Genomic DNA, 230686 nt, shown 5'->3' on the forward strand with positions numbered 1-230686 from the left:
GGTGAAACGCTGTTGCGGCAACGATAGTTTAGGGGTAGCCCTACGCAAAAATAGCTCGATGCCAGGTTTATTCTTACCTAAAAGAAAACCCTCTAGCTCTCAACATTGCTAGGGGGTTTTCTTTGTTACGAAGGTTAAAACTTTTTGTCAAAACCTGAGTTTGGGATAAGAAATCCTCAAAAGCCATGAATTATCGTTGTTCGGTCCAAAGCTCTGTTTTCATCTATTGTCAATAAGACATATTGCTAAGATTAGTTTCATTTGTGAACCTTATTGACAAAATGATTCCACTTTTCAATACCTTCGCCAAAACAAGAGTATGAAGAGAGAGGGCGCTCTGTAGTAGAGTTGTTGTCTTCCCAAACGACAACTCAAAAACTACAATTCGCCCATGTTCGACATCCTATCACTCTTACAATGCCTGCTACCGCAGATAAACGCTACAACGATGCGGCAGTTGAACCAAATAATCCTGGCCATGTTAGCGATGAGCGGACGAGTCACGATGTTGGGAATCTCCCGTTGGGCAGGCATTGGTGGTAGTTATCGGACGATGTTGCGGTTTTTTCATACAGTAATCCCTTGGGCGACGTTGTTTTGGCTATTTTTCCGCAAGCATTTGTTTCGAGCAAATGAGGTATATTTGCTTGCAGGAGACGAAGTTGTAGTCAGCAAATCAGGGAAACATACTTATGGGTTGGATAGATTCTTTTCCAGTCTAATAAGTAAATGAATATCAGGACTATCTTTCTTTACATTATCGAAGATATCTATTGGTTTCTTTCATCCATTACGGACATAGCCTCTTCCGTCAACCGCTTTTGTCACTCTAGGCTAGAAGCTATGCAAATCTGTATATAAAAATCCCCACACAAGCTAATGCTTGTGTGGGCAATATTAAAGAACACAATCCTATTTATTCCCCAAAGAAATAGGATAATTATTTATTTACTTTCTGTAAAATCAGCGTCAATCACATCATCACCAGTACCAGAAGAAGCGGAACCGCTATCTTGGGGTTCAGCACCTGGTGCAGTACCGCCACCAGCTTGTTGATAGATGTTGCTACCAACGGCGAATAGCGCTTGTTGCAATTCTGGGGTGAGCTTTTTGATTTGCTCATCATCATCTTTAGCAACAGCTTCCCGCAGTTCTTTCACTAAACCTTCGACTTTGGTTTTGTCAGCAGCGGGAACTTTATCACCCAATTCTTGTAGCTGCTTTTCAGCTTGGTATGCCAAGGAGTCGGCTTGGTTCTTGCGTTCTATCTTCTCACGCCGTTCTTTGTCAGATGAAGCATTTTGTTCAGCTTCTCTTACCATACGGTCAACGTCATTTTTATCCAGGGTAGAAGCCCCAGTTATACTGATGGACTGTTCTTTACCAGTGCCTTTGTCTTTGGCGGTGACGTTAAGAATACCGTTGGCGTCAATGTCGAACACCACTTCAATTTGGGGGACGCCGCGTGGTGCAGGAGGAATACCATCGAGGCGGAAGGTTCCCAAACTCTTGTTATCATTAGAAAATTCGCGTTCACCTTGAAGGACGTGAATTTCTACGTTGGTTTGACCATCGACAGCGGTGGAAAATACTTCAGATTTCTTGGTGGGAATTGTGGTGTTGCGGGGAATAATTTTGGTCATCACGCCGCCCAATGTTTCCACACCCAAAGATAGCGGTGTTACGTCTAAGAGCAAAATGCCAGTAACATCACCAGCTAGTACCCCGGCTTGAATCGCTGCACCAACTGCTACAACTTCATCCGGGTTGACACTTTGGTTGGGGTCTTTACCCAATACCTGCTTCACAATCTGTTGGACTGCGGGAATGCGAGTAGAACCACCAACTAACACTACTTCATCAATATCGCCTTTGCTTAATTTGGCATCCCGCAGAGCGTTTTCTACTGGGACACGACAACGGTCGATTAAGTCAGAACAAAGTTCTTCAAATTTCGCACGAGTCAGAGTTGTATCCAGGTGCTTAGGCCCGTCCTGGGTAGCAGTGATAAATGGCAGGTTGATTTCTGCTTGGGTAACACTAGAAAGCTCAATTTTCGCTTTTTCTGCGGCTTCAGTCAGACGTTGTAAAGCTTGTTTGTCTTTGCGTAGCTCAATACCTTCGTCTTTTTTGAACTTTTCAGCTAAGAAGTCAACTATTTTCTTATCGAAGTCGTCACCACCGAGATGGGTATCCCCAGATGTGGCTAGTACTTCAAAAACTCCATCACCAACTTCCAGTACGGATACGTCGAAAGTACCGCCACCCAAGTCAAATACTAAGATGGTTTCGTTACTCTTCTTATCAAACCCGTATGCCAGAGAAGCAGCAGTAGGTTCGTTGATAATCCGTAGAACTTCAATCCCAGCAATTTTACCAGCGTCTTTGGTGGCTTGTCGCTGGGAGTCGTTGAAGTATGCAGGTACAGTGATTACAGCTTGGGTTACAGTTTCACCGAGATATTTGCTAGCATCTTCAACTAGTTTTCGAAGAACTTTTGCAGAAATTTCTTCAGGAGCAAATGGTTTACCAGCGATAGGACAATCTAATTTGACATTCCCGTTGCTGCTGAGGACTTTGTAAGAAACTTCCGTTGCTTCGTTACTCACTTCGTCGTAGCGGCGTCCGATAAAGCGTTTGACTGAGTAAAACGTATTTTCGGGGTTCATCACCGCTTGGCGCTTGGCGATTTGGCCAACCAAGTTGTCGCCATTTTTCGCAAATGCAACTACTGATGGCGTTGTCCGAAAACCTTCAGCATTAGCAATTACTGTGGGTTTACCACCTTCCATCACTGCCACGCAGGAGTTCGTTGTTCCTAAGTCAATTCCAACTACTTTTGCCATTTTAGGTGCTGGCTCCGTATAACTACAAATGAATGAATGAGAATATAAAGGACTAAATTTTGAACCAATAGGGTCAATAAATCAGCCAATTCAGCATGAATACCTTTGATTTGGCTTTGCTGGGGTTAAAACTCCAGACTATGCTGATATATATACTGAAGCTTAGTGGTAGCCAGTCCATGAAGGGTGGTTTCCCGAACCTTGCTTGGGACGGTTAAACTAACTAAATTGTGTTTTTAGTCAATTCATGGATTGATTTGCTTTCACTTTGTCTATCACTTTGTCTAATGTATGAGAATTAATACTTTCAGTAATTAGGGTGAACCGTAACGTCTGAGTGGTGTTTGCCGTCTTCAAAGGTAATAAAGTATAGAATTACTTAGGAGACAAGGAAATTAAAAGGCCCGATCGCTTCAGTAATTTGATTTATTTGGGCATTGGGTATGGGGAGAGAAATAATAAACTCCTAAGTGCTAACTCTAAACTCAGCACTGACTAAACGCCACGCTATCTATGTATAGCACTCAGCACTCATCAACAGTTATTCAAGCTGACAGAAAAGACTTTCCCAATTAATCACAGGCGGTCTTTGTCCCTGGTTGACTAGTTCAAAAATTTTTCTGGAACTAGTTAGATGAAAAAGACATTCTACACAAACGTTTGCTACGTCAATTCGGCTGGCATCGCCTGAGAGTTTATCCCCTGTCCCAAGTACCACACCGTATTTGCCCCCTGTTTTTGCTTTGAGGAGGGTGTTGAGGTCGTATGAGGTATAAGGTCCGTCAATCAGGCGTCCTGGGCGGATGATGCTGTAGGGTAATCCTGAATTAATGATGGACTCTTCGCCCTTCTCTTTGGCATCCAAGACGCCGAATGCATTGAGAATGCTGAAGGGAAACTGATTTTTACGGAGAATTCCGCAGGAGGAGACGAAAACGAATCGCTGTAAATTTCCAGGTGCTGCTGCTACAAGGTTGGTGACACCTTGGGCATCGATTTTTGCTGGACTATTTTTTGCCTTAGCTTGACTAGATTGAGGGTTAAGAAAGGTTACTCCCCATTCAATCAAGTTCGGGGGTTGATCGAACTCCCATCTTGTAGAGGGAAAGGCAGTGGTTCCAGTACAGCAAATGATGTGGGTGACATTTTGGGTTGCGGCTGGGAGTGTAGCTGGCTTACGGATGTCACCAACGGCAATTTCTACTCTTTGATTAAACATCTCCTCAGCTTTTTTGGCATTACGTGTTAATACGCGAACCCTAAAACCTTTTTCTAGGAGTTTACCTACCACTAGTTGCCCAACTCCACCAGTTGCACCAGCAACTAGCACCAAATTTTCAACTGGGGTTTCAAAAGAAGTCATAAAATAAAGTGCCTTTGAGATAGTCTATTGCTAATCTACTCAAAAAAAGGCGTAGGCGTAGCCAGCCGTAGGCATCGCCAAAATAGAACGAAATTAAAGATTTTGGTCGAGCATCTTGACTCTGTAGCTTTCAGACCAAGAAGTGGGAATTTTAGAAAAAGGGCAAACTCCCGAAAACTGAATTAAGACAGTAGCCAGCACTTGAGGTTTTGAGTCAGGGATGAAAATTAGTCAAAAATTAATTTTAGGTATTCTAGGAATGGCTACTCTCTCAGGAATTATTGGTGCAATTAGTGCTAATCAACAATTGAAGATAGCTAAGTATCTTGCTGAACAAGAGGCTGAAGAAGTCGCCGGATTACTGGGATATTTCGTCAGTCATGAGCTTGAACAGCACGAAATACGATCGCAAGATCTGATCTTAGCCCATTTGCAAGAGCATGTGGAATCGCTACACAAAAAGCGTCAGCGCGATCTCGAGATTGTAGACCGCAATAAAATCATTCTGGCAGATGTAGTTACGGCAGACATTGGTACGCGATTAGATAGCGATCGCAATAATGAAGTTGGTAAAACCATTGACGATGGTATCCCAAGAACATATGTTGAGATCAGTCCTGAATATCCGAAGGGGATTCAATTGATTGCTGTTGCTTTTAAGACGAGCAACCATCAAACAATGGGTGCAGTAATTTTGGAATATACACCGCTTTATAAAGCAGCACTAGCAATAGCCCATAAAAATATTATTGTCACATCGATTATTAGTTTGGCATGTGGCATCTTTGCCTTAGCAGTCGGTTATCTACTCTCCATAACCATCTCTAATCCAATTAAACAACTCCAGCAAGCTGTGATGAATCTGGCTGAAGGTAAGCTGGATACCAGAGTGAATATTCACTCGCAGGATGAGATTGGCGAGTTAGCCGCCTCGTTCAACAAAATGGCAGACGATCTCCAATATTCTAGACATAAGTTGGTCAATGCTAATGAACAATTACGAGATGAAATTTCCGAGCGCCAACAGGCAGAAGCAGAACTTCAGCAAGCTCTGAAAGACCTGAAAAAAACCCAAATCCAATTAATTCAATCAGAAAAAATGTCGAGTCTGGGTCAGCTAGTGGCGGGAGTTGCCCATGAAATCAATAATCCGGTTAATTTTATCTACGGCAATCTCCAACACGCTGATGATTACACTCAACAACTGCTGCTATTAATTAAGCTTTATCAAAATTATTATCCTAATCCAGAACCAGAAATTAAAAATGCTAACGCAGAAGCAGATATTGAGTATCTAACAGAAGATTTGCCTAAGATGTTAAGCTCAATGAAGATGGGGGCTAAACGCATTCGGGAAATTGTTCTCAGTCTACGAATTTTCTCGCGTTTGGATGAAGCTGAGTTCAAAACAGTCGATCTCCATGAAGGAATCGATAGTACCCTGTTAATTTTACAACACCGAATCAAGGCACAAAATAATCGTCCTGAGATTAAAGTGGTGAAACAATATGGTGAAATGCCTGAAATCCAGTGTTTTGCGGGGCAAATGAATCAGGTATTTATGAATCTCTTGGCAAATGCAATCGATGCTTTAGAAGATTGTTTCCAAAAAGAACTTTGTCCAAATCCCTTGATTCGTATTTCTTCTGAACAGGTAAATGAGAATGCGATTATTCGGATTGCTGATAATGGAGTCGGAATTTCAGAAGAAATCCAGTCACGTTTATTTGACCCTTTTTTCACTACGAAACCAATTGGTAAGGGTACTGGTATGGGCTTATCGATCAGCTACCAGATTATTCATGATAAGCATGGTGGATCTTTGCAATGCATTTCATCTCCGGGAAAAGGTGCAGAGTTTGTGATTACAATCCCGGTTCGATTAGCGAAGATCGCCCCAGCAGCAGTAAAACTCAGCGCTAGTATTTTCAACAATAGCGACTACCATTCACAATAGGAAAGCGTAGATGCTTAGCGGCTTGTCGTTAGACATCGCACTCTGGGTAGTCATAAAGGCGATCGCTATCTTTCATCCACAACCTCAAAAAAGCGTAGATGCTTGATTGACAAACTGTCTTTTTGCATGCAGCCGGAGCAATTTCTACTTCGTAACTCACAAACCTAATTCCCTTTTGAGTTCACCCAAGGAAATCGTACCAACCTCTTGTTGTCTAAGATATCAGAACCTACTATCTAGATATTGCTAACTTTGGGTTTCGGAGTACATTACGCTTTGGGAACTAAGATATAGCAAGTTGGATTGCTTGCCAAGATAGTACGAGTGTTGTACAGGTAGCTTTTACCGTTGTACCAGTAACTTGACTCTGAAATTACAATTGTTCCATCTTGGTTAACTTGTTCAACTACAGCTACATGACCAGATTCCCATTGAGCAATAGCACCAACTTGAGGTTTAGCTGAAATTGTTGCACCAGCATTAGCAGCCTGATTATCCCATTCATAAGCCATTCCATTCATTTTGTTGAGAACGGTTGCATTATAGCCTAACTGCTGTAAACGACCATTAGCATACCAAGTACAGTTGCCAAGAGAACTGTCTAAATTATGACTGGGAGGATTAACAGAGTCTGGTGCATATCCATATTTCCAAAATATGTTGTTTTGACGGTAAGCAGATGAGTTCCAATCTACTGAAATGTTAATAGTTGAAAATTTACTTCTTGCTTCATCACTATTAACAATACTAGAGCGAACTTGAGCTAATGTCATACCTCTACCCAATCCATCTAGCCAACTTTGGAGTCCATTAGCATCAGGGTCTCGACCAAGAATGTCACGATAGAAAGCAGTTACTTTTGCTTTGGCTTCATCACTATGTCCAAAACCAGAACGGACTTGAGCTAATGTTTTATCTTTACTCAAAGCATCTAGCCAAATTTGGAGTCCATTAGTATCAGGTTCTCGACCGAGAATATCACGATAGAAAGTAGTTACTTTTGCTTTGGCTTCATCACTATGTCCAAAACCAGAACGGACTTGAGCTAATGTTTTATCTTTACTCAAAGCATCTAGCCAAATTTGGAGTCCATTAGTATCAGGTTCTCGACCGAGAATATCACGATAGAAAGTAGTTACTTTTGCTTTGGCTTCATCACTATATCCAAAACCAGAACGGACTTGAGCTAATGTTTTATCTTTACTCAAAGCATCTAGCCAAATTTGGAGTCCATTAGTATCAGGTTCTCGACCGAGAATATCACGATAGAAAGTAGTTACTTTTGCTTTGGCTTCATCACTATGTCCAAAACCAGAACGGACTTGAGCTAATGTTTTATCTTTACTCAAAGCATCTAGCCAAATTTGGAGTCCATTAGTATCAGGTTCTCGACCGAGAATATCACGATAGAAAGTAGTTACTTTTGCTTTGGCTTCATCACTATATCCAAAACCAGAACGGACTTGAGCTAATGTCATACCAGATGCCATTTGGCCTAACCAGTACTTTAAACCACTGGAATCTGTTTCACGTCCAAGAACATCACTATACAGTTGGCGAATAAATCCTTCGTTGTTAACTAATAAAGTGCTACTGCCTAAGTTAATGAACTTGGCACTGTTAAAGGCGCTTGTGCCCGGATCGATCGTGCGAGAATTGAATTTGCCATCGCCGTAGTTCCAGTTGAACTCAGAGATTACGAAAGATCCGTTACTATTGACACGCTCTACGAAAGCGACATGTCCAACACTACCTGCACCGCCTTGATTAGCATCCCACACTACAAAGCTATTGGCTGTAATTTGTTTACTCCAAGAGCCTGCTTGATCATCCCATTGCCCCGCATTGCCACGAATTTTTGCACCAACGCCACTATTTGGATTGATTAAGCCTTTCTCTAGAGCACGTCCATAGGCAAATTCTGTACACTGGTCAAGCACAGTGTATCTGAATACATTACCGCCTGCTTGTGTATAAGAATTAGAGTTCAGATTAATGCCAAAATCTGAAGGAGAGGCAAGTTCAACAGATACTGATTTTCCGTTAATTGTGAAAACAGAAGAGTCGTCCTCAGCTTTCAATGGGATGAGTTCACCCTCATTGAATATTTTGCCCTGAACTAGTCTAGCCAATATCTCACCTTCATCACCAGGGGAGTCAACAGGACTAGCATAAGCATCTAGAAAGTGTCCTGACTCTTCAACAAGAACTTTACCTATAGCGGTTGGGTTAGCTGAATTCTCTTTCAGAAAAACACTGTTAACGTAGATTGTGTTCCTACTTTTAGCGTATGCACCTAAAGCACCATTCATCTCAGCATTAGAGAGAAATTGTAAATCTGGCAAGACACCGTAGTTTCCACCCAAGATATCAGCACCTAATGCTTCTGCTTTGTTTATATTAAACGCTTCTCCGAAGGCAATCTGAGCATTAGCAGCAAAGTTATTCTTAAAAATACTCCCAGCAGCGTAAACCAATGCTTGGGTTGGGTTAGTTTGGTTTTGCCATGCGTGGATGAGAGTCTCACCTGCTAATGTCAAAAGTTTCTGTGAACCGAATCCTTTCCAATCGGGTTGTAAAGGATTTAGCGAATTATTATCTAGAGAATTTGATGCATTATTCAAGTTGGGGAGAGAGGAATCGATGCGAAATTGTGGATTTTCAAACATAGTTAAATTGGTTCCAAGTATTGAGAATAAACAGAATCTCTGAAAAGTGACTATTGATGGAGACAAAGATGTTGACTGAGAAGGGATTTTGTCTAGGTCAACTGAAAATTACATTGAAATAAACTCTAACGTAAAGATACTTTTAGTGCCGAGTGCCTATGAATTAAGCATCTAAATCAATTGCTAAAAAAGTAAGTTAATTACAGTAAAAATAAGTATTTGTGCAAACTAAATTGCTCATTTTAGCTTACCTGAATAAGTCAAAAATGGATAATTTAATATTTCATCCTGAGCGCATCTGGCTGGCTTGAAGGATGATTTAGGATTGCTATATGCAATTAAATTTGCTTAAATATTTATTAAATACATCATGACAAGTTACGCTTGAGCGCGCCTATAGCGTGATTACCTAAATTTTCATGAATTTAATGTGAGTTGAAGGAGGTTGAAAAGGTACAAAATAATGACGAGGCTGAAATTAGATGAAAAATATAGAAAAAACCGCTTCATGAATATCAAAAAATAAATTAAATAGATGGATAAAAATATTTATAGTCATTCCGAGCGTTCGCGGAGCATCACCTTGGCAATGAGATTGTGTAATTAATTTTGTTGGACTACTTATCAGTAAGCTTCTTGTCATTCCACACTCCACACTTTTACCTAAATACACTTGGGTCGTAGTAAGATCCCGTAGGATACGAGTGAAACCCAACAAACCCCGAAAAAAGTTGGGTTTCGTTGCTCAACCCAACCCACGCAAGTTAATGTTTCTGGCTGCGATCGCCCTGTCAGGGGTAAAAGTCAGCGCCAGTGTTTTCAACAATAGCGATCGCATTTAGAGGGGAAATTGCCCCCGAATTGTTCGGTTCTACGACTGTTATCTGTACACAAATAGCTATAACCTCTTAAGTAATAGTGAAATGTCTAATCTAGACTAGACGCTGTTAGTCGCTCTTGAATTAAGGGGTGAAAGCCTGTGTACCAATGGATATTGCCAAGCCTGAGCGAAATCTTGGCTGAAAATCAATCAAGTGTGGCTGAATGTTCACCTGAGAAAGCAGAACACCAGTGGCGTGTCAGCCTGGCAGCAACAGAACAATTGCTATTAAATACTTTAGCAACTGTTTCAGGTGATGCAACCCAAGGATTAGTTTTAGCTGCACCAGCACCCCTATTTAGTCACCCAAAAGTGACTCAAAGCTTACAGACAGTAGCTTTTACAGGAAAACCATTTAATCCTTTGGCGCTGATGCCATTTCAGATGCCAAATGCGATGTCTGGGTTTGACTACGCTGACGCAGCACCTGAAGACGATCAAACTGCTCCTCATGAATCAGTACTTCCTTTGCTATCTGCCGATCCGCTGGCAGCAGAACAGTTTTGCTTAGTTTTTACAGATAAATTTAGATTAATACTAGTTTTAGCAACACACAAAAACGGTAAAAAAACATTTTCATTTTCTTTTGAACCAGAAGTAGTAGAGCAAGCTTGGCGATCGCTAGGAGCGCGAGTTATGCTGACTAATCCCGAATTTTTTAGCGAACTTGATGCATTGGTAGAACAGTATTCTCCAGTAGCATCAGATTACCGCATTGTGGTTCAGTTTACCCAGCTCTTGCTTCAGGAATTAACAGAACCAGAAGAGACTAAAGACTCTTTACTAGGGACTGGGAACAAGGACGACAAAGAAAATAACCCATGTCCCATGCCCACTTGCCCTGAGCGAAGTCGTTCGCGTAGCGTCTCGCAGAGAAGGGATGACCCATCTCCAATGCCCAATCCCGATATTGAATTACTTCAAGCATTTGCTCACGAAGTCCGTACACCTCTGACAACAATTCGTACCATGACTCGCCTACTGTTGAAGCGGCGAGACTTAGATACCAGTGCGATCGATCGTTTAAAAGTTATCGATCACGAGTGTACTGAGCAAATTGACCGGATGGAGTTACTATTTAAAGCCGCAGAACTGGAAACTTCTACTTCCGCAAAATCATCAAAAACTCAACTGACGCCGATGTCTTTAGATCAAGTGTTGCAGCAAAGCATTCCCCGTTGGGAACAAGCAGCACATCGGCGGAACTTAACTTTAAATGTTATTTTACCCCAGCAACTACCAACTGTGGTCAGCAATCCCAGTATGTTGGATCGGGTACTCACTGGTTTAATGGAGAATTTTACTCGCAGTTTACCTGCTGGTAGCCATATTCAAGTACAAGTTATTCCGGCTGGAGATCAACTGAAGTTACAATTATCGCCCCAACTCTTTTGCAAAGATACTAGTCTTGCTGCCACAACAGCAACGCCACCAATTCGCAAAGCCCTTGGTCAACTGCTGATGTTCCAACCGGAAACAGGTACGATTAGTTTGAATATGGCCGCAACCAAGCATTTGTTTCAGGCGATCGGTGGCAAACTGATTGTTCGTCAGCGTCCACACTATGGGGAAATATTAACGATTTTCCTCCCCTTAGAAGTTAGCAATAAACAGAAACCAGGTGCTAGAACTTAGGAGTGAAAGCAGAATTGAGCGCTCAAGAATTAGAAGTCTGATTATTTATTAACATAGATAATTTATCGGTTTTCTGTTCATTTGTTATGGTTTTTCAGCAAATAGAGTTTGTTTAGCAATATGATGAAATATTTCTGACTTGGCATCTGTAAAATATAGATGTCAAAAATGTATATATAGCGCTTCTCAGTTGTGTGAAATACAAACCTAACCCCCAGCCCCTTCCCTGCGAGGGAAGGGGAGTGAGCATCAAAGCCTCTCTCCTGAAAGGAGAGAGGTCAAAATGTATTGCATCCAAATGAGAAGCGCTATAAATTCAGCTTACCTACGGAACGCTACGCGAACAGAGAAGCAAGCTACGTACAGAGTATTGTAGAGGGCGTCGGTAAGAATTAGAAACTGTTTGTGTCTGATTTCAATTTCTGCATTTTATACCTTAGCTACTTGCAAAGTGCATAGCAATCCTAAATCATTTGTGGGAATTTTAGATAGTTATAATCCCCCAAAGCATCGGGGGATAATTTTTTTTACAAATCATTTAGGATTGCTATAACACCCCAGCCTATAATCATAAGTTATCACTCCTTTTCAGTAGCGATCGCTCCTGGGCTATCACGAACACTAGCTAATTGCACTGTAAAAGTAGAACCTTCATTTAATTTACTTTTGACAGAAATAGAACCACCACAGCGTAGCAGCAATTGCTGTACTATTGTTAACCCCAACCCTGCACCACCATAATCTTCAGTTGCACTTGTACGTACACGATAAAAGCGATCGAAGATTTTGGGAATTTCATTTTCGGCAATACCGATACCTGTGTCGCGGAATTCTAATTGCACATAATCACCTTGAACACGGGCACGCACCCATACTTGACCGCCGTCAGGAGTAAACTTAATGCTGTTGTGCAGTAGATTAAGCACAATCTGCCTTAGCCCACCACTGACGCACCAAACAGATGGAAGTTCGGTGGGTACGGTGTAAGCTAGCATAATTCCTTTTTCTTGGGCTACAGGTTGGTAGGTACTGACAACTCCAGGCACAATTTCTGAGAGACGCACTGATTCTAATGTTGTCCCCTCCAAATCACGTTCCAGTTTCACCAAATCCAACAAACCATTAATTAGAGAATTCTGGCGATCGCACTGGGTATTTAACATCTGTAAATAACGTTGTCGCTGCGGTGGTTTGAGATTAGGCGAATTCAATAAGGAGAGTGCTGTTTTCATATGTGTCAGGGGTGTACGCAATTCCTGACACACATTTTTCAAGTATTCATCTTTGAGTTGTTCTTTATTATGCAGTTCTTGATTTTGCTGCTGCAACTTTTTAGTGCGTACTGTGATGATTTGACGATTAATTTCATCTTGTCGCAGGAGTTGTTTTGCCAACAATTGATTCATCAGTATAGGTTCAGGCACTGTTGGACAAATAAAATTAGCAGGTAAGATTGGGGATGATTCTGGCGTAATTCCTTGTTGGATACCATTTAATACTTGCTGAATTATTCTCCCCTCAACAGTAGTGATAATCAGCAACGGCTGATTTTTATTAGTATTTACTTTTCCAGGTGGGTTATTTTTACGTTTTTTAAGTGGTCGATGAGCCAAAATTAAACTGCAAAACTGGGGCGATAACACCATCAGAAAATTTTCTCGTCGCAGTTGGCTATGGGGTGGTAGGTGGACGACGATGTGATGGGGGGATAAGGAAGACGCGGCTTCAGAAGACGTGATGACTGAGAGACCAGGAGACGCGGAGAAATAACTCTCCGTGTCACCGCGTTTCTCTGTGTCAGTGTCCTCTTTACTCTTTGCATCCCCGTGTCCGCGCATCCCCGCGTCCTCATTTCCCTCTTTCCCAATATCTTCAATTTGGCAAGTATAGATGAGACTAGATGCACCCACCGACGATTGATAACGGGCTAATTCTAATTGCCAAATTTTTTCTGGTGGTAGCTTCACCCATAAAGTGGCTGCAATTTGCTGCTCAATGAGTAAGTCAATTTGCGCTCTCACCAGTGATAGTAGAGTAGCTGGACTGAGGGACAATGGTTTAGGAGGCGCTTGCACTCCCATAACCAGTTGGTAAACAGACAGATCCTTAGCCAAAGAAACATTCATGAGTCAAGCACAATAAGGATGAAGCAAAGAAATACTTCTGTATTCGATTTTCACCTTTATGTGTGCATTTTCTACAAAATCCCCACGGAAAGAAACATCAATTATGAAAAGCGAATGGAGAATGGGGCATGGGGAGATGGGGAGACTTGTACTGAGTTTCGACTACGCGGTAGTTGAGCGTAGTCGAAACTCAGTACAAGTGCCCCATACCCCATGCCCAAATTAAGATTGTATATTCAGTCTTTGGTGTAAGGCGTCGCGTGCGTGTTCTCGGTCGTCAAAATGGATTTTTTCGGTGCCGAGAATTTGGTAGTCTTCGTGACCTTTGCCAGCAAGCAATACGCCATCACCGGGTTGTGCTTGTAAAATAGCGGTACGAATGGCGATCGCCCGATCGCTAATTACTGTTGGTTTTACTGTTTCGGGAATTCCCGCCAAAATATCCTCTAAAATCCGTTCTGGGTTTTCGGTACGGGGATTATCTGATGTCACTACTGCCCAATCAGCTAATTCCGCGGCAATTTTACCCATTTTTGGGCGCTTGGTGCGATCGCGATCGCCGCCACAACCAAATACACAAATCATCTTACCAGGTATAAATGGACGTGCAGCTTTTAATAAATTTTCTAAGCTATCTGGCGTATGAGCATAATCCACAATCACGCTAATATCTTGCTCAGAAAGAATTTGCACCCGTTCCATTCTTCCAGGGACACCGGGAAAATCAGGTATCACAGATGCCACTAACTGTAAATCTAAACCTAAGTGTAAAACTGCTCCTACGGCCGCTAAAAGATTTTCTAAATTATATTGGCCAACTAAAGGCGATCGAAAAGCGACATCACCTTTTGGTGTATACAAAGTCCCACTGACACCATTGGGCTGATAATTTAAATCACTCATCCATAAATCAGCGCTGTTGTCGTTGACGCTGTAAGTCCAAACCCGTTGGGAATCCAATGAGGCGATTAACCGCCTCCCATAGGAATCATTGGCGTTAATTATTGCTCGTCCCTTGAGATAATCAGGGTTAAATAACAACGCTTTGGCGGCAAAATAATCTTCCATATCGCTGTGGTAGTCGAGATGGTCTTGAGTCAGATTACTAAATACCCCTACCTCAAATTTACAACCCAACACTCGACCTTGGGCTAAGGCGTGAGAACTGACTTCCATTACCCCAAACTCATTACCAGCATTCACAGCCTCAGCTAGCTGCTGTTGCAGTTCCACAGCAAACGGCGTAGTATGAACAGCAGTTTGCTCAAAACCAGGCCAACGAGTGTAGAGAGTTCCCATCAAAGCTGTAGATAGATTAGCTCGATCCAGCAGAAATTCAATTAAGTGGGTGGTTGTAGTTTTACCATTAGTACCAGTTACACCCACCAGCTTCAGTTTTTGCCCTGGATAACCATAAAAAGCACTGGCTATCTGGGCACAAGCTTGAGTTATGTTACTGGCGCTGATGACCACAGCCTCATCTGTGGGAGGGTTTTTCTGTGCCGCTTGCGGAGAGATAATTGCTGCCACAGCACCAGAGGCGATCGCACTTGGCCAAAATTCCCCACCATCAACCCGCGTTCCTGGCATCCCAATAAACAAATCTCCCACACCGCAAGCATGGGAATTTGTCTTCAAGCCCTTAACTTCTGCATCTTCTAAAGCTGGATAGTTAGATAATTGCTCAACACTATCTACTGCCGTTAGTAATTCTCGCAATTTCATCTTGTACACCTCGTCACATACTTTTATTGCGCTTATTCTGCATTATTTTTTTCTAATTGGCGAAATACTTACGCAACATTTGTTCCAACTGCTGCACACTAGCACGAGGAGAAGGACGCGGCAAAGGTTCTTCACTCAACTTTCCTCCCTCCCCACCTCTGTGGTTCGATAAAAAAAGTACCGGTACTTCATACTCATACGCACCGAACCAATCTTCACGAGTCGTAATATCCCGAATTTCCAACTCAAAACTGAGATTTTGGATTTGTTCGAGCTTTTCCTGCAAACCCTCGCATAAATGACATCCAGGTTTACTGTATAAAATTAATCGCATTTGCTTCTACTAAATTTGCCATCAAACAGACGCGATATCTCTCGTCTTTACAAGTCATAATATGCATATTAGTTAGAGAATTGCTAATTTTAAATTTAAGAAAAATCAGGAGCTTCTGGCTTGCTGAGACTCAGAACAAGGCGTGATTTTGCACAAGGATATAGCGACCATGACTCAAGTCAAATCTCAAATGACACTAGAAGAATTCCTCGCACTCCCCGAAGGAGAAGGGGACATAACTTACGAATTAGTCGATGGCGAGGCAAAACCCAAAATGTTACCAAAAAGATATCATTCTAGGCTAACAGGCACAATCTACACACTCCTAAAACTATGCGTGGAAAATCGCGGTGAGGTTGGTATCGAGTGGGCAATTACCTTAAAACGCCGAGGTCGAGATTGGGCACCAGTACCAGACTTACTTTATATTTCCTACTCTCGGCTCAACAGTGACTTAATTGAGGATGAAGCTTGTCCTATACCTCCAGATTTAGCTATTGAAATTATCTCTCCCGACCAAACTTTTGGAGAAATGAGTGCAAAAGCCACAGATTATCTCAATGCAGGCCTTCTGAGAGTTTGGGTTGTGGATGCAAAAGCGAAAACAATCACTATTTTTTATCCTGATGCCCGCCCTGAAACAAAAAGTGGTGTAGATATTTTAGAAGATTCTCTGCTTGAAGGACTGCGAATTACAGCCGAACAAATATTTCAACAAGCAGGAATTCCATAAACTATAATTCAGAATTCAGAATACTCCAGTTAGAAAATGATGAAGTTTTAGCCAAGAATAATTTTGATATTTTTTACGCCAATTTGTACTAGATTACTCCTGATTTTTGACTCATAAGTTTTTGTTGATAATTTATTTAACACCTAACATCCTATGGTTACACTTAAACTCAAACAAATTCAAGTTCCGCCAGGGGAAAGAATAATCCTAGAAGATGTGAGTTGGCAACTATTTGAAGCAATTCTTGATGAGTTAGGAGAAGATCGTGGAAGTCGAGTAGCATACAGCCAAGAAACGCTAGAAATTATGGCTCCATTACCAGAACATGAGCGAGCTAAAGTCATCATCGGGAATTTAGTAATAGTCTTGCTGGATGAACTCGATCGCAATTGGGAATGTTTAGGTTCAACTACCTTTAAACGGAAAGATATCAGTGCAGGTCTTGAACCTGATGATTGTTTTTATATTCAAAACTATCAGCTAATGATTGGGAAAGATAGGCTCGACCTAACTGTAGACCCTCCACCTGATTTGGCAATTGAAATTGATGTCACTTCTAAAACAAAAATTAGTGCATATCAGGCTTTGAGAGTACCTGAAATCTGGCGATATGAAAACAAAAAACTAGAAATTAACTTGTTGCAAGGTGACCAATATGTGAAGTACCAGATAAGCCCCACATTTCCAAGTTTTCCTATCACTGAACTTATTCCCCGATTTGTGGAAATGGCGCGAACCACAGGAACAAGTTCAGCAATCAGAAAATTTCGGCAATGGGTAAAAGAACAGATACAAGATACAGGAACCTGAAGAAGAATTCAGAATAGTTTGATACCCAATTTTAATAAGCTTCAAAAAATCAAAAAGCGATAGTACACTTAATTTTCCAATTATTCTATATTCTGACTTCTGACGTTAAAATAGTGCTACATATAAATCGCGGGGAATTAATCTTAAGTAATTGTGACTGAATTTAATTTACAAATCCTAGAAAATAACGCTGGTTTGGGCGATCGCCTTGACCGCTACCTTTCCCAAGAATTATCAGATATATCGCGTTCCCGCATCCAACAGTTAATTGAAGAAGGTAACGTTCAACTTAACGGCAAAGTTTGCACATCTAAAAAGATTAATGTCAAAGTAGGCGATCGCATTATTCTGGAAATCCCAGAAGCCCAACCTTTAGAACTCCAAGCGGAAGATATTCCCTTAGATATTCTCTACGAAGACGACCAATTACTTATTCTCAACAAACCTGCAGGTTTAGTTGTCCATCCCGCACCGGGTCATCCAGATGGCACTTTAGTAAATGCCTTGTTGGCACACTGTCCCAATTTACCAGGAATTGGCGGAGTCCAGCGGCCGGGAATTGTCCATCGATTGGATAAGGATACAACAGGAGCGATCGCGATTGCCAAAACAGATATTGCCCATCATCACCTACAAGCACAACTCAAAGCTAAAACTGCACGGCGAGAATACTTGGGTGTAGTTTACGGTGCCCCAAAAACTGAAAGTGGCACAATTGACTTACCCATTGGTCGCCATCCCCAAGACCGCAAAAAAATGGCTATTATGCCCCTTGAACAAGGTGGGCGATCTGCGGTGACTCATTGGCAAATACTAGAACGCCTTGGTAACTTCACCTTAATCCACTTCCAACTAGAAACCGGACGTACCCATCAAATTCGCGTCCACAGTGCCAAAATGGGTCATCCCATTGTTGGCGACCCCGTTTATAGTTCTGGTCATTCAGTGGGTGTAAATTTGACTGGTCAAGCGCTCCACGCTTGGCGACTAAAATTACAGCATCCCGTATCTGGAGAGATGATTGAAGTCACAGCCACCCCTCCGACCCAATTTACAAAACTTTTGGACATGTTAAAAAGACGAATTGCACTTTAAAGGGTGGAGAGACAAGGAGACAAATAAAACTCCTGACTTTTGATTTTTAACTCTTAACTCAGCACGGGCTAAACGTCTCACTATCCATGTACAGTACTCAGAACTGTTTTGCCCAATGCCTATAAACAACTAGCGTGCATCAGACATGGGATAGAGTCTGTTTCACTAGTTAGACCTAAATGAAACTCCTACGTAACCCAGGGCTTATGCACGCTATAAAATAATCAAACAGATATACTAACCAGCCGCCGATCAAAAATCGTTACTTGATTCCTGCTAGTTGCCGATAAGGTACAGACTTTTCGATATCGATGTTGAATGACGATATCCTTTGTGGGGGATTGCCACTTGCATTGACATCTTGTGCCATAGACAAGAATAGAGCTGGATCGCCAGCCTTGGGCTTTTTGTCTTGTGGGGTGTATCTGCGTACTTCTACCTGCCAAATAATTTGGGGGAAGCCCAGCTTAGCACGGTGGTAAGACTCGTATCGCGGAGATTTGATGTTGAAAGGCAACTCACCCTCAGCGCGAGATGGCAATACTCGACGGCGTTGATAAGGCACTGTGGAGTATCCAAAATTGCTCAGGTACTCTTCAGTGTTGAGTACTTCATCAATAAAGCCTTTAATGCCCTTGGTAGCAACTACAATTGACCAAGCGATTTTTTCCCGCTCGTTGTATGGGTCGCGTCCTAAAGCCCGTTGGATTACTTGCTCAACAAAACGATAGTTGTTGTTGAGGTCGTAGAAGCTTTTTCTAAAGGTATTAGAAAGCAGCAACCCACGAACAAAGTCCCGCACTGTAATCTGTCCATTACGGAGTTGAGACTCTAAGTATGTTTCGCGATCGGCAGCAAAAGCATGGAAGAAAATTTGACGATATGCTGCTTCGATCAGATTACCTAAATCTGATGGAGAGAGCAGATTGTCTGTAGAAAAAATCCTGGGCTGTTCATCACCCGGTACTTCATATGCAGCTACACGCTGGTTTTGACTTGAAGGATCGTATGTTAACAGAGGAATTGACACTCTAAAGCCTCCATATTCTTAATTAAAGTTAACAACTTTAAATCACATATTAAGGGACGTAGCTGGATCAGAAGCTTAGATTCTGATAAAGTTTCACGAAACTTAACCAAAAGTGATTAAGTATTCGCAGAAACAGCACCATTATGCTGGATTCAAACCGCATCTAGCTTCAGAAAGCCACTGCGGCTTTCAGGTAATGATTTCGTGGCATTTCCTACAGCGATCGCCAGGAATACGATGTAGGTTTTTCAGCCAATCCAGCTATTGCTTAGGAGGTGCTGAAGCTCACTTTTTAGTCCAGGGAATACCTACCGCAGACTATTAATTTCTTACCTTATTGGGGGTTCTTTTGGATTTAGCTAAATAACTAAAAGCTTTGTTCACATAATTTAGATTAGAAGATTCAGTTTCACTTGTTAGAACTGAAGCAATAATTTTTAACATTTAGCAAAAGAAATTAATGAATATTGGGGAATGGGGAGATGGGGCATAGGGTATGGGGAGATGAGGAAGATAAATCAATCTGACACCTGCCTCCTGCCCCCTGCCCTATTACCTATTCTCTTTACCTATCCAAAATTCGAGGGGATCTATAGTTGACTTACAGTAAGGCCAGCTACGTAAAGTTGCTTCCATTCCTGCTTGCCAATAGGGTGGTTCTAATCCCAGTCCTAAACATAGATGAGACAGAATGTTGGCAAACTGCTGATTATGACCGAAGTCTCCTAGATGGGCATGGGCGTATTCATGGACGACAATACCAAACCAATCTTTGGGTGCAACTCGACCGACATCTACCAAAATGGTGATTGGGTTTGTGAGAATGTTGCACAGACCATCTATACCGAAGGATTGAGCGATAGGTACTGCAAAAATTTGGATCTGGCGACGCTCTTGGGGATGAAAGCACTGATGACAGGCTTCTAGATAAGTGCCGATCTGAGCATTAACAATGTTAATGTTCTTGCCGATCCAACTGTAAATGGAAATGCGATCGCGCAGGTTATCGAACACATCCACCATACCCGGTTCTAGAGCCAGTCCCTGTACCAGATGTAGATAATCTCGCCCACGAATAACAGCATCCGTCTGCTTCAGAATCATTCACCAGCCCAAAACAGAATAAAATTGTTTTGCTTCTAAAACATCCTGCTCTTGTTTAGAAGTTACTTGTTCTGTACTAGAAACTTCTTGAGAGGTTTCCATACGGGTTTCGGTGCAAAACGATGCAGTGCTGAAGCCCCCAAACCGTTTTACTGTACTGCTTCGCAATCTCAGATTTGGGCTGGCAAACCAGAATCGCTCAATGGAACTCATGGTTTCATATTCTGTTGTCAGCACTAGTCCGTCTTCGTCATCCATGTGAAAAAGACCGACTACAGGCACAATTTCTGCATAGCCTCGTTCGCGGAGTAATTTGCCTTGCCTTGGGTTATCGGCATCAGGCACGATCGCAAATATGGTTTTTCCCTGATGGTTCTCATCACCCTCTCTATCCCAAGCCATTGTGCCTAGCCAACGCACCCGCGAGCCTCCAACTGAGAGGCTGGGGTCAATCTCATGATATTGGCATAGTTCAATGATTTCTGGATGATCGGCAGCTAGAGTTTCTACCTGTATATCAGATTCTCCTGTCTCTGAGCGCTTGAACGCTAGATGATGAGTTGCACGTTGCGATCGCCACTTACCAGCACTTAGCTGAAAAAATTCTGTTACGTCTATCAATCTTCTGACTCCTACTTATTGCTCCTGCGGATGATGTTTACCTTGTTTTTTGTTTTTAAAGTTATTGGTATAGAAACATTTTAAACATTACAGCCATTAGCGGTTAGCTTCAATCAATTCCTAACAAAGGAAGAAGTCAACATTTTTTCTGTTCATTGTAAACTTTTATGAGGTTATTTTCTTATGGCTTGACAATGTAGACACTTTGATATCTCAGTGCTAAAATATTTGAAAGAGTTGGACTTCAGAGTAGCAGTAACAATAAACACATTAGATTCAGTCAATAAAGAGAAGTAAATCATGGACTTCCCAATCGAACTAACCTTAGAGCAACAGTTTCGCTTACAAAACTTGAAAGACCAAGTAAAGAATTTGAGTCAACAAGAAGCTCAGGAATTTTTATTAGAAGTTTTACGCCAGATGATGGTGAAAGATAATTTGGTCAAACATCTGCTCAAACAAGCTTAATTAAATAAAAAAGAATATTTTTTGCTTAAGACTTATGCAATACGTGTGTAAGTCTTAATTTTTTGTCAATTGGGGCATGGAGAGTGCTGTTAGCGTTAGCGGGGCGTTTAGCCCGTGCTGAGTTAAGAGTAAGGAGTAAGGAGTTTTGTTATCTCGTTGTCCCTTTGTCTCCCTCATCTCCCCCACTCCGCCACCTCCCCATGCCCAAATTAAATATTACAGATTATTACTTTCTCTCTCATAGAAAAGACTAGGGTACTATTAATACCCTATGTTTTTTCTTGGCTACTCGCAGTTGATCTGAACGAGAACACGCCGAAAATAATATCCACCATTTTGTGTATATCAAGGAGAACTCATGGTTCTTGATGCTTTTTCCAGAGCTGTAATTACAGCAGATGCCAAAGCTGCTCCTATCGGTGGTGCTGACTTAGCAGCCCTCAAAGGTTTCATTGCTGAAGGCAACAAGCGCCTTGATGCTGTGAATGCGATCGCTAGCAACGCTAGCTGCGCTGTTTCTGATGCCATTGCGGGAATCGCTTGCGAAAACACTGGTTTGCTTCAACCAGGTGGTAACTTGTACCCCACCCGTCGCCACGCTGCTTGCTTGCGTGATACCGAAATCATCCTGCGCTACGTAACCTACGCGCTATTGGCTGGTGATTCTTCCGTGTTAGACGATCGCGCTATCAACGGTCTAAAAGAAACCTACTCAGCTTTGGGAGTTCCCATTACCTCAACTGTACGTGCTGTTCAGATCCTCAAGGCGATCAGCGTAGCTCACATCACCAACACCAATACCGAAGCTAACGCTGGTAAAAAGTTCCGTAAGCTGGAAGTTATCCAAGGCGACTGCTCTGCTTTAGCTGCTGAAGCTGCTAGCTACTTCGATCGCGTTATTTCTGCTCTGAGCTAATAGCTCATAGTAAACGGCTATTAGCCAAACAAACTGAAATTAAAACCCGATCAAATCCCATCTGGAGTATAAAAAGCAATGAAATCAGTTATTACCACAGTTGTTACATCTGCTGATGCAGCAGGTCGTTTCCCCAGCACCTCCGATCTAGAATCCGTTCAAGGTAGCATTCAACGCGCTACAGCTCGTCTAGAAGCTGCTGAAAAGCTAGCTTCTGGTATCGATAATGTAGCTAAAGAAGGTTATGATGCTGCGTTCAAGAAATATCCTTACTTGAATCAAGATGGTGAAGCTGGCGACACCCAAATCAAGAAAGACAAGTGCCTCCGTGACATCAAGCACTACCTACGCCTCATCAACTACAGCTTAGTTGTTGGTGGTACTGGTCCTTTGGATGAGTGGGGTATTGCTGGTGCCCGCGAAACATATCGCTCTTTGGGTCTGCCTACCGCTCCTTACGTTACCGCATTGACCTACACTCGCGATCGCGCTTGCTCTCCTCGTGACTTGTCTCCTCAAGCATTGACTGAGTTCCGCGCTCTTCTTGACTACGTAATCAACTCCCTGTCATAGTACGCGGATTGATTAGACGTAGACGAGCGATCGTCATACTCTAAAACTAGGGATTCTGAGTCTATTACTTTGCCTAAATTAGGTTGAGCGATCGACTTAGAGTCCCTCAGTTGTTACTAATTTGTAATTCGTAATTCGTAATACTTCTCTACAAGAGGCTGGCGCCAACGGCTTTGCGGTAGTTGAATCTCGACTCACTTCGACGCCGCTCAGTGAAAGTCGCTCGATTTTTGCGTAGTCGAAACTCAGTACAAGTTCGTAATTCGTAATTTTTGGGTTTAATTCTGAATTATAAATAACAAAATTTTTTATTATGACTATAGATTCTCTATTTGAACAGTTGAAGCACCCAAACCCGAATTTGCGAGAACGAGCTATGTGGGAGCTGGCCGAGGTTCGTGATGAAAATACTATTCCTCGGCTGATGAGTATTTTGGATCAAGAAGATGTCACCTACCGCCGAGCGGCGGTAAAGGCGTTGGGTGCTATTGGTGTCGATGCTGTACCAGTATTAGTAGATTCATTGTTAAACAGCGAGAACGCAACCATTCGGGGCAGTTGTGCTAAAGCTCTGGCACAAGTTGCCGCTAACCATCCAGATGTACCTTTCCCAGATGAGGGCTTACAGGGTTTAAAAACAGCGCTTAAAGATGAAAATGGTGTTGTTTATATTGCATCTGTAATGGCTCTAGGTGAGATTGGTTCCCCTGCCTTTGAAATTTTAACTGAAGCTTTGAAAACGACAGATAATGTGGCGGTAGCTGTGGCGATCGTGAATGCACTCGGTTCAATGGGTGATATCCGAGGGGTAGAAGTGCTGACAGCATTGACTAACAATGAAACAGTTGATTCTTATGTTCGTGAGTCAGCAATCAGCGCTTTGCCTCGACTGGATCAGGTGATTAAATATAGCAAAAAGTAGTATAAAGTAGCGATCGCTAGATGAACAAGCTAGGTGTCACCTTGAAGTAATCTCCCAGTGCTTTAGCTTGTGCCTTACTAATCGATCGCTTGTCGTTCACAACCTCAGACACCACACCGCTTGACCCAATGATGCCCACTAAGTCAGTTTGACGGATGTCGCTGGCTTCCATAATGTGTTGGAGAATTTCATGAGGTGCAGATTCATCCATCGGATAGTTTTCTGCTTCATAAGCTTCAATCAACGTTACTATCAGCTTATGCAAAGCTTGCTCTTCTGGAGTTCGTTTTTTGGCAAAGGTTAGGCGCTCTGCAATTGATCGTACTCCTCTTCCGTTTCGATGACCTTGGGAGCAACTTCAGCTAGCAGATTACTATAAGCATCTTGGTCAAAAGTAAGGGTCATTTTTCCATTTGCCTTTGTTGTATTGGCTATTCCCAGGCTTCTTCCTCTAACTGTCTTTCAATTTGCGAAATCGCCAACTTAATCACCGCTTGAACTCCTGCTTCTGTTTCTTGAGTTAATGCGGTTTGCAGCGGTTTTAAAGCAGCACCATCGCCAATTTTCATTAATGCCAAAGCCGCAGCTTTGCGAGTTTCCCAATCGGAATGATGTAGTAACTCCACGAGGTTAGGAATGGCTGCTTGATGGGCTAAACCGCCCAAAGCTACCGCCGCTTCGCATCGCACCATTGGAGATGGATCGGTGAGGGCGTTAACCAAGATTTGAAATGCTTGCGCTTCGGTGCGTTCTTCAGCGATTTTAGCGATCGCTCCCACAACCCCCGCCCGAACCTCTGGGGAGTCCGAGTTAATTTCCCGATACAAGTGTTCCTTCGCCTCTGTTCCAATAAATGCCAACGCCCAGACTGCATATCCTTTGGCACTTTCTGGATATTCAGTTGACGCTAATATTTCCAGCAATGCGGGGACAGCCGCCTCACCGATCTTAGCCAGCGCTCCCACTGACGAACCTTTGACAACCATATCTTCATCATTTAACAAGGCGTTGAGTAAGGTGGGAACTGCGATCGGATCGGCGATCAGCGTCAAGGTTTTAGTGCTAGCCCGCCGCACAACTGGGTTTGGGTGATTTCTCACCGCTTCCATTAACAACGGAGTTACAGACTTACCAACTTTACCCAATGCCTCTGCAAAACTCAAACGTACCATCCCCCGTGAGTCACCCATACTCTCAATCATCTGCTTGAGGATTTTTTGGTCATCAGGGTTAAAGGTATTTAAATTTAATTGTTCATTAACTGCTGCAAGTAAAGCATCAGTTTCTGCACGGGATAGCTGAACAGAATTTTCCCCGGACTGAGTTTCAAAGTTGACCATGTTACTCATAGATAATTAGGGAATGGGGCATTGGGGAATCGATAAAATGCTTGCAGTATAAGAATTACGAATTACTTCCAGTGAGAGTGGCCTGCTGATTGCGGAGTTGCTGGAGAGCAGAATCAATTTTCACAAGCTCAGGCTCCAATTGTGCCATCATGCTTACCCGCATTAATTTAGCGCGTTTTGCTGTTTCTGTAGTTTCTTGAACTAGACGTTCCCGATATTGCTCTAGTTCTGCAATGATCTCTGCTATATCTTCAGCGGTTACATCATCGGTTGTTGTGAATTCTGAGGTTTCATGCATATCGTTATAGTTCCTAAAATTTGTATTTATGATGATTTTTTTGTCAGTGTTCGACTGTTGTTTATTGTTGGTTACTTTTGGAAGGTTAGTAGTTGGCTTTAATGCATATTAAGTAAATATTGTCAATAAGTAACTAACTAATAGCTGACAAATACATACATTCCGATTTTCTCAGATTGCGTTACCACTGGTAAAGCATTTTGAGGAAAATCCTCAAAATCCGAAGCTAAGTGTAGCCCTCAATCGAATTTATGGTAAGTGTTGTAGGGTTTTTGGGATGGAAAGGCCGCGCTAGCATGAGCTAACTAATACCGTGCAGTAGGAGAAGTCAATGTGATAAGTACCAATCCTTGTCTTGAAGCTGTAGTAGAAACTCCGTGGTACGAGGGTGAGCGATTATGGGCGTGGTCTGTTGCAGACCATAAACCGTTCTTCCACATTCGGTTGTATGGCGAGATAACGGATGAGGAGGTTGGCTTGCTATTTGCCCAACTGGTTGATTACAACAATTTAGAGAGGGAGGGTGACGCGAAGGAGGTTCTGCATCGAGTTATTGAATCAGAAACACTTATTTTGCCAGGAGGTCTTCAAGTCAGGTCTACTGCTGATGAACTGATCCGCCCTGGTTGTTGTTGTGGTCTAGAAGAGTGGCGGGAGTGGGTAGATTTTTTGACCACAAGACGATCGCCTTGGCTTGGTCACAACCCAAGCCCCTGGGTTGAGATGGTGGATGGTTTTGTTCGTATATGGTCAGATGGAGGAGTTGATTCAACAACCGATGTATTTCACCTTGATTTTGAGCAATCCACGTTTGAAACAGAACTGAGCAAAGTGCAGCAGGACTTGAGTGCCTTCCTGGTAAAGATTGAGGCGTGGGCTAATGAGATAGGATTTCCAGAACCTAGCAAGCTATCGTCTAAGTTTGACGAATGCTTTGCTATTTCACGCAAATGGTGAGCATAGTTACCTAACCAATCAAGAAGTTTCCTCTAGTGGGAAAATATCACCGCGCAAATAGGATTCAAAGTGTTTTTTAAAGTACTGAATGCTAGTCATATTCGGTTCATCACTTTCTATCGGCGTGAATTCATAAATTGGCACTTTTTCTCTCACCAGCTTGACTAATTTAGGATCGAGTTGCTCAAAAGAATCTACTCTAAATATTGTGGTTTCAAACCTTAATTTAGCTGGATGAGCATATCCTAATTTCATCCAAGGCATCCAAGGACAGTCTCTTGCCCATTTAGCAGGAGGAACATCAGTTGCATCCGGTCGGCAAGCATTTGATATAAAATATTCAACTCCCTGAAACTTTTCTCCAGGGCAATAATCTGAGTATTTACTATCTCCTGCTAAAGGGTGCGGGTATTCTAAAGGAATTTCCATCACAGAGGGAAGATATCCGCTACCTTTAGGTATGAGAATTTTTTTTGGTTTGACTGAACCTTGAACAATTCTGTTAGCAATATGTACTATTGGTACTGGTTTATTTGCTGTTGGTGAATTCCAAAAATGTATAATATCTTGAGTATCTGGATCGCAAAATAGACCTAGTTCTCTATTGATCCGATATCCTACTTCACCGTATTCAGAATCGGGTTTGAGAAATACTTTTGTGGCATTCATACCAATAATAGAAAACAATTTTTCTTTTGGTTTGTCTGGCGTCTCTTGCCACCAAATTTCTCCAGACCAATTGTAATAAAGCTGTAATCCATGATTCTTTCTGTAAAAATCGAGATTATTCAGTTCGTAATCATCTAAGTAATCATTCATAGCTCTTTTGTCATTTGTTATTGGGCATTAGGAGTGCTGTACATGGATAGCGGGGCGTTTAGCCCGTGCTGAGTCTTGAGTTAAGAGTTAGGAGTTTTGTTTATTTCCTTATCTCCCTTGTCTCCCTCATCCTCTCCTGTCCCCAGTCCCTAGTACGATAGTAAACATGATAATTATCCTCAGCAATTGATAAATCAATGGATAAACGGTTTTTTAAAATTTTTGGGCTAACAGAAGAGCAAGCGATCGCCATTATTGATACACCCTTAGAACAACTCGAAGACCCTTCTGATAAATATATTGCTGTTTCACATCTGATTAATTTCCCCACTGAGCAATCGATCGCTGCTTTGGTGCGGGCGATTGAAACCAGTAACCCAACTGAATTAGACCACCGGATTGTCCGACGTAAGGCTGTGGAAAGTCTAGGGCGATTGCAGGTGGAATCAGCTTTACCTGTAATTCGCCAGTGTCTTAAGGATGATGATATTTATACTGTGGAAAATAGTGTATGGGCGATCGGGGAAATCGGAACTAAAGACCCAGAAATTCTGGAAGAAGTAGCAGAATTACTGGATAAACCAGGTCAAATTTATCGGGTAATTATTCATACCCTGGCTAACGCTGATTATCAGGCGTCACTAGAACGTGTGCGGAAATTTACCGAAGTTGAGGATGAACCTACTCGTAGTGCAGCGATCGCTACAGTTTGTCGCTTTACAGGTGACTATTCCCAAATCAGTGAGGTAACAGCGTTATTACAAAGTTCCAATGTGAATGCACGACGCGGTTGTATTCAAGATTTAATTGATTCGCACTATTACAAAGCCATCCCAGAAATCGCCCGTTGTCCTGTATCTTTGGTGTTCCGATTGCGAGCATTGCGGATGCTTTTAGATGCAGGTGTCCCATCTGGTAAAATTACCTTTGGAGAAGTTCAACCTTCCTTAGAACAAGTATTATACGATCGTCCCAACGACATTGATTTAGTACATGAGTATGATGCTACACCTGTATTGAATTTTGTGATTGAAGAACTCTATCAAACTGATTTTGGACGGTGCTATTTAGCAACAAAAACCTTACTGGATGTTTATCCCCAGGAATCACCAGCAGCACTTTTAGCAACTTATGCAGATAAAGCATATAACGATTATGGCGCTCACTATCATGTCATGAAACTTTTGGGTTGGCTGAAATATGCTCCTGCTTACGATTTGTTAATCGAAAATCTGCACAACCGCGAACCGCAATTTCAGAAATCTCGTGGTGCTTGTGCGATCGCTCTTGGTGAATTGGGCGATCCACGGGCAATTACTGAACTTAAAATTTGCCTGAACTCGCCAATTTGGGATTTAAAATATGCTTGTTTATTGGCGTTAGACCATTTAGGAGATTCCTCTGGTCGGGAAATTTGCGCTCAGGATGCTGACTGGTTAATTAAGGCTAAAGCGGAGAGTAATAAATAGTTTCTCATTTGTTATATCAAGGCGTAGGTTGCGTTGAATAACGAAACCCAACCTACTATTCTTACTTAATCCAAGCAATTGTTCATCGTTAAATTAAGAGTTAGTGGTTAGAATTTATAACATTCAGCAACGGAAGTACAAGGTTAGTAGCTTGAAAAATTTACCTCACGAAGTCAGGAACCGCTATACCCTACACCTCGTATCGACAAGACTTACCGTGCAAAGTCAGAGTCACTTTTACATTGGAATTTGAATCCAGAATTCTGTACCTTGTCCCAGTTCTGACATACACTTAAGAATTCCACCATGTTTTTCGACTGTAATTTGGTAGCTAATTGATAATCCTAAACCTGTTCCCTTACCAACAGGTTTTGTTGTAAAAAATGGATTGAATAACTGAGTTTTAACTTCTTCGGGAATTCCTGCCCCATTATCGATAATCCGAATTACGACAGAACTCTTATCTAATATTTGCGTCCGAATTAAAATCTGCGGTTTTTCTGTTATTTTTTTATTAACTATTGACTCTTCTAATGCATCAATCGCATTGGTTAAAATATTCATAAATACTTGATTAAGTTGCCCAGGATAACAATCAATTAAGGGCAAATCAGCATATTCTTTAACAACAGATATATCTAGCCCAATCCCAGTATCTTTCCAGCGATGATGTAAAATTAATAGTGTATTGTCAATTCCTTCATGAATATCAACTAGTTTTTTCTCAGCTTCATCATGACGAGAAAAATTACGCAACCCCAAGACAATTTCACGGATACGATTAGTACCCATTTTCATTGAAGATAGGAGTTTATAAAGGTCACTAGTCATAAATTCTAAATCAATTTCTTCAGTGAAGTCTTGAATTTCTGTTTGGGGATTTGGATAATATTGTTGATAGAGATGTAATAGAGTTAATAACTCTTGAAAATATTCATTAGCATAGGTTAAATTACCATGAATAAAATTAACTGGATTATTGATTTCATGGGCAACACCAGCTACTAATTGTCCCAAGCTAGACATTTTTTCATGTTGGATCAGTTGAGATTGAGTTTGCTGCAATTGATACAAAGTTTGGGTCAGTTTTTCGGCTTGAGTTTGAGCCGCTAAAGTAGCAGAACGACTTTGAGTATAAATTTGTGCATGATCGATGGCGATCGCTAGTTGATCGCAAACAGCTTGTAGCAGACTAATTTCACTGTTACTCCAAAGGCGATCGCCACTACAATGACTGCAAACAATCGCTCCAATTTCCCCGGAATTACTCTTAACTGGTAGCACTAGTTGAGCAGTAATACCAAACTCAACTAAAAGTTGTTGCATCTCATCATCAAGAATTGATTCGTTATTAATATCGTCAATACAAATTAGCTCTTGAGAGAGAAGTATTTTGGTCAAAAAAGTGGATTTTTCTGGCGGAATATTACCTAACATACTAGGTAACTTAGGATTTCGCGCTTCCGAGGTGATAGTCAGGCTTGGCTGCGATGGGTGCGGTAAGTAAGAAAGAAAGTAGCAACGGTCAATTTGTAATAAGCCGCGAATTTCATTAACAGCAGTTTCTAGGATGATATCCAAGTCAAGAGAACTGCGGATTTGGCTAGCTAAACCGAGCAATAGGGCTTCCCGACGGCTGAGGAGTTCTTCTCGCGCCCAAATCCGGTCAATAGCTACAGCGATATTGTTAGCAATCCAATTTAACAGATTATGAGTTGGTTCACTAAATAATTGCTGGCTAAATAAAGCCATCATACCAATTAATTGTTGCTCTACTATCAGCGGATAGGCAGAAAAACGAAAAACTGAGAATGTAGAATTTAGTACTAGTCCTGGATGATTAATTGCTACTTCTTCGTTAAAAATAGCTTGATGGTTTTGAGTCATTAAGCCAATAATCTTATTGGCTAAAACCATGTGATTGGGAAAATCTTGGCTATCGCTCAAAGCACTACAAGTAGACTCTGTGCAATGAACGCCCGCTTGTAATTGTAGCTGGTTTGTCTGTCGCTCAAAAGTCCAGATACAAACAAAGGCAATTTTCAGGTATTGTGAAATAGTATTTGTACAGTTTTGCAAAATTTCTGCAAGTGTACCACTTTGAGATAGTGCTAAGCTGACTTCTGCACTTAAAAGTGATAAACGCGATCGCTCCAATAAAGCTAACTCTGAAAGCTTACGCTGTGTAATATCTGTACGAATTGATACATATTGAACAGGCTTTCCTTCTGAGTCTAACATTGGGGTAATCAGAGTATCGACCCAATAAAAAGTGCCGTCTTTAGCTTTATTTTTGATTTCTCCTTTCCAAATTTTCCCTTTGCTAATAGTTTTCCACAAATTCTGAAAAAACTCCTTTGTATGATACCCAGAATTTATAATCCGATGGTCTTGTCCTAAAAGTTCTTTTCGTGAATATTTAGAAACTTCACAAAATTGGTCATTAGCATAAGTTATTCTTCCTGCTACATCAGTAATAGCTACTAGTGAATGGGCATTCAAGGCAAATTTAAAAGATTCTAATTCCTTGATAGATTTTTGTAAAACTATCTCATTATTTTTATTAAGAGTAATATCACGAGCTACTGCATAAATCAATTTTTCTTCAATGAAACTAGTTGCATTCCATGACAGCCATTTATAAGAACCATCTCGACATTTATAGCGGTTTTCCAAGTAAATTGGATCTGCCGATTCTATAACTTTTTGGGATATGATAATTGTGGCTTCACGGTCTTCAACGTGAACAAATTCGATGAAGGGTTTAGCAAGAAATTCCTCAGTTGACCAACCGAAGGTTTTTGTCCATACTGGGTTTAAATATTTGAAATAACCATCAAAACTGGCAATACATAGTAAATCTATAGAAAGTGAAAAAAATCGAGAGTATTTTGCTTCCAATTGTTGTAACTCAGATTTAGCTAGTTTCATCACTTTTTACGTATTAATATTTTTTTGAGAAAGGTTAATTAAATAACTTAATATGTTTTTCGCCTATCAAATAAACATTCTCATCGCATGTTGACGCGATTGTTTGCTAGATATAGGTTTCCCTAAAAAGCTGTAAATTAAACATTTATATTTTCAACTTAAGATTAAGAAGTATTACATAAACTGAATTTATCAACACTTTGATCTGTCTTCATTCTTAAATGACGAAGCTACTTGCTTAATAAATGCAACATTTTTCAAGAAGAATGCAGACTTCAGAAGTATACTTTATTAAGAATTATTATTTTTCTATACATTTATTTTCAATACATTAAAAAATGTTTCTTGTTTGCTTTAGTCTTTGTTAGCCGATATATTCATAATGAAATTTAGTATCAATTTGTTAGTGGAAAGACGAAAATCATGAATCATTCTAAGAATTGTCCTGGAATGACGCTTTGGTTTACAGGTTTAAGTGGCGCAGGTAAAACTACCATATCTCAAGTAGTTGAACAGGTTTTAATAAGCGAAGGATACTTAGTTGAAAGGTTAGACGGTGATATCGTTCGTCAGTTCTTGACGAAAGATTTGGGCTTTAGTAAAGCCGATCGTGACGAGAACTTGAGACGAATTGGCTTTGTAGCGCATCTGCTCACCAAAAATGGAGTGATTGTCTTAGTCTCTACAATTTCGCCTTACCAAGATATTAGAGCAGAGATGCGACAAAAAATTGGTCAGTTTGCCGAAGTCTACGTGAATGCATCAGTAGAAACCTGTGAGAAAAGGGATACAAAAGGTTTATATCGCAAGGCTCGTAACGGTGAAATTCTCAATTTCACTGGGATCAACGATCCTTACGAGCCACCCGTAAATCCAGAAGTCACTTGCGACACTAATTGCGAGTCAGTTGATGAAAGTGCTGCAAAAGTTATTGAATACGTCAAACAAAGAATGACACAAAATCTAAAGCCGAGTATACCGTTAAGGATGATTTAAAAGAAAGTAGTAAAATATTCTTAAAAGTAATGCGGAAGAATAATGGCTTTTCATCAGACATCGCTTGTTCGCTAACTAAAAATCACGCGATACTAAATTATGATAGAACGTTTTTCAGTGGTGAGGTAATGAGAATATTGATGCATTACATTAATATTAGCAAGTCCGATCGCCAGGTTGGTAATGTCTACGATGGGCTAGGCCTATACCAAAATTAAAACTACAGAGTAACTTACAGATGGAACAGGTAATTAAAACTCTTAAACAAGATTTACCAACACTTTTTGAAAAAGATATTTCCTATGACATTTATACACAGGATATCTACTTTAAAGATCCAGTAAATACATTCAAATACAAATTTAACTATCGCATTATATTTTGGACTTTGCGATTTCACGCACGGCTATTTTTTACCCAAATTTACTTTGATGTACATGAGGTATATCAGTCAGGTGAAGACAAGATTTTAGCGAAGTGGACAGTACGGGGAGTATTGCGTGTTCCCTGGAAAGCACGTTTGTTTTTTAATGGCTATTCAACTTATAAACTCAACCAAGATAATTTAATATACGAGCATATCGACACTTGGGATCGAAAGCCAGGGGAGATTTTACAGCAGTTTTGGCAAAAGAAAAGAAATAGCTAATTAGAAAGCAATACGGTTCGGCTTTTTGATAAAAATTCTAAATCACAAAGACGCAATAAATCGCCTTCTCTTGGCTTAACCGAACCGTATTGAATTAGACAGGTACAAGAGGGTGCATATAATTAATGCATGTTATCAGTCGAAAAAAGCTACGAGAATATTGCAAAGAACATAATGACTGCTATGAAGTGCTTGATGATTGGTACAGAACTGCCAGTCAAGCAAGCTGGGCGAATTTGCTAGAAGTTCAAAGTGTTTATCCTAAAGCTGAAGCAGTTGGTAATTTTACAGTTTTCAATATTAAAGGCAATAAATACCGCCTAATTGCTAGTATTAATTATCAGAAACAGGTCATCTATATAAAATACGTCTTAACTCATGCTGAATATGACAAAGACAACTGGAAAAATGACCCTTACTTTTAACTCAGAAATTTACAGCCAATTACTGTCTCAATATCAACCTCGAATTATCAAGACAGAAGAAGAAAACGAGAAATTTTTAGAAACTGTTGAAGCACTGCTTTCTCGTTCCGATTTGACCCCTGAAGAAGATACTTTGTTGGAATTATTGGTAAAACTGATTGAGGATTTTGAAGATAAGCATTATCAGCTTAATGTTTCAACACCTCGTTCAAGACTCTTGCATTTGATGGAAGTTAGGAGTTTAGAACAAGCTGATTTGGTAGAAATTCTTGGTTCGAGGGACATTGTTGCTAAGGTGATTAATGGTGAGCTAGAAATCACTAAACAACAAGCTGAGGCTTTAGGGAAATTTTTTCATGTTGATACAAGTTTGTTTATTTTAGGATAGGCGATCGCTATTTTAAGTGAAACCTATTTTAAATACATTAGTCGATCATTCATTTAGCCCAACTTAATAATTAAATATAGTGATGAGCTAGTAGGATGCGTTAGCTTTCACTAAAGCATCCTACTACTTTTTGACCGCTGGATACTGTTGTAAAACATGCTGTAAATATTGCCCAGTATAAGACTTGGGATTCGCTGCAACTTCTTCTGGTGTGCCCACAGCAATCAATTCTCCGCCTTTATCGCCACCTTCTGGCCCCAAATCTATCACCCAGTCTGAACAACGAATTACATCTAAGTTGTGTTCAATTACTAAAATTGAATTGCCTTTATCTACCAATCTTTGCAACACATCTAACAATTTGTGGACATCATAAAAAGATAACCCAGTTGTTGGTTCATCTATTAAATAAAGTGTCTTACCTGTGGCGCGTCGAGATAGTTCTGTGGCTAATTTTACGCGTTGGGCTTCACCACCAGATAAAGTTGTCGCAGGTTGTCCTAGTTGAACATAGCCTAATCCGACATCAAATAAAGTTTGCAAACGAGCGATCGCTTTGGGAATATTTTGGAAAAAGCCTAAACTTTCCTCAACTGTCATATTGAGAACATCAGAAATAGATTTGTCTTTGTACTTTACCTGCAAAGTTTCACGGTTGTATCTTGCACCTTTACAAATTTCGCATTGCACGTAAACATCTGGGAGAAAGTTCATTTCAATAACATTCACACCCTGTCCGCTACAAGCTTCGCAACGTCCACCTTTGACGTTGAAGGAAAATTGTCCTGGTTTATAACCCCTAGCTTTCGCTTCTACTGTTTGAGAAAAGACATCTCGAATCGCATCGAAAATTCCGGTGTAAGTTGCAGGATTAGAACGTGGTGTGCGTCCAATTGGAGATTGATCGATAACGATCGCTTTATCAATCGCATTTAATCCCTGAATTTTCTCTAAGTCTTTCGGTAAGGGAACTTTTTTAGTTAGATGATGTTGTAATGACGGATAAAGTAACTCATTTATGAGGGTAGATTTGCCAGAACCAGATACACCAGTAACGGCGACAAGTTTACCTAAGGGAATTTCGACATCGATATTTCTTAAGTTGTTGCGATGGGCATTTTGAATGATTAAACTCCGCCCATTTCCGTCTCGGCGTTCTGCGGGTGTGGTAATTACTCTTCTTCCTGATAAATAAGCACCTGTCAAGGAATCTTCTGCTGTTAATAATGCTTCTAAATCACCTTGGGCGATAATATTTCCGCCGTGAATTCCTGCACCAGGACCAATATCAACTATATAGTTAGCTGCACGAATTGTTTCTTCGTCATGTTCCACAACAATTAACGTATTACCCAAATCCCGCAATTTAGTTAAAGTTTTCAGCAACCTGCCATTATCTCGTTGATGCAAACCAATACTTGGTTCATCTAAAACGTAGAGAACTCCTGTTAAACCAGAACCAATCTGCGTAGCTAAACGAATGCGTTGCGCTTCGCCACCAGAAAGGGTCATTGCGGGACGGTCAAGGGTGAGGTAATCTAAACCAACATCTAACAAAAATTGCAATCTCGCTTTAATTTCTCGCAGTACTAAATCAGCAATTTGGACTTGGCGATCGCTCAACTTGAATTGCTCAATTCTTTGCCGACAATCCCGAATTGATACCGCAGTTAAATCTAAAATTCCATATTGTCCCAATTTGACTGCCAAAGCTTCCGGTTTTAATCTTTTTCCTCGACAAACTTCACACGGCTGATCGACTAAATACTGATCCAATTTTTGCTTAACTAACTCCGAACCTCCCTCATATTGGCGTTGTAAAATTGGAATAACACCTTTAAAATTTTGTTTTTTCTCTCCTTTTGAAGTTTCGTCTTTTTCTCCATACAAAACGATTTGTTGCTGTTCTCCTGTCAGATTTTTCCAATTTGTTTGTAACTCAAAGCCATAACCTTGCCCAATACTGTAGAGTAATTCTAAATAATAAGAATTATCTTTTTCTGACCAAGGAGCGATCGCCGCATATACTGGCGCTTCTGGGTCGGGTACGATCAAATCGGGTGCAAACCTTCTTAAAGTCCCAATTCCATGACAATGAGGACAAGCACCATAAGGTGAGTTAAAGGAGAACAATCGCGGCGATAATTCCTCCATTACTGCCCCATGTTCGGGACAAGCAAAATTTTCCGAAAATACTAATTCTTCTTCTTTTTCTTGTCCGTCGTCAGTAAGTAGACTAACAAGAATAGCGGCAATCCCACCTGATTGTTTAAGACACGTAGATAGGGAATCAACTAAACGTTCTTGGATATCAGGCTTTTTCACCAAGCGGTCAATTACGACTTCGATGGTGTGAGTCAAATTTTTATCTAACTCAATGGAATCTGACAGTTCGCGGACTTCGCCATCAACACGGATGCGGACAAAACCTTGGGATGCCAGACTTGACAAAAGCTTACGATGCGTGCCCTTTTTACCGCGAACAACGGGTGCGAGGATTTGGAAACGAGTGCGGTCTGGTAATTCCATAATGCGATCGCACATTTCATCAATTGTTTGAGGCGCAATACAGCGATCGCAAATCGGACAATGGGGTTCACCTGCACGACCAAACAACAGCCGCAAATAGTCGTAAATCTCTGTCACCGTACCCACAGTGGAACGGGGGTTATGAGACGTTGATTTTTGGTCAATGGAAATTGCTGGACTTAAGCCTTCAATGGCTTCGACATCCGGCTTATCCAACTGTCCTAAAAATTGCCGTGCATAGGCGCTGAGGGATTCCACGTAGCGACGTTGACCTTCAGCGAAAATCGTATCAAATGCCAAAGAAGACTTACCAGAACCAGAAACGCCAGTGAATACAATCAGGCGATCGCGTGGTAATTCCAAGTCAATGTTTTTCAGATTATGCTGCCTAGCACCCCGAATCCGAATGGTATTCTGGCTATTGTGCGAGGGAAGATGTCCGTTCAACAGAGAAGCCTGAGCGTTAGCTTGTTCTGAACGTAACTTCGAGGATGCTGGTAGCTGTTGGTCTGACATATTGGGCGGCAAAAAGGGAGTTTCTTATGAAACAGTCCTTAATAATACTATCTTTAATCAGTTTATAGTAGAACAATCGTACTGTTTTAGATAGTTATTGGGTATGGGGCATGGAATAAGGGGGAAAGGTTAAATTTATCCCTTTAACTTTTCCCCATCTCTCCATACTTCGGCTTTGCGGTAGTAGTCTGCCAACCTAAAAATGCGCTTGTGAGGTCTGGGGAAAGGTTAAGGGATTTAAAACCTTTCCCCCTGCCCCTTCCCCACTTCGTGGGGCCTCACCTTCCCCCTTTCGCTTTACCCCGCCAAGTTCACTTGGCGAACTAGTAGTTGAGCGTAGTCGAAACTCAGTACAAGTCTCCCCACTCCCAATACTTTTCGGGTTTTGGGGGAAAGGGAAAGGGTTTGAATTTACCTTTCCCCATTGCCCTTTAACCTTTCCCCAGACCAAAAAGAGAGGTTATTGGGTTTAACCGAAAAGTATTGTCCCCACTCCCTAAAAGGGTAAAAATTGAAGTAAGAGTGAGCCAACGCTTCCGAATAAGTCAACAAAACTGGGATTACCAGAGCTTGTTTTTTCAGTATAGGGTGTTTGTAGTTCTTTAATAAAAGCTTGGGTTGTTTGGATTCCAGAGGTATTTTGTTGCGAACTAAACAATTTTTCTGCAACTTGAGCATCTAAGAATGCACCTTGACGGTCTAATATTTGGTAGCGGGCGACACCACGAGCTAGATAAGCGCCCGCATATTCTGGTTTAATGGCGATCGCTTGACTAAAATAACTAATTGCTTGCTGTTCGTTGCCTTTTTGTGCCTGTGCTACACCCAAAGCATAAAAATCCTCTGGTGAAGCAATTTGTGAGGGTATTCCAACCGCACCTTGAAAGTTAGTGCCATTCAGATAAGCACCATTTAATTCTGCGTTTGTTAGATAGGTATTTCTCAAATCTGCACCAGCCAAATTTGCGCCACTAAATCTCGCCTGACTCAGGTTAACACCAAATAAACTGGCGCCGCTTAAGTTTGCACCCCGCAAATCTGCACCACTTAAGTTAGCACGGCTGAGATTTGCACCTGTGAGATTTGCACCGCTCAAATTCGCTCCAGATAAGTCAGCCATTACCAAACCTGCACCAGTCAAATCACAGTTTTGACATTGTTTGGTTGCCAATAACTGTCTAATGTGTTCAGAATTCGCAGCTTGTACGGTTGTTGTTAAGCTAATTGTGGTTAAAAAAGCAGCTATGGCTATAATTGGGCTTTTCATATTCGCGTAATTTTTATTACTCAATATTCAACATTAACTGAGATAGATTTATACCTCAGCCTATGATATGAGCAATCTCAACACTTTGCCCTCTGTAGTTGCCTTAGTGGAATCTAAATATTTCACATCACCAGAATTATACAAAAATACTATTTTCTCTTTTCTTTTTACACACTTACACCCTGCACGCCTAATTTTGGTCAATGTAGTACGTAGAAGAATTACGAATTATTTAGGCAGAACCTGTATATTATTACGAATTGTGCATAGTGGTACTACGTTGTTGTAATCTGTCGAAGAAACTCAACATTCAAATCTAACTTTTTTCCTAACCATAAGGAATGATCTGTGTGATCTGCCACAGCATCGCCTGTTTCAGGATGGACAAGAATATCCAAACCGTGGCGATTGAGCATTAACCAGGGGACAACTTTATCAAACTGATTCGGTAAGAAAGCAACTTGATACATTCCTTTTGGATGTGGGCCGATGGGCTTGTCAAACCAACGTCCTAGCTGCACATCAAACCTAGCACCCAATCCTTCACGCACATGGGCGGCGATATCCCGACTTGTAGGATCGAAGTAGACATGAGCGTGAAAACCAGCAATCTCGATAGTATCTTCTTTCATCGTTCCTAAATCCACTTTTCACTCTTAACTCTAATCTTGGGTAGCGGACTTTATTTATTACTCAAAAAGCGATCGCTCAATTTTAGCTTAAACAGAAAGAAGCCCCACGTATAATATGAAGGGCAGTGTAGGATAAATTTTTGGTTCGATAAAGCCAGAAGCCCACACTTACCCAAAGGTAAGTGTGGGTAGTTCATCCATACACTCCTAGCTATGTAACTCGATCGAGAATTGCCTAAAAAGCTAAACTGATGCGCGTCTAAAGTGTATAAACACTCTTGATGGTGGTTGACTGTTGACGGTTAACAGTTAACAGTCATCAGTCATCAGTCATCAGGTAAATGTACAAATTAAATGCGTAACAGCCTATGTTAGTAGTTAGTTAACGCTTGAAACACTTGTAGTTTCTTTGATAAGTTCATCTGTTTTAGCACTAACTGAAAGATTCACAATATGTACTGAGCAAGTAGCATGGTGAAGGACGTAGTTACTTACACTACCGAGAAATAATTCTGTCAGCCCAGAACGACCCCGACGACCGATAACAATTAAGTCAGCGCCATAACTACGGGCTAAGTCACAAGTAATACGACCAGGATTACCAAGGTTTTGGGTAAATTCCGTAGTAATACCTGCTGTATTCGCTTGGGCACAGAAAGATTGCAACATCTCGATGCCTCGATTTTTAAAGGCGTCCCACTCTTTCTGGTATAACTCGAAGCTTTGACTGCTCAATCCCGGATAGTAGTCAAAATTAGACACCATAGGAACATAAGGACTGCCCTCTTCTTCTGGTGATAGGACATGCAGTAACATTAAGTTCGCTTCTGTTAACTTTGCTAAACCCAATGCTTGTTCAAAAACCTTTTGTGCTACTTCCGATCGATCTAATGCAACTAAAATTTTTTTAAACATATAGACCTCCACTTTTATTGGTAATTGGTCTTTACGATTTTGGGTTGCTGGATTGTCAAAAATTAACAATCTCTCTACTATGTTTCCTGACATTACAAGAATTGCAATCAAGCAGCTGGAGCAAGATGTCAGTTTAGGAACATTTGAATTTTAAATTTCTGAAACTTTTTTCGCTTCATAGTTATAGTTATAGCAAAAGAATTTGAGGAACTTGTGAAGAAAACAAAATACAAAACTCAAAGCATCTTATTGCCTTTTTACAAAGGCAACGTATCGAAATTATCTTGATAAAATTAAGCAATACTCCCGCGCTTTCTGGCTTCTTTGTAAGAAGTTCCGACATTTTTCAAACCAGCTTTAATCATTTGTTGTTCGAGAAGGGCGAAGAAACGCGTTCGATCGCCACCTTTTACCACTGCTTGATTATGCGCTTCGGCGATCGCCACGGGGTATCCGTATCCTTTTTGTACTTGTGCTAACATTAGTCCCAAAGCTTGATCCAGCATGGCTGTATTTTGTGCTACCCATGCCGGAACTTCAATCCGAGCAATTTCAGTGCCAACGTGGACATAGCAAAAGTAAATAATTTGGTCACCGTAAAGTTCAAGAATCTGATTATTACTGCGCCACAAATTACTGCGTTGTCCTGGTTTAAGTCGAGTTGCCCAAACAGAAGTATCTCGCAACTGTTCAAAAATTTTACAAGGTACTTTTTCTAGCTGATTTGGGCAATGAGTTTTGCAGTCTGGCGCTGGATGGGGACAAGCCAACAAACGTAAAAAGTTCATGCCTTCGATGTTACGGGAGGCGCTAAGATAGCCCATCAAAGGAATTTGAGCCTCACGCATTTGCTCCCAAGCTTCTAAAATGGGGGGTAAAATGCGATCGCGTGCATCCATCGGTAACTGTTCCAAAAACCAGTAAATTAAGGAACCATCTACCATCGCCAGCGCTGGTGCTTCTCCTTTGGCTGCACAGGCTAATTCTGCTAACACTGTTGTTTCGGAAGCAGTGCGGCGGAAACTCATCCATTCCTCAGTTCTAATTCCCCATTGCCGAGACATATATAAATCTTCTGGGCGATAAAATACCTCTGGTAAACTATCGAGTAGTGGATGGCGATTTTGCCCGTAGTGTAAGACGACTCTGCCAATATTGAGAAGATAACAGTAAGCAATTTCGTGATGGTTGGGGGCAATTTGCGAACCATCAGTAGCAATCACAGTATGAATTTTGGGAGGAACTGGGATATCAATGCAGGTTTCTAGTGGCTCAACTGGGGTGGCATTACCAAATGTTATGCGATCGCGCCATTTTTCCTGGCGATCGATTAAATCTTGTTGACACTCATAAGCATTCTTGAGATATTGTTGTGCCAATTCTAAACGCTGGCGACTAGCAGTTGCTTCTAAGCTAAGATGCTGACTTAAACCCTGCATTTGTCGCGCCAGTTTTGTAAGATCGAGCATATATTTTTTAATATTTAATATACATCTTAATTAATCAGGTTAAAAATGTTAATTGTAGTTTGGTTTAACCGAAGCTCAAACCAAACTACAAAAAATAAATTTCCTACCCTTTTTCAACGTGAGTTCGACAAGTTTTATTTGACCTCTCCCCCAGCCCCTCTCCGTGTCGGAGACGGGAGCAAAAAGCTTAATTTTTCGTTGCTCCTCACTTTCCGAAACGGAAAGGGAGGTTGGGAGGGAGAGGTTCATCGAACTCAGGTCTTTTCAATGCCAAGCTGAGAAATCTTTAGCAAACTGAGACAGTGATAACAGATGAATTCGCTCATCTTTTTGAGCAGATTCTCTTTCTGTTTGGGTATTATAGCCCCAGTCTGCTAGCAAGAGTTTCACATCTTTAAGGTCTGTTTGCTGTTGAACTAAATGCAAAGTCTTGAGTCTATCTTCTACAAACCACAAGCTGACTGAATTTTCTGCTCTTTGGATTAATTCTCGCAAAATTTCGTATTTGGGACGCTTGACCTCTTTCCCAAAAATTGCTTCTGTTGGTAAAATCACCCCTTCTTTTTGTAACAACTGTTGGACAAAACGCCCTTCTTTGGTTGTTATAATATATAGCTTAACTCCACTGCCAAGAGTTAATTTGATTTTTTCTATTACGCCCGGATAGAATCTATGCAGACTTAGCCAACCAGCTAAATCTGTGGCAATCCATTCATCCCGCAGGTTGTCTAATTTTCCACCAATTTCTTTTGCCTGTAGTTGATTGTCTAACAATATTTGTGGAGTAATAGTTAACCATTCATGAAGAATTTTGTCATCAGAAATTCCATCCATCAAGGCTTTGATTAAAACAGGCATTTCCCAACCAGTTTCAATTACAGGGCGGAGGCGATAAAATCTTAAAGCTAAATCATCTGGCGGTGTGTCGTTAGTAGGCGACCAAATTTGACAGTAGGTGCGCCATGCTACCTCAAAATATTCAATTAGTCCGTCGCAAATCACTCCATCAAAGTCCAGGGCTAAAATTGTGGGACTACTTGCCATCATTGTTTTGAGGATTAAACTGCTTTTGTCAGATTAGCCGAGAAATTAAAATCAAGCAGTAATTTTTGTTAATCTTTTGTAATTTCTCACTTTCTCTAAAAATATTGTCGCTCTCCTCACTCCGATGGCGTATTGACAAGTTAACGAGGATCTATAGCAGGTTTTTGATCGACCAAACGAACTTGATTTTGCTTGACTACTACAGTAATCAATGGTAATGAACGCTTAGCGGGTCCGTGAATGACTCGACCCTGAGAATCATATTGAGAACCATGACAAGGACAAACAAAGTGATTCTCCTGAAGATTCCATGCAACTGTGCATCCTAAATGGGTACAAGTGGGATTGATTCCATACTCCGCAATTTGTGGACCGTCTTTAATTATGAGATAATCAACGCTGTCATTTGGCAATCCCTTGACGAGAACTGGAATTCCAGGTTTTGTACTTTCTAACAGTGTCTTAACATCAATGGCCTTGCTGTTTTCATCCAGAGCTTGAGATCCGGGAAGGTAATTTTCACAGCGCGAATTTTTCGGGTATAACGAACAAAGTGTTTCTAAGTCTAACTCACGACCTTGGCTGATACTTGGAAATACATATCCGGCAGCTATTGATGTAACAGTAGTGCCTACCATGTAAATTAAAAAATCTCGGCGTGTTTTTATACTAAGTGGATTTTTGCCATTAGTAAAATAACCTTCTTTCATAACTCAATCTACCTAGAAAGGTCTATTAATATACTATGGCTTAGTCACTCTCATCAAAGATCCGATCGCCATCCTTGTCACATTTATTCGCATAGATTATGAATTATAGATACAGATTGTAATCAGCACAGGACATTATGCGATCGCCACACGAACCACAGATTTTTTCTACTGTCATTAAACATTCAAAGATAGAAGGAGAGTTTCTGCGTGAATTTTCTAATAATTATGTTATTACTAAAACTTCTCTGATGCCCGATTTATCCTGGGAAAATCTTCGGATTCCAGAAATATTAATTCATGGAATGAAGATTATAGGTTTCCCTAATCTCCGAAAAGAGACTTACGATAATTGGATCTCAATCAATAAGGAATCTTCTTTATTAACTCCATTGATTAAAAATACTCAAGTCACTCTGATTTCCGACGAAGAGTGTGAAAAAGTTGTAAATAACCCTGATTATCGTTGGTCTGTTATATATACTTTGACTCGACCAGGATTTTCTGAAGATTTTTCCCAAGCATTAATTCAAATAACTGCCCATTGTCCAGCAGGTCCACCACAGTATGGGAGTTTACTATATTTGGAAAGCAGTGGCTATCGCTGGGAAGTCAAGTCATCTTATGGACTGTACAACCAATAGAAAAAATTTCTTTTTGAGAAACCTTGGGCGGAATACATAGCATTTTAACTGAAGAACTAGATTATTTATTTCTAGAGTCAGAGGTTATTTTTAAACCTTTGATTTAGTGTCTAACTTCAGGTGTGTTTTTCTTGGATCTATTCTGAAACTATTTCTAAAGAAAGAACTCTTGAAGTCTTTAATTTTTTAGAGTGTTATGGGTAAACGCACATTTATCTATACCTAAAAAACCATGACTAATAATAAACAAGAAAATCAAATTAATCAATCCGTGCATGAAGATTCGCATTCTCAGGAAAAACCGGATGTGAATGAAAGAAACTTAACTGCAAATCCGGGAGATGCGATCGCCGATCGCCCCCAATCAGTTGAAGAAAAGGCTAAACAACTCGCTGTCGATCATGTACCAGACATTACAGGCGACAATATCACAGTCCCCACTTACTTCGTTGTCGATGAACCCAACGGCGAAAAGAAAGCACTGCACCACATTAAAGATGCTGAAGAGATTTCCGACGTAATTCGCCAAGCACGACTTGACGAAAATGGTAATCGAGTTTGGTAGTAGTTGCTGATTCCAAGCACACGGATATGGAAACAAACGGAGGGGTAGAGGAGAAATAAGGGATTTCCAACTAAAAAAATATTCCATCGTTATGTATGCAGAGGACGCAGAGGAAGCAGAGGAGAAAGAATCTGCCACTATGAAAATGGGATAATTTATTTTCTGGAAGTCACTAAGCTGATGCGCGTCTAAAGTATATAAACACTCTTGATGGTCGTTGGCTGTTAACTGTTGACGGTTAACGGTTAACAGTCATCAATCATCAGTCATCAGGTAAATGTACAAATTAAATGCGTAACAGCTTACTTACCCCGAATTTCTCACTAATAGGGTGGAGAGGTGTGGGGAGTGCTGCATTGCACAAAGCCCTCAATTTCTCCTCATACTCCCTACACTCCCTCTCATACTCGATCGAGTTAGACTATTAATGACGCAATCATAATTTGGAAATTGTCTAAGGATGAAGAGTAATGGGAAATGTTACAACTTCCGAAGAATTGACATCTTGGACTACGCCAGAAATTAAAAATCATATTTTAGAACTTGTTAAAGAGCGCGATGTAGAGCCGTTAAAAGCCAAAGTAGAATTTTATAAAAATGAATTAGCACCATATTTTGCAGAATTGAGCCTACGTAATCCCATTGGCAAGGTTGCAGACGAGGTGGCGATCGTCATAGGAGGTTGGCTACCGATATGGTCTACTATACCTTTTCAAGATATTTTACCTGGTAGAATACACGAGCAGTCTTACCAAATTTTTCATAACGATGGTTACTATGCAAATATTGCCCGTTATGCAATAGGACATCAGTCTGGTTTTTGGCGAAAATTTACCTCAAAACTACCAGCTTATGACTTAATAGTTTTGCAAAAATATTCAGTTCAAGATGAGCAGTGGAACATCAAAAATGTTGGAATATTCCAAGCTTTAGGAAATAGAGAAATTCCATTGACAATTGACGATGCAGACAAGTGGTTTACGACAAATGTCGAATCTAAATTGAGTCAAACAGAGTCAAAGATAAATTTACAGCAAGAACTCAAATTAGAAGATATGGACAAAAATACGGTCAAAAAATTTGAAAAAGCCTATCTAGCTACTTCTTTTCTGCAACATTTATATATAGATAATGACTTTCGGCTGGTTAAAACTCAAAGAGAAGCTACACAGCGACCAAGTTATACAATTGCTGTTCGCGGACGTTGAAATAATAAAACTTTCTGAGGTTATAGCCTCAATATAACCACAAGTTACTTCCAGCAACAGCTACCTTGACGCTCAGATAACACAACGAAATACCAGAGCCAAGTAACTTGTTACGCATTTAACTTGTACATTTATCTGATGACCGTTGACTGATGACGGATAACAGTCAACTATTATAATTTAATCCTGACGTGAATTCAAAACGTCTGTTTCTGCATCAGGGTTTCAAGACTCTATTTACCTTAGACGTACTTTACTAGTATTTACGTAGACATAATCGCCATAACCTCAGTATATTTTCATGAAAAAAATTTTTTAGCGCCTAAAGATTAAAATTTCTAAGAAGTCCTCACTTACGCATTTGACATCTGGTTATATAACTTTAATAATCTTACTACGTAAAATTTCGTAATTGTATAGAAAACTGAATTTAATCTTGGTTAAGTATACTCAGAGCTAAAACCTATTAGCACTAACTCTGAGTAAGCTTGGCTTGGAAAAAATCAAATTGATTCCTATATAAATTGCCAATAACAGGGTTGTATCATGTTTTTTTCAAATTCAAAATCTAGCGTACAAAGTGGTCAAAAAAATAATAATTCCCATTTCTTTGAAAAGAAAAATAACATAATGCTGCTCAGTGGATATTTAATTGCTTTACCTATTTTTACCTTGATAACCTTATCCTTTTTACTGCCATTATTGCGCGTATTTACGACTAACTTATTGACTCCCATAGAAAAATCACATTACTCTACATCAATTCCTTGGATAAACGATCCATCTGAATGCGAACATACTGGTAGAGACTGGCGCGATCGCAAGTGTTGGGATAACGAACACAATCCTATGTTCTAATTGGAATTAGATCAAAATGGATATGTAACCTGTTGTTTGCTCAACCTTGAATCAACCTAACTTTGTGCGTAATCTCCAAGAAACTCATTTAAACCGTGCCCGCGCCAGTCTCAGGCAAGTGCTGTCTTGGTATGGATATCTTCGCAAATCAGGGCAGCTTTCATCTAACCCAGAATTGGCAGGTTTAGTGAAACCAGAATTAGAGGCTTTGAACTCCATACTCAACAAACTCGATTCTAATGTTATTAGAATTGCCGTCTTTGGTTTGGTGAGTCGTGGTAAGTCAGCAGTTTTAAATGCCTTGCTGGGAGACAAGATTCTACAAACTGGCCCCCTCAATGGTGTCACTCAATGGCCTCGTTCGGTACGTTGGCAACCAGGCAATAAAGTATTAGTAGAATTAATTGATACCCCAGGATTAGATGAAATTGAGGGTGAGTCACGGGCGGAGATGGCGCGAGAAGTAGTGCGTCAAGCGGATTTAATTTTGTTTGTCGTGTCTGGTGATATTACCCGCACTGAGTATCAAGCATTGCTGGAATTAAGGCGATCGCAAAAACCCTTGATTTTGGTGTTTAACAAGATAGATCTGTACCCAGATACAGACAAGTCGGCGATTTACGAAAATTTGCAACAACTCGGTGCAGGACATTCCCAAGCAAAGCCTCTAATACCCGATGAAATTGTCATGGTGGCAGCGGAACCAGCACCAATGGAAGTGCGGGTTGAATGGCCTGATGGCCGCATCACTTATGAATGGGAGACACCACCACCCCAGGTAGATGAACTCAAAGAAACAATTTTCAACATTCTCAATCGAGAAGGGCGATCGCTGATAGCTTTAAATGCACTGATTCAAGCACGAGATGCAGAAGAGGCGATCGCTCAAAAAACCATCGATTTACGCGAACAAGAAGCGGAAGACATTATTTGGCAATTTACCAAATACAAAGCTATTGCAGTAGGGTTAAATCCCATTGCCTTCTTAGATATTATTGGTGGAACTGTTGCCGATTTAGCTTTAATTCGCGCTTTAGGGCGGTTGTATGGTTTGCCAATGACTAGCTATGAAGCCGGAAAAATTTTCAAAACGATTTTATTTAGTTCTGGTGGCTTATTGCTGGGAGAATTAGGCAGTAGTTTCCTGCTAGGTTTGGGCAAGAGTACCGCTGCAATAACCAGTGGTGATAATCCCACTAATATTACTGCCTTTGCTGGCAGTGCGATCGCCCAAGCTGGTATTGCTGGTTATGGCGCCTACTCTGTTGGTAAAGCTGCCCAAGTCTATCTCGAAAAAGGCTGCACCTGGGGACAATTGGGCGCTAGCAGCGTCATTCAAGAAATTCTCTCTCAAGTTGACCAAAATACAATTCTGTATCGTTTGCGACAAGAATTAGGCATAAAGTATTGAGAATAAATAAAAATTGTTACCCATTTGTTGCCGTTTATAAGTGTTCATCAACTTCTATCAAGCTCTTCTGACAATTGACTGACATTCGCAATTTGGGATGCAAGATTGAGAGAATAACCGAAGTAGGGTACAGGTTATAGAAAATCAGACTATCCCCTATTTCCTAATAGACATCTCTGTAAACTAAAGGTGAAAAATATCATGACAACAACCTTAAACTCATTTGAAACTGCTGGGGCGTCAAATCTTGAGCAAGCCATTACTGAAGCCATTACTGAAGCTCGTACAACCTGTGACCTAAATGGCAGTGATTCTGCTGGTTGTGCCGTAGCCTGGGATATTGTCGAAGAATTGCAAGCTGAGAAATCTCATCAACATCAAACAAAACAAAACAAAACCTCTTTAGATAACTACTGCGATCGCCATCCAGCTTCCGTAGAATGTCTAATATACGACGTTTAACTCTTCCGTAAATCAGTTGTTGCTGATTGCGCGATTTGCTTAATTGCCTCTAAATCAGGCGGTGGTGTTTCACTTTCCATTCCCAGCCATAAAAGAAATTCGATATTCCCAGCCGGTCCGGTAATCGGCGACCAAGTTAAGCCTTTGTATTTCCATCCTAATTTGTGAGCCGTCTGCAACACCTGGAAAATGGCATCAGCTTGGTCGTTTGGATCGCGCACAACTCCTTTTTTACCCACACGGGATCTGCCGACTTCAAACTGTGGTTTGACTAACAACACAGCTTCCCGGTTGGCTTGGGTTAGCTGCCACAAAGCAGGTAAAATCTTCGTTAAGGAAATAAAGGAGACATCCACCACCGCTAAATCAGGAACCAAGTCATTTTCGCCATACAATTCATTTGGTTGTAGCTGTCTTAAATTGGTGCGTTCCCGCAAAATCACCCGCGAATCATTTCGCAACCGCCAATCAACTTGTCCGTAACCGACATCAATACCGTAAACTTGTTTTGCTCCAGCTTGTAAAAGACAATCAGTAAAGCCACCCGTAGAAATTCCACCGTCTAAACAAATGCGTCCTGGAATTGGAATGGCAAACACTGCTAAAGCTTTAGAGAGTTTTTCACCACCTCTAGAAACAAAAGGCGATCGCTCTTTAATATTTATTTGAGCCGAAATATCAACTTCTGTACCAGGTTTATCAACTAACTGCTGATTAACAGTAACTTCCCCCGCCTGAATTAACCTCTGTGCCAAAGCGCGAGAAGTACATAAGTTTAACTCTACTAATAATGTATCGAGTCGCTGTTTAGCCAATTAATTAGACTCTCCTGGTAAGATTAAAGTCAAAGCGCGATTGATGATTTGTTCTCGATTAACCAGCTTTTCTAATTCTTGGGCTTCATAACGACCTTCTTCTACTTCTAGAGAAGCTTCATCAATGGCATTTAAATAAGCTTCTCCTAAGATTTCTAACAATTCTTCTGGTGTCAGATAATAACTCCCCGCTTTACCCCGCTTATTTTCTCGTTGAATTTCCCGAACCGAATTGCGAATAGAGACTTCCCAAGAGCAAGTAGTGCGATTTTCTGCTTGTTGTTTAATCAGATGCAAGAGCAAAATCACTGCATTGTCATTTCGGCTCATTTCTGTTAATTCTTCAACTATAATCAATGCTCCTTGAACATCGCCTTTAACAAGTAAGTCTTTTAGGGTTAATAATTCTTCCATAATCAGCGCCTTAAACATCGGCAACTTTTATATGCCTGAGAATACACTCATACTATAAATTTTGCTGTCTATATCCCACTTGCCTAAATACTACTACTATCTGAGGGCTGAATTTTACAAGCCAAACATTAAATGATAACTCCAAAGTTATACTTTTTTGTCAAAATCTACACATTTTTCTCTTGTGTTTTAAAATCAGACGTATATGCATGAATCAGAAAGAAAAATTCTTTACAAAATTAGGTGAAGCCGCAGGAGTGAAATTACTGCATTCAAACCTGATGTTGAAAACAGGAGATAGGCTATTATGACACAGCAAAATGCCGCCCGACTTTTTCAAGCCGTAAAACAAGATCAAGCATTACAAGAAAGGCTCAAAGCAACAGCTAACCCAGAAGCTTTTATTAAGATTGCTCGTGAGCGTGGGTATGAATTCACTGCCGAAGAACTCGACAGTGAAATCGGCAAATTGTCAGAAGAAGATTTAGCCACCATTGTCAATCCAGGATGGGGGAATAGACGCCACCTTACTCCTAGATAATTCCTTAGCAAAAAGTGGTTTTCCAAAGAGAATTCTCAATAAAAGATATTCTGTAGCATAGTTGTTGACTCTCAACAGCTATGCTTTTTTCTTTACTTGGCTCTGCTGAAATTTGCCAATTGCGATCGCTCTAATTTAACGTGAGTTAAATAAGTCCTATTTGACCCAATACTTTTCGGGTTTTGGGGGAAAGGGGAAAGGGAAAGGGTTTGAATTTCCCTTTCCCCATTACCCTTTAACCTTTCCCCAGACCAAAAGAGAAATTATTGGGTTTAACCGAAAAGTATTGCTATTTGACCTCTCGTCCGCCCCTCTCTCACTGGGCTACGGTGTGTATACAAGTTCTAAAATCCTTGTCTGGTATGATACAAGCCTTACTAAGGGACTGACAAATAAAAAAACATGCAATTTTTCTTGTGGAGTGGACATCTCGTCTGCCCAAGGCTTGGGGCGGACAAGATGTCCACCCCACAAGATGGGATAATTTATTTCTTGGTAATCCCTAAACAAGCTTTTGAGTTTTTTATTGTTGACATAGAGATAAAAACAGACATTCCCAAACTAGGCGGGGTTGAGCGTAAGCAAGTAAATATTTCCGAGCTTGTTCTAGCCGGTCGATGGTATCGGGTTGATGCCACTGCTGCCAGTATAATTGCTGAAGATAATCAACTAACCACAGTTGTGCTTCTGTATCTAAATCTTTATCAATTTTCTTGGCTAACTCTAAGGCGTTGCGGTAAGATTTGGGGGCTTTTTTCAAATCTTCGAGTAGTTCACGGGGAATAGCTTCTAATTGCTTATAAGAAGCGATCGCACTTCCGGCACTGCCACCTGCTATGCTCAATACTGCTTGATTCTGCAAAATTTCCTGATGACTTGTTTGTGTGAGTACAACAGCTAAAGACTGGGCATCTAAGCGATAAAAAGGAATGCGTTGACAGCGTGATACCAAAGTTGGCAATACAGACTCAGATGTAGGTGCAATTAAAATTAACGTCGCCTGTCCTGGTTCTTCTAAGGTTTTAAGTAAAGCATTCGCTGCGGCTTCTGCCATTGTTTGGGCTTCCTCTAACACCACCACATTCCTTGGTGCTTCCAAAGGCGGACGACTGAGAAATTCGGTGATTTCCCGAATTTGCTCTAGTCGAATTACTGGGGATGCCTTACGCTTGAGTCCTTTTTCGGCTGCTTGTGCTGGTGTGAATCGTTGTCCTTGGTATTGGTAAGTTGGTTCCACCCAAAATAAAGCCGGGTGGTTACCTTGACGCAAACGGTTTTGTAAAGATGCAGACACTCCCATCTCACCAGAAAATAGCAATTCCACAAAGCACCTAGCTGCTAAACTCCTTCCGATACCATCTGGCCCCACAAATAAATAAGCTGGAGCAACCCGATTTTGTTTCACAGCTTGAGTGAGTAATTCTACGGCTTGTTGTTGTCCTACAAGTGGTGCAAATGGGTCAATAGTCATTAGTTGATTATAATCTGCACAAATTTTCTAATTTTAAGTTTGTAGGCTTTATCTTCTGATATCTCCAATTGAGTCTAAATTCCAGTAGTTACTTATACGGCTACAAGTAAAGTGTAATTTGTTTATCCCTAATTCTTTAGACATTATGCTGCGATCGCTTCCTTTTAGTCTAAACTCCAGTAGTTAGGTCAAAGATCGACTTGAGTTGCATAAACCACTAGTAAAATTTCAGCTAATTCTTCAGATGAGAATCATTGATGTTTTGCTGTTCATTATCTGTCTATCATCTGTCTTATTTTATGGCTATGGGATTTATGCAGCGATAACTTTCTGGAGTCACCCTTATCCCATTGCTCCTCGATTCCATCCGCCTGTTACCATCCTCAAACCAATTTGTGGGCTAGATAGCTATACTTACGAAAACTTTGCCTCATTTTGTCAACAAGATTATCCAAAATACCAGATGATCTTCGGAGTATCCGCTCACGAAGACCCTGTGATAGAGGTTGTGGAAAAAATCATTCACCAATTCCCCGATGTCGATATTCATCTGGTAGTTAGCCCTCAAATCATCGGTACTAATCTGAAAGTGAGTAATCTAGCAAATGCTGTCGTCGCTGCTAAACATGAAATTTTGGTCATAGCTGATAGTGATATTCGAGTCGGGAAAGACTATTTGCAACGAGTCATCCAACCATTCAAAGATCAAAAAGTTGGCGTTGTCACCTGTATGTATCGTTCCGTAGCCAAAGGATGGGTAGCAACTTTAGAGGCGATTGTCACTGCTACAGATTTTCATGCAGGTGTTTTAGCTAGTAATCAATTAGAAGGTACAAAATTTGCCTGTGGTTCTACAATTGCCATCCGTAAAGAAGTACTAGAAGCAATCGGCGGATTTGAGGCAATTGCTGATTATTTGGCGGATGACTTCAAACTTGGTTACCTAGCAGCGCAGAAAGGATACAAGGTTGTGTTATCTGACTATGTAGTTGACCATGTATTGGCTATCACTACTGTCACTGATGCTATTAAACGCCAGATCCGTTGGGCGCGTTGTATCCGCGTTTCTCGTCCTTGGGGTTACTTGGGATTGCTTTTTACTTACGGTACAGTTGCTAGTTTACTTTTGCTGACAGCTATGCAAGGGTCAAGAGTCGGATGGATGGCGCTAGTTATAACTTGGGTAATGCGGTTACTAATGGGTTGGGCAGTTGGGGTGAATATTCTCAACGATCCTATTGCCAAAAAGTTTTTATGGGTCATTCCTTTAGGTGATTTGATTCACTTTGGCATTTGGTGTTATGGCTTCGTTGGTAGCACAATTGAGTGGCGAGGGCGAAGATTAAAGTTGACAAAAGAGGGGAAATTATATGGTGTTCAATCAAAGACTTAATCATTCAAGAAGTCGGAAGTACATAAAACCTCTTGCATAAATATTTTTTTGTCTCACGCAGACGAGCCAGTGCGTTGGGCGGCTCTGCCGACTTGAAGCAACTGGCGTCGCGCAGAGGCGCAGAGAAGAGCGCGGAAAGAAGGACTTTTACCCTCTTAAAAATGGGGCTTTTTAGGGTTCCCCCCTTTTTATGTAATTAGTCAACTCAAAACCGTTAACATTCAAAGCCTCACGTACTTGCTCGCTCAACAATGCCGCAAGCTCGATATCATCAGGCTTTACCGCAGGATGGGAATAAATCTCTACAAAATTTGCCTCAATTTGGGGTATCAAACCGAGTAAATATTCCTCGGTTATATTGCCAGTTTCTAATAAGCCATAGACTCTATCGGCAAACTTAATACCATGATATCTGAGCAAATTCTCGCCGTAACGCCGCAATCTATCAAAAACAGCCGCCCAAACTAGCTTAGTTATTAACTTCTGAGTGTTAAGTTTCAGGTTCATTCCCAGTTCCTCAGATGGCAGACGGATGACCCGAATATCAAACTCCTGCGCCAAGTCAACTAAGATACGTAATATCACTGGATGAGTGTGTAAATGTAAATGCCCATCAACATGAGAAAGGGGTAGCTGAGAATCGCGGAATTTTTCTAGCTGGGCGCGGATTTCTTGGTGTAGTTCTTCACGAGCGGCGGGATGGAATTGGTAGCGTAACCCAGCTTGCAGGGGGCTGTCTGAAAAATTGCCTTTTGAGTCTACTAAGTGGGGAATCTGCTTAGGTGGCAAAACAGACCGCCCACAGACTAAAACTAAGTGTAACCCAATACCTAAATTGGGGCGATCGCTAGCTAAGGCGATCGCCTCTTCGGCGGCATCTCCTGTTACCATCAAGCTGGTACTAGTTAGTACACCCTGCTCATAAGCTTGAATAATTGCTTGATTTACACCCTGAGAAAAGCCGAAATCATCACCATTAATAATTGCAAAACGACGGCGTTGGGTATTGGGTATTGAGGATTGGGCATTGGGCATTTTTAAATCACAGCAGTCGAATTAGCTTTGGCGTTGGCTACAGATTGAGTGCGACGTTCTTTCAGGTAAGAGAAGAACTCGCCACCTTCACGCAAACGACGCACCATCATTTGTCTATCAGTAAGCATTTCGCGCACAATTGGCAAAATTGCTTTGGGACGAAAGTAGAATTTCCGGTACATCCGCTCAACAGCATCTTCAATTTCTGCACTAGAAAGAGTCGGATATTCCAAGGTTGAGGTTTGAATCCCAGAGTTAGCTACTAAAGCTTGGTTAGTAAACCAACCATTTTCTTTAGCTTGTTGATAAAGTTCCGTACCAGGATAGGGAGCAGCGATAGAAACTTGAATTGTATGGGGACTGAGTTCGCAAGCAAAGCGGATAGTCTCTTCTACAGTTTCGGGAGTTTCAATCGGCAAACCGATGATAAAAGTACCATGTACAGTGATGCCCAATTTATGGCAGTTTTTCATAAATTCCCGCGCCACTTCTAGCTTGATGCCTTTTTTAATCCGGTTGAGAGTCTCTTGATTACCAGATTCAAAACCGACTAATAGCAAACGCAAACCGTTGTCACGCAGTGTTTTTAGGGTGTCATAGTCTAGGTTGGCGCGGGCGTTGCAACTCCAAGTTAATTTGAGTCGCTTCATGTGTTCGCTAATGGCGATCGCTCGATGCTTATCTATAGTGAAAGTATCATCATCAAACATATATTCCCGCACTGTGTCGCCGAAGATGGCTTTAGCCTCTTCCATCTCGCGTCCCACAGCTTTTGGGCTTTTGTGGCGGTAGAGATGACCACCAATGGTTTGTGGCCACAGGCAAAAGGTGCATTTTGCTGGACAACCGCGCCCAGTGTAAAAGGAAATGTAGGGATGCAGTAGGTAGCCGATAAAATATTTTTTAATATCTAGGTCACGGGCATAAACTGGTAACACGCTAGGCATAGCATCCCAGTCGTGGATCAAGGGGCGTTCTTCATTGTGACGCACATTCAAATTACGATCCCGATAGCTAATACCCTTGATTTCTTCGTAAGGTTTGCCTGATGCGAGTTCTTGACAGGCATAGTCAAATTCATTACGACATACAAAGTCAATAACTGAGTGGTCACGTAGAGTCTCCTCTGGTAACACTGCGACATGGGCGCCAATGAGGCCAATTTCTACATCTGGATTTTGGGCTTTGATAGCTTCAGCACACTTGACATCATTCGCCAGCGAGGGTGTACTGGTGTGCATGATAACCAATTCATAATCTTTAGCAATTTTTAGCACATCCTCTATAGTCTGACCGTGTGGAGGCGCATCTATCAGTTTGCTACTTGGAACAAGGGCTGCGGGTTGAGCTAGCCATGTGGGATACCAAAAAGATGTAATTTCACGCTTGGCTTGATATCGTGAACCAGCGCCACCGTCAAACCCATCAAAGGAAGGAGGGTTGATAAATAGGGTTTTCTTCACTGCTATCTCTCTTATAGTTGAGCAGAGGAGTCAGCCCCCTCATGGGTTTTTATTATATTTGTTTCTCAATCACTGCGCGCAAGAATAATAAGCCGATGTGCTTTTAAGTTGCATCTAGGTGATGGCAATTGGTATTAGAACTGACGAAAAAATACACGCTGTAGGGGCAATTCATGAATTGCCCCTGCCTGAGAATAATGGTTTTGGCTATTGTTTGTGTAATTCTTGTACATAAAAAAAGCCTCTGATAGAAATACCAGAGGTAAAAAGTAAATACCATTTCACTTTATGTTTGTTGCAGATGCCCCTGTTTTTGCCTCTGCCGGAGCAAGAGGCTAGAGTGTTCCTAAAATATTACAGCAAAAAGCGATGAGGTATAAATGTTAGCCAACGTTTGCTAATAGCAACTCTCGTTTTTCTGATTTTTTTACTCTTACTTGAGAGTCATCATCAACATCAACTATCGCTATGTCTCCATCTGTAATTTCACCAGATAGTAGCGCTTCGGCGAGAGAATCTTCTAAAAGGCGCATAATTGCCCGGCGTAATGGTCTAGCGCCATAGCTGGGATTATAGCCTTCTTGTACCACACGATCTTTAAAGCGATCGCTAACTTCTAAAGTAATTCCCTTTTCCGTCAAGCGGCCAGCAACTTCACGCAGCATAATTTCCGCGATTTCCTTAACTTCATCCTTAGAAAGCTGGGTGAAGACGATAATCTCATCAAGACGGTTGAGAAACTCTGGACGGAAGTAAGCTTTCAATTCCTCATTTACTAGGGTGCGGATGCGGTTGTAAGTAGCATCGCCTTGAGTGTCGAAGTCAAAGCCTAAACCGCTACCACCTTTTTCAATCACCTTGGAACCGATGTTGGAAGTCAAAATAATCAGTGTGTTCTTGAAGTCCACTTTCCGACCTTTGGCATCAGTCAGTTGACCGTCATCCAATATTTGCAGCAGCATATTGAATACATCGGGGTGTGCCTTTTCAATTTCGTCGAAAAGCAACACTGCATAAGGTTTGCGCCGCACCATTTCCGTTAGCTGTCCGCCTTCGTCGTATCCTACATAACCAGGAGGTGACCCAATTAATTTAGATACTGTGTGACTTTCCATGTATTCGGACATGTCTAAGCGAATCATCGACTCTTCCGAACCAAAGAAATAGGCAGCCAACGCCTTAGCTAATTCTGTTTTTCCAACACCAGTGGGGCCAGAAAAGATAAAGCTTGCGATGGGACGATTGGGATTTTTTAAGCCGACGCGGGCGCGACGGATGGCACGAGAGACAGATGTGACTGCTTGCTCTTGACCGATGAGCCGCTGATGCAGAGTGTCTTCTAAGTGGAGGAGCAGCTCTGATTCAGATTCAGTTAGTTTGTTAACTGGTACGCCAGTCCAAGAAGCAACGATTTGGGCGATGTCTTCTTCGTCAACTACGCTGGAATTGACAGGTTGATCGTTTGGTGTAAACGTTGCTTGCAGTTGTTCTGCAAGTTTCAATTCTTGGTCGCGCAGTTGTGTAGCTTTGTCAAAATCTTGGACTCTGATTGCTGCTTCTTTGGCTTTGGTAACGCCAGCGAGTTCGCGTTTGAGTTCTTTATTGGGAGAACTTTGAGAGTTCCGCAGACGAACGCGAGAACCAGCTTCATCAATCAAATCAATGGCTTTATCTGGCAAAAAGCGATCGCTAATATACCGATCTGATAACTCTGCTGCTGCTAGTACTGCCGCGTCAGAAATTGTCACTTTGTGGTGCTGTTCGTAAGCGCCGCGTAAGCCGTAAAGAATTTGTACGGTTTCCTCTACTGAGGGTTCGCCAACTTTAATCGGTTGGAAACGACGCTCTAAGGCAGCATCGCGCTCGATATGCTTGCGATATTCATCCAGGGTAGTTGCGCCGATGCACTGGAGTTCACCCCGTGCTAAGGCAGGTTTGAGGATGTTAGCCGCATCCAAACCGCCTTCTGTACCACCAGCACCAACTAAGGTGTGAATTTCGTCAATCACCAAGATGATATTGCCCACGCTGCGGACTTCTTCCACGACTTTTTTGATGCGTTCTTCAAAATCGCCACGGAAGCGAGTTCCAGCCACCAATGACCCCATATCGAGGCTGATGACTTGCTTATCTTGTAAAGTTTCGGGAACATCTTGGTTAACAATACGCTGAGCTAAACCTTCAGCGATCGCTGTTTTACCAACTCCTGGTTCCCCAATCAATACTGGGTTATTCTTAGTGCGGCGACCGAGAATTTGAATCGCCCGCTCAATTTCTTTCTCACGACCAACTACAGGGTCGAGTCTGCCTTCTTGTGCTAATTTGGTCAGATTTCTGCCAAACTCTTCCATCGTTAGCGGTTGGGTGCGCTTTTGGTTACCACTACCAGCAAAAGCCGGTGCATTTTCACCCAAACGGCGAACGATGGCACTGCGAACTGTTTTGAAGTCAACCCCTAGATTTTGCAGTACTTTGGCAGCTACACCTTCACCAGCCTCGGTCAATCCCAAGAGCAAGTGTTCAGTGTTAATGTAATTTTGTCCCAAACCATGAGCTTCTTTAAACGATTGCTCGAAGAGGCTTTTTACCTTGGGAGTAAAAGGAATTTCTGGTGGTACAAAGCCAGAACCCCTACCAATAATTTTTTCTACCTCACGACGTGCGTCTTTGAGGGTAACGCCTAATTCGGCCAGCACTTTAGCAGCAACCCCAGTTCCTTCTCCCATCAAACCCAGGAGAATTTGTTCAGTTCCTACGAAGTTGTGTCCCAGGCGACGTGCTTCCTCCTGAGCTAGCATAATTACTCTAATGGCTTCGGAAGTGAAGTGTTCAAACATAGCGGGTTCTTGCTCCCTTGCTGCTTCGATTTTGGGTGAGATAAGATTCACCCTGATCTAAAGATTTTTGTATTTTCTTAAGGACTAATGTAACTTTATTTAAATTTAACTGGCAGTGGTGAGAGCCGTAAGACCTCAGGTGTAGTTGCCGTCTACTGTAAATGCTGAGTCCTGTTAGCGGTAGCAGGGCGTTTAGCCCGTGCTGAATCCTGAGTTAAGTATAGAGGAAATAAAGAGTTCCAGAGTTGAGAGTTAAGTTTTCGGTATTTGACAATTTTCTTTTACCTGTCCTGTTTCCCACTGTCAGCTAAACTTAAAACTTAGGACTCAGCAATCAGAATTGACAATGACTGAAGCTACGGGCGGTAAAGATCAACAACATCCTCTTTATAACCGCGATCGCCCCCTTATTGATATCTTACTCGCTCAAGAGGCGACAGACTATAATTTGGCAGAATTAGCTAGATTACGAATTCGTTATCTAGGTTTTCCAGGGGCAAGAGACATTCAAAAAGATCTAGATAAAGTCTTGCAGCAGTGGGGTTTGACCGAAGCCCAACTTTATGAGAAAACTCGCCAGATGCACGACTTGGGGGGTATTTATAAAAGTCGCGGCAAGAAAGAGGAGCAAGATTGGAATTAGGGGATGGGGCGTTAGGAGTGCTGTTAGCGATAGCGGGGCGTTTAGCCCGTGCTGAGTTAGGACTTTTATTTATACCATTTCACGAAATTAATTTAATTATTGATACAAATAAATCACTATTCTTGCTCCCCTGCCTCCTCTGCTTCCCCTGCAAGAATCTGTATCAATCTTAAAAACGGTATTATCTCCTTGTCTCCCTTGTCTCCCTTGTCTCCCCTCCGCCCCATGCTCTGCTATATAGCGTAGAAAAAGAAGTTGCGATCGCAACTTCTTTTTCTACAACAAAAAATATTGAGTTAAGCGCTAGCTTGAGTTATGTCCGAGAGTAGCGGAAACGAAGTCTTAGCAATCGCAGCCAGCGTAACCACATTTGTGCAGGTTGTTCAAAGAAAGTAAAAATATCGCCAAAACCCAAATTAGTTTTGTGATGATGTAACCAGTGTCTCTCAGGAGTAGTAATAAATAAAATTTGGCATAAAATATTTACAGGCTTTGGAGTTTCCCAACCCAAAACACTTATGTGTCTCCACCATACATGAAACTGACCAAGCAGTAGTCCTGCAATAACGCCAATGGGAGAAAAAGACCACAGAACTACTGCTATGAGTATGTAAGGCAAAGCGCCCAAGATACCATCTAAAAGAACCTGGCGATTGAAAGTCAAAATAGCATAGTGACGAAAGTCTTTCTTCCAGGAGTGGTGCGTTTTTAAATGAAGGCTACCAAAAACGTGCTCGGGTACATGGTAAATAAATGTAGATAAGAAATCCCCAAAAAATAGTAATAACCAAGCAACAGCGATAGCCTCAAGCATTTTTACTCCTCAAGTTTACTAAGAAAACTCCACAGAAAACATGCAAATGTCATGCTGTGGGCATAGACATATGGTTTCCCACTATGCGACCAGCATCTGTGCATGTCATAGATCTACGCTCCAGTTAATTTGGCTGGCTCAGAGTATATGTAATTCGGTAAGTTGCAGTTTCATAAATCTACGATCCTTAACGTACTAACAAGCAACTACTAAGAGCCTTCAACTTGGCCTATACTTTAGGGCTGATGAATATAATACATCTAAAACCCGATAGTAATACCGTATATTGTCATAGTTACTACACAATCTTCTTACTAAGACATACAGCCTGAGCAAAGGTTGAGTTAAAATTAGTACAAATTTAGGTTAAGGCTTTTTTGAACATTCTTTAAGTTGTAAATCACTTACAATTCAGCCTCAATCGTGGAAGTAACGACAAGGATCGAATAGTCATTATCCCAAGAAAATTAGGATTATTCAGATGAGTAAAGCGGGTTTACAACTAAAATTGCTCAAGAGCAAATTTTGAGGTATCTCGAATTAAGCTAGATGCCTCAGTAGAGTATTTAATACTACTGAAATATTCTACGGAGTATTAAGCGTTCGTCTCTGGCTTGTGTATCTCAATTTCTAAGACTTAGGCGCTGAAAGTCCAAACCTAAATTTTCCACCAATCTCTGATGGGGAACAACTCCGTTGGACGGGTTAAGACGCTTGTACTTCTTGTCTAGAAGATACTCCTGTTCTGCACAGTGGCTCCTTGACTTCGCACTATCCCTTCACTAAAGCAGTTATGCTGGCACTATAAAAAACCCCACACTTAAAAATATACAATTTAAGCAAGGAGATTATTTTGTTGAAGACAGTCGTGATACTACTTACTAAAAGAGCGATTTTTGCAACGCAATGCATCCGGAAATCACTACCTCCAGTAGGCATCTCGACTAATATTTTATTCTTTTAGTGCCAGTATAAAGCCACCTCATTAATTTTTCTGAATTAATCTTACCTTCTGTTCTCTATTTTGCTTTGTCAATAAAATGACATGATAACGATTATTAGATTGCACAATCCCCGGAGAAAGACTGTGTATCAACTTCAACTATGACTCTTCTGGACTCTGAACTTTTAAAACCTGGTGTAAAAAGTTAGGTCATGGCAATGCTTGAATGAGTTCCCGAATCACATCCGTTGCTCTTTTCCCTGTCTGTTCACAATATTTTTCCAGGTTCTTGGCTTCATCTGATGTCAGGTTGATAGTTATTCGCTTGACCGCCTTTTTTTTCGTGGACATTGCCAAACTGGAAAATTTTACGACGGTAGTCTTATTCATTAGATTGATAGACTAAATATTATTTACAAACTTTCGTTATCAAGATTGCCAAATTTACAACTGTCTTTACCAGTGAAAATCCAGATTTTAAGATTGAACTTAAGCTTTAGTCTCTAAAAATATGATTGAAAAGTTAATCTATTAAGCAACTAGCAGCATACATAGCAGTTTTCTTTTTTTTGTATGAGGTACAAAGTTACGGGTTTTGAGACAGGATAGCGCAGCGTAAATCCTTCTTTTCTCCCAAAGGGAGACGCTACGCGAACGAGAGGCTTGTCTGCGACACGCTGTTCGCGTTTACCAACAGTAGCTGCACTAACGCTTAGAGCGAGTCTGCAAGCTTCAGTAGGAGGTAGAAGTTAGAAACTGTTTATGTCTAGATTTTAATTCCTGTATTTTATACCTGAGTACTTGCAAAGCGCTGTATTATGAATCTGGCATTACCCAAATGGAATAAGGTTTCGGTTGGAGAACTGAGGTCAGGAATACACCACATTAGAAGATAGTCTATTGAGCAAAGGCTGTTAACTTAGAGATCGGGGATAGAGCCGCTGACTACAAGCAAATCAGTCTGAAAAAATCAATGGCAATTAGCTTATCACTTCATATCTACAGCAACCTAGTAGATAATTCCTTTTAGTTAAAGGCGATTACGCAAACGGTGAATTAATACATGACTTTACAGAATTGGAAACGCAAGCGTGGCGTTGCACTTACTACTAAAGGGTTGCAAAAAATTAAGGAAGCAAAACATCAGTCTGAAGCAAAGGAAAATTTTGGAAATAGGTATACTCTAGAAGAAATGAGCGCCCGTTCTGGGTTATATTCCGGTACCGTCTCGAAAGTATTGAATCGAGAAGGTGGAGTTGATAAACATACTATTGAGAAGCTTTTTTCAGCTTTTTCGTTAAAAATAGATAAAAGTGACTATTCAAGCTCAAATAGTCGTCTAGATTGGGGAGAAGCTATCTTTACATCAGTTTTTTATGGACGTACACAAGAACTGACTATATTAGAGAAATGGGTTTTGGATCAACACTGTCGATTAGTGGCAGTATTGGGAATCGGAGGCATTGGGAAAACGGCACTATCTGTAAAGTTTGCTCAACAGATTCAGGAAAACTTTGAGTATGTTATTTGGCGATCGCTACGAGAAGCTCCACCTGTTAAAGTTATTCTCGGTAGCTTAATCCAATTTCTCTCTGACGAACACCAAACAGAAGGTAACTTACCAGAAAGCTTTAGCGATCGGGTATCACAACTACTTTATTATTTACAAAATAATCGTTGTTTAGTGATATTTGACAATGCAGAGTCAATTTTTCGTAGTGGTAGCCGCGCTGGACTTTATCGAGAAGGATATGAGGAATATGGCGAGCTTTTAAGACGGGTAGGAGAAGCAACTCACCAAAGCTGTTTACTCCTGACTAGTCGGGAAAAACCGAAAGAAGTAGCATTATTGGAAGGAGAAATACTACCTGTTCGCTCATTACCACTAAGTGGTTTAAACGTGGTAGAAGGGCAAGAAATCTTAAAACTTAAAGGGCTATCTGCGGCAGAAGATGAATGGAAAGTAATGATTGAGCGCTATGCCGGTAATCCATTAGCCTTGAAGATTGTTGCTACGACCATTCAAGATATTTTTGATGGTAAAGTGGCTGAATTTTTGCAACAAGATACTGCGGTTTTTGGGGACATTCGTGATGTTTTAGAGCAGCAATTTGAGCGCTTGTCAGATTTAGAAAAGGACATAATGTACTGGCTAGCGATTAATCGTGAGTCGATTACACTTTCGCAATTGCGAGATGATATTATATCACCAATACCACATCCCAAATTATTAGAGGCTATAGAATCGCTGTGGAGGCGATCGCTAATCGAGAAAGCTACGCCTACGCTCATTGAAAAAACTGGATCGCTTTTTACGCTCCAACCTGTGGTTATAGAGTATGTCACTAATAGGTTGACAGAACAGGTATGTAAAGAGATTGTCACTGAGAATATTGATTTGTTTAGGCGTCATGCTCTAATAAAAGCCATAGGTAAAGACTATCTTAAAGAAACTCAAACTCGCCTGATTATTAAACCAGTTATAGATGGGTTGCTCAATACATTAAGAAGTAAAAGAAAAATTGAAAATCAATTAACTCAAATTCTAGTAAAACTCCGAGAGACATCGCCCCTAGAGCCAGGTTATACAGCTGGAAATATTCTGAATCTGCTTTCTTATCTGGAGACCGATCTAAGTAGCTATGATTTTTCCGATCTAACCGTTTGGCAAGCAGATCTACGAAGTGTGAATTTGCACAATGCAAATTTTGCTCATGCCGATCTAACTAACTGTGTTTTTGCGGAAACTTTAGGAGGCATTCATTCGGTAGCATTTAGCCCAGATGGAAAGTTATTAGCTACTGGGGATACTAATAATCAGATTCGCCTCTATCAGGTTGCGGATGGAAAACAATTGCTTGTTTGTGTAGGACACACAGATTGGCTCTGGTCAGTTGCCTTTAGTTCCGATGGTCAAATGCTTGCTAGTGGCAGTCAAGACCAAACAGTAAAGCTATGGGATACTAACACCGGGCAATGTTTGACGACACTTTATGGTCATAAGGGGGGAATTTGGTCAGTCGCCTTCTGTCCTCAGAGTCACATACTTGCCAGTGGAGGTCAAGACCAAACAGTAAAGCTATGGGATACTAACACTAAGCAATGCCTCAAAACTCTTTCAGGTCATACTAATCGGGTTACATCAGTAGCCTTCAGTCCCGATGGTTGCACACTTGCCAGTGGCGATGATGATCAAACAGTGAGGCTGTGGAATGTTGGTACTGCTCAAACTTTTCAAATTTTGCTACATCCTAATATTGGTATTTGCTCAGTCGCTTTTAGCCGAGATGGCCAAACCTTGGCGAGTGGCTGTCGTGATAAAATTGTGAGGCTATGGGATGTTAGTACTGGTCGGTGCATTCAGACTCTAGAGGGTCATACTGACTGGGTAACGTCAGTTTCCTTCAATTTAGATGGGCATAGAGTGATCGCTGGTTCACATGACCAAACAGTGAAGTTGTGGGACGTTAGTACTGCTCGTTGCCTGACAACTTTCTCAGGACATAGTACTAGGATATGGTCAGTTGCTTTTACTCCAGATGGTCAAACCATCGCCAGTGGTAGCAGTGACCAAACAGTGAGGCTGTGGGATGTCAGCAGTGGTTTATGCTTCAAGACCTTCCAGGGTTATTGTTATGGAATCTGGTCGGTCACCTTTAGCCATGAAGGTAATATAATTGCAAGTGGCAGTGGTGACCAAATGGTAAAGTTGTGGAATGCCAACACCGGAGAGTGCCTCAAAACATTGCGAGGACATAGTAATAGAGTAACATCAGTTGCTTTGAGTCCCGATGGTCGCCTCCTTGCTAGTGGCAGTGAAGACAAAACAGTGAAGTTGTGGGATACCAACACTGGAAAGTGCCTCAAAACTCTGCGAGAGCATAGTAGTCGGGTCACATCAGTTGCCTTTAGTCCCAATGGTCATTTCCTTGTTAGTGGCAGTGAAGACAAAACAGCGAAGTTGTGGGATACTAACACCGGAGACTGTCTCAAGACTTTGCTCGAACACACGTTGGTGATATGGTCAGTTGCTTTTAGCCCAGACGGCCGAACCCTAGCTAGTACTGGTCAAGACCAAACGATCAAGTTGTGGGATGTCAACACTGGTGAATGCCTTCGGACTCTATATGGTCATAGTGATTTTATCTGGTCAGTCACTTTTAGTCCTGATGGTAGAACACTAGCTAGTTGTAGTAGCGACCAAACTGTTAAGTTATGGGATATCAAAACTACTGAGTGTCTTTCAACTTTGCGGGGACATACGAGTTCTGTATACTCGGTTGCTTTTATGGATACTCGCACGCTAGTTAGTGGTAGCAGTGACCAAACTGTCAAGTTGTGGGATGTGACTACAGAGAGTTGCGTCAGAACCTTGTCAGGCCATAGCAATTTAGTCTGGTCGGTCGCTTTTAGCCCGGATGGTCAAATTCTAAGCAGTGCTTGTGAAAGTGGAACAATTAAGCTTTGGGATATCTTGACTGGTGATTGTCTGAAAACTATTCTAAACCCTAGACTTTATGAGGGCATGAATATTACTGGCGTTACAGGTATAACAGAGGCGACTATTTCGACAATGAAAGCTTTAGGGGCTGTGGAGTTTTGACTGCGATCGCTTGCAGCGTCTAACAAGCAAATTGCTATAATCTTAGCAAGAAACCAAGCTTCTAAGCTGATATGCGTCTAAATTATATAAACACTCTTTATAATCGTTGGCAGTTGACGGTTGACAGGTTTTCAGTCATCAGTCATCAGATAGATGTATAAGTTAAATGCGTAATAGCTTATCTTGGGTATCTTTTAGTACTGAGTCAGATTCCTTAGTGGGGTTAGAACCTAGTGCCACGTTGCCCCAGCGCATTACATTCGCAGCTGCGGCTCCTGAGCAACCGGAACCATAGATCAGAACTAGGTCATTTTGTCGAATTTTTCCCAACTGTGTAGCATGATACAAATTTGCTACAGTCAACACTGGCCCGAGGTTTGCATACTGTGGATATAGATTGAGTGTACGTTTTGGGTCGATGCCTAGTACGCGGGTGCAGAAGCTTGCAACCCAAGCTGTAGGTGTATTGAACAGAAAAAAGTCAATTTGGTCAAGATTTACGCCAGCAGCAGCAACAGCACCTTCGCAACATCTACGCAGAAACTCCCCAGCTGTTTCGCTAAGAGCATTCCCGCCCTTGCCCATTCGCATACGGACTTGTGGATTGTTTTGCTTATCTTTTGTGAGTTCAGCAAAGAGAACTTCACTCAATGCAGCAGTGTGAACAGTCTTTGTACCCAGAATTCCCTGATTAGCTTCTAATGCACCAACTACAAAAGCCCCAGCACCGTCGCTAGTAAACCAGGGTAATGTATCATCCTCATCGAAAAAGCGAGAATACGTACAGGAAATCACTACCAGTACATTGCGATATTCTCCTGCTTTCACCAAAGCGCTGGCAGTTTGCAGGGCAGTTGGAGTACTTCCACAGGTAGCATCAAGATTCCATGCAGCACCCTGAAGACCTAGTTGACCAGCGAGGAAAGCGGCATTACCAAATCCAATTTGTTCAGGCCAGACTGAGCAAACAATCATCAGTTCAACGTCTTCAGGAGCAAGCTTTGCCGCATTCAATGCATCCATTGCAGCGCGATACTCCAGTGTCAGAGAAGACTCACCAGGTCCAAGCACCCATCGCTCAATAGCGCCACGAAAGGGGTCTGATAGATAAGGCAACATTTCCTGGTCAAATTGGTTAGTCGCACTTGAATCAGTGAGCGCAAATAGCTTTGCAAAGCCTTTTTGTTCAGCTTGAGTCACTAGCTGTGGGTGTTTTTCTATGTAATAGTCATTTGTGCGTCTGATGCTCGGAAGACTCAAAGCGAGGGAACGAATACCGACTGGAGAATAAATCATATATAAGCTGTTACACATTTAATTTGTACATTTACCTGATGACTGATGACTGATGACTGAAAACCCGTCAACAGTTAACAGTCAACGACCATCAAAAGTGTTTATATACTTTAGACACGCATCAGCTTAATCATCTATTAATAATTTGTAGCGCCTTGTGAAATCAAACTCTGATTGCGACTTTCAGATGGTGGTATTTGTGTGGGATCGATGATTACGTCAACCACAAATGGAGTAGTTGCGGCGATCGCTTTTTCTAGAGCAGACTGAATGTCTGACTCCCTTTCAACCCGAATACCTGCTGCTCCCATACCCTCAGCAATCTTGACAAAATCTGCTTGGGGAATCGTTGCATCGGCGTCATTGAATCCTAGATAGGCCATTCCCTGTTGGCAGATGTTATAACGCCCATCATTGAGTACAATCCAAACCGCAGGAACTTGATATTTTACAGCCGTGTTTACCTCACTGTTCATCAGCATGGCACCATCTCCGACAATAGCAACAGCCTTGCCGTTCCGCGCCAAAGCAGCACCCACTACACCTGTGACAAAATGTCCCATAGACCCAAATCCGTTGCTGATGCGGTAACGATTTGGTGTGCTAAATCGCAGCAGATGAATTACCCAAGCAAACGAGTTACCCGACTCTGCCATCACCAGGGCATCGCTGCCATCAACAATTACTTGTTGAATCACATTCATTAGCACTTCTGGTCGCACTAAACTGTCCGTATGTGGCTCGATCGCATCGGGTTTAAATAGCGGTACAGAGGGAATTTTGGAAGTACCAGGGCGTTCGGGAAAGTACTTCAGCAATGCCTTGAGAAAAATTCTCACGTCTGAGTGGATAGCATAAGTGTTGGCAGATGGATATGCTGTTCCCGGTACGTCAGGGTCGATGTCAACATGCAGGAAGCTCTGGGAAGGAATCATCGTCGGATTCCAAAAGGAGGTAAATTCACCAAGACGCGTTCCCAGTACTAACAGGCGTCTTGGACGTTGCTCCTGCATATATCTCAAAACCGACTCATGCCCACCAAAACCTGTGACACCTACAAACTGAGGATGGTTTTCAGGAAAGATTCCCTTACCCCGTGGTGAGCAGATTACAGCAGCTCCTGTCCTCTGGGCAAGGTAGTAAATCTCTTTTGCCGCAGCCCGTGCCCCGAAGCCTACCCAGATGGCAAACGGCGCTTCAGACAGTAACTGGACACATTCAGCGATCGTTTCCTCAGTTACTGTTGATACACTGTGAGACAGAGTTACTCCTGGCAATGAAGTCTTGAGTAAACTTGTTTGGATATTTGTCGGAATACTTATATGGGCGATGAATCCTCCTGGTTGTCCTAGTCTGAGGGCAAGTCTTTGAGAAACCTCTGGAAGTTCATCACTGGATTCGAGAGTCGTGGCGTAATGGAATATTTGCCCCGCAGTAAAAATACCTGCGCTAGGCATGGTGTATGTGCTGGTTTCTTGAATAGCCCAACGTCCCCGCTGTGCTGCTGAGGTTGAAGCTGACACAAAAATCACCTTAGCCCCTTCCCAACGGGCAGCTAATAATCCTGTCAAAGCGTTGGCGATCCCCGGTCCTGTGGTCGCGAACACCACAACTGGGCGATCGCTCACAAAATAAGCTTCAATGGCTGCAAAAGCTGCTCCGGCTTCATGACGAAAGTGCAACACCTGAATGGAGCTTTGGTGTAACGCCGCCCACATTGGTGCGATCGCTCCTCCCGAAACACCAAACGCATACTGCACTCCCATATCTTCCAATATTTTAACTACTGCCTCTGTTACCAAAAAAGGTACTGATGGCTTGCTATGAGATTGTTGTTTAGTTGAGTTTAATTCTTTACTGGTATTTGCTTTTATATCCTGAAATTTCGCATCCATACAAACATCTTAGGAATAATTTCCTCTCTGGGATAACATTATCCCACACGCTAAGCAGGAAGGTGTAAATATTCGTCGTTTGAATAAAACAGCAAGTATGATGCAATAATTATGATACAAGAGGGTTTTAAGCTACTTTATTTTTCTTAAAATAGTTTAGTTTTATTGTACCGATTTAGCTACTTTGCTTCAGACAGATTGGTATTTTATTCTCTACTTATTTAAACTCTGCTTTGATATAACGGTAGGTTCACGCACTTTAAGGATGGTAAAGGTGGCGATCGCACATAGATTCATATCATGTCCCGCTGAATAGTTATCGTTTAGACTGACACTAGGACAGGGATACGCTACTTACGCGGAGAATTTTTTTCATAAGTGATTAAGCCGATATCATATCACCCATTTTTTGGCTTGTGAAAACTGAACAGTATTAATTAAGCTATGGAGTATAAAAAATGATTGACTTTCATCAGTATAAAGCTCTGACATTCGATTGTTATGGAACCTTAATTGATTGGGAAAACGGCATATTAGAGGCACTAAAGCCACTTCTCCTGGCACACAATAGCGATTTAAATGACGACCAAATTCTGGAACTTTTTGCTGAATTTGAAGCGGAACTCGAACAAGGAGAATACATTCAGTATCGAGAAGTTTTGAGGAGAATAATCCAGAAATTTGGTGAGCGAATTGGCTTTGAGCCAACTACTGACGAACTAAATTCACTTCCTGATTCGATTCAATATTGGCTACCTTTCCCCGATACAGTTGAGGCACTTCGAGCTTTAAAGCAAAAGTTTAAATTGGTAATCATCTCAAACGTTGATGACGATCTTTTTGCTTTCTCCGCCAAGCACTTAGAGGTGGAATTCGATCGGATAATTACAGCAGAACAGGTAAAAAGCTACAAACCCTCTTTAAACAACTTTAGATTTGCTATTGAGAGAATTAACTTACCACTAGAGCAGATATTACATGTTGCTGCCAGTGTTTACCACGATATTATTGCAGCCAAATCTTTAGGGCTATCAACAGTCTGGGTGAACCGTCGAGGAGAGAAAGAAGGAGTTAGTGCTAACATACCAATAATTAGTCAACCTGATTTAGAAGTGCCTGATTTGAGGACTTTTACTGCTTTAATTTCCAAGTAATTTGCCGATTTAAATGTCACCAGATGAGGAACAAAAAGTAGTATCCAACAAATATTCAGAAGTATGGCTTACCCTTTTGAAGGGGAAGTTAGATCTGTGAGTTTTCAATGGAGGAGAAATACCTACGGCACTCATTTTTCTTGGCATAGACTGCGACAAACCAATACGTGTCTACGATAAATTAAGCTTTTTGGTAATTTTTTTGGTAAATCCTGATTTATTAGAGGGAAACAGGGAGAAGCCAAAGTAAGAATCTGTTATTAAAAAACAAAACAGGGATTGCAACATAGATTGATTCTGTCTTACTCTGGAAAAACTACTACGCGAGTTTAAGTTCCTAAACTTTGGGAAGCGCAGCACATAACTGCTTCCCCAGGATCTTCGACCTGCGGATAACCTTGTTCCATAAAACACTTTGATAGCCTAAAACGATGAAAGCATCTGCTAATTTCGACTTTGAAGACGATAAATTCAATGCACCGCCTTCGCAAGTCATTCCCTGGTGTCAGATGATTAATCCTCGGTATGGCACAGATGGCATACAATCCCACGGTTTGGCAATTAAGCTGGATAATGCCAATGCTGTGGGCTTTGTACCCGATGATAATTGGCAGCAGGTAGAGCATGAATTTAGTTCTGGAGTCGAAACGGTTTTTATTACAACTACTCCACGCTTGGTTATTGTACGTCGGGGACCATTGTCTGTTAAAGACCGAGAAAGTGGTCTAAAACTGGGTACGCTCAAAGAGAATTATGATGCTTTTTTAGCCGACAAACTTAAATTTAAAACCTTTACTCGCTATCTAATTTTTATAGTGGGAGAAAATAAAAAATTTTTGCATGGATTGCCACTACAACTAACACTTAATGGTGCAGCTGGAGCAAGTTTTAGCAAAACTTACTCCGAATATCAACAAGGCAAAGTAGTTAGTGGATTCGTTGCTGAACTAGAAAAGGCTTATGCTATTTATCGCAAGCAACCCTTGACACCAAAAGGTCCTTTGTTCCACGCTCATGGGATTTTTTGCCCCATAATTGAATGTGAAGAAAGAGGCATTGAACCAAATACAGTTCTGGTAGCTTCAACTGTAGACTATAAACATCCCACGGTAGGGACTTTAACACAATATTTAATTGCTTCGGATTCTCCTGAGTCTGCAATTATCTGCAAAGCTTTTGAAGAATACAAAGAATTTGGCAAGGAACCCGTAAAACCAGAAACGCCTAAAATGGCAATGGCAGGAGTTTCCAATTCTTACGTTTATGCTGATGAAGATGATTTTGCTTATCCGCCGTATTAGGTGGGATTGGGGATTGGGTATCGGGTATGGAGCATTGGGTATGGGGTATTGATTATTCCACTTATCTCCTTGTCCCCAATCCCCAGTCCCTAGCCTTAGTCCCCAGTCCCCAATACCTATTCTTTGAGCAATAAATAATATAGTGAACCATTACCGCCTGTGATGCCAGCGCGATCGCCCGCTAACTTCCCAGACCCCATAAAATAATCTACTCGTCCCGGGCCTTTGATGGCGCTTCCGGTATCCTGGTCAAGCACAAAACGGTTGACAGTACGGTTCTGGAGTTTGCCAGCACCAGCGGGATAGGGAAATGAGTTGTAAATTAGCGCTAGCGCTCCCGGAGGCATGAGAGACTTATCTGTAGCAATGGAACGCTCCGCTGTCACTGGCACATGAATACTGCCTGTAGCTCCGGTACCGCCAGTTTCTTGGAAGAAAATAAATCGTTCCCAACGCGGTAAATAATTATTTAACTCTTGGGGTTTTTGCCGGAAGTAAGCAATCATCCGCGGCATTGTCAATCCTTCTAATGGCAGTTTGCCATCTTTGGCTAGTTCTTTACCGATACTCGTCCAAGGGTAATCAGTTCCCCCTGCATAACCAACAGATGTTGTTTTGCCGTTAGTTAATTTAATTTGAGCAGAACCTTGGATGTGTATCATGTATGCATCAAGGCGATCCCGGAACCAAAGCAGTTCTAAACCGTGCAACTGGCTTTTATTCCCTAATAAACCATCTTTCCCTTCCAAATCAATTCGTTTGGGATGGGGTTTCTGCCATTGGCTAAAATCAGGTGGTAGCCGATAAAGGGGATACTTATATATTGCAGTCTTGACACGGCTAGCGGTATAAACAGGTTCGTAATAAGCAGTGAATTTAACAGTACCCTTACCATCGTTGCCCACAGACTGGTAAAAAACAAACTCGCGAGCGACAGCAGCTTGTAATTGGGCTGGTGACTTAGAACTGACAACGAGTTGGCGAAAACGTAGCAAACTCCGACGGACGCGATCGAGCGTGATTTCCTTGATGGGATAATTTTGATATGCTGCGATCGCCTCACCTTTTGTTAAGTAACGCAAACTGTTGTCAATAGAAGCCAATAGCGCCGGGCGATCGCCTGTTTTACCCCTTTGACCCCAAATTTGGTCATCCCAACCCAAACAACTCTGCTGAAGCGTACAATTGCTGCCGATAGCGATCGGTTTTAGCGGTGGTGTTACTTCAGGAGCGATTGGAATTGGAATTTGTATAGGTATCGGTGAGAGATTGGGAGGAGTCGGTACTGGCGAGGGCTGTAAGTTAGGAACCTGAGCAACAGATGACCAGAGAGGATTGACAAGGGCAATTCCCAGACTGAGGGAAAGTAAAGCAAGGGTTTTTCTCATCATTTATCTTTCAACACTGGAAGTAAAAATGGGTTCTACCCGGATTGCTACGATCCGAGAAGGGCGTATTACCATATACTCCCCCTGAATATTCTTGATCGGGACGCTAATAAAATCATTAGAAGCAGATTTTGGCACAAGTTCGCCGCTATACCACTTCTGAAACTCTTGAATAGTAGGAAAACGTACTTCTTCCCGATGGCCGCTTTCCAGTAGGAGGTATACGGCGTATTCATTTGGAGTTCTAGCCATAAGATTGAATCATTTAAAAAACATTCAACCCATTGTTAACCACGTAACCCCCGAATGAAAAGGGTAAGCATACGGGAGGTAGGGCGGATGGAAAGGGGAAGAGCAGAAGATTAAAAGTTAATTTTTTGACATATTTCCAATGTCCTATGCCCCATACCCAATGACTCTTCACTCTAGACGACTAATCCTTTAACCAGTTCCTGGAAAAATATCAGTTGACTTTACTTTTGCATAACTCTTCAATTAACCTCTGATAACTCATTGACATTGTTGAACTAAAGTGATTTATAAGGAAAAAATATGAAGCTTTATTATCGTGGTCTGAGCTATGAATACGACTCAAGCAAAGTTGGCAGTAACAAAAGACAGCAGCCATTTCAACCAGTTACTCAAACTGGGACAGCTTATGATCTCATCTATCGTGGAGTTACCTATAGTATTAATCCAAATTCCCAATCACTAGAAGTTGCTCTAGCACCAGTAACCTACAAATTGAGCTTTAGGGGAATCACCTACTCTATAAATAAAACTGCACAAGAAAAAATTACTATAACTTCTCAACCAGCAACTATTTCAAAAGTTGGAAGGCTGCCAATTTCTTAGGAATTAAAGCTTCAATAATATGAAGGTAAGCAGATGTGGAGTTTAGGAAGTCAAATTAATTCATAATTGTTGCGGTATGTGTTGGCTCTGAAATATCGATGCATTGTGTATTTTTATGTCTTCCACTGAGAAAGCAACTTGGTTTGTCCGTAATGATGAATTAATAATTATTGCATATCAAGTTGTAGTAAGCTGATATGCGTCTAAATATATATAAACACTCTAGATGGTCGTTAACAGTTAACGGTTAACAGTCATCAGTCAAACGTCAACTGTCATCAGGTAAATGTAAAAGTTAAATGCGTAACAGCTTACAATCCTCAGAGTATCTTTAAATCTCAGCACTACTTACCTACTGGTCGATCGCATTAATTTTGCAAGCTTTCAAATTCTCCGCGTCCCCGTGTCAGCTTTAACCCTTCAAAATTAATCGGACAAACTACCACTTTATTTCTCCACAGACCTTGCTAAAGCTGATAGTTGTGCCAAGATTAATTTGAGGACTTAAGGCTTGTGAGACAATGTTAGGACAATTATTAGACGGACGTTACCAAGTCCTTCAAGTTTTAGGTGGAGGAGGGTTCGGTCAAACCTACATTGCCCAAGATACCCACCGGCCAGGTTTTCCAAAATGCGTTGTCAAACACCTTAAGCCTGTCACTCGCAGCCCGGAATTTCTCGAAACTGCCAGACGGCTATTTACTAGTGAGGCAGAAACACTAGAACAACTGGGAAACCATGACCAAATCCCCCGCCTTTTAGCATATTTTGAAGACAATCAAGAGTTCTTTTTGGTACAAGAGTTCATTGAAGGGCATACTCTAAAAGCGGAAATTTTTCCCAATCAGCGTTGGACAGAAGACCAAGTGATTCAACTTCTTGAACAAATCTTGGGTATTCTGGAATTTATTCACAGCCACAACGTTATCCATCGAGATATCAAGCCAGACAATATAATTAGGCGACAACAAGACGGTAAGTTAGTGCTGATTGACTTTGGTGCGGTCAAACAAATCCAAACTCAACTACTTTCAATTACAGGGCAAACCAGGGCTACTATTATCATTGGTACCCCAGGATATATGTCTACAGAACAGGGACAAGGTAAACCCCGTCCCAATAGTGATATTTATTCGTTAGGTATTATTGGTATCCAAGCGCTGACGGGTTTACATCCAATAAACTTTGAAGAAGACGAAGATACAGGAGAAATTTTTTGGCAGCATCAGGCTAATGTCAGTTCTGAGTTGGCATCTATCCTATCTAAGATGGTGCTACACCATTTTAAACAGCGATATCAATCTGCATCTGAAGTTCTACGGGTGCTTAAGCATCTCGATACTAGCGTAGAAGTCCAATCACCTCAACCACCATCTTTTACACAACCGTCTCAAGCTTCACTTTCTCAACAAAATTCAATTGGCTATCCGTCTACTTCTATCCTGTCTGGGGAAAATTACAATCGGTTAGAAAAAATTCTTTTGGAATTTGTTGGTCCTGTTGCCCCAAGATTGCTACAAAAAGTTGCGGCGTCAGCGCCCAATTTTGAAGAATTAATTAGTCAATTGGTGCTTCATCTTCGAGACAATCAACAAATTGATTTTAAGAAGAAAACAATATTTCTACTAGAGAAACCTACTCTACTCCAGGATTTTACTGTTAAATCAGATAAATCTGAAATTAAATTAAATGATTTGTTAAATCAACAAGATGAATTAATCAGCGAAAAATTTGTGGAAGAGTGCGAAAGAGAGTTGGCTGATTTAATTGGTCCAATAGCTAAGTTTTTAGTCCAAAAAGCTGTTAAATCTTCTGGAAAAATTTCTCGTGCAGAACTGGTGAAAGTTTTAGCCTCCAAAATTCCTGAATCTAAAAAAGCTTTACAATTTGAACAACGTCTACTTTCTTGAATCTGGCACTAGTATTGCCATGAATTCAAAATTAAAATAATTACCTGCGATCTGTTAGAGCATTTTTTCTAAGAACTGCTTGGCGCGATCGCACTTTGGATTCTGGAAAAACTCACTCGGAACGCTATCTTCTGCTAAAATCCCCTGGTCTAGGAACATAATTCGATTAGCGACTTCCCTAGCGAAACCCATCTCATGGGTAACGATCGCCATTGTCATTCCAGATATAGCTAAAGCTTTCATCACCTCTAGCACATCTTTGACCATTTCTGGATCTAAAGCAGAGGTGGGTTCATCAAACAATATCATCTCTGGTTCGATTGCTAATGCACGGGCGATCGCTACCCGCTGTTTTTGTCCCCCAGATAGTTTGGATGGGTAGACATCAGCTTTTGGCTCTAAACCTACCTTCGCCAGCAATTCTAAACCATGTTGTTCTGCTTTTTGCTTGTCTATTCGTTTCACCTTGATGGGCGCGTAGGTGACATTTTGCAGCACTGTCATGTGAGGAAACAAATTAAAATGTTGAAATACCATTACCAAATGCTGCCGAACTTTAGCAATGTTTGCTTTCGGTTTGGTGATTTCTTGGTCATGAAAGTAGATTCTTCCTCTAGTGGGTTGTTCTAGTAAGTTCATGCATCGCAAAAAGGTAGACTTACCAGAACCAGAAGGCCCTAAAATAGCAACTACTTCCCCTTGATAAAACTCAGTGGAAATATCTTTGAGTACGTCGAGTTGACCAAAGGATTTACACAAGAATTCCGTGCGAATTACTGCATTACTCACTTTGCCGTAATCTCCTTTCTAAAGTGGATGCACCAAAGGTCAGACCCATAACCAAAACATAATAAATTAACCCTGCAAATAGCAATGGTTCAAAATAAATATATTTATTTGCACCGACTATTTGAGCGCTGCGTAATATTTCTACCACACCAATTGTTGACACCAGCGCCGAATCTTTCAGCAGTCCAATGGTTTCATTGACTAATGCTGGCAGAATGTTCTTCAATGCTTGGGGCAAAATCACATCCCACATCATCAACGGATAGGAAACACCCATAGACATCGCCGCTTCACTTTGCCCTTTATCCACCGCCTGAATTCCACCTCTGATGGTTTCCGACATGTAAGCGCCAGAATTCAGGGTAAAAGTTAATACCCCTGCCTGCAATGCCGAAATGTCATAGCCTGTAAGCTGGGGTGTCGCGTAGTAAACTAATGCCAATTGTAACAGTAAGGGTGTACCTCGAAAGATTGAGGTGTAAGCGTTAGCAACCCAAGTAAGCGGCTTGATACCGATAATTTTTGATAGAGAGAGTATTGTTCCCCAGATTAAGCCCAATGATACAGATAGTAGGGTAAACAACAAAGTTAAAGGGATTCCCCGAAGAATAAAGGGAATATCTGGAATGATTCTGGTGAAGTCGAGATTTAACCCAGCTTTAGCAGGAATTGAGGATTTCGTATCGGTGATAATATTCTGGGAAAACCACTTATTGGCTAGTTTTTCTAATGTGCCATTGTCCTTCATCTGTTGCAGGACTTTGTTAAACGGTTCGACAAAGGAAGAATTTTTGGGAAAGGCGATCGCCGATCCACTTGCTTCTTCTGAAGGAATAATATTAAACTCTAAGTCTGGGTTAGCTTGGGCGAATCCCTTAGTCACGGTATCCTCAACAATTGCCGCATCAATTCGCCGAGATTTGATTTCTTGAACTACTTCTGGAACTTTATTGAGTTGCTTTAGCTGAATACCTGCAACTTTTTCAGCAATTTTTTTAGCATTTTGCTCCTGTATAGTTCCTAGTTGTACCCCAACTTTTTTACCAGATAACTCTTGCAGTTGCTTGAGATTGCTACCCTTGGCAGCAACAATCGTATCTTTAGCTTCATAATAAATAATTGAAAAATCAACATTTTTCTGACGTTCTGGAGTTGGAGTCATCCCCGCCATCACAAAGTCGGCTCGATTCGCTTGGAGTGCAGGAATTAAGCCATTAAAATCAGATTCCATAATCTTAAGTTTAAACCCTAGTTTTTCAGCCAGGGTTTTGGCAATATCTATATCAAAGCCAACGATTTGACTTTCACCTGTTTTAGTATCATAAAACTCATAAGGCGGATAATCTGGTGAAGTTATCATCGTTAGCGTGTCTTTCCTTAAAGATGAAGCAGCTTTGAGAGAATCGCTATGTCCTGTGATGATATTAATTAGTACTATTGTTGCAACCAGTATTGTTAATAACCATAGTTTTGTTTTCTTCATCGATTTGATAATTATGCTGGTGTACTCGAGGTACGATATGGGTAATTTTACACGTATTTCGTCATACCCCAGGTTTCTTAGCTTAAATATATTTTAATATCTTCAATTCTATGGTTTTTATCTTTTTGACATCTATATAACTCCTCATAAAATTTGATGTCTACTTCTCGCCAACTTATCCAACCAATATTTGAATATTTATTATCTGTAAAACTGTAAGCTACCAATCTTGGAGTGTTGTTGAGTGAAATTATACAAAAATCGTCTTGAGGACTAACTATGTTATCAATATTGTCTTGATAAACCATAATTTTCAGTGCAGATTGATTGCTCAAGGCTAATTTATTTTCATCATCAAGCGAATTGTAGAAATCCTGGAATTCACCTTGTTGATATTCTATTAAATATCTTTCATACACTTGAGTTTTAAAGAAGTCTTTTAATTTATTAGTTTTCACTAAGTTTCTGAGAAAATGCAGAGTACAAATTGCATTAACCGTAACCTGACCCTGCTTGTATAAATCGGTTAGAGTTTCAACTTCCGAGAAAACAATCTTTCCTTGTTTCAGATATGAGCTACTATTTATTATATTTTTTAGGCTATCTATTTCTGTAATAAATGAAGGTATATTTTGCCGTCTAGTATAATTAGCATCTAAAACGGCTACTACTTCTTTATCGTCGCTTATAAGTAAATGTTCGCGTAATTGTTCTTTAATAATCATTAAGTATTTTTCATATTCTTTTTCCCAATATATAGATTTTATATCTAGCAACTCTTCAATATTTGCGCTATTATTAGTATTCCATTTTGCTACAAAAAAACCTATTTTTTGAGTATTTCCTAATTGAGATTCTAATACGACTTTCCAAATTTCAATACATCTATATTGAGGCTTATTTTGATTCATATTAAGATTATATTCATTAATAAATTCATACCTCGAAGTTGCTTCTTTCTGTTGGGTATAACTTTGATTACTATTAACCCCAAGTTGTAAGTTCTGTATACTAAAAGACCATTTAGCTTCCATTGAATGTTCGCTTTTATTTATTTCTTTAGTTTCTCCTTGAACACTAAATTTTATTTCTCCTTCATCTCTGCTAGCATAATGTTTGCTTTCTCGTTGTAACTTGATTTTTAATAAATCATTGCCATTAGATTTAAATATTCTTAATATAATATCTTTAACTTTGAATTCATATATTAAAGATAGACATAAAGCCATGATAAAGCTGATGACAAATAAATATATCCAAGTATTATCAACTTCTTTTAAATTAAGTCCATATTTTACATTTTCTTCTAATAAATCTAGGAAATTTACTTTCTTTGAGATTTGACTACTTTTATCAAAAAACAAATCTATGCATAAAATATATTCTTCATTTTTATCAGGAATTTTAAACTTGTACCATAATGTTCTAATCGCGTTAGGCTTGGTTTCATCGTTTATATCTATATAGACACCAGTAAGTCCTAAATCATTACCTGAGTATGATTCATCTGGTACTTTAAAATCAGAAGTATACGAGCCATCAGTAGCTGCTCTAAACCAAGGTCTTTCTCTAAAGTCTATGTTTGGTTTATAAGCCTCATTAGTAAATGGATAAGACATCATAAAGCCTGTGCTTTTATTAGTAATATAAATATTATTAATTCTTAAATCTGGTATTATATCCAAATATCGATCATCACCTGTTAAATGTTTGATAACAGCTTTGGTAAAGCTATGTAAATTTTGTATTTCATTTTGATTTGCTATTATTTTATTATTCAAATTATTTTTAATTTTGCTTGTCATTAAATAAGTAAAGTTTTGAAAAACTTTATCATCAGCACTGCGCTTTTTTGCTTGTTCTCTATCAGTATTTTTGCTATTCTTATCTTGTTTTGAATTTAAGTCATTTATACCTACATAATCATAGTAAGCTTCAACACTTTCTCCTGTTTTTTCTATCTTCCATGTAACAGAACCTTGCTTTGGTGAGTTCTGTCCAGAAATCATTTTTTCTTTTATATCAGCAGGAAGTTTTTGGCGTTCAGGTTTTTGAAAATACGATCTATAATCGCCTTTTAATTTTTTTTGTGCTTCATCTATAAAAGAATATAAATTATGTAGATTTTGATTTTCTCGATCGCGATTTGTATCATCTTGTGTATCCAGATTCTCATACCATAAAGTTAGTTGCTTGTATTCTTCTATTTCTCTATTATTTTTGACAATAGATCCAAAACTTATGATAATCATGACTGACACTATATAAAATGAGAAAAACGGGATTGCAATTCTAAATAATTTATTTTTTAAATTCAGCATAATTTATGGCTCTAAATCCAATTACTAAAGTTAAGTAAGAGTCGCTGCTTTGCGGGGTTCCCCCATTGAAGCAAGTGGCGTTTGAGGTACGAAACTCATCTCCCGCTAACCCTTACGAGTGTAACGGGAGTCTCCTGGGGTTTGAGATGAATTACTCGTTTTCGCTCAGGCGTTGTGCGCTCCAAAACTGCTCTGCAAATGCGACAGCAGGGTGAATTGGAGCTTTGGGTTTAGTCTTCAACACCATAGAAGCTTCATGAAGTAAGCGATCGCTTTTTGTTGAGTTACACTTCTCGCAAGCTATGACAACGTTATCCCAACTGTGCTGTCCACCTCTAGAACGGGGAATCACATGGTCAAGGGTTAAACGCTTGGTGCTACCGCAGTATTGACAAGTATGGTTGTCTCGTTTGAGTACTTCACGACGATTCACGGGAGGTACTTTCCAGTGTCGTTCGGGATTACCCGTCGTCAAACGAATGTGTTCTGGAACTTGTAGTACAAGACTTGGTGAGCGCACTTCCCACTGCTTTGTATTGCCAAAATTCAATGATTCTGCTTGACCAGTAACTAACAGTACTATTGCTCGTTTGATGTTGATACGTGCTAATGGTAGGTAGTTCTTAGAGAACACCACTACCGAGTTTTGTAGTATGTGTGGTTGCTGAGTTCGCTGCTGAGCTTGCATAGATAAAAAACTCCTGAAAAAAATAACCCCCACCTCTGGTTATCAGGAGCGGGGGTCAGGTAGTTGATACTTTTTGCCTGATTTTCGGTGCTGTAACACATTTGCACCTCCCGCTTTGGACAAGTCGATCTGGATTTAACCAAAGAGCGATCGCTTTCAAAATACTTTCACTTGCAGATTTAGCGCCTAAGAACCGATAGTTTCCCTCAAACGCAGACAGGGCAAGTTTTTTGCCGGAACCCTTTTGGGGTTGACAATGCATTACGCTATCAATAATTGAAGAGAATCTGCGTATCATCGAAAAGTTGTAGTATTTGTAGTTGAGACTAATATTCATAATACAAGTGTAGTATGGATTTGTCTAGTCTAAATATTTGTGGAGGATGAGGATGGCGATCGCTAGTGAATGAAGGCTGACAGGAGATAGGGGCAACTGTGTTGTCAATTCCCTCATTTCTGAACTCTACTTGTCTTTCCTTAAAGTTTACAGCAATTTTCAGGTAATGAGCCTATATGCTAGGGTAACACATGTTTTCAGCTTGCCTGATTCGATCCTCGATCAAAAACTAAGTAAGAATTCAGGAGTCAGAATCCAGAATGATTGAAAAGTCAAACGTGCGATGACTTATTGATTTTTATAATTTATTTAGCTGAAGTAGCAAACTATTGTGAATTCTGAATTTTGTATTCTGAATCCTTACTCAACTAATTTCTATACTTTACTTTTGGCGATTTTCCATATAACCAAAAGCTAAAGAAACGGCTGACTCTGGGCATGACAAAATAGGTTAACAGCACAACCATAATGATGGTAACGATCAACGAAATAATTAAAGGAGGTAAACCGCGAAGTAGGGGGACTAGAAACGTATTCAACAAATTTATCAACACAAACACAGCAGACCAAGTTAGCAATGCTGTTTTATAGCGCGGTGGAGTTTTCAGTGGTTTACCGGGAAGAGAAAACCAAGCTTCTAATCCACAGATTTCCTGAACATCAGCGTCAGATTCAATTAAAGGTTTACCTTTATTTAGCCAAAATTCGCGATCCTCTGATGTCATCCATGCTTTCAAATTTTCATAACTGTCAAACCGGAAGATAATCACATATTCAGATCGCACGCCCAGTTGGGGACGAATCACATTTGTTCCCATATGACCGGCATAGGTTCTAGAAACACTAGTAATATCTTTCAACCAAGCCTCATAAGCCTTTTCGCATCCTGGCTTTACAAGTTGCGTAATGACTACGGTCACATATTGATCGTCCGATTCCATCTCCATAAGTTCAGTTGTTACGCATTTAATTTGTACATTTATCTGATGACTGATGACTGAAAATCCGTCAACAGTCAACAGTCAACAGTCAACAGTTAACGAACATCAAGAGTATTTATATACTTTAGACGCGCATCAGTTGATGAGAGTAAATGTAATTTGTAGTCATTAGTTATTTGTCCTTTGTAAATACAAATGACCTGGGATTTTGAATTTACAATCTAAAATCCCAAATCGTTCGACTCAGAGAAGCCGAAGTCTAAAATCTAAAATTCCGTCATTCTGAAGTTAAGGGATATCCAGCTTTACCGACCTCAAGCCGAACAACATTAGCAGGAACGACACCTGTAGGCGGAGGTAAAAACATTCCCCCATTAGTGACAACATAAATTGCGGTGCCGCAGCTACGCCCGTCGTAGACATCGCCTTCTTCTTGACCAAAAGCTACTGCTGTGCTACCAATTACACCTTGCTCGGCTTCAGCAATGATAGTTGTAATGCGATCGGGGGCAATTCGTACTACACTATTGTAAATATGCGTTGCTCCGTAAAGATTGCCTTCGACATCAAAGGCGAAGTCATCAATATTAGTCTGCTCAACAAAGATTTCCGGTTCACCTGGTTGATTTGCGCTATCAACGGGAATCCGCAGCAGTAACATTTTTTCCGTGTTTGAGACGTAGAGAAAATCACCAAAACGCTTCAAACCATTTGCAGCTGGAATTACACTCTCAGTACTACTGCGAGCCAGTATTGGATGTTCTAGCCAAATTGATGCACGAGGTTCGGCAATATCAATCAGCCAGATTGCACCGAGATAGGAATCTGCTGTTAAATACTGAGTGTTAGAAATTGGGGTAATGCCATTGAGAAATATTGCATCTGGCAGTTTTAGCAAGGTTTCCACGGTGCCATCTGGGGCAACTAGAGAAACTACGGGTATAGAATCGGCATTCCATCCTGTTGTTACCAGACTGCCGTTGCTAGTGAAAGCTAAACCGCTGACTTTGCCTTCAACAGTGGCATGAATTTCCTGATTGCCATCTGGAGTAATGCGAACAATCTTACCAACTTCATGATTGCTGACAAAGATTGTATTATCTGGAGCAATCGCTAAATTTTCCAAAAAAGTATTGATCGGAAACGAGGTAAGAATTTTGGCAGGTGCCAATTCAACCCGCGTATCTGAATAAATAGGGGGTAAACCTGGTGAATTTTCCATATTGACCTACCACTGTAATTGAATCGGGCCACCGAACTTCCGCATCTCTGCAAAAAACTGTCCTTGCGCTCCGTCATCCGGCAATGTTGCCAAATAGACAGCGGTTTCAGATCCTTCTTCTGCTGTGAACGGAGCATTTTCACCCCCCATATCTGTCTTCATCCAGCCGGGAGAATAGGCATTCACGAGAATATTAGTATTTTGGAGTTCCTTAGCGAGAATCACAGTTAGCCCATTTACTCCCACCTTGGAGAGTCGATAGGAGGGTGCTAAAGGGTAGTAATCAGTGGGAATTGATTCTAGAGACGCCATTTCCGTCGAAATATTGACGATGCGACCGTAGTTTTCCACCTTCATCAACGGAATTAATGCTTGACAAATTCTAAGTACTGCTAAAACATTAGTTTCAAATGTCGATCGCATGGTTTCGAGTTGCACAGTCAGCAAACTGGACTCCTCTGGCTTAGTTGTGGGATTGACACCAGCATTATTCACCAGAATATCTACTTTGCCATAAGTTTCACCTAGCCACTGGGTAAACTGTTGCACACTTCCATCATTGGTGACATCCAATGCGTGATAGTCAACATCAAGCCCTTCATTGGCAAGCTGCTGCTTGGCAGCAAGACCATCTGTTTTATTACGACTCGTCAGAATTACGCGGTTGCCAATTTGGGACAATTTACGGGAAATTGCATATCCTAGCCCTCGGTTACTGCCTGTTACCACAGCAATCCTTTTTTGAGTTGTCATTTTTATGACCTTGAAACTGCTTTTGATTTTACTGTACTGAGATGCAATGAAATGAATAGATTTGTCCTTTATATGCTTTAACTCAAACTTGAAGCTTGCCGTCCACCTAAACGTTGTCCTGAGGCTGTAGGTAAAACATTGACAGAGATAGTTGCATAAACGCCTTGTTTTTGACCACCTATAATCAGGCGAATAAAATCTCCTAAGCCTTCAACCAATCGAGCATTACGTAAAACACCAGAATCTACTGCTAAAAATCCGATTTCTTCAGCAAGCCCCATCACTGTTTTTCTAGCTTGCTCATCGTCTCCTGCAACAAAAACAGAAACTCCATAATCCTTTAGTGGTTCAGGTGCTAATTCAAAGACTTCTTGCGCCATCGTATTAAAAGCTTTTACCACGCGTGCCTGAGGTACATCTTTACCAAGCTTTTCCGCTAGCGATTCTACTATTGGTGGATAAGCAAATCCTTCAGGAATATCTTGATTATTACAATCAATGATAATTTTATTGTCGAGAACTTCAGGATGAGAAAGCAATTCTTTTGGCATAATGTTGCGTACTGTCCACAAAATTACATCAGCAAACGCCGCCGCCCGATCGTTTGTACCACCTTGCGTTCCGCGTCCGGCGAACTCTGCCGTTGCTTTGCTTTTTTCGGCATCACGGGAACCAAAAAATACTTCATGCCCCTGTTCTGCCCAGAGAATACCTAGAGAGCGTCCCATGTTTCCACTACCAATAATTCCAATTTTCATGAGTTAACCCTCATTCTGGCGTAGATTGCGAAAAGATTATAGTTAAAGCAGGTGAAGTAGCCACGAACCAATTATGACCGCCAACTTAGATGTAGCCACAGAAATTATACCAATGGTCTTGCAACTAGAACCTGCGATCGCCATGACCAACGATCAGTTTTACGAATTTTGTCAGCTAAACCGTGATTTTCGCATCGAACGCAATCCTGCTGGAGAATAATTGATTATGCCCCTGACAGATGCGGAAACTGGACAGCGTAACTTTGAAATTATCGGTCAGTTGGGTATTTGGACAAAGCAAGATGTTAGAGGTGTAGGCTTTGGTTCCAGTGGTGGGTTTACGTTACCGAATGGTGCAGTGCGATCGCCTGATGCAGCTTGGATAAAACGTACACGCTGGGAAGCGATACCAGGAGAACTGCGAAAAAAATTTGCACCGATTTGTCCGGAGTTTGTGATTGAATTGCGTTCAGAGAGCGATCGCTTACAAATTTTGCAAGACAAGATGCAAGAGTATATTGATAATGGGACACAACTTGGTTGGTTAATTGATAGAAAACAACGCCGAGTTTTTATTTATCGTCCTAATATTGCGGTTGAGGAATTAGATAATCCTAAAACCCTTTGCGGTGAACTTTTACTACCTGGTTTTATTTTGGATTTAAGTCAGGTTTGGTAGGGAGTAAGCTAGTTTTATAGTACCGAAATCAAAATTATAGGAATCTATGGCGGCGAAAGACATATTCCATGATGCAGTAAAACGCGCTTTGGAGAAAGAGGGTTGGCTCATCACTAATGACCTGCTTTTCCTGCGTTTTGGTGGTTTGGATATGTACATCGACCTTGGTGCAGAGAAAGTTTTAGCAGCTGAACGAAATCAAGAAAAAATTGCGGTTGAAGTTAAAAGCTTTGTTGCTCCATCTACTACAACTGAATTTAGTACTGCTTTAGGACAGTATCTCATATATAAATTAGCACTTGAAGAAGAACAACCTGAGAGACTTCTATATTTAGCAGTTCCCTTAGACACCTATCGTTCTTTTTTTACTTTAGAACTGCCAGGCTTATTAATCCAACGCTACCAAGTTCGGCTGATTGTTTTCGACCCAGAAGAGGAGGCGATCGTAAAATGGCAAAAGTAGAACAGTACCGTCAACTTATTCAAGAACTGCTGCTAGCTTACAGCGAAATCAAAGCCAGCAACGAAGAAGTCGAAGCAGAAGTTATTTTTGATAGAGAACGCGTTGGGCTTTGCCCCGCCGTAGGCATCGCTACCAAGTCGTTCATGCGGGGTGGTCAAATAAGCGCCGTGTATATGGCTGTGTTTTGCATTTAGATATTAAAAACGAAAAAATTTGGATTCAACACGATGGTACAGAAGGAGGTATCGCCAATGAACTTATTAGTCGAGGTATACCTAAAAAAGACATCGTTTTGGCTTTTCATTCCCCCTTTAAACGACAATTTACCGAGTTCGCTGTTGGTTAAGATGGCTGAAGGTTGAAAGGAACCCAATCACTCAGATAAATCGCGGTGCGATCGCCCATACCGTTCGCGTAGCGTCTCGTAGAGAAGCGGTAGCGAGTCATCGAGCGTCATAGCCCGTCGTAGACATCCCAGAGATATTCCACATCCACGGACAAGATTAAATATATGAACACAACACCCTCTAAAAGTGAAACAGATGAAATGCTCAAGTGGTTGAATCGTAACCGCCAAATGTTATTAGATTTATATAAAAATCAATATATCGCTTACAATGCAAATGGAATAATTGCTCACAGCGAAAATTTACGCGAAATTTTAGCATTAGGTAATGCTGCAAAACAGCCTTTTTTAATTTACCTAGTTCCTCGTCGCACTGCTTCTGTAGAAATTTTACCAATTCACTTCCGCAGCGTGGCTCGCCATGATTGGCAACCAAATTATAAGGTTATTTTAAAACATAAAGATATAGAATCTCATACAACAATGTTAGTAGATTCTGGTGCTGAATTAAGTTTAATTTCATTGAAAGTTGGTCAAGATTTAGGCTATGCTTTGGCTGATTCAGAATCAACTTTGTTGGCAGAAACTATAGGGGGCAGAGTTGAGTACGTTTTACGTAACGTCGAAATGACAATTGATGAACACAATTTTATTACTCCTGTAGCATGGTTACAAACCAACACAGGCGGAGAACAATTGCTTTTAGGCCGAGAAGTTGTATTTGATAAATTTAACATTGAATTTAGGCAAGCTGAGGAGAAAATTATTTTTACATGGCGTGAAGATTTGAAGTAATAAAAATTAGGAGGAACCTTAACTCACCTTACAAACTTACTGCTATTTAGACTTAAGAACTCCTATTTTTTCTGCCCATTTGTAATACACTTGTTCTAAGCTCCCAGTATGAACGCTCCAATACCGTTCACCTTTAGTCTGATTAAATATGACTAGCAACCACTCTTGTTCTTTTACATCTGGAGGTTTAGTTGCAAAAATTAGACATAATTCATCGTTCTCCGTAGCATAATACTCTAGTTTGTAAAGACAACCTTGCCACCCTCTATCATTCATTGTGGTAATTTGAATAGCTGCTGTTTCTAGCTCATTTTGAGGAGTAAAAATAAACACCTCAGAGGAACTACTAGGTTTTTCTAACAGAATTTCTTTTACAACACCTCCAATCTCAAAAAAAGTACTTAATAAATATTTCAACAATTCATCTTTCGTTTTTACCTCTAATTCTTTACAGGCTTCTACGTGAGTAAAGTTTTTGACATCTCGTAAAGTCCAATATCCCATGTGATTCAAAGCATGATGATCCCAACCTTCGATACTATTGCGCCACTCATCTTGCCTTTTTGCAATAACTTTATGCCCAATTTTAGAAGTAAATAACTCGAATAGTTCTCTGATATTTATTTCCATTACTTATGCCTCGAACTAGTTTTTTCTTAATAGAGCTATATTTATATAGTTCCCTAAACCGTTGCTAAAGTTACATCTGAGACTAAGTAAATTCAAAAATATGCTAATAAAACCGCTACAAATAGCAATATCAAAGTCCAAAAATAAAATCGGGACTGAGAAATACATCTCAGTCCCGATAAAAAAGCGGGCTAACCGCTATTTATATGGTTAACCCGTGCAGCTTTGGGAACGCGCAGAGAAATTGTTATTGCAATACCAACTTCACGTTAGCGTTTTGTAGACCGCGCTGTTTTACTTCAGCCAAGGTCTTGTTAACAGCATATTTTTGATTAATGGAGTTGATCAACTCGGTTTGGTTGTGCTTCTTAGCAACGCCCCACAGGTCAGCAATTAGGTCAAAGGAACCATCGCTGTTGCGAGACCAGCCGAGGTCATATTCGCCATCTAACATAGCAACGATGTCAGAACGGACGCGCTGACCGTTATAACCACGGACATCAGCTTCAGTCTTTACGCTGATACCGAGGTCGCGCAAAGAAGCTTTGAGGATTTCGGCATCGGTGATCTTGGTACGCAGGGTGCTAAAGTGAGACATTTGGGTTTCCTCCAATGAGAAGATTGAGAAAAACGACAACGGTTTGTTTTGGGCGAAGCCGCGCTTAGCAGGATGCGGCTTTTTCTTATAACTGCTAGCATTTTCAGCTAGCCTTTCCCCCTGGGATGGCAGAGGAAAGCTTTTAAAACTCCATTCGCTGATATTCAGCTACGGAGGATGCTGCGGGGCGTGCGCGCTGTCTGGCCCAATCTCTCAGAGCCGTTACTTGTTCTTGCATCGTTCGAGACAGCGGCAAGGTTGCCTTCAGTGCAGCAATAATATCTAATTGGGTGAACTCCCGATCTTGGGCAAAAGCTTCATACATTGCCGCAACGATCGCTTGCTCAACTTCTGCCCCAGAAAAGCCATCAGACATCTTAGCTAGTTGCTCAAGATCGAATCGAGAGATGTCTTCACGGCGCTTGGTCAGATGAATATTAAAAATATCTTGGCGTTCTTCCGGTGTTGGCAGATCGACAAAGAAAATTTCATCAAAGCGTCCTTTCCTCAAAAACTCACCAGGTAAGCGTTCTACTCTATTGGCGGTTGCCATCACGAACACTGGTGATTTCTTATCTTGCATCCATGTGAGGAAGGAGCCGAAGATTCTACTTGAAGTCCCCCCATCAGAATCAGAGGAACCTCCACTACCAGCAAAGGATTTATCCAATTCATCGATAAACAAAATCGCTGGGGAAATAGATTCTGCTGTTTTCAGGGCGTTTCGCAGATTTGCTTCACTTCGTCCCACCATTGAGCCGTCGTAAACTCGCCCCATATCCAACCGCAACAGTGGTAAACCCCACAGTCGGGAAGTGGTTTTGGCAATTAATGACTTACCACAACCGGGAACTCCGAGAATTAACATCCCCTTTGGTTGAGGCAAACCATACTCTCTCGCTCTTTCTGTAAAGGCGTTCGAGCGTTGCTTGAGCCATCTTTTTAACTCTTCTAAGCCACCTACAGCATCAATGGTTTCATCTTCTTCGATGTATTCTAAGATGCCATTGCGCCGAATGAGTTGCTTTTTCTCAGATAGAACGATATCTACTTCATCTTCCGTCAAACGCCCTGTAGTTACCTGCGCCTTTCGGTAGACTTTTTCAGCTTCATCTTTAGTTAAACCCAAAGCTGCTCTGAGAAGCTTTTCTCTAGCCTCTGTTGTCAGTCGCCGCCCACGATTTTGATCTACATGATGAGTTAGTACTTTATTCAACTCTGCCATATCTGGCAGTGTAAAGTCTATAACAACAACTTCTTTTTCCAGTTCTATAGGTACTTGTTGCATTGGGGACATCAAAATGATGTTCTTTTGCGTACCTTTGAAGCTGGCGATCGCATCACGCAACGATCTGTTGGTTGCAGGTGCATCAATAAATGGATGTAAATCTTTAAGAATAAATATACTAGGTTCTTTCTGCCGGATTATCCACTCGATCGCTGCCTCTGGAGACACGGTATTATGTTGTGTAACATTTCGGGGTTGACCATATTCAACAATCCCGTGGGTTACTGTCCAAACAAATACTCGGCGCTGGGGCTTTAACAACTGGGCGATGGTGGAAATTGCTTGCTCAGCCCGCTCTTCCTCGGAGGTCACAAGGTAGATTAAAGGGTATTGAGCTTGAATTAGGATATTGAGCTCTTCTTTCATACATCGACCTACACGAGACCTTATAGAGACAGTAGAGACATAGCTTCTAGTAAAGACAAGGGAATAACGAGTTATTCGTTATTCCTACCTAGCAAGGAACCAATTCTTCCTCACCCTTGGGATGGGTTTCATCTTCATCCATTTCATCAATAGAAAGATGCTCTTGACCAACTAACCCCGGTTGATTACCCAAACCAACCAGTTCCCCATCACGTAAGACTAATGAGCTTTCACAAGTTGGGCATGAATAAACTCTATGAGTCCGCCCATAAGATGAAGTTTCTACTTCATCAACTAATTCTGAATTAGACAGATAAAAAACGAGGGCACGCTCTGCAAGTTCTGACATTGCTTGGCAATCGACTGCCGAACGAATCTTCAGTTTTCTGTGCAACTCTGGCGATAAATACAAAGTGACCTTTTGCTTAGTTTGCGTTTGCATATAACTCTTTAACGGTCTTACCCGGGTATGTATATCAAGTTATCGGTTCTTTTCTTGGTTGTCAAGACAGTAAAACGTTTTGACGGCAGTTTTGTTACATTTATTCACACTAGAAGCTGAAATGCTGTTGATAACTAAAACTATGCCGAGATTTTTCCTTGGATGGGAATTAACGATGAACCAATGATTGCCTGACTTGGTTTATTTTTTAACTACTTGGAGCGTCAGCGGATTAAAGTTGAACACCTTTCCGGTTGTAAACAACTGATATCCACAGGAGATGCCAGCGAATGACACTAGCATAGAGAAAAGCGATACCGAGCCAATTACAACACCACTGGCGATGAATAGAGCGATGCCGATGCCAATCAGCACCCATCCCAGTTTCCGATTATCGCGCCCACCCCAATTCAGAGCGACTACGCCTCCCATACACAGCAAAATTCCCGGTGTGCTGCGTAAGTAGACGCTCACATAGATGCTTGTACTTAAAAATGTAATGCCTGCTAGGATTAGCCCTAAACCAATAAGCTTACTGGCAAGGATTACTCGATCTTCTTCTTCTTTGGTGACTCTTGGTGCTGTAATTTTTGTGGGCGCAAAGTTGGGTGTAGGATTTTTTATGGTAGATGCAGAATGCTGCCGCGCCCTAAACATGAAAGTTATTTTATCTCCCTGCCCAAGGCAAACTCTGTCTCCTGGATGCAGTGGAGAAAAAACTTGAGGTTGAAGTTTCGCGCCATTAACATACGTACCATTAGAACTGCCCAAATCGGTGATATGGTACTCATCTCCATTTACCCAAATTTTGGCGTGGATGCGAGATGCCACATCGGAATCAGGTAAACCAGAAATATCAATATCTGGTGGTTTTTGGTCGTTTGGCTTACCGATGCAAATTACAGAAAGATTTGCTGGAAATTGCAAAGATGTGTTGGTTTGGAGGTGAAAAAGCTCTAAAGTTAGCTCGGCTGTCTGAGATGCACTGTACATAGTTGGTGTGATAAAGCACTTCTACAAGCTTCTCTACTGATAAGTCAAAAGAGAATGGTAAATATCCTGAATATTATTGAATTTTTAATGAGCGCTTTTTTTGTGCAATTTATTTGAAAAATACTCAACTACTTTTTGTGGGGTGGGCGACACGAGTGCCTTTGGTTATGGGCAGGTTAAGATGCCCACCCCACAAGAGAATTGAATAATTTATTTATTGGAAGTCCCATAACTCGTAAATTGACGAAGGTATTGATTTGAGTTTCTGGTATTTCTATAAAATCAGTGACTTTGGCAAAATGCGTAATGTAAATGGCTACTGCTAATAAAATCTGTAGTTTGGGGCGAAGAATTTATCGGTTTGCCGCCAGTGTTAGCGGGGTCATTGCCCTGTTAATAATGCTGTGGGGTTGTACTGCCAATGATTTTAACGCTAGAGCGATCGCCTGGAAAACTTATAGCAACTCCCGTTATGGCTTTGAATTTCCATATCCGAGTAACTGGACTTCTTTAACAGCCCCAACAAATAGTGATGGAATTGTGTTTATTTCACCACAGGATAACTCAGTCGAAATTCGGAGCTGGGCAAATCAGCAGCTACCAAATTCGATTCTTACAGACCAAGAATCTGGAAAAAAGATAAAACCCAACTTTCAAACGGCTCAAGGAATGTCTGGAGTGATGGTTGTAGAAGTTGCTCAAGGAGTAGGTTCGATAAGACTGACACTAACTCAGAATCAAGTGAAATACTACTGGGAGGGACGAAGCAACAGCCAAAAATTTCCAGATTATTATCGTTTGTTTTATTACATTGCTCAGCATTATCGGATTACGAAGTCTTGAGTTATGGGGCATGGGTGAATGGGGAGACAAGGGAGACAAGGGAGATAAGGGAGACAAGGAGATAAACAAAACTCTTAACTCCTAACTCAGCACTCAGCACTCCCAATGCCCAAAATTGACATCTCCGCCAGAATGATGATTAAGAGGGGACAGAAACCTGATAGATTTAGCTATCAGCGAGTAAAAACTGGTGAAGATGAAAGTCCTGGTTATTGGTGGTGATGGATATTGCGGTTGGGCAACTGCTCTTTACCTTTCCAATCGAGGTTATGAAGTTGGAATTTTAGATAGTTTGGTGCGGCGGCACTGGGATAATGAACTTGGTGTTGAAACTCTCACACCAATCGCACTAATTCAGCAACGCCTCCAGCGCTGGCAAGATTTGACAGGTAAATCTATCGACCTGTTCATCGGCGATATTACGAATTATGAGTTTCTCCAGAAAACATTACATCAATTTCAGCCAAATGCCCTAGTGCATTTTGGCGAACAGCGTTCAGCCCCATTTTCGATGATTGACCGCGAACACGCGGTTATTACCCAGGTCAATAACGTAGTTGGTACGTTGAACTTACTGTATGCGATGCGGGAAGATTTCCCGGATTGTCATTTGGTGAAGTTGGGGACAATGGGTGAATACGGTACGCCCAACATCGACATCGAAGAAGGGTACATCACTATTGAACACAATGGACGCAAGGATACATTACCTTATCCCAAGCAACCTGGTTCGATGTACCATTTAAGCAAAGTCCATGATAGTCATAACATCCACTTTGCTTGCCGGATTTGGGGATTGCGGGCAACGGATTTAAATCAGGGTGTGGTTTACGGCGTCTTAACCGAAGAAACGGGGATGGACGAATTATTGATTAATCGGCTGGATTACGATGGCGTGTTTGGTACTGCACTAAACCGCTTTTGTATTCAAGCAGCCATTGGACATCCGTTAACTGTCTACGGTAAAGGTGGACAAACTCGCGGATTTTTGGATATTCGGGATACAGTACGATGTGTGGAATTAGCGATCGCTAATCCTGCTGAAGCTGGTGAATTCCGCGTATTTAACCAATTTACCGAACAATTCAGCGTCGGCGACTTGGCCTTAATGGTGAAAAAAGCTGGTAACGCTATGGGATTGAACGTAGAAATCAATCACCTAGATAATCCCAGAGTCGAGAAAGAAGAACATTACTTTAACGCTAAAAACACTAAATTGCTTGATTTAGGTTTACAGCCTCACTTGCTTTCTGATTCTTTACTCGATTCTCTGTTAAACTTTGCCATTAAGTATCAGAAACGAGTCGATCACAAGCAAATTCTGCCTAAAGTCTCTTGGCATAGAAGTTAGGGTAAACTCTGCGTGCGGCTGATTACAGAACCTTATTTAACTCAGCTCAGTAATTGGCCGAAAAATGGTCGTCATATTTTAGCACAATATGACGACCATTCAATTGTTGTTTATCAGGCATATCGTCCAGCTATTGGTGATTTCGCCGCCACCTACGGTTATTTTGGTGGTGAGTTCAGTTTTGACCGCATGAGTTGGATAAAACCTAACTTTCTCTGGATGATGTATCGTTCTGGATGGGGTACAGAAAATGGGCAAGAGGTAGTGTTAGCTGTTTGGATTAAGCGTTCGGCTTTTGATGAAATTTTAGCTGCGGCTGTTCATTCCAGCTACGTTCCAGAACTTTATCCTGATAAAAGTGTATGGCAAAAAGCATTGAAGCAATCACAAGTCCGCCTACAATGGGACCCAGACCATCATCCATCCGGGGCAAAATTAGAACGACGCGCTATTCAGTTAGGGTTGCGCGGTCAAGTCCTAGCTGCTTACGCCAAAGATTGGATTGTGAACATTGAGGACATCTCGGACTTTGTACAAAAACAGCGCCAAAACATTAAGTCTGACTGTGCAGAATTGATTACACCACGGGAGACAGTTTACTCTGTTTTTAATACCGAAACGCGACAAAAGCTGGGATTATCTGCCTGTACTGAATAGTTTTTTATGAGAATTGCTTTATTTACCGAAACCTTTTTACCCAAGGTTGACGGCATTGTAACGCGTCTGCGCCATACTGTTGACCATTTACAGCGCAGTGGTAATCAAGTGCTGGTAATTGCCCCTGATGGAGGCATCACAGAACACAAAGGCGCTAAAGTTTATGGGGTTACTGGCTTTCCTTTGCCATTGTATCCAGAATTACAAATGGCATTACCCCGCCCAGCCATTGGTTACGCCTTAGAAGAGTTTCAGCCAGATGTTATTCATGTTGTGAATCCAGCAGTTTTGGGTTTAGCTGGCATATTTTATAGCAAAACCCTCAAAATTCCCTTAGTGGCGTCTTATCATACGCATTTACCCCAATATCTCCAGCATTACGGCTTGGCGATGCTAGAAGGGTTTCTCTGGGAACTGCTGAAAGGCGCTCATAATCAAGCTGCTTTGAATCTGTGTACTTCAACAGCAATGATGCAGGAATTGACAGCACACGGTATTGAACGTGTAGATTTATGGCAGCGGGGGGTGGATACAGAATTATTTCATCCTGATTTAGCTAGTGTAGAGATGCGATCGCGCTTATCACAAAATCATCCAGAAAGCCCTTTACTACTTTACGTTGGCCGTCTTTCGGCTGAAAAAGAAATTGAGCGCATCAAACCAATTTTAGAGGCAATTCCGGCAGCGCGCTTGGCATTGGTTGGAGATGGTCCCCACCGTCAAGCATTGGAAAAACACTTTGCTGGCACAAATACTCATTTTGTTGGCTATCTTATGGGACAAGAGTTAGGTTCTGCCTTTGCTAGCGCTGATGCCTTTATCTTTCCTTCCCGAACAGAAACACTAGGCTTAGTACTACTAGAAGCAATGGCGGCTGGTTGTCCGGTGGTAGCAGCCCGTTCTGGAGGAATTCCGGATATTGTCACAGATGGAGTCAATGGATATCTTTTTGAGCCAACAGCAGATGTTCAAGGAGCATTAGCCGCTACAGTTCGCCTCTTAGAACAAAAACAACAACGAGACATCATCCGTCAAAATGCTCGCCAGGAAGCAGAAAGTTGGGGTTGGGCAGCTGCGACTTCCCAGCTACAAGATTATTATCAAAAGGTGATATTTTCTCAACAATTGGCAAAATAGGGATTGGGGCATGGGAAGACAAGGGAGACAAGGGAGACAAGGAGATAAACAATACTCCTAACTCCTAACTCCTAACTCCTAACTCCTAGCTCCTAACTCCTAACTCCTAACTCCTAACTCCTAACGCCCAAAATCTAAAATCTAAAATTACCATGACACTCCCCAATCCTGGCAGCGTCTTGGCTACATTAACTGAACTGACTGAAGTTAATCGTATTCACGCTCTACTGCGTCGCGTTAAAGATTTATCTGTTAATGAATTTGTTTGCTTACTCGACTTTATAACAGCTGAATTTCAACAATTTCTGAGAGCTATTGAATTAATCAATAATGAAGCTCTAGAAACTATGTTGGAGAAAGTCCTAGAAGCTATCACACTTAAAATTGGTCAAATACTGCAAGCAGAACATACAGCTATTTTTTTAGTTGACTATGATAAAGGCCAACTTTGGTCAAAAGTTCCCCAAGATAATACTCAAAAATTCTTAGAAATTCGTACTCCCATTACAGTGGGTATCCCCGGTCATGTTGCTAGTACTGGTCAGTATTTAAATATATCTGAAACTTATACTCATCCTTTATTTAGCCCAGAACTAGAAAAACAAATGGGCTATAAAATTCACAATATTTTGTGTATGCCAGTTGTTAGTAGCAAAAACCAAATTGTGGCAGTAGTACAACTGGCTAATAAAACTGGAAATATTCCCTTTAATTATGATGATGAAGAACGTTTTCGAGATTTCGCTGCTTCTATTGGGATTATCTTAGAAAGCTGCCAATCTTTTTATGTAGCTGCTCGGAATCAAAGAGGCGCAACAGCTTTGTTGCGGGCAACTCAAACACTGGGGCAAAGTCTGGATTTAGAAGCAACTTTGCAAATTGTTATGGAGCAAGCTCGAATTTTAATGCAAGCAGACCGCAGTACGCTATTTCTATATCGTAAAGAAATGAGCGAACTCTGGACTAAAGTAGCGGCGGCGGCGGATGAAACAAACTTAATAGAAATTCGCATTTCTGCTAACCGTGGCATTGCTGGCTATGTGGCTTCCACTGGTGAAGCTCTAAATATTCCTGATGCTTACAAAGACCCACGTTTTGACCCAACTACAGATAGAAAAACTGGGTATGTAACTAGGAATATCTTGTGTTTGCCAGTATTTAATTCCGCAAATGAATTGATTGGCGTAACGCAATTAATTAATAAGCAACAAAGCAGTTTTACTGCTTCTGATGAAGAGTTTATGCGGGCTTTTAATATTCAGGCGGGAATTGCTTTAGAAAATGCTCGTCTGTTTGAAAATGTATTGTTAGAAAAACAGTATCAAAAAGACATTTTGCAAAGTCTATCTGATGCTGTAATTTCTACAGATATGGCAGGAAGAATCGTCACAATTAATGATGCAGCACTAGAGTTATTAGGTTGTTCCATAAAAGACGCTAATACCAAAAGCAACAAGCTGTTATGGGAACAAAATTTGATTGGTCGCCGAGTTTGGGAAATTGTACCAATTGAAAATCTCCAGATGCGGCTAGAAGATAGTTTAAAAACTGGAGCAAAACATTATGTACCAGAACAAACTTTGATAGTGGGAGTGCATCAAGTTATGAGTGAAACTCACGACGAGCTAAACATCCCGCTACCGCTAACAGCGCTTTATTCTCAGCATTCAATTTTAGCAGTGCGCGATCGCCATAACCCCGATATCTTTATTCCCTGGAATCAACTCCTCACTCCCCCATCTCAGTTTCTCACTTCCGAGCAGGTGCAAATATTAGAGCGCAGCACCAATCTCACTGTCAATCCTCTAACTAATCCAGAAGGCGGTGTCAGGGGTGGTTTGGTGGTATTGGAAGACATCAGTCAAGAAAAACGGATGAAAACTACCATGTCTCGTTATTTGACGCCCCATGTCGCCGAACAAGTTATGGCTTTGGGCGAAGATGCCTTAATGGTGGGTGAACGCAAAGAAGTAACTATTTTGTTTTCTGATATCCGAGGCTACACAACCCTTACGGAAAATCTCGGTGCTGCTGAGGTGGTATTGCTGCTCAATCAGTATTTTGAAACAATGGTGGAAGCAGTGTTTAACTACGAAGGCACCCTCGATAAATTTATTGGTGATGCTTTAATGGCGGTATTTGGTGCGCCGCTACCGCTAACAGAAAATCATGGTTGGAGGGCTGTGCAGTCGGCGTTAGATATGCGACAACGCTTAGAGGAATTTAACCAGCGTCGAATTATCCAAGCACAGCCACAAATTCATATTGGTATCGGGATTAGTTCTGGAGAAGTGGTTTCCGGTAATATTGGTTCTCGCAAACGCATGGATTACACCGTAATTGGCGACGGCGTAAATTTGAGTTCGCGCTTGGAAGCGATAACTAAGGAATATGGTTGTGATATACTTTTAAGCGAATTTACTTACCAATTGTGCAGCGATCGCATTTGGGTGCGCGAGTTAGATAGAATTCGAGTCAAAGGGAAACACCAGGCTATAAATATCTACGAGTTAATTGGCGATCGCAGTACTCCTTTAGATGCCAACACTCAAGAGTTTTTGTTTTACTATCATACTGGACGCTCTGCTTATTTATCGCGTAACTTCGCCCAGGCGATCGCTTGCTTTGAAGCCGCCAAACGTATCAAACCCAAAGACCAAGCTGTAGATATCCAACTAGAACGTGCTTTCAATTACCAACAAACCCCGCCTCCAGAGTCTTGGGATGGTGTTTGGACAATGCTTTCTAAGTAATCATTGGTCAGTTCCTAATACCCTATTCAACCTTGAGCCTCACCTTGGTTATCCTGGAATGGGTCTTCACCGATTCTCAGCTCTTTTTTTGAGCGCTTCAATTGTCTCCATAAATCCTTTATTTGGTCGTAAGCTTCATTTGGAGGTAGTTTTCCACCTGTTTCTAAGTTGCAAATGTAACTTACTCTTTGAGCAAATTCCTGTAGATTAGCATTAAAGACCAAGTTTTCTGGTTTTACTTGACCGTAGTAACGACCACGAGGATATAGAAAATCATCCTTATTCACTATTCTTTTCTCCATTTATTAAATTTCTCTTATTTCTCTTTGAAGCCCAATCAGTAATTACCCCCCATCTTTCTTTACTTTTGTCAGATAGGGAAATCAAATCATTTAACTCTATTTCCAAGCACTGATGCGGGAATTGGTTGATTCAGAGTTTGAAACTGTGAAGATAAAGCTTAAAATGGTCTCACCGTAAACCTTACAAAGAAAGTCTCTGCTAAAGTAACTAGAGAAAATTTTTGACTTTCTTCCCAATTATCAATTTATATCATCTTAATTTATGAAATTTAGATTGAAACTAACCTAGTATAAACCATTACCTAGAAAGTATAAAAACATACTTTTAAAAAAAGATAATTTTCTTTGGATAAATAATTACAAGCAAGTATTTGGTTAATAAACTCCATAGTCAAAATTTACTATCTACTAAAGCTAATTGTCTTCTATTAAAAGTTAGAGATGGAGTTGTGAATCTTTACTAATTGGCTTCTGGACAGCGAGGATTGACCCGAAAACCAGATTGTGACAATTATCTTCACTGAATAAATTTTCTCTAAAGTCAGATAAAAAGCCCCATTCTTCGACAAAAACTGACACAACGCGTTTTTGAATCATCAGCAATGGCTAATGGTTAGTAACTAAAGATAAAATGGTGAAGCCTCAAAGGACAAATTACCGTCCATCGCCTAGAACTCTACCTGCCACCATGTCTGTTAATTCCAAACTATACGAAGGCAAAGCCAAAATCCTCTACACCACGGACGATCCGGAAGTCTTGTTGGCTGATTTTAAGGATGACGCCACGGCGTTTAACGCCCAAAAACGTGGCAGTATTCAAGGAAAAGGAGAAATTAATTGTAGCATTTCCAGCCAGCTTTTTAAACAGTTGGAAGCAAATGGTATAAAAACTCACTTTATCGACAGTCCTACCCCGAATCAGATGCGGGTGAGGGCAGTAAAGATTTTGCCATTAGAAGTTGTGATTAGAAATATTGCTGCTGGGAGTTTGTGTCAGCAAACAGGGTTGCCAGTGGGTACAATTCTGAAACAGCCTTTGGTTGAGTTTTATTACAAAAGCGACCAATTAGGAGATCCTCTGTTGACACGCGATCGCCTGTACCTGCTAGAACTAGCTACGCCGGAACAAGTGGATGCAATTACACATCTAGCATTGCAAATCAACGAGTTTCTGATTGGCTTTTGGCAGCGGTGCGGCATTACCCTGGTGGACTTCAAACTAGAATTTGGTTTGGACTCACAACAGCAGTTGCTCTTGGCAGATGAAATTAGCCCCGACACCTGCCGTTTGTGGGATACCAGAGAACAAGATTCAAACCGCCGGGTAATGGACAAAGACCGTTTTCGTCGGGACTTAGGGAATGTAGAGGATGCCTACCAGGAGGTTTTACAAAGAGTACTAAAAGCAGTAGAGAGTAATTAATTATTAAATGGGGAAAAATAAATTAAACTCGTGTGGATTGTCATTAGTCATTTGTCCTTGGTCATTTGTAACTAATGCCCAATGCCCAATGCCCAATTTCTGATGGTGTGTGTGGTTGTGAAGAGGAATCATAAGTAAAATGCGTTTATCTCCCGTATTGCTAGCAGCAGTAGCAATTGCAGTGCCTTTGGGCGGCTCGCCGAGTGCAAATGCACAAACTGCCAAAAGTTCAAAACAGACAACAGAAGTTTTGACAATAGAAACAAATCAGCAGCCAGAAAAAGACACTGGTCAGGGTAACTCTAGTGAGAGTTTAAAATCTTTGCGTAATGCCACAGAGGTTGCAGAGGCGGAGCATCTCCGGTCTCGCGTTGTCGCAGTTTTCCCTGGTAAAAAAACAGGAGCGATGTCTATCAACAAGCCGCTCCCCGTATACACCACGTCAGGGGTCATAGTGCCAACCTCCACAACAAGAACGGCACAAACCCATCAAATTAATCCAAACCCTACTCCACAAACATCTCCAGCTCCAGAGATTCCAACGCGTTCCCCTACTCCTGAGACTACTCCAGTCCCAGAAAATGTTAACCCCCCGACAACGGAACCTCTGTTACCCACAACTCCAGGAGATACTCAACAGCCATCTCCTGCTCCCGAAATTCCCCAGCCTGGTAGTCAACAAAGAACACCAGCCCCAGCCCCAGCCCCAGGAACTACTCCCCAAAATACTCAACCTGGTGCAACACCAGCTCCAGGAACTACTCCCCAAAATACACAACCTGGTGCAACACCAGAAGCCACCGATCCTCGCGTACTAGTATCGGAAGTAGTAGTTAAATCTCAAACTGGGCAATTATCACCAGAACTAGAAGAACAAGTTTATAAAGTCATTCGTACCCAACCAGGACGAACTACAACCCGTAGCCAACTCCAAGAAGATATTAACGCTATCTTTAGTACTGGCTTCTTCTCCAACGTCCAAGCAGCACCAGAAGATACACCCTTGGGAGTGCGAGTTAGCTTTGTTGTGCAGCCAAACCCTGTGTTAACCAAGGTACAAGTGCAAGCCAATCCTGGCACTGGTGTTGCATCTGTGCTACCAGCTAATACTGTAGATGAAGTCTTCCGCGACCAGTACGGCAAAATCCTCAACTTACGTGATTTGCAAGAAGGCATCAAGCAGTTAAATAAGCGTTATCAAGACCAAGGTTACGTCTTAGCCAATGTAATTGGAGCGCCCCAAGTCTCTGAAAACGGAGTTGTTACCTTGCAAATAGCAGAAGGGGTAGTGGAAAACATTCGAGTCCGTTTCCGCAACAAAGATGGACAGGAGACAGACGAGAAAGGACAACCAATTCGTGGACGAACGCAAGATTACATCATTACGCGAGAATTGGAATTAAAGCCAGGACAGGTATTCAATCGCAACACAGTCCAAAAAGACCTACAGCGCGTGTATGGACTGGGACTGTTTGAGGATGTAAATGTCTCCCTTGACCCTGGTAGCGATCCCAGCAAAGTTGATGTAGTAGTCAATGTGGCTGAACGCAGCAGTGGTTCTATTGCTGCTGGGGCAGGGATTAGTTCTGCTAGCGGACTTTTTGGCACAGTTAGCTATCAACAGCAAAACCTGAATGGTAGGAACCAAAAACTGGGAGCAGAAGTACAGGTGGGAGAACGGGAACTGTTATTTGACCTGCGATTTACCGACCCGTGGATTGACGGAGATCCTTATCGGACTTCTTACACAACCAATCTTTTTCGCCGCAGTTCCATTTCCTTGATTTTTGATGGCAAAAATGAGGATATTAGGACGTTTGACCCAAATAATCCCACTAATACAGATTCTCAGGATCGCCCCCGCATTCTCCGGATCGGTGGCGGTGTCACATTTACCCGTCCCCTCTCCACAAATCCTTACAAAACTTCTGTCTGGACTGCCTCAGCAGGTATACAGTATCAACGAGTTTCCGCCCGTGATGCTGATGGAAATCTCAAAAAAACAGGAGGGCTATTCAATAATGATGGAGTTCCCATTGACCAGAATGGAAACCCCACCAGCGATGGTAAACCAATCGAAGTTCCATTGACAGAATCTTCAGGAGGTCAAGACGATTTACTACTACTGCAAGTGGGTGTACAGCGCGATCTCCGTAATAATCCTTTGCAACCTACGAGCGGTTCTTATCTCCGCTTCGGCGTCGATCAGTCAGTTCCTATAGGATTAGGCAATATTTTCCTCACTAGATTGCGGGGTAGCTACAGCCAATATATCCCCGTCAGCTTTATTAGTCTCAGCAAAGGGGCACAAACCCTAGCATTTAACTTGCAAGCAGGAACAGTACTTGGTGACTTGCCGCCCTATGAAGCCTTTACCCTTGGGGGTAGCAACTCCGTTCGGGGTTATGAAGAAGGAGCATTAAGTAGCGGACGCAGTTATGTCCAAGCATCAGTTGAGTATCGGTTTCCGGTTTTTTCAGTAGTTAGCGGCGCACTATTTTTTGATCTCGGCAGCGATTTGGGAACTACTACCAGAGCGGCTGAAGTGTTGAACAAAAATGGTAGTGGCTTTGGTTATGGTCTCGGCGTTCGCGTCCAGTCTCCTTTGGGACCAATTCGGATTGACTACGGTATCAACGATGACGGTGATAGTCGGATTAATTTCGGTATTGGCGAAAGGTTTTAATTGCTCATTGGTCATTGGTGAATAACAAAGGACAAATGACAATTCTCTTTCCTAATTAACTTGCTAATTGTTACGTTTGCCTCAATACTGTTCCGATAAAGGGATTAATGACATTTTTGAGCGAATATCAGGGGTTTTACCAAAAGAGACTATGAACAATACTCAAATAAATATATTGACTTTTCGGTCATGCAACAGCACACTCTAGCAGCTCCAATCACCCAAACTGGAGTGGGACTGCATAGTGGTGTGACTACACAAGTGCAAATACTACCAGCTGAAGCTGGCAGCGGACACTACTTTGTGCGGGTGGATTTACCGGATTTGCCAATAATTCCAGCCCAAGTTGCAGCGGTTAATCACACTGTTCTTTCAACACAGTTGGGTAAGGCTGAGGTATGTGTTCGCACTGTAGAACATTTGTTAGCAGCACTTTCAGGTATGGGTGTGAATAACGCCCGTATTGAAATTGATGGTTCAGAAGTACCACTTTTGGATGGTTCTGCAAAGGTGTGGGTAGCTAATATTGCTGAAGTTGGCTTAGTAGCACAATCTGTTGAGAAGCAGGAATCTTTGGCTATTAAGGAACCAATATGGGTTTATCAAGGGGATGCTTTTGTATGCGCCCTCCCAGCACCAGAAACTCGTTTTAGTTACGGTATTGATTTTGACTTACCCACCATTGGTAATCAATGGCACAGTTGGTCACTAACGGCGGAAATAGAAAATTCTTCTGCTAGCTTTGCTGCCGAAATTGCTCCTGCTCGCACTTTTGGGTTACTGCATCAAATTGAACACTTACAAAAAACAGGGTTAATCAAAGGTGGCAGTTTAGATAATGCACTTGTTTGTGGTTCTGAAGGCTGGTTAAATCCACCATTAAGATTTGCAAATGAGCCAGTCCGTCATAAAATCTTGGATTTAGTAGGAGATTTAAGTTTACTAGGAACTTTTCCTGTTGCTCATTTCTTAGCGTATAAAGCCAGCCACAATTTACACATTCAACTGGCTCAGAAAATTTTAGGTTTGGGATTTTAGATTTAAAGTTTAAAATCCTAGCTTATTAAGGGTTTCAATATACGAGTACTCAATTCACCGATTCAAAATTAACTACACGGCTAATGTCAATCCTTACTGAAGTGAATAGCAGCGATCGCACCACATCTTCATCTACCGAACAACAGGACACAAATGAGACTAAAATCACATCTGAGATTAAAACAACTTTCACATCTGAAGAGATTCAGAAACTCTTACCCCACCGCTACCCATTTTTACTTGTAGATAAAATAATTGATTACGTCCCCGGTAAAAAAGCTGTTGGCATTAAAAATGTTACAGTGAACGAACCCTGTTTCCAAGGTCATTTCCCTGGACGACCACTGATGCCAGGAGTGCTAATTGTTGAAGCAATGGCACAAGTTGGAGGTATTGTCTTAACTCAAATGTCTCAGAGTGAAGATAAACTGTTCGTCTTCGCAGGTATCGATAAAGTGCGCTTTCGTCGCCAAGTCGTACCGGGAGATCAACTAGTAATGACGGTGGAACTGCTATGGGTAAAACAACGTCGTTTCGGTAAGATGCGAGGTACTGCCGAAGTCGATGGTCAACTCGCTTGTGAAGGCGAATTGATGTTTTCTCTAGTTAACTAAAAGTTTGCTTTCGTGGTATGGGCATAGCCGTGAATTGCCCTTACTAAATCCTGAAAGAGGATAGCAGTTAAAAAATCCACAACAGCATCCTAATAATTTCTTGATTTTCGACGCCCTCTCTTACGAGACGCACTCACGTTCACACTTAACTTGCTTTGCCCGACACTTTTGTTCCCTGAAATAATCATGTTCAGCAATGCCAGTCGCCTCAATGGAACGGCAGTCGCTACAACTCTTTTAAAGAGAGCAAGGTGCTGCTTTACAAATCCCTGACGGTGCTGGTTTATTAAGACAGTTCTGGAGATTCACCCTTGAAAACGCTTATTCATCCAACTGCTGTAATTCATCCCAAATCGGAACTCCACCATACAGTGCAAGTCGGTGCCTATGCTGTGATTGGAGCGCATGTCAAAGTCGGTCCTGAAACAATCATTGGCGCTCATGCAGTGTTAGAGGGACCTTGTGAAATTGGGGCGCAAAATCAGATTTTTACAGGTGCAGCCATCGGTATGGAACCTCAGGATCTCAAGTTTGTGGGAGAACCAACCTGGGTCAAAATTGGTGATAACAACTTGATTCGTGAGTACGTGACCATTAACCGCGCTACCGGTGCTGGTGAAGCGACGGTCATTGGTGATGGTAACCTGCTGATGGCTTATGTTCATGTGGCTCATAATTGCGTGATTGAAGACCAAGTAGTAATTGCCAACTCTGTGGCCTTGGCAGGTCATGTGCATATAGAGTCACGCGCTAGGCTGAGTGGGGTTTTAGGTGTCCATCAATTTGTCCATATTGGTAGACAAGCAATGGTGGGCGGTATGGCACGTATTGACCGGGATGTAGCCCCATATATGTTAGTAGAGGGAAATCCGGCGCGGGTACGAACCCTCAACCTTGTGGGACTCAAACGGTCTGGTATGGACGCAGTAGATTTACAAATGCTTAAAAAAGCCTTTCGTATTCTCTACCGCTCAGACTTGTCCTTTAAAGATGCCTTGGAACAACTGGAATTATTAGGCGATAGCGAACAGTTACAGCATCTGCGTCGCTTTCTGCTACTTTCTCAGATGCCAGGAAGGCGCGGTTTAATTCCCGGTAAAAGAAAAAAAGGCGCAAGTGATGAATCGTGAATTATGAGTTATGGCAGTTTCCTGATGTATAAAGTACATATCAAAACCTCACCCCCAACCCCTCTCCTTACTAAGAGTAGATAAAGCACAGCTTTATAGGGGTGAGGTTAAGCTGTACGTTACTAGATTAGGAAACGCTATAAATTTTTAATTCCTTACTACTCAATCTAAATTTTTACTAACACCAATTATCAAATGCGGATATTTATCAGCACTGGCGAAGTATCTGGCGATTTACAAGGGTCGCTGCTAATTACAGCGCTGAAGCGTCAAGCTATGGCGTTGGGGTTAGAGTTAGAAATTTTGGCGTTGGGTGGCGAAAAAATGGTGGCGGCTGGGGCAACTCTTCTGGGCAATACTAGTAGTATTGGGTCAATGGGTATTTTAGAAGGGTTGCCTTATATTTTACCGACTCTCCAGGTGCAACGACAGGCGATCGCTTCCTTAAAAAAAAATCCACCTGATTTAGTGGTGCTAATCGATTATATGAGTCCAAATCTGGGAATTGGGACTTATGTGAAACGAGAGTTACCACATGTGCCGATAGTATATTACATTGGTCCCCAAGAGTGGGCTTGGTCATTGAGTTTCCGTAACAGTGGCAGAATTGTCAAATTTACAGATAAACTGTTGGCAATATTTCCCCAAGAAGCCCGTTACTACCGCGAGCAAGGGGCAGAAGTTACTTGGGTAGGGCATCCTTTGGTTGACCTGATGCAAGACGCCCCCAGTCGCCAAGCAGCGCGTGCAACACTGGGGATTTTGCCAGAACAAATAGCGATCGCTCTTCTTCCCGCCTCTCGCCGCCAAGAATTAAAATATCTTTTACCAGTAATTTTTCAAGCAGCCCAAACCATTCAAGCTAAATTACCTGAAGTTCATTTTTGGATTCCCCTGTCTCTGGAAATCTACAGACAGCCAATTGAGGAAGCAATTGAGCGTTACGGTTTACGAGCTACAGTTTTATCAGCTCAACAAAAGGAAGTTTTTGCTGCTGCTGATTTAGCCATTAGTAAATCTGGTACCGTCAATTTAGAACTTGCCCTACTAAACGTGCCGCAAGTTGTAGTTTACCGCCTAAATCCTGTGACTGCTTGGTTAGGTCGGAGATTGCTCAAAGGTTCGATAACTTTTGCATCGCCACCTAATTTAGTAGTAATGAAGCCAATTGTGCCAGAATTTTTACAAGAGGAAGCAACACCAGAAAATATTATCGAAACAGCGATGGAACTGCTACTCAATCCCACTCGTAGAGAGCAAACTTTAACAGATTATGAGGAAATGCAGCGGAGTTTAGGAGATGTTGGGGTTTGCGATCGCGCTGCTCAAGAAATTTTGCAAATGCTACCAGAGGGGAGTAGGGGAGTAGGGAGTGGGGGATGAGGGAGATGGGGAGACTTGTACTGAGCGGAGCCGAAGTATGGGGAGATGGGAAAGACAAAGGAGTGGAGAAGCAAATAATAACTCCTCACTCAACAGTCAACAGTCAACAGCTAAAAAGACCAATCGTCATAGATTTATTTGCTGGTGCAGGAGGGCTAAGTTTAGGATTTGAACAAGCTGGCTTTGATGTAAGAGCTGCTGTTGAAATCGATCCAGTTCATGCAGTCGTTCATAAGTTTAATTTCCCCTATTGCGTAGTATTACCCTGTTCCATAACTGAATTATCAGGGAAAGAAATTCGGGAAAGAACTGGAATTGGCAATGAAAATATTGAAATTATTATCTCTGGTTCACCCTGTCAGGGCTACTCTTATATAGGTCGCAGAGCATTAGACGATCCCAGAAATTTTTTAATAAAAGATTTTATCAGAATAGTCCTAGAGCTAGAGCCTTCTTATTTTGTTTTTGAGAACGTTAAAGGTTTGACAGCTGGAAAGCATAAATCTTTTTTATCTGAACTAATCAGAACTTTCAAGAAAAATGGCTATAAAATCCGTTTACCTTGGAAAGTCTTGAATGCTGCTTATTATGGAGTACCCCAAAGGCGAGAGAGACTATTTCTCATTGGTGCAAAAAAAGGTTTTGTTTTGCCTAAGTATCCTACTCCATCCAGCAAACCAAATTCTGTGAAGTCAGGTAATTCTATCTTACCTCCGACTCCATCTTGTTGGGATGCTCTGGGAGATTTACCAGAAGCAGAAGAATTTGAAGAGTTATTATATAGTGATTTTGTCGAAACACAAAAGTGGAGTAATCCCAGCAACTATGGACGAGAAATGAGATGTTTAGATGATAGCAGTTGGCATTTTGGCTATAGAAGAAATTGGAATCCCTCTCTTTTAACTTCTAGCATAAGAACTAATCATTCAGAGATTTCACGGGCTAGATTTCAACTCGCAGAACAGGGAAAAAAAGAACCTATTTCTCACTTTTTTAAACTTGCAGAAAATGGGATAGCGAATACTTTAAGAGCCGGAACTAATGCTGCTCATGGCGCACATACTTCCCCAAGACCTATTCATTATAGTCAACCTCGCTGCATTACGGTACGGGAAATGGCACGGTTACATGGGTTTCCCGATTGGTTTCGTTTTCATATAACTAAATGGCATGGTGCTAGACAGGTAGGAAATGCAGTTCCGCCACCATTAGCAAGAGCAATTGCTACAGAAATTATCAAATGCTTGGGGATTCCTCCAACTACTCCGGAAGTTATTTTAGATTTGGGAGATCCCGAGCTTTTGTCAATGAATACCACACAAGCTGCAAATTATTGGCAGTTTACTATAGCAATCCTAAATGATTCATGAGAAAACACCAGATTCATGGAGCTTAGGGAAGTCAAAAATTTGACAGTTAAGCGACAACTCAAATAAAGCTTTGACAACAGAGAAGGAATGACAGAAAAAATAAAACTCTCGAATCAGTCTTTTTCCTTGTAACCAAATATCTTCTACTGGGTTTTGTTGAGGTGCATTTGGGGCAAATCTTTCACAAGATATCAACCATTGTTCTTTTTCTAAGTTGGCATTCAAAGAATCTAAATAATCTTTGATTTTTTGAGAGCGATGATAACTAGCACCATCCCAAATAATTAAAAGTTGTGCATCTGGACGTTGTGAGCGGAGATACTCCAAAAAATTAATTGTGTTTTCCGAGTTACCTGTCTTGGCAGAATAGGTGAGAAATTCCTTTGTTTTATAGTCTAATGCACCAAAGTATGTTTGTTTATCACGAGCATTGACAACTGGAATTGAAATGCGCTCACTCATTTTACCCCAGATATATCCTATGATGTCTCCCCAGAGTAAATGGCATTCATCAACCATGAATACAACTAGTTCTCCCGACTCAATTTCGGCTCGTCGCCTCTCCAACAATTCACTAATTTCTTTTTTTTTAAGGTAACTAATTCAGGATTATGCTTTGGATTATTAGCTTGAGCTTTTTTCCAACTAATACGTGCTTATTTAAACAAATCATAGTAGCTTTGTTTGGACTCAAATATCACTCCATACTTAGATGCCAGTTGATACTCCAACTCATTGAGAGTCCATTGCTCCTTGGTTTGCAACCATTCAATGACAGACCGATGTTGCTGTGCATCCAAAAATCCCTTACTACCCTTATGTGCTAACTTTAAACCCTCAACTCCGTTTTGAAAAAATGCTTTTTTCCACGTACTTATAAAGCCTGATGAAACCCCCAATATTGGCATTATTTCTTTATGTTTATATCCACACAGCAGCATTTTAACTGCCATTGCTCGTGTAATTTCACGTTGATCCAAGCTTTGTTTGATAAAATCATCTAATGATTGCATCCACATCGCTACAACCCAAAATACTGTTACAATTAATACTTTAACATTTCGTCAGTGTTTTCTCACGTATCAAATAGGATTGCTATATACCGATTAAACATATGGCAATCCTAAATCATTTGTGAGAGACAAGATGCCAGATGTTTTTGAGGAGTAAAATATCTGTGGCTTTCAATTCTCACAAATCAAAACATTAGTAAAATGTATCTTTGATTACAAAAAATCGTGAAGTTTTAGCCAATTTTACGCATCGCTCTTTTACAAAAGTTTTCAATTTAATAACTTTCGATGAGAAATTCCTCACTTAGTAAAAAAAATTGAAGTCAGATGAGAACTATTGTTCTATATACCCTATACTTTTATTAATTACGGTATCCGACTATAAATACCGTAGATTTAGGGGTGTATTCTGATGAGCAAGTCGCAACAACCGATAGAATTGGGTAGATTTCTAATTGAGGGAATGCAAGTTTATACTAGGAAAGCTTTGCAGTCCATACAGTTTTCTTATCAACAGACAATTAGAAGTTGGTTGAATGGACGCAGGGTACAAAGCTTTGTCAGCTTGTTTATTACAGGTACTCTTTTGAGTATGGCGATCGCTTCCTGCTCTGGAAGTAGCTCGGCTACCAAAGCTGATATCAAGCTCAGACTCGTTTCATTTTCCGTGACTAAAGCTGCTCATGACCAAATAATTCCTAAATTTGTCGCCAAGTGGAAGCAAGAACACAACCAGAACGTTACATTTGAGCAAAGTTATGGGGGTTCTGGCGCTCAAACGGCTGCTGTGATTGCTGGCACCCAAGAAGCAGATATAGTACATTTAGCGCTTCCCTTGGATGTCAGTAAAATTCAGCAAGCAGGTTTAATTAAATCAGGTTGGGAAATTAAAGCTCCCAGAAGTGGTATTGTTAGTAGATCTGTAGCAGCGATCGTCACTCGCCAAGGCAACCCCAAAGGCATCAATACTTGGGCAGACTTAGCAAAAGATGGCGTTAAAGTAATTGCAGCTAACCCCAAAACTTCTGGTATTGCTATTTGGGAATTTTTAGCTTTTTGGGGTTCGGTGACTCAAACCGGAGGTGACGAAGCCACAGCATTAGATTATGTCACCAAAGTTTATAAAAATGCCCCTATTCTGACAAAAGATGCGCGTGAAGCTAGCGATTTATTTTTCCAAAAAAATCAGGGAGATGTATTAATTAACTACGAAAATGAGGTAATTTTGGCACAAAAAAGTGGTCTGAAATTACCTTATGTTGTACCAAAAGTTAATATTTCCATTGATAATCCGGTAGCCGTAGTCGATAAAAACGTTGATAAGCACGGTAGCCGAGAAGTTGCACAAGCATTCGTTGATTTCCTTTATTCAACAGAAGCTCAACGCGAATTTGCCAAGTTACAATATCGTCCTGTCAACCCGACTGTTACTCAAGAAGTAGCATCAAAATATCCCCAAATTGATACTTTATTCACATCTCAAGATTTAGGTGGTTGGGATAATATCCAGAAAAAGTTTTTTGGCGATGGGAAAATTTTCGACAAAGTGCAAGCTGTTAACAAAGCATAACCTCTATTATTTTTCCTGTAGCCTTATCTACTACTTTGTCAACTTAGTTTTCAGGGTTTGTAGTAAGGACTTTAGTGGTTAAAATAATCAGGACTAAAGTCCTTACTACGAATTTACTTATCCATCAATTTAAACTTGAAAGACTACTACTTCAAGAAGCAATTTTTAGTTACTTTCTCTCAATTGATAATTTATGAGCTTTCGGAGCAAATTTAAAGATAGCTTTTTCCTAACATCTTTAATGCTGATTACCAGCAGTATCAGTGCTTGTAACAGCGGACAAGAATTAAAAAGCCAGGTGAGTATTGATGGTGCGGCTGTTGGTTTTCCCGTTTCCTTAGCAGTTGCAGAAGAATATGAGAAAGTTAAACCTGAAGCACAAGTTAGCGTTGCTTCAAGTGGGACTGGTGGTGGTATCAGTAAATTTTGTGCAGGTGAGATTGATATTGTTGGTGCTTCTCGTACTATTAAAGATGAAGAAATTAAAAGATGTAAAAGCAAGAACATTGAATTTATCGAGTTACCCATAGCTTTAGACGGTATCGCTGTGATTGCTAATCGTCAAAATAACTTCGTCAAATGTCTAACTATTAAAGAATTAGGCAAAATTTGGGGTGCAAAATCAGATGGGAAAATTTTGACTTGGAATCAAGTTAATCCCAAATTTCCTAACCAAAAGCTGAAATTATATGCTCCAGCTTCTGATACTGGAACCTTTGATTATATGACTCAAGCTGTTACTGGCAAAGCCAAGAATGGCCGTACAGATTACACTCCCAGTCACAATCAAAATTTACTTGTGCAAGGAGTATCAGGTGATGCATCAGCTTTAGGTTATGTAGGGATATCTTACTATATTCAAAATCAAGATAAACTCAATCTAGTTGCTGTAGAAAGTCCCACAGGTAAGTGTGAGAAACCAGTTCCGGTGGATAATGTCATCAAAAATATCTACACCCCTTTGTCTCGTCCTCTGTTTATCTATGTCAGCAAAAAATCTTTAGATACCAAGCCAGCAGTCAAAGAATTTGTAGATTTTTATCTAGAAAATTCTTGGAAGTGGGTAGATAGCGTTGGTTATGTAGCCTTACCTGATGAAGCTTACGTCAAGGTAAAACAAAAATTGGCTAGTGGTGAAACTGGGACAAAATTTAAAAAAGCAAAACCTGGTCAGCCAATCACTAACTTTATTTAAAAAAAGTATCAGTTTTAACGGTATAAATGTAGGCAAAAGTCAACTGTTTATGCAAAATAGCAATTCTCAAGACGATCCTTATTTACAATCTAGGTATTCATTGGAAAAAAATGCATCTGAAGATATCTCAGAAAAGATTGTTGCCGTAATTTTATTTGCTTGTGCTTTAGTTTCGGTTTTGACTACCTTTGGTATTGTCGTAATTATCTTTCAGGAGACATTTGGTTTTTTCCAAGAAGTTTCCTTTGCCCAATTCTTTCTTGACACTAAGTGGACGCCTCTATTTGCAGATAGACATTTTGGCGTTTGGCCTTTGATAGCTGGTACTTTCTTAACTACAGCTATTGCGATGGCAGTGGCTATTCCTTTAGGTTTATGTTCTGCCATTTATTTAAGTGAGTATGCTCAACCCAAAGTAGCAGCAATTTTACGTCCAGCAGTGGAACTTTTGGCAGGGATACCAACTGTAGTTTATGGTTATTTCGCCCTGTTATTCCTCACCCCTTTACTGCGGAATATTGTTCCTCTAGAAATATTCAATGCTTTAAGTGCGGGGTTAATGATGGGGATAATGATTACTCCTACTGTTGGCTCTATTAGTTTAGATGCTATTCAAGCTGTTCCACGTTCTCTGCGGGAAGGAGCTTATGCTTTAGGTATTACTAAATTAGAAAGCATTTTTAAAGTAGTTCTCCCAGCAGCACTTTCTGGAATTATCGCCTCGATTATTCTGGGTATCTCTCGCGCTGTGGGTGAAACAATGACTGTCCTGATTGCTGCTGGACAACAGCCAAAACTGACCATTAACTTTGCCGAATCAGTAGAAACAATGACAGCTTATATGGCGCAAATTTCTGGTGGAGATAGTCCGCGTGGAAGTCTCAATTTCCAGACTTTATATGCTGTGGGCGCTCTTTTATTTCTCATAACCTTAACTTTGAATATTGTTAGCTATTGGATTGCTAATCGCTTTAAAGAAAAATACGAGTAATAGGCATGACGACAAGTTATCAACGAGATGATTCTTTTGATTCGGCGGCAGAATTTACTGATAATGTTGAGAGTAGAGAAACCTTAGGAAAAGTATTTGAGATAGTTTTTTTGTTAGGACTGCTGATAGGTATATTTATTCTGGCTTTGCTACTTTTTGATATTTTTCGAGATGGATTAGCCAGATTTTTAACACCCGGATTTCTAACAGAAACCCCTTCTCGGTTTCCTGACCAAGGTGGTATTCGTCCTGCTATTGTCAGTAGTGTTCTTTTAGGAATTATTGTGATTTTCGTTACTGTTCCAGTTGGTGTGGGAGCAGCTTTATATCTAGAAGAGTATGCACCTAAAGCGTGGTGGACAGCGATTATTGAGATTAATATCAGTAATCTAGCAGGTGTACCTTCTATTGTTTATGGATTGCTCGGTTTAGGAGTTTTCAATTATTTGCTTGGGTTTGGTCCCGCTTTGATTTCTGGTGCGTTGACTTTATCTTTGTTGTCTTTACCAGTAATTATTGTGACGGCGAGAGAAGCAATTCGCGCCGTTCCAGATTCTCTAAGAAATGCATCTTATGGATTAGGTGTCACCAAATGGCGAACTATTAGCAGTCATGTCATACCCTATGCTATTCCTGGTATTCTGACTGGGGTGATTATTTCTGTATCCCGTGCCATTGGGGATGCAGCATCTTTAATTGTTGTCGGTGCTGTGGGTTTTTTGACTTTTGATCCTGGTTTGTTTCAGAGATTTATGGCGTTACCGATTCAAATTTACAGTTACATCACTCGTCCTGAACCAGGTTTTGCTAATGCAGCCGCAGCAACAATTATTGCGTTGTTATTGTTGATTTTAGTATTAAATGGTGTAGCAATTTATATCCGACAACGCTTTTCAATACGTTAGAAATTCAATAGCTAATTAGATAAGTTTCACAAAAAAATCAGGCAGAATATTAGGAGATACGCAAAATGACTTATAGCAACAGTAGAAGTCAATCAGATAGTGCCACGATAGACAAAGAGAATCCTGTATTTAATGTTGAAGGTGTGAAGGTCTATTATGGAGGATTTCTAGCACTGATAGATGTTTACTTGAAGATTCCGGCAAAACAAATTATTGCTTTTATTGGGCCTTCGGGATGTGGTAAAAGTACCCTATTGCGTTGCTTTAACCGGATGAATGATTTAATCCCTGGGGCGAAGGTAGAAGGGAGATTGAATTATCGCGATCGCAATATTTACGATCCCAGCATCAATTCGGTAAAATTACGACGACAAGTCGGTATGGTTTTTCAAAGACCGAATCCTTTTCCCAAGTCAATATACGAAAATATTGCTTTTGGTCCCCGTTCTAACGGTTACAAAGGTAACATTGATGAATTGGTGGAAGATTCCCTCAGACGCGCCGCCATCTGGGATGAAGTCAAAGATAAACTCAAAGAAAAGGGAACTGCCTTATCTGGCGGACAACAGCAACGGCTTTGCATTGCTCGTGCGATCGCCATGAAGCCAGATGTATTATTAATGGATGAGCCATGTTCTGCTCTCGACCCGATTTCGAGCCGCCAAGTCGAAGAACTCTGCTTAGAACTCAAGCAGCAATACACCATCATCATGGTGACTCACAACATGCAGCAAGCTTCTAGAGTGGCAGATTTCACCGCTTTCTTCAATACAGAAATTGATGACTATGGCAAACGTCGCGGAAAATTAGTCGAGTTTAGTCCTACCGTTCAAATGTTCAGTTCTCCCCAAACCAAAGAAGCTGAAGATTATATCAGTGGACGTTTTGGTTAAAGAGCAGAAAGTCCATCAGCAATATCCTGAAATCCGAAAAACATTTCAGGATATTGGTCAGAGTTTGTTTGAAAAGTGTAACCAACTGATAAATTCTCTGAATCCTTAATTAGTCTATTTCTCCGACATCCCGTAGCACTGCATCAATAAGGCTAGGTCGGATATAAATTCCATTAGTGCGTAACCGCTCAATATATACTTTAACTTCCACAATCAAGCCCGCTTTTTTCGCCTTACGCAAAATGCCAAGAGTACCTATCCGGCGAATTCCTAAGCGTTCTGCAACCCTTCGTGCTTGAGCATCATCCAAAAGTACCGTACTATCTGGAGTGGACTGAGCCAAGGCAATAGCTTCAGCCTCTCCACGATCAACTAAAATTGATAATGGTTCTAAGATAATGGGTTCAGGAGTTTGAATTTCTAACCAAGTTAGTTGACTGACGGCTTGTGCGCCAGGTAAACCTGCACCTTGGACTGTTACTTCATCCCATACGGCTGGGGGAATTAATATTCGCTGATACAGTTGAGGAAGAATTTCCAGTTGCTCGATAATTGATAAAGAGATGAGGGGACTGCTATCGGCAACAATCACAGGGTTAATCATCGCGCAATTCGTCGGCGATTTGGTCATCATCTAGGTTGATAACCGGGATTTGTAAACGTCCTAGTTCATACATGAATTGGGGTTTGTTCATGTTGCAAAAGGCGGCGGCCTTACCAAGGGATAGTCGGCGTAGTTCAAATAGCTTGACTGCAAGCAAAAATGTCAGTTCTGCTTCTAATGCTTGGGGTGATTTGCCAGAGGTAATGAGTAAGTCATCTGGATAATGAAGGGATAGGATGTGCATAGTTAGCTTCCTGATTCCTAATTGTTTCTTGATTATGACCGAATTTTAGATTTTAAATTTTGGATTTTGGAAAATATGCTGAGGCTTGACAGTATTAACTAAGGTAAATTTAAGTTAAGTACTTATACTGTGTATTATGTTTAAGCCTCTGTCATTTGCTTTAATTGCAGTCACCCTTCTCACAGCATCCATCCATAACCCCAGCTATACCTTTGCTGGAACTTGTGCCTCTAAGTGTGGTTTGCACCCAATTCAATTTACCCCTGGTCAACATATCCGAGTTGAAGTTGTAAATAGCACACCAAACCTGATTAGAATCCAGAAACCCTCCGAGACTGAGGCAATATCCTTAAGTCCAGGACAGAAATTAAATTTAGAACAAATAGAGGGTACAGAGCCAAATACATCTCTGATATTTTGGAGCGAAAAGGGTTTATCACTACAAGCAATTGTCTCCAAGCCTAACTTTGGCACATTGCGGCTAGAACTCCGTCCGACTTGGCGCTCTCCAGGCGATCGCTCTTTGTATATTATGGACGATGGAAGAATCAGCGTATTTTAGATAGCAAAATAATGTTATTAGTTATGAGTTAAGAAACAACTGTCAATGCAAAACTCATAACTAATAACTCCTAAATTCATACCGTGCTAGACCGACCTGTATCTGAACTATCAAAACCTTCCAGGCGCTTACCCGATCAGCGGTGGCAAATTTATCCACAAAAACCAGAATTTGCCCAAAAGCTGGCGGTTTTGACAAATATTTCCCCCATTATCAGCCAGTTGTTGATTAATCGGGGTATGGAAACACCAGAACAGGTACAAGCATTTTTAGATCCAGAATCTTTAGTTTTACCTTCACCGTTGGAAGATTTCCCAGATTTGGCCATTAGTTTGGAGTTGTTGCAAAATGCGATCGCTTCTCAAACAAAAATCGCTATTTGTGGTGACTACGATGCTGATGGAATGACCAGCACTGCTCTACTTTTACGCAGTCTCCGCACTTTAGGCGCACAAGTAGATTATGCTATTCCCAGTCGCATGCACGAAGGCTATGGTATTAATAAACGCATAGTTGAAGAATTCCACAGCGAAGGTATAGGGCTAATTCTCACTGTAGATAATGGGATATCTGCATTTGAACCAGTTGCTAGAGCGAGAGAACTTGGTCTTGCAGTTATTATCACCGATCACCACGACATCCCCCAAAAATTACCACCAGCTAATGCTATCCTCAACCCCAAACTAATAGCAGAATCCTCACCCTATCGGGGTGTTGCTGGTGTTGGTGTCGCCTACATCTTGGCAGTATCTCTAGCACAACAATTAGGGGAGACTAAGGGCTTAATTAGACCGATGCTAGCACTATTTACATTGGGAACCATCGCAGATTTAGCCCCCTTAATTGGCGTAAATCGTCGCTGGGTGAAACGCGGTTTACAGCAATTACCCAAATCCAACTTACCTGGAATCCAGGCATTAATTCAGGTAGCTGGCGTGCAGGCCAGGGGAGATGAGGGAGCAGGGGAGCAGGGGAGCAGGGGAGAAAATCCAAAATCCAAAATCCAAAATCCAAAATCACTGAAGCCTGAAGATATCGGCTTTCGCCTGGGACCGCGAATTAATGCTATTGGTAGGATTGGTAACCCTCAGACTGTAATTGAACTGCTAACTACAGATGATATGGGGGTGGCGCTGGAAAGAGCAATGGAGTGCGAACAAATAAATATCAGTCGCCAAGAGATGTGTCAGCAAATTGAACAAGAAGCGATCGCTTTTGTCGAAACGCACTATATCACATCTCTACAGCAAGACCGTATATTAGTTGTTGTTCAACCCAATTGGCATCACGGCGTTATTGGGATTGTCGCCTCCCGCTTGTTGGAACGCTACGGTGTTCCCGTGTTCATTGGTACTTATGAGGATGAGGAACACATCCGTGGTTCAGCGCGAGGAATTCCAGAGTTTAATGTATTTGCAGCTTTAGAATATTGTCACGATTTACTAGGCAAATTTGGCGGACATAAAGCCGCTGGTGGATTCTCTCTACCAGCAGAAAATTTAGAATTGGTGCGATCGCGTTTGATTGAGTTTGCTAACGGATGTCTTGAACCCCAACATCTCAAGCCTCTGCTGAGAATTGATGCTGAAGTCAACCTCAATCATATCAATCAGCAGCTTTATCAACAGCTTAATGCTCTACACCCGTGCGGTATGGACAACCCCGATCCAATTTTCTGGACACCTAATGTCCAAGTGGTTGAGCAAAAAATCGTTGGTAAGGGTCACATCAAACTGACAATTGCCCAAACTATTGATAATCAACAGTATAAAATCAAAGCGATCGCCTGGCGTTGGGGTGACTATTTCCATCTACCACTGCGATTGGATGTGGCTTACAAATTGCGAGAAAATTACTTTAACGGTAACACCACCATTGAGCTAGAGTTAGTAGGTGCGAGATTGCCAATTCAGGTTCAGCAATTTTTTGTTTCCCCACCGACCACTTCAAGCATCACTTTTGAGTATAACCAGCGACAGTATATTTGTGGTTTCTATAAAAATGGTTTAGAAACAGAATTAAGAATTAAAAATTCTCAAGGGAAAGTTTTAGCTATGCAACCAGGAGATAGAATTGGTTTACTTGGCACTAATCGTCAAGATGCCAAGGAAATTGATATCTCTCAACCACAGTATGACAGCATTATCCAGGCTGCACTTGAAGCATTATCACTTAAAAGTTAGAAATTCTTATATTAACTTTTGTATGTTCCTGAATGTAAATTATGAATTTTGGATCGCGCAGAGAAATAAAAGTTGAGAAGAGTTGATTTTTGAATTTCAAAGTCACTAACAGCAAGTTTTCATTTCTAACCTGAAAATGTGAGTGCTGAGTTAAGAGTTACAAGTTATAAGTTGAGACTAAAATTTAATTCCTCACTCTTAACTCTGAACTGTTAACTCTCAATCAGCACTCAGCATTATTAAAGGTTACCGTTGCGAAATGCTAGCACAAAGATTACTGCTGGGCCAGCAATCACGATAAGCGCCACGGACAGTAATTGGAAAATAACTTCCCAATTGATGCTGGTAAAAGCATTAACCAAGTCAGACACAGCGTCAAACATTTTTCCTTTTCTCCTACCAATTGCTTTAAAAATTCAACAACTTAGTGACGAAACCCGAAATTGATCATATCTGGCCACAGGGTGCAGGATTTAATTTACTTAACAAAATTATAAGAAAAAACATAAAATAGAAGGATTGGGAATAGAACATTGGACAGGAGGCAGGAGTCAGGAGGAGAATAAATAACTTCTAACTCGTAACTCAGTACAGGCTAAACGCCACGCTATCTATGTACAGCACTTAGTACTCAGCGCTCCTGAAGGACATTGCTTATTTTCCTTATTCCTATGAAGAATTTTTGAGAGGAGGAAGCCTTGGGTCAGATTTCTGTTTTATTCCCCATACCCCATACCCAATTCCCTAATCTAAAATGTCAACTTGGCAATGTGTAAAACAATGTGGAGCTTGCTGTCATCTCGAACCAGCAGAGCGTCCAGATTTGGATGAGTATCTCTCACCAGCAGAACTAGAACTTTATCTCAGCATGGTAGGTGAAGACGGATGGTGTATTAATTTTGATCGTGTTACGCGAGAGTGCCGGATCTATGCAAATCGTCCGCGCTTCTGTCGTGTGGAATCAGAAGTATTTCAAGATATGTATGGAATTGAACCAGAAGAAATCAATGATTTTGCCATTGACTGCTGTCGTCAGCAAATAGAGGGAGTATACGGCGATCGCAGTTTAGAAATACTACGCTTCGACAAAGCTGTTGGCTTTTGACACTGCGATCTTTATTTTTTGTGTGGAGTTGCAATTTATTACAGCAATCTGAGAATATGATAGAAATATGAAAGCAACCTAGCAATAAAACTACTGCTTGTGAAACTAGACTCTGCACCTTTAGAAATTTCTGGCATATCTCAGTCTGAGATCGGGCTAGAACTGAAACACAGCAATGATTTTAACTTAACTCCTACCATCACCCAACGAGTTCAGCCTATAGTTGCCAAGAGTCCTCAAAAGCAGGAATCAGCGCTAGTAGTTTTTGGTACAACTTTCATAACCGTCTTTTTAGCAGAAATTGGAGATAAAACTCAGCTATCCACATTGTTGATGAGTGCAGAATCGCATTCCCCGTGGGTAGTATTTATTGGATCTGGGGCTGCACTGATAACCACCAGCTTATTAGGTGTACTTTTAGGTAGTTGGATAGCCACCCGACTCAGCCCGAAAACCGTAGAAAAATCAGCCGGCGTGATGTTACTGTTGATTTCTCTCATGCTCTTTTGGGATGTATTTATTGGTCATTAGTCATTTGTCATTTACCCCCTCATCTCCCCCTCAATATATGGATTGGCATCTTCTCGGACTTAGCTTTATTACAGTTTTTTTATCAGAATTAGGCGACAAAAGTCAGCTAGCAGCGATCGCACTTTCAGGGCGTTCTCAATCACCCCGTGCTGTATTTTTTGGTGCAGCAGTAGCACTGCTGTTGACAAGTCTATTGGGAGCATTAGCAGGAGGAGCAGTAGCAGAATTATTGCCTACACGCTTGTTAAAAGCGATCGCTGCTGTGGGATTTGCCATACTTGCTGCACGCTTACTGCTATTTAACAATCAACCATCATCTGATTCTGAACAAACACCTTGAAGAATAATTCACAAATCAGAATTACTCTTCGCAAGGGTCTTAAACCCATTTATTTAGATGCTCTCTACGAGACGCTCTTGCTAGCTTGGTTCTGGGTAGGAGTAAGCGGAGACAGCTAAGCTGCATATCCGCCAATCGTACAGAATTCAGAAGGAATCTAGTATAGTTGATATATTTTCTGTTTACCCCAAGGTTGCCACAATAGGCAAGGTTTAAAACCAATATAATATCATTCAGTCGGACTCGAATTCAGTATGAATTCTGACTTCTGAATTCTGAAATTCTTTTTCACAAAGGCTCCCAACCAGTTCCTTTGTAACCATATTCAAAAATCTCTGGATGTAAAATTTCTGCCAAAATTTCTAAAGAATCAACCAGTCTAGGTCCAGGACGATTGAAATACGAATTGCCATCAGTGATATAGACCCTACCAGCTTGAGTGGCGTGCAGTTTTTCCCACTCTGGAAGTTGAGTTAATGGTTGGGCTTCTTGGCGAGTGCGATTTAAATCAAAGCCGCAAGGCATAAAAACAATTACATCTGGATTAGTTGCTAGTAGTGTTTCCCAGGGTAACTGAGGAGAAGGCCGACCTACGACACTAAACAGAGATTGTCCTCCTGCCAAGTTAACTAATTCTGGAATCCAATTGGCCGCTATCATTAAAGGATTAGTCCACTCAATACAAGCTACGGTGGGCAGTTCATTTACAGCAAGTCCTTGGATTTTTTGTTGACAAATTTTAACCCGAGCCTCTAAATTTTCTATGACTTTTACCGAGTCTACACCAAAGGTATTGCCTACTCGCTCAATATCAATCCAAATATCTTGGAGAATGTTCGGTTGTAAAGAAATAATTTTGGGTTGACTGTGAACAAGTGTTGCAACTGCTTTTTTCACTTCATCAAAGCTAACAGCACAGACATCACACTGGTCTTGAGTGATAATGTGGGTAGGCTGCAACTGCTCTAAAACATCTGTTTTAATTTCATAGATACTCAGAGCAGATTGCAATAACTTGTTCACTTCATCATGAATTTCGCCGCTGGAGGTATTGGAATCTAACCGTGCTTGGGTACAGATGGGGAGATTTTTAATTTCTGGAGGGTAATCACATTCATGCGATCGCCCCACAATAGCATTAACTAATCCTAATATTGCTAATATCTCTGTTCCACCAGGAATTAGGGAAACAATTCTCACATTACTATCTATCATCGCTCTACCTCTGTAACAACTACCATTAGCTTAATTCTCGCAAAATTTAAGTCATTACATATCTTTCTCTAGAGGAGTTGAAGGGTATTGTAGTAGTCAGCACCAACCAAGATACGACTTACGCAAGTGTCATATTTTTTTCGTAGAGGTTGAAAAAATTAAAAAGTCAAGAGTCGAAATTTTTAGACTTTTGAACGCTAATCGTTTATCAAGGCAGTCTCCAGCCTAACTTGCTTCCCGCAAATTATCCTTCTTAGGCTCTGGAAGAGAAGACCTGTTCTAAGCATTATGGAAGTCAAATGTTGAAGTCCCTTCGCTTCCCTTGACTCCAAACTCCGGTACTAAGCTGTTACGCATTTAATTTGTAAATTTACCTGATGACTGAAAACCCGTCAACAGTCATCAGTCAACAGTTAACGACCATCAAGAGTGTTTATATACTTTAGACGCCCATCAGCTTAGAAGATATGTATTGTATGCCAGTTGCCTAAGTCCCAGAATAAATTAAACTGACATTAGAAATTAAGGACTGCTAAAACCTTAACGGGGATTTAAACTCAAGCAAAGTGGAAAAAATCTTCTCTTGGATAGTTCCAAGTTTCCATACCAAAAATTTAAAATATTATATTAATTTACAGTATCTTTACTTGATAGTTTAATTCCGTAATAGTAGAATTACCTGATAGTGTAATTCTTTTAAATTGCTAATTGTACCCTGGTAAAAATCACTGACATTAAGTAACAGCATTAATGAGTCAAATCTAGCTGGTAACTAGTTATCCAGAATCGTAAGATTTAATTAGAAAAATTATACTTTCCGGTTATGAAAAACCATATCAAGTAATTGTAGTTATACAAAGATGGTTCTACTATTCCCGTAGAACTGCAAGGCAAAATTATTTCTTGAGGGCAACTGATGCAGGTGGTCGCGGCTAGAAATATTACAGAGTATAATGAATCCCAAGAGGCTTTGCGAATCAGAGAAAATAATCGTCAAAAACAAAGCCAGACGCTGGTGGAACTGGCAAGGAGTAAGACATTTCAGCAAGGTAATCTGAATGCGGCGTTAAGGGAAATCACAGAAACTGCTGCTCATACGCTTTTAGTTGAGCGAGTCGGAGTGTGGTTATATGATAAAGAACGTTCAAAAATGAAATGCATGGATTTATACGACGTAAATACCAAGGAACATACCTTTGGGAAGTCGCTTCTAAAAACAAATTATCCTGTTTATTTCCAGGCTTTAGAACAAGAACGTAGTATTGCCGCAAATGATGCCAGAAACGATGTCAGAACCCAAGAATTATCTGAGTCTTATCTTTCAATTTTGGGAATTACATCCCTGCTTAATGCACCGATTTGGCTAGAAGGGCGTTTGGTGGGGGTAGTCTGTCATGAACACATAGGCGAAGGTCGCCAATGGACTTTGGAAGAAGAAACTTTTGCTGGCTCAATTGCAGATTTAGTAACCCTAGCTATGGAAGCAAATCAGCGAAATGCCACAGAGGAAGCATTGCGACAAAGTGAAGCGCAATTCCGGGCAATTTTTGAGCGTTCCTCTATTGGAATTGCACTTATAAATATGAAAGCCAAGATAGTCGATACTAATTTGGCACTGTGCGAGATTTTAGGATATAGCAGAGAAGATTTATACGGCAAGCGCTTTACAAACTATATTTCCAGAGAAAAAGGTGATTTAGAAATTTACAAACAACTAGTGTCAAGAATTTCCATAGACTTAGAGAAAACTTCAAACGTCCATTTGCAAACTGACAAAGTTGCACAACAGCCTGTTGATAGACATCGTATTGAAATGGAAAGACCTTGCGTGCATCAAGATGGTAGCTTAGTTTGGACTCATATTTCTGTTTCTGTGATTCCAGACAATAATGGTCAACCTGAGTTTTTTCTAGCAATGATTGAGGATATTACTGAACGCAAGCAAACAGAGTTGAAACTACGTGCTTCTCAAGAAGCAGCAGAAGCCGCCAGTCGGGCAAAAAGTGAATTTTTAGCAACTATGAGCCACGAACTGCGGACGCCTCTCAATGCGATTATGGGTTTGTCGCAGTTGCTACAACAAGAAATCGTTGGTTCTCTGAATGAAAAGCAGAGGGAATATATCAATTGTATATATGGTAGTGGTGAAAACCTACTGGAACTGATAAACGATATCTTGGATTTATCTAAGGTAGAAGCAGGCAAAGAAGAATTGTTGCTTTTACCTTTGTCTGTATCAGAGATATGTAATTATGCCATATTGACAGTGCGCGATCGCGCCTTAGAAAAGGGATTACGACTTACATATGAAATTGATCCCAAAGCAGATATTTGCATTGCTGATGAACGGCGGCTCAAGCAAATGCTACTTAACCTGCTCACCAATGCGATTAAATTCACCCCAGCAGGTGAAGTATCTCTGGTAGTCAAAAAAGTACCACAAGGGATGACATTTATAGTTTCAGATACTGGAATTGGTATTGACTCAAATCAGTTTCAATTTCTATTTCAACCATTTAAACAGCTTGACAGTAAATTAAATCGTCAGTACGAAGGTACAGGATTGGGTTTAGCTTTGACACGCAAGTTAGCGCGTTTGCACGGTGGAGATGTGACCGTTACATCTACTTTGGGAGAAGGTAGTCAATTCAGTCTGTTAATACCAAATCTGGGAGATGAGGTAGATGGGGGAGAAAATTTTACTTTGTCCTCATCCTCCTCTCTAGCCATTCCTCAAAATAAAACTATTTTGTTGGTTGAAAACGAGCAAAATACTGCCATAGTGTTGCAAGATTATCTCCAGACAATTGGCTACCAAGTCAAATGGATAAATAACGGCGATGAGTTATTGAACGAGGTAAGAACCATAAAGCCAGATTTAATTTTATTGGATGTGCAATTAGTAGGTGATGTTAGTGGGTGGGATTTGCTAAATCTTATCAGACAAGAGCCTTCTTTAGAATATTTGCAGGTAGTAATGATGGGATTGAATGAAGTTCCAGAAGATAAAGCTTCTCTTATGCAAGCTGGTGCTAATGATTATCTTCCTAAACCAATTCGCGTATTCCAACTAGAGTCAATATTAATGCGATATTTGAATGAGAGCGATTTTTTGATCGACGAAACACTAATTTAGACGCTAGGCGATCGCATTCATATTTTCAGCCACAAAAATTTGCTGTAAAAGCATACCAAGCGTTTGTCTGATTTTCCTCATCCCTAAGAGATACCCCAATTTAGGTATCGCTGCGATCAATATAAAGATTGCATCAAGGTAACTAGTTTTATATACATTGAAGGCTCAAAAATGTGAAGAATATGCAAAGATGGCTTTTTAAGTATAGACATCTAAGTATATTCTGTACTTAATTAATATCAGGTTATTTAAATGTTCGCTATTTTGAAACCAAATACCACGTACAGATTGCTAACAGTCAAAGTTTGAAAATCTCTTTGCCTTTACCTGTCAGCTATTTCCTATTGTCAAGACGGTTAATCACGGGAAAATCTCACAACCAAAGATAAAAAAGGAATATAGCTTACTCTCTACTCGCCTTTTAAAGCTAGTAAGACTTATGCATTGACAAAAAGCTAGTGTGCATTTGAGGCATTCATGGTTGATTGTACGGTCTTTTGTTAGCGATGGCTGCGACGGACTACGCCTAAGCTACTGAATAAAAGATACTTGATAAAAGCCTGAAATGTCCTATTTTATCTTGAATTCACATTCTAAGGAATTTGACAGTGCTTAAGACTTAGATAGTCTTACATACTTGGATAAGTATTTGTTACAAGCTACTCAATAAGATGAATCTTGGGGAAAAATTGGTAACTCTCAAAGGTGAGATAAGTATACCGAAAAACCCAGCTCTCGGCGAGTTCATTGTGCCCTAAAACAGCACTAAGCAGCAGGTTGAAAACTTAAGTTACTGAAAAAATCGATTCAGGTAGGTAAAACTTATGGCAAATATCATTGGAAGCAACGGTAATGATACCCTAGTGGGTACCTCTGATGTAGACACAATTAACGGTAAAGCTGGGAACGATATCATCATAGGCGATGCAGCCAATGACACCCTAGCTGGTGGCGGTGGCAATGATAGATTTATTTACACCTCCTCTTCGTTTTTCAGCTACGAAAACGAAACTGATATCATCACCGATTTTGGTGGTCTAGGTAAAGGTTCAAATCCCTCGCCAGCAGTCATTGCCGAAGCGGATACCCTGATATTTCAAGGTTCTGGCTTAACTGCCCAAAATCTGCTGCTCACCCAAAATGGCAGCAATCTGGAAATTTCCTTTGCACAAAGTAATAGCAAAGTTATCCTGCAAAACTTCACCCTGGAAAACCTAGATAACCTATCAACAGTGGGCAATATCCTGTTTGATGGACAAACCACTATCACCGATAGCTTTGATGTCGTCAATGCGAACTCCACCCAACACAACCTGTTCAACAAAAACACAGTTACCTTCTTTAACGATCTGAATAACTATGTCAACGGTCTTGACAACTCAGATGATGTTATTAATGGTCAGGGCGGTAATGACAAAATCAACGGCAAGAGTGGTAATGACCTGCTCCGTGGCGGCGCGGGCAATGATACTCTCATTGGTGGTGAGGGGAATGATACTCTCATTGGTGGTGAGGGGAATGATGTTCTCAGCGGTGGTGCGGGGAATGATGTTCTCAACGGTGGCGAGGGGAATAACACCCTCAACGGTGGCGCTGGTAACGATAGCTTTGGTTTTAGCTTTACAACAGGCGATAACCTAATCAATGGAGACGATGGCAATGATTATATCTCTAGCTATGTCTTCTACCGCGACGGTGATGGTGCTTTTGGAAATAACACAGTCAATGGTGGTGCTGGTGACGATATCTTGAATGTTGACAATTCACGAGGTGATAACCTACTATTTGGGGGCAATGACGATGATTATCTCAGTGCCTCTGGCGACGTAAGTAGATATGGCAACGCCGCAGCCTCAGGCAATAACACCCTAAATGGTGGCGCTGGTGATGATACCTTGAATGTTGACTTTGCAACAGGCGATAACCTACTTTTTGGGGGCGATGGCAATGATTATCTCTCTGCCTCTGACTACGACTTCCCCGATGGCTATGCCACTTCTGGTAAAAATACCCTCTATGGTGGCGCTGGTGATGATACCTTGAATATTGACTATTCAACAGGCGATAACCTACTGTTTGGGGGCAATGGCAATGATTATCTCAGAGCTTCTGCCGACTCCTTCTTTGGCGCTTCTGGCAAGAACACCCTTTACGGTGGTGCTGGTAACGATACTTTGAATGTTGACTATTCAAAAGGCGATAATCTGCTCTCTGGAGGCGATGACAATGATTATCTCTCTGCCTCTGGCTATTACCAAGAGCAACCAACAGACTCTTATTTTATTACTGCCTCAGGCAATAATACCCTCAATGGCGGCGCTGGTAACGATAAATTAAATGTTGACTTTTCAACAGGTAATAACCTACTAGATGGAGGCGATGGCAAGGATTCTCTCTCTGCCTCTGGTCAATACGGGTATACGCCTGGTTCGTTTGGCAAGAATACTCTTAACGGTGGCACTGGTAATGATAGATTAAGTGTTGATTATTCAACTAGCGATAATCTGCTCTCTGGAGGAGATGACGATGATTATCTCTCTGCCTCTGGCTTCTACAAATATGGCGATACCAATGAATCTTACTATACTGCTTCAGGCAAGAATATCCTGGACGGTGGTGCTGGTGATGATAAATTGAATGTTGAGTATTCAACAGGCAATAATACCCTCAACGGTGGCATTGGTGATGATACATTAAATGCTGACAATTCAAGAGGCAATAATCTGCTCATTGGGGGCGATGGTAATGATTATCTCTCTGCCTCTGGCTTTGGCTATGACTACAGCGGTGGTGCTTCGGGCAATAATACCCTCAACGGTGGTGCTGGGAACGACTTCTTGGATGTTCAGTTTTCAACAGGCCATAATCTAGTTGATGGAGGTAGTGGGAATGATTATCTCGTAGCCTCTAACGCCTCAGGCAATAACACCCTCAAGGGCGGTGCTGGGAATGATACCTTGGTAGGTGGAAACGGTAATGATGTCCTCTATGGAGGGACTGGTACTGATACCTTTATTTTTAATGGTTACGGTCAGGGTGTTAGTACTATTTATGACTTCAACGCAAGTAGTGAACTTATTTGGGTATCGGCTGGTGGTTATGGTGTAGACTTATTACCAATTTACCTCTCAGCTAGTCAGTTTACACTTGGAACATCTGCAACGACGAAAGATCAGCGAATTATCTATGATGACACTACAGGTGCATTATACTTTGACAGAGATGGTAGTGCGGGTGCATTTGCTCAGGTACAATTTGCACAACTACTTGGTGGAGTGTCACTAACCGAAAACAATTTTTATGTGATTGCTTAAGCAATTTTTATGATTTAACTACTGATCAAACTACCTGTGTTGTTACTATATAAAAAAAGGTGGGTTTTTCCCCACCTTTTTTTATAATTTAATCAGCACCTTCAATTGGTGCAAAACCTTGACGTTGAATATTTTCTGTTATCGTCCGTGGTTCTAGGAATTGCAGTAAATAATCAGGACCTCCGGCTTTAGAACCTACTCCAGAAAGTTTGAATCCACCAAAGGGTTGCCGCCCAACGATCGCTCCGGTAATATTGCGGTTAATGTACAAATTACCGACTTCAAACTCTGTCTGCGCCTGTTGAATGTGGGAAGGCGTTCTCGAATAAAGTCCTCCAGTCAAGGCGTAATTAGTTCCATTGGCTACTAATAATGCTTCTTGGAAATCTTTCACCCGAATTACCGCTAGCACAGGTCCAAAAATTTCTTGTTGGGAAATTACCGCATTTGGCGCTACTTCACTAAAAATCACAGGACCGATAAAGTATCCTTGTTGGGGTGCTGGTAACTCCAAAGCTAGTTGTGCTTCTGCCTTACCCTTCTCAATATACTCGCGGATGCGATCGCGGGCATTAGCATCAATTACCGGCCCAACTTGGGTACTTGGTAACTCTGCTTCCCCAATGTTCAGGGATTTTGTCGCTTCTACCAATCGCTGCACAAAGACATCATAAATCGGTTGCAGTACAATGACCCTGGAGGCAGCAGAACATTTTTGGCCGCTGTAACCAAATGCTGACTGCACTACTCCCACAACAGCTTGGTCTAAATCAGCACTTTCATCCACAATAATCGCATTCTTGCCGCCCATTTCAGCAATCACACGTTTCATATGCTTTTGCCCAGGCTTGAGGGTTGCAGCATCTGCGTAAATTCTACAACCTACTTCTTGAGAGCCAGTAAAAGCAATTACATGAGTATCTGGATGATTTACCAAATAAGCGCCGACTTGGGAACCTTTACCCGGTACGTATTGAAATACACCTTTAGGTATACCAGCCTCGATCAAAATTTCTGTGAGTTTGGCTGTAATTACAGAAGATGTTTCCGCCGGTTTTAGAAGAGTACAATTGCCCGAAACCAAAGCTGCAACTGTCATTCCACAGGCGATGGCCAACGGGAAATTCCAGGGGGAAATCACCACAGTAATTCCTCGTGGTTGATAAATATAACGATTAGTTTCGCCTGTGATGTCGTAAATAACACCTTTATCTAATCGTTCCATCTCATTAGCATAATACCGACAGAAGTCTATGGCCTCAGAAACCTCTCCATCAGCTTCCTTAACTGCTTTCCCAACTTCCAAAACCATCCAAGCAGAAAGTTCAGCGCGGCGTTCTTCCATCAAATCACCCGCTTTTCGCAGAATCTGAGCGCGTTCCTGAACTGGTGTTTTTCGCCAACCAGGAAACGCCGCCTTAGCAGCTTGCATCGCCTGTTCAGCTTGTTCAACACTAATCAACCCAACTTTACCAACTACTTCACTGAAATTAGAAGGATTGACAGAATCAACAAATTCTGGGGTATCAACATATTCTCCATTAATTAGCGGTAAATAAGTTTTACCCAACTGTTGGCGAACGTTTTGGAAAGCTTGCGCCGCCTTGCTTCTCTTCTCTTCTTCAGAGTAATCAGTATCAGATGCACCGAGGAAGGAAGAGGACACCGGGAGGTGAGGACGCGGGGATGTGGGGAAATTTTCATTCTCCGCCTCTTTGACAACTGGTGCAGCTAACAGTTCCTCAATGGGTCGATTTTCGAGATTTTGCCGTAAAAAAGAACTATTAGCCGTATTTTCCAATAAGCGCCGAATTAGATATGCCATCCCAGGTAATAATTCACCGTAGGGACAGTAAACCCGAAGCCGATAACCCCTGTCAACCAATGCCTTTGCAACTTTATCACCCATACCATAGAGGACTTGCAATTCAAACCGCCGCCGGGGGACATTTAAACTTTCAGCTATGGCAATGGCACGAGAATGCGATCGCACATTATGGCTACCAATAGCAGAATACACATATTGATGATTTTCCAGCAATAACTGGGTGATGGTTTCAAAGTTAGCATCAGTCGCCGCTTTATCGTTGTAAACTGGCTGTAACCAATGCTTTTGGGCTGCTTTGATCGTTTCTTGATCCCAATATGCACCTTTTACCAAGCGGATTGTTAAGGGATAACCGCGTTCTTTCAACCAAGAAATTAAGTCTTTGGTATCTTGCTCGCTATCACGCAGATATGCTTGAATCGTCATGCCAATATCTGTGCGTTGGCGAAACTCTTCTTCCAGTAACAGTTTTTTCAAGATACTAAGAGTTATGTCCTTATAGGCATACTGTTCCATATCAAAATGGACAGCTGCGCCCAACTCTTTAGCACGACGTAAGAGAATGCGAATGCGATCGCTAACTCGTTCTTCACTACCTTTAGCATCTAAAGGGTCAAATTGCGAATAAAACGCCGTTAACTTCACAGAAACCTGGATTTTTGGTAGCACTTCCCCATCAGCCTCATCAATAGCTGGGATAGCTGTCCAATTCTTTGATGCTTCTACCAATTGTTGCATTAATTCTAGATAGCGTTCCAGATAAGACTGCGCTTCAGCTTCAGTAATTACCGCTTCACCAAGTAAGTCGATGGTGAAAGCCATTTTTTCTTTTCGCAGCCGTTCAACTGTTTTGATGACTTGTTTAATATTTTCGCCAGAAATATATTTATGAGCCAGAGTTTCCACCGCTGTACCAACAGTTGTCGCAGCAACTTGTCCAGGCATAGAATCGGGGTTAGCAAAGTTTAGCATTCCCTTCAAAGCCGCAGGTAATTCTACAGACTCGTCGCCGAGATATTGTTGCAAATGTGAGGCAATTTCTGATTTACTGTGCAGAGCAGGTAGGGTGTCTATAAACCGAAATAATTGCACCCGCAACCCAGGATTACTCATTGCCCAAGCTAGTAATTTATCATCCCAACGCATTTGATCCCGCAGGGAAGCAAAAAACGAACGATTTTCCTGCGTTGCTGCTAGAAGTTGTTTAGCAATTTCTTGGGTTTTAGCTTCGTAGGTGCTTGTTTTTACTTGTAATACCACTGATAATAAACTCCGTTAATCAAGGCAAGGCTTTTTTGACAAAGCCTGTGTCTTCTATTTTGACGCTTTCATTTTAGCTGTCACTATATTGGGGAGTGGGGAGATGGGGGAGACAAGGGAGACAAGGGGACAAACAAAACTCCTTACTCTTAACTCAGCACGGGCTAAAGCCCCGCTACCGCTACCGCTAACAGCACTCACCCTCAGCACTCACCACTCACCACTCCTAACGCCCGATGCCCAATTCCCAATTCAATCATCTACAAGTGTTATCCTTTTGTTGATCTATTTCTTAACTTGATTAGACAGATGTTGCAGCAAAAAAGATTAACTCAGTCATATTAAGAGTGTGAATACTATGTTTATGCCTAGAGAAAACCCCACGTATATTTTATTTTCTAACTGGCAACACACACTCCAACCCTTTGGTATTGACCAAGTAGGAGCTGAGAAAGCCTTTAATCTGTTGGTTGCTGCTTACTCTACCCCCAATCGCCACTACCATACACTGAAACACATTCATCACGTCCTCAACACCATTCAAGTTTTGCAAGGTTACAGCAACAACTTAACAGCTGTTCAAATTGCTGCCTGGTTTCATGATGTAGTGTATGACACTGAAGCTAAAGATAATGAACAAAAAAGTGCAGATTATGCTGTTGAGTTCTTGAGTAATTTAGGTATTTCAGAAAGTATTATAGCTATTGTTAGTCGTCTGATACTTAATACTAAAGACCACCAAGCTAAGGTGGATGACTGTGATAGCCAAGTTCTAATTGATGCAGATTTAGCGATTTTTGCTGCTAATTCAGTTGAATATACAAAATATGCCCGTGCTATTCGCCAGGAATATAGCTGGGTACCAGAAGCAGAGTATATAGTAGGTCGTCGGCAGTTTTTAGAAAGATTTTTACAGCGATCGCATATTTATTCTACGCCTTTAATGTTGGAATTCGCCGAACCATCTGCCCGTGGCAATATTCAGGGAGAAATTCAGTCTTTAGGTTAATGATATTGACCAAATAAGGTAAAAGTAAAAAGTTCAACAAACCCTTTCCTAGCTTGAAGGTGCTGTATATGGGGCGTTTAGCTGGTGCTGGGTGCTGAGTAAAAATACCAGTCCCCAGTCATTCTTTCATCCTTTTTAATCATTTGGAATCACTGCACTTGGTCGCAGCCAATAGTTCAACTCTGGTGCAGTAAATGCTTGGCGGATTTCTTTTCGTTCCTGATTCAAAACCATCGGACGCTGCACGCCAGGGAGAAACTGCACATCATAAAGTTCTTGACAGCCTGTGGTGAACTTCAGCATCCCCACTTGCTGCCCATTTCGCAAATCCACAACGGCCACACCACAAAGCAACTGCTCAAACCGTTGGGTAATGGGCAACCCTCCAAAAATATGCCGTTCCCGAATCTGGCATAGTCCGACTAGAGCATAATACCCGACGCAGCACAATCCCCGCAGAAATCCAGGGAGTACACAGACTACTTGTTTGTCTCCTGATTCCGGATGAATGCGCCATATTTCCCCTGCACCAGAGTTAAGTAACCACAAAAACCCGTCATGCCAAATTGGGGAATGGGGCATTGATAATCCATCTACAATGATTTCATTACTCTCTACTTCCACCACGACCCCACCGTTGGCTTTGCCTGGTCGCCATCCCCCGACGGTATCTGTAGCACCGAGGGCACTGACATACTTAGGTTTTCCATCCACCATTGCTAAGCCATTCAGGTGACATCGGTCTTCTGGCACTACTTCAGAAATAAATTTGGGATGCCAGCGCGTTACAAAGCTAAAGTCTGGACTCAAGGTAGAAAGACACGAAAAGCGAGTGTTGACAATCCACAGCCCTTCTCTGCCAAATTCTAGGTCATGAATGTTCAGGTCGCCTGTAAAATATGTCATCCGTGGCAGATAAAGGGCATCGTAGCGTCCAGGCTGGTCTTCTAAGAACTCATAAGCTAAAGCGGGAGCATTGGCTAATAAACAAACTTCGTGATGGCTAGCAAGTGCCAGTCGTGAACCATTTACTGCCAATCCCATTGGTTTGGAAAATTGGCGTAACAGCATGGTTATTTGTTCTCCATTCCAGCCTACTAATGCTAGTTTTCCAGCTTGGTAGGTGGTGATAGCAATTGAGCCTCCAGCTTGGCTTAGCCAAGAGATAAATCCGCGATCGGCGTCACACTGAATTAAGTTATTCTCTTCTGGGGTAGTAATATTAGAACTAGCTAACATAAATAAAATTTGAAATTTTGTTGGGTAAATAATGTCAAGGGGGAATCTACGTTTCAGTGTTTAGTGCGTAAGTCCTGAATGTTCGAGTAGTAATTTTTCTTTTACAGATTTATGTTATGGTAGTGACTTTTTTTCAAAGAAACATCAATATATATACTGAAGATAAATTTGGTCAAAACTTGAATAATTTGCAACCTGGATCATCAGGTTTTATCCTATAGCCGTGATTCCCATCCTTCGGCTTGAGAAAGTAGGTAACTGTAGCCTCTAGTGGTCTGTCCCATTAATTTTGCAGGGTTTGGAGCGATTTATCGCTCAATTTTAAGCACTGAAGTGCTTACTACAAACTTTTATAAACCTTCAAAACTTTTGCGATAGACCACTAGTACTTAATATTATTAACCTGTTACGCATTTAACTTAGGAATAAGAATTAAATAACATAGAATTTATGTCCCTGGCTTACCTCACCCTCAATCCCTCTCCTTATAAAGGAGAGGGAAGCTAGAGACAGAATGAAGTTTTGCATCTTATTTAATCCACGTTCCTTATACATTTACCTCATAATGAATGACCGTTGACTGATGACCAATAACTGTCAACCGTTGGTTTTGAATTTGAAATTTTTCAGCGTCTGCTACCACCACGATGAGGTAATTCCTCAACTTCAGTATCTTGTAGCTTTTTTGTAGGTGCAAACAGTTCTTGATGCTGTTGCAACTGAATTTTTTCTTGTGCAAACTTTACACGGGTACGAACTCCGAGATCTGCATCTGTATCCAACATTTGTTGAAGTTGATTTGTAATCCGTAAAGCTCGATCGGGTGAAGTTATTGCGTTGTTTACCGCCGCAGGCATCGCTAGTGTTTCTAAACTTGTAACTACTGCATAACGCACAATCCATTCTGGATCTTGAGAAATTAATAATAATGCCTCTAGTACCTGAGTCTGAACAGATTCTAATTTCTCAGGTGGCACTTGATGCCAACGCAATGTGCCTAATCCCCTAGCTGCTGCCCGTCGTACACTCAAGGAAAAATCGGTTTTTGCCGCCTCTAGCAAGGTATCTAGCGCCCGGAAATCCCCAATTCCCGCTAATGCACGAATTGCCCAGGCTCTAGCACCGTAGTTGTAGTCATCAATTAGTTGTAATAGTGGCGCTACTGCGGGTTCTCCTATGGCAATCAATCCATCTACCGCTGCCACCGCCGCTCCTGGATTGTTGTAACCCAAGGCTGCAATTAAAGTGGGAACAGATTCCTCTATACCGGCTGCTGCTAACTCTTGAACTGCGTCTAATAAGCGATCTGAAGAATCCGCTTCTTCCACAGCACGGATCAATATTTGAGCAAGGTCACTGTTATTCATAATAATTTTTTATGATTCAGTAGTCGTCAGCCAATTGTAGCTTAGGTTATCAGTAGTTGCAATGATACATAAACCCCAAACCCTGATTTATTGCTTGGGTTAGGGGTTTATATTGGTTAAACATTTGATTTTCAGGTATTAATGCAAACTCATTATCTAAAACTTAGAACTATAACAGCGAGTCCATCAAATTCATGACTTTAATTGCACCTTCTGATAAAGTACTTGCTGTTGTGTTATTAACTTGATGTTCTAGTAATCCTTTAAGAGAAATTAGTTTCAAACTATTTTCCGCGAGAGTCTCGGCGATCGCATCTGCTGCGGCTAGATAACCAATGGCTCCCAAGTCTGCTAACACTGCTCGACGCAATTGTAATTTATCACCCGCCAAAGCCTTTACCAATCGTTCTCCATAAACTGGTTCTTGGGTTAACTGATACATCGCTCGTGCGGCAGCATATTGCACTAGTTCTATGGGATGCTCAAGAAATGGCTTTACTAAAGGGATACACTCAGTCGCCCTCAAGCTTCCCAAGGCTTCTAAAATAGCGTCGTAGGGTTGAGACAAATCAGGCTGATTTGATATTAGCTGCTCTCCCTCTAAGCCTACTTGCAATAGCTTAATTAGCGCCGGAATACAAACCGGATCGCCTAGCATTTCTAAGGATTGCGCTGCCGCTTCCCGTACATAAAAATCTGAGCAGTCTAAAGATGCAATTAAAGGTATTACTGCTTGGCGATCGCTCAGTTTACCCAAGGCTCTAGCTGCGTTCCGTCGCAGAGGATATCCTCCTTCTGGCGTTCTGTCGGCTTCATCTTCCAAGGCTGTAATCAATGCTTTAACCACAGCTGGTTCACACACCCGAAACCTACCCAACCACCAGGCAGCATAAAAACGTAAGCCTAAATCTGCACTTTCTAGATTGGCGATCGCTTGTTCTACTGTTAACGATTCACTGTCGGTAAAGTCACCTGTTAGTGATAAATCTTCAAATTTCTGCGGACTTGAATTCATCAGAAGAAGGATTGCTCTGTTCGCTATTTGTTTTATCACCATTCAATGGCTGAATGCTGACTATTTTGCCACCTAAGCGAGTAATCCGCTGCATTTCTTGATTCATTCGGTTCTCAGGCACTGTAATAAACTCAGCAGCACTAGAACGAATGGGATAGCCTACTTGTTGGGTTTCTTCACTTTGACGCAAACCGACTACTTCATATCGAAAGTAGCGGTTACTAGTTCTACTACTAATTTGTCCGAGCATAAATCAACTCCAAATTTTAAAGTTGTCATTAGTCATTTTTCATCTGTCTTTTGTCATTTCTCCTTTGTCTTGCGTCATTTGTTTTTTATTTCCAACTAATGACCAATAACTAATGAACAATGACCAATGACCAATGACTAATGACCAATGACAAATAACACTAAAGTGGTTTGACGCTGGCTATTTTACCACCTTGCTTTTGTACTCTTTGGAAGTAACTAGATAGTTCTTCGTATGGGATCACCACAGCTTGATTGACACGACGGATGTTAGGATATCCAGCGCCAAAAACACCTGCTACTTCAACGCGGAAGAGTCTGCCTTCTTTACCAAAAGTTCCTGCACCACCGAAAGTACTGTTGGGGGTAACACCTTTGGCGGAAGCAACGTAGGCAAATCCAGAGGGACCACCAGAAGGAGGAACAACCACGGATGCACTATTACGACCTAATTCGCCAGCTAGGCGAGAGGAAGTGCCTTTGAGTTGAGAGCGATCGCTACTGGCATAGCCGCGATAAAGTTGGAATATCCGGCTAAATCCAACAGTTTTTTGTCCTTGTTGGGTGCTAAAGCCCCGATAGTAAGGCACTATATTGTCACCAAAGCTAGTTTGATATTCTGGCGAATCAATATAGGAATCAATGTCGGCTTCATATCCCTTGGTTTGGTACAAGTCTAAGTGATAGATCACCTCAGACTCATCATAAGGCGCACGACCCAACAAGTGTTTGTAGTTCAACTCAATGACGCGAGTCTGAAAACTGTTGTAGAAAAACTTGGATTTATACAGTTCTGATTTCGCTACTTGACGCACAAATTCTTGAACTGTACTTTTTCCATCACGTAGAATAGATTCAGCACTTGTGAGGCGCTCCGATTTCATTAAATAATCATTGCCCAACAACTGACGATAGACAGCAGATATTACTCTCTCGATGTCTTCTTTAGTTGCATTTGGACGCAATTCCACAGGAGCATTATCACTAAAAGCTTCTGTCCCCAAACGGGATGCTGCTGTTGTAATCGCCATTTTTAAAAATCCTCCTTGAGTAATTGGTAATTAGGAAAATTTAGGAGTTAAGAGTTAAAAGTTAGGAGTTAATAATAGAGGTAGAGTTAGGAATTCAAAACTTCTAACTTCTAACTTCTAACTTCTAACTCCTGACTCACAACTCCTAACTCCTCACTCACCTATTCCCTATTTATACAGGTGTGATGCTAAGCACTCTACTGCCCTTGCGGTTCAGCTGCTGTAATTTACTAGAAAGTTGTTCGTAGGGTACGACCAATTCTGCTGTACCCCGCCGCACTACAGCTGAGTTCGGGGAAGCTGATTGTAATACTCGAATCCGGTATGTTTCTCCTCTACCACCAGTAGTCAGGCCGGTCAACGATCCTGTAGAGGCTGGGTAGATTGGCGAGGCCAAATTCTTGGCAACTTCCCAGGTTAAGCGTCCTTGCTTCTGTCCTTGAGTGCGATCGCTGCTAGCATAACCGCGATACAGTTGGAACAATCGGCTATAACCAACATTTTTCTGTCCTACTTGACTCTTAAAACCCCGATAGTAGGGTACGATATTTTCGCCAAAGCTCTCTTGATATTCTCTTGAGTCAATGTACGAGTTAATCTCAGCTTCGTAACCTTGTGAGTTGTAAAGCTCAACATGGTATGTAATTTCTGACTCATCTTCCGGGGCGCGCCCCAATAAATGCTTATAATTCAACTCGATAAACCGATTCTGGGAGTTCGAGTGAAAAAACTTTTCCCGATAGAGTTCCGATTGAGCAATGGCTAGCACGAATCCCCGGACTGAGATTGTACCTTGCTGTAACAGTGATTCTGCACTGATCAAGCGATCGCCTTCCATCAAGTATGCATTACCTAAAACCTGACGGTAAGCTGCTCGAATGATTACTTCCACATCCGCTTCGGTTCTATCAGGACGTAGTTCTGCCAGTTCTGAGTTTTCAAGGGATGCAATCCCTAATCTTGCTGCTTGTCCCAAAGCTGCCATCTTTAAACCTCCTCAGTTTTTTTTAACTGCAAAACTGAAAATTTTTTAGAAAAATTTTTTCTAGTCTTTTAACAGTCGTTTGAAAATAAAACTGCCCAGAAAGGTAAACCAACTCTTAGCTTCTTGCCAACAGAGCTTGTTTCCCTTTCCGGGCTAAATACACTCTCTAGCTTAGAGCGTTAATTGCGTAGTCGATGTAAGAATTAGCTTCTACAGCAGGATCGCCGCTTAGACCGTGGTTAGCTTTGATGTACTTCAGAGCTTCAACATACCAGCTGGGGGAAAGGTCAAAGGTGCGATTGATTTCAGCCAAGCCGGAAATCAAGAAGTCATCCAATGGACCTGTACCGCCAACAACTAAGGAATAGGTAACGATCCGCAGGTAGTAGCCGATGTCACGCGCGCACTTTGCTTTACCTGTATTGGTAGAAGCGAAGTTAGGACCTTGCTGTTGAGTGGTGTAGGGAAACTTGTTGTAAACTGCTTGAGCTGCACCTTCTGTCAAACGTTGGGCATTAGCTGTCAAGCTTTTTGCTGCTTCTAAGCTAGCAGGAGCTTGGCGGAAACGACCAAAAGCGATTTGAATTTCTGTGCTGGAGAGAAAGCGGCCTTGAGAATCTGCTGCTGCAACTGCTTCGGTAAGAGGTGTTTTCATGGGTTTAGTATCTCCCTATTTACAATTTTGTTGAAATTTGTTTTGTCTAACTGACAATTGTCAGCTAATCGCTTTGAACTGGTTTATGCTACAGCAGAGGCAGCACGATCAAAGTAGCTAGCAACTTCAGCTAACAAAGCGCTGCAATCGCCTCTGGTGATTCCGTTGGGGTCGCCAGCGATTGCCAAAGCAGCATCTTTCATCTTTTGCACGCCAACTGATACAGAAGCACCAGGAGTTCCTAGAGCCAAGTAGGTTTCGCGTAGACCGTTCAAGCAACGGTCATCCAATACACTGGCATCACCTGCAAAGATTGCATAGGTAACATAGCGCAAGATGATTTCCATATCGCGCAAGCAAGCAGCGTTCCGACGGCTGGTGTAAGCATTACCACCAGGAGCGATCAACTGGGGTTGTTCAGCAAACAGAGCGCGAGCAGCATTAGCAACGATCGCAGAGGAATTGCTGGTAATCCGGTTAACGGTATCTGCACGCTTGTTGCCTTCTTTAACGATGGCGCTCAAGGCATCCAATTGAGCCGCGCTGAGGTACTCACCTCTTGCATCAGCTTGGGAAACTACTTTTGCAAATGCATCTAATACCATTGCTTTTATCTCCTAGTTTGCTTGATTAACAGACTCGTTGGACTTCAAAAGAAAGAAGTTTTTACTTTAAGCCTGACTTCAGACTGTCTGAGCAGATTGGAAAGACCAACAGACATCTAAGGTATAAGTTTAATGTTTTCCGGGTTTCCAATTAAATTTTTTTTTACAAAACTTCAAATTTCTATCACCGACTGGAAAACCTGGTCAATAGGCATTGTACTTGCCTTGCGATGTCGTTTTTTCCTTCCAAGTCCTCTTTATACAATGCTGTCGCGTCATTTTTTATTACAAATTATTGTTATGTCTTTTAATTTCCTTTACATAACTTCACATTTTTATGTACAGTTATTCAGAAGATTGGGCATTGGGAGTGCTGAGTTAGGAGTTTTGTTTATCTCGTTCTCCTTCCCCCTGCCCTATGCCTACTGAACCGCTGTTAATTTTCTCTCTAAATCGAATAAAAAGCCGTGGATATATTCTTCAGTCCATTCAGCACCATAGAAGCGCTTGAACATACCTCGTGCTGGGTCTTTTTCAGCTCGATATCGGAGGTATCGTAGTTGGGCTTGCTCAATAGCTGCTAAATTTTGGGAATCTGTGACAATTTCTGCTTGCTCGACAAAATCCAGATAAGCTTTCAAATAATCTTGGAAAGCAGCAAACACCTGAGTTTCTACTACAGCAGTTTCTTGGGGACGAGTCCACAGAAAAGCGGGAGAGAAAAAAGGTCGTGCTTCTTCGGGAAAATCTCCTCCCCAAGTCAAATGTTGTTGATGAGCGTGGAAAATGGGCAGGATTGGTTCAGTATACTTTGCTTGATACGTTGGATCGTCTCGAAACAGGGGTTGCATATCCAACGCAATGAGATGTCCTCCAGGTAATGTCACCAAATCTGCCCCAAAGAAGGGCAAGTCATAATTGAGGTGGGGGAAAATCACAAAATTCAGGACTTGCAGCGAATTGCCACCTTGTACGTGAGCTGCACGAATTTGCCGCAATTTTGGGGTTTGAAAGGCATAACTTGTAGTGACAACCTCTTCCTGATTTTTTCCCTTACCTACAGTAGCGGTTTTGGACTCAAACCCAGTGGGGATAGGATAGGGTTGCAAATCCAAACGCGATCGCATGTGAGCGATCGCATAATCCAGAAATGGCTGATAGAGTGTCACGTCGCTTCGCTCCGAATTCAAAATTCATTCAAAATTAATAATCTTCAATTGCCCATTTTTATGTAGTTATCTTTTGCTACTGACTGCTAAGGGCACAGCATCTTCAAATAAGAATTCGTGGAGAAAGCGCTCTGACCATTCATGACCAAAGTAGCTGCTAAATAGACCCGATGCGGGATCGCGGTCTGCACTATATTGGTCATAGTCTTTTTGAGCTTTGATAATCCGCTGGATATCTTCTGGATCTTCCAGTGGTTGGGCATTTGCTAGCATTTCCCAATACAAGCTTAAATAATCCTGAAAAGCTGCAAAGACACGCGTTGCTACAGTTTCCGGATCTGTTTTGGCAAATAATAGGTACTTAGAAAAATACTGATTGGCATCGTAAAACTTCATTTCTAAGTTTTGCGACAAATCTGGGTATTTATCATGGAGAGATTTCAACGGAACTATATATTTTTTCTGATAATTTTCATCCTGAAATAAAGGCTGAAAGTCAAGAACAATCAGATTTTTAACTTTACCAAAGGATAAAAAGTCAATACCTAATAGGGGTAGATCGTAGTGATGGCTGGGATAAACCACACTATTAAAAATTTGGGCGCTTTCTCCAGCATCAATGTATGTATAGCGAATTTTCCGTAACTCTTGACATTGGTGACACCAACTGTTTATGGTTGCGGGATTTCTGCCGCGATCGCTAACTTTGAATTCCAAACCAGGGGGAATAGCCCTACTTTGTAAATCAAACCGTTCAAATAACTCTTTTTCTAAAAATTCTAGGAAAGGCTTATACATAGAGCATTACTTGTTAACCCTTGCATGAAAATAAATGATGTCAATCATGCACGTCTCATTTCTGAGAAACAAAGCAACATTCCTTAATGGGGCATTGGGCATCCCTTCGACTTCGCTCAGGGCAAGTGGGCATTGGGTAAAGTCGCTAACTGCAATTACTTTAACCTGTCACAGATGCTACTTAAGAATATTCTGTACTTTCAGGCACAAAATTTAGATGCGCTTACTGTGGGGCGATCGCTTTTTCGTAGAGCGATCGCTTCAAACAAATCAAAAACTGAAAGCTGACTTAGTTTAATCAAACCCAAGTTGCGCTATCCGATCCTGGTATACGAGTAAAATCACTGGCTTGCCAAATTCCATTGACTTTAGTAGCACCTACTATGCCTTCATGACTCCAGTCCTTTGGCTTATCGTATTGTTGACCAATATTACCAAATCGATTCCGTTCATAATTTGAAAGAGAGAGATTATTTTGAGTGAGCAGGCTTGTAAATACCTGAACGACCCCACCATGATATTCGCCATTAAGGTCTAGAGACTGGCCATTTCCATTGAAACGAATTACGAAAGAGTTGTTTGCAGTAGCTGCCCTGTCATTATCTCCATAAAGACCTCCCGACCCATCTAATGCAACAAATGCTGTAGATATATAAGCAGCATCGCGGAAGTCTATGACTGTCTCTTTAGCTGATGTATTTCCATCAATGTCATAGTATGTTCCTCCACCTGGAAGACCAGAATCAGCAGGATCAAGTGCGACTATACTGTTAACCTTGCCGAAAAGTCCACCGATAGTTGCACTCACGTAAGAACCTAAACTATGACCAAAAAGGTTAATTTGGCCTGCGGTTAGTCCCAAATCTTCCAATATATTCTTTGCCCAAGCAGCAACTGGTAAAATCGCTCCAGCCGCATTGAAAGGAATAAGATAATCTCTTGTATCATGTGCTGGTTTTTTCCAATCTAAAGCCAGAATTTGATAGCCACTGTAAGCTGCTGCCGCTGCTTTTGCTAATGATTCAATTTCATTGTCTTCTGTTAAACTCTGCCCATTCGGATTATTACCATGAATTATTACAATGGTATTCTTTCCAGATTCAATTCCGCGCCCCTCAACACCTTGCTGAATAATTCCGTTACTGTCATAACGCCACAGACTTGCTCCTCCACTGTAATTTCGGTCTCCATTTTTGATATCTCCAGATAGGTTAACTATACGGAGATTGTAAGGAGTTTTCGCTAAGTTGTCAGGATAAATACGAATGTAATAGTCACCTGAAATCTCAAATGCATAGGTAATCGCTTCAGTACCAGTGCTAAAACGTCCGGAGATTGAAAGACTTCCCCCATTGCTGTCTAGTAGCTGTAAATCTGCATCTCCAAACAGTCCATCCAGCCCTAAATTAATCCGGCTTGGTCTATCAACATGGAACTTGTAGTAGTCATTGTAGTCACGACCATAGTTCTCGGTATACCCAATTTGGCCAGCTTGGAACAAGTAACTTCCAATAGTACCCAAATTAGTTGCACGACTGAGTGTTGCATCTGGATCAGAAGATGTTGGCTGTGGAGTTGGTTGCGGCTGTGGAGTTGGTTGTGGCTGTGGAGTTGGTTGCGGCTGTGGAGTTGGTTGCGGCTGTGGAGTTGGTTGTGGCACTAGACTAGGCGGAGTGCCATCGATCATTGCACTAGCTACCCAATCCTCAGTTCCTGTAATATGAAACCATTTGTTATCAGGGGTTCCAATGCGATAATCATTGATAGTTTCCCCAGTAGTCCAACCATCAAAGTTGAGTCTAGTGTTGTAACCACTAACGCCATCAGCATCATCAGTTGTGTGAACACCAAAGCGCAGGTTAGCCCCCCCCCTCGGCATCACAGTTCCTGAGAAGCTTTCATGAGTGTAGTTAGACGGACCACTCGTCCTTTTTCTCCAAGATAAATCAACCGATGCATCTCCAGTAGCCTCATACATCTGGAAATGCATATCGTATGCCCCAGCAGCTAGCTGAACCGTATACTCCTTATAATTTCCATAAGCTTGCTCCCAAGAATCCTTCGGTGTGATGTAGACCCAATCATTTGTACCCTGGCGTCTCGCTAGAAGTTGGAAGCCATCATCTGCCCGAATGCTAAACTTGTAAGTCCCGCCATCAAACTGAGTTTGAGTATAAGCCCGCACGGTAAACATATCCGTTGGCAGACGATTATCATGATTGACAGAACCAGCTCCCCAGTTAGCTAGGATTCCAGCTTTGCCATCTGCCCGTATCCCAGAACCCAAATTGACTACCCCGATCGCCATTGGACTTGAGATGCCCTGATTCACTTGTGCGATCGAAGGCTGACTTCCTCCAACTGTATTCCAGTTAGAAACAACCGCAGTCCATTGTCCCTGCTGAGTCTGATCCTGAAAAACCTGAGCCTTTTCCCAAGACAAATCAATCGATGCATCGCCAGCCTTTTCAAACATGTGGAAATGCAAGTCATACCGACCAGTAGGTAGGGCGTAGGAATATTCCTTGTAAGTGTCATAAGACTGTTCCCAGGAACTTTGCGGCGTGATATAGACCCAATCATTCGTACCCTGGCGTCTGGCTAAAAGCTGGAATCCATCATCACCCCGAACCTTGAATTTATAAGTTCCGCCATCAAAATCGGCAGTAGTAAAGGCACGAACTGCAAAGTTATCCGTAGGCAAGCCTAGATTGTTTTTAACGGCTCCTGCCCCCCAATTTGCTTGAAAGCCTTGCTTGCCATCAGCGCGAGTTGAAGAACCTAAATCGAGCAACGCCACAGCTTTAGGATTATTGTTATAATCCCCCTGCCAGAAGTCTGTAGAAGGCTGTCCTTGACCATTCCATTCAAAGACAGTTGCTTGCCAATTCGCTTGTGTCGCACGCTGTTGAATATCTTTCCTCCAATCCAACTTAGCGGTTGCTAATCCAGTATCTTCCCGATATTCAACTTCAATTTTGTGCCACCCAGTCGTCATCGATCGCGTCAGGAGATAGTCCATAGCATTCCGTCCACCCCAGGTATCGTGAACCAGAGCGCCATCAATCTTGACCCGCATTCCATCATCCACACTGGGACGGAAGCGATAATTCCCTTGTTCAAAATACAAGTTTCCTGCCCACCGCACTGAGAAGTTATCATTACCGATACCATTTCCAGGTCCACCTGCTCCCCAATCATAATTAATCCCACTATCAATTTTTGTAAAGACAGGTTGCCCAGCCAGGGCATTGTTGTTGAAATACTCCCCTCGGAAACTATTCATGGGAGTCACCGGATTATCAGTACCTCCACCACTAATCTTCCAGTTAGAATCCAACACCATATCTGCTACCAGATTGGTTACATGGGCATTCCCATTCATCTTCCAGATAACGTTCTCGCCCGTTACCCCTTTGCGCCAGAAAATATCCGCCTGTCCATCGCCATCAAAATCAGCTGTGCTAACAATCTGCCAACTGAGATCGGAGACACGCTCTACACCCAAATCACCCAAATGCGTGCCACCATTCATCCGCCAAACTAAGTTATCCCCACTGACTGAATTCCGCCAGAGTAGATCCGTTCGTTTATCTCCATCAAAGTCAGCAACTCCAACAATCCTCCAATTCAGGTCGGTGACACGATCGACATTCAGATTGCTGACATGGGCATTTCCATTCATCTTCCAAATTAAGTTGTCGCCTGTCACTCCATTGCGCCAGACAATATCCACTTTTCCGTCAGTATCAAAATCAGCTGTTCCGACAATTTGCCAACTTAGATCGGCAACTTTCTCAACACTCAGATCGCTAACATGAATACCGCCATTCATCTTCCAGATTAAGTTATCTCCCGTGGCTGAATTCCGCCAGAGCAAATCGGCTCGACTATCGCCATCAAAATCGCCAGTTCCAACCACTTTCCAGTTTGTGTCTGCAACTCGGTCAATTTTTAAGTCCCCTACATGAGTGTTGCCATTCATCCGCCACACGAGATTTTCACCTGTGGCCGCATTCCGCCAAAACACATCGGCTCGACCATCCCCATCAAAATCATTTGTGACTGGTAGAAGTGCTTTACCCTGACGATCTTGGGCAACGATTTTGCCATCCTTGGCGATCGCCACAAAGCCATTCTCAAACTCTTGATACGCCTTGTAACCCTTGAAATTAGCGCGCTCACTCGTCATCGTAGCGAAGCCCAAACCACCGTTTGTCTTGTCGAACCCACCCAGCGAGCGGTAGACTCTGAGAATTTCACCCTGAACCCTGTAAGGACCGCCCTTGGGTTGCTCAATCTGCTTACCCAAGTCATCTGTATATTTTTCAGTTCCTCCCAAGACTTGCTGCCCATCTTTCAACATCAGGATGCTATTTCCATCAAGCCCTCCCGTGAACTCTTGCACCCAGCCTGTGACAACTCGCCGGACTGCACCCGTAGCCTGTCCAACCGAATCATGCCCAAACCAAGCATAATCATCCTTCCATTGCAACTCTGTACCATTGGGCGCACCCTGACCGACTAAATCAAATCGATCGCCACCACGCTTACTGTAAATCGGGGTAACAACACCACCACGATTCACCAGTTGACCACCCTCAAAATCCATCACAGAACTACCATCCGCCTGTTCATAGATGGCAGATGTCGGATTACCCAGCCCTGAAGCCACCCCATTTAACCCATTAGTTGCACTGGGATTTTTGGTATAATTGTTCGTGTAATAATCCGCGATCGCGCCATACATCAGAAAAACATTCGGCTGCCCCTGAGCGCTTCCAAATGCAACAACATTGCTAGACGGGTTCTGATAAGTACTAATGCCACGGCTGTTGTAGAACGAACGAATTACCCCAGTTCCAAAATAAGAACGAGTTGCCGTCAAGTCAGCACTGTCTGGGTTTCCTAATGCCGTCGCCGAATAGTTTAAGCTGTACCCCGTCGTAGCGCCTTTATCGCCAGCATAAACCTGCACAAAATAAGTGCCTGGGGCTAAAGATACATTAATCGAATCCAGTCCAACCCCCTTCAGCCCTGAAGTTATCAGTACCTCGCGATCGTCAATCCGTCCATTGCCATTTGCATCTTGTATAACCTGGATATCCGCATTACCATTCAAACCTGGTAAAGAAAGCTTCAAATCGCTAGAGCGACTAATAGTCAGTCGATAAGTATCGATTGGATTAGAAGCACTAATCGAATCCACAAGAACACGATTGGTTGTAGACAAATCAAGGGATTTGGCTAAATTCAGGTTCTCTGAGTTAAGTGGCATGGTTGATAGCTAAAATTCAATACTTATGTACACTTGTTAACTAAGTTACTTCAGACATGAATTAAAACCTGAGGTAATAAACACGGATGTGCATTTAAAGTTTCTGTGAGTCCAGGCAAATGTATCTTCAAATGCTTCGCTAATTGAATCGACATCTGGTAAAAAAATGTAGAGACGTAGCAGTGTTACGTCTCTGGATTACGCATATTTAATTTCTGGAAATGCCTAATAGTTCTCTTTCTCGTGCTGTTTCTCCAGCCTCAAGAGCTTTGTTCTTTCATACTAAAAAAATACTAATTAGACAGTTTGGAGGTAAATTAATTGGGAGCATCTCAGTTTTGCAAATATACCAGATGAGAAACAAGATTCTTGCTCCCTCTCCTTGGTAAGGAGAGGGTTGGGGTGAGGTTTTACAAGGCTTTTTACGAAAGTGAGATGCTCCCAAGTAATTCTCTTGTCTCCAAACTGCCTATTCCCTACCTACTATGATTCCGAGCGATCATTTGCTCTAGCACTTCTTGAGAAACACATCGACGCTCAGAACAATAAGTCATCAAATTTACTCCGTTCATCATTCGCACAGTACTAACCCTGACACGAAAATCATCTGTGACAAACCAACAACGTTCTTGACCTTGGTTATTGTCATAATCAGTATTAATTGTTAGCACTCCATCATCAGCAAACTGATACCGACTTACAACCGGAATGCTTTCTACATATCCTTGGTTGCGGATTAATTTTCCAGAACGTTTGGTTTTGTCGTCAGGAATGTCAACTAAAATAGCAGCATTATCAGTATTCGGTAGCCTTGTATCTAGGTTCGCTTGCCATGCAAAGCTAGCACCCCCAGTTGCTTTAGTAGGTTCTATTCCCTGGGCTTTACAGACTTCTTGGACTTTGGGATCGTCTTTTTCCATGACTTTAACGATCAAATTTGATTCACCCGACTCATCCGCCGCCGAGTCAAAGTGATGAACGGAACGTTCCGTAAACCATGTCCCCTCACTTTTACGAAAGAAGTCAATCATTGACAAAGGTGGTATTAAATGCATCTGTGTTGAAACCTCGTTTTTTAAAAGTAAAGTTAGGAGTAGAGACGCGATTAATTACGTTTTGACAGGAACTAGGAATCAAATTCGTCGAGATATCTTTCGTTTTGGTTCTGGTAATTTAGATCGATGTCAATTTAGCTAAAGTGTAGAATAACTCCAAAAGTTCTACTTTTATCAGCTACTATGACAAATAGTGAAATTCAACTTATTACTAGCGAACGCCCCAGTCCAACTCCAGAAATCTTAACAGCCCTAAAAGCAGGACTTCCTCTAGAAAAAGTAGATTTGAATGAATTCAATCTGCGGGAAGTTGATTTACGACAGGCTAATTTGAGTAAAGCCAAGCTACTAGGAGCAGATCTCAGTGAGATGATATTGAGTAATGCAGATCTGAGTGGGGCAGATTTACGAGGTGCTAATCTGTGTGGAGCTGATTTGAGTGGAGCTAATTTGCAGGGAGCTTATTTAAACCGCGCTAACCTTCAGCAAGCTAATCTCAGTGGCGCAAATTTGGAGGGAGCTAAACTTCAAGTAGCGCGTTATGATACCCAAACGAAATGGCCGCCAGAATATAACTATAAAGCTTCTGGAGCAGTGGGTCCAGGTGCGAATCTCAACGGCGCTTATCTCAATACTGCTTCTTTACGCAATGCAGATTTACAAGGTGCTAATCTGCGTGGAGCTTACCTAAGTGGGGCGGACTTGACTGGAGCTAATTTAGAAGGTGCGGCTTTAAGCGGTGCTGACTTAAGTAAAGCTTATTTAACAGGGGCTTGCTTGCGAAATGCTCGATTGACTGGAGTTGATTTGCAGGGTACAGATTTGCGAGCTAGCGATCTTACTAACGCAGAGATGGAGTATCTTCATAGTATAGCTGGAGCAGATTTTACTCTAGCCCAAGGACTCACAGAAGTAACTAAAGCCATGCTTCACAGTCGTCCATCTTCAGAACTCGATGTTTGGAACGCCTATACTCGCCAAACAACCCGTGAAAGTTTAAGTAATTGAAAAGGAGTTGTATTCTGTCCGATTGAAGACTTATCGTTAAGAATGATGCGGGGACACGGAGACTGTTTTTGACAAGTGATTAGGCGGACATGATATTAGGAGTTAGGAATAAAGACTCAAGAAGACTCCATCTATATGCGATAGAATCCTCCTGACTCCTGACTTATGGAATAGAATTCAGGAGTCATAACTCACTTGGGTATGTATTCTGACCCAATACTTTTCGGTTAAGGGGGAAAGGGGAAAGGGAAAGGGTTTGAATTTCACTTTCCCCATTGCCCTTTAACCATTCCCCAGACCAAAAAAGAGATTATTGGGTTTAACCGAAAAGTATTGTATTCTGACCGAAAAAGCAGATAGCACCACAGAGATGAGTGAGACGCTACGCACAAACGCTGGTTAGACAATCAAGACAATCAGAGCCAGGGAAATCAGCTTTGTTATATATTTAAGTTATGCTGCAAATCTCAAATACTATCATCATCCCTGATACCGAACTGGAAATTAGCGCCATTCGTTCTCAAGGAGCAGGAGGTCAAAACGTCAATAAGGTTTCTACTGCTATCCACTTACGCTTTAAGATTGAGGCTTCATCATTACCTACTTTTTATAAAGAACAACTTTTGAAGCTCAATGACCGACGCATTAATCAAGAGGGAGTTATTGTCATTAAAGCACAAGAACATCGCAGTCAGGAGCAGAATCGGGAAGAGGCTTTGAAAAGACTTGAAGAACTTATTAAGAGCGTAGTTGTGCTGAAGAGAAAACGCAAACCCACCAAACCAACTCGCAGTTCTCAAAAAAAACGTCTTGATAGTAAAACTAAGCGAGGACAGATTAAGTCCACAAGAAGCCAAGCTATTGATTAATATACGATGTTCCTTCTGGAACCTTGATGAGCGATCGCATTTAAGTCAAGTGACACAAATAAAGCTAACTGGTAGGAATCATCATTTTTCATTTATCCTTCATCCTTTTTAAGAGTTTCAGGCGTATTTACGTTTCTTAATATAGTTTGCTTTATTCTTGCCTACTTAATATGTGTCCGCATAGTCCAACTGAATAAAAAATGTTCGTAGTAAGGACTTTAGTCCTAGTTTTGGGGACTTCAGTCCCCACTACAAACTGTTTATTATGGGTGATTTCGCGGAGTTCATATAAGTCCTCAACCGGACATGATATTACTTAGTCCATTATGGAGAATCTGGGTTCATAACGCCTGCCAGTTCTGTTTGAGAAGTGCTAAGAATGTAGCATATCCCTCAGAAAAACCAGGCGGATCGGGTAGAACATATTGTGGAAATTCTTTGTACGATCGCCAAGGTTCTGAAGCATCATACCGCAAATATAAAGCACATTCTGATGAACCTGGTAGTCGCCAAGTCATTTGCCCAGTTGGTATATCAGTCACATATGTCTCCCGATCTCGAAAAAGGTGATCTTTTCTTCCAGACTTTCCCAGGCTGCCCGGATGATTTTTCTCAAAAAGTTTCAAACATATTAGCTATTGTTGACTTCAGTTTTATCTCATCATTAAAATTATTCATAATAACCCCGAAGAAGTTGACTGCGTTCTATTATTGTGGTAGCAAGTCTTCTAAAGCAGCTCCGACAACTCGGTGATCCTCATCTTGTCTGAGTTGGTTCAAGGCTGCTTTTGCTCGATCTTCGTCAAATTGTTTGAGGGCATAGGCAACTCGTACCCGCATTCGCCAAGATTCAGCATTTACCAGGGTTAGTAGTTGAGATAATGCCGCAGTATGTTGGCTAGAATCAGCTAATAACCCAAGTACATCAACAGCCGATTCCTGAACTGTGAAATCTTCATCTTTTAAACCGTGAACGCAGATATCAAATAATTCTTCAGGACAATCCATTTCGGCGATCGCAGCCAAAATACTACGCCGCACTAACCAGTGATCATCCTGGTAAAATGTTAGGACTAAATGAGAAACTGCTACTCTACCAAATAGCGATAAAGAATTTGCTGCCTCAGCTCGCACATTGGGCGTGTCGTCAAATTTCATAATTTGCATCAAAGCAGCAAAAGATTCTGCTGATTGCTGGTTACCCAAACCCCTCGCCACAAAAGAACGCACCAAAAATTCTGAGTCATGCAGTTTACTCGTCAAAAGAGGAACTGCAATTTCTGATGCATAATCATTGAGTGCAGCGATCGCCTTTAAACGATACTGAAAATCTGGATTTTTTAGTTGAGCTTTTATTTTCTCGATTTCCATAGGTGCATTTGCTAGGGTTATTCTTTACTTTATTTTACAAATGTCAAAAAATAGCGATCGTATTTGGGAAGATTACTAGGGAATGGGGAATGGGGATTGGGGAATAGGGACTGGGGAATAGGAATTAAAAGTTAATAACCCAGTACCCAATACGCAATCCCCAATCCCTAGTACCCAGTACCCAATCCCCACTACCCACCCATGACTCAATTAACCGAAACCGTTAAGCAATTAATAGCTAAAGCCAGAATTGTCAGCTTTATTGAGTGGGAACAGTCCCATCCTCAAGCTGCGATCGCTATATTCCAAGCTGCTGATGATAATCTTCGCTATCTGAGCGATGAAGATTTGCTACAGATTAAAACTTTATCACCCAATAATGCAGGTTTGATACCTGTTGCTGAATTATTACGCGATCGCGCAGCCGAAATCGTTGATGAAGCTAGAGAAAAAGTTTTGGCAAGTTATCCAGAAATTATCCAGCCTGGAGGGGGTCTTTATCCACCCGAACGCGCCCAAGCTTGCTGGCGAGATTTTTGGCATTTTCTCCGCTGCATTACCTATGGGATTGCAGGTTGCCACACTGAATATACTAGTCCCACAGGACTACATTATATGAATTTGCTTTATCAGGAATTACAAGTTCCAATCGAAGCAATGGTTTTGGGTTTAAAAAGCATCAAAACTGCTAGTTTGAAATGCTGCAAACCGAATCAGCAAGAAACTCTTGCTCCCTATTTTGACCATTTAATCACCCAACTGGCTACTTTCAAAATTCAATCGTCTTGAAAACTTTATACCAACGCTTCAGTTAAGCGTGTTCCTTCTCTAACGAGACGCTGCGCGTAGCTTGCTTCTCCAGAGGAGTACGCAGTTCGTTAAAAAATTGACTTTGATAAAGGGTTTTATACCAATTCTGTATGAAGATGCGCTAAACCATAAGTTCTAGCGATCGCAAAGCCATATTGATTGATTTCGGTGGATTACAGAGAAATCGCAGAAGTTATTAATAGTAACTCTCAACTAGAGGATTTTTCCGGGAGCAATTTAGAACACTTTTACATACTCCACACTGCTGTCTTTCCGTCAATGACCAATGAAGTACTAAAAAAAGCTGTAAATTCTCTAAAGTATCATTTAACTTAATAATTTTTAACAAATATCGCTTCAGCATCGTATCAGAATGTGTAAAGGCAAACGATGCAAAAAACTCAAAAAACTTAAATAATAGAAGCAAAGAGAACTTTTAAAGATTCTATGTTTCTTCTTTTGTCAAGTAATGTAAAGTTTTTTAACATCTGCTGAACATTGTTCTCATAAAATTTAGTTGTTAACTCGGAGATAGTTTGAATGGCTTTCGGACCAGCATCACGATTAGGGGTCGCTTTGTTTGAAGATACCGATCCTATCGATCTGTGGCCAAGTCGCTCTAATGAGGAAGTTGAAACCGTAATTAGATCCGTTTACAAGCAAGTTCTGGGCAATGCTTATGTAATGGAGAGTGAGCGGCTCGCCATTCCTGAATCCCAACTCAAAGGGGGTGAAATTAGCATTCGGGAGTTTGTGCGTCAAGTTGCTAAGTCGGAACTTTACCAATCGCGGTTTTTTGATAGCTCTCCTCGTTATAGAGCGATCGAGTTGAATTTTAGACATCTACTTGGTCGTGCGCCATTGGATCTAGAAGAAACGCGGATACACAGCACTATTCTCGATACAAAGGGCTTTGAGGCGGAGATTGATTCCTATATAGACAGCGACGAATATCAAGAGACGTTTGGGGAAAACATCGTACCTTATATTCGAGGCTACAAAACTGAAGCTATCCAGGGTTTGGTTCAGTTTACCCACTTATTTCAACTAGTACGTGGTTCTTCTAGCAGCAGTCTGAAAGGTGACTTAGCTGGTAAGCAGCCAAAATTGAACAGCCTCCTGATTCAAAATACACCTACCCCTGTGGTTTCACCAGCTAGTGGTGGTGCAACATTCCGCAATCCCACCTCTGCTCCTCGCACTCGTCAAGGTGTGGGATCTAGTGAAGACGGTAAGGTTTACCGGATTGAAGTCACTGGCTACAAGGCGAATGCAGTAAATCGCATTTCCAAGTTTCGCCGCAGTAACCAGGTGTATTTCGTCCCTTACAATCAGCTCTCAGAAGAGTATCAGCGCATTCACAAACAAGGCGGTATCATCGCCAGTATCACTCCTGTGAACTAGAGAATCTAACTACAAACTAAGCTTGGGGAAAAGATAAATGGGAAGCATAGTTATAAATTCCTCTAAGGTAGAGCTATGGGCAACTAGCTCTAATGAAGAACTCGAAGCAGTGATTCGAGCCGTCTATAAGCAGGTTTTAGGTAACGCTCACTTGTTAGAAAGTGAGCGCCTTGTGACTGGGGAATCACAACTGCGCGATCGCAAAATCAGCGTTCGTGACTTTGTGCGAATGGTTGCAAAATCCGAGATTTACCGCGCTCGGTTTTTTGAAACCACTGCTCCCTATCGGTTCATTGAACTAAACTTCAAACATCTACTAGGTCGCGCTCCCCTGGATCAAACAGAGATTTCTGAGCATATTTGTCGTACCATTGAAAATGGTTACGATGCTGATATCGATTCTTATATCGATAGCCCTGAGTATGAAGCTGCTTTTGGTGAAAACACTGTACCCTACTATCGCGGAAACAGTAGCCAAGTAGGACAAAAACAAGTCGGTTATAACCGGATTTTTGGACTTGTTCGTGGTGTAGCCGAAAGCTCAAGTAGCATCAAGTCCTCTCAGTTAGTGTACTCAGTAGCAACCAATACTGCTAACAAGATTACACCAACCTCTGTAATTGGTAGTACTGAAAAGAGATTTAAGATCCTCGTTCAAGGTGGAAGTGGAAAATTTGACAAACCCAGCCGCCGTACTATAACCGAATACATTGTCTCTGCTAGCAATATGACACCGCAAATTCAGCGGATCAATCGCACTAGTGGAAAGATTGTTAGCATCACAGAGATTGTTTAAAAAATAGGTATTGGGTATTGGGTATTAGGTATTGGGCATTGGTTATTCTCTTTGTCTGCCCAATCCCTAGTACCCAGTACTTAGTCCCCAGGTTTCATTAAAAGCAAAATCAATTTTTTTCAATTTAGGATTGTGAATTTATCTAACTATCAATCCTCATTGAATAAGTCGTTTATCTTAATTCAATCCTTGATTAACCAACTACGATATCGTCTGAAATTCAAGCTTTTCAAAAGTTTTAATCCACTAAGTAGTGAGATGTGTTATTTTTAGCTCACTTACTAAAAAATAGTGCATCTGTCAAAAGTAAAAACAATTTACAGAACGACAGAAAATTTCACCATTGATAGTGGTGGGATGGTTTGAAAATCCATTTAATTAACATTGATTTGTCTAATTCAGGGGAGTGGGGAGACAAATTTAGGAGACTAACATTATGTCAGGTTGAAGACCGATCATTAGGCTTGACACCCTGACACGGGGACGCGGAGAGATTTTAATCATAAGGGACATCCAAAAATTAAATTACTCAATTTTTGCATCCAATTAGGAGCAGGGGGACAAGGTAGCAATATTTCTCCCTTGTCTCCTCCTCTTCCTTGTCTCCCAATTCTCCCTTGTCTCCCAACTCCCGAATGCAGTTGTAGTCAAGGAGGCTACCATATAAACTGAGAGAATAATCTTTGAGCCGATATTTTTCTTAGATTGTAAGCTGTTTTCTCCGATCGCTTTTGTAATGGAAATTACCGAATTCTTTGAACTTTCAATTGGAAAATGGCGATCGCAGCGTAGCGGTCATCATTTAGCATTCGCCCATTTTGAAGAAGTGTTGTCTAACATTGACATTGAGCCTCTATCTACCGACGATCCGGCGGTGCTAGAAGTCTGTAAATTGTATGATACTAATCCCGCCAGTATCACCCACCCCTTTCGCATGACTTGGGAAGGTGAATCAGACTGGGATGATAAACCAATCTCTGGTACTACTGTGCTAGTACCAATTCCCGATGTCGAAAATCCTTCTAGAGGCAAACTCCTCCGAGACAAGGGATATGCGGAAACAATCCCCGCAGTGGCTAAATATCATCTGAGTGACGATGGTATTTTTACTCTGCTAACTACTTATGACCTCGCCGCTGCAGAAGAGCGAATTTGGTTTGCTAACCCAAATCTCCGATTTCGAGTAGCAATGATTAAAACCAGCGATGGGAAAGGTGTAACAACAGCTTCCTTTTCTTCAGAGATTCGCTCTTTGTCAAATTTAACCAGTTAGCAGTGTTCACTGATGACTGATAGCTGAAAACCTGTCAACAGTCAACAGTCAACAGTCAACAGTTAAACACTATAAATAAAGAGTGTTTTTTAGCCCACATCGGCTTATCTAATTTTATCACTCCTGAGGTTGAATATGACAATAGCGCCCAGTGACTCTAGCACTAAGGCTAGCGATTTGCTTACCTTAGCTTGTTGGATGGCAGGAGATTTTAGCAACCAAAAGCAATCTTTTGCAAATCCTCAACTTTACGCGCACATTCACATTTTTTTTCGTCCTTTACCATTTGAGTTTTTTTCTGCCATTGGTTTTTATTCGGAACAAGTATATGACCACGATTTATGGACACCCTATCGCCAGGGAGTACATAAATTAGTTGATTGTGGCGATCGCATTTATATCGAAAATTACAGCTTGAAAGATCCTATACTTTATGCAGGCGCTGCTCGTGAATTAGATATCCTCAAAACCATCACCGCAGAAAGCATTCAACGGCGCTATAACTGTTCGATGGTTTTTGTCCGAGAAGATAAAATGTTTCGCGGTAGTGTCGAACCGGGTAATGAATGTGTAATTAGCCGCAATGGTCGCCAGACATATCTTGTTAGCGAAGTGGAAGTAACTGAGCATACTTGGCTAAGTTTAGACAGAGGCATGGATATTGAAACCCATGAACAAATATGGGGATCAACTGCTGGACCTTTGCGCTTTGAAAAACGAGAAAGTTTTGCTGAGGAATTATATGCAGTGAGCGCTTTATGTTAATTCAGCTTGAATGTATTAAAACTAAAATGTTACCTCCACAGGCTGAAAAAAAAATGCGTTGCTGGATTCGCAGCCGCCACTTGATTTGTTCTGGTAACTTTTTTATATTCGAGACATTAGAATATACGACAATTGAAAGATTTTCAGAATGTGTTGCTTCTTTAGGAGGAAGTGTAATATCTGTTGACCCCATTAATAAAATTTGGATGGGCGATCATCGCCAAGTTATTCTATATCAGGCAAAAGCAAGTTTACATACACCTCATCACACATTGAAACAATACTGGATAAAATATGGTGGATTCTATACTAGATTTGATGTGCGTCCTTGAGAGATGCTGTACTTAGCTTGCTTCGACTTAGGAATATGCTCTAATTAAAAGTTCCAACATAAGTCTTGAATTTTGAATTCCTCCCAAAGAGGGTTGACGGCTAACTATTAATGTCTAACTGCTAATTTTGATGATGATTGGCTGTTATTTATTAACCGTTAGCCGTCTCAGTTTGTTAGAAAATGTAACTGAAAAATATCCCAGAACTTGATAACTTAATCTTAAGCTGATGCACATCTAAAGTATATAAACACTCTTGATGGTTGTTAACCGTTGACTGATGACTGTTGACGGGTTTTCAGTCATCAGTCATCAGTAGACTTCTTGCAAAAGTCGGGGTAAAGGGGAAGGGGAAAAGGGTAAAGAAACTCAAAATCCTTTCCCTTTAACCTTTTCCCTTTTCCCTCTCTTGCAAAAATATATTTTTGCAAGAGGTCTAGTCATCAGTCATCAGGTAAATGTACAAATTAAATGCGTAACAGCTTATCTATTGTTCCCAACCATTAGTCACACCTATCCCCACCAACTGAACTATGCAAAGACTTTCAGATGATGAAATTAGACAGAGCCAATATCAAGCATATTCCCAGATAGAAACAATTGAACTGCGGTCTGGTGCTTCAGTTGATGATATCGAAATTGTCATTCAGGCTGTTTATCGCCAAGTGTTGGGCAATGCTTACGTGATGGAAAGTGAACGGCTCATTGTTCCAGAATCACAATTCAAGCAAGGGATAATTAATGTTCGTGAGTTTGTGCGCCAGGTTGCCAAATCAGAGTTGTATCGCTCCAGATTTTTTAATAACGTTTATCGCTACCGGGCGATTGAATTGAACTTCAAACATCTGCTAGGTCGCGCTCCTGAAGATTACTCCGAGACCACCTATCACAGCAACATTCTAGACGAACAGGGTTTTGAGGCGGATATTGATTCTTACCTTGATAGTGACGAGTATTTAAAAGCCTTTGGCGAGAACATAGTGCCATATTACCGGGGCTACAAAACCCAAACGGGTGCAAAAATATTAGAATTTACCAATATGCTGCAACTAGTGCGGAGCAATTCTAGCAGCGACAAGAACTTAACATCAAATAATAAACCTCAGTTGGTGCGATCGCTAATTACCAATACTCCTTACGGTAAGCTCAAACAAACAGATGTTGGTACATTGTTAGCCGATCTGTTCAAGCTCAAACCAGAATCTAGCACAGATCCATTTAATACATTTATTGCAGCTAGTACAACAGCCGAACAAAGCTTGCGCCAAAAAATTCAAGAACAAGAAACCCAGATTACAGCTTTACAACAACAACTAGCGGAGTTACGACCCTTTGCCAGCATTGGTACAACACAATTCAGTAGTAGTTGGCAGTCTTCTAGTTATCAAAGTACAGACGAATACACATCTTTGCAACAGCAAACCGATGGTCTTGCAAAACAGATTACTTCTTTGCAAGAGCAAATCGCTGATACCCGACGCTTTGCCGCAGTTGGAGAAGCTCGTTTGAATAAGTGGCGCAGTCGCGTTTTTAATGGCTAAAGTGAGGTGCATCTGCTTCTCGTTCTGCATACAATTTGTAGTTTTCAGCCGAAGATAGTTAATTAAAGCGATCGCAACATCTATAAAACTGCGATCGCTTTAGTCACTTACAGCACAGCAATTGTAAATTAAAGGTTGTAACTATAATGGACGTAGATGAAATTTTCAAACGCTATGCTGCTGGAGAAAGAAGCTTTCAGCGAGTAAATCTGCAAGAAGCAGATTTAACCAATGCAAACCTCAGAAGCGCAGATTTTAGCAATGCCGATTTACGTCAGACACGACTTGGTAAAGCCAACTTCAGCCAAGCATGTTTGCGGGAGGCCAACCTGAGTGAAGCGATCCTCTGGGGAATAGATTTAAGTCAAGCAGACTTGTATTGTGCCATTCTGCGTGAGGCTGATTTGACTGGTGCAAAGCTGGTTCAGACACGTCTAGACAAAGCCAACTTAATCAAAACTAGTTTATGTGGTGCTAATTTAAATGGTGCAAAACTTTCTGGTTCTCTACTAATTCAAGCAGATTTACGTCCTAGTTCCAATCAACGCACAGATTTGGGATATGCGGTTTTAACTGGGGCAGACTTGAGCTACGCTGACCTGAGAGCGGCTTGTATGCATCATACTAACTTAGATGGAGCGAAGTTATGCCGGGCAGACCTCAGTCGAAGCATCCAGTGGGGAGATTTGGCGACGGATCTTAGTGGAGCCAGTTTGCAAAGAGCAGACTTGAGCTATGCTGACCTCAATGGTGCGATTCTGCGAAAAGCCAATCTGCAAACTGCTGTAACTGGAGTTATTCTCACTAACGTTGATTTCCAAGGAGCGATCATGCCCAATGGTACAATTTATGATTGAAGATGGGCGATCGCACTCGTTGCTGACAAGTCGAAAATCATCAACAATTTGTCAATAAGTAATAGTGCTTAAATTATTGCTAAAAATCGGCGGAGAAATTAAAAAAGAATACTGTAAAACCCAACATTAGCAATAGATGAGGAATATTCTTGAATAGCGATCGCTTCGTAATCCGCAAAAGTGGATAGGGACTGAACACCATCACTGACAGTAGAGTAACACCTTGCAAGAACTGAGCCACGTCCAAACTCCAGGTGAGCGTCGGTAAGTCTGCACCACTGTAACCTAGTGTCCGTGCGAAAACTGGGAGAATCTGCCCTGCTTCAGTCATCGCAGCAGGAATATAATGGGTCAGATTGGCTGCTAGCGTTAACGGTAGATAGGCATAGATGACGGTGAGATAGTCTGGTTGTTCGGAATCGACAAGACGGGCGATCGCTTGCAGTGCCTCTGCTGGCAATTGTCCCCAAACCGGATGAAAACTCAGCCAACTTTGACAATCTTCAACAACCTTTTCATCAACAGTCACATTATCTGTTATCAACGGCAATGGTTGCTCCACAATTGCCGCCACAGGTTGAGTTTGAAAGGTTGCAATGGATTCTGTTTCCAAATTCAAGCCTTGCTGAATGGACAGATGAATGTATTTATTTAGGGACAATTTGATACCTCAAATATTGAAGTAATAATTTAATTAAGTATCTCAGCATTTATTCGGTCTTAGAATAGCACAAGTTTTTTTGGTCAAGGCGTGCAATATCATGACTTAGCCTTGTATTTTCATTTTTAACAGGTGTCACATATGTTTGACTCATAATTGGGATAGGCGTTCACATAATTTAAGAAGTTACTACTCCCGGTTCTCTCATTTTTTTTGGAGTTCGAGAAATTACCGAAAAACAGAAAATCTTCGTTTAGTAATGGTTTTAGCCATTTCCCTAAATTTACCTTGAACTACCACCCTGCTCTAAAAACTCTATTTTTATGCGATGCCTACGGCGGTAAACTACGCGCAAAGTCGGGACTATAGTACGTTTGTATCGTAAACTAGAACCCCTACTAAATCGTTCAGCTTTTTTCTAACTCAATTTAAAGTCGGCGAACCGGGAGTTATTACACAAAGTAGGATCAATCCAGTATTCACCTTGTATAACTTTGATCGCACCTGTAGGACACTGAGGAAGGCAATTGTAACACTGAATACAGCACTTAGTAATGGCGTAGGGCATACCAAAGCGATAGGATATTTTTTAGTTGGAAGTCCCTAACTGTAGCAAAGCCCTTGGAGGACAACGGACTGGAATTTTAGTAACTTCGTAAATTTGTTTAGCTAGCGCAGTTAGTACCTTAGGACTGACACATCTGAGATTTTGACAAACATAACTGCTGGATTCTGTGACGTTATTACCCCTAGCATCCAACTGACGAACCAAGACACGGGGGCGAGAAGGAGTGTTGAGTTGAATTTCGTCAGGTTTAATATGTTGTAATAGTTGGATATAATCTCTTAGAATGTCTGGTTTCCAAGGAGATAAGACCATCGTTTGAATAGTTAGAAATCCCTGGTATTCTTGCCGAAATTGCTCGATGCCCGCCAGTATATCGGGTAAATCAATTGTCGCTACAGGTTGGTTAACTCGCTGTAGTTGATTTGATGAAATGGCATCTAGTTTCACAGCCACAATGTCTGCCAGTTTCAAAGCACTGCGTACTGTGCCATCGCCTAGTAAAGTACTATTTGTCAAAACTATAGTTGGTCGTTTTGTGACTGTTTTAACAGCAGCCAGGATTTCTGCTAAATTCAGCGCTAAGGTTGGCTCACCGCTACCGCTAAGGGTGACTGCATCCACATCTTCCCACGACGTAATTGCTTGTAAGTCACGGAAGATTTGCTCTGTAGGTACAAAAATCTGCCGCTGACTTATATGCTTTTGAATTTTTCCCAATTGGCAGTAAACACAGTTAAAAGAACAGGTAGATACCATACCAATAAGGTCAATACCCAGCGAACTCCCAAATCGCCAAGATTTGACAGGACCATAGACAGAAGAAAACTGTGGATCTGGCAGAGATTGTATTGCATTCATATTTGTTTCGCTACGTAGAGTCTGTTGCTATCTTGGCTAATAGCTAACGAACCGTCCCCCGTAAAGCCTCAGTATTAATGGGTTTGATCAGGTAAATCAACAGCAGATTCCAAACAATTGCTGCAATTAAAGGTAGTTTGCGAATTAACTTCACAACTTTCGGCGCAGAACTGCTCTCAATCTCTGCAATTTTCAAGTTGTAACCTGCACAGCGTTGCAGCCGTGGGAAAAACTTGGGATGTTCGGTATTCAACATCACCGGAAAAGCCCGTCCCGCAGTCTCATTGGTGTTGCGGACAACTTGGAGATCGAATTCTGTGGCATCAAGTCCCAGTGATTTGTAGAACCCGGAACGTTCATGAACTGTCAGGGTGTGAGTAGCAAATACCGATAGCAAGAAAAAGCGACTCCACAGCCGAGATTTCCAGGTGTTCCATAGTTGCGGTTGAGAACGTAATAACGCCTTGAATATATCTCCGTGACGGTTTTCGTCCTGACACCAACTCTCAAAGTAGCGGAAGATGGGGTAAAATTCGTTTTCCGGGTGCTTTTCTAGATGTCTGAAAATAATAATGTAACGCCAGTAGCCGATTTTTTCTGACAGGTAAACGGTGTAAAGTACCCACTCAATGGGGAAAAACGTATAGGTGCGGGTTTTAGTAACAGTGGCTAAATCTAGGGAGACTTTAAAATCACCCATTGCTTTGTTGAGAAATCCGGCGTGGCGAGCTTCATCACGCGCCATCAGTTGAAATATTTCCGCTAGCACTGGACTGCGATTTTTGAGCTTGCGGGATAATTCCTTGAATAGCAAGAAGCCAGAAAACTCAGAAATGCAAGAGCGTTCCAAATATTCTATAAATGCCTGTCTTGCTTCACCGCTAACATGTTCCCAAGACTGCTCAAACGCTTCATCACGAACAAAATGGTGGCGGTTGTAGTCTGTCCGCATTTCTGCTAACATCGCCTGCAACTGAGTTTCCTGGGCAGACAAATCCAGGTTGGCTGCGGTTTCAAAATCTGTAGTGTAAAACCGAGGGGTGAGTACAGTTTCTTTGCTGGGGGTTTTAATTTCTGGCTTGGATAGGGTATTAACCATGAGTGATGCGGCAATTAAATGAATAGCTTTATAGTTATCAACTTATAATGAGGATGATGATTTGGCTAGACCTCTTTACAATCCTTTAGTAAAGTAGCAAAGCGAAAATATAAACGGAAAGCCTTTGAGGACTTGGGTTTAAATAATTTATTAAGTTTTGAAACCTCTTCACATTAAAACGACTATATAGCTATAAAGTTATTTAGTGTTAATTACCCTTACTCAAAGTTTCAGAGGTTTTAATATGGGTCGTCATTGGGAGAATTCTCTGCAAGAATCTAGAAATCACACAACATTGCTGGCATCACCTACTAACACGATACCCCAGGATTCACGTGAGCGATCGCAGCAATTCATGCAGAATTTACAGGATGAAATTTGCACAGCCTTAGAGCAACTTGATGGAAAAGCACGCTTTCAGCAAGACCACTGGGAACGAGCAGAAGGTGGAGAAGGACGTACTCGCGTGATTCGAGAAGGGCGGGTGTTTGAACAGGGTGGCGTGAACTTTTCAGCAGTTTGGGGAAATAGCCTACCTCCAGCAATTTTGGCTCAACGTCCAGAAGCCGCAGGACATGAGTTTTTTGCTACGGGAACCTCAATGGTGTTGCATCCCCGTAATCCTTATGTACCAACAGTACACCTTAACTACCGCTACTTTGAGGCAGGCCCGATTTGGTGGTTTGGTGGTGGGGCTGATTTAACACCATACTACCCCTTTGCCGAGGATGCAATTCACTTTCATCAGACTCTCAAAAATGCCTGTGATGTCCACCATGAACAGTATTATCCAGCCTTTAAACGGTGGTGTGATGAATACTTCTACTTGAAGCATCGCCAAGAACAACGAGGTATTGGTGGCATCTTCTTTGACTATCAGGATGCTAGTGGCAAGCTTTATGTTGGTTCTCAAACAGATAGTCCCGCAGCACTCTACAGTCAGCAAGTCGGAACGGTCTCTCGGAACTGGGAAGATATCTTTGCCTTTGTGCAGTCTTGCGGTCAAGCATTTATACCCGCCTATTTGCCCATTGTCGAACGGCGACAGGAAATAGAATATGGCGAGCGTCAACGTCAGTTCCAACTGTACCGTCGGGGTCGTTACGCAGAGTTTAATTTGGTCTACGACAGGGGAACTGTTTTTGGTCTGCAAACCAACGGTAGAACAGAATCTATCCTGATGTCTCTACCACCTCTAGCACGCTGGGAATATTGCTATGAACCAGAACCAGGCACACCCGAAGCACAACTTACCGAAATTTTTCTCCAGCCTCACGATTGGACTAATGTGACTTTTGCCCAAAAATAACAACATTTTTAGCAATAAGGGTTTCACCATGAGCAGCCATTTAGATGTTCGCTTGCGAGAAGGCACGAAACATTCTCATACAATGACGGAAAACACGGCGTTTATGAAATGCTTTCTCAAAGGTGTAGTAGAAAAGAGCTTTTTTCGGAAATTGTTGGCGGATCTCTATTTTGTCTACAGCGCTTTGGAAGAAGAACTACAGCGCTATCAGCATCATCCGATCGTTGGGATGATGTACTTTCCCGAACTGCATCGTCAGGCAAATTTGGAGAAAGATTTAGCCTTTTATTACGGTGAAAATTGGCGATCGCAGATTGTTCCCTCTCCAGCGGGTCAGGTATATGTTGATCGCATTCGTGAGGTTGCCAACACACAACCGGAGTTAGTGATTGCTCATGCCTATACTCGCTACATGGGAGATTTATCAGGCGGGCAAGCATTGAAAAATATTGCGCGATCGGCAATGGATTTACCAAGCGATCGCGGTACTGCAATGCATGAATTTGAACAGATTCCTACCCCGGAAGCTAGACGGGAATTTAAAGAGCAGTACCTTCAAGCATTGAATTTTCTAATTCTAAATGAAGCAATGATTCAGAAGATTGTAGACGAGGCAAACTATGCCTTTAGTCTGAATCGAGATGTTATTCATGAGTTGGAAGCAGATGTGAAGGCTGTGATTGGTGAGCATATCTTTGACTTGATTACTCGTCAAGAAAAGCTTGGTAGCACAGAGCGTACTTTTAAAAGTGCTGTGGTAGAAATGAAGGGACTGGATTACAACATTTAGCTCTGTAGATGCATAAGCTCTTGTGCTTTTAATTTGCACTTTGAGGCAGCAGAGGGGCAGAGGAGAGAGTTTGAAGGTTTTACCTAAAAGATGATGATGCAACTTGTAGGCGCGACAGCTTAGTAATATTTTCGACGTTGCAGAACAGTGGGATCAATTAGGGCAAGCAGGAGGAAAATTTTGGAAGTTGCTAAATCATCCTGCAACTATGCAACGCCATATTTTGATAGATTCTTCACCTCAGCGCTTGATGATATTTCTGCGTTTTTGTATCTTTTCCCAATCCCCAATCTGATTAAATTTGTGGTTGTTGAGGAAGTATTTCGTGAGATTTAATTCATTACAAACTTCGATATGACTTGGTGGGCAATTGGATTGTTGAAAACAGTCGGTTTGGCAAAAGATGTCAACCTGCCACCTGCTTAGGCTATAAAAGCTGGAGATTTGTAGATTTTGTGGGAACCTGTAGGTATAAGAGTGGAAGTTGTTTTGCCAGATTTAGCTTTTTCCTCAACCTCAAGCATTTATTTTTAATGACTATGCAAAGCTTCCAGTTGAAGCTGTAGCTCTAGCTACTCCTACTGTTGCTAGTAGTCTGCCAACCCAAAATTGCTAGATTTGGACTGGGAAAAGGGGACTGGGGTTTGGGGAAGGAATTAAAACCTTTTCCCTTTTCCCCTTACCCTTTACCCCGCCAAGTTTCCTTGGCGAACTACTAGCTAGTTGTTTATTTTTGTTCCTCAACTCCACAATATCAGCGCTCTCTGTCTAGAGAGCGCTTTTCTCTTTTACAAGTTAGGGACAAAGTATCATATAAAAATCCCCAAGTAGTTGTTGATGAGATGCCGGTACTGTACAGCCATTAATTGTTGTAACTCAGCGAGCTGCCCACGAAGCATCACCCCAGACATCAGAAACTGCAATAGATTTATACAAAATATAACTATATAGTAATATAAGATAGATAATAAATTGAATCTTTATGTCAAAGACCGTTTCTTCAAAAAATACTTCTGAAGTCCTTGCTCCCGTTGCTGAGTATTTCAAGGTACTCTCTGAAACCAGTCGCTTACAGATTTTGAGTTGTTTGAGAACCGGGCCGATGAACGTTACCGAAATGGGTGAAGCTACAGGTTTAGGACAAGCGAACCTCTCAAAACATTTAAAAATATTGACTCAAGCGGGCTTGGTGTCCCGTGAGCAGAAGGGAGTTAGCGTCTACTATGCGATCAGCGATCCTGTGATTTTTGAATTATGTGAATTAGTTTGCGATCGCATTGGCAATCAAATACAAAAACGCGCTAAAGAATTTGAACATATTAAAGCCTTTAGCACCCTCTCAAAATAACTATTTCTTTACTCAAACTAGGTATCCATCATAGAGCGATCGCCAAACTTTTCGGTCTACTGAATTTCTTGATAGTAGGACTGTTATGATATTCGATAAAAAATAGACTGCGATCGCTTTAGCAAATTATTAGACTAAGCAAATGTAAACATGGAAAATGGAAATTTTCTCAATATTTATTAACAATGTTGTAACTGTGTTAGCAAAACAACGATTTCATCAATTGCTTGGCGCATAACTGTTGCAGACTGTTCTGATTGATTGACAATAATACTAAAAACCAATGGCTGATATTTAGGTGGATTCACATATCCAGATAGGGAAACCACACCTGTTAAGGTACCTGTTTTAGCTTGCACAATGCCCTCAGCAGATGTACCTTGAAAACGGCCTTTTAGGGTTCCACTTTTTCCTGCTACAGGTAAAGATGCACGATATACAGATGCTGCTGGGGTTCTGGCAATTAAGCGCAAAGTTTGTACAAAAGCTTCTGGGGTTACTAAATCACGACGTGATAAACCTGAACCATCTACTAAAACATAATTTGCTGGATTAACTCCTAATTTAGTTAAACTCGCTTTGACAACTTCCAAGCCAACATCAGCACTAGTCTGATTTTTAACTCGGGGTTTTTCTACAGCTAATGCTCTTAATAGTGCCTCAGCATAAAGATTATTACTATTCTGAAGAGTTTCCATCAATAACTCAGATAAAGGTGGAGACTCCACAAATGCTATTTCCTGTTGATTAACACCGCCAGGTAGTACTAATGTTTTTCCTATGGTAATTTTTTCTGTTGCCAAAGCAGTACGAAAACGCCGTAAAAAGTAATAACTAGGATCGACTACAGGCAAATCTACTAAATACGGTTCGGAATTCGCTGTTAGTTGTCCTTGAATTCGCAATGTGGTTCCTGATAATTCCCGGGTTACATTGATATAAGTTGGTTGATTTTGTGCAATAGTTACTGACTGATTAATTATCTGCCACTGTCTGGACTCATTGGCATCAGTCCATACCACTTGTAAGGGTTTCCCTACAGCTTGCGGTACAAGTTTTAAGCTAAAAATATTTTGATTGAGAATAAAGCTGCCACCTGGTGCGCCATAGTCTGATTCTATATCTTCCCATTGCCAGGTGGGGTTAACAATATCGCCTTGAATATAACTATCATCGGCAATTAATTGCTGAATTTGAGTAATACCTTTCTGTTTCAACTGTTTTGCTAATGCTTGCAGTTGAGTATCACTTAAACTGGGATCTCCCCTACCGACAATACGTAAAATACCATTACCATTCTGATAAATTGAGGTGCGAATACGAAAATTAGCACCCAACTGTTGCAATGCAGCTGCTGTTGTCAGCAATTTCAGGTTAGAGGCGGGAGTAAAGTATTTCTCAGCATCTCGATTGTAAAGAGTTAATCCGACTGACAGGGGTTGCACTAAAATTCCCCAGCGCACCCGACTAAATAGGGGACGATTGATTACAGCATCTATAGCTGTTCCCAATTTGGTAGAGCAAATTGATTTTGTGGAAGTTGTCGGTGCAACTGGGGTTTGTGCTTTAGCTGCTGGCTGGCTAACACCAATTTGAGTACCCAGAAACAGCAGCATTAAGCTAAGAGAAATTTTTCTGCTCATCACATAGTTATCAAAACTACTTGATGATAATAACTTAGTGTGGCATTTTTTCAACGCCTGTTCTACGGGAATAAATTAATACTATTCTTCTTCTTCTTCTTCTTCTTCCCCGAACACTCCGTCTATCAATTCTTGCGCTCGGTCGTCTGAAATTCTTAAGGCTTCTTGAAGTTCAGAGATGTAATCTTGTTCAATTTCGGGTACTTCTTCGTCAATCCCTACTACTAAAATAGCTGTGATGTATGCAGCTTCTCGATAAGCTTTATTTGGTAAGGATTCAATAGATTGGGCAATTAAATCTTCTGGTTCTTCTTCTTCAATCAAGCTGACGACTTTCTCGGTTAATTCTTCAAAGTCGTCATCGGAGTAATCTTCAAATAAGCCAACCCGACCGAGAAATTCACTCAAAGCATATTCTTCCGTGGAAGAAATACCTTCACCATCAGCAGCAGCGGAAAATAGTCCAATAATTGCGATCGCTACTTCTGGTTCTAAAGCAACTGAACTGATGCTACGGCCTTTAGGCAACCTACGTTGAGACATAATTATCCTCTAAAAGTTACGTGATATTTCAGGAAGTCATACCTGGCGGGTTATAACTCTTCCTCGATTTATGATTCCCAAAAGAATGTGGAAATATACATTGGGATAAATCTTTTTTCTATAAAAAATACGCAGAGGATATATTTATCTGCGTATAAAAAAGTTAGTTCCCTTAAGCGATCGAGGTCTTTAGTATTTGTGTACGCTACTTAGTCTAAAAGGGAAGGGGTTGGGTGTTAGGTCTGTATTGGACTCAACTACAAACTGCTATAATCTCATGTTTATGTGTTGGACGATTACGCTGGAGATAATCGTACCATCCCCAAAACCTATGCCTAGTATTTGTATTGTATGTTCTAGGGAGCGATGTCTACGACGGGCTATTCGGCGTCGCGATCGATCGGCTTCTTCCATTTCGACTATGCCGCTAATTAACTCTACCAGGCATCCAAATAATTATGCTCATCCACCCTAATAAATTTCACTCCGATGACAAACTTTAGTAATGATGATTAACTGACTATCTATATCAAATTCATAGATGACTCGATAATCTCCTACTCTTAACTTATAAAACCCCGACCATTCTCCCGTCAGAGGGAGAGGAGCGATCTGTTCAAAATTGATACTTATTAGAGGATGTTTGATAGTCAGTCAATCTAATAGGTAGATTGCTAAGGTTGCACTCATACCTACATTATGCTAGTTTTGGAAAAACGTGAGTATGATTGAAAAAACATGACTAATAACTCTATTATCCTTACTTCAGAAGAAATCGCCGAATATCGTGATAAATTTGCAGGGTTAGATGACGCTCTCTATGCAATTAAAATCATAGAAGCATCTCGTGGAGATTTAACTAAAGCTGTAAATTTACTTGCTCCTAAATATAATGTTGCTATTACTAAATCACACCCGATTTTAGATGAGTTAGCGCAAAAGTTTAGTCATATTATTTGTGATGAAACATTTATTGATGAGTTAATGACTGGACTATTAACTGTTGCTGTTGGTAGTTTAACGGCTACAGGTCAAATTCCCCAGGCTATTGCTACACCTGTTGTTATTTATTTAACTAAAAAAGGTGTCAAAACATGGTGTAATTCCAATTCATCTAATTCTAATAACCAATAGCTGTAAAAGCTGACCAATAAAAAGGATTAGCGAAGGGTTGTGCATTAGATTTAAGTTTAGTTTTTGCCCCATCAATAAATAACTCTTTAAGAATGTCATCTTGTCCTTCAAACATAACATCAATATAGGGCTGAATTTGCTGTAAAAGCTGTTCTCCTTCTTTACTGGTCAGTTTTCTTAACCAAGTCAGAGCTTTATTTAAAGCAACTGCTATATCTCCCTGTTTTAATTCTGGATAGTTTTGTAAGTTTTGATAGAATTTAATGAATAAAAATGCTGTGGAAACATCATCAACTGTCCAAAGACTACTGACTACACTTGAGCTTCCTGCATAAAGAAATCCACTAGGTAAGCCAATATATTCATCGCTGGTATTTTGGAAATCAACTATACCAGTTTCACAGGCAGAAAGAACAACAAGACGGCATTGGTTGAGATTAAAATCTTTATTGAATAAATCACCCAAAGTTAAGCATTTATTGAGGTCAAGTTTTTCATTAACAATTGCACCATTTAAAAGTAGACAAGAATTAGCAGGGGTATTCAGGTTAAAAGAACCATGACATGAGAAGTGAAGACAATTTACTTCTGCTAGATTTGCTATTTTTGTATCTAAAGCGTTTCGATTAGCATCTTTCCCACGCAATATTGTTGTTTCTTCAATCGGAAAATAATGCTGAATACTTTCTATTTCTACGTCTGCATAAAAAAGGTCTTCTGTAGGGTTTTGAATAGCAAAGAAAGATTGAAAGTCAGGACGTTGACGCAGTTCCACTTGTTGCAGGAGTTGACAACTGGGTGCATAGCCTACGCCGTTGGGGAATAAGTCAAGTAAGTATGATTCCTTGACAGGTAAAGCATGGAGAGGAAACAGGTGCAAAAAGCGATGGGGAATTAGGATTAATCTGTCGCATTCTTGGGATAATGGGGCTAATATTTCCTCAAGATGCAGAATTTCTGCTAATTGTTTCAGCCGTTCTTCTAGCTGATTCTGCCATTGAATTTTATATTGGTCTTGCTGGTTGTAGTAGTCAACCAGATATTTATTTCTCCAATCAATTAAGGCATTCAAGTCTTCTGGTTGTGATTGCCAAAATGTTAATTCTTGCCTGTTAGGTTTGATAACAAAAGTGAGAATTCTATCTGTAGTGATGTACCATTCTATAATCGCAGTGCCTTTGTCTAAAGTTTTTTGGAACTGGTCAAATCTAAAGCCAGAACCAACAGGTAGATAGCTGTCTTGTAATACTTGGCGTTGCTGTCGCAATTGCTGGAGATGTTGGGCTAAGTCTGTGGGATTTTCGGCTTTGCCATTTTGGAGTTGATACTGACCACTGGCTATTTCGTCTCGAAGTTGTTCTAGTTGAGTGACAACTTCTGGAGGGAAAATAGTTTTGAGGTCGCGGTTGAGGATAAGTTCTACTAAATTGCGAGTTTTGCTGCGTTCGATATATTCTATTGCCTTGGTGTCCCTTCTCAAGGCTAGACAAACTTCCACCATACTTGCAAAAAGTTTGTTCCATTCTTCTGCTTGCTTACGCTTGGCTTCTTCGCCAGAAATAATTGTATCTCGCAAAGCTTCTGCTGTTTCTATCGCCGCCACAAAGTCACCGTAAGCTAAGTTAAACTGGTGTTCGTATTGGTATAATTTGCCACGATTGAATAAAGTTTCTACATGATTTTGAGGAAAGGCGCTGCGGGTATATACTTCCAGTGCAGCAGAATAAGCAGCGATCGCACTTTCAATATTCTCGGCTCGTTCTCCTAATATTCTGTCACCGTAAGCAATCCCCAGATTATTTTGCGTGGTTGCCCATTGTTCAGGAAAAGCGTTGCGGGTTCTGACTTCCAGTGCAGCAGAATAAGCAGCGATTGCCATTTCCAGATTCTCGGCGCGTTCTCCAAATATTCTTTCAGAGTAAGCAATCCCCAGATTATTTTGCGTCATTGCCCAATCATTAGGAAAGGCGTTACGGGTTCTGACTTCCAGTGCAGCAGAATAAGCAGCGATCGCCATTTCCAGATTCTCGGCGCGTTCTCCAAATATTCTGTATAAGTAAGCAGCCCCCAGATTATTCTGCGTGGTTGCCCATTGTTCAGGAAAGGCGTTGCGGGTGTAAACTTCTAGTGCAGTAGTATAGGCAAAAATCGCCATTTCCAGATTCTCAGCGCGTTCTCCAAATATTCTGTATGAGTAAGCAGCCCCCAGATTATTTTGTGTCATTGCCCAATCTTCAGGAAAAGCGTTGCGGGTTCTTACTTCTAGTGCAGCAAAACAAGCAGCGATTGACATTTCCAGATTCTCGGCGCGTTCTCCAAATATTCTGTTACGGTAAACCTCTCCCAGATTATTTTGCATACCTGCCCATTTTTCCGGAAAGGCGCTGCGGGTTCTAACTTCCAGTGCAGCTCTATAAGCAGCGATCGCAAATTCAATATTCTCGGCTCGTTCTCCGAATATTCTGTCACCGTAAGCAATCCCCAGATTATTTTGCGTGCTTGCCCATTTTTCAGGAAAGGTGCTGTGGCTATATACTTCTTTAAGTGCAGCAGAATAAGCAGCGATCGCTAATTCAATATTCTCGGCTCGTTCTCCGAATATTCTGTTACGGTAAGCAATCCCCAGATTATATTGCGTCATTGCCCAATCAATAGGAAAGGCGTTGCGGGTTCTGACTTCCAGTGCAGCAGAATAAGCAGCGATCGCAAATTCAATATTCTCGGCTCGTTCTCCGAATATTCTGTCACTGTAAGCAATCCCCAGATTATATTGCGTCATTGCCCAATCAATAGGAAAGGCATTGCGGGTTCTGACTTCCAGTGCAGCAGAATAAGCAGCGATCGCAAATTCAATATTCTCGGCTTGTTCTCCGAATATTCTGTCACCGTAAGCAACCCCCAAATTATTTTGCGTGCTTGCCCAATTTTGGGGAAAGGTGCTGCGGGTATATACTTCAAGTGCAGCAGAATAAGCAGCGATCGCTAATTCAATATTCTCAGATCGTTCTCCGAATATTCTGTTACGGTAAGCATTCCCCAGATTATATTGCATCATTGCCCAATCAACAGGAAAGGCGCTGTGGGTATATACTTCCAATGCAGCAGAATAAGCAGCGATCGCTAATTCAATATTCTCGGCTCGTTCTCCTAATATTCTGTCACTGTAAGCATTCCCCAAATTATTTTGCGTGCTTGCCCAATCAATAGGAAAGGCGCTACGGGTATATATAGAGAGTCCAGAAGAATAAGCAGCGATCTCAAATTCAATATTCTCAGCTCGTTCTCCGAATATTCTGTTACGGTAAGCATTCCCCAGATTATTTTGCGTGCTTGCCCATTTTTCCGGAAAGGCGCTGCGGGTTCTAACTTCCAGAGCAGCTCTATAAGCAGCGATCGCAAATTCAATATTCTCGGCTCGTTCTCCGAATATTCTGTCACTGTAAGCATTCCCCAGATTATTTTGCGTGCTTGCCCATTTTTCCGGAAAGGCGCTGCGGGTTCTAACTTCCAGAGCAGCTCTATAAGCAGCGATCGCAAATTCAATATTCTCGGCTCGTTCTCCGAATATTCTCTCACTGTAAGCAATCCCCAGATTATTTTGCGTCATTGCCCAATCTTGGGGAAAGGCGCTGCGGGTGTAAACAGTGAGGGCAATTATTTCGTAGCCAGCGATCGCAATTTCCATGTTGTTGGCTTTGCTACCCAAAGGAAAATCGCTAATCAGATTACTCAATTCAAGCATTACGTAGGCGATGTATTCTGCTCTATCTGGTTCCGCTTCTGCTAGGGTATTTGTTGCCCAATCGCGCAATAAGTCAGCAAAAATATGATTGAGTTTATCGGTATTTGCTGCCAGCAATGGGTAAATTACTTGAGCATCGCCGTTGCTGTCTGCTGTTGCTTGCAGTATTTCTATTAAAAATTGATCGTAAGTGTCTATATCGTCTGGGGCGATGGGGGTAGTTTTCGGGGTGAGTTGTGTTGCTAGGTTTCTCAACCAGTTTGCAATATTTTCATCACCCTGCTGTGCAAAATGATCTGCTACTGCTGCCAACGCCTGCAAAAAGCCAGCATCAAGCAATTCTGTATTAGCTGCTAAAATCTCTGCTTCTTCCCCATTAGGGCAATTTAGCAAGCTTTCGATGAACTGGTAATAAGCTTGTAGGCGCTGTTCGTTCATAGTCATCTGCAAGTATTATGTAACACCTTTTATCTTATGAAATATCAGTAATTCACGCAATATTTCTCCTTAATGTTGTAATGTTGATGACCAACGTTGTAATGTTTCTCCTTAACGTTGTAACGTTGATGACCAACGTTGTAATGTTTCTTCTTAATGTTGTAACGTTGATGACCAACGTTGTAATGTTTCTTCTTAATGTTGTAATGTTAATGACTAACGTTGTAATGTTAGCTATGCATACCGTCTTATAAAAAAGCGTTCACCTTTTTAGCGCAACCCAACAAACCCAAGGCCCAGTAATTTTTAACAATTTTCTCCTTTAACGGAAAACTATAGCCTCTCCAACACCCCCCTAACAATGCAATTTAGAGCAGGGTGATTTGTCGTAAACATTTTTTGCATTAGTAATTAACACGTATAAAATTATACATTAACATTAAAGCATGAGAAAGGCGATCGCCCTCTGGGAAGAGTCCGCGATCGCCTTGCTTTAACCCCTACTCTAGGAGTCAAGTATCATCAGGTCAGAATTATCAAAAAGCGTTACAACTTTGTTCCACACTCAGCACAGAAGTTATGGTTGGGAGCATTTTTGGCATTGCAGTTGCTACAATAAACTGGCTCTGCTGCCGCTTTAGGTGTTTTTTTGGGTAAACCCACCATTTGAGCGTTGCTTTTGCCAGGGGCTACCATTGGATAGCAGTTTTCGTCTCTGGTGACGTGGGCATTTACGATGACTGGGCCTTTGTGTGCCAGCATTTCGGCGATCGCATCTTTTAATTCACTGCGATCGCTAATTACCATCCCTTTAATGCCATAAGCTTTTGCCAATAACTCAATGTCTGGCATCCCTACTTCCATATTCGAGCATGAGTAACGTTCGCCATAGAAGGCTTGCTGCCACTGACGTACCATTCCCTGCCAGCCATTGTTAATAATTATCGTCTTGACATTAATGCCATATTGTGCTAGTGTCCCCAGTTCCTGTAAGCACATCTGGAAACTAGCATCACCGCTAATACAGATGACTTCTTCATCGGGAAATGCGACTTTAGCACCCATAGCCGCAGGTAAGCCAAAACCCATCGTTCCTAAACCAGCGCTAGAAATCCAGCGTCTTGGGCCGTTCTTCAAAAATTGGGCTGCCCACATTTGATGTTGTCCGACATCTGTGGTGTAGAAAGCGTGGGGTGCTTGGCGACTGACTTCGACAATTACTTCTTGGGGTGAAATGCTGTCGGCATGGTGCGGTATTACTAGAGGGTACTCTTCCCGCCAACGATTAACTAGATTCAGCCACTCTTGGTTTTGATTTGGTGTGGCCTTGACACCTGTTTCTTTGCAGCGACGCAATAAGTCAATTAACACGTTTCGCACATCGCCGACGATGGGTACTTCGGGAACGCGGTTTTTGCCGACTTCTGCCGGATCGATGTCGATGTGAATTACTTTGGCGCGGGAGGCGAATTCGTCTAATTTGCCTGTAACGCGATCGTCAAATCTGGCGCCAACGCAAATCAGTAAATCACAATCACTCACGGCAAAATTAGCGTAAGCGGTGCCGTGCATTCCCAACATTCCCAAAGCTAAGGGATGATGTTCGTCAAAAGCACCGATCCCCATTAAGGTTGTTGTGACAGGGATGTTGAATAATTCAGCGAGTTGTTTGATTTCTTCATGGGCACTAGAGGCGATCGCACCACCACCTACATACAATAGGGGACGGCGACTTTCAGTAATCAACTGAATTGCTGCCTGAATTTGTCGAGGATTTCCCTTCACAGTGGGACGATAACCCGGTAACTTGACTGAACCTGGTTTTACAGGCACATAGTCAAATTCTTCTAAAGCTACATCCTTGGGAACATCAATCAAAACTGGTCCGGGACGCCCAGTGCTAGCGATGTGAAAAGCTTCAGCGACAATTTGCGCCATATCTTTGGGATCGCGCACTACATAAGAGTGCTTCACAATTGGTATCGTAATCCCGTAAATATCAGTTTCCTGAAACGCATCTGTACCAATTGACGCACGCGCTACCTGTCCCGTGACTACAATCATCGGGATCGAATCCATGTAGGCTGTAGCGATGCCTGTCACCAAGTTAGTTGCTCCTGGTCCAGAAGTGCCAAAGCATACTCCTACCTTCCCTGTGGCACGAGCATAACCGTCAGCGGCATGGGCTGCGCCTTGTTCGTGTCTCACAAGAATGTGCTTAATCGCACCAGTTGCTTCCACCTTGTACAGGTCATCATAAATTGGCAGAATCGCTCCGCCAGGATAACCAAAGATATACTCAACACCGTGGCGACGAAGGCTGTCAAGCAGAGCAAAACCGCCAGATTCACGTTTGGGGGCGACTGGCGGGTTAGAATTACGGGACTGTTTGTGATTCTCAGTTTGTGGGATACTAATTTGGGAAGGTGATTCTCCCACGGAGACACTTTGTAAAGGCACGATCAAACCTCAGACTATAGCTAAAGTTAATGCTGATTTCTGTAGTTAAGATTTCATTTTAATAGAAAATTTCAATTTAATCCTGATTAATTTGTTATAGATTCAAAATAAAGCTAGATTGCTAGCCTACATCAGTTAAATTACGTCTTGCAATACTTTGCGGGTATTTTTCCAAGTCCAAACACCGACAAATGCAACCACAAGGCTCATTCCTAGAAGTACAATTAGCAAGCCATATTCTTGATTTAACCAGCCTGTAATCGCCAGTGGTGCGGAAAGCGCGATGTTAACAGCATGATTTTGAAAGCCAAAGACCTTACCATGCATAATCGGTGGAGTCTGCTGTTGAATGAGAGTTTGCATTGGTACACCGATCAGGGAACCACTCACACCCAGTAAAATACACGAGCCGATTGCGAGTGCTTGACTATTAGTAAAGGGAACCAAAGCCAAAATTACCGCCATACTCAAAAAGCCGATCAAAGGTAAAGGTTTGTGATGTGTTTTCTCGCCCCAATGGCCCAAAATACCTGCACCCATAACCATACCGATTCCGACTGCGGCGATAAAGCGTCCAGATTGTTTTCCTTGTAAACCAAACTTTTCTGCTAAGGGAAGAGCAAGTACCATCAACGCGGCAAAGACGCAGTATAAAACTGTAATTTGCAGCATTGCATTTAACACTAAACGGTTTTTCTTGAGGTAGCGTAAGCCTTCTTTGAAGTCAGCCCAAAGATCGATGCGATCGCCCGGAGTTTCGCTCGGTGATTTTTTTTCCCGAAAGTGAATCGGCACCATAACTATAGCTGATAACAGATATAGTAACGCCACTACTAACTCTGGCCCGTACTGTTTAGCTATACCAGTTTCAGCCAAACTCAGCAGCGGATCTCCTAACAAAAAACCGACAATTAATGCGCCCATCATCGTGCTAGTAAACAGTGCATTGGCTGCTATTAAACACTCTCGTCGCACTAGTAAAGGAATTGCAGCTTGTTCAGCTGGGGCAAAAAATTGGGTGACAGTGGAAACCGCAAAGGTGATGAGAAAAAGGATATGAAAATTCCTTGGCAAAAAGGCAAGTCCTATGGTTAATAGCCCACGTAAAATATCAGAGCCGATCATAATCAGCTTTTTCGGTACGCGATCGACAAATACACCCCCTGCTGAACCAAATAAAACCGCTGGTATAGTAAACGCCACCATCAAAAGGGGATACATAGATTCTTTTGCTACTCCCAAAGGAGGTAAGTAGCTACTGTTTTTGTCTACGACCAGATCGACCAGCATTAAAAAGAAGACTTTATCTGCTAACTGGGACACTAGTTGCCCAATCCACAGGAGCATAAAACCACGGTTTTTTAGCAGTGCGCCAAACCCGTTATTAACAGCAGCAGGTTCTGTTGGAAACATCAGTTACTTTCTTTGGGTAGATGGGGCAGAGGGGCAAAGGGGCGGCACTTCGGTTCATTTCGGCTACGCTCAACGACCAACGCTCAGTGACCGAGGGGCGGAGGGGGAGAAATAATCAATTCCCAATGCCCAATGACTAAATCCTATTTACTCACTCCATTGTCCGGATTAATTTGCTTCATAGCGCTTTAACAGCATACGCAAAAATTCAGCTGCTGTCAGATAACCTCCGGGGGGAAAAATTCCAAAGGATGAATCTACCCAGCGGCCTTGTACAATTTGGGGCGATCGCCAAATAGACAGATGATCGACTGCTGGTTCTGCATAGAAGTTATTTTGCCCACTACCGAGCAAACTAGAACTCCAATGAGTGAAATAATCATGACTCATGCGATGAATCGGAAAATTACCCTGTAGTGCCACCCCCCATCCATCTATAGCAATAAATGCTTTGACACGACCACCCAAGAGTTGCCACAGATGCGCTGCTCCGATCGCCCCAACAACGCCAGCACTAAAGCTAATGAATATAATTGGTGATTCTAGAGAGTTGCTTAGGCGATCGCGCAAAAACTCCAAAATATGCAAAGCTGATAAAACTAAAACATCTTTACCTGGATAAATCAGTATATTTGCGGAATTAGGAGCGATCGGGCTATTACTAACTATATCTAATAAGACTACTTTAAAGCTTTCAGTTAACTCTGGCTCATGAATTCCAGGGCAAACAATTATACTCATCTTTAACATTACCTTTCATCACATAAAATCTATCTGCTACCACTTAAACATTAGGAATTAATTCTGCTACTAAATTTTTATAGCCTTGCTATAAATACTATACTTACTTCTTTTTTTTTGCTCTGTGATTTTCAAGGAATATCTGAAGGAAGCACCTGTACAGCAATTGCTCAGTACTTTGGGACATCGGATGGTTCACTCACAATTTAAAATTCTCGGCGTTACAATATCAGCAAAATTGAGGAAGTTGTAGCGACTGTTTAGAGTAGATTGCAATAGTTGGTTGTGTGGTTTAGGGAAAACTTGGCATTGGTGACTATGGGTTTCCAGCCCAAATTATCTTCAGTCTAGACAGAAGCTTTTTAGCTACTCAGCATAGTATGTCCGAGTTCGCAATATGGGAAATTGTAACTGGTAGGTTGATTAGTGCCATCAACACTGACTACGTTGAAGGTGATACTGACCCTGGAGACTCAGATCCAGTACTTTTCAGCCCAGATGGTAGAATTTTAGCAATTGCCGGAACCGCAAATATCACGCTATGGCAAGTTGGCTCTGGAGAAAAAATACAAACTATTAATCGTTACCATCAGAGTTGGGAAGTTGCTTGGCAACTAAAACAGGTGTGTAAATATTTACCTGTTAGACCGATTTCAGTTAGGGATAGTGAATATGGATGCGCCCCTTTTGGCAATATTCCCGCAGATATTCTCGTTCGATTATGCTCAAATCTGTGTTTATGGGGTGAACCAGGAGCTTATTCAGGGATTGGCCGTCCCAAGAAGTATGGTGATAAATTTAAGCTCAATGAACCAATAACATGAAGTGAAGCGACATCTGTGTTGGAAATGAATGACCCAAAATTAGGACGTGTGCGTGTTAAGTTGTGGAAAGATTTACACTTGCGTCAGGCTGCTACAAGCCCAATGTTACTGATGAGGGTTGAACGTCTCAATACACAAGGCAATGAACGAGTGACCAAACCTTTGTGGTTAGCTTGGGTAGGAGAAGAAATGCTACCATTAGAAGAGGTTTGGTGTCTTTACTTGCGTCGCTTTACCATTGACCATTAATATTGTTTTTTAAAATAACGTCTACATTGGACAGTGCCAATTACAAGTCAAATTCAAGTCTGGTTGGATAGATGCACCTCCTATTCCTAGTTTGTTCGTATGCAACATTGGGGATATGCTCGAGCGCAAACACCGCACCGCGTTCAGAACTTATCAACAAGTCATTACCTGTCATTTCCATTCTTCTTTGATCCCAATTTCAACGTTGAAGTCAAACCCATTTAATTAAACGATGTATTAGTGAATGATGATAAAAGCGATCGCTGGGATAAAGCCAGTGTCCACGAATTTCGCGGGACTTATGGCGATTATCTTTTGAATAAAGTCTCTAAGGTATTTCCAGAACTACAACAAAAAGTGCTTTAGAGAGTCCAAATTAACTTTGATAAGGACGCGGTAATTGGCGCAGTTTATGAGCCGTATCCAATTCACTATTATTTTTTCTGCCATATCCCCAACCCAAAAGGCGACGATATTCACCCATGATGCCACTTTCAATTAAATCATCCTCATTGACTGCAACATTGGTATGAGATTCAGGCGCAACATAGAGTGCATCCGCAGGGCAATATGCTTCACACATGAAACAAGTTTGACAGTCTTCTTTGCGGGCGATCGCAGGTGGTTGATTAGGTACGGAGTCAAAGACATTGGTGGGGCAAACTTGGACGCACAAATTGCAATTGATACAGAGTTTATGGCTGACAAGCTCGATCATGATATGCTCCTGCTACAACTTTGATACTGAGGGTGTGGTTTGAGTGGTAATTACTGGTGGTGTAGCAATCGCATCCGTAATCCAATCACGCCTTACCCAAAGCTTATCTAAGCCACCTGTTGCTTGGTAATAACGCTGATTTGGATCGGTTTCGGGATAGTCTATGCGAATATGTTCGCTGCGCGTTTCCGTGCGATGCAACGCGCTAAAATATGCCCATCGTGCTACAGCTGTCAGAGCAGCCGCTCGCCGAGAAAATTCCACATCACGGACTGTATCTTGTTTAGGGTTCCCTTGTACTTGCTGCCACAGCGTTTCTAATTTGGCGAGAGAATCCAAAAGTCCCTGCTCAGAACGCAAGTAATTCTTCTCCAACGGGAACATCTGGGCTTGTACACCGCGCACGATCGCCTCACTATCGAATGTTTCAGAAGTGGTTGAGGACGATGGCATTCCGCCCACCGTAGGCGATCGCAATCCCACTTGACCAGTAGGACGCGCAACCCGTTCATTTGCATGAGCGCCCAGACTCTTAGCAAAGTCCGCTGCCCCAACTCCAGCCCATTGCCCTGTAGAGATTGCCCAGGCAGCATTGGGGCCACCACCTCCAGAAGCTAAACCAGCTAAAAACTCCCGCGATGCGGCATCACCGGCAGCATAGAGGCCAGGAACCTTTGTAGCGCAATTATCATTCACAATCCGAATCCCACCTGTACCACGGACTGTACCCTCTAAAACAAGTGTCACAGGCACTGGTTCTGTATATGGGTCAATACCAGCTTTTGTATAGGGTAGAAAAGCAATGAAATGAGACTTTTCAATCACTGCTTTAACTTCCGGTGTGGCTCGATCCAAACGAGCATAAACGGGGCCTTTCAGCAGGGCATTAGGGAGAAATGAGGGATCTCGACGACCATTGATATAGCCACCCAGATCATTGCCTGCTTCATCACTATAACTAGCCCAGCCAAAGGGGACACCCCTGGTTACAGTGGCGTTGAAAGCCGTTGAAATTGCATAGTGATTGGAAGCTTCCATACTAGAAAGTTCGCCGCCGGCTTCCACTGCCATCAGCAATCCATCACCTGTATTAGTATTGCAACCTAATGCTTTACTCAAGAATGCACAACCGCCATTCGCTAAGACTACTGCACCAGCACGAACGGTATAAGTACGATGATCTTGCCTCTGCACACCTCTTGCACCAGCTACTGAGCCGTCGTCAGCCAATAAAAGCTCTAAAGCAGGACTTTGGTCGAAAATCTGCACACCAACACGCAAAAGGTTTTTACGAAGTACCCGCATATATTCAGGGCCATAATAACTCTGACGCACAGATTCCCCATCTTCTTTAGGGAAACGATAGCCCCAACTTTCTACTAGGGGCAAACTCAGCCAGGTTTTTTCGATAACACGCTCGATCCAACGTGAGTCAGCAAGGTTTTTTCCTACGCGATAACGCTCCGATAAAACTTTGTCCCAATTCTCTGGAGAAGGGGCCATGATGCCGTTACCACTAGCCGCCGCTGCACCACTCGTACCCAGAAAACCTTTATCTACAATGATGACTTTGACACCTTGAGATGCTGCTGCCCAGGCTGCCCACGCTGCGGCAGGGCCACCACCAATTACCAGTACATCAGCAGTTAATTGTAGTTCATTTTCACTATGGACTGTTAGCAATTCCCTTTCCTCAATAAAGTTTCTAAAGTACGGCAGAATTGAGAGGCGCTCCGACTTTTCGCTGCGTCTGTGCATAAGGCAACGCCCACAAAATTAATAAACAGATGTCAATAATTTATCGATCGCAGCCCGAAACGCCGTTGCTGCACCAGCACTCATATCACGAGGGGCGCAGATGCGATTTCTCAAATATGCGAAAGTAATAGCTCCCACAGCAGCGAATAGGGGATCAACACTACTATCTTTACCACCAGTCCGACCACCCGGTAAAGTTTCGCCATTGCCATGAATCAGATAATCAGCCAGTTGTCGCAGGTGAAAATCAACAGCATCTTTAACTGTGGTAAAATCACCATCTGCGGCTATTGCTTGGACTCCAGAATTTTTGATAACATCTGCGATCGCAACTTCCCGATTATCGCTCAGTCTTTCAGCTGCTTCGGCTCGATATTGAATTTTCTCACTATCTGCCGCATCCAGAGGTAAAGGATTTCCAATCGGTTCTACACCCCATCTGCGACGCAACAATAAATTATTAGTAATATTATCCGACTTCACCCTGTGATAAGCAGGACGCTGATTAAGTGCATCAAACCAAGTATTAATGCGAGGAAAGCGAGGATTTCCTTTGAGGTGATATCTCCGATACACAGGTAAATTAGCCGCCAATCTATCTAGATGGGGACTATACATAATATCAACTAAGCTAAATGTACTGACAAAGTAGGGGCTAGGGTATTTAGCCAAAGCTTGTTCAAGTTCATCTAACTTCGCCTCAAATGCTGCTTGTAATGCCAACTCATCAGCATCTACAGGTGTTTCTCTCAGAAATTTGTAAGCAATCTCTTTAAAACCATTAGTCTCAGCTTCTTCAACCAACTGCCTAGCAACAGCATTTTCCTCTGGATTTTCCGGCAATAATGCTGGATGTGGAAACCTTTCTTCTAAAGCTAAGAGAATATCTTTGGATTCATATACTAACTTTCCCTCAATTTTTGCTGCTGGGACAAGGGTTGTGGGAACTAGGTCAGTGTACCATTTAGGTTTATTACTTAAATCAATAAACTCCGTTGCAAAGGGAATTTCCTTTTCTTCCAGAGCAAACCAAACTCTCTCGCAGAAAGGACACCAGGAATTAGTATCTCGATAAAGCAAGACTGGCGGTTCTGTGTTTGGCGGAAGTTTATGTAAACTGCTGGGTATTGGTGCAGTAGAAGGAGATTGTCCTGTCCTCTTTACTCTACGTGCAGAGGTATTTTTTCTAGCAGTTTCTAAAACTTCTTCCCAAGTTGACACTGTGTTTTGAATAGACATTTTTTACCTCGCTTTACTAGGAATGCCGGAAAACACAAATAAATGTTGCTCTTTAGGTGCAGCCAAGTTTTCACCAAGGTATCGATTAAGACCAACACCCATATCTCCTGTAGCCGTAAGCTTGAAGTTTACTTCTTCAAATCCAGATGCACTTAAAATTTTCCGCACATTGTCAGAGTAGGTAATACCGTTGGAGTGTCCACGAGTCCAAATGACAAAAGCACCTGGTTTACTCAGAAAACTCAGGTTATCTAGTAAGCGATTGAGTTCAGCCTCATCAGCCAGATTGCCAAAGACACCACACACAATCACGATATCTGCTGGTATTGCTCCTACATAGTTAGTGGCAAGAGTTGCATCACCATTGATAAACTCAATTTGCTTGGCTAAACCCAAAGACTCTATAGTTGCTCGTCCACGCTCAACCAACTGGGGGCTAAGTTCAACAAGTTGTGCATATACGTCATTTATTCGAGGGTGATTTTTTAAAGTTCCTAGTAAATCTCGTCCATCACCCGCGCAAATACTTACGACACGGATAGTTCCAGATGGCGACGCATTCAAGCTGTAAGCAATATATTCCTGCACGATTTCTAGACGCTGCTGCAATTTTGGCTCAGTGTCGTATAGGTCGTGCCATTCATACCAATCTTTTGGCATAAGGAGTGATTCCCATTTGATGCACACTGTAAACTTAAAACTACGGTTAACATATCAAATAACTGTAGTTTAAGCATGAAGGCAGAGTATCACAGACATTCAGATAAAATCAAGTCTTATTCCCTATAATCACTTTTGATGGGGTGGTTATAGTTTTCTGCGTAATGCTCTTTTGCTCGCTTTAGTCTTTTCTCAATCAGATCAATATCTTGTTTTGGTGTAGCGATACCCTGCTTTGATTTCTTTTGAAAAGCGAGTAATAGAGATATTTTTGCAGTCAGAAGAGTTTCAACCTTCTACCTGTTCTATCTCTATACCCATTCCTTGGTCTAGTTCTATGAACTTTGGCCCGGCGAGCAAAACTACGATCATCATTAAAATACTCGTCACCATGATGATGCTCACGACGCTGGGATCTTCAAAATTACTTGTAGCTACTAATAATGCTGCGGCAAAATTACGTTGAGCTGTTCCTACTCCTAGCACTCGTTGGGTATCGATACCAGGGCCGCCTAAAAGATAACCGACGCTAAAGGAGAAGACTATGAAAATAGCACAAACTAAAATTGCACCTGTTTGTAATAAACCAATGATATCGTTAGTGTGAACTATCAGCCTGACTACTAAACCTAAAAGCAATCCAGCATTAGATAATTTGAACAAAATCGGCTGGATAATGGGGGCGATCGCACTGAATTTTGCTTTGATGAATAACCCAATGATTAATGGGCTAACCATCATTAACAATAAGGGTTTGGCAATGTCCCAAGAGTTAATTTGCACACCTTCCACCACTAAGGGCAGTACAATCGGCATATAAAAAATTGTGCCCAGCATTAGTAACATCATTAATCCCACCGAGAAAGCTATATTGCCTTTGACTATATGGGCAAGTTTAGGTAGTGCTGGAGGCCCTGATGCTACTGCCATGATCAGTAAGCCATCTCTTAGTGGTTCACTTAAATGTACTACTTGTAGTAACAAATATACAAAAAGTGGCACTAGCACAAAATTTGTCAGCAGCGATGAGATGACTAAGCGGAGGTTGCGGAGTGGTTCCCAAATCTGTTGTACGGTGAGACTTAACCCTGCACCCAGCATGGTGAACACGATAAATGTGAAAAGTGCGAGTTTATCGATTAGTGACAAGATTTCGTTCATGATTTTTTTCACGCAGAGTTGCGGAGGGGCAGGGGGCAGAGGGGCAGAGGAGGATGAGGAAAATTAATTACCCTTTAACCCTTCCCCTTTCCCCAATCCTCAGTCCTTATTACTTCAATTCCAGGGTGACTTGTTGTAAGTTGCCGGTAAATGCAAAGGGTGTTTGGTAAGTATCTACGGCAGGTGTGCCAGTATCTTGACCAACATCAAAGGTTTCATCTAAACCAAATCGGTAGCCTACGGTTTTATCAATGCGGCCTTCGGCAACCTGTCGATCGTTGATGGATAGCTTACCAGTACCGCCTGCTCCCGGAGCGCCACCATCATAAGTAAAGTCAAATTTGATTTGGGATTTGCCGATCGCAATTGGTTGAGAAGATTGAATGATTGTGCGATCGCTATTTAATAAGTTGTAAGCAAAAGTGGGTTTACCTTCTTGCAAGAATAAACTCCAACCCGCAAAACGTCCGCCTTGGGTGACTAAAACGCCTTCAGTACCAGATGAAGCAGCATCCACATCGGCAGTGATGCTAAAGGAGCGATTCTTAATATTGGGAGCGCTGCCTTCGGGAATTCCTGCAACAGATGTGTAATAAGTAAAGTTATTGCGTCCTGTGATTAGGTTGGAACGGATTTTGACATCAAACCGTTGAAGTAAGCGATCGTCCAAAGGCAGAACTTTGTATTTCTTTGCTTCCTTCAAAAATAGATTTTGTAGTTGCGCTAACTTGTCAGGGTTCTGCTTGGCTAAATCGTTGGCTTCACTGAAGTCTTTGGTAATATCATATAGTTCCCAATTATCTTGATCGAAGGTGGTTTTGGAGACACGCTCCCAAGGTAAGCGTCCATGACGGGCGGCTGCTACCCAACCTTCATCGTAAATGCCACGATTGCCAAGCATCTCAAAATACTGGGTTTTGTGATGGGATGGTACAGCAGGATTATCAAAGCTATAAACAAGGCTAGTACCTTCTATGGGTTGTTGTTTTACACCGTTTACTACCTCTGGTTCTTCAATCCCCACAGCTTCCAGAATTGTGGGAGCAATATCAATTACATGATGGAATTGGCTTCGCAGTCCACCACGATTTTTGATGCGTTCGCCCCAAGCCACAACTAAACCATTACGGGTTCCGCCGAAATGAGAAGCAATTTGTTTTGTCCATTGGAAGGGGCTATCCACTGCCCAAGCCCAAGCTGCATGAAAATGATTGAAGGTCTTTGGCCCACCTAAATCATCTAAAGCCGCGAGAACTTCTTGAGGACTTTCTGCTACGCCATTAAAGACTTTTAATTCATTGATACTACCTGTTAAGCCGCCTTCAGCACTCGCACCATTATCGCCGGCGATGAAAAAGACTAAGGTGTTATCCAATTCACCAAGTTGGTCTATGGCATCAATGACTCTACCAATTTGTGCATCGGTATGACTGAGGAAACCTGCAAATACTTCCGCCTGACGCGCATAAACTTTCTGCTCGGTGGGAGTAAGGGAATCCCAAGCTGGAAGTTCCGCCGGGCGAGGAGTGAGCTTAGTATCGGCGGGAATTACACCCAATGCTAGCTGACGAGCAAAGATGTCTTCGCGTAATTTATCCCAACCTCGATCGAATTTACCCTTATACTTGTCGATCCATTCCTTGGGCGCATGGTGTGGGGCATGGGTTGCGCCAGTGGCAAAGTAGGTAAAGAAGGGTTTATCAGGAGCGATCGCTTGCTGGGTACGAATCCACTTAATTGCATGGTCTGCTAGATCGGGGGTGAGGTGATAATCAGGGCGATTTGGTTTCTGAATATGTTGGGTATTTTCCACCAATGCCGGACTCCATTGATTGGTATCACCGCCCAGAAATCCATAGAAGTACTCAAAACCTAAACCTGTCGGCCAGCGATCGAATGGGCCTGCTGCACTGGTTTCATAGTCTGGGGTATTGTGCCATTTGCCAAAGGCTGCTGTGTTATATCCATAGTCTCGCAAGACTTCAGCGATCGTTGCCGCACTTCTAGGTAAAATCGCTGTATAACCTGGATAGCCTGTGGCTAACTCCTCAACCACACCTGTATTCACAGAATGATGATTGCGTCCCGTGAGCAATGCGGCTCTGGTAGGAGAGCAAAGTGCTGTAGTGTGGAATTGGTTATAACGCAATCCCCTTGCTGCTAGACGGTTTAAATTAGGCGTATCGATCGAGCCGCCAAAGGTGCTGGTTTGTCCAAAACCAACATCATCAAGCAACACCAGCAAAATGTTTGGTGCATTTTCTGGAGCCTTAATTGGTTTGGGGAAGTCTGGTTCGGATTCTTTGTAAGTAAGGCCAATTTTGCCTTTAAAAGATGATTGGGGTAATGGCAATTTGTCGCCATAGTCCGCCCAAGCAGGTAGAGGTAAGAGACTAGAAAATATTAGCGTTAGGGCTGTCAAAAAGGCGATTCTCCTTCTCCTATCGGAGACGCTGCGCGTTAAGCGAAGCCATGCCCGAAGGGCTTTACGGAGACGCTGCGCGATCGCACCAGAACTTAACTTCAGAGATGCATACAAAGAATCTCTCTTGTGAGGATCAGTCATACAATTTTGGATTTTAGATTTTGGATTTTGGATTTATAGGTAGTGTGCAGGAAGGCAAATTTTTAACTAGCCGAAACCCGATATGAGTAGTTCCCGTATCGGGTGATTCTGACTCTCGCGCCGCCGGACGGAAGCGGCTACAGTAATTGGGAGCGCAGAGATACGATCCCCCCTTGATGACGTGTAACGCTGACTCATCAGGCTTGTTGGGATCAAAGCTTTGATTTAAGGCAATAGGATTAATTTGATGGGATTTGGGATCGCGTCCGACTTGAAAGAAATCAGTAGTCCATTCCCACACATTGCCGGTCATGTCATAGAGTGCATAACCATTAGGTGCAAAAGAACCGACGGGAGCAATGCCCAAGTGACCATCAGCTTTGGTGTTAAAAAAGGGAAAAATTCCTTGCCAAGTGTTGGCTCTATGTTCAGAATATTCATTGCCCCAAGTGTATGTTGCACCATCCAAGCCACCACGGGCGGCATATTCCCATTGGGCTTCGGTAGGTAAGGATTTTCCTGACCATTTGGCGTAGGCTAGAGCATCTTCGTAAGCTATATGAACAACTGGATAGTTCGATTTGCTAGCGATAGCACTGTCTGAGCCAAAAGGATGTTGCCAATTCGCGCCAGTAGTCCAATGCCACCAACTTAGAAAGGAAACTTGCTTGACACCCGGTTTTGCCATTTCAAACACTAAGGAACCCGGTAATCGCTGCTCATCGGGTAAATCGGGAAACTGTTCTTGAGATAAGGGACGCTCTGCAACTGTCACATATCCTGTAGATTTGACAAATTCACTAAATTGTGAATTTGTTACCTCATATTTATCAATACAGAAGTCAGTCACCGTTATGTCTCCAGGCGATCGCTCCTCCACAAAACTGGAATTATCAGACCCCATTTTGAACGTTCCTCCTGAAATCATCGCCATCCCTTGGGGACAGGGATTGACTGTGGCTGCAAATGCGGTTGTATTGATGAATAAGAGTGCGATCGCTATTCCCTGAATGAATATTAGTGTGAGAAAGTAATGTTTTTTTACATCTCTAATATTCTCAATTTTGCTAGTTCTAATTGAATACCTGTAGTTCATCAATAAGATTCAACTTTGCTTAAAATTTATATTATTTTGGATTTCAGATGAACAACCCCTATTCTGTTGGTTGTTTTTGTTAATATATTGTTGAATCTTTGTATTGTGTCAGGAATGTAAGCAATTGATATCAATAAAATTACTTTCCAAACTAAGTTTTTTAATCGACTCTATCTCTTTATCCTCTTTTTTGGTGAAGGTGTTGCTGAGTAAAATACCTTTACTCAGCACTCCTAGTAATGCCAAAAATCGGTTTAAACGGTGACTTTTGTACCGTCAAATTTGGTGAAGGTGAAGCCATTGAATATTTCGTTATAACCCAGTCTCTCATCCTTGAGCAGACTAATAGCAACCTCTTCTCCTAAAGCCAAAGCAGCAGAACCATCCGAACGCCAATGGATACCACCGTGACCGCGACCAATAGCATAGTTAGTTGCCAGTTTATTCAACTCACCACCTACAGTTAGTGGTGGCCCACTGTAAGCAATTACTTTTGTTGGGTCACTGGGATCGGGCACTACTGGTGAGGGGATAACAAAGTTTTCATCAAAAAATGCTTTCAACAGTGTGACATTGACGCCAGCAGTGGCAGCCGCACCACCTGTATAGGAGGAATGGGTTGGTGATGCTTCTGGATATGCTTGGGGCAATAGATAGGTGCCGAAGGTGCTAAAAGTCTGAGCCAAAGCATTAGAATTCAAGACCTCAGAATTAATTGGATACTGAGTTCTATTCACAACGTTGTTGTAGACTAGTCCACCATAGGCTTCTGGGCGCAGAATGCGGTGTACATAATACTTCTGCCAGTATGACGCTCTAATCACACGCGAGCTACCCAAGTTAAGCAAGGCTTGTAAATGTCCCACTGCAAAGGTTGCATTAGAACCAATTTGGGTCTTCGATCTGACGTAGGGATTGCCTGGATTCAAAGGAGTACCGATGCTACCAAGAATTAAGGAGGCTCCTAAATATGTAGGACCGCCAATATGGGCATACTCACCTAAATCCCGAACTGTGGCTATGTAACGGTTTTTGGGGTCATATTTAATGGATTTCCCGGAACTACCTCCATTCTGAATAGCCAACCATTCCTCGAAATTGAGTAGAAAGTCATTACCAGGAAGAGCAGTACGAATCAATGGCGAAACAGACTGAGTTCCCCAAGGAATAGTTAGCAACAAAAATTGTGAGAGATAGGGCCCATCTAGCACCCCTGGCGGAGTAACATATCTTGTACTTGAACCGGAACCGACGTAGTTGACACTACCACGAAATAAAGTTTGAGGGGTGACACGACCATTTTGTTTTGGCCCTCGGAACGCCGAAAGCTTGTTGAGGTCTTCGACGGCTGCCAAGACTTTTGGGTTGTCAGTATTGTTTTGGAGCTTGGAAAGAGGTACATCTCGGAGTAAAGCTTGCCAGTAGAGTTCAACTGCTTCAGCAGCGCGATCTGCACTAGCTAGAGCTGGTGGGGGCGGTACAGCTATTTGCGCTGCATTGATCCCTTCTAGGCTAATTGCTAGGGGACCTTGAGGATTGACCAGCTTTCTGGTGCCACCCAAGATGATATTTTCATAATCATTCGGGTTTTGTGTTGTCAGCGCTCTGGTCAAAGAGTTGTAAGCTTCCAGATTGACTTCACCTCGTTCGTTATGCGGTAGTCCCCTACTATCAGAGCCGATTTTGTTGTGATAACGCTCTTCATCGCCGTTGGTCAAATGGGCCGGAATCGGAATATTTCGTTCAAGTGTTGCTGCTTGAAGACGTACTCGATAGGCTTTATCAACAAATTTGCTGTAGTCGAAGGGCCGATTATTATACCGCCTGTTGACGGCTTGGGCTTGTACAACATCTCCAATATCTCTTTCGTTCTTTGAGGAGAAAGGTGAACCTAAAACTCCTGCAACAACGCTAGTGGCACTAAATAAACCAGCGCGACCAAGAAATGAGCGTCTGCTATGACTACCAAAAAAACTTTTGCTAGCTACACGGGGTTGTTTCAGTTTATCTTCACTATTCGTTTGAGTATCTTGTTCGGAACCTTGATAAGAATTTGGATCTAATTGCATGAGATGTTCTCCACTGGAAAAAATAATGCAAAAATTTAGTCATAAGTGAATACATGAGCATCTGAAAACTAGAAAAACTAGTCACACACGAAATTCTCACTTCTAGAGAAACAGGCTAATCTAACCAGATTTGGGATGATATCTGGGGTTACTTTACTGGAAGTTAACTTGCGTAGGAGTGATATCAGGTTCGGTTAAACACTTAATAATATCTATAGGTTGGGTTGAAGAACGTAAACCCGAATGGGAACAGCGTCTCGTAGATAAGGGACTTATCGCAGAGCAACCCAACATTTGATCATTATTTATGTTGGGTTTTACTGCCGTACTCCTACGGGGAAGCAAGCTACAACTCTACCTACATTGATAGATTTTATTAGAAGTAATCACCCAAACTTGATATGATTCTCCTGACAGTCATACCAGCACTAAATGCCGATATTATGCCTTCATCGTATGGCTGTTATAGTTTTTTAGTTGTAATCAGTCCGATCAGATGTTGTCGGGATTAAAGCATAGCTAAAACCACCGCTTGTTTGCAGTCAAGCTAAATAATCCCGTAAATCTATCGTTTTACCGTATTTTGTAGATATTAAATCAGACTTTCTCACAATCGCTGATAAAAATCAAGAGGTTTTTACAATAAACTTAGCAAGAGTATGATAGCCCCAGAGAAGCAAGCGTACAGGGTCTAAGTGCCGATTCAATAGAAGCACGCCTTGCTAAACTCGATATTGTGGCTTGATTTGCTGTAACTACAGGAATCTTTAAATCTACAGCTTAGGGAAGTCAAAAATTTGACAGTTAAGCGACAACTCAAATAAAGCTTTGACAACAGAGAAGGAATGACAGAAAAAATAAAACTCTCGAATCAGTCTTTTTCCTTGTAACCAAATATCTTCTACTGGGTTTTGTTGAGGTGCATTTGGGGCAAATCTTTCACAAGATATCAACCATTGTTCTTTTTCTAAGTTGGCATTCAAAGAATCTAAATAATCTTTGATTTTTTGAGAGCGATGATAACTAGCACCATCCCAAATAATTAAAAGTTGTGCATCTGGACGTTGTGAGCGGAGATACTCCAAAAAATTAATTGTGTTTTCCGAGTTACCTGTCTTGGCAGAATAGGTGAGAAATTCCTTTGTTTTATAGTCTAATGCACCAAAGTATGTTTGTTTATCACGAGCATTGACAACTGGAATTGAAATGCGCTCACTCATTTTACCCCAGATATATCCTATGATGTCTCCCCAGAGTAAATGGCATTCATCAACTGGAGTTTAGACTAAAAGCGATATGAGAGAACGCAAATCAAATGGAATTAGAGATTAAAAATATTATCTTGTCAGCCTCAAAGTATCCGCGACCTTTAACAATTGTGTAGTATGTCTGCCACAATAAGTAATACAATAATGATAATCATGGGAAGAGTGTGAGAGGAACGAGCATCGCTCGTTCCTCTCACACTCTCCTTATTTGATTATCATTATCTCTAGACTAAGACTAGATGGGGAATGGTCAAGAAAAAAAGGGAGTCTGATTGAATACAGTCCCCCTTTTGGCAGAACCTGAGAAACAAACTCCAGTTATTTAGGGACTTCCAGAAAATAAATTATCGCATTTTCATAGTGGCAGCTTCTTTCTCCTCTGCGTCCTCTGCATACACAAGATGGAATATTTTTTTACTTGGAAATCCCTTATTGCCCCACTCACTCCCTATTCCCTTTAAAAGAAATCAGCTACCCAAGGCGAGGCACCTGCAAATATTTGCGTGGCTGCTGAAATAGCGGTTTGTGTCCCATACAGTTTTCCGGCTATTTGCAAATGATACGGAGTAAACAAATTTGTATATAGTGGTGCTAGTTCTCGGACATCTAGCTGTAACTCACCCAACCCACCTTTTTTAACTTCACCGCGTCCATTGGTAACAGAAAGGATGAATTTACCATTGTTTCCATCTAGCAAATTATCTTGAATGTCTAGGTGCAGTTCAGCTTGAATTCCCGATGGATAACCCCGCATTTCCAATGCTTTGACTACATCTACTATTCGCAGCAGCCAGCGAAACTGAGTCGAAATCTTGGCAGTTTGCTCTGGTAACACCAATGTCAGAGTATCAATTGCAGAACTCTTCCAGCGCACTCGCTGAATTTGGGAGCGATGGGTGGCGAGAAAAGACCAGAAAGTTTGTACAGCCTCAACTGTTCTCAGTACCCAATCTTTGACAAAGATAATTTCACCATCTTGTGTTCGTTGTTGAGTGAAGATGATGTAACCTTCGGGTTGGTCTTTTGCACCAATGAAATAAGCATAGGCTATTTCGTTTTTATCTGCTTGAACTAATCGTTCCCAAATTGCGGGATGTCGGTCTAAATACCCATGCGTGAGTTTTGCTTGCTTTTGATACAGTTCGTGAAAGACTTGATGATTAATACTCGCTACTGGTTGCAAAGGTAGGGGTTGCTGTCGTAAACCAATTGCGTTGGTTGCAACTTCCCAAATGTACCAGCTACCCCCTTGTTCATACCCGACTTTTCGATACAAGCCTTGAACTGCTGGATAAAGAGCAGAGAGCGGTATCCCTCTAGCATAAAGTTCTTGGAGGGTGTTCTGCATAAGAGCGATCGCTCCTCCCGAACCACGGTATTCTGGAGCTATACCCACTACGGCAATTCCCGTCATTGGTACACGCTCACCACCCCACCATTGACCCATATCCAGAGTCGCCAATCCACCAATTAATTGCTCTGACTCACGAATAATGCGACAATTTTCCACGCCAATTTGGTTGATGTAAACTCCCTCCCCACCAAGTGCGTTAACAAAACATTGGTCAAAGATACTCCCAAGCCGTTGAATATCCTGGGGATGGGCGAGAGTGCTGTATTTAAATTGAGGTGTCATCTCTTATACCATTAAGAATACAAAAGCAAAACTATAGGACAACTAAGGTTCGTTCAACTTTGACCTTCTGAGGCTCAAAACTTAGACTTCAAAAGCTAGCTAATATTAAAATCTAGATTATAATTCCTGAGACTTGTTTTTGATCGCAGAAAATACGAATGAATCCTGTAATCAATTTATTATTGCTTTTTTTGCTGCCAATTCTCAGTAGCTTTTGCATTGCTCAAAGTTTTAATCCTTTATCTTCATATCAGCCTCTCCAGATTATAGAAGGTGCAGCTTTATATAAAAAACAATTAACAAACGGTAACGAAGCTTATTTACAAATTATTGACCTCCGCAAAATGCACATCGATCAAATTATTGGAGAGGTTGATAATATGGGGCAAAATCAAGGTAAATATTATAAAGGGGAAGGTGGACATTACAGCCCTTTTTTCCAAAGGAAGTTGTTTTCGCAAGTCACAGATGAATATAAAGAACTTTACGCAAATAATGTTTTTTCACTGATTAATTGTTCTTTTTTTGAGCAGTACGAATCTAGTAGTGAGTTATCTTTTCCAATTAAACTTAATGATGTAGTTATCAGTGGTGGCAATAGTCCCTACGGTCCCATCAAAGAACCAAAAGATCAATATTATCGTAATATTCACCTCAAGGCTTTAGTCTGGGATGATAAACAGGCATACATTACAAATTACGATCCACTTAGCGGTGCTACTCTGAACCAAAAAACTGTAAAAAATGCGATCGTCACTTATGAATACAGCGATCATCCAGCAAAAGTATTAGCTAAAAATCAAGTCAATAAATATCAACTCATCGGTACTCTCAACAAAGATGGTGTGAAAGGCGACGAGTTATTGTTGATAATGACGGTCAACCAAGCAACTCTCGATGAGGGAGCGGATTTATTACGCAAATTAGGAGTCAAAGGCGATATCATTACCGTTGACGGCGGTAGATCGACTTATTTGTTCAATTCCCAAAGCGGGAATATTATCGTTCCACAACAGTCTAATTCACAAGAAAATCCTGCTTTCCGAAATTTACCTCATTACCTGGGATTCCGTAAGAAAAGTCAAAATCAGGTAGCGTCAAAAATCTTCATCAGTCAACCAGTCGGTAAAGTCGTTGCCAAGAAGGATCGGCCTTATTTAATATTGTGGCGAGATAATCTTGATGGTGATGTCTCGATTAAGTTGTACTATGGGAAGAAACTTATCCAAAACATTTCTTCTCGTACCGCCAGCGATGGAGTTTATGAGTGGACACCGCGTATTCCTGTAAAAGAAGGCTATTCTGTTCAGGTTTCTAGCTGGAAAGACCGGAATATTGTCGGACAGTTGCAATTTTAATGATAATAGGTGCATTTTGGCGGTGCAGAATGGGAAAATGAAATGGATAACTAGCTAAGCACAAACCTCTCAAAAAGGTTGACGGTGTGGCAGTGGTAGGAATTGTCATAGTTTCTCACAGTAAACAACTAGCTTTGGGTGTGCGGGAACTCGCCGCCCAGATGGTTCAAGGCCAAGTCTCCATCGCGGTTGCAGCGGGTATTGAAGATCCCGAAAATCCGTTGGGTACAGATCCGATTCAGGTTAGTGAAGCGATCGCTGCTGTTTTTTCTGATGCTGGTGTTTTGGTGTTAATGGATTTGGGGAGTGCTTTGCTAAGTGCAGAAATGGCACTAGAGTTTCTCTCAGTAGAACAGCGGCAAAAAGTGTATTTGTGTGAAGCACCTCTGGTTGAAGGTGCGATCGCGGCTGTGGTAGCTGCGGCGGCTGGTAGAAATATTCACCAAGTGATGGCGGAAGCACGGGGCGCATTAGCCGCAAAAGCGACTCAATTGGGTATGGTTAATAATCCGGTGGCGGTTGTTGATAGCAATATCGCAGCAATTAATACAGAATCGCCAACGCGAGAAATTCGGCTAATTGTCAGCAATCGCTTAGGATTACATGCCCGTCCCGCAGCGCAGTTTGTGGGAACAGCAGCCCGATTTCAATCCCAAATTTTGGTGCAGAATTTAACGAGAAATACTGAGTTAGTCAGGGGCGACAGTATTAATCAAGTCACAACTTTAGGGGTGCGTCAAGGACACGAATTAGTAATTAGTGCCATCGGATCGGATGCTGATGAAGCACTGGCGGCATTGCAAGTATTATTCGCCACTAACTTTGGTGAAGATAATGCGACTTTTAATTATCCATCAGCATTAGGGCATGAAGTCACCCCAGCATCTCACGGGGAACTTTTGGGAATTGCAGCTTCTAGTGGAGTGGCGATCGCACCTGTTGTTCATTATCAACCTACTCCCATTACAGTTACAGAATACCACGTAGATAATGTTGAGGCAGAGTGGCAACGTTTACAAACAGCAATTCGCACTGCTCAACAAGAAATTCAGGCGGTGTTCTCACAAGCATCGATTCAAATTGGCGATGCTGAAGCCGCCATCTTTGATGCCCAACTCCTGTTTTTAGAAGATCCAGTACTCCTAGAAGCGGCTTATGGGCGTATTTTAGAACACCACCTAAATGCTGAGGCTACTTGGCAAGCCGTAGTCGATGAGGTGGTAACCTCCTACCACACAATAGAAGATTCTTATTTGCAAGAGCGAGTTGACGATGTTCTGGATGTCGGGCAAAGAGTCCTGCGATTACTAACTGGGAATGCCCCCGCCAACTTGCATCTTGAGTCACCAGCGATTTTAATAGCCACTGATTTAACGCCTTCGGATACCGCTGGATTAGACCCGACAAAGGTGCTAGGCATTTGTACTACTTCTGGTAGTGCCACTTCCCACAGCGCCATTATCGCCCGCACCTTGGGTATTCCCGCTGTTTTGGGAGTAGATGCCCAGGTGTTGTACTTGGCGGATGGTACACTCATGGCTTTAGATGGTGAAAGTGGTAAAGCTTGGGTAGAACCAGAATCACATATCCTGGAACAGCTTCAAGTAAAGCAAGAAGCTTGGCAAACTGCCCAACAGGAAGCACGAGCCACAGCGCATCAGCCAGCAATTACTCGTGATGGTCGGCAAGTTAGCATTTTTGCCAATATTGGTAGTATCAGTGATGTCCAACTTGCTGTGGCTAATGGTGCAGAAGGTGTGGGACTACTTCGGACTGAGTTTTTGTATTTAGATAGAACAAGCGCCCCCACTGAAGAAGAGCAATTAGTAGTCTATCAGGCGATCGCTCAAGTTTTAGATAATCGGCCGCTAATTATTCGCACCCTAGATATAGGCGGTGATAAACCACTTCCTTATCTTCGGATAGGCTTTCCCGAAGCCAACCCTTTTTTAGGATGGCGGGGAATTCGTTTGTGCTTGGGTCTTCCAGAACTTTTTAAAACTCAGTTGCGAGCAATTTTGAGAGCTAGTGTTGGAAACCAGATTAAAATCATGTTGCCGATGATTGCCACGTTAACTGAGGTACGTGCAGCTAAGGTAATTCTGGGTGAAGTGCAAGCTGAACTAAATCAAGCTGGTATTCCCTTCGATGCAGCGATGCAAGTGGGGATTATGGTGGAGGTGCCATCAGCAGTAGCGATCGCCGATCGGTTAGCTGCTGAGGTAGACTTTTTTAGTATCGGCACTAATGACCTTAGTCAGTATGTCATGGCAGGCGATCGTACTAATCCACGCGTAGCAAATTTAGTTGATGCACTGCAACCAGCAGTATTAAGGATGGTGCAGCAAACTGTCCAAGCTGCCCATACTGCGGGGATTTCGGTGGGGTTATGCGGTGAGTTGGCGGCGGATACTTTAGCCACACCAATTTTATTAGGTTTGGGGCTAGATGAATTGAGCGTCAATCCCCAAAGTATACCTGCAATCAAACAGGCGATCGCTAAATTAAGTTTAGGGGAGAGTGAGGCGATCGTGGCATCAGCATTACAACAAGATTCCGCAGAACATATTAGAGAGTTAATTTCAACTTCAGTTATCCCCCCTGGGTAATTAATTCATAATTGATAATTCGTAATTTAATTAGTTAGAGGTTGTTTGAAAAGTCGCAAAGTATACTATAAACCAATACAGTTCAGATAAGACCAAAACACTTGTAGAGACGGCGATTTATCGCGTCTCGAAAACCCAAAATTTTTGCCAGTAGCCCTTAACCAAGCGTATTGCCTCTTAAAGTCTAAATCCCCAACTAATTCAAGACCACCAAGAAAGACAATTACGCGCAAGTGTTTCGCCAATAATTACGAATTAGTTAAAATCTGATTCCCAGTTGCCCATTAAAGCCACGAATAGAATTGTAACCAGCACCTACAAAAACGTTATTTGTAGCACTTACCTGAACACCGCCTGAAACCGCAACACCTTTATCTTCGGAATAAAGTCCAACTCCTACATAAGGTGAAATTACAGGCAAACTGATAAATTTTAAAACATCTACTCCTGTAGCACCATCAGGGCCAGTTCCTAGTTCAACCCCAAAATTTAAAGCCCTAGCTCCTACAGCATAGGTTACATCGCCATCTTTGCCACCAACTGAAACCCAAGGTTGCGGTATAAGTTGAGCTGATGCTTGACTTGGTGCAAATAAAGCTAACAAACTTATAGATGTAAGTAATGTTTTAGTAATAATCGCTATTTTCACGTTGTTCTTCTCCATTAATTGGTGCATCTTAATTGTCTTCTCATAACTACCCTTGTTTCAGGACTGCTGTTAACTAAGATTTGTCCATGATGGCTAATCGTGACGGATTGAACCTCATTTGAGTGCCCAATGAGTGCAACCATTATTTTTGTAATGTAATATTAATTACAGCCGTGTGCAGCCACAATTGTTAATCATCAAGTATATTTGCTGATTAATTTATCAAAATGCTTAATTACTTTCTGAAAATACCTGATTATTTGCTCAAAATACTTAAATGCTTTCACAAAATGCCATTTGACTTACTCATTTCGGTGTTTTCTGCAAACAAAAGCTATGCATCCCTACTCAAAAGTAGACACATCTCGCAGCAAATTAGGAATTTCTCCTTGAGATAAGGGAAACTCCAGCAAGGTTTCTCTAATACCCAAATACCCAGATTCAGCAAACGACAGAAGCATTCGTGAAAGGGCTAGCCAAACCTCTGATTCGTATTCCCAATCACGATACCGCGAAGCTTGACCAGCAATTGAACGTAGCGCCCAGAAATAAGAATTCCGCACCACCGAACCACCCTTTTTAAACTCTGGTAAATCCTCATGGTGGATAAAAAGCACTTTATTTTCAATTCTTGCTCTCATGGCAATTTTAGATTTTGTATTAAAAGTAAATGTTAAGTAGATTGCATTATAACTTTAGCCTAACCTAAGGCTAGAAAATATGGTGCTTTAGTGACTGTTGTCAAACGCGAAGATCCCCTCTAGCCCCCCTTTTTAAGGGGGGTTGGGGGGATCTCCATCACAATAATGTAGAGATTTTGAAACTCCAAAACCTCTACATTTAATACCTAAAAATTGGCGCTTAAACCCAAACGAAAAGTAAAACCAGGGCTATAGATGCGATTAACTCGCTCATATTGCTCACCTAATAGATTTTCTAAGTAAACTGTCAATCCTAAATTGGTAGTTAAAGGTATACGACCAGTTAAATCTAAATTCACAAAAGATGGTGCAAAATCTGTAGTTCTGTCACCAGGATTATTAAAGATAGATCTGCGAGCGCCACTGTTGTAAGTAACATATAAGTTAGCTTGCCAACCTGCATTTTGATAACCTACACCAGTTTGGAGTACAGAGTAAGGAATTAAACCTAACTGTAAACCTCTTTCTAAGCCTGTTTTGATTTGGGAATCTGTATAAGTGTAGTTGAGAAAAGTTGACCAACCAGCCGCAATTTTTAATTGCAATGCGGCTTCTAAACCATTGGTATCTACTAATCCAATGTTTGCCCATCTTCCGGCGACCACTCCCAGGCGATCGCCTATACTACTACCAAAGTAAGTAAACTGTCCAATCAAATTTTCCGAAAAATTGACATCTACTCCCGCAGTCCAAGTGGAGCCAATTTCTGGCTTTAAATCAGGATTAGGTTCCCAACCATGAACTGTATCATAAACATATAACTGATCTAACCCAGGATTGCGCTGTCCCCCAGCCCAACTCCCACGCACTGCGACTATTGGAGTGACAGCATAACGTAATCCAACACTAGGATTAAGATAATTGCCAAACTGGCTGTCAAAGCTTTGTCTTAGTCCTAAATCTATCAAAAAATTCTCGCCAATATTCAAAGTATTCACAGCAAATAAAGCTGTATTAAACAAACTCCTATTTTCAGTTTCGTTATTGGCAATCCTAATAGGATTCGTACTGAAAACATCACCGTTTAAGTCGGTGTTTTTCAAATCTAATCCCCAGCGTAATTTATTATTAGAGGAAACTTTCCATTCATGGTCTACTCTAGCTGTGAGTTGTTGTGTATCTAAAACTCCTGTACGGTAAAATGCTCCTGTAGGGCCATAGGTGCTGAAATAATCTTGATTGTAACCAATTGAGGTTGTCAGATTAGAGCTTTCTCCATTACCTAGTCGAGTTTTCCAAGATAAGCCAACATTTAAACCATCGTGGTCTAATCTGTCTTGCTGGAGAGGAAAACCAAAGTAAATTAAACCGCGACGACTGCTGAGTTTAGTAATATCTAAATTCAAAGAATTTTTTTTATCTAAATCTAGACCAATGCTTCCAAAGTATGTACTTGTGGCTGTGTCTGCATTCGATAAAAATCCCTGACTATCACGATTTGCTGCACCTACAGGAACACGATAACGGTTATCTGTAAAAAATCTCTCAAAGCTAAAGTTGTACTTTACATTATCAGATGAACCACCATAACTCACTTGTTGATTATTTAAACTCAATGAGCCAAATTCTGCACTAGCACTCAATTTAGGTTTTCCATAACCTTCTTTGGTGATGATATTCACAACTCCGCCAAAGGCTGAAGAACCATATAAAGCCGAGGCTGTCCCACTGTATAATTCTACTCGTTCAATAGCCTCTACCGGAATACTATTTAAGTCAGTTCCACCATGATAAGTGTTGACATTATTATTAATTGGTCTGCCATTAATCAGAAATACAGACTGATTAATTGAAGCACCCCGATAATATGTTCCTGTATGAGTATCTGCACCATGACCTGCATCATTGATAGCAAAACCAGGCATTCTTTTCAAAATATCTGCTAGGCTGGTTGCACCTTGCTTTTCAATTTCTTCTTTATCAATGGCGTAAGTTGGCGTAGATTCGGGCAGATTATCTTTTTCTCCGATCGCTTCTATGGAAATATCTGCGTCATCGCTGGGTTCTGACCCTGTTTCTGACTCAATTTCATTTGGCGCAGATTCTTGAGTTAATAATTCAGCATTAGTAGCGGGTAGCTCAATTTCACTCAAACTAGGAATATCTGAAATGGCTTCGGTTGATTTATCGCTATTTCTTCGCTGAATTTCAGTATCAGCAGCCAAGCCAGGAAACGCTATCAGTAAACTCGGTAAACCTACTGTTAGCAACGAAAAATACTTTTTCACTTCTCTATCACACTAAGTTAAAACAGTCACTACCTGTACTTTCACGGTTGCAGTGCAACTATGTCAAAAGACACACTGTCGTATTTACACCAAGTACGAGTACAGCACCCTAGATTTTGCAGCAACTTCAAGAACGCCTACTTCTTTGGGAATAGTTGAATGTTTTTTCTCTTTGGAAGTCTCTAAATTAGCGATCGCTCCTCATACTCAACCTCACTTCAATTTAGGCATAATAGCTTATTGACCTATAATCCTCTCCTAAAGTGCTTTTTGAGAGTATTCATCAAATAGAGCTATGTCAGAAATACATATAAACTACACCGATTTTGCAGACTTAGATATAGTTATTGTTTCTAAATACAGATTTCTGTTTTTTGTCAATCTACCAACAGATACAAAGTTTTATACTATATCTATTTTATACCTAAGTTTTCTGTATATATTAATATCTCTCTTTTGATAGAGAATTCTATCTCCTGCTCACTTTTAATCTTTCTTACACAGGTATAATATATCTTTTTATAGCAGATAAATATGTCATAACTTCATAACATATCAGTGTTAATACTTAATAGCTAAGTATATAGAATATTTTTTATATTTTTGATGATTTTTTTTGATAAGTCTAACTACATAAAATAAAATCAATTTAATTTTATGTATATTTTTTTTTAATATCTCGTTTTTATTAAGTAAATATAAGCAAGCTTATTGATATTAAATTCTATTTAATTTCTGGCAAATACTACATATATATACATGAAGTATATATATGTAATGAAAAAATCAAGGGCAATATTTTCGATAAACCACTTTCCAAGACGAATTCTAAAATATAAGAAAGGGCTAATTTGTTAATTAAGTTTCTGTAAAAATTATAGCTTTTTATAATATATTACACCCTTATTTTAAGTATTTTTTATCTAAAATACGTATTTTATATTACAATTTCATAAATATTACTTATACTTAATTAAAATTACTTAAGACTACGGTTACAAATATAGAAAAAAAGTTAAATAATCATGAACAGGTTAAGAACTTTCAACCAAATAACACTAAAAGACATTTTGTATACTTTAACACTGTAGTAAGTAGTATTTTCTTATTTAGTAGCTTATAGCCATAAAGTTACTTTTATGACTACAGTAATCCTAAATTGTTTGTGAATACTAAAAATTTTTACGATCTCTTTTCTGGGCGTCTTTTTCTAGTACATCAATTCAATAATCAAAAATCTAAATCTCTACTTAGACAGAAGTTATTTTAGGATTACTCAATTAATTGAATTGGTATTCTAGCAAAACTTTGATAGTCGGAAACCGATCCTCAACGCCAGTTTGGTAACACCAAGCGACTGGCTAGACTTTGCCATACGTGTGGTGCATGAGATTATTTTGAAAATTTATATTCACGATCTAAATAGGATAGGTGTACTACTAGTTTAATTCAACAATTACAAAGGATAAAAAGATCGTGGATGCACAGAGTAGAGTTATATCTTTAAGTTTTCCAGTCATAGGCTTATACAAAAGTCTGCTTCGAGAATTGGATTTAATTTGGCAATTTACGGGGCGTGATATTTCGAGTACTATCATACCACCAGTACTATTTATAGTAGCTGCATCGCATTATGTACAATCATCTTTTAGTGAATTACTTTTAGCATTGGGATATGGCACACTATTTGTCTGGTTGTATCTTTTCTCATTTTGCTTATCTAACCAAATAGCTGGTGTAGAAGAAGATCGAATTAATAAGCCTAATCGCCCACTCGTTACAGGGAAAATCTCACTTCATGGAGCTTTAGTGAGATGGTTTTTGAGTATGGGCTTATTTACGTTTGTAGGCTGGTACTTTGGGGTTTTAGAATGGGCTTTAATTTGCCAGATGGTTGTTATTCTCCATAACTTTGGTGGTTGGGATAAATACTGGATTACCAAAAACTTCTTGATTGGATTAGGTACATTTGCCCACCTTGCAGCAGTCTGGCAATTGATAACGCCAATTACACCGATCGCCTGGCAGTGGCTATTTTTGATCGGTGGTATCTGGAGTACACTAGTCGCAGTTCAGGATCTTCGTGATATAGAGGGCGATCTGGCCGTTAACCGAAGCACATTTCCTATCGCCTTTGGAGAAACTACAAGCCGAATCATACTGAGTCTAGGCTTCGGATTATTACCATTAATTATCCATTTCATATTAATGATGCCGACGGTAAATACTGTCAGTACTTTACTATGTGATATTGTACTGGCAGTATTTAGCTGGTTGATTGCAGCGCGGATTGTCTTGAATCGCTCTCCACAAGAAGATCATCATACTTACATGCTGTTTACTTACTGGTATTGTCTTGTTGTCGCTAGTGCGATCGTTGTTCTTTAACACATACAGCAGAATTCAGGGGCATTGTTCACCCAACTTTTCTCAAAAGGTAAAAACGATGACTAATTTCCAAGTATCTACTCCATCTCTACAATCAACTGTTCGCCACGGTAAGCAAGCTCTTGTCATTGGAGGAAGTATCGCTGGACTGCTAGCTGCAAAAGTACTGACCAAATACTTTGAGCGAGTAACAGTTATTGAACGGGATAACTTAAGAGAAGAAGCAGAACATCGCCACGGTGTACCCCAATCTCCTCATGTCCATACTTTACTCAAGCGTGGTTTGGAGTCGCTGGAAGAACTTTTCCCTGGTATAGAGGCTCAATTAGCCGATTCAGGTGCATCTGCTATAGATTGGGGAAATGATCTGCCTTGGATGGGTTTTGCTGGTTGGGCACCCCGTTTTAATTCTGGTTTAATCACCCACACTTGTAGCCGAAATCTTCTAGAACAGACTATCCGCCGCCGATTAGCTGTTGAAGACAATCTTGTATTTATGCAAGAAGGACAGGTAATTTCTTTATTGTCTAGTTCAGACCGAACTAGCGTTACAGGTGTACGAGTACGCTTTCGCAACCAACCAGAAACAGATTTAATTGCTGATTTGGTTGTGGATGCGAGTGGACGCAATTCCTCAGCGCCTCAGTGGTTAGAAGCAATAGGTTACACACCACCCGAAGAGACAGTGATCAACTCTTTTTTGGGCTATTCCAGCTGCTGGTATCAGCCTCCAACTAACTTGCAATTTGATTGGGAGTGTTTGTACATAACAGTACAACCACCAAATAACAATCGTGGTGGTGTAATTTATAAAGTTGAAGGTAATCGTTGGATTCTCACACTCATAGGTGTAGGTAAAGATTATCCACCTACCGATAAAGAAGGCTTTTTAGACTTTGCCCGTAGCTTGCGATCGCCAGCTATCTATGAAGCTATCAGAGATGCCCAGCCACTCTCATCTATCTATGGTTATCGACGAACAGAAAATCGTCTGCGTCATTATGAAAAACTCAAAAGAGTACCAGAAAACTTTGTGTTAGTAGGTGATGCTGTCTGTGCTTTCAATCCTGTCTACGGACAAGGTATGACTGTTGCCGCTATAGATGCATTGACTCTAGATCAATGTTTAAATCAGCAATTATCTAGCCATCTTGACTGGAATTTAATCGGTCTATCTCGGCATTTTCAAAAACAACTGAACAAAGTAATTGCTGTACCTTGGTTGATGACAACAGGTGAGGATTTACGTTGGGATACAACTGAAGGAGGTCAACCCGATTTCATCAGCCGACTCATGCAACGGTATCTCGATCAAGTTCTATTACTACAAACTGAAAGTGCTGAGATTCACAAAACATTCTTAGAAGTGATACACATGCTAAAGCCACCTACTGTATTTTTCCAGCCCAGTATCAGCAAAAAAGTGTTGAAGCGAGTCATTAATTGGCATAGCAAAAACGAGCATTTTACCGATCAACAAGACGTTCCCAAAAAACTGTATGATGTTATTTCTGCTCAGAAATCTCCCGTTACAAAATCATAAAATCATCTCAAAGAGAGTAGTAGTCTGTTAATAAATAATTGATGCATAGATTCCTTGTAGAGACGGCGATTTATCGCGTCTCTCTAACCGTAAAAATCAATTTTATAAACCAGTAGGAGCTGAGGGATGAGGGAGCAGGGCGGGAAAGAATAACTAATGCCCAATTCCCAATTATCCCTGGTGTATCGGTATCTCAATTATGAAATCAGTTCCCTGTCTTGGAACAGAACAACAGGTTAACTGACCTTTGTGTTTATCCACAACAATTTGATAACTAATCGATAAACCCAATCCCATACCATTTCCTACTGATTTAGTCGTAAAAAATGGGTCAAATATTTTTTGTTGCACCTGGGTACTCATCCCACAGCCATTATCAGAAATCCGAATCATCACCCTATTGGTATTTGTTAGTTGAGTAAAGATGTGAATTTGTCTCCGTACCCCTTCTACATCTACTGTCAGTTCTGATGATTGCAAGCGTTCTCGAGGGCTTCTTTCTTTATCATTTACCCATGACGAATGACCAATGAAAAATGACTCTTCTAAAGCATCGATCGCATTACTTAAAATATTCATAAATACCTGATTAAGTTGACCTGGGTAACAAGTAACTTCTGGTAGATGTCCATATTCTTTGATAACTTCTATTTCAGAACGTCCGCTCCTGGGTTCGAGTCGGTGTTGTAAAATCATCAAAGTGCTATCTATACCTTCATGAATATTTACAGGTTTCATTTCTGATTCATCTAAGCGTGAGAAGTTCCGTAATCCCAAAATAATGTTTCGGATACGTGAGCTTCCAAGTTTCATAGAATCCAGAATTTTTGGTAAATCATGTAATAAGAAATTGAGGTCAAATCCCTCAATTCTCTCTTTCATCAGACTAGAAGGATTGGGACACTCCTCTTGATAGATATTCACTAAATTTAGCAAGTCTTGAACATACTCATTAACATGATTTATATTTCCATGAATAAAGTTAATGGGATTATTAATTTCATGTGCAATTCCTGCCACCATTTGTCCTAGCGAAGACATTTTTTCACTTTGAATTAATTGACTTTGGGTACTGTGTAATTCTTGTATAGCTTTGTGTAAGCATTGATTTCTGTCGTTTAACTCTTGTGTTCTCTCATTGACTTTTTCTTCGAGAGTCTGGCTATATTTTTCTAAGTTTTCTTTAGCTTGCGCTAAATTTTTATAGAGGATAGCATTTTCCAAAGAGATTGCTGCTTGAGTACTGAGGAGATTGAGAATTCCAATGCGATCGCGCGTAAATGCTGCCGTTGTTAGATTATTCTCTAGATAAAGGATACCTAGTAAATTACCTTGATTGAGAATAGGAATACACAAGAGACTTTTCGGTTTCTCTTGAAGAATATAGGAATCATTTACTAGAAAGTTAACAATATTTGTATTATCGCTTACAAAGATTTCCCTTGTACGTTTAACATAGTTAATCAAAGTAATAGGAACATCAGAACTGGAATCTAAATTAATTGATGGAAAATGAGTAGAAATATCTCCAAAATTTGAACCCAAACCAATTGCTGCAACAGTTAAGTTCAATTTATCACCTTCACTCAAAATCATAGCGCACTTAGAAGCTCCTGCATTCTCAATGACAACTGCTATCAATGCAGAAAGCAACTCCTCCATCTCGATTTTTCCAGAGATTGCTTGAGAGGCTTTAATTACAGATGCCAAATCCAGCATATCTGAAATGCTAGTACTAAGAACTGTTTCATTATTCCTAGAAAGAGTTTGGGATATACGTATAGAACCAGTACTTGTATCATTAATATAGATATTAAGCTTTTCTTGCTGGATAATCGGAGTTAGTAATTGAGAATAGCGTTTTTGCAAATCTTCAACTTTAGCTAATGCTCCCCACTTAACGTAGCCATAGTAGGCATCAGTAAGGTACATTTTAGCAATCTTTGGTTTCTTGAGTTCTAAATAAAACTTAGCCGCAAGTTCGTGAGCAAGAGCTTCTTCATTAAGATATTTATGTTCTTGGGCATAGGTAATAGCTTGGTCATAATTATCCATTGCTTCAATAGCTTCGCCAAGAACTCGATGTCGTTCTGCTTCTACTAAATAAAATTTATGCAAATAATTCATTGGGGCATAATGTGCCCACTGCTTCATCTTTTCTTGATTAGCAGCTACTTTTTCGAGGTTTTGTTGTTGTTCAATTTCTGTGACGTTAGGATATACCGCTAATCTAGCGAGTGAATCATAGAAATGGAAAACAGGAACAGCTAGTTGTCCTATGCCACCATCTAAAAATTTTTCTGCTAAGACTGCATTTTCTACAGCTTGAAAATATTCTTGAAATAAATAGCAGAGATGTAATTTTCCTAAATATAAATATAAAAGACCTACTGCATCTTTAGCTTCAAGATGGATAGGCAGCATTTGATTTTCGTCGTAAGCTTTACCAATTAAAGAATATGTGTTGTCCGTAGTTCCCAGCAAATTTAAGACGATTTGTCTATAGATATTACTCCAATGCAAAGGTCTTTCTTGTTTGATTTGACTAATAGCATTATTATAATTCTCCATTTCTTGTTCTAACTCAGTCAATTCTCTACCGATGAAATATGAAAAGCTCGAATAATACATTAAAGAATAAGCTGCAAATTCTAAATCACCCGTTTCTAATCCGGCAGAGTAAGACTCAAGTAAACATTTTAATGTTTCGTTAACATGTTTGTGCCAAATTTCGATAAGAGAATAAAATCCTTGCATAACTCTAGCTTTTATCTGTTTAGCACCAGATTTAGCTAATAAATTTAAAGCTAACTTACCAAATTGATAACCAGATTCAAAATCTCTTATTACCCCACAAAGCATCACTCCATAAACTACATAAGCATAAGCAGACAAGGAAGCATTACCATATTTTATTGATAAATTTATTTGCTTTAGGCAAATAAGTAAGAATAATTCAGGAGCAACTTGATAAGCAACAGGAGCAGTACTAGATAAAATACACATAGCTGCTAATAGCTGAGGCTGCTTCATCTCTGAGAGATTAATTAACTCTTCAATGTGCTTTCCAGATAAATTGGATGTTATTTCTGCCATTGCTACTTGAATATCAAGTGGGTTTGGATTATCAGGAAATTCCACCCCTAACAATTTCAAAAAGCTTAAAGAAGTATTGACAGATGTCAATGCTTTATTTTGCGCTCCATAAGCTTGAATTTTAATTTCACAAACTTTTACTTTTTCCAGTAGTGTTTTTGCTTGTGCTAATACTACCTCTACTAATTGCTCCATTTTTTCAAAGTTACCACTGAGGTATGCAGCCTCTGCTGCTGTTTCATACAAAGCGATAGTTATCTCATATTTTTTCTCCCAACTATCATTTGATAGTAGTTCTATACCAGTAATTAAATACTTACTTGCAGCAAGATAAGCTGTTGAAGCTAAAGCTTTACGTCCTGCGATTAGATTCATCTGAGCTAATTCATCACGCTCAGCTTGATCTGTGATAATTTCAACTGCAACATTAAATTGATTCACCAACTGAAAAATCTTTTCTACCCGTTCTGCAACTGAGATATTTTTTAATATTAGTTGCCCAATACGCAAGTGAATTTGCTTTTTTTGGTCTTCAGGAATCAGAGAATAAGCAGCTTGCTGGACTCTATCATGTATAAATTTATAGTGAGGATATTCAAATTTACCAAGTGGTACTTGCTGCGATTTTTTACTATCAAAAGCTTCTACTGAAATCTTGCCATTTTGAAATAATTTATAAGCTTCTGTCTGAGGTAAAACTAGCCCTTCATATAAAGCTTTCCATATTTCAGATGCCGTGTCAACGGCAGATTTTTCATTGATTATGGCAAGAGTCTTTAAGTCAAATTCATTGCCAATACAGGCTGCAAATTTCAAAACATCTTGCGTGATTCTGGGCAACTTTTCTATTTGAAGTGCCATAAATTCAACGATATCATCTGTGAGAGACAATACTTGTAACTCGGCAATATTATACTCCCAACATCCAACACTATAATTAAATTTAATAATATTATCTTTGTGCAAAGACTTCAGGAATTGAATAGCAAAGAAAGGATTACCTTTAGTTTTAGCGAAAACCATTTGATTCAAAGGAATAGCCAAGTTCTCGTGGCAACATAAAGTATCAGCAATCAAACAATTTAAATCATTTTGATTTAAAGGCTGTAGGGTAATACTATTAATAGACCCTCCTGATTTCTCAATTTCCTGTATTGTCAAGCAAAGGGGATGTGCTTGAGAAACTTCATTGTCACGATATGCACCAATTAATAATAAACCACCTTCGCTATTATCAAGACTTTGTGTGTCCTCACCTTCCCAATATTCTCCATCAAAGGTGGGAATCCATAAGTTTTCTTTGCTTTCAATAGAAGACAATAAAGTTTTTTGAGTGAATACATTGCTTTGACTCATTAATAATTGAAGAAATTTTAAAGATGTTGTGTCTGCCCATTGCAAGTCATCAAGAAAGATTACTAAAGGATGTTCTTTACTGATGAATACCTGAATAAATTTCTTGAATAATAAGTTAAAGCGATTTTGGGCAGCATTACCAGAGAGTTCTACAAACTTTGGTTGGTCACCAATAATCTGCTCTAGTGCAGGAATCACATCACTAATTACCTGAGCTTGTTCACCCAATGCCGAAAGAATTTTGACCTTCCACTGTTGAATTTGAGTCTCAGTTTCTACCAAAATTTGTCCGATTAAGTCACTAAAAGCTTGTACTAAGGCTGATAAAGGAATTTCGCGTTGAAACTGGTCAAATTTACCTTTAATGTAGTAACTACGCTGTCGTAAAATGGGTTTATGAACTTCGTTAACTACCGCAGTTTTACCAATACCAGAAAAACCTGCAACCAAAACCATTTCTGTTGTCCCTTGTGTCACACGGTCAAAAGCGGCAAGAAGATTTGCTACTTCTTGTTGACGACCATAAAGTTTTTCGGGAATGAGAAAACGATCTGATATATCTTTAATACCTAAGTTGAATGGTTGAATATTACCAGTTTCTTGCCACTGCTCATAACATATATCTAAGTCATGCTTAAGTCCGTGGGCACTTTGGTAGCGGTCTTCGGCATTTTTTGCCATCAATTTCATTACAATGTTACAAATGACTTGGGAAATCTCTTCAGTTTTGAATTTTGTTAGCGCACCGTTAGCGAGTCCACGAATGTCATTTTGAATTTTGAATTTATCCGGTTGCTTGGCAATATGAGAGTGGATTAACTCCATCGGGTCAGTACTAGTGAATGGTAACTGTCCGGTGAGAATTTCAAAAAATGTCACTCCCAAGGAATAGAAATCGCTACGGTAATCAATACCACGATTCATTCTTCCAGTTTGTTCGGGGGAAATATAAGCTAATGTCCCTTCTAGGACGTTGGGGTTAGTGAGAAATTGAATTTCCCTGGGTAATAGAGTCGCTATGCTGAAGTCAATAAGTTTGACTTCGAGAGTGCTAGGATTAATCAGGATGTTGGCGGGTTTGATATCTTTGTGGATGATGCGATCGCGATGCAGTTCCTCTAGGGCAGATACTATTTGTATGGCAATCTGGAAAAACTCACTTAAGCTAAAAATATCTTTTTCTTTTCTCTTTCCCCAATCTTTGAGCGATATGCCGCTAAAGTCTTCCATCACCAGGGCATAGGCGTTACGGTAATTTTCTAAACTTAGAGGTTTCACTATGCCTTTCAAATTGAGGTTTTTAGTGATTGTATATTGATTCCGGAATTGGGCAATTTCATGGATAGTAGGATACTCATTCCGCATCAGTTTGATGACCACTATTTTTTGGTCTTGTTTTCTGATAGCTCGATAAACTAAGGTTTTACTACCCGAATAAATTTGCTCTGTGATGCGATATCCAGAAAGAGGGAGTATATCATTGGATAATACTAACATTGCAGTGCTATTTATAATATTGTTACTCTGTCTAGTATTCCCTTTTACTTATTCTTAATATCACTTTTTGTATATAGCATTCCTATTTGATTTTTGAAGAAGACTCAGTACGGCTCTATCGTTTATTTACCCCAACCCTAGCCAGACAAGCAACCTCAGGAATAAAACCAGATTCCTATATTAATCCTAATTTTATTTTATTCCGCAAATTTTATATCCCCGACTTCTTTAAGAAGCTGAATATCTTTTTGAACGCTAGTGATTCAATTTCAATACTGCTATATTATGATTTTGATGAAAGACTAAATTATTTCTTTATGAGAGATTTTGCTTAATTAAATATAAATTTAATTTAAAGCCTCCGTATAAATATCACTGTATAACTCAGTAATACTTACATTTTCCAGTCATAAAATTAGCGGGACGAAAAATCCCGCTAATTATTAATTTTTCAAGTTAGAGTTTAGACTACTTCCAGTCCTTATCTGCTTGTTCCAGGACATAAGCAGCTACATTTTCAATCTCATTAGCTTTCAAACGACCGCGGAAGGCAGGCATGGCATTTTTACCTTTTGTTATTTGGGCAATAATGGCTTCTGCTGAGTACATACTATACTTTTCCAAAGCATTCTTCTTCAGGCTCTTATCAGCTTGAACTAAATTCTTACCACCTGCATGACAAGAAGCACAATTAGCACTAAATAATTTACCTCCACTAACACTATCTGCGGCTAAAGCTGGACTACTGAAGGCAAAGGTGAAGATTGCTATGCCTAACAGTATGACTGTAATAATTCTTTTCATTTCCTATTCTCTCTGCAATAACGGCTTATTCGGTGGAATATCCTCCATAATTGTCAGTTGAGCTGTTGCCATAGTCAAATGACAAGCTGTCAAACTTAGCCTCAAAAAGTTCCAAACCCCGTAAACTGACGCACATAGGGTTCGTGAAATGCCAAAATGATATCTTGCTTGGGTACTCCCATTTCAATCAATCGATTGGCAATTCCTTCTTCTGTGCCATCGTGTTGAATCCATATTTTTCCATCTTTAATATCGAGATGTAAAATACAGCCAAAATCGCGTTTATTTCCACGCCAGCCAACATAAAGTAATTGATAGTGGTCTTGCTGTTCGTCAAAAATTGTTTGCACCTCATACTCTTCGGCATTTCGTGACATCGAAGCTCGCTTTTGCCGTTCGGAAAGAATGTGTCGAATATATTGCCGATATTTTTCTACAGCCATTGATGAATAACCTCCTTTTGGACATCGTAAATCATCAATCGTAATTGATATTTTGTAACCGCCGATACAATAAATTTACGTTGAAAAAAACTTTCATAAATCGGTAAACGAACAGCTAAATAAAGTTGGCGTTCTGGTTCAACTTTATTTAATGCATCCCGATAGTTTAAAAATTGTCCCAAGGCTGTATGAAATTCTGAAACATTCGATGGACTAATAAAACTTTTAATTTCTACTGCTATTTTTGTTCCCTCTCGCTCTGCTCCTAAAAGTTGCTCTGCTGCTAAATCAATCTCAAAATCTACATCATCCAGATTAATTTCATAAGGGTCAGCCGTAATCTTCCAGCCGTCTTTTTCTAAAGCTTTTCTAACAATATTATGAAATCTATCTTTTGCCATCAAAGTTCAGTATAGTCAGATAATTTCATCTTCGTAGTCTAACACAGCCCCTAACTGATTCAGCCGATTTTCTGTGATGCGACAAATTCGCCAATCATCTAATATAGATGCTCCCATGCTGCGGTAAAATGCTTGGGCTGATTCATTCCAATCTAAGACACTCCATTCTAACCGCCCACAATTCCGTTCTAAAGCTATCTGAGCTAGTTTAGTTAGGAGAGCCTTACCAATACCTTGCCTACGGTATTCTGGTAAAACAAATAAATCTTCTAGATAAATTCCTGGCTTAGTTAGAAATGTTGAATAATTATGAAAAAATAGGGCAAAACCAACAGCTTGTCCACCACATTCTGCTAATATTGCTTCTATATACTTGTGCGAACCAAACAAATGTTCTTTTAGTGCTAGAGCATTACCAGTGATAGCGTCAGATAATTTTTCATACTCAGCAAGCTCTTCAATTAATTTAAACAGTACGCTGTAATCATCTGGCTCAGCAAAACGCACAATCAAATTGCTACTCGAAGTCATTAGTCTATAGTCTATAGTACATAGTCCATAGTCTATAGTCTATAGTTAATTATGCATTTTTTGACGAATGACTAAAAAAGCCAAAAAAAGGTACAAGACACCCGGTTTTTGTAGTTGGCGTAGGCGTAGCCAGTCGTAGACATTACGAAAGGTCAATAAATATACAGATACAATCTCCATCTTAGTTTCTTAATGGAGGTAATTAGGTGAGCTATTGTATCTCTAGCTGAAGCCAAATACTGACTTTGTAAATGTAATTAAATCAACCAACCTTTTAAACGTTTGGCTATGTGGGGACGCCGCAATTTCCGCATAGCTTTACTTTGAATTTGTCGCACTCGCTCACGCGAAAGATTGAACATATTGCCAACTTCTTCCAAAGTACATGGTTCGCTGGTTGTCAAACCATAGCGCAGAGAAATTACATCTTTCTCCCGTGGAGTTAACACGTCACCCAATACTTCCCAAATCTCCTGACGCATCATGTTTTCATTCATTTTTGCTTCTGGAGATAAGTTATCTTCATCTTCTAACAAATCCATCAATTCCGTGTCTTCTTCTTTGCCAACGCGGTGGTTGAGAGAAAGTGCTTGACGCCGTAATTGTTGGAGTTGTCGTAATTGTTGGACACTTATTTCCAAAAATTCTGCCATTTCACCTTCAGTAGGATTACGACAGAGTTTTTGCTTGAGTTCCCGTTGGGCTTTTTTTAGCTTATTAAGTTTTTCAACAATATGAATAGGTAGCCGAATTGTTCGGGCATCGTTAGCGATCGCTCTGGTAATTGCTTGTCTAATCCACCAATAGGCGTAGGTAGAAAACTTATATCCTTTATCTGGATCAAACTTTTCTGTAGCGCGATTTAAACCCATTGCTCCTTCCTGAATTAAATCCAGAAAAGGCACTCCCCGATTCAAGTATCGTTTAGCAATAGAAACTACTAATCTCAGATTCGAGCGAATCATTTTGCGTTTCGCTACTCTACCTTGATATAAGCGACTGTCTAATTGCTTTTCGGTCATTTCTAGCTCAGAAGCTACTTCTAGCTTGCTAGGTTCCTGTCCCAATTTTAACTGTAAGCTAGCTTGTAATTCCCTAACTTCCTCTAAAAACTTAACTCGTCGTGCTAACTCTACTTCTTCGTCAGCTTTTAGCAGCGGATAACGCGCCATTTCCTTAAAAAACGCGCCTACAGCATCATCATGCTCGGTTTTATTGTATCCCGAAGGACGAGCCGCTGCCATCTGATCTCCATCTCGTTCTTCTGATTCGAGATTTTCTACTAAAATTGGAGACTCTTCATCTACCACTGCATCTAAATTGTCGAGTAATGGTTCTTCACTATCAGCAGTATTCTCCAGTATTTCCATTTTTCCCAATTCAACAATATTCATAGTTTCCTTTAGGGATTGTTGTTTTGTTTGGTACATAATTTTACAGCTACTCATTTGAGGCTTGGTAGTTTTCCCTAATGGACGAATGCACCCGTTCATATAGCCAAATACAAGGTTATGCCAATTTATCTTGAGAAATAAAAATCTGCATATACCTACTAACTAAAGGTTATGGTTAGATACAACCTATAACCTAACCGTTCTTCACACCCAACAAAACTTTGTTCTCAGACTGACAACAGATATATTCTTCATTTTTTTCTTAATTAGCAAATATGTCAAACCTCCTCAAACTTTCTCAACCTTAACAATTATAAAAATCTCAGCTAACCTTCCAAATATCTTAAATCTTCATATATCTTTCTAAATATTTTTAATGTCTAGGTATTTAAAGTGACTGGATAAAATGAAATAAAATTTGGTGTTACGCTTATGCATTCCCAATTCAACTTACCGCGATCGTACAAATTACAAGAATGGCAGCTTAATTGCGGGATATTCTTATTTGTATAAAAGCATCTCATATACTTAAAGAGTTGAATATCTATCGATAGACGGAAAAAAGCTACTCCCTATTTAGTATCTAGAGCAACTTTTGCCGCAATAGCTGAGATGCTTTTATTCGTATAGTGAACACCAAATATTTATTGCATGTATAGTTGATACGAATTTGTCTAGTAGATTACATAAGAGGAAACTTATCAAGTATTATGAAGTATAACAGTATTGGCAAATACCATTTAAGTCTAACAAAGCAAAAAACTAGAGTTGAGTTAGCCAGCTTAATTTTGACTAGTTCAGTGAGTAAAATATCTAACTCTTAAGTCCGGAATTATGTATATTAATGACCTAAGTTTATCTCCTTTAGTAGTAGCAGAACCAGGGCAATCTTATCAGTCCGACTTACTTATTAATCGGTGGGTTGAAGTGCTGGTAGACTGTCCAGGTTCCATAACGGAAGTAGAAAAAGGCGGAAATCTATACCCGTATAAATTGCCAACGGGGTTAGAAGTAAAACCTGGAGATATTTTGAGTGTGCCATTTGGGGCACAACATCTCACAGGGGTAGCCATTAGGTTGCTGACAAAACCTCCAGCGGACTTACCATTAGAAAAAATTCGGGATGTGGAAGATGTTATTCAGAAAAAATTCTTTCGAGATAGTTACTGGATTCTAATGGAACGGGTGTCGCAGTATTACTACACACAATTGATTCAGGTAATACGTACAGCGCTACCACCAGGATTATTGGGGCGATCGCAGCGTCGCATCCGCTTAACTGTAGCTGGTGCAGCAGTGTCTGTTAACACTACTGCTAATGCTTGGTTAGATACACCTTTGATGCGTACTGTTCACCAGCCTTATTCTCGCCTAATTAAGTTTTATTTATTCAACACAATTAAAAATAATTATTTGATTAAGATTTTGGCTTTATTAAGCTTTCAAAGCTTAGTAGTAAAAGTTAATAATGCAGATGCTAATAAAATTCTGCAACTCCTACAACAACAGTCAGACGGGGATTATAGCTTTCGCCACTTACAGGGTCAAGTCCAACGAGCTTACCAAGGAATCCGCGAACTCTTGCGACGAGGTTTAGTAGAAAGTTACTTAGAACCGCCCCAACTAACTAAACCGAAATTTGAAAAAGCAGTGACGCTAGTGGAGAGTACATTCGATCGCGACTTAACAACTCGCCAACGAGAAATTTTAGAAGTGTTGCGGCGGCATGGTGGTGAGTTATGGCAAAGTGAATTGTTGCAAATTTGCCATGCGAGTTCCTCTATCATCAAAACCTTGGGACAAAAGGGCTATATCGTTGTTGAAGAACGGGAAGTATTGCGAACAGAACAAAGCCCAGCATTAGCCCAAGATCAACCAAAGACATTAAATACAGCCCAAGCTAGCGCCCTAGCGACAATCCAGACACTCAACGGATTTGCTCAAGTTTTATTGCATGGGGTGACAGGTTCTGGAAAAACCGAAGTATATTTGCAAGCGATCGCTCCTCTCCTCAATCAAGGCAAATCTGCTCTGGTTTTAGTCCCAGAAATTGGACTGACACCCCAGTTAACCGATCGTTTTCGCGCCCGTTTTGGCAGTAAAGTCAGCGTTTATCACAGCGCCCTCTCAGATGGTGAACGTTACGACACTTGGCGACAAATGCTTACTGGAGAACCCCAAGTTGTCATCGGTACCCGCAGCGCCGTTTTCGCTCCTTTACCCAACTTGGGTTTAATCATCCTAGATGAAGAACACGACAGCAGCTTTAAACAAGACTCCCCCATTCCCACCTACCACGCCCGTACCGTCGCCCAGTGGCGAGCCGAATTAGAAAATTGTCCCCTGGTGTTGGGTTCTGCCACGCCTTCCTTAGAAAGTTGGGTAAGCGTGAGGAGGCAGGGGGGCAAAGGGGCAGGGGAGCAGGGGAGCAGGGGAGCAGAGGAAGAATTCCTAACTCCTCACTCCCCACTCAGCACTCAACACGGGCTAAACGCCCCGCTACCGCTAACAGCACTCAGCACTCACTACCTCTCCCTCCCCGAACGCATCAACTCCCGCCCTCTACCGCCAGTAGAAATTGTCGATATGCGCCAAGAGTTGCAGCAGGGAAATCGTTCTATATTTAGTAGATCCTTGCAAGAAGCTTTAGAAGAGTTGCAAGAAAGAAAACAACAGGGAATTTTATTTATCCATCGTCGGGGACACAGTACTTTTGTCTCTTGCCGCAGTTGTGGATATGTCCTGGAATGTCCTCACTGTGACGTTTCCTTGGCGTATCACCACACCGAAGAAGGAGCGCCGGAATTATTGCGGTGTCATTACTGTAACTATACGCGATCGCACCCCAAATTCTGCCCCGATTGCAGTTCGCCTTACCTCAAATTCTTCGGTAGTGGGACTCAACGAGTCGCCCAGGAATTAGCGCGACAGTTCCCGCAGTTGCGCTTGATTCGGTTTGATAGCGATACCACCCGCAACAAAGGCGCACACCGTACCCTACTTACCAAATTTGCCAACGGCGAAGCGGATTTATTAGTCGGTACGCAAATGCTCACCAAAGGTTTAGATTTACCCCAAGTCACACTTGTGGGCGTCGTCGCCGCCGATGGATTGCTGCATTTATCAGATTATCGCGCCAGCGAACGAGCATTTCAAACCTTGACTCAGGTAGCTGGACGTGCTGGGAGAGGGGAAGATCCGGGTAGGGTGATTGTACAAACATACACCACAGAGCATCAAGTAATTTCAGCAGTGCGATCGCACGATTATCAATCTTTCTCCCAAGCTGAGTTAGAACAACGTCAAGCACTGAATTATCCCCCCTATGGACGGTTAATTTTATTGCGCTTAAGTAGTCTCGATCCCATTCAAGTGCAAAATACAGCGCAAATAATTGCTACAGCTTTGGATGTAGAAGAAGAATTCGAGATATTAGGCCCAGCACCAGCGAGTATTTTACGGGTCGCTAATCGTTATCGCTGGCAAATATTAATTAAATTTGACGCTGATGAATTACCAAAATTGCCAGATTGGGAACAAGTGCGATCGCTTTGTCCTTCTTCTGTTAGCTTAACTATTGATGTAGACCCATTAAATATTATGTGAATTGCGAGAAAAAATACCAATGTATCGGGCTAATTCACATTTATTGCTGCAATGAATCAATTTAAACCTGATTATTATTCACAACACATATTGATAAAATTAATCTCCCGTTAGTACAAAAACATCCCTTTACGCATCGTTAACTTTAAGTATTATTGCTACGTTAATATTTCTCGCTTTAGGTTGGCTGATTACCAAACGTCAATAAAGTTGTACAATCGCTAAAAATACAATCTGGAGAGCGGCTTGCCTAAATCGATTCACTCTACTCAACCACCACTAAAATTTATTCCCCAGCAGTTTAACCCACTGATACTCCAGATTGTTCGGTGGTTACTGCCAATAGGGCTAAGATTCCGCACTCGCCCTTGGTTACCAGCTGGTATTGTCAATATTGAAGCTAAGAATGTTGAAGTATTAGCTGAACTTTATCAACAATTCCAGGCGGGAAAAACTCGCTTTTTGTTGGCATTTCGCCACCCCGAAGTGGAAGATCCCATGTGTATGCTATATTTGCTTTCCCGCATTGTGCCAAAGGTTGCACGTCAGGAAAATATCGAACTCCAATACCCGACTCACAGCTATTTTCTTTACGATCGCGGTATGACGGTTTGGGCTGGAGATTGGCTCGGTTGGCTGTTTTCACGCGTTGGAGGTGTGCCGGTTCATCGCGGTAAACGACTAGATCGCCAAGCCATCCAAACAGCACGGGAGTTATTTGCTAATGGCAAATTTCCCATCGCAGTAGCACCAGAAGGCGGTACTAATGGTCATAGTGGCATTGTTAGCCCCTTAGAACCTGGTGTTTCCCAATTAGGATTCTGGTGTGCAGAAGACTTGCAAAAAGCCAACCGCTCTGAGACAGTTGTAATTGTGCCGATCGCCATTCAGTATCGCTACGTTGACCCACCTTGGTTAAAACTGGATGAGTTATTGACTAAATTGGAAGCTGATAGTGGCTTACCAGTTATGGAAAATCCTCAAGGCGAACGCGAAGAAATTTACTATCAACGCATCTATCGTCTGGGTGAATATCTAATAACTGAAATGGAAGAATTTTACCGTCGCTTCTATCATCAAGATATCCCCAAAACTATTTCAACTGATGAATCTAGTAGCCCTAATGAAGTGTTAATTAATAGACTTCATTGCTTACTCGATAAGTCTTTACAAGTTGCCGAGCAATATTTTGGAGTTCAAGCACAAGGAAATTTCATTGACCGCTGTCGTCGTTTAGAAGAAGCTGGTTGGAATTATATTTATCGGGAAGATTTGCCAAATATTAGTGCTTTACCACGCTTCAAACGCGGTTTAGCAGACTGGATTGCTCAAGAAGCAGACTTGCGAATGCGACATATGCGGATAGTCGAAAGTTTTGTTGCCGTCACGGCTAATTATATCCAAGAGAAACCGACAGCAGAACGGTTTGCAGAGACAACTTTGCTCATCTTTGATATGCTTTCTCGAATTAAAGATACTACACTTCCGGGGCGTCCTCGTTTAGGTTTACGACAGGCGCAAATCACTATAGGAGAACCAATTTCGGTGACTGAACGCTGGAAAAATTCTCAGGGCGATCGCCACGCATCTAGGCAAAGTGCGAGTAATTTAACAAAAGATTTACAAATTGCTTTAGAGAAGATGATTAGTTAATTAACTCACGCAGAATTAATGATAAGTCTTCAACCGAACTTGAGCCGTTGATGGAAAACATCTTTAGCCATTTTGCTATCTCTATATCAGAGTCTCAAAATGAAAATATCCTGTTTTTGGATAAAATTTTATTTACGCTTTGTTGGAATTCCCCAAATCTTTACTACTCGATCGAATCCACCACTTGCAAGAATTTTACCATTTGGACTAAAAGCGATCGCACTTACCCAATCTGTATGTCCATTTAGTGTATTGATTAACTCACCTGAAGTTATATTCCACAACTTAATCCCATCCCTACCAGCACTGGCAAGGGTTTGTCCGTCTGGGTTTATGGCGATCGCATTTACCCAGTTATTATGTCCTATGAGGGTGCGGAGTAGTTCTCCACTATTAACATTCCACACTTTAATGGTGCGATCGCGGCTGGCACTAACTAATGTCTCTCCATCTGGTGTAAAAGTGACACCGCTAACAGCATTAGTATGAGCGACAAATTCACTGATTAATTTACCACTACTCAAATTCCACAGCTTAATTACGCCTTTATTGTCACCACTAGCCAAAGTTTGTCCATCAGGACTAATGGCCACAGAATAAATCAAATTGTTAAAGCGTACTAAAGCACCAAGTGGCCGCTGCTGTTGTAAATCCCATAAGCGAATTCCATCTAAAGCCCCACTAATCAAAACTTTACTATCAGGAGACACCGCTAAAGATAATACGTTACTGGTATGTCCAACAAAAGAACGGGTAAATTTATAATTTTTCAGGTTCCAGAGGTTAATCGTATTGTCATCACTACAACTCACCAGGGTTTGACCATCTGGCGAAATGACTAAAGATTCTACGGCAGATTTGTGTGCTTTGCTAATATCCCCCAACTTTTTGCCGTTTGCGGGATTCCAAATGCGAATTATACCCTCGTTGTCTGCACCTCCACTCAGGAGAATTCTGCTATCTGGACTGAAAACAAGGGATTTAACAGTTCCGGTATGCCCTTTGAGAGTATACAGTAGCTGGAATTTAGCAAAGTTATTGGTAGTTTGGGAGTCTGGTGTTACTTCAATAGCAGCTTCAGCGTGATGAATATAAAACCCTTCCCAGGTAGTTATCAAAAAAGCAACAGCTGCCATAAATGGCAAGATAATACACCTACGGCGAAAATTACCTCCACCTCTTCCCTCACTCCTCACTATTTTTTCTCACTTTTTGAATAGGTATAAGAACAAAGTATTACAAATAAATCTTCTAGAGTTATGAGCAATCGTTCATAACTCATAATTCAGTAGAGGCTAAATACCCTATTACCGCTAACAGCACTTTCTAAATAGATGGTTTTTTCTTAGAAACGCTCAGTATTGGTAAAGCCGTACTAGAAGAACGAGAAGGCAAGTAATGTTGTACTATAGGTTCTTCTGGTAGAGGACGACGCTGTTGGATACGCCACAACTTCCAGCCTAGCGCTATGCCAGCTGTTCCCAAACCAAAAGCGAACAACGACCAGCGATCGTCCAACCCGCCAATTAGGGCATCTACCACTCCCATCGTAATTAATATACTAATTAGTGGTTCTTTTCGGTAGGTTGACTTCAAAAAACGAGGTAATACGGCATTCATCACAGCTTGATTAGTTCCAATTCACTTTTTATGTATATTGACCAAGAATACCTCACCCATATTTTGCCTTTTTTATTCAAGGCAGAAACTAATTTAATTATGACTTTGTTTAGTCGGGGAGGAAGTTTACTCATTAACCCTGTTACATGTGCTAGTTGTAAGTTTAGGATATTTCAATCACTAATTAGGTATTTGCATTCCTCTCTTGGTTATATTCTACGGCAACAATTTACAAATAAATCTAATTAAAGTATTGAGGGCGTAATACCAATTTAACGTGAAGTTGCACATATCTTGATCCCCCTAAATCCCCCTTAAAAAGGGGGACTTTAATAGATGTTTTTCTGGTTCCCCCCTTCTTAAGGGGGGCTAGGGGGGATCGAATTATATGCAGCTTCATAAAAAATTGGTATAAGGACTTTGCTATCAGTTATTCAAAGTCAAAACCAACTGGTTGTTCCAGCTGGTTGAAACTTCTCTAAATACTAGCTTATAATTTGTGTGCTTTTTCGTGGCACTACTTTAGACCCAGCCATGATAACACCCCTTGATTGGTGACGTATTCAATCACCACCATTAAGGCGAAGCCAATCATTGCAGCTCGACCATTCAAGCGCTCAGCATATTCGTTAAAGCCAAACTTAGGCTCTTCTAGTTTAGGCGTAATTGTTGGTTGTGATTGTGTCATTTTTTAGAAACCTCTTTTCGGCAAACGGGACTGAATATGAGCTAATTGCAGTGCTGGAATCACAAGATGACCTGACAATTCAGCAAAAGCTTCCTAAAAAGGAGCTATACAACTGCTCTTTTAATAAATTGTTACTATTCTTTATATATTGTATGAATACTTCGGCAATAGTCAAGAGTAAGAGTTTGGCGCTACTCAGAGAAAATTAAGAAACTTAGAACACAGATTAGCTATCTCTAATACAGCTATCCGCAATAGATCGGTAGCAAGCTTGAGATTGGCAAGCTACAGTTAAACAAAAAAAATTATTAGAGGCGGTATATGGAAATCGGCGTTCCTAAGGAAAATAAGGATCAAGAGTTTCGGGTAGGTTTAAGTCCTTCTAGTGTGCGGGTGCTGCGGGAAAACGGTCATAGTATCTTTGTGCAGACGCAAGCCGGTAATGGTGCTGGATTCACAGATGATGACTACACAAGTGCTGGAGCAGAGATTGTCCCCACAGCAGAGGTAGCCTGGAATCGGGAATTAGTTGTTAAAGTTAAAGAGCCGCTGACATCTGAGTATAATTTTTTGCAGAAAGGACAGATATTATTCACTTATTTACATTTAGCAGCTGATCGCAAATTAACAGAGCATTTAATTGATTCTGGCACAACTGCCATCGCCTACGAAACTGTAGAACAACCAGGCGCTAACAGACTACCACTGCTCACCCCCATGAGCGTGATTGCCGGTCGGCTAGCAGTACAATTTGGGGCGAGATTTCTGGAACGTCAGCAAGGTGGTAGAGGTGTGCTTTTGGGTGGTGTACCTGGAGTCAAGCCAGGTAAAGTAGTAATTCTTGGTGGCGGGGTTGTCGGCACAGAAGCAGCTAAAATTGCTGTGGGTATGGGTGCTAGCGTCCAGATTTTAGATGTGAGTGTGGAGCGGTTATCTTATTTAGAAACATTATTTGGCTCTAGAGTCGAATTCCTTTACAGCAACTCAGCTCATATTGAAGCCGCAGTCAAAGAAGCAGACTTGCTTATTGGTGCAGTGTTAGTACTGGGACGCAGAGCGCCAATATTAGTATCCCGCGAATTGGTTAAACAAATGCGTCCTGGTACGGTAATAGTTGATGTTGCAGTGGATCAAGGCGGTTGCATAGAAACTTTACACCCCACATCCCACACAAATCCGGTATACGTTGAAGAGGGTGTGGTGCATTATGGTGTTCCCAATATGCCTGGCGCAGTACCTTGGACAGCAACCCAGGCACTCAATAACAGTACATTACCTTATGTTGTCCAGTTGGCAAACTTGGGTATTAAGGCACTGGAAGTTAACCCAGCCTTAGCTAAAGGTGTGAATGTCCAGAATCATCGTTTAGTACATCCTGCTGTGCAAGAGGTCTTCCCTGATTTGGTAAATTAAGGCGATCGCTTATTCTAATAGAGTTAGTTATCGCTAATCAGACTAAATTTTCTTGCAAAATGCGCGGATGGGTAGGTGTACAAAATAAGCACGATCAAAAAAGGCTGCAAGCTCAATCTAGACAAGACTTTGAGGGCGATCGCACTTTTAAACCATCCGCGCACCTTATGGAGACTGCTTTTCAGCGATTTGCATCTTGTGCTATGACTATTCCCTGTGTTATCATCGACCCATTCGCGCAACTGAACCTTGAAAACCAAATACAAAAAGGCTTTCAGACGCCAGCTATTGCAATTAAACAAAATCCCTATTAGGGATTGAAACACTAGAAGTGCTACTAAAATATAGCATTCCTGAGGATTGCAATTAAACAAAATCCCTATTAGGGATTGAAACGAATAGCACGATATCGCCATTGTCCTTACTGAACTCGTAAGATTGCAATTAAACAAAATCCCTATTAGGGATTGAAACGTTTGAGATTCTCTGCTTTGACTTTCCATGTACCATTGCAATTAAACAAAATCCCTATTAGGGATTGAAACGGATGAAGTTGATGAGATTTACCCGCCGTCGCGACGCATTGACATTGCAATTAAACAAAATCCCTATTAGGGATTGAAACCTTTTTTAATAACTTCATCTTCATTCAAAATCGTATTGCAATTAAACAAAATCCCTATTAGGGATTGAAACAGGAAGGCAATCGCTTTTCAGAAACGATTACAACGAAATTGCAATTAAACAAAATCCCTATTAGGGATTGAAACCCAATGACAAAGGTCGCTCCTCTACCCAAAAATTGCAATTAAACAAAATCCCTATTAGGGATTGAAACTAATGCTTTGTTTATTTCGCCAATATTTCCAGATAATTGCAATTAAACAAAATCCCTATTAGGGATTGAAACTTCAGTAGCAGCATTGATTGCTGCTTGATATGGTGTTAATTGCAATTAAACAAAATCCCTATTAGGGATTGAAACGAAACTTCAAAAAAAATACATTACCAATAAAATTGCAATTAAACAAAATCCCTATTAGGGATTGAAACATTTCTGGCACTACTTCTGCTGAAGTAGGCACTTCTAATTGCAATTAAACAAAATCCCTATTAGGGATTGAAACTGAGATGTACAAAATCTCGGTAGTCTTCTAATAGTATTGCAATTAAACAAAATCCCTATTAGGGATTGAAACATTTCCCAGTTTGTATTTTGCATTATGGGTTTCCAATTGCAATTAAACAAAATCCCTATTAGGGATTGAAACAGTAGGAGCAACGGTAGGAGTTGGCGTAGGAGTTGCATCAGATTGCAATTAAACAAAATCCCTATTAGGGATTGAAACGCAAGTTGTAGTGGGAATTGCCTCTGCGATCGCATATTGCAATTAAACAAAATCCCTATTAGGGATTGAAACGTTACAAAATCTAAGACTGTTTCATGTTGGAAACGCCGATTGCAATTAAACAAAATCCCTATTAGGGATTGAAACAAACAACGTGCTTTACTTCAAAATGACCCTTACAATATTGCAATTAAACAAAATCCCTATTAGGGATTGAAACGAGTGCTTCCCGTTCGTTGGTGAGCCTTGCCCTTATTGCAATTAAACAAAATCCCTATTAGGGATTGAAACCTAGTTTGGTTGTTGGACACAAATACGCACTTTCTATTGCAATTAAACAAAATCCCTATTAGGGATTGAAACAGGAAAATTATTTTTAAGTAAAATCAAAATTGATGATTGAATTGCAATTAAACAAAATCCCTATTAGGGATTGAAACTTTTATGAACATCGCCCACAACTAGATGACGCGGATTGCAATTAAACAAAATCCCTATTAGGGATTGAAACAGGCAAAGCTCTTTCTCTGATAGCCTGACTAAATTGGGATTGCAATTAAACAAAATCCCTATTAGGGATTGAAACCTTTTTGCTGGCCCATGATTCGGGATATGCAATTGCGTGGATGTGCGATATTGCAATTAAACAAAATCCCTATTAGGGATTGAAACCTTTTTGCTGGTGGTGGTGGCATAGAAGCAGGGATGGTCGAAGATTGCAATTAAACAAAATCCCTATTAGGGATTGAAACAAATGATAACTCTAATTCTGCGATCGCAACTGCTTGGGCTTGCATTGCAATTAAACAAAATCCCTATTAGGGATTGAAACATCAGATATAATCATGCTATGACCTTTGCTAGCATTATTGCAATTAAACAAAATCCCTATTAGGGATTGAAACGTTTTGGTAATGCCAAAGATGGCTATGAATTTGGCTATTGCAATTAAACAAAATCCCTATTAGGGATTGAAACAAGAAGATACGCTCAAAGTCCTGAAAGAGACGCAATTGCAATTAAACAAAATCCCTATTAGGGATTGAAACATCCAAAAGAGTACGATTTAGTTATCAAAAAAGAATTGCAATTAAACAAAATCCCTATTAGGGATTGAAACAAGAAAAGTAAACTCTTCAATGGATGCGGCGATTTGGTATTGCAATTAAACAAAATCCCTATTAGGGATTGAAACACGTCTTTGGGTACTCTTGCTGGTGCGGTAACTACTATTGCAATTAAACAAAATCCCTATTAGGGATTGAAACAACGCTATCCGCTTCTGTACTGCCACGAATCAAAATTGCAATTAAACAAAATCCCTATTAGGGATTGAAACAGATACCGTCCGAAATGCGATCGCTAACTTCGTCCCATTGCAATTAAACAAAATCCCTATTAGGGATTGAAACCCTACTGCGGAGCGAAGTTGTATGCTAGAGCGATCGCTTGATTGCAATTAAACAAAATCCCTATTAGGGATTGAAACGAATAACATTCCTAGCTCCCAAAGAATTCCTAAATATTGCAATTAAACAAAATCCCTATTAGGGATTGAAACACTCTGGGCATCTGTGTAATCAACTTCAAGCTCATATTGCAATTAAACAAAATCCCTATTAGGGATTGAAACTTGCGGGCACTGGCAGCACTCTCAACTGCGAAGATATTGCAATTAAACAAAATCCCTATTAGGGATTGAAACATTGCCAAGCAGCCCCGGCGCGGAAACACCCTAAAATTGCAATTAAACAAAATCCCTATTAGGGATTGAAACCAGAACCGACCATCATCACTTGGCGATCGGCAAGGCATTGCAATTAAACAAAATCCCTATTAGGGATTGAAACAACGTGACCAAAGCTAATAAAAAGCGATCGCACTTGCATTGCAATTAAACAAAATCCCTATTAGGGATTGAAACATCAGTGATGAATTCACCCTTATCATTAACCCTTGTATTGCAATTAAACAAAATCCCTATTAGGGATTGAAACCTTGACTTGATTTCTTTTGGTGAAGAAGGTTTGCATTGCAATTAAACAAAATCCCTATTAGAGTTTGAAACTTTCATAACCAAAAGAATAATGCATAAGTCAATTTAAAATATAAAATTGTTAAGCTAATAATTCGTCTACCGCTACACTAAAACCCAATAATACTTTTTGAGTGCTAACTACATCACCAGCTTTGAACCCCAAAACTTGATTATCAGTGATTATAAAAACTAAGCGACTCTCAGGAAATACTAGCCAAACTTCCTCACAACCAGACTGCAAATATTCCTGTGCTTTTAAAAATACTTCTTCAGCTAAATCTGTGAGTGAAACTATCTCTGCAATTAACGGAAAACTTTGTGGTAAAGTCGGAACATTGCCAAATTGAGTAACCAAATCCGGTGTCAGATATGCCACATCAGGACGACGCCCCTGTTTATATGTACGACAAGGTACTTCAGTGTAAACTTTACCACCTACTTGATTGCAGTTGATGTAACTTCTCCAATAAAAGCTTAGATTAACTTCAATTTCACTATGTTTTAATGTCATTCCTGTTTTTTCTACCAGTTGTCCGTCTACCCATTCCATCCCGTCTGGAGGATTTGCCATGAAATCTTCTAAAGAGTAGATTTCAGGGATAGAGACAATATCGTTATGTTTGGAAACTAACATTGGAAGCCTCCACTTTGATTAGTTAAATATAGAATGTATAGAGTAATAAACGAAATTTTGGTAATATTCATTTCTAAATCATTACCAAATTGTCTTGAGTTTCTTCTTCTAATTCATAACCATTAGCCAATTTAGCGATCGCTTGGTCAAGCATTGCTAAACCTTGATCTACCGTTTCAACTACACTTAATTGTCCTCGGAGTTCGGCAGCGCCAACGAAACCCTTAGCATACCAAGTCATGTGCTTACGGGCTTGACGAACACCGCGATCGCCTTTATACTCCCATAAAGCTTGTAAATGATCTCTGGCACATTCCAACCGTTGAATTGGTGTTGGTGGTGGTAATATTTCCCCAGTTTTTAAGAAGCGATCGATTTCTCCTACCAAAAACGGATAACCCAAAGTTCCACGAGAACACATCACACCATCAGCGCCAGTTTCTTCTAAGCATTTCACTGCTGCTGCAATAGAAAAAATATCCCCATTCCCAATCACTGGAATCGAAAGTACTTCTTTTACACGGGCAATCCATTCCCAACGAGCATTGCCATTGTATCCTTGAGCGCGGGTGCGTCCGTGTACCGTAATCATTTTTGCCCCAGCATCTTCCATCCGTTTAGCAAAATCAAGAATGGTAATTTCTTTGTCATTCCAGCCAATACGGGTTTTCACTGTCACAGGTACATCAACAGCTTTCACAACTTCTCGCACAATAGCTTCTGCTACTTCCGGTTGCCGCAACAACGAAGAACCCCCACCATTTTTAGTGATTTTATTTACCGGACAACCCATATTAATATCAACAGTATCAGCACCTTCTGCAACTGCCTTGATAGCTGCTTCTGCGAGAAAATCTGGACGACAATCAAATAATTGAATGCTAATTGGGCGTTCGTTGGGATCTACCTCCATGATTTTGGGCAACTGTTTAACATAATGCAACCCAGTAGCATTTACCATTTCGGTATACATCATAGAATCTGGCGCATAGCGACGCACCAAGCGGCGAAATACCAAATCTGTTACCCCAGATAGAGGGGACTGAAGAACCCGGCTTTTTACCTCTAAGGAGCCAATTTTTAAGGGGTGGGAAAGTCTAGCTTGGAGAATTGGAGAGAGGTAAATCATATAAAAAATTAAAAATTGTCGGAATGTAAAATAGCCGGAATATTGAGAGTATTTGCGATAAATGCTATTTTTAGGTTAAATATCCTGACTGGAATGCTGTTTTTGGATTTCTTACTGAACCTCCTCTAAACTCAAACCTAGCTCTTTGGCTGTTTCTTCAAAACTCAATCCCAATATCAACAACAAAGGAATCATTCTAAATTTTTCTTGACGCTCTCCATCTTCCTTGCCTTCTTGATAAACTCGCGTCTGCTTTAAATCACTTAACTAAAACATTCCTTCAATCTCCTTTCGGCTCATAATTGGAAACTTGTAAACCAAAATTGTCTCTATTAATTCTAATAGCTGCTCGACAATACGATCGCCCTGCATCCAGTGGAAAAATATCAGCGGGTAGCTGTCCTCGCCCGTCAAGGGAATGTGGTAGCCGTTCGACTCGGCAAGCAGGGTTTTAAAGATTTGGTAAAGTCATCTGGAAGCTAAATGAGTAGCATTTGAGTAGCGACGAAGAAAGAAAATGCTCAAGAGCTTGCAGTACAAGCATTCAACAAGACTGTTTAATAAAGTTATTCATTGGGCATGGGGCACTTGTACTGAGCGAAGCCGAAGTATTGGTCAGTGGTCATTCAGAAATGATAAAGAACAAATGACTAATGACCTACTTAATTTATTCTATGCGCTGTAAACTATCAGAGTGCTTTAACTGATACAAAGTGGTGTTGCCAGTGCAAAATAATACTGTGGTGATTTCCGCAATCAGCACTTGTGCCAGTTCTGCAACTGCTGTCTCTGATACTGCTGCTGCTTTCAGGAAGGGCATTGCGAAACCAGCGATATCTGCTCCTAAAGCGATCGCTACAGCTGCATCGAGTCCATGACGCAAGCCTCCTGAGGCAATTAAGGGCACATCTGGGGCGATCGCTCGAATACTTCTAATGCACTCTGCTGTTGGTAAACCCCAATCGGCAAATGTCTTTCCTAAGCGACGTTGCAAGGCATTTTCTGCTCGTTCGCTTTCTACTTTCGCCCAGGAAGTACCACCGGCACCAGCGACATCAATGGCACTGATTCCAGCTTCTATGAGTTTCTTGGCGATCGCCGCTGAAATGCCATTACCCACTTCTTTGGCAATTACTGGCACTGGCATTTTAAAACATAGTTTTGCAATCTTGTCAATTAATCCCTTAAAATTAGTATCACCTTTAGGTTGAATGCATTCTTGTAGAGGGTTAATGTGTAAAATCAATGCATCAGCCTCTAGAATATCAACTACCCGCAAACATTCATCTAACCCGTATTTATAGTTAAGTTGCACAGCGCCCAAGTTGGCAAATAGCAAAACATCGGGGGCATACTTGCGGACAGCAAAAGTATCAGCTACCTGGGGTTTTTCTACTGCTACTCGCTGTGAACCGACACCCATTGCAATTCTATAGTATTGGGCAACTTCGGCTAAACGTTGGTTAATGATTCCTGCTTGTTCGGTTCCTCCCGTCATCGAAGAAATTAACAAAGGTGCGCCGAGGTCTTTACCTAAGAAAGTCGTACTGATATCAATGTCGCTGTGGTCTATTTCGGGTAAGCAACAATGAGTGAAACGATAGCGTTCCATTCCATTGGTGACTTCGTGACATTGAACATCTTCTTCTAGGCAGATGCGAATGTGATCGGCTTTGCGATTTTGAGTTTGTACGGAGACGTTGGTAGGGGAATTCACTGGTAGATTATGACTTAAAGTATATTCTTACATTGTGACAGTCTCAAGTATCCAATGGCACAGAATTAGTTGCTTTCAGAAGGCAGATTAGTTTCTCAATTTTCCCTAACTACTTCTCCTCAAGGGGATGGAAACACAAAAATGCGGTATGAACCGATCGATCTAATTTAAAGTGTAATCAACCTTAAACACTTGATTGCTATGCCATTTTGCTACGTATACTTCCTGGAATTTGCGATCGCTAATATTGATTGAGAATGAACAAAAAAAGCACAGAAATTTATTTAAGAAAACTCCTATTTTATTTATTTTATAAGTCCTTATAAAAGCACAGAACAGAATAGTAAAAGTTTCAGAATTTTTCCGAAATTGCGAGCCTATCCACATATGGGTTAATTTTACTCGTTCATTATTTAACACCAAAAATTTTATTTATCTCTAAATATTCATTTCCAGGCTATTTATCCATCTAAGAAGAATAATCTAAAATTTAGTAACCAATAAGTAATTTCACAAAACAACAATGTAATATATATTACCTTATAGATATTTTACTTGTAAAGTAATAATTATGAGTAATTACGGATATTTTTTTTGAAAAAAATTAATAATATTAAATAGATAGGCTTAATGCCAAACAGCTGCTTGTTAAGTAACACAATCATCGCTATTAAATTTAGACAAGACAGCAGTTATTGATCTAGTGAGGTATGTTTTCAAAGCTATTAAACATGGTACAAAAAAATTAGGATGTAATTCAGGTGCTTAGAAAAGACGATCGCTTGTTTAAATAATTATGTCTGAAAAGGTTAAGCTTTGAAGTTTTAGCCTCAATATGGCAGATTTATTCTCCTATCATTCATCATTTTCCCACTAGACATTTTGATTAATCATATATGTCTTAATACCAATTCTGTATGAATATGCATACATACCAATAACCCATAGTCTGATACATCTCCTCGAACTCGTGGGGAATTTGGGAGAGGTTAACATAATGTGCAAATTCACAGAGAATTGGTATCAATAAGCATTTGTTAGTTAGAAGAAATCTATCTCTAATCAATCATACTTAAAAATCCTAGAGACCCTACTTACAATTAACACTACTTTAAGTTTAAGTCGAGAAATATAGTTGATGAATACACCAACAAAAGCCTTAACTTCAAGACTATTTGTACTAATCCACATTTACGATCGTTTGCTGCACGAAGTATTTATAATGTGGCAATTCATCTGGCGTGATTCTTCAAGCGCTTTGATACCTGGATTACTATTTTTACTAGCTGCTTGTAAAGTTAACTTATTCTCTTTAAATGAATTACCTTTGCAAATCGGCCGCGGCATTATTTATTTTTGGTTGTATCTTTTATCCTTTTGTATCGCCAACCAAATTATTGGCATAGAAGAGGATAAGCTTAATAAACCTAATCGCCCCCTTGTTATAGGACTTGTTTCTCCTCGTGGAGCTTTTATCAGGTGGGTTTTAAGCATGATTGCATTTTCGCTTGTAGGATGGTGGTTTGGAGTTTTAGAGTGGGCATTACTCTGGGAAATCTGCATTATTCTGAATAACTTTGGCAGTTGGGACAAGCACTGGATTAGCAAAAATATAATCATGGGATTCGGCACAGTTGCTCAACTTGCAGCCGCTTTCCAATTAGTAGCGCCTCTGTCTCCTATTGCATGGCGTTGGATATTAATGTTGGCTGGTGTGTGGCTAACTATATCCGCTGTTCAGGATCTCCGAGATATTGAAGGCGATCGCGCTATTGGTCGAAACACAATGCCAATTGCTTTTGGAGAAACTGC

At 41.1% G+C, this 230686-nt stretch carries 185 protein-coding genes, 1 rRNA gene, 10 pseudogenes and 1 CRISPR repeat array (2 of these 197 running past the window's edge); of the genes and pseudogenes, 88 read left to right on the forward strand and 108 right to left on the reverse strand.

Features of this window, described 5'->3' with window-relative positions; genetic code table 11:
- Both rrf and ACFG4S_RS31135 read left to right on the forward strand, forming a co-directional pair.
- Positions 1 to 67, forward strand: a 5S ribosomal RNA gene (rrf, locus tag ACFG4S_RS31130); it begins 51 nt to the left of the window's first position.
- Between the two features lie 324 nt (positions 68 to 391).
- A pseudogene (locus ACFG4S_RS31135) lies at positions 392 to 730 on the forward strand (transposase); the annotation flags it as partial.
- A gap of 214 nt (positions 731 to 944) precedes the next feature.
- On the opposite strand, the gene dnaK reads toward ACFG4S_RS31135, so the two are convergent.
- Together dnaK and ACFG4S_RS31145 are read right to left on the reverse strand one after the other, a co-directional pair.
- Entirely contained in the window at positions 945 to 2846 is a 1902-nt protein-coding gene (gene dnaK, locus ACFG4S_RS31140) for a molecular chaperone DnaK (protein WP_392532727.1), read from the reverse strand.
- A gap of 541 nt (positions 2847 to 3387) precedes the next feature.
- A complete protein-coding gene (locus ACFG4S_RS31145) occupies positions 3388 to 4209 on the reverse strand; it encodes an SDR family oxidoreductase (RefSeq protein WP_392532728.1) in 822 nt (273 codons plus the stop codon).
- Between the two features lie 220 nt (positions 4210 to 4429).
- On the opposite strand from ACFG4S_RS31145, the gene ACFG4S_RS31150 reads away from it, so the two are divergent.
- Positions 4430 to 6166, forward strand: a complete 1737-nt coding sequence (locus ACFG4S_RS31150) for an ATP-binding protein (RefSeq protein ID WP_392532729.1) — start codon at positions 4430 to 4432, stop codon at positions 6164 to 6166.
- A 28-nt stretch (positions 6167 to 6194) separates the two neighbouring features.
- On the opposite strand, the gene ACFG4S_RS31155 is transcribed toward ACFG4S_RS31150, so the two are convergent.
- Together ACFG4S_RS31155 and ACFG4S_RS31160 are read right to left on the reverse strand one after the other, a co-directional pair.
- Positions 6195 to 6326 carry a hypothetical protein gene (locus ACFG4S_RS31155; protein ID WP_392532730.1) on the reverse strand — a complete coding sequence of 44 codons (132 nt, stop codon included), beginning with the start codon at positions 6324 to 6326 and terminating at the stop codon, positions 6195 to 6197.
- 109 nt (positions 6327 to 6435) lie between these two features.
- Entirely contained in the window at positions 6436 to 8835 is a 2400-nt protein-coding gene (locus tag ACFG4S_RS31160; protein ID WP_392532731.1) for a DUF4214 domain-containing protein, read from the reverse strand.
- 704 nt (positions 8836 to 9539) lie between these two features.
- On the opposite strand from ACFG4S_RS31160, the gene ACFG4S_RS31165 reads away from it, so the two are divergent.
- Both ACFG4S_RS31165 and ACFG4S_RS31170 read left to right on the forward strand, forming a co-directional pair.
- Positions 9540 to 9677, forward strand: a complete 138-nt coding sequence (locus ACFG4S_RS31165; RefSeq protein WP_392532732.1) for a hypothetical protein — start codon at positions 9540 to 9542, stop codon at positions 9675 to 9677.
- A 137-nt stretch (positions 9678 to 9814) separates the two neighbouring features.
- Entirely contained in the window at positions 9815 to 11350 is a 1536-nt protein-coding gene (locus ACFG4S_RS31170) for a sensor histidine kinase (RefSeq protein WP_392532733.1), read from the forward strand.
- Positions 11351 to 11928: 578 nt separating this feature from the next.
- Here the strand turns inward: ACFG4S_RS31170 and ACFG4S_RS31175 are convergent.
- The 3 genes from ACFG4S_RS31175 to ACFG4S_RS31185 form a co-directional block, all read right to left on the reverse strand.
- Positions 11929 to 13476 carry a DICT sensory domain-containing protein gene (locus tag ACFG4S_RS31175; protein ID WP_392532734.1) on the reverse strand — a complete coding sequence of 516 codons (1548 nt, stop codon included), beginning with the start codon at positions 13474 to 13476 and terminating at the stop codon, positions 11929 to 11931.
- Positions 13477 to 13698: 222 nt separating this feature from the next.
- Positions 13699 to 15201, reverse strand: a complete 1503-nt coding sequence (locus ACFG4S_RS31180; RefSeq protein WP_392532735.1) for a UDP-N-acetylmuramoyl-L-alanyl-D-glutamate--2,6-diaminopimelate ligase — start codon at positions 15199 to 15201, stop codon at positions 13699 to 13701.
- Positions 15202 to 15253: 52 nt separating this feature from the next.
- Complete coding sequence (locus ACFG4S_RS31185) at positions 15254 to 15535, reverse strand: glutaredoxin family protein (RefSeq protein WP_392532736.1); 282 nt, start codon at positions 15533 to 15535, stop codon at positions 15254 to 15256.
- Positions 15536 to 15704: 169 nt separating this feature from the next.
- Here ACFG4S_RS31185 and ACFG4S_RS31190 point away from each other — a divergent pair, with 169 nt between their 5' ends.
- From ACFG4S_RS31190 to ACFG4S_RS31200, 3 genes are all read left to right on the forward strand, one after another.
- Positions 15705 to 16268, forward strand: coding sequence for a Uma2 family endonuclease (locus tag ACFG4S_RS31190; protein WP_392532737.1), 564 nt, complete (start codon positions 15705 to 15707; stop codon positions 16266 to 16268).
- Between the two features lie 153 nt (positions 16269 to 16421).
- Positions 16422 to 17078, forward strand: a complete 657-nt coding sequence (locus ACFG4S_RS31195; protein ID WP_392532738.1) for a Uma2 family endonuclease — start codon at positions 16422 to 16424, stop codon at positions 17076 to 17078.
- Between the two features lie 150 nt (positions 17079 to 17228).
- Positions 17229 to 18173, forward strand: a complete 945-nt coding sequence (locus ACFG4S_RS31200) for an RluA family pseudouridine synthase (protein WP_392536122.1) — start codon at positions 17229 to 17231, stop codon at positions 18171 to 18173.
- Between the two features lie 262 nt (positions 18174 to 18435).
- On the opposite strand, the gene ACFG4S_RS31205 is transcribed toward ACFG4S_RS31200, so the two are convergent.
- From ACFG4S_RS31205 to ACFG4S_RS31215, 3 genes are all read right to left on the reverse strand, one after another.
- Positions 18436 to 19203 carry a phycobilisome rod-core linker polypeptide gene (locus ACFG4S_RS31205; protein WP_392532739.1) on the reverse strand — a complete coding sequence of 256 codons (768 nt, stop codon included), beginning with the start codon at positions 19201 to 19203 and terminating at the stop codon, positions 18436 to 18438.
- Between the two features lie 552 nt (positions 19204 to 19755).
- Positions 19756 to 20307: a hypothetical protein gene (locus ACFG4S_RS31210; protein ID WP_392532740.1), complete on the reverse strand. Its 552-nt coding sequence runs from the start codon at positions 20305 to 20307 to the stop codon at positions 19756 to 19758.
- Entirely contained in the window at positions 20308 to 20925 is a 618-nt protein-coding gene (locus ACFG4S_RS31215) for a phycobiliprotein lyase (protein WP_392536123.1), read from the reverse strand.
- 303 nt (positions 20926 to 21228) lie between these two features.
- Between ACFG4S_RS31215 and ACFG4S_RS31220 the strand changes: the two genes are divergently transcribed.
- From ACFG4S_RS31220 to ACFG4S_RS31235, 4 genes are all read left to right on the forward strand, one after another.
- The gene (locus ACFG4S_RS31220; protein ID WP_138501539.1) at positions 21229 to 21396 is read left to right on the forward strand and encodes an NblA/ycf18 family protein; all 168 of its coding nucleotides are present in this window, start codon (positions 21229 to 21231) and stop codon (positions 21394 to 21396) included.
- Between the two features lie 358 nt (positions 21397 to 21754).
- Positions 21755 to 22312, forward strand: a complete 558-nt coding sequence (locus tag ACFG4S_RS31225; RefSeq protein ID WP_392532741.1) for a bleomycin hydrolase — start codon at positions 21755 to 21757, stop codon at positions 22310 to 22312.
- Between the two features lie 78 nt (positions 22313 to 22390).
- Entirely contained in the window at positions 22391 to 22885 is a 495-nt protein-coding gene (locus ACFG4S_RS31230; RefSeq protein WP_392532742.1) for a bleomycin hydrolase, read from the forward strand.
- 313 nt (positions 22886 to 23198) lie between these two features.
- Complete coding sequence (locus tag ACFG4S_RS31235; protein ID WP_392532743.1) at positions 23199 to 23807, forward strand: HEAT repeat domain-containing protein; 609 nt, start codon at positions 23199 to 23201, stop codon at positions 23805 to 23807.
- Positions 23808 to 23823: 16 nt separating this feature from the next.
- On the opposite strand, the pseudogene ACFG4S_RS31240 reads toward ACFG4S_RS31235, so the two are convergent.
- From ACFG4S_RS31240 to ACFG4S_RS31250, 3 genes and pseudogenes are all read right to left on the reverse strand, one after another.
- Positions 23824 to 24212, reverse strand: a pseudogene (locus ACFG4S_RS31240) (type II toxin-antitoxin system HigA family antitoxin).
- A 26-nt stretch (positions 24213 to 24238) separates the two neighbouring features.
- Positions 24239 to 25147 (reverse strand): HEAT repeat domain-containing protein, encoded by a 909-nt coding sequence (locus ACFG4S_RS31245; RefSeq protein ID WP_392532744.1) that lies wholly within the window; start codon positions 25145 to 25147, stop codon positions 24239 to 24241.
- Positions 25148 to 25211: 64 nt separating this feature from the next.
- Entirely contained in the window at positions 25212 to 25454 is a 243-nt protein-coding gene (locus tag ACFG4S_RS31250; protein ID WP_392532745.1) for a hypothetical protein, read from the reverse strand.
- A 333-nt stretch (positions 25455 to 25787) separates the two neighbouring features.
- Between ACFG4S_RS31250 and ACFG4S_RS31255 the strand changes: the two genes are divergently transcribed.
- Positions 25788 to 26411 (forward strand): hypothetical protein, encoded by a 624-nt coding sequence (locus tag ACFG4S_RS31255; RefSeq protein ID WP_392532746.1) that lies wholly within the window; start codon positions 25788 to 25790, stop codon positions 26409 to 26411.
- An 18-nt stretch (positions 26412 to 26429) separates the two neighbouring features.
- Here ACFG4S_RS31255 and ACFG4S_RS31260 read toward each other — a convergent pair whose 3' ends face one another.
- A complete protein-coding gene (locus tag ACFG4S_RS31260; protein WP_392532747.1) occupies positions 26430 to 27230 on the reverse strand; it encodes a DUF1838 family protein in 801 nt (266 codons plus the stop codon).
- Between the two features lie 197 nt (positions 27231 to 27427).
- Here ACFG4S_RS31260 and ACFG4S_RS31265 point away from each other — a divergent pair, with 197 nt between their 5' ends.
- A complete protein-coding gene (locus ACFG4S_RS31265) occupies positions 27428 to 28699 on the forward strand; it encodes a HEAT repeat domain-containing protein (RefSeq protein WP_392532748.1) in 1272 nt (423 codons plus the stop codon).
- 237 nt (positions 28700 to 28936) lie between these two features.
- On the opposite strand, the gene ACFG4S_RS31270 is transcribed toward ACFG4S_RS31265, so the two are convergent.
- Entirely contained in the window at positions 28937 to 31630 is a 2694-nt protein-coding gene (locus ACFG4S_RS31270) for a PAS domain S-box protein (RefSeq protein ID WP_392532749.1), read from the reverse strand.
- A gap of 423 nt (positions 31631 to 32053) precedes the next feature.
- On the opposite strand from ACFG4S_RS31270, the gene cysC reads away from it, so the two are divergent.
- The 4 genes from cysC (at position 32054) to ACFG4S_RS31290 (ending at position 34088) form a co-directional block, all read left to right on the forward strand.
- A complete protein-coding gene (cysC, locus tag ACFG4S_RS31275) occupies positions 32054 to 32626 on the forward strand; it encodes an adenylyl-sulfate kinase (RefSeq protein WP_392532750.1) in 573 nt (190 codons plus the stop codon).
- Positions 32627 to 32864: 238 nt separating this feature from the next.
- Entirely contained in the window at positions 32865 to 33275 is a 411-nt protein-coding gene (locus ACFG4S_RS31280) for a DUF2358 domain-containing protein (RefSeq protein ID WP_392532751.1), read from the forward strand.
- A 125-nt stretch (positions 33276 to 33400) separates the two neighbouring features.
- Positions 33401 to 33700: a type II toxin-antitoxin system HigB family toxin gene (locus ACFG4S_RS31285; protein ID WP_392532752.1), complete on the forward strand. Its 300-nt coding sequence runs from the start codon at positions 33401 to 33403 to the stop codon at positions 33698 to 33700.
- On the forward strand, positions 33684 to 34088 hold the full coding sequence (locus ACFG4S_RS31290; RefSeq protein ID WP_392532753.1) for a type II toxin-antitoxin system HigA family antitoxin: 405 nt from the start codon (positions 33684 to 33686) through the stop codon (positions 34086 to 34088). Before ACFG4S_RS31285 ends, ACFG4S_RS31290 begins: the two co-directional genes overlap by 17 nt.
- 123 nt (positions 34089 to 34211) lie before the next feature.
- Here the strand turns inward: ACFG4S_RS31290 and uvrA are convergent, their stop codons facing one another.
- The 7 genes from uvrA to ACFG4S_RS31325 form a co-directional block, all read right to left on the reverse strand.
- Positions 34212 to 37133: an excinuclease ABC subunit UvrA gene (gene uvrA / locus ACFG4S_RS31295; RefSeq protein WP_392532754.1), complete on the reverse strand. Its 2922-nt coding sequence runs from the start codon at positions 37131 to 37133 to the stop codon at positions 34212 to 34214.
- Between the two features lie 496 nt (positions 37134 to 37629).
- On the reverse strand, positions 37630 to 38400 hold the full coding sequence (locus ACFG4S_RS31300) for a pentapeptide repeat-containing protein (protein WP_392532755.1): 771 nt from the start codon (positions 38398 to 38400) through the stop codon (positions 37630 to 37632).
- A gap of 275 nt (positions 38401 to 38675) precedes the next feature.
- Entirely contained in the window at positions 38676 to 39032 is a 357-nt protein-coding gene (locus tag ACFG4S_RS31305) for a DOPA 4,5-dioxygenase family protein (protein ID WP_392532756.1), read from the reverse strand.
- 378 nt (positions 39033 to 39410) lie between these two features.
- A complete protein-coding gene (locus ACFG4S_RS31310) occupies positions 39411 to 39947 on the reverse strand; it encodes a universal stress protein (protein WP_392536124.1) in 537 nt (178 codons plus the stop codon).
- A gap of 293 nt (positions 39948 to 40240) precedes the next feature.
- Positions 40241 to 41416, reverse strand: a complete 1176-nt coding sequence (locus tag ACFG4S_RS31315; protein WP_392532757.1) for a DNA double-strand break repair nuclease NurA — start codon at positions 41414 to 41416, stop codon at positions 40241 to 40243.
- Positions 41417 to 41680: 264 nt separating this feature from the next.
- Positions 41681 to 42463 carry an HAD family hydrolase gene (locus tag ACFG4S_RS31320; protein WP_392532758.1) on the reverse strand — a complete coding sequence of 261 codons (783 nt, stop codon included), beginning with the start codon at positions 42461 to 42463 and terminating at the stop codon, positions 41681 to 41683.
- Positions 42464 to 42600: 137 nt separating this feature from the next.
- Entirely contained in the window at positions 42601 to 43170 is a 570-nt protein-coding gene (locus ACFG4S_RS31325) for a Rieske 2Fe-2S domain-containing protein (RefSeq protein ID WP_392532759.1), read from the reverse strand.
- A 137-nt stretch (positions 43171 to 43307) separates the two neighbouring features.
- On the opposite strand from ACFG4S_RS31325, the gene ACFG4S_RS31330 reads away from it, so the two are divergent.
- From ACFG4S_RS31330 to ACFG4S_RS31355, 6 genes are all read left to right on the forward strand, one after another.
- Positions 43308 to 43814, forward strand: a complete 507-nt coding sequence (locus ACFG4S_RS31330; protein ID WP_392532760.1) for a hypothetical protein — start codon at positions 43308 to 43310, stop codon at positions 43812 to 43814.
- Positions 43815 to 44046: 232 nt separating this feature from the next.
- On the forward strand, positions 44047 to 44379 hold the full coding sequence (locus ACFG4S_RS31335) for a hypothetical protein (protein WP_392532761.1): 333 nt from the start codon (positions 44047 to 44049) through the stop codon (positions 44377 to 44379).
- A 470-nt stretch (positions 44380 to 44849) separates the two neighbouring features.
- Positions 44850 to 45587 (forward strand): hypothetical protein, encoded by a 738-nt coding sequence (locus tag ACFG4S_RS31340; RefSeq protein WP_392532762.1) that lies wholly within the window; start codon positions 44850 to 44852, stop codon positions 45585 to 45587.
- A 630-nt stretch (positions 45588 to 46217) separates the two neighbouring features.
- Positions 46218 to 46445 carry a hypothetical protein gene (locus ACFG4S_RS31345; RefSeq protein WP_392532763.1) on the forward strand — a complete coding sequence of 76 codons (228 nt, stop codon included), beginning with the start codon at positions 46218 to 46220 and terminating at the stop codon, positions 46443 to 46445.
- 64 nt (positions 46446 to 46509) lie between these two features.
- On the forward strand, positions 46510 to 47856 hold the full coding sequence (locus ACFG4S_RS31350) for a DUF697 domain-containing protein (RefSeq protein ID WP_392536125.1): 1347 nt from the start codon (positions 46510 to 46512) through the stop codon (positions 47854 to 47856).
- Positions 47857 to 48057: 201 nt separating this feature from the next.
- The gene (locus ACFG4S_RS31355) at positions 48058 to 48318 is read left to right on the forward strand and encodes a Calvin cycle protein CP12 (protein ID WP_392532764.1); all 261 of its coding nucleotides are present in this window, start codon (positions 48058 to 48060) and stop codon (positions 48316 to 48318) included.
- Here ACFG4S_RS31355 and ACFG4S_RS31360 read toward each other — a convergent pair.
- Both ACFG4S_RS31360 and ACFG4S_RS31365 read right to left on the reverse strand, forming a co-directional pair.
- Positions 48315 to 49133 (reverse strand): TlyA family RNA methyltransferase, encoded by an 819-nt coding sequence (locus ACFG4S_RS31360; protein WP_392532765.1) that lies wholly within the window; start codon positions 49131 to 49133, stop codon positions 48315 to 48317. The genes ACFG4S_RS31355 and ACFG4S_RS31360 overlap by 4 nt on opposite strands.
- The gene (locus ACFG4S_RS31365) at positions 49134 to 49547 is read right to left on the reverse strand and encodes a hypothetical protein (protein WP_392536126.1); all 414 of its coding nucleotides are present in this window, start codon (positions 49545 to 49547) and stop codon (positions 49134 to 49136) included.
- Between the two features lie 307 nt (positions 49548 to 49854).
- Here ACFG4S_RS31365 and ACFG4S_RS31370 point away from each other — a divergent pair, with 307 nt between their 5' ends.
- Positions 49855 to 50088: a Nif11-like leader peptide family natural product precursor gene (locus tag ACFG4S_RS31370; RefSeq protein WP_392532766.1), complete on the forward strand. Its 234-nt coding sequence runs from the start codon at positions 49855 to 49857 to the stop codon at positions 50086 to 50088.
- A 523-nt stretch (positions 50089 to 50611) separates the two neighbouring features.
- Here ACFG4S_RS31370 and ACFG4S_RS31375 read toward each other — a convergent pair.
- A complete protein-coding gene (locus ACFG4S_RS31375; protein ID WP_392532767.1) occupies positions 50612 to 51559 on the reverse strand; it encodes a DNA polymerase III subunit delta' in 948 nt (315 codons plus the stop codon).
- Between the two features lie 244 nt (positions 51560 to 51803).
- Here ACFG4S_RS31375 and hpnI point away from each other — a divergent pair, with 244 nt between their 5' ends.
- Complete coding sequence (hpnI, locus tag ACFG4S_RS31380; RefSeq protein WP_392532768.1) at positions 51804 to 52952, forward strand: bacteriohopanetetrol glucosamine biosynthesis glycosyltransferase HpnI; 1149 nt, start codon at positions 51804 to 51806, stop codon at positions 52950 to 52952.
- A gap of 171 nt (positions 52953 to 53123) precedes the next feature.
- On the opposite strand, the gene hpnK is transcribed toward hpnI, so the two are convergent.
- From hpnK to ACFG4S_RS31395, 3 genes are all read right to left on the reverse strand, one after another.
- A complete protein-coding gene (gene hpnK / locus ACFG4S_RS31385; RefSeq protein WP_392532769.1) occupies positions 53124 to 53987 on the reverse strand; it encodes a hopanoid biosynthesis-associated protein HpnK in 864 nt (287 codons plus the stop codon).
- 2 nt (positions 53988 to 53989) lie between these two features.
- Positions 53990 to 55450: a hopanoid biosynthesis associated radical SAM protein HpnJ gene (gene hpnJ / locus ACFG4S_RS31390; protein ID WP_392532770.1), complete on the reverse strand. Its 1461-nt coding sequence runs from the start codon at positions 55448 to 55450 to the stop codon at positions 53990 to 53992.
- Between the two features lie 383 nt (positions 55451 to 55833).
- Positions 55834 to 58287, reverse strand: a complete 2454-nt coding sequence (locus ACFG4S_RS31395; RefSeq protein ID WP_392532771.1) for an ATP-dependent Clp protease ATP-binding subunit — start codon at positions 58285 to 58287, stop codon at positions 55834 to 55836.
- Positions 58288 to 58633: 346 nt separating this feature from the next.
- Between ACFG4S_RS31395 and ACFG4S_RS31400 the strand changes: the two genes are divergently transcribed.
- Positions 58634 to 58930, forward strand: coding sequence for a DUF3288 family protein (locus tag ACFG4S_RS31400; protein ID WP_392532772.1), 297 nt, complete (start codon positions 58634 to 58636; stop codon positions 58928 to 58930).
- A 313-nt stretch (positions 58931 to 59243) separates the two neighbouring features.
- Here the strand turns inward: ACFG4S_RS31400 and ACFG4S_RS31405 are convergent, their stop codons facing one another.
- A complete protein-coding gene (locus tag ACFG4S_RS31405) occupies positions 59244 to 59744 on the reverse strand; it encodes a fatty acid hydroxylase (RefSeq protein ID WP_392532773.1) in 501 nt (166 codons plus the stop codon).
- A 1153-nt stretch (positions 59745 to 60897) separates the two neighbouring features.
- Complete coding sequence (locus ACFG4S_RS31410; RefSeq protein ID WP_392532774.1) at positions 60898 to 61038, reverse strand: CopG family transcriptional regulator; 141 nt, start codon at positions 61036 to 61038, stop codon at positions 60898 to 60900.
- 712 nt (positions 61039 to 61750) lie between these two features.
- Here ACFG4S_RS31410 and ACFG4S_RS31415 point away from each other — a divergent pair.
- Entirely contained in the window at positions 61751 to 65290 is a 3540-nt protein-coding gene (locus ACFG4S_RS31415) for an NB-ARC domain-containing protein (RefSeq protein ID WP_392532775.1), read from the forward strand.
- Positions 65291 to 65452: 162 nt separating this feature from the next.
- Here ACFG4S_RS31415 and ACFG4S_RS31420 read toward each other — a convergent pair whose 3' ends face one another.
- Together ACFG4S_RS31420 and ACFG4S_RS31425 are read right to left on the reverse strand one after the other, a co-directional pair.
- Positions 65453 to 66586, reverse strand: coding sequence for a 3-oxoacyl-ACP synthase III family protein (locus ACFG4S_RS31420; RefSeq protein ID WP_392532776.1), 1134 nt, complete (start codon positions 66584 to 66586; stop codon positions 65453 to 65455).
- Between the two features lie 137 nt (positions 66587 to 66723).
- Positions 66724 to 68481 carry a ScyA-related TPP-binding enzyme gene (locus tag ACFG4S_RS31425; RefSeq protein WP_392532777.1) on the reverse strand — a complete coding sequence of 586 codons (1758 nt, stop codon included), beginning with the start codon at positions 68479 to 68481 and terminating at the stop codon, positions 66724 to 66726.
- A gap of 458 nt (positions 68482 to 68939) precedes the next feature.
- Here ACFG4S_RS31425 and ACFG4S_RS31430 point away from each other — a divergent pair, with 458 nt between their 5' ends.
- Both ACFG4S_RS31430 and ACFG4S_RS31435 read left to right on the forward strand, forming a co-directional pair.
- Positions 68940 to 69635 carry a haloacid dehalogenase type II gene (locus ACFG4S_RS31430; protein ID WP_392532778.1) on the forward strand — a complete coding sequence of 232 codons (696 nt, stop codon included), beginning with the start codon at positions 68940 to 68942 and terminating at the stop codon, positions 69633 to 69635.
- A 431-nt stretch (positions 69636 to 70066) separates the two neighbouring features.
- Positions 70067 to 70936, forward strand: coding sequence for a DUF5895 domain-containing protein (locus tag ACFG4S_RS31435; RefSeq protein WP_392532779.1), 870 nt, complete (start codon positions 70067 to 70069; stop codon positions 70934 to 70936).
- Positions 70937 to 71052: 116 nt separating this feature from the next.
- Here ACFG4S_RS31435 and ACFG4S_RS31440 read toward each other — a convergent pair whose 3' ends face one another.
- Entirely contained in the window at positions 71053 to 72324 is a 1272-nt protein-coding gene (locus tag ACFG4S_RS31440; protein WP_392536127.1) for a murein transglycosylase A, read from the reverse strand.
- A gap of 3 nt (positions 72325 to 72327) precedes the next feature.
- Positions 72328 to 72576, reverse strand: coding sequence for a hypothetical protein (locus ACFG4S_RS31445; RefSeq protein ID WP_392532780.1), 249 nt, complete (start codon positions 72574 to 72576; stop codon positions 72328 to 72330).
- A 300-nt stretch (positions 72577 to 72876) separates the two neighbouring features.
- Here ACFG4S_RS31445 and ACFG4S_RS31450 point away from each other — a divergent pair, with 300 nt between their 5' ends.
- A complete protein-coding gene (locus tag ACFG4S_RS31450; protein WP_392532781.1) occupies positions 72877 to 73179 on the forward strand; it encodes a DUF4278 domain-containing protein in 303 nt (100 codons plus the stop codon).
- Positions 73180 to 73700: 521 nt separating this feature from the next.
- Entirely contained in the window at positions 73701 to 75089 is a 1389-nt protein-coding gene (locus ACFG4S_RS31455; RefSeq protein WP_392532782.1) for a protein kinase, read from the forward strand.
- A 54-nt stretch (positions 75090 to 75143) separates the two neighbouring features.
- Here the strand turns inward: ACFG4S_RS31455 and ACFG4S_RS31460 are convergent, their stop codons facing one another.
- From ACFG4S_RS31460 to ACFG4S_RS31500, 9 genes are all read right to left on the reverse strand, one after another.
- A complete protein-coding gene (locus ACFG4S_RS31460) occupies positions 75144 to 75878 on the reverse strand; it encodes an amino acid ABC transporter ATP-binding protein (RefSeq protein ID WP_392532783.1) in 735 nt (244 codons plus the stop codon).
- Positions 75871 to 77361: an ABC transporter permease subunit gene (locus ACFG4S_RS31465; RefSeq protein ID WP_392532784.1), complete on the reverse strand. Its 1491-nt coding sequence runs from the start codon at positions 77359 to 77361 to the stop codon at positions 75871 to 75873. The genes ACFG4S_RS31460 and ACFG4S_RS31465 overlap by 8 nt, the downstream gene beginning before the upstream one ends.
- Before the next feature lie 77 nt (positions 77362 to 77438).
- Positions 77439 to 79682, reverse strand: a complete 2244-nt coding sequence (locus ACFG4S_RS31470) for a hypothetical protein (RefSeq protein ID WP_392532785.1) — start codon at positions 79680 to 79682, stop codon at positions 77439 to 77441.
- A gap of 151 nt (positions 79683 to 79833) precedes the next feature.
- Positions 79834 to 80370 (reverse strand): HNH endonuclease, encoded by a 537-nt coding sequence (locus ACFG4S_RS31475; protein ID WP_392532786.1) that lies wholly within the window; start codon positions 80368 to 80370, stop codon positions 79834 to 79836.
- A gap of 55 nt (positions 80371 to 80425) precedes the next feature.
- Positions 80426 to 80668, reverse strand: coding sequence for a hypothetical protein (locus ACFG4S_RS31480; RefSeq protein WP_392532787.1), 243 nt, complete (start codon positions 80666 to 80668; stop codon positions 80426 to 80428).
- Positions 80669 to 81075: 407 nt separating this feature from the next.
- Positions 81076 to 81648 carry an antibiotic biosynthesis monooxygenase gene (locus ACFG4S_RS31485; protein WP_392532788.1) on the reverse strand — a complete coding sequence of 191 codons (573 nt, stop codon included), beginning with the start codon at positions 81646 to 81648 and terminating at the stop codon, positions 81076 to 81078.
- Between the two features lie 277 nt (positions 81649 to 81925).
- Positions 81926 to 82870: an SMP-30/gluconolactonase/LRE family protein gene (locus ACFG4S_RS31490; RefSeq protein ID WP_392532789.1), complete on the reverse strand. Its 945-nt coding sequence runs from the start codon at positions 82868 to 82870 to the stop codon at positions 81926 to 81928.
- 6 nt (positions 82871 to 82876) lie between these two features.
- The gene (locus ACFG4S_RS31495) at positions 82877 to 83623 is read right to left on the reverse strand and encodes an SDR family oxidoreductase (protein WP_392532790.1); all 747 of its coding nucleotides are present in this window, start codon (positions 83621 to 83623) and stop codon (positions 82877 to 82879) included.
- A gap of 77 nt (positions 83624 to 83700) precedes the next feature.
- Positions 83701 to 84381, reverse strand: a complete 681-nt coding sequence (locus tag ACFG4S_RS31500) for an NADPH-dependent F420 reductase (protein WP_392532791.1) — start codon at positions 84379 to 84381, stop codon at positions 83701 to 83703.
- Positions 84382 to 84454: 73 nt separating this feature from the next.
- On the opposite strand from ACFG4S_RS31500, the pseudogene ACFG4S_RS31505 reads away from it, so the two are divergent.
- From ACFG4S_RS31505 to ACFG4S_RS31525, 5 genes and pseudogenes are all read left to right on the forward strand, one after another.
- A pseudogene (locus tag ACFG4S_RS31505) lies at positions 84455 to 85060 on the forward strand (Uma2 family endonuclease).
- A gap of 46 nt (positions 85061 to 85106) precedes the next feature.
- Complete coding sequence (locus ACFG4S_RS31510) at positions 85107 to 85523, forward strand: XisH family protein (protein WP_392532792.1); 417 nt, start codon at positions 85107 to 85109, stop codon at positions 85521 to 85523.
- Positions 85511 to 85717, forward strand: coding sequence for an element excision factor XisI family protein (locus ACFG4S_RS31515; protein ID WP_392532793.1), 207 nt, complete (start codon positions 85511 to 85513; stop codon positions 85715 to 85717). The genes ACFG4S_RS31510 and ACFG4S_RS31515 overlap by 13 nt, the downstream gene beginning before the upstream one ends.
- Positions 85633 to 85869 (forward strand): XisI protein, encoded by a 237-nt coding sequence (locus tag ACFG4S_RS31520; RefSeq protein WP_392532794.1) that lies wholly within the window; start codon positions 85633 to 85635, stop codon positions 85867 to 85869. The genes ACFG4S_RS31515 and ACFG4S_RS31520 overlap by 85 nt, the downstream gene beginning before the upstream one ends.
- Before the next feature lie 165 nt (positions 85870 to 86034).
- Complete coding sequence (locus ACFG4S_RS31525; RefSeq protein ID WP_392532795.1) at positions 86035 to 86664, forward strand: retropepsin-like domain-containing protein; 630 nt, start codon at positions 86035 to 86037, stop codon at positions 86662 to 86664.
- 42 nt (positions 86665 to 86706) lie between these two features.
- Here ACFG4S_RS31525 and ACFG4S_RS31530 read toward each other — a convergent pair whose 3' ends face one another.
- The 5 genes from ACFG4S_RS31530 to ACFG4S_RS31550 form a co-directional block, all read right to left on the reverse strand.
- Positions 86707 to 87294 (reverse strand): hypothetical protein, encoded by a 588-nt coding sequence (locus ACFG4S_RS31530; RefSeq protein ID WP_392532796.1) that lies wholly within the window; start codon positions 87292 to 87294, stop codon positions 86707 to 86709.
- A gap of 247 nt (positions 87295 to 87541) precedes the next feature.
- Entirely contained in the window at positions 87542 to 87892 is a 351-nt protein-coding gene (locus tag ACFG4S_RS31535; RefSeq protein WP_012407317.1) for a DUF1257 domain-containing protein, read from the reverse strand.
- A 142-nt stretch (positions 87893 to 88034) separates the two neighbouring features.
- On the reverse strand, positions 88035 to 89546 hold the full coding sequence (locus tag ACFG4S_RS31540; RefSeq protein WP_392532797.1) for an AAA family ATPase: 1512 nt from the start codon (positions 89544 to 89546) through the stop codon (positions 88035 to 88037).
- 88 nt (positions 89547 to 89634) lie between these two features.
- A complete protein-coding gene (locus ACFG4S_RS31545) occupies positions 89635 to 89988 on the reverse strand; it encodes a hypothetical protein (RefSeq protein ID WP_392532798.1) in 354 nt (117 codons plus the stop codon).
- A gap of 201 nt (positions 89989 to 90189) precedes the next feature.
- Entirely contained in the window at positions 90190 to 90981 is a 792-nt protein-coding gene (locus tag ACFG4S_RS31550; protein WP_392532799.1) for an FHA domain-containing protein, read from the reverse strand.
- Positions 90982 to 91293: 312 nt separating this feature from the next.
- Between ACFG4S_RS31550 and ACFG4S_RS31555 the strand changes: the two genes are divergently transcribed.
- The 5 genes from ACFG4S_RS31555 (at position 91294) to ACFG4S_RS31575 (ending at position 97722) form a co-directional block, all read left to right on the forward strand.
- Positions 91294 to 91824 carry a hypothetical protein gene (locus ACFG4S_RS31555; protein ID WP_392532800.1) on the forward strand — a complete coding sequence of 177 codons (531 nt, stop codon included), beginning with the start codon at positions 91294 to 91296 and terminating at the stop codon, positions 91822 to 91824.
- A gap of 196 nt (positions 91825 to 92020) precedes the next feature.
- Positions 92021 to 93175 carry an NAD-dependent epimerase/dehydratase family protein gene (locus ACFG4S_RS31560; RefSeq protein ID WP_392532801.1) on the forward strand — a complete coding sequence of 385 codons (1155 nt, stop codon included), beginning with the start codon at positions 92021 to 92023 and terminating at the stop codon, positions 93173 to 93175.
- Between the two features lie 12 nt (positions 93176 to 93187).
- Positions 93188 to 93832 carry a DUF4291 domain-containing protein gene (locus tag ACFG4S_RS31565; RefSeq protein WP_392532802.1) on the forward strand — a complete coding sequence of 215 codons (645 nt, stop codon included), beginning with the start codon at positions 93188 to 93190 and terminating at the stop codon, positions 93830 to 93832.
- 6 nt (positions 93833 to 93838) lie between these two features.
- Positions 93839 to 94969, forward strand: a complete 1131-nt coding sequence (locus ACFG4S_RS31570; RefSeq protein WP_392532803.1) for a glycosyltransferase family 4 protein — start codon at positions 93839 to 93841, stop codon at positions 94967 to 94969.
- 152 nt (positions 94970 to 95121) lie between these two features.
- Positions 95122 to 97722, forward strand: coding sequence for a GAF domain-containing protein (locus ACFG4S_RS31575; protein WP_392532804.1), 2601 nt, complete (start codon positions 95122 to 95124; stop codon positions 97720 to 97722).
- Between the two features lie 26 nt (positions 97723 to 97748).
- Here ACFG4S_RS31575 and ACFG4S_RS31580 read toward each other — a convergent pair whose 3' ends face one another.
- Entirely contained in the window at positions 97749 to 98024 is a 276-nt protein-coding gene (locus ACFG4S_RS31580) for a hypothetical protein (RefSeq protein ID WP_392532805.1), read from the reverse strand.
- Between the two features lie 688 nt (positions 98025 to 98712).
- On the opposite strand from ACFG4S_RS31580, the gene purC reads away from it, so the two are divergent.
- The 7 genes from purC to ACFG4S_RS31615 all read left to right on the forward strand — a co-directional run bounded on the left by purC (position 98713) and on the right by ACFG4S_RS31615 (position 107668).
- Positions 98713 to 99447: a phosphoribosylaminoimidazolesuccinocarboxamide synthase gene (gene purC, locus ACFG4S_RS31585; RefSeq protein WP_392536128.1), complete on the forward strand. Its 735-nt coding sequence runs from the start codon at positions 98713 to 98715 to the stop codon at positions 99445 to 99447.
- A gap of 139 nt (positions 99448 to 99586) precedes the next feature.
- A complete protein-coding gene (locus ACFG4S_RS31590) occupies positions 99587 to 102133 on the forward strand; it encodes a BamA/TamA family outer membrane protein (protein ID WP_392532806.1) in 2547 nt (848 codons plus the stop codon).
- Positions 102134 to 102322: 189 nt separating this feature from the next.
- Positions 102323 to 103171: a UDP-3-O-acyl-N-acetylglucosamine deacetylase gene (lpxC, locus tag ACFG4S_RS31595; RefSeq protein ID WP_392532807.1), complete on the forward strand. Its 849-nt coding sequence runs from the start codon at positions 102323 to 102325 to the stop codon at positions 103169 to 103171.
- Between the two features lie 83 nt (positions 103172 to 103254).
- Positions 103255 to 103785 carry a 3-hydroxyacyl-ACP dehydratase FabZ gene (gene fabZ, locus ACFG4S_RS31600; protein WP_392532808.1) on the forward strand — a complete coding sequence of 177 codons (531 nt, stop codon included), beginning with the start codon at positions 103255 to 103257 and terminating at the stop codon, positions 103783 to 103785.
- Positions 103786 to 104096: 311 nt separating this feature from the next.
- On the forward strand, positions 104097 to 104915 hold the full coding sequence (lpxA, locus tag ACFG4S_RS31605; RefSeq protein WP_392532809.1) for an acyl-ACP--UDP-N-acetylglucosamine O-acyltransferase: 819 nt from the start codon (positions 104097 to 104099) through the stop codon (positions 104913 to 104915).
- 195 nt (positions 104916 to 105110) lie between these two features.
- Positions 105111 to 106298: a lipid-A-disaccharide synthase gene (lpxB, locus tag ACFG4S_RS31610; protein WP_392532810.1), complete on the forward strand. Its 1188-nt coding sequence runs from the start codon at positions 105111 to 105113 to the stop codon at positions 106296 to 106298.
- 5 nt (positions 106299 to 106303) lie between these two features.
- On the forward strand, positions 106304 to 107668 hold the full coding sequence (locus ACFG4S_RS31615; RefSeq protein WP_392532811.1) for a DNA cytosine methyltransferase: 1365 nt from the start codon (positions 106304 to 106306) through the stop codon (positions 107666 to 107668).
- Here ACFG4S_RS31615 and ACFG4S_RS31620 read toward each other — a convergent pair.
- Positions 107663 to 108681 (reverse strand): annotated as a pseudogene (locus tag ACFG4S_RS31620) (IS630 family transposase). The gene ACFG4S_RS31615 and the pseudogene ACFG4S_RS31620 sit on opposite strands and share 6 nt — an antisense overlap.
- Before the next feature lie 412 nt (positions 108682 to 109093).
- On the opposite strand from ACFG4S_RS31620, the gene ACFG4S_RS31625 reads away from it, so the two are divergent.
- From ACFG4S_RS31625 to pstB, 5 genes are all read left to right on the forward strand, one after another.
- Complete coding sequence (locus ACFG4S_RS31625; protein ID WP_392532812.1) at positions 109094 to 110251, forward strand: sulfate ABC transporter substrate-binding protein; 1158 nt, start codon at positions 109094 to 109096, stop codon at positions 110249 to 110251.
- A gap of 193 nt (positions 110252 to 110444) precedes the next feature.
- A complete protein-coding gene (locus tag ACFG4S_RS31630; RefSeq protein ID WP_392532813.1) occupies positions 110445 to 111446 on the forward strand; it encodes a PstS family phosphate ABC transporter substrate-binding protein in 1002 nt (333 codons plus the stop codon).
- Positions 111447 to 111495: 49 nt separating this feature from the next.
- Positions 111496 to 112437: a phosphate ABC transporter permease subunit PstC gene (pstC, locus tag ACFG4S_RS31635; protein WP_392532814.1), complete on the forward strand. Its 942-nt coding sequence runs from the start codon at positions 111496 to 111498 to the stop codon at positions 112435 to 112437.
- A gap of 5 nt (positions 112438 to 112442) precedes the next feature.
- Positions 112443 to 113342, forward strand: a complete 900-nt coding sequence (gene pstA / locus ACFG4S_RS31640) for a phosphate ABC transporter permease PstA (RefSeq protein ID WP_392532815.1) — start codon at positions 112443 to 112445, stop codon at positions 113340 to 113342.
- Between the two features lie 65 nt (positions 113343 to 113407).
- A complete protein-coding gene (pstB, locus tag ACFG4S_RS31645; RefSeq protein ID WP_392532816.1) occupies positions 113408 to 114235 on the forward strand; it encodes a phosphate ABC transporter ATP-binding protein PstB in 828 nt (275 codons plus the stop codon).
- Between the two features lie 109 nt (positions 114236 to 114344).
- On the opposite strand, the gene ACFG4S_RS31650 is transcribed toward pstB, so the two are convergent.
- Together ACFG4S_RS31650 and ACFG4S_RS31655 are read right to left on the reverse strand one after the other, a co-directional pair.
- Positions 114345 to 114839: a DUF3368 domain-containing protein gene (locus ACFG4S_RS31650; protein WP_392532817.1), complete on the reverse strand. Its 495-nt coding sequence runs from the start codon at positions 114837 to 114839 to the stop codon at positions 114345 to 114347.
- Complete coding sequence (locus tag ACFG4S_RS31655) at positions 114832 to 115083, reverse strand: UPF0175 family protein (protein WP_048867345.1); 252 nt, start codon at positions 115081 to 115083, stop codon at positions 114832 to 114834. The genes ACFG4S_RS31650 and ACFG4S_RS31655 overlap by 8 nt, the downstream gene beginning before the upstream one ends.
- Before the next feature lie 136 nt (positions 115084 to 115219).
- Here ACFG4S_RS31655 and ACFG4S_RS31660 point away from each other — a divergent pair, with 136 nt between their 5' ends.
- Both ACFG4S_RS31660 and ACFG4S_RS31665 read left to right on the forward strand, forming a co-directional pair.
- On the forward strand, positions 115220 to 115645 hold the full coding sequence (locus tag ACFG4S_RS31660) for a hypothetical protein (RefSeq protein ID WP_392532818.1): 426 nt from the start codon (positions 115220 to 115222) through the stop codon (positions 115643 to 115645).
- Between the two features lie 83 nt (positions 115646 to 115728).
- The gene (locus tag ACFG4S_RS31665; RefSeq protein ID WP_392532819.1) at positions 115729 to 117828 is read left to right on the forward strand and encodes a DHH family phosphoesterase; all 2100 of its coding nucleotides are present in this window, start codon (positions 115729 to 115731) and stop codon (positions 117826 to 117828) included.
- Positions 117829 to 118067: 239 nt separating this feature from the next.
- On the opposite strand, the gene psb30 is transcribed toward ACFG4S_RS31665, so the two are convergent.
- Positions 118068 to 118211, reverse strand: coding sequence for a photosystem II reaction center protein Ycf12/Psb30 (gene psb30, locus ACFG4S_RS31670; RefSeq protein ID WP_392532820.1), 144 nt, complete (start codon positions 118209 to 118211; stop codon positions 118068 to 118070).
- Positions 118212 to 118582: 371 nt separating this feature from the next.
- Here psb30 and ACFG4S_RS31675 point away from each other — a divergent pair, with 371 nt between their 5' ends.
- The 3 genes from ACFG4S_RS31675 (at position 118583) to ACFG4S_RS31685 (ending at position 119804) form a co-directional block, all read left to right on the forward strand.
- Positions 118583 to 118933, forward strand: coding sequence for a YkgJ family cysteine cluster protein (locus tag ACFG4S_RS31675; RefSeq protein ID WP_392532821.1), 351 nt, complete (start codon positions 118583 to 118585; stop codon positions 118931 to 118933).
- Positions 118934 to 119032: 99 nt separating this feature from the next.
- Positions 119033 to 119464 (forward strand): TMEM165/GDT1 family protein, encoded by a 432-nt coding sequence (locus tag ACFG4S_RS31680; protein ID WP_392532822.1) that lies wholly within the window; start codon positions 119033 to 119035, stop codon positions 119462 to 119464.
- 37 nt (positions 119465 to 119501) lie between these two features.
- A complete protein-coding gene (locus ACFG4S_RS31685) occupies positions 119502 to 119804 on the forward strand; it encodes a TMEM165/GDT1 family protein (protein ID WP_392532823.1) in 303 nt (100 codons plus the stop codon).
- A gap of 288 nt (positions 119805 to 120092) precedes the next feature.
- On the opposite strand, the gene ACFG4S_RS31690 is transcribed toward ACFG4S_RS31685, so the two are convergent.
- A complete protein-coding gene (locus ACFG4S_RS31690) occupies positions 120093 to 121019 on the reverse strand; it encodes a cobalamin-binding protein (RefSeq protein WP_392532824.1) in 927 nt (308 codons plus the stop codon).
- A 916-nt stretch (positions 121020 to 121935) separates the two neighbouring features.
- Between ACFG4S_RS31690 and ACFG4S_RS31695 the strand changes: the two genes are divergently transcribed.
- Together ACFG4S_RS31695 and ACFG4S_RS31700 are read left to right on the forward strand one after the other, a co-directional pair.
- Entirely contained in the window at positions 121936 to 124155 is a 2220-nt protein-coding gene (locus ACFG4S_RS31695; protein WP_392532825.1) for an ATP-binding protein, read from the forward strand.
- Positions 124156 to 124979: 824 nt separating this feature from the next.
- Entirely contained in the window at positions 124980 to 127469 is a 2490-nt protein-coding gene (locus ACFG4S_RS31700; protein ID WP_392532826.1) for a calcium-binding protein, read from the forward strand.
- Positions 127470 to 127557: 88 nt separating this feature from the next.
- Here the strand turns inward: ACFG4S_RS31700 and pruA are convergent, their stop codons facing one another.
- Positions 127558 to 130557 carry an L-glutamate gamma-semialdehyde dehydrogenase gene (gene pruA, locus ACFG4S_RS31705; RefSeq protein ID WP_392532827.1) on the reverse strand — a complete coding sequence of 1000 codons (3000 nt, stop codon included), beginning with the start codon at positions 130555 to 130557 and terminating at the stop codon, positions 127558 to 127560.
- Between the two features lie 364 nt (positions 130558 to 130921).
- On the opposite strand from pruA, the gene ACFG4S_RS31710 reads away from it, so the two are divergent.
- Positions 130922 to 131566, forward strand: a complete 645-nt coding sequence (locus tag ACFG4S_RS31710) for a hypothetical protein (protein WP_392532828.1) — start codon at positions 130922 to 130924, stop codon at positions 131564 to 131566.
- Between the two features lie 135 nt (positions 131567 to 131701).
- Here ACFG4S_RS31710 and ACFG4S_RS31715 read toward each other — a convergent pair whose 3' ends face one another.
- The 12 genes and pseudogenes from ACFG4S_RS31715 to ACFG4S_RS31770 all read right to left on the reverse strand — a co-directional run bounded on the left by ACFG4S_RS31715 (position 131702) and on the right by ACFG4S_RS31770 (position 147012).
- Positions 131702 to 132805 (reverse strand): TIGR03032 family protein, encoded by a 1104-nt coding sequence (locus ACFG4S_RS31715; RefSeq protein WP_392532829.1) that lies wholly within the window; start codon positions 132803 to 132805, stop codon positions 131702 to 131704.
- Between the two features lie 626 nt (positions 132806 to 133431).
- Positions 133432 to 134172 carry a HEAT repeat domain-containing protein gene (locus ACFG4S_RS31720; protein WP_392532830.1) on the reverse strand — a complete coding sequence of 247 codons (741 nt, stop codon included), beginning with the start codon at positions 134170 to 134172 and terminating at the stop codon, positions 133432 to 133434.
- A gap of 169 nt (positions 134173 to 134341) precedes the next feature.
- Positions 134342 to 135187: a HEAT repeat domain-containing protein gene (locus ACFG4S_RS31725; RefSeq protein ID WP_392532831.1), complete on the reverse strand. Its 846-nt coding sequence runs from the start codon at positions 135185 to 135187 to the stop codon at positions 134342 to 134344.
- Positions 135174 to 135437: pseudogene (locus ACFG4S_RS31730) on the reverse strand (phycobilisome linker polypeptide); the annotation flags it as partial. The gene ACFG4S_RS31725 and the pseudogene ACFG4S_RS31730, both read right to left, overlap by 14 nt.
- 160 nt (positions 135438 to 135597) lie before the next feature.
- The gene (locus ACFG4S_RS31735; protein WP_392532832.1) at positions 135598 to 136467 is read right to left on the reverse strand and encodes a phycobilisome rod-core linker polypeptide; all 870 of its coding nucleotides are present in this window, start codon (positions 136465 to 136467) and stop codon (positions 135598 to 135600) included.
- A 172-nt stretch (positions 136468 to 136639) separates the two neighbouring features.
- Positions 136640 to 137452: a phycobilisome rod-core linker polypeptide gene (locus ACFG4S_RS31740; RefSeq protein WP_392532833.1), complete on the reverse strand. Its 813-nt coding sequence runs from the start codon at positions 137450 to 137452 to the stop codon at positions 136640 to 136642.
- 166 nt (positions 137453 to 137618) lie between these two features.
- Positions 137619 to 138107, reverse strand: a complete 489-nt coding sequence (gene cpcA, locus ACFG4S_RS31745) for a phycocyanin subunit alpha (protein WP_392532834.1) — start codon at positions 138105 to 138107, stop codon at positions 137619 to 137621.
- Positions 138108 to 138190: 83 nt separating this feature from the next.
- Positions 138191 to 138712, reverse strand: a complete 522-nt coding sequence (locus ACFG4S_RS31750; protein WP_392532835.1) for a phycocyanin subunit beta — start codon at positions 138710 to 138712, stop codon at positions 138191 to 138193.
- A 422-nt stretch (positions 138713 to 139134) separates the two neighbouring features.
- Positions 139135 to 139881 carry a phycoerythrobilin:ferredoxin oxidoreductase gene (locus ACFG4S_RS31755; protein WP_392532836.1) on the reverse strand — a complete coding sequence of 249 codons (747 nt, stop codon included), beginning with the start codon at positions 139879 to 139881 and terminating at the stop codon, positions 139135 to 139137.
- Between the two features lie 66 nt (positions 139882 to 139947).
- Positions 139948 to 140679 carry a 15,16-dihydrobiliverdin:ferredoxin oxidoreductase gene (locus ACFG4S_RS31760; RefSeq protein WP_392532837.1) on the reverse strand — a complete coding sequence of 244 codons (732 nt, stop codon included), beginning with the start codon at positions 140677 to 140679 and terminating at the stop codon, positions 139948 to 139950.
- A 298-nt stretch (positions 140680 to 140977) separates the two neighbouring features.
- Positions 140978 to 145957 (reverse strand): PA14 domain-containing protein, encoded by a 4980-nt coding sequence (locus ACFG4S_RS31765; RefSeq protein ID WP_392532838.1) that lies wholly within the window; start codon positions 145955 to 145957, stop codon positions 140978 to 140980.
- A 476-nt stretch (positions 145958 to 146433) separates the two neighbouring features.
- Complete coding sequence (locus tag ACFG4S_RS31770; protein ID WP_392532839.1) at positions 146434 to 147012, reverse strand: phycobiliprotein lyase; 579 nt, start codon at positions 147010 to 147012, stop codon at positions 146434 to 146436.
- Between the two features lie 183 nt (positions 147013 to 147195).
- Here ACFG4S_RS31770 and ACFG4S_RS31775 point away from each other — a divergent pair, with 183 nt between their 5' ends.
- Both ACFG4S_RS31775 and arfB read left to right on the forward strand, forming a co-directional pair.
- A complete protein-coding gene (locus ACFG4S_RS31775) occupies positions 147196 to 148020 on the forward strand; it encodes a pentapeptide repeat-containing protein (protein ID WP_392532840.1) in 825 nt (274 codons plus the stop codon).
- 455 nt (positions 148021 to 148475) lie between these two features.
- Positions 148476 to 148889, forward strand: a complete 414-nt coding sequence (gene arfB, locus ACFG4S_RS31780) for an alternative ribosome rescue aminoacyl-tRNA hydrolase ArfB (protein WP_392532841.1) — start codon at positions 148476 to 148478, stop codon at positions 148887 to 148889.
- Between the two features lie 341 nt (positions 148890 to 149230).
- On the opposite strand, the gene ACFG4S_RS31785 is transcribed toward arfB, so the two are convergent.
- Complete coding sequence (locus ACFG4S_RS31785; RefSeq protein WP_392532842.1) at positions 149231 to 149431, reverse strand: hypothetical protein; 201 nt, start codon at positions 149429 to 149431, stop codon at positions 149231 to 149233.
- Between the two features lie 166 nt (positions 149432 to 149597).
- Positions 149598 to 150260: a HEAT repeat domain-containing protein gene (locus ACFG4S_RS31790; RefSeq protein WP_392532843.1), complete on the reverse strand. Its 663-nt coding sequence runs from the start codon at positions 150258 to 150260 to the stop codon at positions 149598 to 149600.
- Positions 150261 to 150461: 201 nt separating this feature from the next.
- Here ACFG4S_RS31790 and ACFG4S_RS31795 point away from each other — a divergent pair, with 201 nt between their 5' ends.
- From ACFG4S_RS31795 to hetL, 8 genes are all read left to right on the forward strand, one after another.
- Entirely contained in the window at positions 150462 to 151049 is a 588-nt protein-coding gene (locus ACFG4S_RS31795) for a phycobilisome protein (protein WP_392532844.1), read from the forward strand.
- A gap of 561 nt (positions 151050 to 151610) precedes the next feature.
- Positions 151611 to 152474 (forward strand): phycobilisome rod-core linker polypeptide, encoded by an 864-nt coding sequence (locus tag ACFG4S_RS31800; RefSeq protein ID WP_392532845.1) that lies wholly within the window; start codon positions 151611 to 151613, stop codon positions 152472 to 152474.
- A 37-nt stretch (positions 152475 to 152511) separates the two neighbouring features.
- Complete coding sequence (locus tag ACFG4S_RS31805; RefSeq protein ID WP_392532846.1) at positions 152512 to 153270, forward strand: phycobilisome rod-core linker polypeptide; 759 nt, start codon at positions 152512 to 152514, stop codon at positions 153268 to 153270.
- Between the two features lie 736 nt (positions 153271 to 154006).
- The gene (locus ACFG4S_RS31810; protein WP_392532847.1) at positions 154007 to 154543 is read left to right on the forward strand and encodes a phycobiliprotein lyase; all 537 of its coding nucleotides are present in this window, start codon (positions 154007 to 154009) and stop codon (positions 154541 to 154543) included.
- Between the two features lie 135 nt (positions 154544 to 154678).
- Positions 154679 to 155308 carry a chromophore lyase CpcT/CpeT gene (locus tag ACFG4S_RS31815; protein ID WP_392532848.1) on the forward strand — a complete coding sequence of 210 codons (630 nt, stop codon included), beginning with the start codon at positions 154679 to 154681 and terminating at the stop codon, positions 155306 to 155308.
- Complete coding sequence (locus tag ACFG4S_RS31820; RefSeq protein ID WP_392532849.1) at positions 155302 to 155640, forward strand: CpeR family transcriptional regulator; 339 nt, start codon at positions 155302 to 155304, stop codon at positions 155638 to 155640. The genes ACFG4S_RS31815 and ACFG4S_RS31820 overlap by 7 nt, the downstream gene beginning before the upstream one ends.
- Positions 155641 to 156173: 533 nt before the next feature.
- A complete protein-coding gene (locus ACFG4S_RS31825; protein ID WP_392532850.1) occupies positions 156174 to 157181 on the forward strand; it encodes a phycobilisome rod-core linker polypeptide in 1008 nt (335 codons plus the stop codon).
- 146 nt (positions 157182 to 157327) lie between these two features.
- Entirely contained in the window at positions 157328 to 158038 is a 711-nt protein-coding gene (gene hetL / locus ACFG4S_RS31830) for a heterocyst differentiation pentapeptide repeat protein HetL (RefSeq protein WP_392532851.1), read from the forward strand.
- A gap of 79 nt (positions 158039 to 158117) precedes the next feature.
- Here hetL and ACFG4S_RS31835 read toward each other — a convergent pair whose 3' ends face one another.
- The 5 genes and pseudogenes from ACFG4S_RS31835 to acsF all read right to left on the reverse strand — a co-directional run bounded on the left by ACFG4S_RS31835 (position 158118) and on the right by acsF (position 161224).
- Positions 158118 to 158699 (reverse strand): hypothetical protein, encoded by a 582-nt coding sequence (locus tag ACFG4S_RS31835; protein ID WP_392532852.1) that lies wholly within the window; start codon positions 158697 to 158699, stop codon positions 158118 to 158120.
- A 52-nt stretch (positions 158700 to 158751) separates the two neighbouring features.
- Positions 158752 to 158856 (reverse strand): annotated as a pseudogene (locus tag ACFG4S_RS31840) (IS1 family transposase); the annotation flags it as partial.
- 291 nt (positions 158857 to 159147) lie between these two features.
- Positions 159148 to 159267 (reverse strand): annotated as a pseudogene (locus ACFG4S_RS31845) (4Fe-4S binding protein); the annotation flags it as partial.
- 21 nt (positions 159268 to 159288) lie between these two features.
- Positions 159289 to 160125 (reverse strand): radical SAM protein, encoded by an 837-nt coding sequence (locus tag ACFG4S_RS31850; RefSeq protein WP_392532853.1) that lies wholly within the window; start codon positions 160123 to 160125, stop codon positions 159289 to 159291.
- 43 nt (positions 160126 to 160168) lie between these two features.
- Positions 160169 to 161224 carry a magnesium-protoporphyrin IX monomethyl ester (oxidative) cyclase gene (gene acsF / locus ACFG4S_RS31855; protein ID WP_392532854.1) on the reverse strand — a complete coding sequence of 352 codons (1056 nt, stop codon included), beginning with the start codon at positions 161222 to 161224 and terminating at the stop codon, positions 160169 to 160171.
- A gap of 244 nt (positions 161225 to 161468) precedes the next feature.
- Here acsF and hemF point away from each other — a divergent pair, with 244 nt between their 5' ends.
- The 3 genes from hemF to ACFG4S_RS31870 all read left to right on the forward strand — a co-directional run bounded on the left by hemF (position 161469) and on the right by ACFG4S_RS31870 (position 164671).
- Positions 161469 to 162533 carry an oxygen-dependent coproporphyrinogen oxidase gene (hemF, locus tag ACFG4S_RS31860; RefSeq protein ID WP_392532855.1) on the forward strand — a complete coding sequence of 355 codons (1065 nt, stop codon included), beginning with the start codon at positions 161469 to 161471 and terminating at the stop codon, positions 162531 to 162533.
- A 28-nt stretch (positions 162534 to 162561) separates the two neighbouring features.
- Entirely contained in the window at positions 162562 to 163323 is a 762-nt protein-coding gene (locus tag ACFG4S_RS31865) for a heme oxygenase (biliverdin-producing) (protein WP_392532856.1), read from the forward strand.
- A gap of 982 nt (positions 163324 to 164305) precedes the next feature.
- On the forward strand, positions 164306 to 164671 hold the full coding sequence (locus ACFG4S_RS31870) for an ArsR/SmtB family transcription factor (RefSeq protein ID WP_392532857.1): 366 nt from the start codon (positions 164306 to 164308) through the stop codon (positions 164669 to 164671).
- A gap of 179 nt (positions 164672 to 164850) precedes the next feature.
- Here the strand turns inward: ACFG4S_RS31870 and dacB are convergent, their stop codons facing one another.
- The 4 genes from dacB to ACFG4S_RS31890 all read right to left on the reverse strand — a co-directional run bounded on the left by dacB (position 164851) and on the right by ACFG4S_RS31890 (position 167511).
- Complete coding sequence (dacB, locus tag ACFG4S_RS31875; RefSeq protein WP_392532858.1) at positions 164851 to 166314, reverse strand: D-alanyl-D-alanine carboxypeptidase/D-alanyl-D-alanine-endopeptidase; 1464 nt, start codon at positions 166312 to 166314, stop codon at positions 164851 to 164853.
- Between the two features lie 81 nt (positions 166315 to 166395).
- Entirely contained in the window at positions 166396 to 166857 is a 462-nt protein-coding gene (locus ACFG4S_RS31880) for a tellurite resistance TerB family protein (RefSeq protein ID WP_392532859.1), read from the reverse strand.
- A 267-nt stretch (positions 166858 to 167124) separates the two neighbouring features.
- Positions 167125 to 167271 (reverse strand): hypothetical protein, encoded by a 147-nt coding sequence (locus tag ACFG4S_RS31885; protein WP_392532860.1) that lies wholly within the window; start codon positions 167269 to 167271, stop codon positions 167125 to 167127.
- A gap of 57 nt (positions 167272 to 167328) precedes the next feature.
- Positions 167329 to 167511, reverse strand: coding sequence for a type II toxin-antitoxin system RelE/ParE family toxin (locus ACFG4S_RS31890; protein ID WP_392536129.1), 183 nt, complete (start codon positions 167509 to 167511; stop codon positions 167329 to 167331).
- An 84-nt stretch (positions 167512 to 167595) separates the two neighbouring features.
- Between ACFG4S_RS31890 and ACFG4S_RS31895 the strand changes: the two genes are divergently transcribed.
- Positions 167596 to 167991: a hypothetical protein gene (locus ACFG4S_RS31895; RefSeq protein ID WP_392532861.1), complete on the forward strand. Its 396-nt coding sequence runs from the start codon at positions 167596 to 167598 to the stop codon at positions 167989 to 167991.
- Here the strand turns inward: ACFG4S_RS31895 and ACFG4S_RS31900 are convergent.
- The 4 genes from ACFG4S_RS31900 to ACFG4S_RS31915 all read right to left on the reverse strand — a co-directional run bounded on the left by ACFG4S_RS31900 (position 167978) and on the right by ACFG4S_RS31915 (position 176785).
- Positions 167978 to 172171, reverse strand: coding sequence for a CHAT domain-containing protein (locus ACFG4S_RS31900; RefSeq protein WP_392532862.1), 4194 nt, complete (start codon positions 172169 to 172171; stop codon positions 167978 to 167980). The genes ACFG4S_RS31895 and ACFG4S_RS31900 overlap by 14 nt on opposite strands.
- 546 nt (positions 172172 to 172717) lie before the next feature.
- A complete protein-coding gene (ilvB, locus tag ACFG4S_RS31905; RefSeq protein WP_392532863.1) occupies positions 172718 to 174631 on the reverse strand; it encodes a biosynthetic-type acetolactate synthase large subunit in 1914 nt (637 codons plus the stop codon).
- Between the two features lie 135 nt (positions 174632 to 174766).
- Positions 174767 to 176044, reverse strand: a complete 1278-nt coding sequence (locus tag ACFG4S_RS31910) for an MFS transporter (RefSeq protein ID WP_392532864.1) — start codon at positions 176042 to 176044, stop codon at positions 174767 to 174769.
- Positions 176045 to 176212: 168 nt separating this feature from the next.
- Positions 176213 to 176785, reverse strand: coding sequence for a hypothetical protein (locus tag ACFG4S_RS31915; protein WP_392532865.1), 573 nt, complete (start codon positions 176783 to 176785; stop codon positions 176213 to 176215).
- A gap of 124 nt (positions 176786 to 176909) precedes the next feature.
- On the opposite strand from ACFG4S_RS31915, the pseudogene ACFG4S_RS31920 reads away from it, so the two are divergent.
- The 4 genes and pseudogenes from ACFG4S_RS31920 to ACFG4S_RS31935 all read left to right on the forward strand — a co-directional run.
- Positions 176910 to 177049 (forward strand): annotated as a pseudogene (locus ACFG4S_RS31920) (XRE family transcriptional regulator); the annotation flags it as partial.
- A gap of 116 nt (positions 177050 to 177165) precedes the next feature.
- A complete protein-coding gene (locus ACFG4S_RS31925) occupies positions 177166 to 177609 on the forward strand; it encodes a hypothetical protein (RefSeq protein ID WP_392532866.1) in 444 nt (147 codons plus the stop codon).
- 24 nt (positions 177610 to 177633) lie between these two features.
- On the forward strand, positions 177634 to 177858 hold the full coding sequence (locus ACFG4S_RS31930) for a hypothetical protein (RefSeq protein WP_392532867.1): 225 nt from the start codon (positions 177634 to 177636) through the stop codon (positions 177856 to 177858).
- Positions 177859 to 178098: 240 nt separating this feature from the next.
- Positions 178099 to 178224, forward strand: coding sequence for a hypothetical protein (locus ACFG4S_RS31935; RefSeq protein ID WP_392532868.1), 126 nt, complete (start codon positions 178099 to 178101; stop codon positions 178222 to 178224).
- Between the two features lie 10 nt (positions 178225 to 178234).
- On the opposite strand, the gene ACFG4S_RS31940 is transcribed toward ACFG4S_RS31935, so the two are convergent.
- The 10 genes and pseudogenes from ACFG4S_RS31940 to eis form a co-directional block, all read right to left on the reverse strand.
- Positions 178235 to 178576: a 4Fe-4S binding protein gene (locus ACFG4S_RS31940; RefSeq protein WP_392532869.1), complete on the reverse strand. Its 342-nt coding sequence runs from the start codon at positions 178574 to 178576 to the stop codon at positions 178235 to 178237.
- 12 nt (positions 178577 to 178588) lie between these two features.
- Positions 178589 to 180334 carry an FAD-binding protein gene (locus ACFG4S_RS31945; RefSeq protein ID WP_392532870.1) on the reverse strand — a complete coding sequence of 582 codons (1746 nt, stop codon included), beginning with the start codon at positions 180332 to 180334 and terminating at the stop codon, positions 178589 to 178591.
- An 18-nt stretch (positions 180335 to 180352) separates the two neighbouring features.
- Positions 180353 to 181573 carry a glutathione S-transferase family protein gene (locus ACFG4S_RS31950; RefSeq protein WP_392532871.1) on the reverse strand — a complete coding sequence of 407 codons (1221 nt, stop codon included), beginning with the start codon at positions 181571 to 181573 and terminating at the stop codon, positions 180353 to 180355.
- Positions 181574 to 181576: 3 nt separating this feature from the next.
- Positions 181577 to 182233, reverse strand: a complete 657-nt coding sequence (locus ACFG4S_RS31955) for a class I SAM-dependent methyltransferase family protein (RefSeq protein WP_392532872.1) — start codon at positions 182231 to 182233, stop codon at positions 181577 to 181579.
- 288 nt (positions 182234 to 182521) lie between these two features.
- Entirely contained in the window at positions 182522 to 183394 is an 873-nt protein-coding gene (locus tag ACFG4S_RS31960; protein ID WP_392532873.1) for a bile acid:sodium symporter family protein, read from the reverse strand.
- Between the two features lie 109 nt (positions 183395 to 183503).
- The gene (locus ACFG4S_RS31965) at positions 183504 to 185960 is read right to left on the reverse strand and encodes a sulfatase-like hydrolase/transferase (RefSeq protein ID WP_392532874.1); all 2457 of its coding nucleotides are present in this window, start codon (positions 185958 to 185960) and stop codon (positions 183504 to 183506) included.
- Between the two features lie 13 nt (positions 185961 to 185973).
- Positions 185974 to 187056, reverse strand: coding sequence for a formylglycine-generating enzyme family protein (locus ACFG4S_RS31970; protein ID WP_392532875.1), 1083 nt, complete (start codon positions 187054 to 187056; stop codon positions 185974 to 185976).
- 254 nt (positions 187057 to 187310) lie between these two features.
- Positions 187311 to 189125, reverse strand: a complete 1815-nt coding sequence (locus tag ACFG4S_RS31975; RefSeq protein WP_392532876.1) for a vanadium-dependent haloperoxidase — start codon at positions 189123 to 189125, stop codon at positions 187311 to 187313.
- A gap of 773 nt (positions 189126 to 189898) precedes the next feature.
- Positions 189899 to 190399 (reverse strand): annotated as a pseudogene (locus tag ACFG4S_RS31980) (transposase); the annotation flags it as partial.
- 451 nt (positions 190400 to 190850) lie between these two features.
- Entirely contained in the window at positions 190851 to 192029 is a 1179-nt protein-coding gene (gene eis / locus ACFG4S_RS31985) for an enhanced intracellular survival protein Eis (RefSeq protein WP_392532877.1), read from the reverse strand.
- 158 nt (positions 192030 to 192187) lie between these two features.
- Between eis and ACFG4S_RS31990 the strand changes: the two genes are divergently transcribed.
- On the forward strand, positions 192188 to 193387 hold the full coding sequence (locus tag ACFG4S_RS31990) for a hypothetical protein (RefSeq protein WP_392532878.1): 1200 nt from the start codon (positions 192188 to 192190) through the stop codon (positions 193385 to 193387).
- A 92-nt stretch (positions 193388 to 193479) separates the two neighbouring features.
- Positions 193480 to 195996 carry a phosphoenolpyruvate--protein phosphotransferase gene (gene ptsP, locus ACFG4S_RS31995; protein WP_392536130.1) on the forward strand — a complete coding sequence of 839 codons (2517 nt, stop codon included), beginning with the start codon at positions 193480 to 193482 and terminating at the stop codon, positions 195994 to 195996.
- A gap of 259 nt (positions 195997 to 196255) precedes the next feature.
- On the opposite strand, the gene ACFG4S_RS32000 is transcribed toward ptsP, so the two are convergent.
- The 3 genes from ACFG4S_RS32000 to ACFG4S_RS32010 all read right to left on the reverse strand — a co-directional run bounded on the left by ACFG4S_RS32000 (position 196256) and on the right by ACFG4S_RS32010 (position 199574).
- The gene (locus ACFG4S_RS32000) at positions 196256 to 196672 is read right to left on the reverse strand and encodes a hypothetical protein (protein WP_392532879.1); all 417 of its coding nucleotides are present in this window, start codon (positions 196670 to 196672) and stop codon (positions 196256 to 196258) included.
- Positions 196673 to 196989: 317 nt separating this feature from the next.
- On the reverse strand, positions 196990 to 197286 hold the full coding sequence (locus ACFG4S_RS32005) for a hypothetical protein (protein WP_392532880.1): 297 nt from the start codon (positions 197284 to 197286) through the stop codon (positions 196990 to 196992).
- Positions 197287 to 197492: 206 nt separating this feature from the next.
- A complete protein-coding gene (locus tag ACFG4S_RS32010) occupies positions 197493 to 199574 on the reverse strand; it encodes a TonB-dependent receptor plug domain-containing protein (RefSeq protein ID WP_392532881.1) in 2082 nt (693 codons plus the stop codon).
- 1476 nt (positions 199575 to 201050) lie between these two features.
- Here ACFG4S_RS32010 and ACFG4S_RS32015 point away from each other — a divergent pair.
- Together ACFG4S_RS32015 and ACFG4S_RS32020 are read left to right on the forward strand one after the other, a co-directional pair.
- The gene (locus ACFG4S_RS32015; protein WP_392532882.1) at positions 201051 to 201962 is read left to right on the forward strand and encodes a UbiA family prenyltransferase; all 912 of its coding nucleotides are present in this window, start codon (positions 201051 to 201053) and stop codon (positions 201960 to 201962) included.
- A gap of 58 nt (positions 201963 to 202020) precedes the next feature.
- The gene (locus tag ACFG4S_RS32020) at positions 202021 to 203505 is read left to right on the forward strand and encodes an FAD-dependent oxidoreductase (protein WP_392532883.1); all 1485 of its coding nucleotides are present in this window, start codon (positions 202021 to 202023) and stop codon (positions 203503 to 203505) included.
- A 171-nt stretch (positions 203506 to 203676) separates the two neighbouring features.
- Here ACFG4S_RS32020 and ACFG4S_RS32025 read toward each other — a convergent pair whose 3' ends face one another.
- The 6 genes from ACFG4S_RS32025 to ACFG4S_RS32050 form a co-directional block, all read right to left on the reverse strand.
- Entirely contained in the window at positions 203677 to 209454 is a 5778-nt protein-coding gene (locus tag ACFG4S_RS32025; RefSeq protein ID WP_392532884.1) for an AAA family ATPase, read from the reverse strand.
- A 468-nt stretch (positions 209455 to 209922) separates the two neighbouring features.
- Positions 209923 to 210258 carry a cytochrome c6 PetJ gene (gene petJ / locus ACFG4S_RS32030; protein WP_392532885.1) on the reverse strand — a complete coding sequence of 112 codons (336 nt, stop codon included), beginning with the start codon at positions 210256 to 210258 and terminating at the stop codon, positions 209923 to 209925.
- A 101-nt stretch (positions 210259 to 210359) separates the two neighbouring features.
- The gene (locus ACFG4S_RS32035; protein WP_392536131.1) at positions 210360 to 210635 is read right to left on the reverse strand and encodes a XisI protein; all 276 of its coding nucleotides are present in this window, start codon (positions 210633 to 210635) and stop codon (positions 210360 to 210362) included.
- Positions 210636 to 210691: 56 nt separating this feature from the next.
- Positions 210692 to 211102: a XisH family protein gene (locus tag ACFG4S_RS32040; RefSeq protein WP_392532886.1), complete on the reverse strand. Its 411-nt coding sequence runs from the start codon at positions 211100 to 211102 to the stop codon at positions 210692 to 210694.
- Positions 211103 to 211117: 15 nt separating this feature from the next.
- Entirely contained in the window at positions 211118 to 211633 is a 516-nt protein-coding gene (locus tag ACFG4S_RS32045; RefSeq protein WP_392532887.1) for a GNAT family N-acetyltransferase, read from the reverse strand.
- Positions 211634 to 211890: 257 nt separating this feature from the next.
- Entirely contained in the window at positions 211891 to 213063 is a 1173-nt protein-coding gene (locus ACFG4S_RS32050; RefSeq protein WP_392532888.1) for an RpoD/SigA family RNA polymerase sigma factor, read from the reverse strand.
- Positions 213064 to 213861: 798 nt separating this feature from the next.
- Between ACFG4S_RS32050 and priA the strand changes: the two genes are divergently transcribed.
- Positions 213862 to 216633: a primosomal protein N' gene (gene priA, locus ACFG4S_RS32055; protein ID WP_392532889.1), complete on the forward strand. Its 2772-nt coding sequence runs from the start codon at positions 213862 to 213864 to the stop codon at positions 216631 to 216633.
- A 246-nt stretch (positions 216634 to 216879) separates the two neighbouring features.
- Positions 216880 to 218286 (forward strand): lysophospholipid acyltransferase family protein, encoded by a 1407-nt coding sequence (locus ACFG4S_RS32060; protein ID WP_392532890.1) that lies wholly within the window; start codon positions 216880 to 216882, stop codon positions 218284 to 218286.
- Positions 218287 to 218414: 128 nt separating this feature from the next.
- Here ACFG4S_RS32060 and ACFG4S_RS32065 read toward each other — a convergent pair whose 3' ends face one another.
- From ACFG4S_RS32065 to ACFG4S_RS32075, 3 genes are all read right to left on the reverse strand, one after another.
- A complete protein-coding gene (locus ACFG4S_RS32065) occupies positions 218415 to 219482 on the reverse strand; it encodes a WD40 repeat domain-containing protein (protein ID WP_392532891.1) in 1068 nt (355 codons plus the stop codon).
- Between the two features lie 130 nt (positions 219483 to 219612).
- Complete coding sequence (locus tag ACFG4S_RS32070; protein ID WP_392536132.1) at positions 219613 to 219906, reverse strand: hypothetical protein; 294 nt, start codon at positions 219904 to 219906, stop codon at positions 219613 to 219615.
- A 517-nt stretch (positions 219907 to 220423) separates the two neighbouring features.
- Positions 220424 to 220594, reverse strand: coding sequence for a chlorophyll a/b-binding protein (locus ACFG4S_RS32075; RefSeq protein WP_392532892.1), 171 nt, complete (start codon positions 220592 to 220594; stop codon positions 220424 to 220426).
- Between the two features lie 321 nt (positions 220595 to 220915).
- On the opposite strand from ACFG4S_RS32075, the gene ald reads away from it, so the two are divergent.
- Positions 220916 to 222007 (forward strand): alanine dehydrogenase, encoded by a 1092-nt coding sequence (gene ald, locus ACFG4S_RS32080; protein ID WP_392532893.1) that lies wholly within the window; start codon positions 220916 to 220918, stop codon positions 222005 to 222007.
- Positions 222008 to 222294: 287 nt separating this feature from the next.
- Positions 222295 to 225424: a CRISPR direct-repeat array (repeat unit 37 nt; unit sequence ATTGCAATTAAACAAAATCCCTATTAGGGATTGAAAC).
- A 49-nt stretch (positions 225425 to 225473) separates the two neighbouring features.
- Here ald and ACFG4S_RS32085 read toward each other — a convergent pair.
- The 4 genes and pseudogenes from ACFG4S_RS32085 to fni form a co-directional block, all read right to left on the reverse strand.
- A complete protein-coding gene (locus ACFG4S_RS32085) occupies positions 225474 to 226028 on the reverse strand; it encodes a Uma2 family endonuclease (RefSeq protein ID WP_392532894.1) in 555 nt (184 codons plus the stop codon).
- Positions 226029 to 226101: 73 nt separating this feature from the next.
- Entirely contained in the window at positions 226102 to 227157 is a 1056-nt protein-coding gene (dusB, locus tag ACFG4S_RS32090; protein WP_392532895.1) for a tRNA dihydrouridine synthase DusB, read from the reverse strand.
- 111 nt (positions 227158 to 227268) lie between these two features.
- Positions 227269 to 227508 (reverse strand): annotated as a pseudogene (locus tag ACFG4S_RS32095) (DUF2887 domain-containing protein); the annotation flags it as partial.
- Between the two features lie 316 nt (positions 227509 to 227824).
- Positions 227825 to 228874 carry a type 2 isopentenyl-diphosphate Delta-isomerase gene (fni, locus tag ACFG4S_RS32100; RefSeq protein WP_392532896.1) on the reverse strand — a complete coding sequence of 350 codons (1050 nt, stop codon included), beginning with the start codon at positions 228872 to 228874 and terminating at the stop codon, positions 227825 to 227827.
- 1138 nt (positions 228875 to 230012) lie between these two features.
- Between fni and ACFG4S_RS32105 the strand changes: the two genes are divergently transcribed.
- Positions 230013 to 230686: the 5' portion of a UbiA family prenyltransferase gene (locus tag ACFG4S_RS32105; protein ID WP_392532897.1), read on the forward strand. The gene runs 241 nt beyond the window's last position; 674 of the gene's 915 nt are visible here — the first part of the coding sequence; its start codon is at positions 230013 to 230015; its stop codon lies beyond the right edge, outside the window.

Origin of the sequence: Nostoc sp. C117, assembly GCF_043099735.1 — a bacterium.
Taxonomy (GTDB): Bacteria; Cyanobacteriota; Cyanobacteriia; order Cyanobacteriales; family Nostocaceae; genus Nostoc.

Coding starts and splice junctions, on each gene's coding strand:
- ACFG4S_RS31895 (WP_392532861.1), top strand. CDS start 167,596: ATGACTAATAACTCTATTATCCTTACTTCAGAAGAAATCGCCGAATAT.
- ACFG4S_RS31490 (WP_392532789.1), bottom strand. CDS start 82,870: ATGGAAAATTCACCAGGTTTACCCCCTATTTATTCAGATACGCGGGTT.
- ACFG4S_RS32000 (WP_392532879.1), bottom strand. CDS start 196,672: ATGCACCAATTAATGGAGAAGAACAACGTGAAAATAGCGATTATTACT.
- ACFG4S_RS31495 (WP_392532790.1), bottom strand. CDS start 83,623: ATGACAACTCAAAAAAGGATTGCTGTGGTAACAGGCAGTAACCGAGGG.
- ACFG4S_RS32075 (WP_392532892.1), bottom strand. CDS start 220,594: ATGACACAATCACAACCAACAATTACGCCTAAACTAGAAGAGCCTAAG.
- ACFG4S_RS31410 (WP_392532774.1), bottom strand. CDS start 61,038: ATGTCCACGAAAAAAAAGGCGGTCAAGCGAATAACTATCAACCTGACA.
- ACFG4S_RS31545 (WP_392532798.1), bottom strand. CDS start 89,988: ATGCAAACGCAAACTAAGCAAAAGGTCACTTTGTATTTATCGCCAGAG.
- ACFG4S_RS31345 (WP_392532763.1), top strand. CDS start 46,218: ATGCTGCTCAGTGGATATTTAATTGCTTTACCTATTTTTACCTTGATA.
- ACFG4S_RS31750 (WP_392532835.1), bottom strand. CDS start 138,712: ATGGTATTAGATGCATTTGCAAAAGTAGTTTCCCAAGCTGATGCAAGA.
- ACFG4S_RS31960 (WP_392532873.1), bottom strand. CDS start 183,394: ATGAACGAAATCTTGTCACTAATCGATAAACTCGCACTTTTCACATTT.
- ACFG4S_RS31365 (WP_392536126.1), bottom strand. CDS start 49,547: ATGGAAGAATTATTAACCCTAAAAGACTTACTTGTTAAAGGCGATGTT.
- ACFG4S_RS31195 (WP_392532738.1), top strand. CDS start 16,422: ATGGTTACACTTAAACTCAAACAAATTCAAGTTCCGCCAGGGGAAAGA.
- eis (WP_392532877.1), bottom strand. CDS start 192,029: ATGACACCTCAATTTAAATACAGCACTCTCGCCCATCCCCAGGATATT.
- ACFG4S_RS31325 (WP_392532759.1), bottom strand. CDS start 43,170: ATGAAAGAAGGTTATTTTACTAATGGCAAAAATCCACTTAGTATAAAA.
- ACFG4S_RS31470 (WP_392532785.1), bottom strand. CDS start 79,682: ATGCTGAATTTAAAAAATAAATTATTTAGAATTGCAATCCCGTTTTTC.
- ACFG4S_RS31510 (WP_392532792.1), top strand. CDS start 85,107: ATGGCGGCGAAAGACATATTCCATGATGCAGTAAAACGCGCTTTGGAG.
- ACFG4S_RS31265 (WP_392532748.1), top strand. CDS start 27,428: ATGGATAAACGGTTTTTTAAAATTTTTGGGCTAACAGAAGAGCAAGCG.
- ACFG4S_RS31220 (WP_138501539.1), top strand. CDS start 21,229: ATGGACTTCCCAATCGAACTAACCTTAGAGCAACAGTTTCGCTTACAA.
- ACFG4S_RS31820 (WP_392532849.1), top strand. CDS start 155,302: ATGTTAATTCAGCTTGAATGTATTAAAACTAAAATGTTACCTCCACAG.
- ACFG4S_RS31190 (WP_392532737.1), top strand. CDS start 15,705: ATGACTCAAGTCAAATCTCAAATGACACTAGAAGAATTCCTCGCACTC.
- ACFG4S_RS31650 (WP_392532817.1), bottom strand. CDS start 114,839: ATGATTAACCCTGTGATTGTTGCCGATAGCAGTCCCCTCATCTCTTTA.
- ACFG4S_RS31630 (WP_392532813.1), top strand. CDS start 110,445: ATGAGCTTTCGGAGCAAATTTAAAGATAGCTTTTTCCTAACATCTTTA.
- ACFG4S_RS32025 (WP_392532884.1), bottom strand. CDS start 209,454: ATGTTAGTATTATCCAATGATATACTCCCTCTTTCTGGATATCGCATC.
- ACFG4S_RS31300 (WP_392532755.1), bottom strand. CDS start 38,400: ATGAAAAGCCCAATTATAGCCATAGCTGCTTTTTTAACCACAATTAGC.
- lpxB (WP_392532810.1), top strand. CDS start 105,111: ATGCGGATATTTATCAGCACTGGCGAAGTATCTGGCGATTTACAAGGG.
- pstC (WP_392532814.1), top strand. CDS start 111,496: ATGCAAAATAGCAATTCTCAAGACGATCCTTATTTACAATCTAGGTAT.
- ACFG4S_RS31710 (WP_392532828.1), top strand. CDS start 130,922: ATGCCTAGAGAAAACCCCACGTATATTTTATTTTCTAACTGGCAACAC.
- ACFG4S_RS32005 (WP_392532880.1), bottom strand. CDS start 197,286: ATGAGAGCAAGAATTGAAAATAAAGTGCTTTTTATCCACCATGAGGAT.
- ACFG4S_RS31375 (WP_392532767.1), bottom strand. CDS start 51,559: ATGACTATTGACCCATTTGCACCACTTGTAGGACAACAACAAGCCGTA.
- dusB (WP_392532895.1), bottom strand. CDS start 227,157: ATGATTTACCTCTCTCCAATTCTCCAAGCTAGACTTTCCCACCCCTTA.
- hpnI (WP_392532768.1), top strand. CDS start 51,804: ATGAGAATCATTGATGTTTTGCTGTTCATTATCTGTCTATCATCTGTC.
- ACFG4S_RS31335 (WP_392532761.1), top strand. CDS start 44,047: ATGACTAATAATAAACAAGAAAATCAAATTAATCAATCCGTGCATGAA.
- ACFG4S_RS31400 (WP_392532772.1), top strand. CDS start 58,634: ATGACTGAAGCTACGGGCGGTAAAGATCAACAACATCCTCTTTATAAC.
- ACFG4S_RS31430 (WP_392532778.1), top strand. CDS start 68,940: ATGATTGACTTTCATCAGTATAAAGCTCTGACATTCGATTGTTATGGA.
- ACFG4S_RS31310 (WP_392536124.1), bottom strand. CDS start 39,947: ATGTTTAAAAAAATTTTAGTTGCATTAGATCGATCGGAAGTAGCACAA.
- ACFG4S_RS31160 (WP_392532731.1), bottom strand. CDS start 8,835: ATGTTTGAAAATCCACAATTTCGCATCGATTCCTCTCTCCCCAACTTG.
- purC (WP_392536128.1), top strand. CDS start 98,713: ATGTCTGTTAATTCCAAACTATACGAAGGCAAAGCCAAAATCCTCTAC.
- ACFG4S_RS31235 (WP_392532743.1), top strand. CDS start 23,199: ATGACTATAGATTCTCTATTTGAACAGTTGAAGCACCCAAACCCGAAT.
- ACFG4S_RS31250 (WP_392532745.1), bottom strand. CDS start 25,454: ATGCATGAAACCTCAGAATTCACAACAACCGATGATGTAACCGCTGAA.
- ACFG4S_RS31575 (WP_392532804.1), top strand. CDS start 95,122: ATGACACTCCCCAATCCTGGCAGCGTCTTGGCTACATTAACTGAACTG.
- ACFG4S_RS31740 (WP_392532833.1), bottom strand. CDS start 137,452: ATGGCAGCTTTGGGACAAGCAGCAAGATTAGGGATTGCATCCCTTGAA.
- ACFG4S_RS31330 (WP_392532760.1), top strand. CDS start 43,308: ATGCGATCGCCACACGAACCACAGATTTTTTCTACTGTCATTAAACAT.
- cpcA (WP_392532834.1), bottom strand. CDS start 138,107: ATGAAAACACCTCTTACCGAAGCAGTTGCAGCAGCAGATTCTCAAGGC.
- ACFG4S_RS31150 (WP_392532729.1), top strand. CDS start 4,430: ATGAAAATTAGTCAAAAATTAATTTTAGGTATTCTAGGAATGGCTACT.
- ACFG4S_RS31210 (WP_392532740.1), bottom strand. CDS start 20,307: ATGATTCTGAAGCAGACGGATGCTGTTATTCGTGGGCGAGATTATCTA.
- ACFG4S_RS31970 (WP_392532875.1), bottom strand. CDS start 187,056: ATGAACTACAGGTATTCAATTAGAACTAGCAAAATTGAGAATATTAGA.
- ACFG4S_RS31900 (WP_392532862.1), bottom strand. CDS start 172,171: ATGAACGAACAGCGCCTACAAGCTTATTACCAGTTCATCGAAAGCTTG.
- ACFG4S_RS31850 (WP_392532853.1), bottom strand. CDS start 160,125: ATGAATGCAATACAATCTCTGCCAGATCCACAGTTTTCTTCTGTCTAT.
- uvrA (WP_392532754.1), bottom strand. CDS start 37,133: ATGTCAGACCAACAGCTACCAGCATCCTCGAAGTTACGTTCAGAACAA.
- ACFG4S_RS31660 (WP_392532818.1), top strand. CDS start 115,220: ATGTTTAAGCCTCTGTCATTTGCTTTAATTGCAGTCACCCTTCTCACA.
- ACFG4S_RS32050 (WP_392532888.1), bottom strand. CDS start 213,063: ATGTACCAAACAAAACAACAATCCCTAAAGGAAACTATGAATATTGTT.
- ACFG4S_RS31810 (WP_392532847.1), top strand. CDS start 154,007: ATGGAAATTACCGAATTCTTTGAACTTTCAATTGGAAAATGGCGATCG.
- ACFG4S_RS31260 (WP_392532747.1), bottom strand. CDS start 27,230: ATGAATGATTACTTAGATGATTACGAACTGAATAATCTCGATTTTTAC.
- ACFG4S_RS31690 (WP_392532824.1), bottom strand. CDS start 121,019: ATGATAGATAGTAATGTGAGAATTGTTTCCCTAATTCCTGGTGGAACA.
- ACFG4S_RS31765 (WP_392532838.1), bottom strand. CDS start 145,957: ATGCCACTTAACTCAGAGAACCTGAATTTAGCCAAATCCCTTGATTTG.
- ACFG4S_RS32035 (WP_392536131.1), bottom strand. CDS start 210,635: ATGTCACGAAATGCCGAAGAGTATGAGGTGCAAACAATTTTTGACGAA.
- ACFG4S_RS31420 (WP_392532776.1), bottom strand. CDS start 66,586: ATGATTTATTCTCCAGTCGGTATTCGTTCCCTCGCTTTGAGTCTTCCG.
- ACFG4S_RS32040 (WP_392532886.1), bottom strand. CDS start 211,102: ATGGCAAAAGATAGATTTCATAATATTGTTAGAAAAGCTTTAGAAAAA.
- ACFG4S_RS31915 (WP_392532865.1), bottom strand. CDS start 176,785: ATGAGTATAATTGTTTGCCCTGGAATTCATGAGCCAGAGTTAACTGAA.
- ACFG4S_RS31550 (WP_392532799.1), bottom strand. CDS start 90,981: ATGTACAGTGCATCTCAGACAGCCGAGCTAACTTTAGAGCTTTTTCAC.
- ACFG4S_RS31455 (WP_392532782.1), top strand. CDS start 73,701: ATGTTAGGACAATTATTAGACGGACGTTACCAAGTCCTTCAAGTTTTA.
- ACFG4S_RS31525 (WP_392532795.1), top strand. CDS start 86,035: ATGAACACAACACCCTCTAAAAGTGAAACAGATGAAATGCTCAAGTGG.
- ACFG4S_RS31615 (WP_392532811.1), top strand. CDS start 106,304: ATGGGGAGACTTGTACTGAGCGGAGCCGAAGTATGGGGAGATGGGAAA.
- ACFG4S_RS31930 (WP_392532867.1), top strand. CDS start 177,634: ATGAATGACCCAAAATTAGGACGTGTGCGTGTTAAGTTGTGGAAAGAT.
- ACFG4S_RS31315 (WP_392532757.1), bottom strand. CDS start 41,416: ATGCTCGATCTTACAAAACTGGCGCGACAAATGCAGGGTTTAAGTCAG.
- ACFG4S_RS31965 (WP_392532874.1), bottom strand. CDS start 185,960: ATGACTGATCCTCACAAGAGAGATTCTTTGTATGCATCTCTGAAGTTA.
- ACFG4S_RS31245 (WP_392532744.1), bottom strand. CDS start 25,147: ATGGTCAACTTTGAAACTCAGTCCGGGGAAAATTCTGTTCAGCTATCC.
- ACFG4S_RS32085 (WP_392532894.1), bottom strand. CDS start 226,028: ATGTTAGTTTCCAAACATAACGATATTGTCTCTATCCCTGAAATCTAC.
- ACFG4S_RS31945 (WP_392532870.1), bottom strand. CDS start 180,334: ATGCACAGACGCAGCGAAAAGTCGGAGCGCCTCTCAATTCTGCCGTAC.
- ACFG4S_RS31435 (WP_392532779.1), top strand. CDS start 70,067: ATGAAAGCATCTGCTAATTTCGACTTTGAAGACGATAAATTCAATGCA.
- ACFG4S_RS31270 (WP_392532749.1), bottom strand. CDS start 31,630: ATGAAACTAGCTAAATCTGAGTTACAACAATTGGAAGCAAAATACTCT.
- ACFG4S_RS31560 (WP_392532801.1), top strand. CDS start 92,021: ATGAAAGTCCTGGTTATTGGTGGTGATGGATATTGCGGTTGGGCAACT.
- ACFG4S_RS31950 (WP_392532871.1), bottom strand. CDS start 181,573: ATGTCTATTCAAAACACAGTGTCAACTTGGGAAGAAGTTTTAGAAACT.
- fabZ (WP_392532808.1), top strand. CDS start 103,255: ATGTCAATCCTTACTGAAGTGAATAGCAGCGATCGCACCACATCTTCA.
- ACFG4S_RS31760 (WP_392532837.1), bottom strand. CDS start 140,679: ATGTATAAGCCTTTCCTAGAATTTTTAGAAAAAGAGTTATTTGAACGG.
- psb30 (WP_392532820.1), bottom strand. CDS start 118,211: ATGTTTGACGCTGTGTCTGACTTGGTTAATGCTTTTACCAGCATCAAT.
- ACFG4S_RS31805 (WP_392532846.1), top strand. CDS start 152,512: ATGGGAAGCATAGTTATAAATTCCTCTAAGGTAGAGCTATGGGCAACT.
- ACFG4S_RS31415 (WP_392532775.1), top strand. CDS start 61,751: ATGACTTTACAGAATTGGAAACGCAAGCGTGGCGTTGCACTTACTACT.
- ACFG4S_RS31790 (WP_392532843.1), bottom strand. CDS start 150,260: ATGGAAATCGAGAAAATAAAAGCTCAACTAAAAAATCCAGATTTTCAG.
- ACFG4S_RS31465 (WP_392532784.1), bottom strand. CDS start 77,361: ATGAAGAAAACAAAACTATGGTTATTAACAATACTGGTTGCAACAATA.
- ACFG4S_RS31320 (WP_392532758.1), bottom strand. CDS start 42,463: ATGATGGCAAGTAGTCCCACAATTTTAGCCCTGGACTTTGATGGAGTG.
- petJ (WP_392532885.1), bottom strand. CDS start 210,258: ATGAAAAGAATTATTACAGTCATACTGTTAGGCATAGCAATCTTCACC.
- ACFG4S_RS31725 (WP_392532831.1), bottom strand. CDS start 135,187: ATGAATTCAAGTCCGCAGAAATTTGAAGATTTATCACTAACAGGTGAC.
- ACFG4S_RS31990 (WP_392532878.1), top strand. CDS start 192,188: ATGAATCCTGTAATCAATTTATTATTGCTTTTTTTGCTGCCAATTCTC.
- ACFG4S_RS31530 (WP_392532796.1), bottom strand. CDS start 87,294: ATGGAAATAAATATCAGAGAACTATTCGAGTTATTTACTTCTAAAATT.
- ACFG4S_RS31425 (WP_392532777.1), bottom strand. CDS start 68,481: ATGGATGCGAAATTTCAGGATATAAAAGCAAATACCAGTAAAGAATTA.
- ACFG4S_RS31305 (WP_392532756.1), bottom strand. CDS start 39,032: ATGAAAGAAGATACTATCGAGATTGCTGGTTTTCACGCTCATGTCTAC.
- ACFG4S_RS31910 (WP_392532864.1), bottom strand. CDS start 176,044: ATGTTTCCAACAGAACCTGCTGCTGTTAATAACGGGTTTGGCGCACTG.
- ACFG4S_RS31625 (WP_392532812.1), top strand. CDS start 109,094: ATGAGCAAGTCGCAACAACCGATAGAATTGGGTAGATTTCTAATTGAG.
- ACFG4S_RS31555 (WP_392532800.1), top strand. CDS start 91,294: ATGGCTACTGCTAATAAAATCTGTAGTTTGGGGCGAAGAATTTATCGG.
- ACFG4S_RS31940 (WP_392532869.1), bottom strand. CDS start 178,576: ATGATCGAGCTTGTCAGCCATAAACTCTGTATCAATTGCAATTTGTGC.
- ACFG4S_RS31405 (WP_392532773.1), bottom strand. CDS start 59,744: ATGCTTGAGGCTATCGCTGTTGCTTGGTTATTACTATTTTTTGGGGAT.
- ACFG4S_RS31500 (WP_392532791.1), bottom strand. CDS start 84,381: ATGAAAATTGGAATTATTGGTAGTGGAAACATGGGACGCTCTCTAGGT.
- ACFG4S_RS32020 (WP_392532883.1), top strand. CDS start 202,021: ATGACTAATTTCCAAGTATCTACTCCATCTCTACAATCAACTGTTCGC.
- dacB (WP_392532858.1), bottom strand. CDS start 166,314: ATGAGCAGAAAAATTTCTCTTAGCTTAATGCTGCTGTTTCTGGGTACT.
- ACFG4S_RS31700 (WP_392532826.1), top strand. CDS start 124,980: ATGGCAAATATCATTGGAAGCAACGGTAATGATACCCTAGTGGGTACC.
- ACFG4S_RS31290 (WP_392532753.1), top strand. CDS start 33,684: ATGACCCTTACTTTTAACTCAGAAATTTACAGCCAATTACTGTCTCAA.
- ACFG4S_RS31800 (WP_392532845.1), top strand. CDS start 151,611: ATGGCTTTCGGACCAGCATCACGATTAGGGGTCGCTTTGTTTGAAGAT.
- ACFG4S_RS31395 (WP_392532771.1), bottom strand. CDS start 58,287: ATGTTTGAACACTTCACTTCCGAAGCCATTAGAGTAATTATGCTAGCT.
- ACFG4S_RS31370 (WP_392532766.1), top strand. CDS start 49,855: ATGACACAGCAAAATGCCGCCCGACTTTTTCAAGCCGTAAAACAAGAT.
- ACFG4S_RS31695 (WP_392532825.1), top strand. CDS start 121,936: ATGCAGGTGGTCGCGGCTAGAAATATTACAGAGTATAATGAATCCCAA.
- ACFG4S_RS31535 (WP_012407317.1), bottom strand. CDS start 87,892: ATGTCTCACTTTAGCACCCTGCGTACCAAGATCACCGATGCCGAAATC.
- ACFG4S_RS31180 (WP_392532735.1), bottom strand. CDS start 15,201: ATGAAATTGCGAGAATTACTAACGGCAGTAGATAGTGTTGAGCAATTA.
- ACFG4S_RS31655 (WP_048867345.1), bottom strand. CDS start 115,083: ATGCACATCCTATCCCTTCATTATCCAGATGACTTACTCATTACCTCT.
- dnaK (WP_392532727.1), bottom strand. CDS start 2,846: ATGGCAAAAGTAGTTGGAATTGACTTAGGAACAACGAACTCCTGCGTG.
- ACFG4S_RS31590 (WP_392532806.1), top strand. CDS start 99,587: ATGCGTTTATCTCCCGTATTGCTAGCAGCAGTAGCAATTGCAGTGCCT.
- ACFG4S_RS31955 (WP_392532872.1), bottom strand. CDS start 182,233: ATGCCAAAAGATTGGTATGAATGGCACGACCTATACGACACTGAGCCA.
- ACFG4S_RS31865 (WP_392532856.1), top strand. CDS start 162,562: ATGAGCAGCCATTTAGATGTTCGCTTGCGAGAAGGCACGAAACATTCT.
- ACFG4S_RS31715 (WP_392532829.1), bottom strand. CDS start 132,805: ATGTTAGCTAGTTCTAATATTACTACCCCAGAAGAGAATAACTTAATT.
- hetL (WP_392532851.1), top strand. CDS start 157,328: ATGGACGTAGATGAAATTTTCAAACGCTATGCTGCTGGAGAAAGAAGC.
- hemF (WP_392532855.1), top strand. CDS start 161,469: ATGGGTCGTCATTGGGAGAATTCTCTGCAAGAATCTAGAAATCACACA.
- ACFG4S_RS31975 (WP_392532876.1), bottom strand. CDS start 189,125: ATGCAATTAGATCCAAATTCTTATCAAGGTTCCGAACAAGATACTCAA.
- pstA (WP_392532815.1), top strand. CDS start 112,443: ATGACGACAAGTTATCAACGAGATGATTCTTTTGATTCGGCGGCAGAA.
- ACFG4S_RS31475 (WP_392532786.1), bottom strand. CDS start 80,370: ATGCAAGCTCAGCAGCGAACTCAGCAACCACACATACTACAAAACTCG.
- ACFG4S_RS31770 (WP_392532839.1), bottom strand. CDS start 147,012: ATGCATTTAATACCACCTTTGTCAATGATTGACTTCTTTCGTAAAAGT.
- ACFG4S_RS31735 (WP_392532832.1), bottom strand. CDS start 136,467: ATGGCGATTACAACAGCAGCATCCCGTTTGGGGACAGAAGCTTTTAGT.
- ACFG4S_RS31485 (WP_392532788.1), bottom strand. CDS start 81,648: ATGGAATCGGACGATCAATATGTGACCGTAGTCATTACGCAACTTGTA.
- hpnK (WP_392532769.1), bottom strand. CDS start 53,987: ATGCCCAATGCCCAATCCTCAATACCCAATACCCAACGCCGTCGTTTT.
- ACFG4S_RS31480 (WP_392532787.1), bottom strand. CDS start 80,668: ATGATACGCAGATTCTCTTCAATTATTGATAGCGTAATGCATTGTCAA.
- ACFG4S_RS31440 (WP_392536127.1), bottom strand. CDS start 72,324: ATGAGAAAAACCCTTGCTTTACTTTCCCTCAGTCTGGGAATTGCCCTT.
- lpxC (WP_392532807.1), top strand. CDS start 102,323: ATGCAACAGCACACTCTAGCAGCTCCAATCACCCAAACTGGAGTGGGA.
- ACFG4S_RS31230 (WP_392532742.1), top strand. CDS start 22,391: ATGAAATCAGTTATTACCACAGTTGTTACATCTGCTGATGCAGCAGGT.
- ACFG4S_RS31175 (WP_392532734.1), bottom strand. CDS start 13,476: ATGAATGTTTCTTTGGCTAAGGATCTGTCTGTTTACCAACTGGTTATG.
- ACFG4S_RS31185 (WP_392532736.1), bottom strand. CDS start 15,535: ATGCGATTAATTTTATACAGTAAACCTGGATGTCATTTATGCGAGGGT.
- ACFG4S_RS31870 (WP_392532857.1), top strand. CDS start 164,306: ATGTCAAAGACCGTTTCTTCAAAAAATACTTCTGAAGTCCTTGCTCCC.
- ACFG4S_RS31815 (WP_392532848.1), top strand. CDS start 154,679: ATGACAATAGCGCCCAGTGACTCTAGCACTAAGGCTAGCGATTTGCTT.
- ACFG4S_RS31675 (WP_392532821.1), top strand. CDS start 118,583: ATGTCAACTTGGCAATGTGTAAAACAATGTGGAGCTTGCTGTCATCTC.
- ald (WP_392532893.1), top strand. CDS start 220,916: ATGGAAATCGGCGTTCCTAAGGAAAATAAGGATCAAGAGTTTCGGGTA.
- ACFG4S_RS31145 (WP_392532728.1), bottom strand. CDS start 4,209: ATGACTTCTTTTGAAACCCCAGTTGAAAATTTGGTGCTAGTTGCTGGT.
- ACFG4S_RS31880 (WP_392532859.1), bottom strand. CDS start 166,857: ATGTCTCAACGTAGGTTGCCTAAAGGCCGTAGCATCAGTTCAGTTGCT.
- ACFG4S_RS31775 (WP_392532840.1), top strand. CDS start 147,196: ATGACAAATAGTGAAATTCAACTTATTACTAGCGAACGCCCCAGTCCA.
- ACFG4S_RS32045 (WP_392532887.1), bottom strand. CDS start 211,633: ATGACTTCGAGTAGCAATTTGATTGTGCGTTTTGCTGAGCCAGATGAT.
- ACFG4S_RS31515 (WP_392532793.1), top strand. CDS start 85,511: ATGGCAAAAGTAGAACAGTACCGTCAACTTATTCAAGAACTGCTGCTA.
- ACFG4S_RS31580 (WP_392532805.1), bottom strand. CDS start 98,024: ATGGAGAAAAGAATAGTGAATAAGGATGATTTTCTATATCCTCGTGGT.
- ACFG4S_RS31570 (WP_392532803.1), top strand. CDS start 93,839: ATGAGAATTGCTTTATTTACCGAAACCTTTTTACCCAAGGTTGACGGC.
- ACFG4S_RS31450 (WP_392532781.1), top strand. CDS start 72,877: ATGAAGCTTTATTATCGTGGTCTGAGCTATGAATACGACTCAAGCAAA.
- ACFG4S_RS31280 (WP_392532751.1), top strand. CDS start 32,865: ATGGAACAGGTAATTAAAACTCTTAAACAAGATTTACCAACACTTTTT.
- ACFG4S_RS31685 (WP_392532823.1), top strand. CDS start 119,502: ATGGATTGGCATCTTCTCGGACTTAGCTTTATTACAGTTTTTTTATCA.
- arfB (WP_392532841.1), top strand. CDS start 148,476: ATGCTGCAAATCTCAAATACTATCATCATCCCTGATACCGAACTGGAA.
- ACFG4S_RS31285 (WP_392532752.1), top strand. CDS start 33,401: ATGCATGTTATCAGTCGAAAAAAGCTACGAGAATATTGCAAAGAACAT.
- acsF (WP_392532854.1), bottom strand. CDS start 161,224: ATGGTTAATACCCTATCCAAGCCAGAAATTAAAACCCCCAGCAAAGAA.
- ACFG4S_RS31340 (WP_392532762.1), top strand. CDS start 44,850: ATGGGAAATGTTACAACTTCCGAAGAATTGACATCTTGGACTACGCCA.
- ACFG4S_RS31445 (WP_392532780.1), bottom strand. CDS start 72,576: ATGGCTAGAACTCCAAATGAATACGCCGTATACCTCCTACTGGAAAGC.
- priA (WP_392532889.1), top strand. CDS start 213,862: ATGTATATTAATGACCTAAGTTTATCTCCTTTAGTAGTAGCAGAACCA.
- ACFG4S_RS31925 (WP_392532866.1), top strand. CDS start 177,166: ATGTCCGAGTTCGCAATATGGGAAATTGTAACTGGTAGGTTGATTAGT.
- cysC (WP_392532750.1), top strand. CDS start 32,054: ATGAATCATTCTAAGAATTGTCCTGGAATGACGCTTTGGTTTACAGGT.
- ACFG4S_RS31540 (WP_392532797.1), bottom strand. CDS start 89,546: ATGAAAGAAGAGCTCAATATCCTAATTCAAGCTCAATACCCTTTAATC.
- ACFG4S_RS32070 (WP_392536132.1), bottom strand. CDS start 219,906: ATGAATGCCGTATTACCTCGTTTTTTGAAGTCAACCTACCGAAAAGAA.
- pstB (WP_392532816.1), top strand. CDS start 113,408: ATGACTTATAGCAACAGTAGAAGTCAATCAGATAGTGCCACGATAGAC.
- ACFG4S_RS31225 (WP_392532741.1), top strand. CDS start 21,755: ATGGTTCTTGATGCTTTTTCCAGAGCTGTAATTACAGCAGATGCCAAA.
- ACFG4S_RS31825 (WP_392532850.1), top strand. CDS start 156,174: ATGCAAAGACTTTCAGATGATGAAATTAGACAGAGCCAATATCAAGCA.
- ACFG4S_RS31795 (WP_392532844.1), top strand. CDS start 150,462: ATGACTCAATTAACCGAAACCGTTAAGCAATTAATAGCTAAAGCCAGA.
- ACFG4S_RS31720 (WP_392532830.1), bottom strand. CDS start 134,172: ATGAATAACAGTGACCTTGCTCAAATATTGATCCGTGCTGTGGAAGAA.
- ACFG4S_RS31355 (WP_392532764.1), top strand. CDS start 48,058: ATGACAACAACCTTAAACTCATTTGAAACTGCTGGGGCGTCAAATCTT.
- ACFG4S_RS31885 (WP_392532860.1), bottom strand. CDS start 167,271: ATGGAAGAAGCCGATCGATCGCGACGCCGAATAGCCCGTCGTAGACAT.